Below are 228,394 nucleotides of genomic sequence, written 5' to 3' on the forward strand. Positions count from 1 at the left end.
GGCGACGCCATCCTGACCGGCGACGTGAACGGCGACGGCAAGGCCGATTTCGCCGTGCTGCTCGACGATGTCACCAGCCTCAGCAAAGGCTTCTTCATCCTGTAAGGCGGGCCCGATCACCAGACAGGCCGGGGTTCTGCAGCAGAGCCCCGGCCTGCGGCGTTTCGGGCGGGACGGGTGGCGAAGAAATCAATTGCGGCAACCCGGCGCAGGTCGACATTTCGTGCGCAGATGGGGCGCGCGGGTGCAACAAACCGTCGCACCGCCCGCCGGTGACCGACCCCGGGGGCTGTCTGCCCCCGGACCCCCGAGGATATTTGGGAACAGATGAAGACTGGGGGCGGGCGGATGGATCGGTCACATTCACCTATTCTCGAATATCCTCTGGCACCGGGGCAGAAGGAGGTCGCATATGCACCGATCATACGACAAACCGCCCCTGGCCCCGTGATGATTTGGGGTATTTTTATACCTATTTTGTAAATATTTGATTTTTAACATATAAATAGAACGAGTCATGCTTGACCCGCGCATCGCAATAAGAGAAAAGCCCCTATCCGAGATTCAGGGGCGTGCCTGCCCCTTCAACTCCATGGGTCTGACATGAAAACCTTTACCGCTACTCCGGCGGATATCGAGAAGAAGTGGATCCTGATCGACGCCGAGGGCGTCGTTCTGGGCCGCCTCGCCACGATCGTCGCCAATATCCTGCGCGGCAAGAACAAGCCGACCTTCACCCCCCATATGGATATGGGTGATAATGTCATCATCATCAACGCCGACAAGGTGCAGATGACCGGCAAGAAGCGCACCGACAAGGTCTATTACTGGCATACCGGCCACCCGGGCGGGATCAAACAGCGCACCGCGCGCCAGATCCTCGAGGGCAATCACCCCGAGCGCGTCGTGATCAAGGCCGTTGAGCGTATGATCACCCGCAACTCGCTGGGTGCCAAGCAGATGACCAATCTGCGCGTCTATGCCGGCACCGAGCATCCGCATGAAGCGCAGCAACCGACCGTCCTCGACGTGAAGGTGCTGAATCCCAAGAACACCCGGAGCGCCTGATCATGGCTGACATCAAATCCCTCGACGATCTGAAATCGGCCGTCTCGGGCGCGGCGTCCCCGGCTGCTGCCGAAGTGGCTGCTGCCCCGCGTGAGCCCAAGCGTGATGCGCTTGGCCGTTCCTATGCGACCGGCAAGCGTAAAGACGCCGTGGCCCGCGTCTGGGTCAAGCCCGGCTCGGGCAAGGTTGTGGTGAACGGCAAGGAAATGGCCGCTTACTTCGCCCGTCCGGTGCTGCAGATGATTCTGCGCCAGCCGTTCCAGATCGCCAATGTCGAAGGCCAGTTCGACGTTTACGCGACCGTGGCCGGTGGTGGTCTTTCGGGTCAGGCCGGTGCGGTCAAGCACGGCATCTCGAAGGCGCTGCAACTTTATGAACCGTCGCTGCGCGGCGCGCTGAAAGCCGCAGGCTTCCTGACCCGCGACAGCCGTGTTGTGGAACGTAAGAAATACGGTAAGGCCAAGGCCCGCCGCAGCTTCCAGTTCTCGAAGCGCTGATCTTCCTGGTTACATTCTTGGAAAAGGCCCGTGCTTTGCGCGGGCCTTTTTCTTTGGGCCTGGGGCGCTTGAACCTATGGTTGACGAAAGCGGCGGGTTGCTACGCAAGGCCTTGGCTCAAAACCAAAAAAGGCCGGGCAAAGCCCGGCCAAGTTCAGGGGTACGCCCATTTAATCCGCAGGGCAAGGAATGCGCAGAAGGCGTGGCTTATGCCTGCCAGAAGCGTTTTGCCGCTTCCTGATTGATCTCACGATGGGTCAGGCCGACATCGGCGATAAGATGTGCATCGAGACCCTTGAGTGCGCGACGACCCGCGGAACGTGTTCTCCAGATCTGCGCGGTCTGTGCAAAGCCGGTCAGGGCGCGCGACAGTTGCGGCAGAGAGAACGAGAACGTCGGGGCGGTCAGCTGCGACCGGGCCATGGCATCACCTTTTGTGTTGATACAAATCGCGTTATTGCGTATTTAATTGATACAAATACCCACCAGAGAGCGCCAGAGGAATATTGTGACTGATACAAGATGGCTGCCGGACTTGGCACAATTCCCCGGACCGAAATATCTGGCCCTCACGCGCGCCCTGCGCGACTCGATCCGTGCGGGAGAGCTGCCCCCTGGGTCGCAATTGCCAACTGTGCGTGATCTGGCCTGGGACCTGCATGTCACCCCGGGAACGGTAAGTCGGGCTTACCAATTGGCGACGCAAGAGGGGCTTCTGGCGGCCACTGTGGGGCGTGGCACCTTTGTTGCCGCACAATCCCCTCGACTCGGACCGACACAATCCATGTTTCAGGAACGCGATCTTGACAGCGAGCCTTGGCTTGTCGATCTGCGCTCACCACAATTGCCGGATGTCGAGCGCGGACCGATCTTTGCCCAGGCGATGACCCGGATTTCCGAAGATGTTGGCCATTCCTGGGATGACTATCCCACCCAGCGGGGCGAGGAGCCACTGCGCAAGGCGATCGTGAAATGGTTGGGTGACCGCGATCTGGGCCATTACGGTGCCGATGATATCGCGCTGACCCATGGCGGGCAGAACGGGCTTTTGCTGACCTTTCTGTGCTGCCTGCGCGGTGACCGTCCGGTGATCTTGACGGAAGATCTAGCCTATCCCGGCATTCGCCACGCCGCACGACTGGCCCGCGCCGAGGTGGTGGGGATCGAGCTGGACGGCGAAGGCATGGTGCCCGACGCGCTGGAGGCCGCCTGTCGCCGCCATGGCGCGCAGGTTCTGGTCGTGACGCCCGAGGCGCAGAACCCGACCGCTTGCCGCATGGGGGCCGAGCGCCGGGCGCAGATCGTGGAGATCGCGCGTCGCTATGACCTTCAGGTGGTGGAGGATGACTGCTATTCAGTGGGCGAGGCCGAGGCCTCGGCGCTGCCATCGATGCGGGCGCTTGCGCCCGAACGCAGCTGGTATATCGGATCGCTGTCAAAATCGGTTTCTGCGGCCTTGCGTTTTGGCTATGTCGTCTGCCCGGAAGGCATGGGCGAGGCGGGACGGCTGACCGCGCAGCACGGCTTCTTTGCGCTTTCGCGCCCGGTCTCGGATCTGTGTCTGGAACTGTTGCAAAGTGGGGCTGCCGAAGAGATCCGCCGCAAGGTGCAGACCGAGTTTTCGGCGCGGCTCGATCATATGGTGCGGGCGCTGCACCGCTTTGACGTGAACTGGCTGCCGGGGCTGCCGTTCATCTGGGTGCCGTTGCCGATGGGGTGGCGCGGATCGACATTCACCCGCGCGGCCGAGGGCGAGGGGGTGCTGTTGCGTCAGGCCGATGAATATGCGCTGATCCATGGTCGTGCGCCCCATGCGCTGCGCATCGCGGTGGCCGGTGCCATCCCGCGGCAGCGTTTTGACGGCGCGGTGGAGACCATCGCCCGCCTGCTGAACCGTCCACCCTCGGATATGATGGCGGTTTGACGCCGGTGCTCTTGCGGCTCACATCCTTGTGCAAGGCAGCCGCTTGACCGCAGATGCCCTGCGGATTCATAAGCGATGTCAGAGCAGTAACAATTAACGAGACCCGAAAATGGGACGTGCCCTTTCTTTCTCCGCCCCGCATGGGGGCGGCGATGTCTTGGCCTTGCGCCATGGCCCCTCTGGCAAGCCGCAGATCATTTATGACGATGGTGTTGGCCGCCGTATCGTCTGGCAGGTGCTGACCCCGGTTGCCGAAAGCCGCATCGTCGAGGCGTTGCGTATCGCGGCAACCCGCCTGAAGATCGTTCCTGCGCTGCTGGAGGAGCTGAAGAAACGCGCAATCCTGGTCGATCGCGCAGTCGCCTAAAAAATGATCAAATTTTTTTACGCGTAAATTCAGCCGGTTGTTACAACCCGTTCCCGTTTCGCCCCCGATCCATGCGGGGGCGTTTCATTTTGGCCCCTTTTCAGAATGGGCCTGCTGTGCCAAAAATTCTTGCAAAATGATCTGCTTCGCAAAGGGGCGGGGCAATGACAGGGGGCATGATGGAACCAGGGTCCACACCGGGCCGCTTCAGAAATTCTGAAGCCGCCAATGGATTGTTTATGGTCTCACCACCGGCGATTTACGCGGTGCTGCTTTTGGCAGCGCCGCTGATTGCCATGGTGCTTTATTCGTTGATGGTGGACAGCAAGGTGGGCCTCAGCTCCGGTCTGACCTTCGACAATTACCTCAAGGTCTGGACGGGTCGCATCGACCAGGCGCTGATGATCCGGTCGCTGACCGTCTCTGCCATGGTGACGCTGGTCACCGTGCTGCTGGCCTATCCCGTCGCCTATTTCGTGAGCTTCCATGTGAAGCCCGAGAAAAAGTCGATGTGGCTGTTCCTGATCACCATCCCGTTCTGGACCAGCTATCTGATCCGCGTCTTTCTGTGGAAAGTGATCCTTGGCTATAATGGGGTCATCAACTCCGGCTTGATGAGCATCGGCATCATCGACGAGCCGCTGACCATCATCAATTATTCGCTGGGGTCGATGATCATGACCTTGGCACATGCCTATGCGGCCTTTGCGATCCTGCCGATCTTTGTCAGCCTGGAAAAGATCGACCGTTCCTTCCTGGAAGCGGGGCAGGATCTGGGTGAATCGAAATTCCGCACCTTCATCCGCGTGACGCTGCCATTGTCGATGCCCGGCGTGATCGCGGCGGTGCTGATCGTCTTCATCCCGACCATTGGCGATTATGTCACCCCGGAACTGATCGGCGGCGGCAAACTCCCGATGATCGCGAACCGGATCGAGGCGATCATGCTGAAGCAGAATGACAAGGCGCTTGGCTCGGCCATCGCGATGACGGCCATGTTGATCGTGGCGCTGGTGTCGATTGTGTTCATCCTGCTGAACCGGCGCTTCCTGCGGGGGCAAAGCAAATGAGCAAGAACCCTTCGCTGAAGATCTATGCGATTGCCTATCTGATCTTCCTTTATGCCCCGATCGCGCTCTTGCCGGTCTTTGCCTTCAATGACAGCCGGGTGATTGCCTTTCCGCTGGCGGGCTTCACCACCAACTGGTTCGCCGAAATGTGGGCCGATAATCAGCTGTTCAAGGCTTTCCGCAATTCCTTGACCATCGCCACCACCTCGGCGGTGATTGCGACGGCGCTTGGCATCTTTGCCGCCCGCGCCTCGACCCGTTACAAGTTTCCGGGCAAGGGTGGGGTGCTTGGCCTGATCATGCTGCCGATGGTGCTGCCGGAGATGATCATCTCGATGTCGCTCTTGGTGGTGCTGATTGCGGTCGGTGTGCCGCTGTCGATCTTCACCATCATTCTGGGCCATGTGCTGATCTGCACGCCCTTTGCGGTGGCAATCCTGACCTCGGCCTTCCAATCGCTGGACCGCTCCTTGGAAGAGGCGGCCTATGATCTGGGCGAAAGCCCGGCCTCGACCTTCCGTCTGATCATCCTGCCGCTGGTGATGCCGGGGATCATTTCGTCGCTGCTGATCTGTTTCACCATCAGCCTTGATGAATTCATCATCGCCTATTTCCTTGGCGGCAACCAATCGGTGCTGTCGGTCTATATCTTCGGGCAGTTCCGCTTCCCGGCCAAGGTGCCCGCCGTCATGGCGCTCGGCTTCGTGCTGGTCTGTATCTCGGTCTGCCTGCTTACCATCGCTGAATATTTCCGCCGTCGCGGCATCGCGAAAACCGGCGGCAAAGATACCGGGGGCTTCCTGTGACCACTGAAAAATCCAATATGATCGAGTTCCGGGACGTCCATAAGTATTATGGCGATTACCATGCGCTGCGCGGCATCAACGCGACGATCCGGGCGGGTGAGTTCTTCTCGCTGCTCGGGCCGTCGGGCTGTGGCAAGACCACGCTCTTGCGCACCATTGCAGGCTTCGAGGATATCTCGTCCGGCGCGGTGATGATCGATGGCAAGAACATGGCCAATGTTCCGGCCAACGTGCGCCCCACAAATATGGTGTTCCAGAGCTACGCCATTTTCCCGCATCTGACGGTCGAGGAAAATGTGGGCTTCGGTCTGCGCCGCGATCCGCGCAGCAAGGAAGAAAAGGCCATGGCCGTGGCCGAGGCGTTGGAGATGGTCGGCCTGAAAGGCTATGGCAAGCGCGCGGCCCATGCCCTGTCGGGCGGGCAGCGGCAACGCGTCGCACTGGCGCGGGCGCTGATCCTCAAGCCCAAGGTGCTGCTGCTGGACGAGCCGCTTTCGGCGCTCGACAAGAAGATGCGCGAGCAGATGCAGGTCGAACTGATCAAGCTGCAGCGTCAGGTCGGCATCACCTTCATCCTGGTCACCCATGACCAGGAAGAGGCACTGGTCATGTCGGACCGCATCGCGGTGATGTTTGAAGGCCAGATTGCGCAACTGGCCGATCCGGAGACGCTTTATCGTCGTCCGGCCAGCCGCAAGGTCGCGGATTTCATTGGCACGATGAACTTCCTGCCGGCGCAGATCCTGTCCGACAGCGGTGCGACCGTCGAGGTCGAGGCTGCGGGCTTTGGCCGGATGAGCCTGTCGCCCGATCAGGTGATGGGCAGCCCCTCGGCCGAGGGCGCGACCATCGGCCTGCGGCCCGAGACGCTGACCATCCTGTTTGAAGGTCAGGCCGCCACCGACCGTGAAGTGCTCGGCACCGTCGAGGAAGTCGTCTATTATGGCGACATGACCTATTATGACGTGAAGCTGGACGGGGCCTCGTCGCCGATGCGCCTGTCGATGCGCAACGTGCCGGGCCGCCCGGTGCTGGATCGCGGTGCCAAGGCCCGTTTGGGTTGGAGCCCGGGTGCGGTCGTGCTGTTCCGCTGACAAGCGGCCAGGAAACCCAGGCCGCCGCAGGATCTGCGGCGGCTTTTTCATGACCTGCGATTGCATGTATCGAACATTTTATTCGATGTCGCTGTGGATAACTCACCATATGCCGGTGACAATCGAACATCTACTGATCGGGTGGCAGCAACCCCAGACCGCGTAGGTAAATCCCGATGCCGCTTTCCAGCAGATCTTCGGGCGGGAAGGGGCTCTGGACCCCGTTGCCGCGCATATACAGCTCCACCACGCCATGGCTCATCGCCCAGATATGCGACGACACCATGCTGCCCGGCGGGCGGCGGGTGGCGGGCAGATGTTGTGACAGCCCGTCGGCCGCGCGTTCCAGCACGGCGCGCGCCCGCGCCGCAACCGGCGCGAGGTCCGGCCAGCTTTGCGGGCTGAGACCGCTTTCAAACATCGCCATGTAATGGCCGGGATATTTGCGGGCAAAGGCCAGATAGGCGCGGCCAGTCGCCTCAAACGCGGCAAGCGCCGAGGGGCGGCCATTGTCAAAGGCGTAATCCATCAGCGAGGCAAAGATCTCATAGCCCTGCCGCGCCACCTCGGCCAGCAGATCATCGCGGCCCGCGAAATGGCGATAGACGGCGGCAGGTGTCACCTCTGCGGCCTTTGCCGCCTCCGACAGCGTAAAACCCTGCGGGCCCTTTTCCGCGATCAGGTCAAGCGCAGCCTCGACCAGCGCCTGCCGCAGATTGCCGTGATGATAGCCGCGTTTAGTCATTCTCGGCGTCGGACCACAATTCCGGCCCGCCGCAGATCGCAGGATCGGGCTTGCCGATGGATCTGGTATCCTTGCCCTTGAATTCCAGCGCGTGCAGGATGGTCTGGATCACCGCGATCCGTGCCCGCCGCTTGTCATCGGATCGCACCACCGTCCAGGGCGCATGACCGCTATGGCTGCGCTCCAGCGTTTCCGCGATGGCCTCGCAATAGGGTTCCCATTTGGTCAGCCCCTCGACATCGATGGGCGACAGCTTCCACTGTTTCAGCGGATCCTTCTCGCGCTCCAGCATCCGGCGCAGTTGCTCGGGGCGACTGACATCGAGCCAGAATTTCAGATAGGTGATGCCCTCTCGGGTGATCATTTCCTCGAATTCCGGCAATTGGCGGAAGAAGGCTTCTTTCTGGTTTTCGGTGCAGAAACCGAAGACGGGTTCGACGACACCCCGGTTATACCAGCTGCGGTCAAAGATCACCATTTCACCGGCTGCGGGGAACCAGTCGATATAACGCTGGAAATACCATTGCGTGGCTTCGCGGTCAGATGGCTTGGAAAGTGCCACAACCTGTGCGCCGCGCGGATTGAGGTTCTCGGTCAGGGCCTTGATCGTGCCACCCTTGCCGGCGGCGTCACGCCCCTCGAACACCACGATCACCCGCTTGCCGCTGGCCTTCACATCCGATTGCAGCCGCACGAGCTGTGCCTGAAGCGCCTCCATCTGCGCCTCGTAATCCTTCTTGCCCAGCATTTGCCGATAGGGCGAGCCACGCGACAGGATCTCGTCCTTGGCGGCGGATTCCACGGCCTTGCGCACCGCCTTGGGGGCCTCTTCCTTGAAGTAACGGCTGATTGCCCCATTGAATGGCAGGTCCATCGCACTCTCTCCTTGCGCAAGCACATCACGCTTCACATTAGGCTTAGCCCGGCGCGCCTCGCAAGGCACCGCAGCGGCGGAAAATGCCCGCGCGACAGATGGATTGCGGGAGAGCCTTTCCCCCGCAACCGGATCTATTTGCCGATATCTTCCAGCCGGAACGGTGTGGTCTGATAGACCTCGTTCACCCAGTTGCCATAAAGCAGATGGGCATGGCTGCGCCAGCGATTGCGCGGCGCAAGCGTGGGATCATTGCCGGGATAGTAATGCAAGGGCACATTGATCGGCGTGCCATTCGCAACATCGCGGTCATATTCCTGCTTCAGCGTGTCATTGTCATATTCAAAGTGGTTGAAGATATAGAGGGCGCGATGCCCCGGATCCTCGACCAGACAGGGGCCGGTTTCGGGGCTGTCGAGCAGCAGCTTCAAACCCGGCGCGGCCTTGATTTCATCCGCGCGTATCTCGGTCCAGCGCGACACCGGAATGAAGCAATCATCCGAGAAGCCACGCAGATAGGGCGAGGTCGGATCGACATTGTTCTGCAGGTAGCAGCCGAAGGCCTTGTGATCGAGAATATGCTTTTTCACGCCATGGAAATGGTTGATCATCGCCATGCCACCCCAGCAGACGCCGAAGGTCGAATGGACATGGGTCTGCGTCCAGGCAAAAACCCGGGTCAGTTCTTCCCAATAGGTCACCTCCTCAAAGGGCAGATGCTCGATCGGGGCGCCGGTGATGATCAACCCGTCAAACTTCTCGCCGCTCGCCTCGACCTCCTCAAAGGGGCGGTAGAAGGTTTCCATATGTTCGGCGGCGGTGTTCTTGGTCTGATGCTCGCTCATGCGGATCAGTTGCAGGTCGATCTGCAAGGGTGTCGCGCCGATCAGCCGGGCAAACTGGTTCTCGGTCTGGATCTTTTTCGGCATCAGGTTCAGCAGCGCAAAGCGCAGCGGGCGGATATCCTGACGCGCGGCGCGTTCGGGCGACATGACCATGACCCCTTCGCGTTGCAACACGTCGAAGGCGGGCAGGGTTTCGGGCAGGGTAATGGGCATTTCAGTCTCCGTTCGGCGGAGGATGTAAAATCACGCAAGGGGCCGTTCAAGACGCCGTCGGACCAAAGGACGGACCAAAGGTCAGGGGCGGCGCTCGATGGCTGTGGCAATCAGGTCATCGAAACCGGCGGCGTCGCGCACCTGCGCAACCTCTTCGGCGGTGACCGTCACACCCCATTCCGCCATGGCGGCATAGCGTGGCTGACGATGGGCAAGGGCCCGGGCATAGGTCCAGCGCACAAAGGCGTCGGGGTCCACGTCCTGGGGGGCGGTGCCCGTTTGCATTCGATATTCGCCCCACATTCGCTCAAGGAAATGCGGCTGGTAATACATCGGCTTCGGCGCGCGGTCGAAGCGGCGGATCAGTTCTTCGGTATGGGCGTCAGATCCCTTGATCCAGACCAGCAGCGAATGGCGCGACAGCTCGCGCATTACCGGGTCGGATTTGTTCCAAGGGTCGACGACCTCGCAGATCGAGCCGCCGCTGTCACAGAGAAAATGCGGATAGCCATAGATATCCTGCGCCCGGTCGATGAAGCGCGTCGTATCCAGCAGCGAGGCGATCTCGGCCTCGCGGTGTTGCGCCTGGCGGCGCATATATTCGTCAAACGGCACGCCACCCTTGGCCGGGTCACCGGGCTTGCCGAGATAGGTCGACAGCGGTGCCAGATTGTCAAAGGTGATGTTCGAGGTGATGAAGACGCTGTCAGTCAGCAGTAGTTCCCGTAGGAACGGAACTTTCATCGCCTCGCGCTTGAAATTGTCCGAGATGAACTCGCCCATATAGCGGGTGCCGATGCGGTAATCGACGGAATAGTGAAACCACCCGCCCGCAGCCCGCAGCGTCGAGGCCAGCCATGTCTTGCCAAGCCCGGACATGCCGAAGACCAGCACCCGCTTGTGCGATGCCGCCCGCCATTCCGTGGCCGAAGCATAGATCATTCTGGCTGCCCTCGAACTGTCCTGTGCCGTTCCTAACGCGCGGGTGCAGAAAAGCAAAGGCCCCGCACCTGATTGGCCGGGGCCTTTGTGTGGCATCCGGGAACTGGATCAGAAGGAGAAGCCCACCTTCACACCCACGGCCACGGCATGGTTGTCGGCCATCTCGGCCCGGGCGACGTCAGGTGTGCCGGTTTCGGGATTGGCGTTGCCCAGATCCAGATAGCGGGCGCCGAAAGTCACCTTCATATTGTCCTGGGTATAGACGGCGGCAAAGCCAATGCCGCGATAGCCATTGGTCGGCGCCAGCGGCGAGACCAGCTTGTCGCCGCCCGGCTCATAGGTCACGAAGACCGAGCCGGACCAGTTATCGGTGAACTTGCGGCCGACACCGAGCGTGTAGGTCGTGCTGTCCTCCAGTTCTGCCAGACTGCCAAGGCGCGGGCCGTAGAAGGTGCCCGGTGCCACCTCGAACTCGCTCCAGTCGACCCAGCGGATGGTGCCGAAGACCAGCGTATCCTTGGCGACGCCGGTCTGGAAATCGATGTTCACCGCCTGAGGCGTATCGGTTTCGGTGATGGCATTGACGGTGGCCACGCCTGCCACGGCCGCGGCACCGCCCGGCAGGGTCTCGACCGAGTCAAACTTGTGCGACACTTTCGAGAAATAGGTCAGCGCCACACGCAGCGCGATTTCTGGCTTTTCAAAGGCCGCACCGATCACATAGCCGGTGCCCCAGTCGGGGGCCAGATCCACCTGATAGCCATTGACCGATTGGTAGGTCGCGGGATCGGCGGGATCGAAGGCCGGACCATAGGCGCGGCCCTGCAATGCCACGCGCCCCGAGGCCTTGGAGGCGCGCAAGCCGCCATGGACCGAGAATTGTTCGGAGAACTTGTAGCGCAGCAGCGCGGTCAGGCCCTGACTGTTCACCTTCGCCTCGGTGCCGCCCAGCATGAACGAACTGCCAAGCCCGGTCGGATAGCTGATATCGGCCCCATAGGCCTGATCGTAGATCAGCGCACCCGAAAGTTTGTCGTTGAAGTCGTATTTCACGGCGAGGCTTGGCAGGTTGTGCTTGCCCGCCACGCTGCCTGTCGGGCTGCCACCATAGATCGCCAGATCATTGCCCGAGACGCTCGGGTTGATCTGGCCGAAGCTCAGCTCGACGTAATTGCCCTTTTCGAACAGGATGCCAATCGATTGCCCCGATCGGTCGATGCCGCCAGCGTTGGCAGAGCCCGCGACAAGGCCCGCCAGAACGCCGCACAATGCGGTGAACTGTTTCATGTCTCTCCCCTATCCGCCGGACGTATCCTCCTCCGCCGACTGAAAAAAGCATGTGCGGGGTCGGTCGAACGGTCAATCAATAACGCCACGTCACCGGATCGTGAGGTCACGTTGCGTCAAATTCAAGGCAGAGCGGATCAGCGGTTATGCCGGACGGGTCTGTGCGCGGATATTGATCCAGTTTGCGGCGAAAATGATCGCGCCGCCGATCAGCACCGCAAGGTCCAGCCGCTCACCATAAAGCGCCATTGCGACAAGCGCGATGATCGGCAGGCGGGCAAAATCGATCGGCACCACGACCGAGGCCGGCGCAAGGCTGAGCGCCATGGTCAGGCAAAGATGCGCAATGACACCGGCGGCACCGATCAGCACCAGCCAGGGCAGGGTGGCGGCAGTCGGCAGCGCAATCTGGCCGTCCCAGCCGCTGGCGATCAGGCCAAGCCCAGCCTGCATCAGCGTCAGCCAGAACAGGATCGACACCAGCGATTCTGCCCGCGTCAGGCGCTTGGTCATGATGATCGATCCGGCAAAGCAGATGGCCGAGGCGGCAGCAGCCAGAACACCCGGCTCCAGATGCTGCATATCGGGGCGGGCCACGATCATCGCCCCGGCAAAACCCATGGCAGCGGCCAACACCTTTACCCCGGTCAGACGTTCGCCCAGCAAGAGCGGCGACAGCAGGATCACCCAGATCGGCGAGGTGAATTCCAGCGCGAAGACCTGCGCCAAGGGGATGGCGGTCAGCGCCCAGAACCACAGGTTCTGGCCCGAGAAATGGATGATATTGCGCAGCAGGTGTTGGGGCAGGCGGGCGGTCTGCACCTGCCCCAGACGCCCCATGGCAGCCGCCACCACAACGACCAGCACAAATCCGGTGACAGAGCGCCAGAACATGATCTCGAATGTGTCATGGGTGCCCGCAACCGCGCGCCCGGCGACTGCCATGGCGGTGAAGGACAGGATCGAGCCGCTCATCCAGATGGCGGCCAGAAACGGGCGTTGTTCCTGCATCGCGTTCTCCCTTGCGGCGCGTATTGTGGCGACCCGCCGCGCGGCTGCCGCCGGTCAATACCCTGCGGTGACGCCGAAATCCATCATCACGGCAGCACCCGTCACCGTGGCGGCCGCAGGCGAAAGCAGGAAGGCCACCTGTTGGGCGACCTCCTCCACGGTGATGAAACGCGCAGCTTTGCCCTGCGGGTAATGCGCCAGAAGCCGTGCCAGGTAACCCTGTGGATCATCGCCACCAAAGCGCGCGGCCTGCCCATGCAGCATCGGCGACAGGATGTCGGAGGGGCAGAGCGCATTGACCCGCACGCCCCTGGGGGCCAGTTCCACGGCGAGCGCCTTGCTCATCGTGACCAGCCCGCCCTTGGAGGCGCAATAGATCGCGGCGCCCGCATTGCCAACTACACCGGCATCGGAGGCGATATTGACCACAGCGCCTTGCGTGACAGTCAGCGCCGGGATCGCGGCCGAGATCAGGAAGAACGGTGCCTTCAGATTGACATCAAGGCACAGATCCCAGTCGGGTTCGCGCGCATCGGAACTGTCGCCCTCGACCCAGACGCCGGCGCAATTCACCACCCCGTCCAGGCAGCCATAGGTGGCAAGGGTTTGTGCAATCAGCGCGCGGCAGGTCTCGACCTGGCGCAGATCACCGGGCAAGGGCAGCGCATCCAGCTCTTGTGCCACCCGGCCAAGGGCGGCTGCGTCCAGATCGCTGAGCGCAAGCCGGGCACCCAGTTGCGCCAGCAGCCGCGCCACCGCCGATCCGACGCCGCCGGATGCGCCGGTGACCAGAAACACCTTGCCGTCGAACAGGCCGGGGGCAAAGACGGTCAATCGCCAACCTCTTCAATGCGGAAATCGCGCAGGATGCCGCGCGTTGCCTGAAACCAGACCGAGTCGCGGGTGCGGGCCTGATGGGCATCAAAGGCCGCGCGGTCGCGAAATGCCTCCATCACCTCGAAGGCGAAGGCGTCTTCGGTTTCACTGATCTCAAAGGACAGGCAGCCGGGTTCCGCCCGGGTCAGGGCGATATGGTTCTGCATATGCGCAAGGACCGCCTGGCGGTCCTCGGCATTCATGCAGATCATCTGGCCGCGCAGGCGGATCATGGCCGTTCCTCGACAGGGCGGCGAATTTTCGACGAAAATTCGGGGTTGCGATTTTCCGTCGAAAAAGGGGTCATTCCAGTTCGATCGTGCCCGGCGGCTTCGAGGTCAGGTCGTAGAACACCCGGTTCACACCCTTCACCTCATTGATGATGCGGGTCATGGTCTCGCCCATGAATTCATGGCTGAACGGATAGACATCGGCGGTCATGCCATCCACGCTGGTGACAGCGCGCAGCGCCACCGCGTAATCATAGGTGCGCCCGTCGCCCATCACCCCCACCGTCTTCATCGGCAGGATGGCGGCGAAGGCCTGCCAGATCTCGTCATAAAGCCCGTGCTTGCGGATCTGGTCGATATAGACGGCATCGGCTTCCTGCAGGATCGCCAGCTTTTCGCGGGTGATCTCGCCGGGGCAGCGGATGGCAAGGCCGGGGCCGGGGAAGGGGTGACGCCCGATGAAACTTGCGGGCAGGCCAAGTTCGCGCCCCAAAGCGCGGACCTCGTCCTTGAACAGCTCGCGCAGCGGCTCCACCAGTTTCAGCCCCATCTTTTCCGGCAGACCGCCGACATTGTGGTGCGACTTGATGGTCACCGAAGGCCCGCCACTGAACGAGACGCTTTCGATCACATCCGGGTAAAGCGTGCCTTGGGCCAGGAATTCCGCGCCTTCGATCTCATTGGCGTATTTCTGGAACACATCGATGAACAGCCGCCCGATGGTCTTGCGCTTGATTTCGGGATCCGAGACCCCTTCCAGTGCGCCAAGGAACAGATCGCTTTCATTGGCATGGATCAGGTTCAGGTTGTAATTGTCGCGGAACATCGCGACGACCTGCTCGGCCTCGTTCTTGCGCAGCAGACCATGATCGACAAAGACGCAGGTCAGCTGCGGCCCGATCGCCTCATGGATCAGGATCGCGGTGACCGAGCTGTCAACGCCGCCCGACAGCGCACAGATGACCTGCTTGTCGCCGACCTGTTCGCGGATCGCGGCAATCGCCTGTTCGCGGTAGCCTGCCATGGTCCAGTCGCCGGTGAAGCCTGCAAGGCGCACGAAATTCTCGTAGAGCTTCGCGCCCTTGGGGGTGTGATGCACCTCCGGGTGGAACTGCACGGCAAAGAACCGGCGGGCTTGATCGGCGGTGATGGCGAAAGGCGCATTGGGCGAGGTGCCATAGACCTCAAAGCCCGCGGCCAGTTTCGACACATGGTCGCCATGGCTCATCCAGACCTGTTCATTGCCAGCCTGGAACCAACCCTCCAGCAGCGGCAGATCGCCACCTGCGGGGGTCACGAAGGCGCGGCCAAATTCGGCGGTGCCATGACCGCCCTCGACCTTGCCCCCCAGGCAATGCATCATCACCTGTTGGCCATAGCAGATGCCGAGGATCGGCACGCCAAGGTCAAAGACGCCTGCGGGCGGCATTGGCGCGCCTTCGGCATAGACGCTGGCGGGCCCGCCCGACAGGATCACCGCCTGCGGCGCGAATTCTGTCAGAAAGGCTTGATCCACGCGGTTGAACGGATGGATTTCGCAATAGACATTCAACTCGCGCAGGCGGCGCGCGATCAGCTGCGTGACCTGAGAGCCGAAGTCGATGATGAGCAGGCGTTGATGCGGATGTGTCATGGCTGCGCCATAGCTTTGGCGGGCCTGAATCGCAAGGCTGAATCGCAGGGTTGAATCGCATGGCGGCACAGCCAGAGGCGGGCGCGTGGCGCTGCCGCGCCAAGGCATTGGGCGACAGGGCGTGCAAAGGCACGCCCCGACAGATCAGACCCGGCTTTGCTGCGACGGATTGACCAGTGTCATTTCGGCAATCAAGGCGATCAGCACCTCGATATGCTGGCTCAGGGAATAGCGGGCGTCGCCGGCGCGGCGGGTCTGTTCCAGTTCTTCTTCGGTCGCGATCAGGCGGGGCAGGATCCTTTCGGGCCCGCCATTTGCGTCCTGGCGCAACAGGCGTTTCAGATCGCGGTCGCGCCGGTAATCGGCCAGGCCGAAACGCGCGGCGCGCAGCAAAAGCGCCGGGCGGCGCAGGGTGGCAAGCGAGGTGCGAAAATCGGTCATCGGTCTCTCTCCCCTTTTCGGTGGAAAGACCATGGCACGTCACAACCTGCCGTTGCATCTCGCCCGAAAATACCGCGCGCCCTCACAGTGATTGTTTAGCATTTGGAAACAATTATCGGATCTGCGCCGATGGGGACGCGATTTGTTAACCATCGGGTAACCAATAGCCTCCCACGGTTGGATTTGTCCAAGTCGGTCAGCCCGCATCGGACACTCTGCCATGGGGGTGCAGAAGGAAGGCGATGGAACCTGAACTCAGCGCGGATATCACCTTGCCCAACTGGCTACCGGATGCCGTGCGGCTGTATCTGGATCACACCGGAGAAGGGCTTTCCCTGCGGAAACTGGCACAACGCGAGGGGGTAGCCGCCTCGACCGTGATGCGGCAGGTGCGCCGCTACGAGGCGCGGCGGGATGATCCGCTGGTGGATGAGGCGCTGGCCGCGCTGACACGCCATGCCGAAAAAGGTCCCATCGCCGCTGTCACCGGCAAGGAGGCCCCCGACATGACCGCGCCGCTGCGCATCGATCCCGGACATCTGGATGAGGCGGGCATCGCCCGCGAGGGGCGGCGCGTGTTGCGCCGTCTCGCCGAACCCGGCGCGGTGCTGGCCGTCGCCCCGGAAATGGAGAAGGCAGCCGTTCTGCGGAAAACCACGGATGGACGGATGGTGCAGACCGCGGTCCTTGAGCGGGCGGTGGCGCAGGCTTTTGCGCTGAAGGAATGGATCACCATCCGTAAGCAGCAGGGACGGCTGAGCACCTATGAACTGTCCTCGGCCGGGCGGCAGGCGCTGCGTCGTCTGGTCGAGGCCGAGGACCGGCGCCGCCACGGCCATCACGGCGATATGGGTATGGCCGAGGCGCAGACGCGTTTTCAGCCGGCAGCAGAGACGGAGGCCGCGCTGTCCGAGGCCGATGAGCGGTTGCGCCGGGCGCGGGTGATGCTGGCGGAAAGCCCGGTCGCTGTTCTGGCCCGGCGGCGCGACAAGGAGGGGCGGGTTTTTCTGGACCATGCGCTGGTGCAGGCGGCAGAGCGGCTGCGCGAGGATTTCGAATTGTCGCAGCTCGCGCCCCGTCATGTCTGGGATTGGGATGCGGTGGTGCGCGAGGCGGAACGCGCCGGGCATTCCGTGGTCAATCTGCTGGGCAGTCCGGTGGCGGGGGATCTCGGCAAACCCGGTCTTGCACGCGAAAGGGTTATTGCGGCGCTGCGCGATCTGGGCCCGGATCTGGCCGATGTCGCGCTTCGGGTATGTTGCCAGCTTTCCGGCATCGAAGGGGCAGAGCGGCGCATGGGATGGGCGGCGCGCTCGGGCAAGATCGTGTTGCGCATCGCCCTGTTGCGGTTGCGGATGCATTACGATCAGACCTATGGCCGGTCCGGGCCGCTGATCGGCTGAAACCGGGGGCGAAGACACCGTGCCCCAAACAGCTTCCGGCCGGATCGGACGACGCCCTGCGCGATAAAGTTGCCCCGCCGGAGCGATCCGGCGGGGCATGTATTTGCATATCCAGTGGGCTTAGTTATCGGCGCGGGTGAAGCCCAGGCCATAGACCAGCCCGGCCAATGCCCCACCGGCCAGCGGGGCCAGGATGAAGACCCAGAGATCGGCCAGGGCCTTGCCACCGACAAACAGCGCCGGGCCGATGGAGCGCGCGGGGTTCACCGACACGCCGGTAACCTGAATGCCCAGCAGATGGATCGCGGCCAGCGTCAGACCGATGGCCAGGCCTGCAAAGCCCGCCGTGGCTCCGGGCCCGGTTGCGCCCAGGATCACGGTGACGAAAAGGAAGGTTGCCACGCATTCGAACACCAGCGCCGCGCCAAGGCTGTATTCGCCCAGATAGCCCGCACCAAAGCCGTTCTGGCCAAGGCCAGTGCCCGCCACCGTATAATCGGCCTTGCCGCTGGCGATCATCAGCAAAATCGCCGCGCCGATGATGGCACCGACGATCTGGGCTGCGGCATAATAGATGAACTCTCCAACCGTCATGCGGCCTGCGGTCACCATACCCAGCGACACCGCCGGATTGAGATGCGCCCCCGAAATCGCGCCGATCCCGTAGGCCGCGGCCACGATGGCCAGACCAAAGGCCAGCGCAATGCCGGTCTGGCCGATCATGCTGCCGGCCAAGACGGCGGCACCACAGCCGAAAAGCACGAGGATCGCGGTTCCAAGCGCCTCGGCAATAAGTTTCTTCGGCATGATTACTCCTGTTCTACCTTTAAAATCCCTGACCGGATCTGGCGGCCGGTTGTCGCTATGGTCGGGGCGCAACCGGAAATGGTTCAATTCTCAACCATTGCCCGGGCACCGTATTTGCCGCAGTTGCCAGACCCTTGCAAAAGGCCTATGTCATGGGACAGGCGTCCGTCAGGGGGAAATTCCTATGCGCGATCTCAAGCTTCCCGATCAGCGGCACCCGGAAAAGGCACATCGGCCCGATCAGGAGCAGCCGAAGAAGCCGTCCTGGATCCGTGTCAAGGCCCCGACCTCGCAGGGTTACAAGGATACCCGCGATCTGCTGAAAGAACACAAGTTGGTGACGGTCTGCGAAGAGGCAGGCTGCCCCAATGTCGGCGAATGCTGGAGCCAGGGCCACGCCACCATGATGATCATGGGCGAGATCTGCACCCGTGGCTGCACATTCTGCAATGTGGCGACCGGCAAGCCGTCGTCGCTGGATGCATTCGAGCCGGGCCGGGTGGCCCATGCGGTGCAGAAACTGGGTCTGAACCATGTGGTGATCACCTCCGTCGACCGAGATGATCTGGAAGATGGCGGGGCCGATCACTTTGCGCAGACCATCCGCGCCATCCGCCACCGCGCGCCCAATACCACGATCGAGATCCTGACGCCCGACTTCCTGAAATGCGACAATCGCGCGCTGGAGGTGGTGGTCGAGGCGCGGCCGGATGTGTTCAACCACAATCTGGAAACCGTGCCGGGCCTTTACCCGACGGTGCGCCCCGGTGCGCGCTATTTCCACAGCCTGCGCCTTTTGCAGCGCGTGAAGGAATTGGACCCGAGCATTTTCACCAAATCGGGAATCATGGTCGGGCTCGGCGAAGACGGGCAGGGCGTGCGGCAGGTGATGGATGACATGCGCGCCGCCGATATCGATTTCCTGACCATCGGCCAATATCTGCAACCGACCTCCAAGCATCACCGGGTTGATCGTTTTGTCACGCCCGAGGAATTTGCGGCCTATGAGAAAGCCGCCTGGGGCAAGGGCTTCCTGATGGTCTCGGCGACGCCGCTGACCCGGTCAAGCTATCACGCGGGCGAGGATTTCGCACGGCTGCGCGATGCGCGCCTGCAAAAGCTCGGCCACGCCTGAGACGATCTTCGGCAACAGGCAATGGGCGATCCTTCGACGAAGGATCGCTTTTTTGTTGGCCCCGCCTTGCTGCGGATTTTCGTCGAAAATCCGTGTCTCGCCCAAAGTTCAGAACAGCACCTGCACCGGCCCGTTATGGCAGACCACGATGAACTGCTTGCCGGTGCAGATCAGGTGATAGTTGCGCGCGCCCACCTCATGGATGAAGCGGGCGCGGCCGATCTCGCGATCCACCCAAGCGACCGCCCGGCGCACCACGCCGCCTTGCGCGGCCCTTGCGGAAAAGATCTGTGTCAGCCATCGCTCGGCTTGCTCAGGCAAGATCTGTGCCGGGGCCGCAAGGCTCGCCATGCGGTAGGATTGCTGCGAAAGTGTGGGGGCCTCTGTCATCATGGCCGCAAGCCTGCCCGACTCAGGTTAAGGCGCGGTTAATCAAGACCGAGACGGCCATTCCGACCCTTGCGCCAAAGCCCTCGCCAGCCCAGGCCTCCAAACAAGCCCGCCCCCAAGCACGCGCAGAGTCTCGGTTACTCCGCCGCGGGCACCTTTTTCAGATAGGCCGCGACCGCCTGCCGATCGATCTCGGGCAGGCGCGCCATGTTTTCCACCACATGGGCCATATGGCCACCCACGCTGTCAAACTCGGGCGTGAAGCCGGTGGTCAGATATTCCACGATTTCTCCCTCGCTCCATTCCAGTTTCGCGGGGGTGATGTTCGGGATCGTGCCCTGACCCGACGGATTGGGCGCGCCTGCCAGCCAGCGCGACACCTCCATCCCGCCAAGCGCATTGCGCGGCGTGTGGCATTCACCGCAATGCGCCAAAGCCTCGGCGATATAGCGCCCGCGTGCCTGCACATCAGTCAGCGGATCGGGGATCGCCCAGTCATCGGTGAAGAACAGGAGTTTCCAGCCGCCAAGGCTGCGCCGGATGTTGAAGGGGAAACCCACCTGATGCGGTTGGCTTGCGGCATCGCTTTGCGGCAATCCGTCCATGAAGGCCTTCAGATCGGCCAGATCCTGCAGATCCATCTTGGCATAGGCCGTATAGGGGAAGGCGGGATAGTAATGCTGCCCTTCGGGCGACACGCCGCGCATCACCGCATTGGCGAAATCTTCCAGCGACCAACCACCGATCCCGGCGCTGGAGGGCGAGATATTCGGTGCGATGAAGGTGCCGAAATCGGAGGGGAAGCTTTGTCCCCCGGCCAGAACCAGCTCCTCCGCGCCGCTGGCACCCGGGGCCATATGGCAAGAGGCACAGCCTGCAGCCCAGAAGACCTGTTCACCCGCTGTCGCATCGCCGGCCAAGCCGGCGGTGGCGGAGGCGGGCAGGCGGGTCGGGGCGGTCAGAAACCATGCGGCGGCCCCGCCGAGGGCGGCGAGGGCGACAAGGCTGGGGATCAAGCGCATCTGGGCACCTCCTGGCTGGTGCCTAGCCTAACCCGGAACCTGTGCCCGCGTCATCGCGATTGCGTGATCGGGGAGGATTAACCCTGCAGACTGGCAGCGAAATCCTGCCAGATGCTTGCGTCGAAACTGCCCCGCGCCGCGCCCGAGGGCGAGGGCAGCGCCCAAAGGTCGATCCCCGCCAGTCGGACGTCGGGAGGAAGCCGCCCTGCGCGCAGGTCGGGCTGGCCAAGCGCCAGCCGGGCTGCGGTCAGGCTGGTAAAGGCCAAGGCATCGGGTTTGGCCGCGTTGATCCGCGCCATCAACCCCGGCGCATCCCAGGCCGATTTCGGGATTTCAGAATCCTGGCCAAAGGCGGTCTTTGCCAGATCGGTCAGCCCGAACCCCATACCCGGCAGCAGGTGATCTTCCTCCGGACGCATCAGGCGTGGCGTCAACCCGCAGGCAGCCAGCATCGGCCAGAAACGGTTGCCCGGCCCGGCATAGTAATGGCCGCGCCGGGCCGAGGCCGTGCCCGCCGCCGTGCCGCAAAACACCGCACGCAGCTTCGCGTCCTTTAGGCCGGATGCCAGCAGATCGGGCAAGATCATGCCGCAAGCCTTCCGCGATCCGTCATGCCTGAAAGCATCCTTTTGAGGAAGCGCCGCTTGGGCACGCGCGTCACTCAGGGAAGCGCACCTTGCCGATGAAGGGCAGGTTGCGGTGGCGCTGCGCATAATCCAGCCCATAGCCCACCACGAACTCATCGGGGATGGTGAAGCCGGTCCAAGTTGCCTTCACCTCGATCTCGCGGCGTGACGGTTTGTCGAGCAGGGCGCAGACCTCAAGCCGCTTGGGGCTGCGGCTTTCCAGCAGACGCTTCACATGGGTCAGGGTGAAACCGCTATCCACGATATCCTCGACCACCAGCACATCGCGCCCGGCGATCTCGCCGCGCAGATCCTTCAGGATCCGCACCTCCTTGGAACTGTGCAGCGCATTACCATAGCTGGAGGCCTCCAGAAAATCGACCTCGACCGGCAGGTCGATCTCGCGCATCAGGTCTGCCACGAACATGAACGACCCGCGCAAAAGGCCGACCACGACCAGCCGGTCGCTGCCCTTGTAATGGGCGGTGATCTCGGCACCGAGCGCCTCGACCCGTGCGGCGATGGCTTTGGCCGAGATGAAAGTATCAATCACATAAGGTCTGTCGGTCATGGCGGCCCCTTGATTTCTGGCGCGGGTTTACACATTACCTGAGAGGAAGTCACCTTTGGAAGATCGATGCCCTCGCACCACGAGAAACGCGTCCTGCCTTACAGCGCGCAACAGATGTATGACCTTGTTGCCGATGTCGCCGCCTATCCGAAATTCCTGCCCTGGACAGCGGCCGCGCGCATCCGGTCGCGCAAGCCCGGCCCGGTGGAGGGCAGCGAGGTGATGGAGGCCGATCTGGTGATCAGCTTCAAGGTATTCCGCGAGCGTTTCGGCAGCCGGGTCACGCTGTTTCCGGCCGCACAGAAGATCGATACCGAATATCTGGACGGACCGTTCAAATACCTGAAAAGCACCTGGTCCTTTCGGGATCTGGAGCCGGGCGCGGGCTGCGAGGTGGAGTTCTTTGTGGATTTCGAGTTCCGCAATGCCATTCTGCAGGGCATTATCGGATTGGTATTCAACGAGGCCATGATGCGGATCGTGAAAGCGTTTGAAGCGCGCGCGGTCACGCTTTACGGGCCGGGCCACAGCGCCTGAACCGGGGTCTGAACAGGTGGGGTCGCCAGAGATGATGGGCCTGAAGATCATGGCTGAAAATCATGGATGAATCACCCCGAGGGGATGCCCCTGCCGTCATCACCGCCTTTGCAGCGGCGGGGCTGGTTGCGCTGACCGTTCTGGCACTGGTTCTGGCGCGCGACATCCTGATCCCGCTGGCCTTCGCGCTGATCGTGGCCTTCATTCTTTGGGCGCTGGTGGACTGGATGGGCCGGGTGCCGGTGCTGCGCCGCCTGCCGGCCCTGGCGCGCCATGTCGCGGTCCTCGCGGTCTTTGCGCTGGTGCTGGTGCTGGCGGTGACCACGCTGCGAAATACCGTGGAAAAGCTGCGCCACGACCTGCCGCAATACAGCGCCAATATCGACACGCTGGTCACGGGGCTGGATCAGCGTTTCGGGCTGGAGGCGCATCTGCCTGGCGGCCTGAAACGCGTGGTGACCACCGATATCGATCTGGAAGGGTTGGCGCGGCAAGCCTTGGCTGACGCAGGCAGCTTTGGCGGCTTGCTGGTGCTGACGGCCCTTTATACCACCTTTCTGCTGCTGGAATATGGTGGGCTGCAAAGGAAGCTGCAGCTGGCCTTCCCCGAGGGGGATCGCGCCAGCCGCCTGATGGCCCTTGGCACCGAGATCAACCGCCGCATCGGGGGATTTCTGGCGGTGCGGACCCTTATCAATCTGGCGCTCGGCGTGATGTCCTGGCTGGGCCTAAGATGGATGGGGGTGGAATTTGCCGGGTTCTGGGCGATCTTCATCGCGATCCTTGGCTATACACCCTATCTTGGCACCGTGCTTGGAGTGGGGGCCCCTTCGCTGATGGCATTGGTGCAGACCGGCGATCTGCGCCACGCCGTTCTGACCGGGGCCATGCTGGCGCTGATGCAGTTCATCCTTGGATCGCTGGTCGAGCCGCGCGTGATGGGGCGGCGGATCAATCTCAGCCCGTTGATGGTGCTGATCTCGCTTGCGGTCTGGTTCGCGCTCTGGGGCCTGCCCGGCGCAGTGCTGGCAGTGCCGATGACGGTCAGCATTCTGGCGGCGCTTGGTGCCTGGCCCGCCACGCGGCCGGTGGCGATCCTGTTGTCACATGATGGCAGGATCGGTGAGCGCGGTGAGAAGTAACCCCAGCGCGTGATCGCGGGTGGCCGCGCGCACGCCGGCCCGGCCCAGCGCGCCAAATTCCACCGTTTCAACCCGCGTGGGGTGGCCTGCGCGCGCAAGGCCGAAGCAGACGCGCCCCTCGGGCTTGTGCTCTGATCCGCCCGGGCCTGCGATGCCGGTGACCGAGACCGCAAGCGTTGCACCGGAATGCGCCAAGGCACCTTCGGCCATTTCGCGGGCAACCTGTTCCGACACCGCGCCAAATTCATCCAGTGTGGTTGCCTGCACGCCCAGCATCTCGCGCTTGGCGGCATTGGAATAGGTGATGAAGCCGCGATCCACCACCGCCGACGACCCGGCAATATCGGTCAGCGCCGCGACGATCATGCCGCCGGTGCAGCTTTCGGCGGTGGCGATCATGAGGCCGTGGGCGCGGGCTTTCTCAAGGATCTGTTCTGCAAGCATGGGCATCAGCCGATCATCGGTTTCAGCCAGATGTGATAGACGGCCGCCAGAATGACCGAGCCGATCCCGGCAAAAAGCCCCGCCCAAAGATCATCCAGCATGACCCCTGCCGCATCGCCGCGCCGATCCGCGCGGCCGATGATCCAGGGCTTCCAGATGTCGAACAGCCGGAACAGCAGGAAGGGCACGGCCCAGCCCGGCCAGGCACCGAAGGTCAGTGCCTCGACATTATGCGACCAGAGCGGAATGAAGGTGAAAGACAGCGCCAGCCACTGACCCGCCACCTCGTCAATCACCACCTCGGATGGATCGCTGCTGGTGCTGGTGGCCAGATAGCGCGGCACGGCCCAGAAGCCTGCGACTGTGGCCAGCACCGCCGCGACCGGAACCAGAAGGGCAAGCCCGGCCTCATAGGCGGCAACCGCCAGCACGACGGCGGCAACCGATCCCCAGGTGCCCGGCGCGGGACGCAGGTTTCCGATGCCGAAGAAAGTGGCGACAAGCGCGGTCATGGTCTGTCCTTATCGTTGCAACAACGTGGCGGTGGCGATGGCGGCAATACCTTCCTCGCGGCCGGTAAAGCCCAGGCGTTCGGATGTGGTGGCCTTGACCGAAACACGCGACGCCTCCACCCCCATGATGTCGGCAAGCCGCGCCTGCATCGCTGTGGCATATGGCCCCACCTTGGGCCGCTCGCAGATCAGCGTCACGTCACAATTTGTCAGCGCATAGCCCATCTCGGTAGCAAGGTTGATCGCGTGTTCCAGAAAGATATGGCTGGCAGCACCTTTCCATTGCGGATCGGAGGGCGGGAAATGCCGCCCGATATCGCCCATGGCCAGCGCGCCATAGATCGCATCGGTCAGCGCGTGCATCCCGACATCGGCATCGGAATGGCCGAGCAGCGCCTTGTCATGCGGCACCTTCACGCCGCAAAGCCAGACATGATCGCCTTCGGTGAAGGCGTGAACGTCAAAGCCATTGCCCAGCCGGATATCCATGCCGCGCCCTTTCAAGATGGCCTCCGCCCGGGCGAAATCCTCGGGGAAGGTAAGTTTCAGATTGCTTTCCTCACCCGCCACGATGGTGACGGGCAGACCTGCGGCGCGCGCCACTTCCACATCATCGGCGGCCCCGCCGGGATGGGCGCGATGCGCGGCCAGGATCGGATCATAGTGAAAGCCCTGCGGCGTCTGTGCGCGGAACAGGCCGTCCCGCGATTGGGTGCCGCTGACCGCGCCATTCTCTCCGCGCCACAGCGCATCCGTCACGGCAAGGGCGGGGGCCGCAGCAGGCCCCGCATCAAGCGCGGCCTGAATACGCGCGATCTGGAGGCCAGAGACCAGCGGGCGCGCACCATCATGGATCAACACGCGGGTCACAGCGCGCCCTTGCAGCGCCTCCAGCGCGTTGCGCACCGATTGCGCCCGGTCTGCGCCGCCATTCACGACAAGATCAGCGGGCAGGCCCTGCGCGCGGGCGCGATCATCTGGATGGATCACCAGCACACGGAAATAACCCTGAAATGCCCGCAATGTATGCCCCAGAACCGGCTGGCCGGCCAGCATCTGCCATTGCTTGGGGATTTCTCCGCCTGCGCGGGTGCCACGCCCTGCGGCAACGATGATGGCGGCTGTGGTCATGCGGCTCTCCTTCGCTCTTTCCTAGGCCATGGTGCAGCGCATGACAATGCGGCGGCAAATGCCTCGCATTGTGCTCAATATTTGTGCATATCCGGTATTGCGCCCAAATATGCGGCGCGATGTCCCTGTCTTGTCGTTGCCACAGGCAGAGGGCATGTCTAGCTGCTGAATTAACAGACAAGGAAGCCTGCGGTGTCGCTGCGTCTTGATCAGATCGAACTTGCCCCCCCGGTGCTGCTGGCACCGCTTGCCGGGATCACCGACCTGCCGTTCCGGCGGTTGGTGGCATCTTTCGGCGCGGGCCTTGTGGTCAGCGAGATGGTCGCCAGTCAGGAGGTCGTGCAGGCACGTCCGCTGGCGCGGGCGCGGGCCGAGCTTGGTTTTGAAGATGCGGCCACATCGGTGCAACTGGCGGGGCGCGAGCCTTATTGGATGGCCGAGGCCGCGAAATATGTCGAAGGGCAGGGGGCGCGGGTCATCGACATCAACATGGGCTGCCCCGCAAAGAAGGTGACCAATGGCTATTCCGGCTCGGCCTTGATGAAGGATCTCGACCACGCCTTGAAGCTGATCGAGGCGGTCGTGGGCGCGGTCAAGGTGCCCGTCACCTTGAAAACCCGGCTGGGCTGGGATGATGCGGTGCTGAACGCGCCGGAGCTGGCCCGCCGGGCCGAGGGGGCGGGCGTGCGCATGGTCACCATCCATGGCCGCACGCGCTGTCAGTTCTACAAGGGGCAGGCCGATTGGGCTGCAATCCGGGCGGTGAAGGACGCGGTCCGCGTGCCGCTGATTGCCAATGGCGATATCACCGGCCCCGGGGCGGCGGCCGAGGCGCTGCGCCTGTCGGGCGCCGATGGCGTGATGATCGGGCGCGGCGCGCAGGGCCGGCCCTGGCTGCTGGCGCAGGTGGCGGCGGCGCTATACGGGCGTCCTGCGCCGGTGGTGCCGCAGCGTGATGCGCTGGCTGACATGATCGTGGCACATTACGAGGCCATGCTTGATTTCTACGGGCCGGAACTCGGCATCAAGATCGCCCGCAAACATCTGGGCTGGTATCTGGAAATGGCCGGGCTGGAAGATGCCCGTGGCCCGGTCCTGACCAGCGACACGCCCGCCGAGGTGATCCGGCTGATCCGGGCGGCCTTTGCCCGACAGGAAAGGGAGGCCGCATGAAGGGCTATCGTCAACCCTATCCGGTGCCGGGGGTGATCTGGGCATCTTTACCGATCCCGGCGCTGCTGATCGACGAGGCAGACCGTATTCTTGAGACCAACCCGGCGGCGGAGCTGTTCCTGAACGCCTCTTCGCGCAGCCTGAAGGGCCAGCCGCTGTTCGACCGCATCCATATTGATGCCGAGATGGACGAGGCCTGCGCCCGCGCCCGCGCCAATCAATCCGCCCTGTTCATCAATGATGTCGATGTGACCAACGGGGAAAAGCCGCCCATGCAATGCACGGTGCAGGTGGCCCCGATGGCAGACAACCCCGACCTTCTGATGCTGCTGATTTCCCCGCGCGAGATTGCCGACCGGCTGGGCAGGGCGGGGGCTGCCAAGACGGCCGCAAAATCGGCGATCGGCATGGCCGAGATGCTGGCGCATGAGATCAAGAACCCTCTGGCCGGGATTTCGGGGGCGGCGCAGCTTTTGTCGATGAACCTGTCGCCTGAGGATCAGGAACTGACCGATCTGATCGTCGAGGAAACCCGCCGCATCGTGAAGCTGCTGGAACAGGTGGAGCAATTCGGCAATCTGCGTCCGCCAGAGCGCCGCGCGGTGAATATCCATGACGCGCTGGACCGTGCGCGCAAATCCGCGCTGGTGGGCTTTGCCGCGCAGATGCGCTTTGTCGAGGAATACGACCCCTCATTGCCGCCGACATTCGCCGATCCCGATCAACTGATGCAGGTCTTCCTGAACCTGATCAAGAACGCGGCCGAGGCATCGGGCGGCGCGGGCGGCACCATCACCTTGCGCACCCGGTTCGACCTGTCGCTGCGCCTGCGGCGCAAGGATGGCACCGGCAAGGCGCTGCCCCTGCAGATCGAGATCATCGATGATGGCCCGGGCCTGCCGCCGGGCATCGCCGACGAGATTTTCGAGCCCTTCGTTTCGGGCAAGGAAAACGGCACCGGCCTGGGCCTTGCGCTGGTGTCCAAGATCATCACCGAACATGACGGCTGGATCTCGGTCGACTCGGTGCCGGGGCGCACGGTGTTCCGCGTTTCGTTGCCCGTGTCGCCCAAGGAATTGCAGAAGAAGGAAGCTGAGTGATGGATGGCACGGTTCTGGTTGCCGATGACGACCGCACGATCCGCACGGTTCTGACCCAGGCGCTGACCCGGGCAGGGTGCAAGGTGCACGCCACCTCTTCGCTGGTGACGCTGATGCGTTGGGTGGAGGAAGGCAAGGGCGATCTGGTGATCTCGGATGTGATCATGCCCGATGGCAATGGGCTGGAGGCGCTGCCGCGCATCGGCAAGATGCGCCCCGGCCTGCCGGTGATCGTGATTTCGGCGCAGAACACGATCATGACCGCCATTCAGGCCGCCGAGGCCGAGGCGTTCGATTACCTGCCCAAGCCCTTTGACCTGCCCGATCTGATGAAACGGTCGGCGCGCGCGCTGGATGTGAAGCGCCGCAGCCCCAAGGCCGCCCCGGCCCCGCGTGACGGCGGTGATGATCTGCCGCTGGTCGGGCGCACGCCCGCAATGCAGGCGCTTTATCGGTTGGTCGCGCGGGTGATGAACACCGATCTGCCGGTGCTGATCACCGGCGAAAGTGGCACCGGAAAGTCGCTGATCGCGCGGGCGATCCATGATTTTTCCGACCGCCGCACCATGCCTTTCGTGGTGGCGCAGGCCGCCGATCTCGCCTCGATGGAGGGGCCGGCGCAACTTTTGTCGCGGGCGCGCGGCGGCAGTCTGGTCTTTGACGAAGTGTCGGATCTCGAGGACGAGGCGCAGGCGCGTATCGTGCGGATGCTGGACATGCTGGGCGACAATGCACCGCGCATCATGGCGACCAGCCAAAGCGATCTGGCCAACCGGATGGAGGCGGGCAAGTTCCGTCAGGATCTGTTCTACCGTCTGGGCGGGGTGACGCTGCATGTGCCGAGCTTGCGCGAACGCGTCGATGACATCCCGCTGCTGGCCGAGCATTTTCTGGCGCGCGGCGAGCGTGATTTCGGCACGATCCGCCGCCTGTCCAATGACGCGCGCGAACTGGTCCGCGCCTATAGCTGGCCCGGCAATGTGCGCCAGCTGGAAAACACCCTGAAACGGCTCATGGTGACCTCATCCGAGGCCGAGATTTCGCGAACCGAGGTCGAGGCCGCCCTTGGCAGCCAGCCCTTGCCAGAGCCGATGAAGGGCGTGGGCGAGGGCGACAAGCTGTCCGCATCTGTAGCGCGCCACCTGAAACGCTATTTCGATCTGCATGGCGGACAATTGCCGCCCGCCGGGGTTTACAACCGCATTTTGCGCGAAGTTGAGGCCCCGTTGATCGAGATCGCGCTGGATGCGACGGGCGGCAATCAGGCTAGATGTGCTGATCTTTTGGGGATCAATCGCAATACTTTGCGCAAGAAGATCACCGAGCTGGATATTCGCGTGACACGCCGTCGCAAGCTGATGTAAAACCGCAACATATCGCGTGACATTCCGGCCATGTGCCGAATCTCACGCAGGATATGGCAGCGGGGCCACAGGTGCCCTCAGGATTTCGGGGGCGGCGGGGCTTTTGCGGGCGGCATCGGCAAGCAATACATGGCTGACCAAGCTGTCGCGGCTGCGGCGGCAACGGCGGATGCAGACGCTGGGCACGCTGGGTCTGGTGCTGTTGGGGCCCGCCTTGGTGGTGGGCACACTTTTGGTGCTGGGGCCGTTGAACACCAGTACCGGCGGCGCGGGGCTGCGGCTGATCCTGCTGGTGGATTTCATCTATGTGCTGATCATCGCGGCGATGGTCTCGGCCCGGGTCATGCGCATGGTGGCCGACCGCCGCCGCAAATCTGCCGGATCGCGCTTGCACCTGCGGCTGACCGGCGTTTTTGCGCTGGTGGCGTTTCTGCCGACGGTTCTGGTTGCGGTCTTTGCCGTTCTGACGGTGAATGTGGGCCTTGAGGGCTGGTTCTCGGACCGCGTGCAGCGGGTGGTCGGTGCCTCGTTGGAGGCCGCCGAGGCCTATGAGCGCGAACAGCGCGGCGATCTGCTGGAAGATGCCGAGGCGCTGGCCGCCTATTTCAACGTGATGAAGCAATCGAGCTTCTTCATGGATGACGGGCGGCTGCGCGTCCTGTTGACCGAGGCACAAAAGAACGTGCAGCGCGGCTTGCGTGAGGCCTATCTGATCGATGGGATCGGCGATCTGAAATCGCGCGGCCAGAACTCCTACCTTTTCGATTTTGAACGCCCCTCGCCGGAACAGCTTGCCCGCGCCACCATGGGCGAGGTGGTGGTGATTCAGGATTGGGAGAACAACGAATTTCGCGCCCTGGTCCATCTGGATGCCTTTGCAGATCGGTTTCTCTATATCTCGCGTCAGGTCGATGGCGCGCTTTTGAGCCTGCTGGACGAGACCAAGGAACAGGTCCGACTTTACCAGCAGGTCGAGAAGGCGCGCGGCTCCATCCTGTTCGGGGTGGGCCTGCTTTATCTGGGCTTTGCGCTGATCCTGATTTTGGCGGCGGTCTGGCTGGGCCTGTGGTTCGCGGAACGCCTGTCGCTTCCTGTGGGGCGGCTGGCGGCGGCGGCCGAAAAGGTCGGCGAGGGCAATCTGGATATCCGCGTGATCGAGGAAGAGGGCGATGACGAGATCGCTATGCTGGGCCGCATCTTCAACCAGATGACCCTGCAATTGAAGGGCCAGCGCAATGCCTTGGTGGAAACCCATCGGCAAGAGGAAACCCGCAGGCGGCTGTTCGATTCCGTGCTGTCATCGGTCACCGCCGGGGTGATCGGGCTTGATGCCGATGGCGATGTGGATTTCGTCAACCGTGCGGCGCAGCGTCTGCTGGACTTTGCCGATGGTCAGACCGATGTGGCATTGCCGGTGGCTGTGCCGGAATTCGGTGCGTTGTTTGAACGTCTGCGCGAAGGAGGCGGTGCTACGGTGCAAGAGGAAATCCGCCTGTCCCGCAAGGGCCGGATGGAAATCCTGCTGGTGCGGATGGCCACGCGGCAAAGCACCTCGGGCGCGCTGGAAGGCTATGTCGTGACCTTTGACGATGTGACCGATCTGGTTTCGGCGCAGCGCATGGCGGCCTGGGGGGATGTGGCCCGCCGCATCGCGCATGAGATCAAGAATCCGCTCACGCCGATCCAGCTTTCGGCCGAACGCATCAAACGCAAGTTCCGCCGCGAGGTGGCCGAACCGGCTGAGCTGGAACAGCTTGCCGATGTGATCGTGCGTCAGACGAATGATCTGCGCCATATCGTCGACGAGTTCTCCAAATTTGCCCGGATGCCAGAGCCCGACCGGCGCGAGACCGATCTGGTGAAGATCCTGCGCGATGCGGTTACCTTGCAAGCCGCGGGCCAGCCGGGGGTAACGATCTCCGCCGATCTGCCGCAGGGGCCGCTGCTGATGGAACTGGATGCGACAATGATCGGGCAGGCATTGACCAATCTGATCAAGAATGCGGGCGAGGCCATCGAGGGGCAGATCGAGAAGGGCGCGCCCGAGGGCTATGCGCCCGAGATCCGCATTGCACTTGCGGTGGATGACGAGGCGGTCGTGCTGACCATCGTCGACAATGGCTGTGGCTTGCCGGTCGACCGCTCGCGCCTGTTTGAGCCCTATGTCACGACGCGCGAGAAGGGCACGGGGCTTGGCCTTGCCATCGTGAAGAAGATTATCGAGGAACATGGCGGCAGCTTGGCCCTGTCAGACGCGCCGCCCTTTGCAGCAAATGCCCATTCCGGGGCGCAGGCGGAAATCCGTCTGCCGCGCGAGATCGCGCGCACGGCCCGCAGGAACAGGCTGTCAGCCGTGGGAGGCCAGGGGGACGCATGAGTATTCTCATTGTCGATGACGAACGCGATATCCGGGAACTGATCGGGGATATCCTGAAGGATGAGGGGTTTACGGTCCGGCTGGCGGCCAATGCCGATGAATGCATGGCGGCGATCAATGCCGAGGCGCCCTCGCTGATGATCCTTGATATCTGGCTGAAGGACAGCCGGATGGACGGGATCGATATCCTGAAGACGGTGAAGCGCGACAACCCGGATGTGCCGGTGGTCATCATCTCGGGGCATGGCAATATCGAGATCGCGGTGGCGGCGATCAAGCAAGGCGCATATGACTTCATCGAAAAACCGTTCAATATCGACCAGTTGATGGTCGTGGTCAGCCGGGCGATGGAAACCTCGCGCCTGCGCCGCGAAAACAACGAATTGCGCCGCCGCGATGTGAACTCATCCGAGATGCTGGGCGGATCGGCGGCCTTCCGGATGCTGAAAAGCAATCTCGACAAGGTGACCAAATCCAATGGCCGGGTCATGCTGACCGGCCCTGCCGGATCGGGCAAGGAGATGGCCGCGCGCTATATCCATGCCCATTCCAACCGGGCGGGCGCGCCTTTCGTGACGGTGGGCTCCGCCGCGATCGAGCCCGACCGGATGGAAGAGGTGCTGTTCGGGCGCGAGACCCCGGAACGCGGGGTGGAGCCAGGGCTGCTGGAGCAGGCGCATGGCGGCATCGTCTATTTCGACGAGGTCGCCGATATGCCGCTTGGCACGCAATCCAAGATCCTGCGGGTGCTGGTGGAGCAGCAATTCACCCGCGCAGGCGGGCAGGACCGGGTGCGCGTCGATCTGCGGGTGATTTCCTCGACCACGCGCGACCTGCGCAGCGAGATCGCGGCGGGCCGTTTCCGGCAGGAGCTTTATGACCGCCTGAATGTGGTGCCGATTGCGGTGCCGGCACTGGAGGAGCGGCGCGAGGATATCCCGGAACTGACCCGGCATTTCATCGACCTGTTCCACCGCAGCCAGGGCCTGCCGCAGCGCGATCTGACGCAGGACGCCGAGGCGATGCTGCAAACCATGCGCTGGCCGGGCAATGTGCGCCAGCTCCGCAATGTGATCGAGCGGGTGCTGATCCTGGGCGAAGGGTCTGGCCCCATCGAGGCGCGCGAGCTGCCCGGGCAGGATTCGGGCAGCGGCGAGGATGGCAAGCTGATCATCGGCGGCGCGCTGGCAACCCTGCCGCTGCGCGAGGCGCGTGAACTGTTCGAGAAGGAATATCTGCTGACCCAGATCAACCGTTTCGGCGGCAATATCAGCCGCACCGCCGCCTTTGTCGGCATGGAGCGCAGCGCGCTGCACCGCAAGCTGAAATCGCTTGGCGTGGTGACCGGCGCCAAGGGCCGCGGTGCTGACGGCGATGATGAGGGCGAGGAATAGGGGCGGCTCTGGCCGCCGGGGTCACGATTTTTCGACGAAAAATCGGGCGCGGTTGACCGCGGCGCGCTGGTCATGCCATGGCTGAGGCACGCCGGATCGACCTGCGAGGAAAAGCTGTGAGCACGATATGAAAGTGATCATCTGTGGCGCGGGGCAGGTGGGTTGGCAGATTGCCCGCCACCTTTCGGGTGAGCGCAATGATGTGACGGTGGTCGATGTGAACCCCGATCTGGTGCGCCGCGCCACCGAAACCCTTGAGGTGCAGGGGGTGACGGGCTTTGCCTCCTATCCCGATGTGCTGGAAAAGGCAGGCGCCCGCGATGCCGACATGATCATCGCCGCCACGCATTCCGACGAGGTGAACATGGTCACCTGTCAGGTGGCCCATTCGGTCTTTGGCATCCCGCGCAAGATCGCGCGCCTGCGGGCGGGCAATTACCTGATGTCGAATTACGACGATCTCTACCGCCGAGACCATCTGCCGATTGACGTGGTCATCAGCCCCGAACGCGAAGTGGCCGAGGCGGCGATGCAGCGGCTGGCGGCACCTGCGACCTTTGACACCGAAAGTTTCATGGGCGGGCGGGCACAGCTTCTGGGCCTGGCACTGGATGAGGATTGCCCGGTCCTGCACACACCGCTTCGGCAATTGAGCGAGCTGTTTGCGACACTTTCGGCCATTGTGGTTGGGGTGCGCCGCAATGGGCGGCTCTTTGCCCCCGAACCTGCAGATCAGCTGTTTGCGGGCGACCAGATCTATGTCTTCGTGAAATCGTCGGATGTCAGCCGCACGCTTGAGGTATTCGGCAAATTCACCCACAAGCAGGAGCGCGTCGTCATCATCGGCGGCGGCAATGTCGGCCTTGCCGTCGCGCAGGCGCTGGAGGCCCGCACCGACCGCATCCGCGCCAAGATGATCGAGATGAGCCGCCCGCGCGCCGAATTTGCCGCCGACAATCTGACGCGGACCATCGTGCTGAACGGCGACGGCCTTGATATCGACCTGTTGATGGAGGCCAATGTCGACCGCGCCGATGCGGTGCTTGCCGTTACCGATGACGACAAGACCAATATGCTGGTGGCGGTGCGGGCGAAATCGGCGGGGGCGCGGCTGGCGATTGCGCTGGTCAATGATCCGACCATGGTGCCGCTGCTGGTGGAGCTGGACATCGACGCCTATATCAACCCGCGCGCCACCACCGTGTCCTCGATCCTGCGGCATGTGCGCCATGGCCGGGTGCGGGCGATCTATTCCATCGGTGATGCCGAGGCCGAACTGATCGAAGCGCAGGTCTTGGGCACCTCGCCGCTGGCCGGGCGGCTGGTGCGGGACATCGAATTTCCCGAAGGGGTGCTGGTGGGCGCGGTGATGAAGGGCGACCGGGTCTTGAAACCCACGGGCGATGTGCGCATCGATGATGGGGATGTGATCGCGATGTTCGCCATGGCCAAGGACGTGCCGGAGGTCGAGCGCCTGTTGCAAGTCTCGGTCGATTTCTTCTGATCATGCCGGGCTTGCGCGCCTTTCCATTGCTGGTGATCCTGATGGCGCTGACGGCGCTGGCCATGCTGATGCCGGCGGCGCACGCCTATGCCAGCGGCGATCCCGATAGCGGGCGGCCGTTCTTTTACGGTGCGATCATGATGGCGGTGCTGACCGCGATGATCGGTCTTGCCACCATGGGGCGCAGCCGGTCCGAGACACGGCACGCGCCGCTGCGCGCCATGGTCCTGGCCTATCTGGTGCTGCCACCGCTGATGGCCTTGCCCTTTCATCAGGCGCTTGGCGACACCAGTTTCGGCAATGCGTGGTTCGAGATGCTTTCATCCTTCACCACGACTGGCGCCACGGTCTATGACGTGCCGGGGCGGCTGAGTGACAGCCTGCATCTGTGGCGGGCCCTGATCGGCTGGCTGGGCGGGTTCTTCGTGCTGGTCATGGCGGTGGCCGTGCTGATGCCGCTGAACCTTGGCGGGATGGAGGTGCTGAGCGGCCGCACCGGGGCCGCCCGCGCGCGCCAGATCACCCATATCGCCGATATGCGCGAACGCATGGGTCGCTTTGCCCAATTGCTGTTGCCGCCGTATGCGGGCTTCACCCTGGTGTTGTGGCTGGCGTTGGTGATGGTGGGCGAGACCGGCTTTGATGCGCTGTGCCTTGCAATGGCGACCGTCTCCACCTCTGGCATCCTGCCGGATCCGGCCTTGGCGGGGCAGGTGGGGGCGGGGGCGGCGCAGGTGGGTCTGGCCTCCGGCATGGCGGGCGAGATGTTGATTGCGGTGCTGCTTTGCCTTGGTATCACCCGACGCGCCTATCCGGGCGCGCTGTTTGGCGATGCCGATCTGCCGCTGCGCCGCGACCCCGAGATCCATCTGGCTTTGGCCATCGTGCTGGGGGTGACACTGGTGCTGTTCCTGCGCCATTGGGTCGGTGCGATCGAGCAAAGCGAGGGGGGCGACTGGTCGGCCTTTATGGGCGTGCTATGGGCCAATGCCTTCACCACGCTGTCCTTTCTGACCACGACCGGCATCCCCTCGGGCGGCTGGTCGGGGGCGCAGGACTGGTCGGGGCTGGAGGCCCATGGCGTGATCCTGATGGGCCTTGCCATCATTGGCGGTGGCGTTGCCACCACGGCGGGCGGGGTAAAGCTCTTGCGGGTCTATGCGTTGTTCCGCCATGGCCAACGCGAGATGGAACGCCTGATCCACCCGCATTCTGTCAGTGGCGGAGGCCCGCTGGCGCGGCAATTGCGCGGTGAGGGGGCGCAGATGGCCTGGGTGTTCTTCATGATGTTCGCGCTATCGATTCTGGCCATCACCGGTGCCTTGACCCTGACGGGGCTGCATTTCGACCCGGCGCTGATCCTGAGTGTATCGGCGCTGACCACAACCGGGCCGCTGGCTGCCCTCGCCGGCGAGACTCCGGTGCGTTATGCCGAACTGGGTGGGGTCTCCCAGGCCATTCTGGGTGTCGCCATGGTGCTGGGCCGGGTAGAGGCTTTGGCCATTCTGGCCATGTTGGCCCCCGACACCTGGCGACGCTAGGGCAGCAAGAAGCGCATCGTGAGCGCCCGACTGTGGCGATCTTGCCATAACATACGGTTTTTGGGGCTGGAATCTCCGCCTGATGCCAGACATAGTGATTCTGCGGCCTACCGGACAGGGGTGCGCCGCGACCCAGACCCGCGCGACAAAAAAAGGCAAAAAAAATGGCTGCCGACAAACAGAATTTGCAGGACGCATTCCTCAATCATGTGCGCAAGGCCAAGATTCCGGTCACGATCTTTCTGATCAACGGGGTGAAGCTGCAGGGCGTCATCACCTGGTTTGACAATTTCTGCGTTCTGTTGCGCCGCGACGGCCAATCGCAGCTTGTCTACAAACACGCGATCTCGACCATTATGCCGGGCGCGCCGATCAACCTCTATGAAGGTGACGACTGATTTCCGGCATGTCCGAAGACGATGATCTCGACCCGCTATTCGTGGATGGCGGGATGGATGCCTATGAAACCGCGTCGGCCCCGACGCGGACATGGGTCTTGCACCCCGATATAAAATCCGACCGCGCGCGCCGTCTGCCCGAGCACGGGCTGGCCGAGGCGGTATCGCTGGCGGCCGCGCTGCCCGGAATGGACGTGCTGGGATCCGAGGTCGTGCGCCTGCCCAAACTTCATGCCGGCACGCTGTTCGGCTCTGGCAAGGTGGCGGAGCTGAAGGCGCGCTTCAAGGCCGAGGAGGTGGAGCTGGTGCTGATCGACGGCCCGGTCTCACCGATCCAGCAGCGCAATCTGGAAAAGGAATGGGGCGTCAAGCTGCTGGACCGCACCAGCCTGATCCTCGAGATCTTTGCCGACCGTGCCCGCACAAGGGAAGGCGTGCTGCAGGTGGAACTGGCGGCGCTGAGCTATCAGCGCACCCGCCTTGTGCGGGCCTGGACCCACCTTGAGCGCCAGCGCGGGGGCTTCGGCTTTGTCGGCGGCCCCGGCGAGACGCAGAAAGAGGCCGACCGCCGCGCCATTGACGATCAGGTGATCCGCATCCGGCGCCAACTGGAAAAGGTGGTGAAAACCCGCGAGCTGCACCGTTCGGCCCGGCGCAAGGTGCCGTTCCCGATCGTGGCGTTGGTGGGCTATACCAATGCGGGCAAATCCACGCTGTTCAACCGGGCGACCGGGGCCGATGTGCTGGCCAAAGACATGCTCTTTGCCACGCTGGACCCGACGATGCGTGGTGTCACCCTGCCATCGGGGCGCAAGGTGATCCTGTCGGATACGGTGGGCTTCATCTCCGATCTGCCGACGCAATTGGTCGCGGCCTTCCGCGCCACGCTGGAAGAGGTGCTGGAGGCCGATCTGGTGCTGCATGTGCGTGATATCGCGCATCCCGAGTCGGCGGAGCAGGCAGCGGATGTGAACGACATCCTGCAAAGCCTTGGTCTGAAATCCGAAACCCCGAAATTCGAGATCTGGAACAAGCTGGATCTGGTGGACGCGACCACGCATGAAGGTCTGATCGCACAAGCGCAGGCGCGCGAGAACGTCTTTGCAGTGTCGGCCTTGACCGGCGAGGGGCTGGACCGCTTGCTGGACGCGATTTCCGCCAGCTTTGACGAGGAAAAGACCGAGCGCCTGCTGTCGTTGTCTTTCGCGCAGGGCCGTCAACGCGCCTGGCTGCATGGCGAGGGCGTCGTGCTGAATGAGGTGCAGGACGAAGAAGGCTGGCAGGTCACGGTGTTGTGGACCGCAAGGCAGGAAAAGCGCTGGCGCGAGTTGTGAAAATTCAGGCGGGATTGGCGCGAATGCGCTGATCTCGCAAGCTTTTTGGCCTTGGTTATTTGCTTTGGCAGGAAGATTGGCTGGGGCGCTAGGATTCGAACCTAGGTATGGCGGTACCAAAAACCGCTGCCTTACCACTTGGCGACGCCCCAACCGTGCTGCGGGTTCTAGCCGAGGCACCAGGGCACCGCAAGAGCGATTTTTCGACGAAAAATCGTGGTCTCACCGGCTTTCCGCGTCGCGGTCACAAACGATGCTGGTTCCTTGCGACATGTCGGGTTAGGAGGGGCGATGAAGACAGATGTCGTGATCCTTGGTGCCGGTGCTGCCGGAATGATGGCCGCCATTGAGGCCGGGCGGCGCGGTCGGTCGGTGTTGCTGATCGACCACGCCAAAGCCGTGGGCGAGAAGATCCGCATCTCGGGTGGCGGGCGCTGCAACTTTACCAATCTTGATATTCGGCCTGAATGCTTCCTGTCGCAAAATCAACGCTTTGCACTGTCTGCCCTGAAGCGGTTCACCCAGTGGGATTTCATCGCGCGCGTCGATCAGGCCGGGATCCGCTGGCACGAGAAAACGCTAGGGCAATTGTTCTGTGACGGATCGGCACGCGAAATCATCGCGATGCTTCAGGCGCAGATGAAGGATGCAGGCGTAACGATCTGGCTGGAAACGGAAATCCATGATGTGGCGCAAGACGGGCTGTTCCGTATCGCCACCGGGCGCGGCGTGGTGGAGGCCGAGGCCGTGGTGGTGGCCACAGGCGGCAAGTCCATCCCCAAGATGGGGGCGACCGGGCTTGGCTATCGCATCGCCGAAAGCTTCGGACTGCCCGTGACCGAGACGCGGCCCGCGCTGGTGCCACTGACGCTGGCGGAACAGGTGCTGGAACCCTTGAAGCCGCTTGCCGGCACCGCGGTGCAGGGCCATGCGAGCCTTGGGTCGCAAGGCTTTGATGAAGCGATACTTTTCACGCATCGCGGCCTCTCGGGGCCTGCGATCCTTCAGATCAGTTCCTATTGGCGCGAGGGCGAGACGTTGCGCCTTGATCTGGCGCGCGGGCAGGATGCTGGGGCGCTGCTGCGCGATCTGCGCGGGCGCGAGGGGCGCATTGCCATGCGGACGGCCTTGGCGCGGATCGTGCCGGAAAAGCTGGCCCGGCACCTGGAGGAGATCAGCGGCCTGATCGGCAATCTGGCGGATCAGAACAATGCGCGCCTCGATCATCTGGCGGGGCTGGTGCATGACTATGCGATCACGCCGGTCGGCAGCGAGGGCTACCGCACCGCAGAGGTAACGCTGGGCGGTGTCAGCACCGATGCGCTGGATGCCCGACGGATGGAGGCGAAGGCAGTGCCGGGGCTGTTCTTCATCGGCGAGGTGGTCGATGTGACCGGCTGGCTTGGCGGCTATAACTTCCAGTGGGCCTGGTCGTCGGGCTGGGCGGCAGGTCAGGTGGTGTAATTCCCATAATCATTATTATGTAATTTATATCTCTCCAAATCTGGCCTTTTGCGGGCCTCTATCGGCCCATGGCTTGCCAATTCCGCGCCAATCGCCCAATTGGAAGGCGCAGGCTGGATGCGCAGCCTGGCCACCCGGATATGAGGCACAACATGACCTTTTCGCCTGCGATCAAGATCGCCCCGTCGATCCTTTCCGCCGACTTCGCCAATTTCGGAGCCGAATGCGAAGCTATCGAGGCACAAGGTGCGGATTGGGTGCATGTCGATGTGATGGATGGCCATTTCGTGCCGAACATCACCTTCGGACCTGCAACCTGTGCCGCGATCCGCAAGCACATCAAGGGCGTGATGGATGTGCATCTGATGATCGCGCCGGTCGATGCCTATATCGACGCTTTCGCGCGGGCCGGTGCCGATGTGCTGACCGCGCATGTCGAGGCCGGGCCGCATATCCACCGCACGCTGCAGGCGATCCGCGGCCATGGCATCAAGGCGGGTGTCGCGCTCAATCCGGGCACGCCGGTGGAAAGCCTCGATTACCTGCTGGATATGGTTGATCTGGTCTGCGTGATGACGGTGAATCCGGGCTTTGGTGGCCAGAGGTTCATCCATTCGCAGATCGACAAGGTGCGCGCCCTGCGGGCCCGGATCGGCGATCGTCCGATCCATATCGAGATCGATGGCGGCGTGACGCCGGAGACCGCGCCGCTGGTCGCGGCGGCAGGTGCCGATGTGCTGGTCGCGGGATCGGGTGTGTTCAAGGGCGGCTCGGTCAGCGATCCGGCACCTTATGGCGTGAACATCCGGGCGATCCGGGCGGCGGCCGAGGCTGCGCGCGCCTGATCGGGTGCCGGGCGGCCTTGAACCGTCGCCCGGCTCAAGTTAGCTCTGGTTTCCAGGTCAATCTCGGGGGCTGGATGCGCCGTTTTCTACCGATCCTGGACTGGGCACCGCAGTATACGCGGCAGGCCCTTGGCAATGACCTGCTGGCGGCGCTGATCGTCACCATCATGCTGATCCCGCAATCGCTGGCCTATGCGCTGCTGGCGGGATTGCCACCCGAGGTCGGGCTTTATGCCTCCATCGCGCCCTTGCTGCTTTACGCGGTCTTTGGCACCTCGCGCACATTGGCCGTGGGGCCGGTCGCGGTGATCAGCCTGATGACCGCCGCCGCCATTGCGCCGCTGGCGGCCGAAGGCACCGCGGAATATCTGGGTGCCGCCGTGGCGCTTGCGCTGCTATCGGGCTTGATGCTGACGGCCATGGGACTGTTCCGTCTTGGGGTTCTGGCGAATTTCATCAGCCATCCGGTGATTTCGGGTTTCATCACAGCATCTGGTGTCCTGATTGCTGCAGGGCAAGTGCCGCAGCTTCTCGGCCTGTCGGTGCGCGGCGAGACCCTGCCGCAGATCATCTCCGGCATCATCGCCCATTTGCCGCAGGCACAGCCACTGGTGCTGCTGATCGGTCTGCCGGTGCTGGCCTTCCTGTTCTGGACACGGCGCGGGCTGAAGCCGCTTCTGATGCGGCTGGGGCTTGGAGCCCAGGTTGCCGGGGCCTTGGCGCGCGCCGCGCCGGTTCTGGCGGTGGTGGCCAGCACGCTGGCGGCTTGGGGGCTTGCGCTCAATGTGCCGCAGGTCGGGGATATTCCGGCCAGCCTGCCCCTGCCCCGTTTGCCGCCGCTGGATCCGGATCTGTGGCGCGCCATCCTGGTGCCTGCGGCGCTTCTGTCTTTGGTCGGCTATGTCGAGACGATTTCGGTCGCGCAGACACTGGCCGCGAAACGCAGGCAACGCATCGATCCCGATCAGGAATTGCTGGCGCTTGGTGCGGCCAATATCGGCGCGGGGCTTTCGGGCGGGTTCCCGGTCACCGGCGGTTTCGCACGATCCGTGGTGAATTTCGATGCGGGGGCCGAAACCCCGGCGGCAGGTGCCTTTACCGCCATCGGGATGGCGCTGGCCGCGCTGCTGCTGACGCCGCTGCTTTTCCATCTGCCCAAGGCCACGCTGGCCGCCACCATCATCGTCGCGGTGCTGAGCCTTGTCGATCTGGGTGCGCTGCGGCGCACCTTTGCCTATAGCCGTCGGGATTTCGTGGCGCTGGTGGTCACCATCCTCATCACGCTTGGCTTCGGGGTCGAGGCGGGAATCAGTGCCGGCGTTCTGGTCTCGCTTGGGCTGCATCTATGGCGGTCGTCGCAGCCGCATATGGCGGTTCTGGGTCAGGTGCCGGGGACAGAGCATTTCCTGAACACCGCGCGCCACAATGTCGTGACGGTGCCCGAGGTGCTAGCGATCCGCATCGATGAAAGCCTGTGGTTTCCCAATGCACGTTTTCTGGAGGATCGGCTGCTGGCCGCGTTGGCCGATCAGCCGGGGCTGCGCCATGTGGTTCTGGATTGCAGCGCGGTGAACGGCATCGACAGCTCTGCCCTGGAGACATTGGAGGCGCTGAACCATCGGCTCTGTGATGGTGGTGTGGCGCTGCATCTGGCAAGTCTGCGTGGCCCGGTGATGGATCGGCTGGCGCGCTCGCATTTCCTGCAATCGCTGGGGGGCAAGGTGTTTCTGACCACCTATGACGCGATGCTGGGTCTGGCTCCCGATATCACCGCAGCAACACGCGCGGCATTGCGCTGCGAAACCGCGAAGGCCCATGCCGTCCCCCATGTGGCACCCCGTGCGGCCCGGTGATCCCGCTCCGCTGATGGCGCGCCGGTGATCCCGTCCCCCTGCCCCGCCCTGGCATGGATTGGGCGAAAGAATCGCGGAACCCGGATATCCGGGCCCGGATCGCGGCCGCGCTCTGCCAGCCAGAGCGGTGGTCGCAAGTTTGTCGGTAGATTAACCAAGCAATTTCAGGCATCTGGTCAATAATGGCAAAAAAACGACTTAATATCATGCCGGTTTTGTGCTTATTTGACCCGGTTCCGAGTGGTGGCTTCGGCTAAGGAACATGATGGCATTCCGCGCCTTATGCGGAGCGCCGAGTCCAGGTTGCGGGCTTCAACCTGCCGGCTTGGGCGCATATCGTTTCAGGGCAGTCCCCTGCCGTGATGCGATATGTTCCGATGGAGCGATCCGTCGCGGCGGCGGTGTCTGTGCAAACGGGCACCGCCGTTTCCATTTGCCCCCGCCGGTTCTGCCCAATTTCCCCAGGGCCCCGATCACCAAGAAGAAAGGCGGCCCCGCGTGGGACCGCCTTTCCGACTGTAAACCGGATGGGTGGCTCAGCCCTGCAGGGCTTTGGCCACTTCGGCGGCAAAGTCTTCTTCTTTCTTCTCGATGCCTTCGCCGACGGCGACGCGGGCATAGCCGGTGATTTCCACGCCTGCCTCTTTGGCCGCGGCTTCAACGGTCAGGTCCGGGTTGATGACGAAAGCCTGGCCGAGCAGCGTGTTTTCGGCGAGGAACTTCTTCATCCGGCCCGGGATGATGTTGTTGTGGATCACCTGTTCGGGCTTCGGCTTGGCCGACGAGGCGTTTTCTTCCAGCGCCTTGGCAGTCTGCACGGCCAGTTCGCGCTCGACGATGGTCGGGTCCAGCGTGGCTTCCGACAGCGACAGCGGATTGGTCGCTGCGATATGCATCGCGAATTGCTTGCCGATTTCCTGTGCCTTGGCGTCAGGGCCGTTCAGCGCGACCAGCACGCCGATCTTGCCCAGGCCTTCGGCGGCTGCGTTATGGACATAGGACACGACGGTCGTGCCTTCCAGAACGTGCAGGCGGCGGAAGGTCATGTTCTCGCCGATACGGGCGATGGCATTGGTGATGACGGTGTCGACGGTCTCGCCATTCAGGTCTGCGGCTTTCACCACCTCGACCGATTCGCCGGTTTGCAGGGCCACTTTGGCCACTTCGCGCACCAGAGACTGGAAATCGGCATTCTTCGCCACGAAATCGGTTTCGGAGTTGATCTCGACGGCAACGCCGCGTCCATTGCCCACGGCGACCCCGATCAGGCCCTCGGCGGCAACGCGATCAGCCTTCTTGGCGGCTTTGGCAAGGCCCTTGGTGCGCAGCCAGTCCACGGCGGCTTCCATGTCGCCATTGGTCTCGGTCAGCGCCTTCTTGGCATCCATCATGCCCGCGCCGGTCGACTCGCGGAGTTCCTTCACCATTGCTGCGGTGATCGTCATTTCTATTCTCCCAGAAACGAATGGACCCGGCGGATATAGTTCCGCCGGGTAACGCGATTGCGACGGGGCGCATCACATCAGGATGCGCCCCGGAATCAAACCCGGTCTCAGGCTTCGGCGGCTTCTTCCGCCGGGGCTTCTTCCAGCGCGCCAAGGTCAACGCCAGCGGCACCCAGCTGGGCCGACATGCCGTCAAGGGCTGCACGGGCCACCAGGTCGCAATAGAGGGCGATCGCACGGGCCGCGTCGTCATTGCCCGGGATCACATAGTCCACGCCCTTGGGCGAGCAGTTGGTGTCGACCACGGCCACAACCGGGATGCCCAGCTTCTTGGCTTCGAGCAGCGCAAGGTCTTCCTTGCCCACATCGATCACGAACAGCAGATCCGGCACGCCGCCCATTTCACGGATGCCGCCCAGCGAGGCCTGCAGTTTGGCCTGCTCGCGTTCCATGTTCAGACGCTCTTTCTTGGTCAGGCCGTCAGCGCCGGCTGCCATCAGCTCGTCGAATTGCTTCAGACGCTGGATCGACTGGGACACGGTTTTCCAGTTGGTCAGCGTGCCACCGAGCCAGCGGTGGTTCATGTAATATTGCGCGCATTTCTCGGCGGCTTCGGCGATCGGCTTCTGGGCCTGACGCTTGGTGCCGACGAACAGGATGCGGCCGCCCTTGGCAACGGTGTCGCGCACTACTTTCAGCGCCTGGTCCAGCATCGGAACCGTTTGCGTCAGGTCGAGAATATGGATGCCGTTGCGGTCGCCATAGATATACTCGCCCATGCGGGGATTCCAGCGAGCGGTCTGGTGACCATAGTGAACGCCAGCTTCAAGCAGCTGACGCATCGAGAATTCGGGGAGCGCCATGTCCAATTCCTTTTCCGGTTTGCGCCTCGGCGAAGCCTTGAGGGTTTGCACCCAACCGGCGGACCTTTGAGGATTTCTCCCTCATCAGCCCAAGCCTCGCCTGTGAAGTGTGTGCGCCTTTACAGGCCATCCCCGGGCAATGCAAGCCCTAGCCGGTGATTTCCCGGCTTCTGGCGGCAGGAAAGGGGGCTTTCCGCCCCCTCTTGGGCCTTTGGCCCAATTCACCCCCGAGGATATTTTTGAACAGATGAATGAAAGATGCGTGCCCTCCATTCATCTGTTCACAAATATCCTCGGGGGGAGGCCGAAGGCCGTGGGGGGCAGACAGCCCCCCTGCTCGGGTCAATCCTGCAGCGCCGCGATCCAGCGTTCCAGCCGTGCCAGATTGGCGCCGCCATCCCAATAGCCAAAGCGCGCGCGCGACCACATCTCCAGCCTTGTGCCTTCCGCCACGGATGTGGCCTCGGCGGTGATGAAATCGGGAATGCCCCAGAGGCGCGAGCGTTGCAGGAAGGTGATCCGCCCTTCGCTCGGGCTGCCCGCGACATGGCGCAGGCGCGGCTCGGCCAGCGCGATCTGTTCCAGCTTGGCCAGCACCACTTCAGGCGTGTCGCGCAGGATCGGGGCCGCGAGGTCGCCGCCCGTCGCATAGGCGCTGGCATCATTGGGCTTGATGCTGGCGGGATGGTCGGTCAGCGCCACATGCCAGCGGCCAGGATCCACCGGTGCCAGGCGCACAAAGCCGATGAAGACCAGTGCCGCCAGCAAAGGCAGGCCAAAGGTGACCAGCACGATCCACTTCATCCGCGTCTGGTCTTTGCCCAATGCAGCAGGCAGATGATCTCCTGCGCGACATGGGCCCCCGCGATCGCCGTGGCGCCGGTGGTATCATAGGGCGGCGAGACCTCGACCACATCGCCCCCCACGATGTTCACCCCCGCCAGATCGCGCAGGATGGCCGCCGCCTGCCAGCTGGCCAGCCCGCCCCAGACCGGCGTTCCGGTGCCGGGCGCAAAGGCCGGGTCGAGCGCGTCGATATCGAAGGTCAGATAGACCGGCTGATCGCCGACGATGGCCTTCACCTTCTCCACGATCTTTGCCACGCCGATCTCGTGGCATTCCCGCGCATCGATCACATTCATACCGAGGTAATCCTCGCAGAAGGTGCGGATGCCGATCTGGACCGAGCGTTTGGGGTCAACGAGGCCCGTTTTCACCGCCTTGTACATCATGGTGCCGTGATCGATCCGGCTCAGATCATCATCTTCCCAAAGGTCGGAATGGGCGTCGAAATGGATCACGCTCATCGGCCCGAACCGTTCTGCATAGGCCTTGAGGATGGGCAGGGTGATGTAGTGATCGCCGCCCAGCGTCACGCTGGCCGCGCCCGCCTGCAGGATGGTGCGGATATGGCCGGTCAGCCGATCGGGGAAATCCGCGACCTTGGCATAGTCAAAGGCCAGATCGCCGTAATCCACCACTGTCAGATCGACCAGCGGGTCGGTGCCCCAGCCATGCGGTGGATCATAGGGTTGCAGGGTGCTGGCCTCGCGGATCGCGCGCGGCCCGAAACGGGTGCCGGTGCGATGGGTCACCGCCTGGTCAAACGGCACGCCGGTTACCGCGACATCGACCCCGGTCAGGTCTTTCGTATAGGTCCGGCGCAGAAAGCTGGTGGCGCCGGCAAAGGCATTTTCAAAGGCATAGCCGCGCGAGGGGCCCTTGCGGGTGAAGGCCGCGTCGATCTCGTTCTTGGCATCTTCCAAGGCCATGGGAACGCTCCTGATGAAGAAAGCGGTCGTCATTTGGGCTTCGGAGACGCGCCGGATCCGGGTTCGGGCAGGATGCCCGCGGGGGCGGCGCTGTCAAGACGGTTTCGCGGGTGGCTGCGGCTTGCGGCCGGGGCGGTGGCTCAGGCAGGCCAGAACCAGGGGCAGCGACAGGGCCAGAAGAATGGCGGAGAGCGGCAGCGCAAACAGGAAGCCGAATTGCGCAAAGCCGAAGCCGCCCAGAATGCCGCCCGCGACAAAGGCACCGACCAGTTGCAACAGGATGCGCAGTTTGGCAAGGTCGGGGCGCAGGCCAAGATGTGGCAGCATCCAGCCGCTGACCATCCGCCCCGCCTCGATCCCGATATCGGTAATCATGCCGGTGGCATGGGTGGTGCGGATCCGCGCGCCCGAGATCTTGGTGATGGTTGCATTCTGCATCCCCATCATGAAACACAGACACCAAAGGGCGAACAGCCGCCCCGGCTCGGATGTCAGCAAACCGCCGGTCGCGAAACAGGCCATGAAGACACCCTGAATGGCCAGTGGCAGCGCGTATTGCACGCGCCGGTCAAGGGCGCGCGCGATATTGATGACAAGGGCACTGAAACCCGCACCACAGATGAAAGCCGCAACCGCCAGCCCGGCCACCCCGGTGATCCGCCAATCCAGCAGCACAAGATGATCGGCGAATTGCGAGAGATAGCCGGTCATATGCGAGGTATAGGCCCCGACCGCCAGAAAGCCCCCCGCATTGGCCGCCCCCGCCACCATGGCCAGCACGGTGGCCAGCGCCAGGTCGCGCGGGCCGGATCGGCCCATCGCAACCAGCGCGAAGGAGGCAATGCCCGGATGGGCCAGCTTGCGGCGCAGCGCGGGTTTCATTGCGGCCCGGCCTCCACGCCTTACAGCGGCAAGGCGCGTTCCACCAGGCGGGCGAAGAAGCTGGCCCCAAGGGGGGCCGCATCATCGTTGAAATCGAAGGCCGCGTGATGCAGCCCCGCCCCCGGCCCGGTGCCAAGGAACAGATAGGCCCCCGGACGCGCCTCCAGCATATAGGAGAAATCCTCGGATCCCATTTCCTTGGGCGAGTTGGCCTCGACCCGGCCGGTCACCTCATTGGCGATTTCCACCGCAAAGGCCGCCTGATCGGGATGGTTGATCGTCGCCGGATAGCCCCATTCGTAATCGATCCGCGCCTTGACGTTGAAGGCCATCGCATGGCCCTCGACGATCTCGTAGATGCGCTTTTTCAGCATGGCGCGCACATCGGGCTTGAAGCAGCGGATGGTGGCGCAGAACATTGCCTCTTCGGGGATGATGTTGCTGGCGGTGCCGGTATGGATCTGGGTGACGGAAATCACCGCCTCGTCCAGCGCATAGACATTGCGCGGGATGATGGTCTGAACCGCCTGCACCATGGCCACCACCGCGACCACCGGATCGATGCATTCATGCGGCGTGGCACCATGGCCGCCGCGCCCGGTCAGATAGACGAAGGCCGTATCGACCGAGGCCATCAGCGGGCCGGGATTGGTCTGCCACTGGCCGAAGGGCACGCCGGGCGCATTGTGGATGCCGTAGACTTCCTTAATGGCAAAGCGGTCCATCACGCCTTCCTGCACCATCACCTCGCCGCCGCCGCCATCTTCCTCGGCGGGCTGGAACAGCAGGGCCACCCGGCCCTTGAAACGCCGGGTCTCGACCAGATATTTCGCAGCCCCCAGCAGCATCGCCACATGGCCGTCATGGCCGCAGGCGTGCATCTTGCCCGGATGTCTGGAGGCATAGGCCGCCCCCGTCAGTTCGGTGATCGGCAGCGCATCCATATCGGCGCGCAGGCCGATGGTCGGGCCATCGCCATCTTGGCCGTTGATGATCGCGACGATTCCGGTCTTGGCGATGCCGGGGTGGATCTCATCCACGCCGATCTCTTTCAGCCGCTCCACGATGAAGGCCGCGGTCTGATGGCAATCAAAGGCCAGTTCGGGATATTGATGCAGGTGCTGTCTCCAGCCTTTCATCTCCTCGGCGAAATCGGCGATGCGGTTCAGGACAGGCATGATGGACTCCAAAGGCCTTTCAAAGCTAAGCCCGGAGGGAAGCCTAATTTCGGAGGAACCGCAATGCCCCAACAACGCCCCCTGCCCCGCGAAGCCAGTGACGCGCTGGTGCATGATGGTGCGGCGGGTATGGATCGCTTGCTGGAAATCATGGCGCGGCTGCGGGCGCCCGATGGCTGCCCCTGGGATATCGAGCAGGGCTTTGCCGAGATCGCGCCCTATACTCTGGAAGAGGCGCATGAGGTGGCGGATGCCATCGCACATGAGGATTGGCAGGGTTTGAAGGGCGAACTGGGCGATCTTCTGTTCCAGTCGGTCTTCCATGCCCGCATCGCCGAAGATCGCGGGTTGTTCGATTTCAACGATGTGGTTCAGGCGATCAGTGACAAGATGGTCGCGCGCCATCCGCATGTCTTCGGCCATGAGAGCCGCGACAAAAGCCCCGATCAACAAAGCGTGGATTGGGAGCGTATCAAGGCGGCAGAGCGCGGCAATGCCCGCACGCTGGACGGGGTGGCGCTGGCTTTACCCGCGCTGACCCGGTCGCTAAAGCTGCAAAAGCGCGCGGCGCGCGTGGGGTTTGACTGGCCCTCCACCTCGGATGTGATCGACAAGATTGCGGAAGAGGCGCGCGAACTGGTCGAGGCGCGCGACACCCTGACCCAAGCCGAGGTCGAAGAGGAATTTGGTGATCTTCTGTTCGTGATGGCCAATCTCGCGCGGCATCTTTCCGTCGATCCAGAGGCGGCTTTGCGCGCGGCGAATGCCAAGTTCACCCGCCGCTTCAATCGGATCGAGGATTGGCTGGCGGAAAGCGGGCGTCGCCCCGAAGACAGCGATCTGGCTGAGATGGATGCCTTGTGGAACCGCGCCAAAGCCGAGGAAAAGGCCCGCAAGAATGGGTGACTGGAACGGCCGGCATCTGGCTGCAATGTACAGACCTGCCATGGGCGCGCAGCGGGCGGTTGGGCCATCGGGGCGCATGTCGCTTTGGACGGCAACCGAACGGAACATCTATATGGGAAACCGATCTGCCATTTCCAGAGCAGAGAAAAATAAATCCTGACTGATAGCATCAGGCATTGACCGGCGCGCAAAAGATCGGCTTATGGCAGCTATTCCACGACGATAGAGGACTGTCATGAAAAAAGCCCTTCTCGCCGCCCTTCTCGCCAGTGCAGCGCTTCCTGCTGTCGCCGAAGAGGTGAACATCTATTCGCACCGCCAGCCGGAGCTGATCCAGCCCCTGCTGGATGCCTTCACCAAGGAAACCGGCATCATCACCAATATCGCCTTTGTCGACAAGGGCATGGCCGAGCGTCTGCAGGCCGAGGGCGACCGTTCGCCCGCCGATCTTGTGCTGACCGTCGATATCGCGCGCCTGAAGCAAGTCGTTGATGCCGGCGTCACGCAGCCCGTGCAATCGGAAGTTCTGGAAGCCAATATCCCGGCGGAATTCCGCGATGAGGCCGATCAGTGGTTCGGCCTGACCGCCCGCGCCCGCATCGTCTATGCCGCCAAGGATCGCGTGGCCGATGGTGCTGTGACCACCTACGAGGATCTGGCCGACCCGAAATGGAAGGGCAAGATCTGCATCCGCTCGGGCACCAATGATTACAATATCGCGCTGCTTTCGGCCTATATCGCCCATCATGGCGCTGACGCGGCCAAGACCTGGGCCGAAGGCGTGAAAGCCAACCTCGCCCGCAAACCCGATGGCGGCGACCGCGATCAGGTCAAGGCGATCTGGGCCGGCGAATGCGATATCAGCCTCGGCAACACCTATTACATGGGCCAGATGCTGAAAGACCCCGAGCAACAGCCCTGGGCCGAAAGCGTGCGCATCGTCTTCCCGAAATTCGACAATGGCGGCACCCATATGAACATCTCGGGCGTCGCGATGACGAAATCGGCCCCGAACAAGGAGGCCGCGCTGAAGCTGATGGAATGGCTGTCCTCGGATGAGGCGCAGCGCATCTATGCCGAGACCAACAATGAATTCCCGGTCAAGCCCGGCGTTCCGGCCTCGGAGCTGGTGCAGGGCTGGGGCAGCTTCACCCCTGACGCGATCGCGCTGACCGATGTCTCGGGTCACCGCGCCGAGGCGCTGAAGATCATGGAAGAGATCAACTTCGACGGCTGATCGCCTATGGATACGGATTGGAAAGGGGCCTTCGGGCCCCTTTCTGCATTCTGGCCGACCCGTGCAGGTCTGCCCCGTTCAGGGCTGCGCGAATCTGACCTTGCATTCCCCCGCGACAAAGCAGGGATTTTGATAGATAATCGTCACGAATTGCGGGTTAGAACGGCGCATGGGGTTCGGTGCGTTGCGTAATCCGACCGGGTGCAGGCCTAACCATCGGCTGAGCCTGCAACCCATCCGGCTTTCGCCCTGCGCGCGGATGCCACCGCCGACCCGAGCGGAACCGGCGGTGGCAGAGCGTCGGGCGGGGCATGATCCTTCGCGCTGAATGCGCGGTGTCACTTGGGTTCAGTTCTCATGCAGGTTATGTCGATTGCGACGCATCAATGTCGCCAAAACCGCTTCAAATGATCGTGTTAGCGGGCAAACTGTTGGTGCAATAACAAACTGGAATACTGAGGATACTGCCATGACCCGCCTGCCCCGCAAGATCATCATCGACACCGATCCGGGCCAGGATGATGCCGTGGCGATTCTTCTGGCGCTGGCCAGCCCGGAAGACATCGAGGTGCTGGGGCTGACCGCCGTTGCGGGCAATGTGCCGCTGGCGCTGACCGAGCGCAACACCCGCATCATCTGTGAACTGGCAGGCAAACCCGAGGCGCTGGTTTTCGCCGGATGCGACGCGCCCCTGAAGCGCCGCCTGGTCACCGCCGAACATGTCCATGGCCAGACCGGGCTGGACGGGCCGCAGCTTGCGGATCCGGTGATGCCGCTGCAGGCGCAGCACGGTGTCGATTTCATCATCGACACGCTGCGCCAGCAGCCGGAAAAGACCGTGACGCTCTGCCCGCTCGGGCCGCTGACCAATATCGCGGCGGCATTCCTCAAGGCCCCCGATATCGTGGATCGGGTGCAAGAGATCGTCCTGATGGGCGGCGCCTATTTCGAGGTCGGCAACATCACCCCGGCGGCGGAATTCAATATCTATGTCGACCCCGAGGCGGCCGAGATCGTCTTCCGCTCCGGCGTGCCGATCGTGGTCATGCCGCTGGATGTCACGCATAAGGCGCTGACCACCCGCCCCCGGATCGAGGCGTTTCGCGCCATGGGGACGGAACCCGGCCGGATGGTCGCGGAATGGACCGACTTTTTCGAACGGTTCGATATGCAGAAATACGGCTCCGAAGGGGCACCGCTGCATGACCCATGCGTCATCGCCTGGCTGATCCGGCCAGAGCTGTTCTCGGGCCGTCACATCAATGTCGAGATCGAGGTGCAGTCCGATCTGACGCGCGGCATGACGGTGGCCGATTGGTGGGGCGTTACCGACCGGCCCGCCAATGCGCTGTTCATCGGCGATCTGGATGCGGCGGGCTTTTTCGAGCTGCTGACCGAACGGATCGCCCGCCTCTGATCTGGGTCCGTGGCCATGATGGCCGCAGATGCGATCACTCCAGCGGCAGCAACACCGAAAAGCTGCTGCCCTTGCCCTTCTCGCTTTCGATCCTGAGCCGCCCGCGATGGCGGTTCAGGATGTGTTTCACGATGGCAAGGCCAAGCCCGGTGCCGCCCTTCTCGCGTGAGCGGTGCGAATCGACGCGGTAAAACCGTTCGGTCAGGCGCGGCAGGTGCTGCGGATCGATGCCGTCGCCCTGATCGATCACCGAGATTTCCACCGCCTGCCCGCGAATCCCCGCCGGGTCGCGCAGGCGGCGCACCCGAATGGAAACCTTGCCGCCGCTGCCACCATATTTCACCGCATTCTCGATCAGATTGTGAAACACCTGGGTCAGTTGGTCGCCGTCGCCGCGCACGCCCTCGGGCGCGTCCGATGCGTCCAGTTCCAGAACGACGCGGGCCTCCTGCGCCACCGGGCGCAAAGTGGCCACCACACCCGCCAGCAAGCCTTGCAGGTCGACGCGTGTCTCAGGGCGCTGACGCTCTTGCGATTCCACCCGGTTCAATGACAGCAGATCGCGCACCAGCCGCGCCATGCGCCCGGCCTCGCGCGCCATGATGCCAAGGAACCGCTCCCGCGCCGCAGCGTCGTCCCGCGCCGGGCCTTGCAGGGTTTCGATGAAGCCCAGAAGGGCGGTCAGCGGTGTGCGCAGCTCATGGCTGACATTGGCCACGAAATCGCGGCGGAACTGGGTGACCAGCTCTTGCTCGGTGGTATCCACGAAACTCGCCAGAACCCCGCCCCCCGGCAGCGGCGCCACCGTCACCTCAAAGCGGTTTTCCTGTTCGGCCTGGGTCAGCATGACGCGCAGCACCTGGCGCGGCGCGCCGCGTCCCACGGTCTCGATCGCATCAACCAGCGTGGGCTTGCGGATGGCAAGGCCGAAATGCCGCCCCAGGGCTGCGGCACCGAAGAGGGTCTTGGCCGGCGCGTTCAAGGCCGCGATACGCCAATCGCTGCCGACATGGATCATCGGCAGCGGCACCGCATCCAGCAGCGGTTGCAGATCGGTCTGGTCCATCTTTGCGCGCCCCTTTTGTGCTCGCCCCTGTTTGCCGGGGCGCAGCCGGGCTGGCAAGCCGGATCAGCCCTGCAGGTCGCGCTGATAGATCCAGTCGTGATCGGGATCATTCTCGAACCGCCAGGCCCGGCGCGGCCCGGCCATGACATTGAGATAATACATCTCATAGCCATAGGGCGCGCCGCAGGGGTGATGGCCCTTCGGCACCAGCACGACATCGTGGTTCTTCACCGCCATGGTCTCGTCCAGCGACCCATCCTCGGTATAGACCCGCTGCACCCCAAAGCCCTGGCCCGGATTCAGCCGGTGGTAATAGGTCTCTTCCAGATAGGTCATGCGGGGATAGTCATCCTCGTCATGGCGATGGCTTGGATAGGAGGACCAATTGCCGGCAGGCGTGAACACTTCGGTCACCAGCAGGCTGTCGGCCACGTCCAGCGCCTCCATCGCGATATTGTTCACATGGCGGGTATTGGCACCCTTGCCTCGCGCGGTCAGCACAATGCCTTCGGGGCCAAGGCGGCGGGCCTTGTAATTGCCCTTGCCGGGCGCGCTGCACACCGCCAGCGTGCAATGCGTGGTGGCTGCAGCCGACCAGTCGCTGCCATTGGGGATATATAGACAATGCGGCGGGGTCTTCTCGAAGACATCCATCCGCCCGCCCATCTCGCCGAAATCCTGCCCCCCGGCGGTCAGGCGCGCGCGCCCCTCGACCAGAACAAGGATCACCTCGCGATCCCCCGTCGCCTCCGACACCAGATCGCCCGGTTCCAGCCGATAGAGGCTGAAGCCCACATAGCCCCAATGGGCATTATCGGGGGTCACGTCATGCACCTTGCCATGGGTGCCCTGGGGCTTGCGCAGCAGCGAACTCATCACGCGATCCTCATTTTCTGTCTGAAAATATCCCACGGGGGTGCGGGGGTGTGAAACCCCCGCCACTGACATCCGTCACAGCAGACCGGCCTGACCGGCAAGCCGCTTCAGCGTCGCAAGCCCCAGCGTCTGATACAGCAGCGGGTTGCGCAGATTCGGATCCTGCTCCGCCTCGATCACGATCCAGCCCGCATAGCCTGCCTTGGCCAGCTGGTTCAGCAGCGGCGCGAAATCGATAGCGCCCTCCTGATCGCCCGGCACGGTGAAGGCCCCGGCCAGCACGCCTTGCAGGAAGCTCAGGCCCTCGGCCCGCACCCGCGCCACCACATCGGGACGGATGTTCTTGGCATGGAAATGCCGCACCCGACCGATATGGCGCGCCAGCACCGCTTCGGGGTTGCCACCGCCAAAGGCACAATGGCCCGCATCAAAAAGCAGATGCGTCGCGGGGCCGGTCGCCGCCATCAGCGCGTCGATCTCCTCAGGCGTCTCGACGATGGTGCCCATATGGTGGTGATAGATCAGCGTCACGCCCTCGCCCGCCAGATAGGCGGCAAAGGCCTCGAGTTTCGCGCCAAAATCCACCATTTCCGCTGCCGTCAGCACGGGGCGATCATTCACCGCGCGCCCCGCATCGCCGTGAATGGCGTTGGAGGTTTCACAGACGATCATCACCTTGCAGCCATTATGTTTCAGCTTGGCCAGATGGGCCTGGCAGGCGGCAATCTCATCCTCGACCGACCGGATCAGCAGTTCGGTCGAATACCAGCCGGAGATGAATTTCAGCCCGTATTCCGCCAGAAGCGCGCGCAGCGCCTCGGGGTCATCGGGCCAGCGATGGCCGTTCTCGATGCCGTCAAAGCCGATCTGCCGCCCGGCCTCGTCCAGAATGCGGCTGGTCGCGATACCCTCGCCAATGCTGCGATCATCGTCATTGGCCCAGGCGATGGGGTTGGTTCCGAAATAGATCATGATCCTGCTCTCAATTGCCCAGCCATTGGCGGGCGGTGTTCTGCTCGTAATCGGCGCGTTTGGCGCGAACCTCGGCGCGTTCCGACACCTCGGGCACCGCCACGTCCCACCAGGTGCCACCCGCCCCGGTGCCGGGGGCCGGATCGGTGTCGATCAGGATCACGGTCGGGATGGTGGCGGATTTCGCCTCCGCCATCGCGGCTTCCAGTTCCGCGACCGAGCCAACCTTCTTGGCAATCGCCCCCATGGATGCCGCATGGGCGACAAAGTCGATATGCAGCGCGTTCACCTGATAGCTGTCATCCAGCAGATTGTTGAAGGGCGCGCCGCCGCAGCCCTGTTGCAGCCGGTTGATGCAGCCATACCCACGATTGTCGGTCAGCACGATGGTGAAGGGCACGGCCATCATCACCGCCGTCGCCAGCTCGCTATTGGCCATCATATAGCTGCCATCGCCCACCATGCAGACCACATCGCGATCCGGCTGTGCCAGCTTGATGCCCATGGCTCCCGCAATCTCATAGCCCATGCAGCTGAAGCCATATTCCATGTGATAGCCGCCCGCCGCCGCGCGCCACAGCACATGCAGCGCGCCGGGCATGGTCCCTGCGGCCGACATGACAAGGCTTTGCTTGCCCGTCGCACGGGCGACCGCGCCGATCACCTGCGCGTCCGATGGCAGGCCATTGCCCTCGGGGGCTGCCAGCAGCGCGTCCGTTGTGGCAAACCACGCATCGCGCGCCGCGAAGTCCGGGTCGGCAAAGCGGGTGGTGCCAAGGCCTGCGCTGATCTTGGCCAGAGCGACCTTCGCGTCCGACACCAGGGGCTGTGCGCCGCGTTTTTCGGCGTCATAGCCGTGGATATTGATCGACAGGAGCTTGCGCCCCGGCGCGCTGAACACGGTCCAGGATCCGGTGGTGAAATCCTGGAACCTTGTGCCGACACCGATCACCAGATCGGCCTTGGCCGCCAAGGCATTGCCGCAGCCGGTGCCGGTCACGCCGGGCGATCCGAAATGCAGCGCCTCTTCCCAGTCAATCGCGCCCTTGCCCGCCTGGGTTTCGACAAAGGGGATATTGTGGCGCTTGGCAAAGGCCAGAAGATCGGCCTCGGCCTGGGCATAGATCACGCCGCCGCCGACAAGGATCAGCGGGTTCTTGGCCGCCTTGATCGCGGCCACCGCCGCCTCCAGCTCGCGCTGGTCGGGTTCGGGGCGGCGGATATACCAGACCTTGGGCTCAAAGAAGCTGGCCGGGTAATCATAGGCGGCCGCCTGTGTGTCCTGGCAGAAGGCCAGCGTGACAGGCCCGCAATTCGCCGGATCGGTCATCACCCGCATCGCGCGTGGCAGCGCCGTCAGCAGATGTTCGGGCCGCGAGATGCGGTCAAAATAGCGGCTGACCGGCTTGAAGCAATCATTGGCGCTGATCGTGCCATCGTCGAAATCCTCGATCTGCTGCAAGACCGGATCGGGCGCGCGGTTCGAAAACACATCGCCCGGGATGAACAGCACCGGCAGGCGGTTCACATGCGCTACCGCCGCCGCCGTCACCATATTGGTCGCCCCCGGCCCGATGGAGGATGTCACCGCCATCGCCCGCCTGCGCCCGCTGGCCTTGGCATAGGCGATGGCGGCATGGGCCATGGTCTGTTCGTTCTGGCCGCGCCAAGTCGGCAGCACATCCTGCGTATGATAGAGCGCCTCGCCGATGCCTGCGACATTGCCATGGCCAAAGATCGCCCAGACCCCTTCGATGAAGCGTTGGCCCTCTTCGGTCATCTGGACCGAGAGCCATTTCATCATGGCCTGCGCGGCGGTCAACCGGATCGTCGTCATGCCGCAATGTCCTTCCTGGCACGGGCCGCATCCCAGACGCGGCAAAGATGTTCATATTTCGCGGCCATATCGGCCACGGCCTCGGCATCGGTGATCTCGCCCTTCAACCAGGCGCGCGCGGCCTCGGCAAAGATGGTGCGGCCGACGGCAAAGCCCTTGACCAGATCATGGCGCGCAGCAAGCGCCAGGCTTTCCGCCAGCTGATCCGACGGCGCATCCAGCCCCAGCACCACGATGCCGCGCACATGCGGGTCATGTTCGGTGATGGCGGCGCAGGCCTTCGACCATGCCGCATCCGAAGTGAAGGGTTCCAGCTTCCACCAGTCGGGGTAAACCCCGATTTCGTAGAAACGGTGGATGATCCGGGCCGAGGTGTCGTCATTCACCGGCGCCACCTTGGACGGGATAATCTCCAGCAGCATTTCCAGACGGTTGCGGCGGCAGGCATGGAACAGCCGCGTCACAACGCCCTCTTGTTCTGCCCGCATCTCGGCCGTGTCATCGGGGTGGTAGAAGCACAAAACCTTCACCACATGCGCCAGAGGCCACTCCTGCAAGCCGCTGTAATCGGGGCCGATTTCAGGCTCCAGCGTCAGCGGGCGCGAGCCCGGCCACTCCACCGGCCGCCCGATCCAAAGCCCGCTGCCCGCGGCCTTGTAAAGCGCGTGCTGACCAAGGCGGCCGTCGCACAGGATGCCATAGCCGGGTTGCCCCCCCTGCACCTGTTTCGCCGCGGAAAGGCACAGCTCCTTGAAGGCCCCGATCCGGGCATTGGTCGCGCCTTCCATCTGTTCCAGTTGCATACGGTGGTCAAAGGCGAAGACCCGCATGGTCGACCAGTCCTCGTGCCGGTTGGTCGCCCAATGCATCTGTTCCAATGCGGCATCCTTGCGCAAGGCCGGGGTCACGACACCGCGTTCCAGGAAGAATTGCAGTTCTGCCCAGCTCGGGTAAGCCGGGGTGCAGCCATGGCGGCTGACCGCGAAGGCACCGCAGGCATTGGCGTATTTCAGCGCGACCGGCCAGCTTTCACCATCCAGCCAGCCCTTGATGAGCCCGGACATGAAGCCGTCGCCTGCGCCCAAGACGTTGAAGACCTCGATCGGGAAGCCCGGCCCGGTCTCGCCCGCATCCAGGGTTTCGGGGATCGCGCCGGTAAAGGCCACCGCGCCATCGGCACCGCGCTTGCAGACCAGCGTGGCCTTAGAAACCGCGCGCACCGCGCGCAAAGCCGCGATGGTATCGGTCGTGCCGCCCGCAATGTGGAACTCTTCTTCCGTGCCGACGATCAGGTCGAACAGGTGCAGCGTCGATTGCAGCTTGGCGGTGACGGCGGCGCTTTCGATAAAGCGGTTCTCGCCATCGCCATGGCCGGACAGGCCCCAGAGATTCGGACGGTAGTCAATATCGAGCGCGGTTTGCGCGCCGGTCTCCCGCGCCAGACGCAGGGCCTTCAGCACGGCAGCCTCGGTGCGCGGATGGCTCAGATGGGTGCCGGTTGCCACCACGGCGCGGGACTGCGCGATGAAGCCCGGATCAATATCGGCCTCGCTCAGCGCCATATCGGCGCAATTCTCGCGGTAGAAGATCAGCGGGAACTGGGCATCGTCGCGGATCCCCAGCAGCACAAGTGCTGTCAGCCGTTCCGGGTCGGTGATGACGCCGGTAGTGTCGACCCCCTCGCGCGCCAGTTCCTCGCGGATGAAGCGGCCCATATGCTCATCGCCGACCCGGGTGATCAGGGCCGATTTCAGCCCCAGCCGCGCCGTGCCCGCCGCCATGTTGCAGGGGCTGCCACCGATATATTTCTGGAAGGAACCCATATCCTCCAGTCGCCCGCCAATCTGTGCGCCATAAAGATCGACCGAGGCGCGGCCGATCGTGATCACATCGAGCCTTTTCATGGCCTGTTCTCCCTCCCCGTTACGCCCGGAGATTCGGGGCGCATCGCCTGTTTGGAATATTTATTCCATTTTTGCTCGGGAAGGAAGCGAGAATTTAGGGCCCGATCTCCTATGGGCGCTTTCAGCCGCCGTCGCGGGCGGTGCCCACGGCCACGGCAAGGGCCAGGGCGAGGGCGATGGTGGCTGATAGGGAGCGGAAGGCACCAAAGTCCACCTCGGGCACCGTGACCACTGCGGCGGCATGGCGGGCAAGCGGGCTGGTCAGGTTGTCGGTCAGCGCCACCACCGGCAGGCCGCGCGCCTGTGCATCGGCAGCCATTGTCAATGTTTCTTCGGAATAGGGCGTGAAGGTGATGGCCACCAGCGCATCCCCCTGTCGCAGCGCATGGCGGTGATCCAGCTTGCCGACACCATCATGCAGCATCGACGGGACCGACATCTTGTCAAAGACATAGCTCAGGTAAGATGCCACCGGAAAGGCACGGCGGAACCCCGCGACATGCACGGTCTCCGCCCGCGACAACAGCGCCACAGCCTGTTCCAGCGCCGCCTCATCCGCCGATTTCGCCAGCATTTCAAGGCTGGCACGTCCGGCCTCGACAAATTCGGCCAACAGCGCCGCCGGGCTGCCATTGGCACCACCGCGCAGGTTTTGCAGCCGCGTGGCATAGTCGGGAAAGCCCGGACTATAGGCATCCCGGAACATCTTCTGCATTTCCGAAAAGCCGGAAAAGCCCATGATCTGGCAAAACCGCATCAGGGCCGAGGGCGGAACGTCAGCCCCCGCCGCCAGTTCGGCCACTGTCGATACCGCGATCCGGTCGATATTGGCCGCGATGTGATCGGCGCATTGGCGCAGGCGTTTCGGCAGCGTATCGGCAAGCTCTGCCAGACGCTGACGAAACTCATCAACCGTCGCGGGTGCGGTTTTCATCTCCATGACGGCCCTCTCCACTTCCCCTCTTGCGTCAGGCTAACATGCGTGGAACAAATATTCCAACACGAATGCGCGCCGGTCATCGGCAGGAGGAGCAAACCATGTCCCTGAGGGTTGGGGTAATCGGCACGGGCTTCATGGGCAAGACCCATGCCTTGGCCTGGCAGGCGGTGACGGCGGTGATGGGCGGTGTGATGGGGGATGTGGCACGGCCCGAGCTGCGGCTTTTATGCGAGACGCCCGCTGCCAAGGCCGCACAGATGGCCGCGCAATTCGGCTTTGCGGGCCATACCGATGACTGGCGCGCGCTGGTCAATGATCCTGCCATCGATGTGGTCTCGATCACCACGCCGAACGGGCTGCATCACGCCATGGCGCTGGAAGCGATCAAGGCCGGCAAGCATGTCTGGTGCGAGAAGCCGATGGCCCTGACGCTGGCCGAGGCCGAGGAAATGGCCGCGGCCGCCCGGGCCAGGGGCGTGGTCACGCTGGTGGGCTATAATTACCTGCGCAACCCCGCTTTCAGCCATGCGCAGCGCCTGATCGCGCAGGGCGCGATTGGCCGTGTCGTTCAGTTCCGCGGCTGGGTGGATGAGGATTATCAGGCCGATCCGGATCTGGCCTGGAGCTGGCGCGCGAAACTGGCCGATGCGGGTCTTGGTGCGCTGGGCGATATCGGCACGCATCTGGTGTCGCTGGCGACCGGGCTGATGGGCCCGATTGCCTCGCTGGTGGCCGATATGCAGACCATCCACGAGACCCGGCCTCTGGCCGACGGATCGGGGCGCGGCGTGGTGGAGAATGAGGATGCGGCCTCAGTCCTTCTGCGCTTTGCCTCCGGCGCGCAGGGCTCCATGGTGATCTCACGCTCGGCCTGGGGCCGCAAATCGCGCCTCGGCTTCGAGGTGCATGGCACGCAAGGCATGATCGTCTTCGATCAGGAGCGCATGAACGAGCTGCAGATCTATCAGAATATCGGCCCGAAATCCGAACAGGGGTTCAAGACCATCCTGACCGGCCCGGCACACGCGCCTTATGGCGAGTTCTGTCCGGCACCGGGGCATCAGTTAGGCTTTAATGATCTGAAGGTCATCGAATGCGCGGCGCTGTTGCGCGGCATTGCCGGGCTGGAACATGCCAGCCCCGATTTCGACGAGGCGCTGCTGATCGAGCGGGTCATTCACGGCATCGCAGATTCCGCACGCCAGGGCGGCAGCCGGATCGCATTCTGATCGGGCGTTCCGGGGGCCAGCCCCCGGACCCCCGGGATATTTGAGAACAGATGAATGAAGACAGCATCCGCGCAGAACGCTTGATGCCCATCGCATCCGACAGGGCGGCGGCGGATCTGCTTCTTGGCTTCTCAAACATCCCGGGGGAAGTGCCGTGGGGGCGAAGGGGGCACCGCCCCCTTCTGTCATTCCCCCCAGGTCCGGCGCAGCGCGCCGACCCAATTGCTCCAGGCCAGTTTCGCGACCAGATCCTTGCCGAAACCATGGGCCTCAAGGGCGGCAATCAGATTGGGCAGGCCCGCGACATCGGTAATGCCCTCCGGGATCTCGGCCCCGTCGAAATCCGAGCCAAAGCCCACATGATCCTCGCCCAGATGGGTGATCAGGTGATCGAAATGGCGCAGCACCGGATCCCAGCCCATCTTGGCCGAGCGTTTGCCATCTTCACGCAGGAAGACGGTCGCGAAATTCACCCCCACCATCCCGCGCGACTCGCGGATCATCGCCAATTGGCGATCCGTCAGATTGCGGGTTGAGGGCGTGACGGCATGGGCATTGGAATGGGTGGCGATCAGGGGCGCGTCGCTGATGGCGGCGATATCGTTGAAGCCTGCTTCGTTCATATGGCTCAGATCGACCATGATCTTCAGCGCATTGCATTCGCGGATCAGGCGTTTGCCTGCATCGGTCAGGCCGGGGCCGGTATCGGGCGTGCCGGGAAAGCGGAAGGGCACGCCATGGCCAAAGGCGGTCGGGCGCGACCAGACCGGCCCAAGCGAGCGCAGCCCCATGGCGTGGAAGCTGTGCAACGCGTCGAGGCCGGGATCGATCGCCTCGGCACCCTCCATATGCATGATGCCGGCAATCGCCCCCGCCGCGCGCGCGGCCTCGATCTCGGCCACCGAACGGCAGATGCGGAAGTCACCGTTGGAGGCGCGTTCCATCCAGTGCAGATGCCCGGCCATCGACAGGGCGACCGGCTGTGCCACCTCCAGCGGGATCATCGCGGGCAGTTCCACCTCATAGGGTGGGTTGTCCATGAGCGCGTCGTAATCGGGCGCGCCCGGCGCGGGGGGCGAGGGGATATAGATCGCAAACATCCCCGCCGCAAAGCCGCCCGCCTTCATGCGCGGCAGGTCCAGATGGCCGCGCCCCTCGCCGGTCAGCCAGATCTCCGCGCGTCGTTTCGGTGCCAGCTGCAACCGCAGCAGGATGTCGTTATGTCCGTCAAAGACCGGTTGCATGGTCCCCTTCCCCGTCTTTCTTGTTTGCGCCGACCCTGCCATGCGCAACGGGGGAAGACCAGAGGTCAGGCGCAGCAGCTGTCCGAGAGGCCGGTGAGGATCGGGCAATCGGGGCGGCCATCGCCTGCACAGGCCGCAACAAGCCCCGAAAGCGTGCGCTTCATCGCCTGCAATTCCTGCAATTTCGCCTCGATCCGGGTCAGATGCGCCTCGGCCAGTGCCTTGACATCGGCGCTGGCACGGGCCTGATCTTCATAGAGGGCAAGCAGCGCCCGGCAATCCTCGATGGTGAAGCCAAGCCCGCGCGCGCGGCCGATGAAGGCCAGCTTGTGCAGATCGGTCTCGCGAAAGGCGCGATAGCCGTTCTCGGCGCGGGCGGGACGGATCAGCCCGATCTCCTCATAATAGCGGATGGTCTTGGCAGGCAGGCCCGCGCGGTCGGCGACTTCCTTGATGTTCATCCCAGATCCCCCACGGGTTTCAGCCGGCGCAGCCGCAGCGCATTGGCCAGCACAAAGACCGATGACAGCGCCATGGCCGCGGCCCCCAGCATGGGCGACAGTTGCGGCCCGCCAAAGGGCACCAGCACCCCTGCCGCTACCGGAATCAGCGCGACGTTATAGCCAAAGGCCCAGACCAGATTCTCGCGGATATTGCGCATCACGGAGCGGCTGACCTTGATCGCGGTCGCAGCCGCCCGCGGATCGCCCGAGACCAGCACGACCTCTGCCGCCTCGATGGCGATATCGGTGCCATGGCCGATGGCGATGCCGACATCGGCGGCAGCAAGGGCGGGCGCGTCATTGATGCCATCGCCGACAAAGGCCACGCCGGGTTTCATGGCCTCTACCGCCGCGACCTTGCCACCGGGCAACATGCCGGCTTGCACGTCAGACAGCCGCAGCTCGGACGCGATCGCCTGCGCCACGCGCGGTGCGTCGCCGGTCAGCATGGCGGAGGCCACGCCAAGATCCTTGAGCGCAGAAATGGCGGCCGCCGCCCCCGGCTTCACCTTGTCGGCCACCGCCAGCACGCCCATCACCTTGCCATCCACCGCCAGATAGATCGGGGTCTTGCCCTGCACGGCGAAGCCTTCGCCCTCGATCTGCCAGGGGCCAAGGCCCTGCGGGAACATGCGTGCCGCGCCAAGGGCCACATGCTGACCCTCCACCATGGCTTCGGCACCGTGGCCGATGGTGGCGCGGAACTGGCTCACGGTCGGAATTTGCAGGTCCTGCGCCTGTGCCGCCTGCAAGACCGCCTGCGCCAGCGGGTGTTCCGACTGTGCCTCCACCGCGGCGGCCAGCCGCAGCAGATGCTGCGACAGCGGTTTCATATCGGTCAGCACCGGCTTGCCTTCGGTCAGGGTGCCGGTCTTGTCGAAAGCCACGCGCCGCACCTGTGCCAGCGTCTGCAACGCCTCACCGCGCCGGAACAGCACACCCAATTCTGCCGCACGGCCGGTTCCGACCATGATCGAGACCGGCGTCGCCAGCCCCATCGCGCAGGGGCAGGCAATGATCAGGACGGATACGCCCGCCACCAGTGCCTCGGCCAGCCCCGGACCTAAGATCAGCCATGTGGCAACGGTCAGGGCGGCTAGCACCATCACCACCGGCACGAACCACAGCGTAATGCGGTCGACCAGCGCCTGCACCGGCAGTTTCGCCGATTGCGCCTCCTCGACCATGGCGATGATACGCGACAGCACGGTGTCGCGCCCCACCTCGGTCACCCGCATCACCAGGCTGCCGGTACCGTTCATCGTGCCGCCCGTCACCCGGTCACCAGGGGATTTGGTGACGGGCAATGCCTCGCCGGTCAGCATGGCCTCATCCACCGCCGATTGGCCCTCTTCCACCACGCCATCCAGCGGCACCCTTGCGCCGGGCCGCACCAGCAGCCGCGCGCCGGGCTGGATGGATGACAGTGCCACCTCACGCCACCCTTCCGGGCTTTCCAGCATTGCATTGGCTGGGCGCAGCTCGATCAGGCCCGAGATTGCGGCACCCGCCCGTCCGCGCGCCTGCGCCTCCATCAGCCGCCCCGCCAGGATCAGCACGATGATGACCATAGCGGCCTCAAAATAGACCGTCTGGGCATGGGCGGGCAGCAGATCCGGCAGGAAGGTAGCGACCGAGGAATAGATCCAGGCCGCCAGGGTGCCAAGCGCGACAAGGCTGTTCATATCCGGTGCCCCGCGCATCAGCGCAGGCAGGCCTTTGGTCAGGAAACGCCGCCCCGGAATGGCCAGAACGGCAGTTGCTAGCAGGAATTGCATCCCCCACAGCCCCTGTTGCGGCACAGTGTGCAGCAGCCAGTGGTGGAAGGAGGGCATAAGATGCCCGCCCATCTCGGTCACAAAGACCGGCAGGGTCAGCAGGCCGGCAAGCCACAGGTCACGCTTCAATCCCGCCATCTCATGGCTGCGGGCATCGGGGTCGGCGCTTTCCATCGGCATCGAGGCAAAGCCTGCCCGGCTGACCGCGCTTGCCAGATCGACCGGATCGGCGCTGCCGGACCAGATGGTGACGCTGGCGCGCCGCGCGGCCAGATTGGCTTGCGCCGCGATCACGCCGGGCTGGGCGGCCAGCACCCGCTCCACCCGTCCGGTGCAGGAGGCGCAAGTCATCCCTTCGACCGAAAGCTGCACGACCTCTTGCCGCACAGGATACCCCGCCCGGGCCAAGGCCTCGGCTATGCTTTCCGGGGTGCCTGGTGCGTCAAACTCCGCTTCGGCGCTTTCATCGGCCAGATTGACCCGTGCTTTGGTCACGCCGGGCTGCGCGGTCAGCACCCGCTCGGCCCGTGCCACGCAAGAGGCGCAGCTCATGCCATCCAGCTTGAAACGGATGGTCCCGCTCATGCCATTCTCCTTGATCCAAGGCCCTGTCAGGGCGTCTTGGTCCTGCATCTAGGGGTTCCAGTCATGGGAAGGTCAAGTCCCTGCCGTCAGAAATTGCGATCACGCAAACGCGATGCAATCGCCCCCTTGACCTTCCGGTCACTGGAAACCCCAGATGGGTCGGACAGGGGCCCTCGCACCCTGCCCGATCCCCGCGCCACAGGAGGCACGCATGACCCGACTTTCCATCCCCGACATGACCTGCGGCCATTGCCGCGCCTCAATCGAGGCCGCCCTTTCGCCGCTGCCGGGGGTCGAGGCGATCCGGTTTGACGCGGCCAACCGCAGCGCCGAGGTGGACGGCAGCGCTGATGCCGATCTGTTGATCCGCACGCTGGCCGGGATCGGCTTTCCGGCAATCCGCAAGGACTGATCCGCGCGGGGGCGGCAGTTATTACAAAACTGCCACAATTTTTTGCGATCTGCGGGTTGTTTGCGACAAATTTACTTGCTGTGCGAAGTCGTGCGACATAATTGGCGGCGAAAGCGTCACAGGGACGTCATGTCTTGGCCCGATTGCCCCTTCAGGCTGTTGGGATCAGGGCGGGCGAACCTGCCACGCAGAGCATGTTTTGAACAAGTATCACGCCAGAACACCGGAGCACCGAAATGGCACAGTCGCAACAGCCGCAACAGCAACAAGGCGGCCAGAACAGCCCGAGCCAGCAACAGCAGCAGGGATCGCAGCCGATCATCAAGGATTGGGCCTCGATCTGATCCTGACGCTGTGGCGCTGACCGGCAGTTGCGGGTCAGCCATCAGAGTTGAGGCATATTGCCTTTTCAGGGCCAGCCGGTCAGGCTGGCCTTTGTCATTTCGTGGGCCGGTGGCCCGGCAGGCAGGTGCGCGCAGCATGAGCGATCCGACAGCAAACGATCCGGCGGCGCATGAACGAGCCCCGAACAGCCCATCCGGGCGCGCTCCGGCGGCGGATCCGATTTCCTCGATTCCCAATCTCGGCCCTGCCTCCGAGGCGGGTTTTGCCCGGGCGGGCATCCATACGGCAACCGAGCTGCGGGCGCTGGGCGCCGACGCAGCCTATCTTGCATTGCTGCGGCACGGCACCACGCCGCATTTCATCGGCTATTATGTGCTGGTGATGGGGCTGCAGGGACGGCCCTGGAATGACTGCAAGGGCGACGAGAAAAAGGCGCTGCGCATCCGCTTCGATGCGCTGAAAGCCGAGGCCTTGGCGCAGGCTGCGCCGTCAGGCCTGCCCCGCGATCTGGAGGCGGCGCTGAACGCGCTGGGTGTGCGGGCCGGTTGACGCGACAGTGTCGAATGAAAAGGCCGCCCCGAAGGGCGGCCTGATCCGTTCAAGGGCAGTGATCCGATCAGCCGACCAGTTCGAGACCCGAGAAGAAGAAGGCGATCTCGCGGGCAGCCGAGGCTTCGCTGTCGGAGCCATGGACCGAGTTCTCGCCTTTCGACAGGGCAAATTCCTTGCGGATGGTGCCCGCGTCAGCGGCGGCCGGGTCGGTCGCGCCCATGACTTCGCGGTTCTTCGCAATGGCGCCTTCGCCTTCCAGAACCTGCACCACGACCGGCTCGGATGCCATGAAGCTCACCAACTCACCATAGAAGGGGCGCTCGGCGTGCTCGGCATAGAAGGCACCGGCTTGGGCGGTCGACAGGTGAATGCGCTTGGAGGCGACGACGCGCAGGCCGGCTTCCTCGAATTTGGCAACGATCTTGCCGGTCAGATTGCGTTTGGTGGCATCCGGCTTGATGATCGACAGGGTGCGTTCGATGGCCATGTCAGGCTCTCCGTGAATAAGGCGCAAGGGGCATCCCGCGCGCGATTTGTGGCCGCCCTCTATCATGCAGCGTCGAAGTTGGAAAGAGCGTGACCATGCCCGGCCCTGCGGTGAAGTCAGGATCGGGGCGCGGACCCCGGCACCCGCACGGCACCGCCCCCACGATATTTGAAACCAAGCCGATCCGCCATTGCCCTTGCGGATGCCATGAACATCGCAAGCAGCACGCGGCCTCTGTCTCCATTCATCTGTTCTCAAATATCCCGGGGGTCCGGGGGCTGGCCCCCGGGCGCATGTCGCATCGCGCAGGCGTTGCAGGCAAAAGCACCCCAAAAAGCACCTCCCAAAGCGTCCGGGCCCGGTTGACGCCCCGCGCAAAGGCGGGCAAGGCAGACGCATCATGTTGCGCATCAATGACCTCACCTATTCGATCGAAGGCCGCCCTCTGTTCGAGGGGGCCTCTGCCACCATCCCCACCGGCCACAAGGTCGGTCTTGTCGGACGCAATGGCGCGGGCAAGACCACGCTGTTCCGGCTGATCCGGGGCGAGCTTGCGCTGGAAGGCGGCGAGATCTCGATTCCGGCCCGCGCCCGCATCGGCGGCGTGGCACAGGAGGTGCCGTCCTCGGCCACCTCGCTGATTGACACGGTGCTGGCTGCCGATACCGAACGCGCAAGCCTGCTGGCGGAATCCGAGACCGCGACCGATCCGCATCGCATTGCCGAGATCCAGACCCGTCTGGCCGATATCGACGCCTGGTCGGCCGAGGGGCGCGCGAGTGCCATCCTGCGCGGCCTTGGCTTTGACGCCGAGGCACAGCTGCGCCCCTGCTCGGATTTCTCGGGCGGCTGGCGGATGCGGGTGGCGCTGGCGGGCGTGCTGTTTGCGCAGCCCGATTATCTGCTGCTGGACGAGCCGACGAACTATCTTGATCTGGAAGGCGCGCTCTGGCTTGAAAGCTATCTGCAGAAATACCCGCATACCGTGCTGATCATCAGTCACGACCGGGGTCTGCTGAACCGCGCGGTGCAGGGCATCCTGCATCTTGATAACCGCAAGCTGACCTATTGGCAGGGCGGTTACGACCAGTTCGCCCGCCAGATGGCGGAACGCCGCGCGGTTCAGGCCGCCGAGGCCAAGAAGGTCGAGGCGCGGCGCGCCCATCTGCAAAGTTTCGTGGATCGCTTCAAGGCCAAGGCATCGAAAGCCGTGCAGGCGCAAAGCCGCGTGAAGATGCTGGAAAAGCTGACCCCGATCACCGCGCCGGAAGAGGCGCGCAAGATGGTCTTCACCTTCCCCGCGCCCGAGGCGCTGTCGCCCCCCATCATCAATATGGAGGGCGCGAGCACCGGCTATGGCAAGACCACGATCCTGCGCAACCTGTCGCTGCGCATCGATCAGGATGACCGCATCGCGCTTCTGGGTCGCAATGGCGAGGGCAAGTCGACTTTGTCGAAGCTGCTTGCGGGCAAGCTGGATCTGATGGGCGGCAGTCTGCACCGCCATTCCAAGCTGCGCATCGGCTTCTTCGCCCAGCATCAGGTCGAGGAACTCTATATCGACGAGACGCCCTTGCAGCATGTGCAGCGGCTGCGCCCGACCGAGGGGCAGCCGCGCCTGCGCGCGCGTCTTGCGGGCTTTGGCCTGATGGCCGAACAGGCGGAAACCGTGGTGGGCCGCTTGTCGGGTGGCCAGAAGGCGCGGCTGTCGCTGCTCTTGGCCACCATCGATGCGCCGCATCTTCTGATCCTCGACGAGCCGACCAACCACCTGGATATCGAAAGCCGCGAGGCGCTGGTGGAGGCGCTGACCGAATATTCCGGCGCAGTGATCCTGGTCAGCCACGACATGCACCTGTTGGGGCTGGTGGCCGATCGCCTCTGGCTGGTGAAGGGGGGCGCAGTCCAGCCCTATGAAAAGGATCTGGAGACCTACCGGGCCGAGCTTCTGGCGGGGGACGAGCCCGCCAAAGAGGTGGTAAAGCCAGTCGAGAAACCCAAGAAAGCCAGCCGGGACGAGATCCTTGCCCTGCGCGCCGAGGTGCGCAAATGCGAGGAGCGCCTGGCCAAGCTGAATGACATGCGCGACAAGCTGGCCAGCAAACTCGCCGACCCGGAGCTTTATGAAGACAGCCGCAAGGGCGACCTCGCGGTCTGGAACAAGAAGTATGCCGAGGTGATGGACGGGCTTGACCGGGCCGAGGCCATGTGGTTGTCGGCGCAGGAAAAACTGGAAGGGGCGGAGGCGCGATAAGCGCCTCCCAAATCGGCTCTCCACCCGACGATGCGTCCCCGCATCGCGAATTTTTATCTGCATGGGTGAACCGTAAACCTGCGCAGATGCACAGCTTTCCGGGATTGAAGGTTTTTGCGCGCAGTCGCATTTTCTGCCCTGTATCCGAGCTGAAGGGCCACCTCTCATGTCGAACCCGACCATTGCCACCCTGAAAAAACGCCGCACCCAATACGCCTTGGGTCGCAACGTCAAACAATCCCCGGCCGAGCTTGAAGCGCTGATCAAGGAGGCGATCCGCCTCTCGCCCTCGTCGTTCAACTCGCAATCCTCGCGCGCCGTCATCCTGTTCGGCGCGGAATCGGAAAAGTTCTGGCAACTGACCGAAGACGCGCTGCGCGCCGTCGTGCCCGCCGATGCCTTTGCCCCGACCGAAGCCAAGATGAAATCCTTTGCCGCCGGTGTCGGCACGGTGCTGTTCTATGAAGATCAGGATACCGTGAAGGGCCTGCAAGAGAACTTCCCGCTTTACGCCGATGCCTTCCCGACCTTCTCGGAGCATTCGGCGGGTATGGCGCAAATCTCGGTCTGGAACGCGCTGGCCGATGCCGGCCTTGGCGCATCGTTGCAGCATTACAGCCCGATCGCCGATGCCCCGGCGGCCGAGGCCTTCAATGTCCCGGCAAGCTGGAAGCTGCGCGCACAGATGCCCTTCGGCTCGCATGAGGCGGGCTTCGACGACAAGGGCTTCATCGAGGATGAGGGCCGCTTCATCACCCTCGGTCTGGCCGTCGCCGCCGAATAATTCCCGCTTTGCGTGACTGATGAGGGCACCCGCTTGGGTGCCCTTTTTCGTATTGCGGTCCTTGCCTTGCCATTCGGTTCCGCGCAAACTTGACCGCAAGCAACAACAGGACGGGGCCAAAAGGACGGGGCATGATCGAGACCGCTTTCCTCATCACCGCCTATGCCACGCTGTTCGTGGTGATCGACCCGCCCGGGCTGGTGCCGCTGTTCATCGCCCTGACCCGCGGCATGAGCGTGGAACGCCGCCGGGCGCTGGCGATCCGGGCCTGCATCATTGCCTTTGCCATCCTTGCGGCCTTTGCCATCGCGGGTGAGGCGCTGTTGGGTTTTATCGGCATCACCATGCCTGCCTTCCGCATTGCGGGCGGGATCCTGCTGTTCCTGACCGCGCTCGACATGCTGTTTGAACGCCGCACCCAGCGGCGCGAGGGGCAGCAGGCCGAGCCGGATCATGACCCGTCGGTCTTTCCGCTGGCGACGCCGCTGATTGCCGGATCGGGGGCGATTGCCACCATGATCCTGCTGGTCGGTCAGGCGGGTGGCGGGCTTGCGGCCATCAGCGCCGCGATCGGGGTGATGCTGGCGGTGATGCTGACCACCTTTGCCTTCCTGCTGGCCGCCCCCCCGCTGGAACGGATGCTGGGCCGCACCGGCACCATCGTGATCACTCGGCTTCTGGGCATGTTGTTGGCCGCCCTTGCGGTGCAATTCGTCATTGATGGCGTGCGTGGCACGGGACTGATCGGCTGATGGAGACCGATATCCTGATGCGGGCGCTGTATCTGGGGCTGCTGATTGCGGTGCTTGGCGGCTGGGTTCTGGCCGAATATCGCGGCCGCACCGGCTTTGCGCTGCGCTCTGCCATGGCTTGGGTTCTGATTATCCTGGGCGGGCTTGCGGCCTATGGGCTTTGGAACGACATCCGGCCCAACCTGCTGCCGCGTCAGGAAGCGACCGGGGGCCGTGTGCAGACTGACCGCGCCCGGGATGGGCATTTCTACCTGACGCTGGAGGTGAACGGCACCCAGATCAATTTCATGGTCGATACCGGCGCCTCGGGCGTGGTGCTGGGCCGCGATGATGTGGCGCGGCTGGATATCAAGACCGAAGGCCTAGCCTATCTGGGGCAGGCGCAGACCGCCAATGGCACGGTGCGCACGGCGCGGATCTGGCTCAAGGATGTGCGTCTGTCGGATTGGGAAGATACCGACCTGCCCGCCTATGTGACTGAGGGCGAAATGGAGGGATCGCTGCTGGGGATGGATTATCTGAACCGCTACCGGCTGGAGATTGACGGCGATACCATGGTGCTGACCCGGCGGTGATTGCGCATCAGGTGCCGGATTCCGCCTTTTTCTCCCAGCGGCCAGCCTCTTCGGACCAGTATTGCGCCGGCGTGCCTGCGGCGGTGATCGCTTTCCACAAGCCCCGCGCGCGGTTGACCGCGCCGCCATCATGGCCGTCGAACAGCACCCAGACCCGTTCCATCGCCTCGGCCTCGCCGGGCAGCGGCTCGGCCCCGTCGATCAGCAGCACCGCCTTGGTGCCGGGCATCGCCGCTCCCTGCCCCAGTAGGATCGGCTGATCGCCGTCTCGCGGCCCGCCCGCCAAGCCATGCGGCAGGAACCCGTCATCGGGGTTGAGCCAAAGCCAGTCATCCAGGTGTTGCAGCCGCGCGGGATCGCTCCCGCGCAGCATCACCCGCCAGCCTGCGCCAAGCGCCCGCTCCATCAGGGTGCGGGCGGTGTCTTCCACGCTGGAGCGGGTGATATGGTAGAACAGAACCGGCATGAGGCGCGCGCGATCAGCCTTCGTACTGGTCGCGGATCAGGCGGTTCAGCGCCATGACGCCCCAGCCGGTCGCCCCTTTGGGGGCCAGCGTGCTGTCACCCTTCAGCAGCGCGGTGCCCGCGATATCCAGATGGATCCACGGGGTTTCCGGCTTCACGAAGCGTTGCAGGAACTGCGCCGCGGTGATTGCGCCGCCATCGCGCCCGCCGACATTCATCATATCCGCGATCCGCGATTTCAGTTTCGCATCATAGGCCGCGCCCATCGGCAGGCGCCATGCGCCTTCGCCCTCGGAACGGGCCGCGCGCAGGAACTGGTCGCAGAAGGCATCGTTGTTGGAAAAGACGCCGGTATGTTCATGGCCAAGCGCCACGATGATCGCGCCGGTCAGGGTGGCCAGGTCGATCATGCCGACCGGCTTGAACCGTTCCTGCGCATACCACATCACATCGGCCAGCACCAAACGCCCCTCGGCATCGGTGTTGATCACCTCGATCGTGTCCCCCTTCATGGAGCGGACCACATCGCCCGGGCGCTGTGCGCGGCCATCGGGCATGTTCTCGACCAGAGCGACGATGCCCACGACATTGGCGCGCGCCTTGCGCAGCGCCAGCGTGCGCATCACGCCCGCAACGACCCCGGCACCGCCCATATCCATGGTCATCTCTTCCATGCCGCCCGCAGGCTTGATCGAGATGCCGCCGGTGTCGAACACCACACCCTTGCCGATCAGCGCCAGCGGCGCGTCACCTGCCTTGCCGCCGTTCCATTGCATCACCACAACCTTGGAGGGGGCCTCGGACCCCTGCCCCACGCCAAGCAGCGCGCCCATGCCAAGCTTGGCCAGATCGGCTTCCTCCAGGATCTCGACCTCCAGCCCCAGTTCCTGCATGGCGGCAAGGCGGGCCGCAAAATCATCGGTGGTCAGGATATTGGCGGGCTCGTTCACCAGGTCACGGGTGAAGAACACGCCTTCGGCCAGGGCGGCCATCGGCGCGGCGTCCGACGCCACCTTTTCCGGTTCTGCCACCATCAGGGTGACCGGGCCGGGCACGGTCTGTTCGCCGGTCTTGTGCGCGGTAAAGCCATAGGCCCGCAGCGCAAGCCCGAAAGAGATATCGGCGGCGGCCTTGGTGTTTTCCGCCAGCACCAGTGTCGCGGTCTTTGACAAGGCCTTGCCGATGGCGGCCCCCGCCTTGCGGGCGGTCTCTGTATCGGGTTTGCGGTCCAGCTTCACCACCTGCACCGCATCGGCCTTGATCCCCGCCGGATAGGCCAGATCGGCGCTGTCGCCCGATTTCAGCGCCCCGAAAGACTCTGACCCCAGAAACCGCGCCAAGGCCCCGCGCATCAGCTTGTCCAGCTTGCGCCCCGCCGGTCCCAGCTTGCCCGCCTCATCGACGATCAGCGCGATACGACCGGCCGCATCGGCCAGGGCTGCGGCATCGACGGGCTGAAACTGGATCGGAACGGGATGCGACATGGGATACTCCGCTAATGCGCCACTGGCTGCGTGTTTGCTGGGTGCGCGATTGCCGGGATGGGTTATGCCGGTCGCGTCTTTTCGGCGCCACGCTACCGCCCCGGCGCGGGCTTGACCAGCCCCCCGGACGGGTCACCCGGATCGCGTTGCACGGGCCTCGGCAGGGCTTTGCCATGCAGGTGGATGCCTTGACCGGGCAGGGTTTTCCCGGCAGGTGAATTCGGATAGCGTCCGCCTAGATAAAAGGAGAAGCCCCCGTGTCGAGATTCGACAGATACTTGCTGTCGCAATTGCTGATGCTCTTCGGCTTCTTCTCCTTGGTGCTGGTCGCGATCTATTGGGTCAACCGGGCGGTCGGCCTGTTTGACGAACTGATCGGCGATGGCCAAAGCGCCCTGGTGTTTCTGGAATTTTCGCTGCTGACGCTGCCGAATGTGATCCGGCTGGTGCTGCCGATCTCGGCCTTTGCGGCAACTGTCTATGCGGTGAACCGCCTCATGGGTGACAGTGAGCTGGTGGTGATGCAGGCGACCGGCTTTTCCAGCTTTCGCCTGGCGCGGCCCGTGCTTTATTTTGGCCTTTGTGCGGCGCTGATGATGGCGATCCTGATGCATGTGCTGGTGCCCGCAAGTCGGGCTGCGCTGACCGCGCGATCTGCCGAAATCGCCGAGAACGTGACCTCGCGCTATCTGTCGGACGGCGAGTTCATCCATCCGACCGAGGGGATCACCCTTTACATCAGCAATGTCACCGACCGGGGCGAGTTGCAGGACGTCTTTCTGGCCGATGACCGCAAGCCGGAGGCCCGGCGCACCTATACCGCCAGCCGTGCCCTGCTGGTGCGGGGCGAAACCGGACCGAAACTCATCATGTTCGATGGCATGGTGCAGGATATGTCGGCCGAGAGCCGCCTGTCGGTCACGCGCTTTGCCGATTTCACCTATGATCTGGCGGCGCTGATCGATCAGGGCAAATTGCCGGGCCGCACAATCGACGAATTGTCGACGCTGCAGCTGTTGCAGGCCAGCCCGGACCTGCAGGCGGAAACCGGCAAAAGCCGCGCGGCCTTTCTGTCCGAGGCGCATTTGCGCTTTGCCATGCCCTTCCTGGCCACCGCCGCCGCGCTGATCGGGTTTTCGGCGCTGCTGCTGGGGGGCTTTTCGCGCTTTGGCCTGTGGCGGCAGATCGCGTTCTCGGTGCTGTTGCTGATCCTGTTGCAGCTGATCCATACTTGGGCTTCGGGGACGGCGCTGCGCGATGACCGCGCCTGGCCGCTGGTCTATCTGTCGCCGTTCACCGGGATTGCCATATCTTGCGGCCTGTTGTGGTGGTCGCAGCGCCCGCGCCGGGTGCGGCGCGTGAGCGCGGAGGCCGCAGCATGACCCTCAGCCTTTATATCGCGCGCCGGTTCTTCTGGATGTTCATCCGGGTCCTGGGGGTGTTCTTCGGCATCCTGATGCTGATCGACATGCTCGATCAGTTGCGCCGCCTGTCCGGCAAGGGGGTCGGTCTTGTGCAGGCGATGGAGCTGTCGGCGCTGAATGTCCCCGAAAGCCTTTACAACATCCTGCCGCTGATCATGATCCTGGCGGCGATCGCGATGTTTCTGGGCTTTGCACGTTCGTCCGAGTTGGTGGTGGTGCGCGCGGCCGGGCGGTCGGGCCTGCGCTTCCTGCTTGCGCCCATCGTGGTTTCGCTGATGATCGGCATTGTGGCGGTTGCGGTGTTGAACCCGCTGGTCGCCGCCACGTCCAAGGCCTATGAGGCGCGCTATGCCGGATATGCGCGCGGGGCAGAGCGGGTGTTGTCAGTGTCGGAAGATGGTCTTTGGTTGCGGCAGGGGGGCGATGGATCGCAAACGGTGATCCATGCCAGCCGCGCCAATGCCGATGGCACCCAGCTTTATGGCGTGACCTTCCTGTCCTTTGACGAAGAAGGCCTGCCGCGCGAGCGGGTCGAGGCCGAATCCGCCCGGCTGCAACCCGGCGCATGGGCGGTGGAAAAGGTGCGCCGCTGGCGGCTGGATGCGCTGAACCCGCAGCAAGGTATCGAGGTGCTGGACACCGCCACCCTGCCTTCGGATCTGACGGCAGATGCCATCCGCGACAGCTTCGGCAGCCCCGCCGCGATCCCGGTCTGGGAATTGCCGGCCTTCATCCGGGGGCTGGAGCGCGCGGGTTTTTCGGCGCGCAACCATCAGGTCTGGTTGCAGATGCAGCTGGCCCTGCCCCTGCTGATGAGCGCGATGGTCCTGATCGCTGCCGGTTTCACCATGCGCCATGCCCGTTTCGGCGGCACCGGCCTTCTGGTGCTGTTTTCGTTGCTGGGCGGGTTCGCAATGTTCTTTCTGCGCAATTTCGCGCAAGTGCTGGGCCAGAACGGGCAGGTGCCCGTCATGGTCGCAGCCTGGGCCCCGCCGCTTGCGGCGGCGCTGTTCGCGCTTGGATTGCTGCTGCATCTGGAGGATGGCTGATGCGGCTGCGTCATTTCGTTTCTACACTTTTGCTGACGGTGGCGCTGCCGCTGGCGGCCCCCTTGCAGGCGCAGGATCTGGCATCCTTGCAAGCCGATCAGGTGGCGATCACCGGCGATCAGGTGCTGAACGCGACCGGCGCGGTCGAGGTGCGCTATCGTGGCCAGATCCTGCGCGCGCAGGGTGTGCGCTATGACAAGGGCACCGACCGGCTGTCGATCACCGGGCCAATCACCGTCACCGATGGGTCAGGCAACCTGATCACCGCCGATGCCGCAGAGCTGTCTGCCGATCTCTCTGAGGGTCTGCTGACCTCGGCCCGCTTCGTGCTGGCGCGGCAGATGCAGATCGCGGCGCGGCAGATGTTCCGCACGCAGGGGCGCTACACCCAGCTGACTGACAGCGTGGCCTCCTCTTGCGAGGTTTGCACCGTCGCGCCGACGCCGCTTTGGGAAATCCGCGCCGCGCGGGTGATCCATGACGAACAGGAACGCCAGTTGTGGTTTGACAAGGCCACGCTGCGCTTTGGCGGTGTGCCGGTGGCCTATATCCCGCGCCTGCGGATGCCGGATCCGACGCTGGACCGCGCGACCGGCTTCCTTTCTCCGCGCCTGCGCACCACCTCCGATCTTGGGGCGGGGATCAAGCTGCCCTATTTCATCGCGCTTGGCCCCAGCCGCGACCTGACGGTGACGCCCTATGTCAGCGCGCAATCGGGCCGCTCGGTGGAACTGCGCTACAGGCAGGCTTTCCGCACCGGCACCATCGAGGCCACGGGCGCTTTGTCGCGTGACCGCATTCTGCGCGGCGAGGATCGCGGCTATGTCGCGTTGAAGGGCGATTTCGGTCTTCCGGACGGCTTCCGCCTGACATTCTCGGGGCTGGCGGTCAGCGATCCGGGCTATCTGGTCGATTACGACATTTCCGACATGGACCGGATCGACAGCCGGATCGAGGCCAGTCGCACCCGGCGCAACGAATATGTCTCGGGGCGCTTCGTGAATTTCCGCTCGATCCGCGATATTGGCGGACAGCTGGAAAGCAATGCCACCCTGCCGACGCTGGTTGCCGATTTCACCTGGCATCGGCGCTTTTCGGGCGGGCCGCTGGGGGGCGAGGCTGGCTTGCGCTTCCAGACCCATAGCCATTACCGCAGTTCCGACAGCTGGACCGACAGCGATATCGATGCCGATGACATCGCCGACGGGCGCGATCTGTCGCGGGTCTCGCTGCGGCTCGATTGGCGGCGCAGCTGGGTCTTCGGCCCCGGGTTGGTCGGCACCATGATGGGCGAAGGCAATGCCGATATCTATTCGATCCGGCAGGACGCGCTTTATGAGGGCACCATTCCGCGCCTGCATGGCACGGTGGGGGCCGAGCTGCGCTGGCCCTGGGTCGCGACATCCGACTCTGGCGCAAGCCATGTGATCGAGCCGGTTTTGCAACTGGTCGCGGCCAGTTCCGACACGGCAGATGTGCCCAATGAAGACAGCACCCTGGTCGAGTTCGACGAGGGAAATCTGTATTCGATGGGCCGCTTTTCCGGGTCTGATGCGCGCGAGGCCGGCACCTGGCTGAATGCCGGTGTCAGCTGGACGCGGTTCGATCCGGCGGGCTGGAGCAGCGCCCTGACCCTTGGCCGTGTGTTGCGCACGACGGATGAAGGACAGTTCAGCGAGGTTTCGGGCCTTGCGGGCAGCAGTTCCGATTGGCTTGCCGCAGGGCGGATCACCTTTCCCGCAGGCTTCAGCGCCACGGGGCGGGTGATTCTGGATGACGGTCTGGATCTGACCAAGGGCGAGATGCTGGTGGATATCAATCGCGAACGGTATGGCCTCTCGGCCTCATATGTCTGGATGCAGGCCGATGCCGCCGAAAGCCGCACCGTCAACACCAATGAGCTGCATCTGGATGGCAGGCACAGCCTTGGCCAAAGCTGGACGGGCCGGGTCTCGGGGCGCTATGACCTTGAGGCGGATCGCCTGAACCGGGCCAATATGGGGCTGGAGTTCCGCAACGAATGCCTGCGCGTGGATCTTTCCCTCTCGCGCCGGTTCACGACCTCGACTAGTGTGAAGCCGACCACGAATATCGGGCTTTCGGTCGATCTTCTGGGCTTTGGCGGCGCGGCGAAGGCCGGACCTGCCGGGGCCTGCCGAGGTTGACCCTGTGATGAGAACCGCCCGTTCTGCCGTGACCTGCAATGAAAGACGTCTGACGATGACCCGCTTCCTGCCGCTGCTGACCGCCAGCCTGATCGCCCTGACCGCGCCGATGGCTTTGCCGCAGGCCGCAATCGCCCGGGGCAACCCTTTCGCGGCACGCATCATCATCAATGATTATGCGGTGACGGAATGGGAGTTCCAGCAGCGTTTGCTGTTCATGCAATTGCTGCGCGCGCCGGGCGATCTGGAAAAGGCGGCGCTGGATGCGCTGGTCGATGACCGCCTGCGCATGATGGAGGCCAAGCGCTACAAGGTTACCGTCAAGCCCGACCAGTTGCGCAAGGGCATGGAAGAATTTGCGGCCCGCGCCAATCTGAGCGCGGATCAATTGCTGGAAGAACTGGCCAAGGCCGGGGTCGAGGCTGAAACCTTCCGCGACTTCGTCATGGCGGGTCTGGTCTGGCGCGAGATCATGCAAGGCAAGTTCGCCAGTTCCGCCAAGGTGACCGAGAATGACATCGATCGCGCGATCGAGGGCGAAACCCGCAAGATGGCGCTGACGGTCTCGGTGGCCGAGCTGATCATCCCCGCCCCGCCGGGGGAAGAGGAACAGGCTCTGGCGCTGGCGCGCCGCATCTCGCGCGAGGTGAAGACCGAAGGCGGCTTTGCTTCTGCGGTTGCGAATTATTCGGCCGCCGCCTCGCGCGATCGCGGTGGGCGGTTGGATCCGATGCCGCTGGCCAATCTGCCGGCGCAAATCTCCTCGGTGATCCTACCGCTGGCCCCGGGTCAGGTTTCGGCCCCGGTGCAGATCCCGGGCGGTGTGGCGCTGTTTCAGTTGCGCGCCATCAGCGAAGGCCGTCCCGACAGCGGCAAACCCGTCGAGGTGGAATATGCCCGCCTGACCTTGCCCGCCGGCGATCCGCTGATGGCACGGATCATGACGCAGGCGCAGACCTGCAAGGATATCTATGGTATGGCCCCGGGCCTGCCCGCCGATCAGTTCCAGATCCAGACCCAGACCATGGCGGCGGTGCCACAGGATACCGGCCTGGCGCTGGCCCGGATGGATCAGGGCGAGATGGTGCTGCGCGACCGCGGCACCGCCCAGGAGATGCTGATGCTCTGCGCCCGGCGTCCGGCATCGGAGGAGCCGATCGACCGCGATGCGGTGCGCAACCGTCTGGTCAATGCCAAGGTCGACCGGATGGCGACCCAGTATCTGGCGCGTCTCAAGGCCGATGCCATCATTCGGACACCCTGAGCCATGAGCGCCACGATCGCGCCGATTGCGCTGACCTGTGGCGAGCCTGCGGGGATCGGCCCCGAGATCGCCATGAAGGCCCGGGCCGAACTGGGCAATAGCCTGCCCTTTTTCTGGATGGGCGATCCGCGCCATCTGCCTCCGGGCGCGGCGTTCCGGGTGATCAACACCCCGGCCGAGGCGCTGACGGTTCCGGGCACGGAACTGCCGGTATTGCCGCACCCCTTTGCAGCCCCGGCCACGCCCGGCAAGATCACCTATGCCAATGCGCGCGGCGTGATCGAGGTGATCGCCCGGGCGGTCTCGCTGGTGACAAAGGGCGAGGCTTCGGCGATCTGCACCGCGCCCTTGCACAAGAAGGCGCTGAAGGATGGCGCGGGCTTCGTGCATCCCGGCCATACCGAGTTTCTGGCCTATCTTGCCCGGGTCGAGACTGTGGTGATGATGCTGGCCTGCCCCGAGCTGCGGGTGGTGCCCGCGACGATCCATATCCCGATTTCCGAAGTGCCGCGCCAATTGACCGAAGGCGGGCTGGAACAGGTGATCCGCATCACCGAGGCCGGGTTGCGGCGTGATTTCGGTATCGCGCATCCGCGCATCGCGGTCTCGGGTCTCAATCCCCATGCGGGCGAAGGGGGGGCGATGGGACGCGAGGATGGCGCGCTGATCGCGCCGGTGGTGGCGCGTCTGGCGGCCGAGGGCATGGCGATCCGGGGGCCGTTGCCAGCCGATACCATGTTCCATCCGCGCGCGCGCGCGGGCTATGATGTGGCGATCTGCATGTATCACGATCAGGCGCTGATCCCGATCAAGACCATCGATTTCGATGGCGGGGTGAATGTGACACTGGGCCTGCCCTTCGTGCGCACCTCGCCCGACCATGGCACGGCGCTGGATATTGCGGGCAAGGGTGTGGCCCATCCCGGCTCATTGATCGCGGCACTGCGCATGGCGCAGCAGATGGCATTGGCGCGCGGGCGATAAGCCTGCGGAGGCCTGTGCCGCAGTATGGTATTGAGATGACATCAGGAGAGCCAAAGGCCCATGGCGACGATTGACGGCCTGCCACCGCTGCGTGAGGTGATCCGCAGCCATGATCTGGTGGCGAAAAAGCAGCTGGGGCAGAATTTTCTGCTGGATCTGAACCTGACCGCCAAGATCGCGCGCCAGGCGGGGGATCTGTCCGGCTGCGATGTGCTGGAGGTCGGGCCCGGCCCCGGCGGGTTGACGCGCGGCCTGTTGGCCGAGGGCGCGCGCCGTGTGCTGGCGGTAGAAAAGGATCCGCGCTGCCTGCCCGCCCTGGCCGAGGTGCAGGCGGCCTATCCCGGCAAGCTGGACGTCATCAACGGCGACGCGCTGGAAGTAGATGTGCTATCGCATCTGACCCCGCCGATCCGGGTGGTGGCCAACCTGCCCTATAATGTCGGGACCGAACTGCTGGTGCGCTGGCTGACACCAGAGAACTGGCCGCCATTCTGGGACAGTCTGACGCTGATGTTCCAGAAAGAGGTCGCCGAACGGATCGTGGCGAAACCGCGCGGCGATCACTACGGGCGGCTGGCGCTTCTGGCGCAATGGCGCTGCGAGGCGCGGATCGTCATGCATCTGCCGCCCGAGGCCTTTACGCCTGCCCCCAAGGTGCATTCGGCGGTCGTCCATCTGATCCGCCTGCCCGGCCCCCGCTTCCCGGCCGACGGCAAGGTTCTGGGCCGGATCACCGCCATGGCCTTCAACCAGCGCCGCAAGATGCTGCGATCTTCGTTGAAGGGCCTTGGCCCGGATATCGAGGAAAGGTTGGCGGCGGCTGGTCTGGCACCCACCGCGCGCGCCGAGGAGATTTCGCTGGAAGGCTTTTGCGCCCTTGCGCGCGAAATCGCGGCGCGGGATGGCAAGGCGGGGTGATCGACCCTGGATCGCAGGTCTGTGATGGCTGGCCCCCGCCTATCTGTCGAGAGCGGTTCTCGCACCGCCCTGACACTGATGAGGCAGGACAGCCGTTGCGGCCGCCCGCTTGCCATAGTTTGAGACAGTGGATGTAGGGCGCGGGGGATGTAGGGCGCGGGGCAAAGGCCGGGTGAATTGGCGGTGATCCGTTTGCAGCGACTGCGCCACGCGATATCACCACAGCCAGCAAAAAGGCCCGGGGGTGTTCCCCGGGCCTTTTGTCATTCTGCGGCTTCCGGCTTTTCCGTGGCCTCGGCCTTCGGCTTTTCAACCTTCGGCTTGCGTGGGGCTGCAGGTTTCTTCGGCTTCGGCGCGGGCGCTTCGGCAGCGGGTGCTTCGGCCTGCGCTGCCGGTTCCGCAACCGGCTGTGCGGCGGGTTGCGGTGCCTCCGGCGCGGTCACGGGCACCATAACCGGGGGCTCCATCGGGGTTGGGGCCTGAACGTCAACCGGCGCTGCAACAGCGGGTTCAGCCGGGGCGGCTGCCTGCAGCTCGACCGGGGTGGCTACAGGCGCTTCGCGCTCGGGACGCGGGGCGCGCGGCTCACGGCGCTCACGATTGCTCTCGCGGTTGCCGTCACGGTTCTGGCCCTGATTGCGACCGCGATTGTCGCGGCCACCCTCATTACGCCCGCCCTCGTTCCGGCCACCTTCGTTGCGGCTGCCGTCATTCCGGCCTTCATTATTGCGGCCCTCGTTGCGCCCGCCATCATTGCTGCGCCCGTCATTGCTGCGGGTGTCGCGGCGCTGCTGCGGTTCGCGTGGGCGCGATTCCGGGGTCTCGACCAGAGCGGGCTCGTCATCCTGCAAGCCAAAGCCCAAGGGTTCCGACAGGTCGGGTTGATCCCCCGCACCCGGATCGCGCGACAGATCGCGGCCATTGTCACGGTCATCACCGCGATCATCGGAACGGCCATTGTCCTGCCGATCACGATAGCCATTGCCACCCTGGTTGCCATTTTGCTGGTATTGCTGCTGGCGCGCCTCTTGCTCGGCAGCAAGCTCACGTTGCGCCTCGCCCAGAAGCCGGGTGTAATGCTCGGCATGTTGCAGGAAGTTCTCGGCCGCCACGCGGTCATTCGACAGCTGCGCATCGCGGGCGAGGATCAGGTATTTCTCGATGATCTGTTGCGGCGTGCCGCGCACCTTGCCTTCTGGGCCGGAGCTGTCGAAGACGCGGTTCACAATATTGCCCATCGAGCGCGGGCGGTTCGACTTCGAACGCGAGCGGGACTTGGAGGATCTCATCTTGTCCTTTGATCCGGGTATCTGGCCGGCGTGACCGTCGGTCGGGAAGCCCGATCTGACATGTCATCCTGTTGCGGCTGAACTGCAGGGGCAGGTCTAAAATTGCCCGGCTGCTTTGGCCGAGTAATCATGTGAAAGGCCCTGTGACAAGCGGATTCTGCGAAAAATCCAGTCCTGTCATGCGATTTCTGTGGATTGTGGCCCCTATCGGCCAGGTTCCGCCGCCGCATGGGCGGCAACCACGCGGTCCCTGCCATCCATATCGGGAAGAACCTGCACCGCTTCAAGCCCGGCTGCGACAAAAAGCGCCTGCACGGCAGGCCCTTGGGTCGGGCCGATTTCGACCATCAGCCGCCCCCCCGGGGCCAGATGCGCGTCCGCGCCTGCAGCAATGGCGCGGTAAGGGTCCAGCCCGTCGCCGCCCGGGGTCAGCGCCAGATGCGGCTCCCATTGCAACACATCCGGCGACAGATCCGCCATTTCATCGGCGGCGATATAGGGCGGGTTTGACACGATCAGGTCGAACTGGCCGGTGACGGGGGCAAACCAGCTGCCAAGGGCAAAGGCGGTGCGCGCGCGCAGCTCCAGTTTATCGGCATTGTCTTGCGCCACCGCCAATGCGGCGGGGCTGAGATCAGTGGCAAGTCCGGTGGCCTGCGGGCGCTCCGCCAGCAGCGTCAGCAAGATCGCGCCACTGCCGGTTCCCAGATCCAGCACACGGGAAAACGGCGCCGACAGGGCGGCGGCAATCAGGCTTTCGGTCTCGGGCCGCGGGTCCAGCACGTCACACGTCACCCGGAAGCTGCGACCCCAGAACAGGCGCTGCCCGGTGATCTGGCTGACCGGCTGGCGCGCAGCACGGGCCGCAAGCAAGGGGGCAAGCCGCGCCAAGGCATCCTTCGGCATCGTATCCTGCATCATCATCGGCAGCCGGTCGGGTGCCACCTCCAGCGCATATGCGATCAGAAGTCGCGCATCGCGCCCGGGATCGGGCACCCCTGCCCCGGTCAACTGCGCCACCGCCGCGCGCCATGCGGCCTGGATGCTCATGCCTCCATCTCCGCCAGCTTTGCGGCCTGATCATGGGCCACCAGCGCGTCGATCACCTCGGCCAGATCGCCCGCCATGATCTGCGGCAGCGCATAGAGCGTCAGGTTGATGCGGTGGTCGGTCATCCGGCCTTGCGGGAAATTATAGGTGCGGATGCGCTCGCTCCGGTCACCCGACCCCACCTGTGCCTTGCGATCGGCGGCGCGGGCGCTGTCCACGCGTTCACGTTCCAGCTCATAAAGCCGGGCCCGCAGCACCTGCATGGCGATCTCGCGGTTGCGGTGCTGGCTTTTCTCGGAACTGGTCACGATGATCCCGGTCGGCAAATGGGTGATCCGCACCGCAGAATCCGTGGTATTCACATGCTGCCCCCCGGCACCAGAGGCCCGCATCGTATCAATGCGGATATCGCTGGCTGGGATGTCGAGATCGACCTCCTCGGCCTCGGGCAGCACGGCGACCGTTGCCGCCGAGGTATGGATGCGCCCGCCCGCTTCGGTTTCGGGCACGCGCTGCACCCGGTGGACGCCGGATTCGTATTTCAGCCTGGCAAAGACGCCTTCGCCCTGCACATGGGCGGTGAATTCCTTGATGCCGCCCAGATCCGACAGCTGCTGTTCCAAGATCTCGAAGCGCCAGCCCATGCTTTCGGCATGGCGCTGATACATCCGCGCCAGATCCCCCGCGAACAGGCTGGCTTCCTCGCCCCCCGTTCCGGGACGGATTTCCAGAATGGCGGGGCGCGCATCTGCGGCATCTTTCGGCAAAAGCGCCAGACGCAGGCCCTGTTCCATTTCAGGGATGCGGGCCTTGAGGCGCGGCAGCTCTTCCTCGGCCAGCGCCTTCATCTCCGGGTCGAGCAGCATCGCCTCGGCTTCGGCCAGATCATCAAGGGCTTGACGATAGGCGGCGATTTCGGCCGCGACGGGCTTCAGATCGGAATATTCGCGCGACAGTGCGGCGATTTCGGCGGGCGCGGCGCCTGCCGAAAGCCTTGCTTCCAGATATTCGAAGCGGCGGGTGATCTGATCGAGTTTGTCGAAGGGAACCATGGCCCGGATGTGGCGCGCTTCCCCGCGGCGGTCAAGGGGGATGGGCGCGGCAAGGGTTGCGGGCGTGGCGGCGCGGCATCTCGCCGCTTGCTTGCGCGCGCAATCCTGCTGATCGGGCTGCCTTGAGAGGGGGGCACCCCGGAAAAGCCATCCCTCGAAACATCGGCCCCAGAATGCGCTGCCCCGGGAGGCGCTGCCTTGGGCAAACGCATCGGCCTTGGGGATTGCGTCGCGCGCCGGAACCGGCGAGAAGCAGGCTATGATGACAGCGGATATCCTTTGTATCGGTTCGGTCCTTTGGGACATTATCGGGCGCTCGCCCGCCGCGATGCGCCTTGGCTCGGATGTGCCGGGGCGGATCACGCGCCTGCCCGGCGGCGTCGCGATGAATATCGCAATGACGCTGCGCCGCTTTGGTCTGACGCCGGGCCTGTTGACCGCCATTGGCCGCGATGCCGAAGGCGATGAACTGGTCGCCGCCTGTGCCCGGATGGGGATGGTCACCGACCATATCTATCGCAGCGAGGACCTGCCGACCGACCGCTATATGGCGGTCGAGGGCGCGAATGGCCTGATTGCGGCGATCGCCGATGCCCATTCTCTGGAGGCGGCCGGCGACAAGATCCTGCGCCCTCTGGCCGATGGCCGCCTTGGTCGCGCCGATGCGCCCTGGGCCGGGCCGGTGGCCCTTGATGGCAATCTGACCGAGGCCCTGCTGGCGCAGATCGCAGCCTCGGCCCTGTTTGCCCGCGCCGATCTGCGCATCGCGCCTGCAAGCCCGGGCAAGGCCGAACGGCTGCTGCCGCTGCTGTCGCATCCCGGTGCCACGCTGTATGTGAACCTTGAGGAAGCCAGCCTGATCTGTGCCGCCGAGTTCACCTCTGCACCTCAGGCGGCCGAGGGGATGCTGGCGCGCGGCGCGCATCGGGTGCTGGTCACCGATGGCGGCCGCACCTGCGCCGAGGGCACCCAAGGCGCCGGCGTCATCACAGGAACCCCTCCCGAAGTCTTGGTGACGCGGATCACCGGCGCGGGCGATACTTTCATGGCGGCCCATATCGTCGCCGAAGGCCGGGGCGCGCCCCGCGAGGCGGCGTTGACAGCCGCGCTGCGCGCCGCCGCCACCTATGTTTCAGGAGAAATCGGATCATGACCCTGCCCCTTTCCTTCACGTCAGAAGTGCGCGCAGCCCTTGATGCCGGCCAGCCGGTCGTGGCGCTGGAATCCACCATCATCACCCATGGGATGCCCTTCCCGCAGAATGTGGAGGCCGCGCGCGCCGTCGAGGCGTTGATCCGTGCCGGTGGCGCGGTGCCCGCGACCATCGCGGTGATGGGCGGGCGCATCCATATCGGCCTGTCCGACGCCGATCTGGATCAGCTGGGCCAGACCCCGCACGCGATGAAACTGAGCCGGGCCGATCTGCCCGCCTGCGTGGCCATGGGTCAAGTGGGGGCCACGACGGTGGCCGCCACGATGATCTGTGCCGCCATGGCCGGGATCTCGGTCTTTGCGACCGGCGGCATTGGCGGCGTCCATCGCGGGGCGGAAACCAGTTTCGATATTTCCGCCGATCTGGTGGAACTTGGCATCTCGCCGGTCACCGTGGTGGCCGCCGGTGCCAAGGCGATCCTTGATCTGCCGAAAACCCTTGAGGTGCTGGAAACCCAAGGGGTTCCGGTCATTGCCTATGGGCAGGATGATTTCCCCGCCTTCTGGTCGCGCTCATCCGGGATGAAGGCGCCCTTGCGAATGGATGATCCGGCCCAGATCGCCGCCGCCCATCTGATGCGCCAGACACTTGGCCTGAAAGGCGGGCAGCTGGTCGCCAACCCGATCCCGGTCGAGGCCGAGATCGCGCGCGAGGAAATCATGCCGGTGGTCGAACAGGCCTTGGCCGAGGCCGAGGCGCAGGGCATTGCTGCAAAGCAGGTGACGCCCTTCCTGCTTGACCGGATCTTCGCCATGACTGAAGGCCGCTCGCTTGCCTCCAATATCGAGCTGGTGCTGAACAATGCCCGCCTGGCCGCGGCCATTGCCAAAGAGATCGCCCGCCAAAAGGCCTGACGCATTGGCCGAATGCCGATTTTTCGACGAAAAATCGTCTTCCGCCCCTGAAATGTCCCCTGAAATGTGATGAATTTCAGGGGCGGCGGTTGCGGTGGGTCATGGCGCAGCCCTAGATAGGGGAAAACAGGGAAAATCCATGACCGAACCAAGCCACAAACGCCCCGGCCTGCTGGCGGGACTGCGCGCCAGCCTTTTGACCGGGCTTGTCGTGGTCTTGCCCATCGGGCTGACAATCTATCTGATCTATACCGTTGTCGGCTGGATCGACAGCTGGATCCTGCCGGTCATTCCCTTCGGCTGGCGCCCTGATCAGCTGGTCGCCTATTACATCGGGCCCGATGCCAATTTCCCGACGCGCGGCCTTGGCGTCATCGTCTTCCTGATCTTCACCGTCATTGTGGGCTGGATCGCCAAGGGATTTCTTGGCCGCACCATCATCGGTCAGGGCGAGCGTCTGGTGGACAGGATGCCGGTGGTGCGCTCGGTGTATGGTGGGTTCAAGCAGATCACCGAGACCTTCTTCGCCAAATCCGAGAAGAGCTTTGACAAGACCTGTCTGGTCGAATTTCCGCGCCCCGGCTGTTGGGCGGTGGGCTTTGTCGCCACCACCGCCAAGGGCGAGATCGCGCAGAAACTGCCAACCGATCGCCCGATGATCGCGGTCTTTGTGGCGCTGACGCCGCTGACGTCGGGCATCCTGATGTTCGTGCCGGAAGAAGACGTGATCCTGCTCGACATGAAGGCCGATGAGGTGGTGAAGCTGATCGTCTCGGCCGGTCTGGTCGCCCCGACCGCCAAAGAGGTGCAGGCGCTGATCGAGGATGCGAAGGTCTGACAGGGGGCACCTCGCCTGCGCCAACCTTCCTGACCAATTGGTGACGCAGCCCGGGCAATGATCTGCCCGGGCAAATCGCTTCTAATCGAAGATCCCGCGCAGATCGGCGCTGCTTTCCTTGCCGATATGGCCGCGATGGCGATGCAGGAAATGCGTCGCTGCGGCCCGCCCCGCCGTCTTCAGCCGGGTCAGAAGCTCCTCCGTCGGGCTTAGCTTACTGCCCGCGCCCAGCTGGTTCATCAACCCGTCATCGGCGATCAGATGGACATTCAGATCCTTCATCGCCCCCGCAGGCATCCGCCCCTCGGCGATCAGCCGCTTCACAAATGCGATAGAGCGCAATTCGCCCAGAAGCGCCGCGTTGAAGCTGATCTCGTTCACCCGGTCCTGAATCTCCACCGGGGATTGCGGGATTGCCGCACGGTAAAGCGGATTGATCGAAATGATCAGGATGTCATCGGGGAGATGCGGTTGATAAAGCGGGAACAGCGCCGGATTGCCGGTGAAACCGCCATCCCAGAATACCTCGTCATGCCCCGTGGCAGGGTCGCGCAACTCGACCGCCTGAAACACCGTGGGCAGGCAGGCCGAGGCCAGCAAGACCGCGGGCGTGATCTCGGCCCCGGCAAAGACCCGGATCTTGCCGCTGCGCACATTGGTGGCAGAGACAAACAGATCCGGCCCCTCATCGGCGCAGATGCGCGAGAAATCGAAATGCGACACCACCTCATGCAGCGGGTTCTGCCAGAACGGCCCCCAAGCATAGGGAGAATAAAGCTGTGCCGCGATTCCGGCGGGCGAGATCGGCAGATTGGCGGTGGCGAAATCGCCCATGGCGGCGGCCATCGGGAACACCGTGCGGAACCATTGCGCGACGCGCAGATCGCCCACCGCACCGACCTGCGCCCAAAGCCGGTCAAGATTTTCGCGTGCGGCCTCCCGTCCGTTCTTTGGCCCGCCCGCGATCAGCCCGGCCTTCAGCGCGGCCGCATTCAGCGCCCCGGCAGAGGTGCCGGTAATCCCGGCAATCTCCAGATCCGGGTCTTCCAGCAGGCGGTCCAGCACGCCCCAGGTGAAGGCACCATGCGCGCCCCCACCCTGAAGCGCAACATTGATACGCTGCTTCATGCCGCGCTCACATCGCGGTCCAGCCGCCATCGACGCTGATCGTCGTGCCGGTGATCTGCGCCGCCGCGTCCGAGCACAGGAAGACCGTGGTCCCGCCCAGTTCCTCGACCGTCACGAACTGTTTGGAGGGCTGACGATCCAGCAGCACCTGACGGATCACGGTTTCGCGGTCCATGTTATACTGCTTCATCGTGTCGGGGATCTGGTTCTCGACCAGCGGCGTCAGCACATAGCCCGGGCAGATCGCATTGCAGGTGATGCCCTTGCCCGCCTCTTCCAGCGCGATGGTCTTGGTCAGGCCGACCACACCATGCTTGGCCGAGACATAGGCCGATTTGAACGGCGAGGCGGTCAGGCCATGGGCCGAGGCGATATTGACGATGCGGCCCCAGCCTTTGGCCTTCATGCCCGGCAGCGCGGCAGCCGAGGTGTGGAAGGCAGAGCTGAGGTTGATCGCGATGATCGCGTTCCATTTCTCGACCGGGAAATCCTCGACCGGGGCGACATGCTGGATACCTGCATTGTTCACCAAGATGTCGCAGCCCCCGGCCTTTTCGATCAGGGCGCGGCAATCCTCGCCCTTCGACATGTCGGCGGCGATATAGCGCACGGTCGCGCCGGTTTCGGCGGACATCTGCGCCGCCATCGCGTGATCTTCGTCGCGATCGGTAAAGCTGTTGATGATGACCTCGGCCCCGGCCTTGGCCAGTTCTAGGGCGATGCCATGGCCGATCCCGGAATTGGAGCCGGTCACGACGGCGCGTTTGCCTTTGAGCATCTCAGTCCTCCTGCGGATGTTGCGTTGCAGCATATCGCAGTTAGGGCACGGGACCAGAGGTTTCGAGCGGCCTCATATGGCTGTGATCTGCGGGTATCAGGGCGCGATCTGCCGCAGGTTGCGGGCGGGGGCACCGGATGCGCGGATTGCCGCTCTGGCCTCGGATCGGCCATGGTCTTCGCCCGGGACTGGCCCTAAGAAATCGGCGCGGCGCATAAAAAAAACGCCGGCACAAGGCCGGCGCTAAGTCTTTGAGGCAGGTTTCATACAGGCAAGAAACCTATCGAGCAGTAAGGTCCTTATACTCCGCCATGGCGGACGATCCAAGTTAAAAGTTTGAAAAGTCTCGGCCTGCCGCCTAATGTCCGGCCCAAGAAATGCAGGGCGTCGAAGGATTGTTGCCGGAATGGGATCACATATTTTCGCGAGATTGCGCGGTTTCGGGCTGGCAATCCTGCTGGGGGCCACGGCTTTTCCCGCATGGGGCGACTCACCCTCGCCCGCAATCGCTATGTATGGCGCACCGGCCCTTCCACCTGATTTTGTGGCCCTGCCCTATGCCAATGCGGAAGCCCCCAAGGGTGGACGTATCATATTGGGAGAGCGGGCAAGTTTCGACAGTCTGAACCCGTTCATCGTGAAGGGCATCGCGCCTTCGCAGGTCTCCACCTTCACGGTCGAGACCCTGATGGGCCGGTCGCTGGATGAACCCTTCACGCTTTACGGTCTGCTGGCCGAATCGATCACCACCGACGAATCGCGCAACTATGCCGAATTCACCCTGCGGCCCGAGGCGCGGTTCTCGGATGGCAGCCCGGTCACTCCCGAAGATGTGATCTGGTCCTTCGAGGTTTTGGGCACGGAAGGCCAGCCGCGCTATGCCACCGCCTGGTCCAAGATCGCCAAGGCCGAGGTGACGGGGCCGCGTTCGGTGCGCTTCACCTTCAATACGATGGACCGCGAATTGCCACTGGTCCTTGCCCTGCGCCCGATCCTGAAGAAAGCCCAGTGGGAGGGGCGCGAATTCGCCGAGGCCTCGCTGGAGATCCCGGTGGGCTCCGGCCCCTATGTGATCGATCGTTTCGAGGCCGGGCGCTATATTTCCTTCAGGCGCAACCCGGACTGGTGGGGGAAGGATCTGCCCTTCAACAAGGGCCTGCACAATCTGGATGAGATCAGGATCGAATATTTCGGCGTCGATACCGCGCTGTTCGAGGCTTTCAAGGGCGGTGCCATCTCGGCCTTTCGCGAATTGAACCCGGCGAAATGGGCCAGCAATTTCGATTTCCCTGCGGTGAAATCCGGCGATGTGCTGAAGGCCGAGATCCCGCATCAGCGCCCCTCGGGGATCGAAGGCTTCGCCTTCAACACCCGCAAACCGCAATTCGCCGATTGGCGGGTGCGCGAGGCGCTGATCCTTGCCTTCAATTTCGAACTGGTGAACCAGACGCTGAACGGCGGTGCGCAGCCGCGCATCACCTCGTATTTCGGCAATTCCGTTCTGGGAATGCAGCCCGGTGCCCCGGCCAGCGCAAAGGCCCGGGCGCTGCTGGAACCCTTTGCTGCAAGCCTGCTGCCCGGCGCGCTGGACGGCTATGCCCTGCCGGTGGCCGAAGGCGAGGCCAACCGGCGCAACCTGCGGCAAGCCAACCGCCTGCTGGAAGAGGCGGGCTGGCAGATCACGGACGGCAAGCTGGTCGATGCATCGGGCCACCCTTTCCGCTTCGAGATCCTGCTGACGCAAGGCCAGGATGAGATGATCGGCGCGGCGACGATCTATATCGAGGCGCTGAAGCGGCTTGGCATCGAGGCCTGGATCACCACAGTCGACAATGCGCAATACAAGGAGCGGGTGAACGAATACCGCTTTGACATGACGCATTATATCCGTTCGCTTTCGCTTTCACCCGGCAATGAACAGACGCTCTATTGGGGGGCCAAGGGCGTGACCGAGCCCGGCACCCGCAACTGGCCCGGCATCGACAGCCCGGCGGCGGATGCGATGATCGAGGCGATGCTGTCGGCGCGCAGCCCCGAAGATTTCGACGCGGCGGTCGAGGCGCTTGACCGCGTGTTGACAAGCGGACGCTATGTGATCCCGCTCTGGTTCAACAAAGTGTCCCGCATCGCTTGGCGCAAAGGGTTGCATTACCCCGAACGTCTGCCGATCTATGGCGACTGGCCGGGTTGGCAACCCGAGGTCTGGTGGGCAGAATAGACCGCGACAGATGCCCGGGCGGAACGGCGCCCGGGTTCCCGACCCAGAAACGAAACAGACGACGAGGCCGAGACATGACCAGACCGCTGATCCTTGCCGCCGCCCTGCTGGCGCTGCTGGCTGGCTGCAACACCGTCGATGGCGTCGGGCGCGATATCTCCGGTGGCGCGAACCGCGTCGCGGGCTGGATCGGCTGAGGCCTGTTCAGCCGGGCATGGGGGCTGGGCTGCTGCGCCTGCGGATCACCGTGACCGAGCAATGCGCCTCGGCCACCACCTGCGCCGAGACCGATCCCAGATAGCGCCGCGTGGTCGAATGGCCGCGTGCCCCCATCAGGATATGATCGACATTGTTGTGACGGGCATAATCGATGATGGCGGCGGCCGGATCGGTGTTTTCCAGCACCGAGAAGGTCAGACGCTCATCGCCAAGCGCGATCCCGTCCGACCAGTGGCGCAGACCGACAAGGCGCGCGACATGCAGATGCTGCCCCGCCTCGTCCAGACCGGAATCGATGGTGATGCGGCTGGTCTTGATGACATTAACGCAAGCCACCCTGATATCGGGCTCGGTCACCAACATGCGCTGAACATTGTCGCGCAAGAGATCGGCCAGCGCCTCCATCTCTGGCGACAGATCCACCGCCACCAGCAGGATGGGGGCCTTGGCGATCTGCGATTGCACGCTGGCGGGGGCGGCAAAGCGTTTGATCCCGCGCATCTGCCGCCAGCGGTGCCAGACCACGCGCCAATTGTCCTGCACCAGTTTCAGCCCGCGCGCTGTGACCTTCACCTGCGCCGGGTGCATCAGGTCGAACGCGATCTGCCCGGCGGTCTGGTAACGCCTGGTCGGATCGACCTCCAGCGCGCGCAGGATGATTTCTTGCAGCCATTCCGGGATCGCCGGATTCAGCGCACGCGGCGGCACCGGGTCTTTCCACAGGCGCGGGCGCACCCGGCGCAGGGTTTCGGGCTTGCCGAAGGGCAGCTTGCCGGTTGCCGCCTGATAGATCATCGCGCCCAGTGCGAAGATGTCCGATCGCGGATCGTTGCGTGCGCCCAGATATTGCTCCGGCGCGATATAGGGGAATGTCCCCATCGGAATGGTGAATTCTTCCGCCAGCAGATCCGGCAGCCGGTCATTGCGCGACAGGCCATAATCGATCAGAACCATCTCGCCATCGGGGCGCTGGAGCACATTCTCGGGCTTCAGATCAAGATGGATCACCTGCTGGCTGTGCAGATCATGCAGCGCATCGGCCATGCGGGCCGCAAGTTCGATCAGATCCGATATCGCAAAGGGGGCCTGCCGGAACCGCAACAGAAGGGAATCGCCCGGGATGCGTTCAGTCACCACATAGGGCATCACCGCGAAATCGCCGATGCCGTAGACGCGCGGCACATGCACCCCTTCCAGGCGCGGCAGGATCATCTGCTCCACCTCGAAGCCCACGATGGTCGGGCCATCATCGCCATCCAGGATCTTCGGCACCTTCATCACCATGGGCGTGGCATGGTCGGGATGCGTCACCTCCCAGATGGTGGCAAAGCCGCCCTCATGCAGCTTGTCGCCAAGGGTGAAGCCATCAATCTGCAAACCGCTCTGGGGGCGTGTCTTCATCGGTTTACGCCCCCGCATGAAGGCGCATGGCCAGGCTTTCGGGCAGGCCTGCTGCGCGCAGTTTCGCCACCGTGGCGGCGGTGTCATAGGGCACGCGGCAATAGGTCAGCTCGTTCAGCACGCTGTCATACAGCGCCCATCCCGCCAGCGGCCGCCCGTCGCGGGGCTGGCCGACCGAGCCCACCACCGCAAGCCAGCGGCGCGACCGGATCAGCGGAAAGCCCGCCCCCGCAATCACCCGCTGCTCGCGCACCCGGCCAGACATGTCATGGCTGTAAAGCTGCGGCACATGGACATGGCCGCAAAAGATCACCCGCGCATCCGAGACCCGGAAGGACGGCATCGCCCGCGCGGCTGAGGTCACATAGATCCAGTCTGCGCTGTCATGCGCGCTGGCATGGACGAACAGCAGGTCGTCCTCACGCAGCTTCAGCGGCTGGCGGGTCAGAAACTCGGTCTGGGCTGCATCAAGGCGCGGGCGGGTCCAGTTGATGGCGCGCCGCGCGGTGATGTTCAGATCCGCCGCCGGATCGGTCAGCGCCGCATCATGATTGCCAAGCACCAGCCTGGCCCCCGCCTCGACCAAGGCGCGCACCTTGTCTGTGCACCATTCCGGGTCGGGGCCGTAACCCACCACATCCCCAAGGATGACGATCCGTTCTGCCCGGCGCTGCGCCACATCGTTCAGCACAGCGGTCAGCGCCTCACGATTGGCGTGAATATCGGTCAGAATTGCAAATCGTGTCACGCAGATCCCCCACGCAGATCCCCCGAGGGGGCCGACGCCCTTTCGGCCAGATCAGCCGATTTTTGGCCAAACTAACCGCCTGCCGGGCCTGCGACAATCGCACGCATCTGCGGCGCATCGCCACTGGCCCCAGACAGCGGGCGAAGACGGGTGCGTGGAGGGGTGGAGGGGCCTGCCGGCCTTGCTTGCGTCAACCGGCTTCGGAGCATAGGGTCCGCCCCATGCTGTCGATCACAGAACCTGATTTCGCCCTGCCGGTCCTTCCGGCCTCATTCAATCTTGCCGAGCATGTGCTGGCAAAGGGCATGGATGCGCCGGACCGGATCGCGATGCAGATCCTGAAACTGTCGGGGGCCGAACGCTGGAGCTATGCGCGCCTGATCGCTGCCCTGCGCGGTGTGGCGGGGCTGTTGCAGGCGCAGGGCTTGCAGCCGGGTGAGCGGGTGCTGCTGCGCCTTGGCAATCAGCCGGAATTTCCGCTGGCCTTTCTGGGGGCGATTGCCGCCGGTCTGGTGCCGGTGCCGACATCGGCACAGCTGACCGCGCCGGAGATCACCGCGATGGCCGCCCCGCTTGAACCCGCGCTCGTGATTGCGGCAGAGGGGATTGCCCTGCCCGATCACCCCGCCCCGGTGCTGGCGGCCCGCGACCTGCGCCAGGCCGAGACCCTGCCACCGGGCGACTGGCATCGCGGCGATGCCGAACGTCCGGCCTATATCGTCTTTACCTCTGGCACCTCCGGGCAGCCGCAGGCGGTGGTCCATGCCCATCGGGCAATCCTTGGTCGCGCGCCGATGCATCACGGCTGGGAGGGGCTGGTGCCAGAGGATCGCCTGCTTCATGCCGGGGCCTTCAACTGGACCTATACGCTCGGCACCGGGTTGCTGGACCCCTGGACGGTGGGCGCGACCGCGCTGATCCCCGGGCCGGGGATCACGCCCGCGCAATTGCCGCTGCTGCTGAAACGCTTTGATGCGACCATATTGGCGGCAGCCCCCGGTGTGATCCGCCAGATGCTGCGCGCGCCCCTGCCCGCCTTGCCCAAATTGCGGCACGGGCTGGTCGCGGGGGAAAGTCTGGTGCCTGACCTGCGTGCCCGGTGGCAGGCGATGACCGGCACTGATCTGCATGAGGCGCTCGGCATGTCGGAATGTTCCACCTTCATCTCGGGTAGCCCGGCCCGCCCCGCGCCGGATGGTCATATCGGCTATGCCCAGCCGGGGCGCTACATCGCGGTGCTGGATGCGGTCGGCGATCCGGTGCCGCGCGGCACGGTCGGGGAACTTGCCGTTTCAGTCACCGATCCCGGTCTGATGCTGGGCTATCTTGAGGCGCCAGAGGCGACAGAGGCACGGCAGAAAAACGGCTGGTTCCTGACCGGCGATCTGGTGGCGATGCGCGCGGATGGCGCGCTAAGCTATCAGGGCCGCGCCGATGACCAGATGAATCCGGGCGGCTTTCGCGTATCCCCACAAGAGGTGGAGGCGGTGCTGGCCGGCCTGCCCGATCTGGCCGAATGCGCGGTGGCCGAGGTCGAGGTGCAACCGGGTGTCAGGGTCATTGCCTGTTTCTTTACCGCACAGACCACCGATACCCCTGTGCAGATCGAGAGACTTTCGGCCTTTGCGGCGGATCGGCTCGCCCGCTACAAGCAACCCCGTATCTGGCAAGAGGTCGCAGCCCTTCCGCGCAATGCCAATGGCAAGCTGAACCGCCGCGCCCTGCCCATGCTCTGGACCCCGACATGATCCGTCTCGACATCTTTTCCGATCCCGTTTGCCCGTGGTGCTATCTGGGCAAGACCAATCTTGACCGCGCGCTGGAGCGCCACCCCGAACACCCCTTTGCCATTGAATGGCATCCGTTCCAACTGGCACCCAATATGCCGAGGCAAGGCGTCGACCGGGGCCAATACCTGCTGTCGATCTTTGGCACCCAGCAACGCACGGTCGAGGCGCATCTGCGTCTGGCCGAGCTGGGGCGCGCCGCTGGCCTTGAGTTCAACTTCGAAGCCATCAAGACCGCGCCCAATACCTTTGACGCACATCGCCTGATCTATTGGGCCGGGCTTGAGGGGCGGCAGACCGCCATGGTCTCCACCCTGTTCCGCGCCTATTGGCGCGAGGGGCGCGATATTGGCGATCCGGAGACGCTGTGCGATCTGGCGGCGGGTGTCGGGCTGGACCGCGCGATGATCTCGCGCCTGATCTACAGCGATGCCGATACCGAGGCGCTGCGCGCCCGCGAGGCTCATGCCCGCGAACGCGGCATCGGTGCCGTGCCCACCTTTATCGTGGCCGATACCCATGCGCTTTCGGGCGCGCAACCGCCCGAACTTTGGGATCAGGTGATCGAGGAACTGACGGCGCAAAGCCGCGCCACGGACCGCACCTCGGAAGGACAAGACGAATGACGACGCAATCCCGGGTCTCGATGACCGAGTTCATCGCGATGATCGCGATGCTCTTCGCGGTCGTCGCCTTTTGCATTGATGCCATGTTGCCCGCCCTGCCGCAGATCGCACAGGAATTGACGCCAGATGCGCCAAACCGCGCGCAGTTGATGGTGACCAGCTTTGTGCTGGGCATGGGGGTCGGCACGCTGTTTGCCGGACCCTTGTCGGACAGTCTGGGCCGCAAGCCGGTCATCCTTGGCGGGGCCGCAATCTCCATTCTGGCCGCCTATGCCGCAACGCTGGGGCAAAGCCTTGAGGCCGTGCTGGCGGCCCGTGTGGTGCAGGGCCTGGGCGTGGCCGGACCGCGCGTGGTGTCAATCGCACTGGTGCGGGATCTGTATAAAGGCCGCGAGATGGCCCGCGTGGTCAGCTTTGCCATGATGATCTTCACGCTGGTGCCCGCCGTGGCACCGCTTGCGGGCAGCATCATCATCGCCGATTTCGGTTGGCGCGGCATCTTCATCGCCTGCATCCTGTTCGTGGTTGTGGCGCTGACCTGGCTGACGATCCGCCAGCCCGAGACCCTGCCACGCGCGGCGCGCCGCCCGTTGCAGGCGGCAGCCCTGATGTCAGCCCTGCGCGAAGTGATGACCACCAAGGTCGTGGTCATCTCCATCGCGGTGCAGACGCTGTGCTTCGGCGTGTTGTTTGGCACGCTGTCCAGCACCCAGCAGGTGTTCGACGAATCCTTTGGGCGCGGTGACAGCTTCCCGTTCTGGTTCGCATTGATTGCCGTGATGTCGGCCAGTGCCAGCATGATCAACGCAGCCCTCGTGGTGCGGCTGGGGATGCGGCGGCTGGTGCAGGCCACCCTGCGCGTTCAGGTCGTCCTGTCACTGGGATTTGGCCTGCTCTGGCTCGGCGATGTGCTGCCGCCCGCCATGATGTTCCCGGTCTATATCGGCTGGACCACCACGGTCTTCATGATGGCGGGCTTGACGCTTGGCAATCTGAATGCGCTGGCGCTGGAGCCTTTGGGCCATATTGCCGGGATGGCGGCCTCTGTCAGTGGGGCGCTGGCCACGGTGCTGGCGGTGGCGATCGCGGCCCCGCTGGGGCTGGCCTTTGACGGGACGCCGGTGCCGCTGGCCTTTGGCGTCTTCGGTCTGACCTTGCTTGGATCGATTCTGATGCTGGCGCTGCCCAAACGCTGATCGGGATCCAATTCATGGAAATCATCGGGGACGGGTTCAGGCGAATCCGTCCCCGATTGATTCTCGCGCAAGATGAACTGGGCAGGAATTGCGGCAGTTTCGCAGCCTTTGCCTTAATTGACCCGGCATACGCTGGGTAAAACAAGGGCCCTGCCGCTATGCAGCACAGAAATTCCGATCTTCACGCGGGATTTCCAGGCAGAAATCACAACTTTGGGCTGCTTTTTTCATTTTCGCGCAAAGGCAGGCATCGCGCCGAATTGTCCCGTGAATTCCGCGGCTTTGTCCGTCTCACGTCGGTTTTATGCCACAAATGAACGGTTAATCCTGATCCCAGAAAACGCGAAACCTTCACGACTTTGCACAAAAAGGGACAGACCATGACAACGCATACCTTGACCGGCATTCAGGTTACCTTCTCTGGTGCCACCGCCACCGCGACTGCCCTGCAGACCCTCAAGCTGGTGACGACCGAGAAATTCTCGTTCAGCTATCGCCTGACCGCCCCTTCCGAGACCGCGCTGTCGGCGGCCACGATCAAGGCGACCTACGGCACCGCGATGCATTCGGTCACGCTGGGATCCACCCGCATCACGCTGGATGGCAATACCAAGGTCGGCCAATACACCTGGGGTGAAGGCAAGTCCGCGCTGATCATGGAAGTCACCACCAGCGCCACGTCCAAATCCTATTTCGTGCTGGATGGAACTGCGCTGCCGAGCTTTGCAACCATCTCGGCATATAACGCATTCATGGCCGCCCTGACCGGCACCACCTCGGTTTCGCGCAAGTTCGACGTCCGTGGCCCGAACCTGCCGATCGATCCGAAAAAAGTGCCGAGCTTCACCGCCTCGACCGAAGATGACGTGATCACCGGCAACACCGCCTTTGGCGACAACTTCACCAAGACCATCTTTACCGGCACGGGCAATGACAACGTCACCGGCCTTGCGACCAATGACAAGATCGATGCCGGTGCGGGCAATGACACCGTGAACGGCCTGGCGGGCAATGACTCCATCGATGGCAAGGCCGGCAATGACTCGCTGCTGGGCGGCGATGGCGATGACACCGTGCTTGGCAATGTCGGCGATGACACCATCTTCGGTGGCAATGGCAATGACAGCATCAAGGGCGGCACCGGCAACGACAATCTCTCGGGCGATGCCGGCAATGATAAGATCCTTGGCGAAGCCGGCAATGACAACATCAATGGCGGCGCTGGCAGCGACCATCTGGTCGGCGGTGGCGGCAATGACACCCTGGTGGGTGGCGCGGACAATGATTCGATCTTCGGCGGCAATGACAATGACTCGATCACCGGCGACGCGGGCGACGATCTGCTGCGCGGCGAGCGTGGTGCCGATACCATCGACGGCGGCACGGGCGAAGACAAGATCGACGGCGGCTATGGCGATGACGTGCTGCGCGGCGGTGCCGACAATGACACGATCAATGGCAATATCGGCAATGACCTGATCAACGGCGACGGCGGCAACGACTCGATCCTCGGCGGCGACGGCAAGGACACCATCACCGGCGGCGCGGGCAACGACACGATCAAGGGTGGCTCGGGCGCGGATGTCTTCGTCTTTGCCGATGGTCATGGCGCTGACCGCATCCTGGACTTCAAGGACAATGTCGACACGCTGCAATTCACCGCAGGCCTGGCTGGCAATAGCGTGGCAGCAGCCCTGAACAATGCCGAGCAAGCTGGCCGCAACGTGGTGTTCGATTTCGGCGATGGCGACACGCTGGTCATCATGAACATCACCAAGGCCAAGCTGCTGAACGACATCGACATCATCTGATCCACCGGATCAGGCGACAAGACAAAGGCCCGGATTGCTCCGGGCCTTTGCTCATTTCGGTTTCACCACCTTTCCGGCCAGATCGCGGGCGACGCCAAAGGCCCCCTTGATCCGGTCGGATTCATTGGGCCAGTCCACCGCCAGCACGATCTTGTTGCCCTGCACCTTGGCCGCGCCCTTTAGCGCCTGAAGATATTCGACCAGCCCCGCCGGATTGGCGAATTTGTCATTGTGGAATTGCAAGGTCACGCCGCGCGGCCCGGCATCAAGGCGCGAAATCCCGGCCCGTTTGCACATGGCCTTGATCCGCACCACCAGAAGCAGGGTGTTCACCTCTTTTGGCAGCGCCCCGAAACGGTCGATCAGCTCGGCGGCGAAGCCTTCCAGTTCCACCTTGGTGGTCAGATGTGACAGCCGCCGGTAAAGCCCGAGGCGGATATCGAGATCGGGCACGAAATCTTCGGGGATCAGCACCGGCACGCCCAGATTGATCTGTGGTGCCCAGGCGTCATCGACCGGGGCCAGCCCGTTGATCTCGCCGGATTTGATCTTGGCAATCGTCTCTTCCAGCATCTGCTGATACAGCTCGTAGCCGACTTCCTTGATATGGCCCGACTGTTCCTCGCCCAGAAGATTGCCCGCACCGCGCAGGTCAAGGTCATGGCTTGCCAGATTGAAGCCCGCACCGAGGCTGTCGAGGCTGGCCAGCAGCTTCAACCGCTTTTGCGCCTGGGGCGTCAGCGGACTGCGCGGCTTGGTGGTCAGATAGCAATAGGCGCGGGTTTTTGAACGGCCCACCCGCCCCCGGATTTGATAAAGCTGGCTCAGGCCGAACATGTCGGCGCGATGCACGACCATCGTGTTCGCGGTCGGGATATCCAGCCCGCTTTCCACGATGGTCGTGGCCAGCAACACGTCATATTTGCCGTCATAGAACTCGTTCATCCGCTCATCAAGGTCACCGGCGGCCAATTGGCCATGGGCCACGACATAGCTGACCTCCGGCACCTGGCTACGCAGAAACTCCTCGATCTCGGGCAGATCGGCCACGCGCGGCACCACGAAGAAACTTTGCCCGCCGCGATAGCGTTCGCGCAGCAGCGCCTCGCGGATGGTCACCGTGTCGAACTCGCTCACATAGGTGCGGATCGCCAGGCGGTCGACCGGCGGAGTTGCAATGATCGACAGATCGCGCACGCCGGTCAGCGACAGCTGCAAGGTGCGCGGGATCGGTGTCGCCGTCAGGGTCAGCACATGGACCTCGGCGCGCATCTCTTTCAGCCGTTCCTTGTGCGACACACCGAAATGCTGCTCCTCGTCGATGATCAGGAGCCCAAGGTTCTGGAACTTGACCGCCTTGGCCAGCAGCGCGTGGGTGCCGATACAGATATCGACGCGGCCCTCCTCCAGCCCCTTGCGGGTTGCCGCCGCATCCTTGGCGGTGACAAAGCGCGACAGCGGCCGCACCTCCATCGGGAAGCCGCGGAAGCGTTCGGCAAAGCTGCGGTAATGCTGACGCGCCAGCAGCGTGGTCGGGCAGATCACCGCGACCTGCATCCCAGCCATGGCGGCGACAAAGGCCGCGCGCATCGCCACCTCGGTCTTGCCAAAGCCCACATCGCCGACGACAAGGCGGTCCATCGGGCGGCCCGCCTCCAGATCGCTGATGACATCGGATATTGCGTTCAGCTGATCGTCGGTTTCCTGATAGGGGAACCGCGCGGCAAAGGCCTCCCAAGCCGAATGGGGCGTCTCAAGGATCGGGGCGTGGCGCAGATGCCGTTCGGCCGCGATCCGCATCAGGCGGTCGGCAATCTCGCGGATGCGTTCCTTCAGCTTGGCCTTCTTGGCCTGCCATGCCCCGCCGCCCAGCCGGTCCAGCAAGCCTTCGTCATGGCCATAGCGGCTGAGCAGTTCGATATTCTCCACCGGCAGATAGAGCTTCGCATCCTCGGCATAGACCAGATGCACATATTCATGCGGCGGGCCCGGGCGGTTGCGGGGCGGTTCGGGCACGCGGATGGTTTCCAGCCCGATGAAGCGGCCGACACCATGTTCGACATGCACCACCAGATCGCCGGGCGTCAGCGTGCCGAGATCTTGCAGGAAATTCGCGGCCTTCTTCTTGCGCCGCGCCTTGCCAAGCATCCGCTCGCCAAGCACATCCTGTTCGGAAATCACCGCAAGGCCGGGGGCGGTAAAGCCCTCTTCCAACGCCCAGACGGTCAGAAACAACTGGCCCTTTCCCTCGGGGATGTCGCGGCTGTCCTGCGCCAGATGGGCCGCACTGAGCCCCTGATCCTCCAGCAGTCCCTTCAGGCGCTCGCGCGCGCCTTCGGACCATGAGGCAATCACCACCTGACGATCTGCGCGCAGCTGTTTCACATGCTCTGACAGCGCGGCGAACAGGCTGACATTTTCCTGCTGGCGTTCGGGGGCAAAGCTGCGCCCCACGCGACCCTGCGCATCCAGAATGCCGGGCCCCGGCGATTGTGGCAGCGGCGACAGCTGGATCACCCGCAAGGGCGCAATCGCGGTCTCGAAGGCATTGTCATCGAGATAAAGCGCATCCGGCGGACAGGGCTTGTAAACCGTGTCCATGCGGCCCTTGACCTGCATCTGTTCGCGCCGCGCCTCGAACTGGTCGGCAATGCCTTCCCAGCGTGACAGCCGGGCGGGCGTCACCTGATCGTCCAACATCACCGAGGCGTCCGGCAGGTAATCGAACAGCGTCTCGATCCGGTCATGGAACCAGGGCAGCCAATGTTCCATCCCCTGATGCTTGCGCCCGGCACTGACCGCCTCATACAAGGGGTCATCATTGGTTGCGCCGAACTCGATCCGGTAGGTCTGGCGGAAGCGGGTGATCGCCGCCTCGTCCATGATGATCTCGGACATCGGCGCAAGATCGATCACCTGCAGCTTCTCGGTCGTGCGCTGCGTCTCGGCGTCAAAGCGGCGCAAGCCATCCAGCGTATCGCCGAACAGATCAAGGCGCACCGGCCCGGTTTCGCCCGGCGGCCAGATATCGACAATGCCGCCGCGCACCGCGAAATCGCCGGGATCGGTCACCGTCGCGGATTGGCTGAAGCCCATGCGGACCAGAAAGGTCTTCAGTGCAAATTCATCGATCCGTTCGCCCACGCGGGCGCTGAAAGACGCGCCCCGCACCACTTCGCGCGCAGGCAGGCGCTGCGTCACCGCATTCAGCGTGGTCAGCAGGATGAATGGCCCCGGCATGTCATGGGCAAGGGCTGCAAGCGTCGCCATCCGCCGGGCCGAGATCGCCGGATTGGGCGAGACGCGATCATAGGGCAGACAGTCCCATGCCGGGAAATCCATCACCAGCGCGGACGGGGCGAAGAAGGCCAGCGCCGCCCGCATCGCCTCCATCCGCTTGTCGTCGCGGGCAACATGGATGACCGGCTTGCCGCGCGCCAGTTCCTTTGCCAGCAGCTTGGCATCAAAACCCTCGGGCGCGCCGCCCAGCACGATGCGTTTCAATTCGCTCATGTTCGGCCCCTCAATGCAGGACGCTGACCGACATGTTCTGATACATGCCCCAGAACGCGGTCAGCAGGATGGTCACCATGCCCGAAGCCTGAACGCCAAGGCGCAGCTTGATCAGCCGCGCCTGCAACGCCTCGCCGCTATGATCGCCATCGGCGATGCGATGCGCGGTGCGCACCGACAGGAACGACCAGAAGGTCAGCGGCAGCACAAGGCAGAACACGGCTTGCGCAAATTCCGCGCCATACCAGAAACCACTGACGGCCAATGCGGTCAGGATGAAGGCGGTGATGCCGGTGATCCACATGCCCGAGACATGCATGATGTAAAGCAGCCGGTTCACATGGATGCGCGCCAGTTCCTCCAGCACGGTCTGGGCGGCACCGCCCTGTCGGCGTGCGCGCAGGATCATGTCGAAGGGCACGCCCATGATGCGATGGCTGGCCATCCACCATTGCACGCCCAGCATGATCCAGAACCACAGATTGGAGAAGGACCGCATGTCGATCAATTCGACGATCAGGTCAAAGACATTCACGCGCGTGCTCCGGCAACTGCCCCCCGCACGGGGCCGACCGCGACATTCCTAACCTTGCGATGCGCGTTTATCCATGGCAGGCAGGCAGAAATTTCCGCCCGGCGCGCAGAAGACCGCGCAGCCGTGGCGGCGCAGCCAGATTTCGCCCAGTCCCGCCCTGTTATTGCCGTCGCCCGCCACCACCCGCCTGCCCGAGCCAGATCCCGAGGTCCCGATGCGCCCGATCCAAGCCGCCTATCCCACCACTCGCTTCCGCCGCACCCGCGCCAGCGACAGCCTGCGCCGGTTGACACAGGAAAACGTGCTGACGGTGCATGACCTGATCTGGCCGATCTTCATCCGTGACGGCGCGCATATCCGTGAGCCGATCCATTCGATGCCCGGCGTCAGCCGGTTGTCGATCGATCTGGCGGTGAAGGCGGCAGAAGAGGCTGCATCGCTTGGCATCCCGGCGATCTGCCTCTTTCCCTATACCGATCCTTCGGTGAAGACGGTTGGCTGCGAAGAGGCCTGGAATCCCGACAATCTGACCAATCGCTGCATTCGCGCCATCAAGGCGGCGGTGCCCGAGATGGCGATCATGACCGATATCGCCCTCGACCCCTATAACGCCAACGGCCATGACGGCTTGGTGCGGGACGGCATCATCCTGAATGACGAGACGGTCGAGGCGCTGGTGCGCATGGCGCTGGCACAGGCGGAAAGTGGCGCCGATATCCTCGGGCCCTCCGACATGATGGATGGCCGGGTGGGCGCAATCCGCGACGCGATGGAGGCGGCTGGCCACAAGGACATCGCGATCCTCAGCTATTCGGCCAAATATGCCAGTGCCTTTTATGGGCCGTTCCGCGATGCGGTCGGCGCATCCGGGGCACTGAAGGGCGACAAGAAGACCTATCAGATGAACCCCGGCAACAGCGATGAGGCCTTGCGCCTGATCGAGCGCGATCTGCGCGAGGGGGCTGATATGGTCATGGTGAAACCGGGGATGCCCTATCTCGATATCTGCCGTCGGGCCAAAGACACCTTTGGCGTGCCGACCTATGCCTACCAGGTCTCGGGCGAATACGCGATGATCCAGGGCGCGGCCGAGCGCGGCTGGATCAAGGGCGAAGAAGCGATGCTGGAAAGCCTGCTTGCGTTCAAGCGTGCGGGCTGTGACGGGATCCTGACCTATTTCGCCCCCACGGTTGCCCGATTGCTGCGCGGCTGATCGCCGAGGAACGGGCCGGGATTGGTGACAGATGCGCGAAACTTCGCTATAGCTGGTGGAAAGGGGGCAAAAGACCCCGAAACCAGAAAAATCGAGGCGTGCAGATGATTTCCAGACGAACCCTGATCGGCAGCGCGGGCGCTGCGGTGACGCTTGCGGCCTGTGGCAATGGCGTGGGCGGCAATGGCGCGGCGATGATCGATGCCCGCGTCGACGAGACCCGGAACCTTTTGTTCAATGCTTATCCCGGCACCCGGGATCTGGCGGGCAAGGCGCTTGGCGTCCTGTATATGCCGCTGGTCACCGAGGCCGGTTTCGGCATTGGCGGGGCCTTCGGGCGCGGCGCATTGCGCATCAAGGATGTGACGGTGGATTACTATTCCGCCGCCAAGGCCTCTGTCGGTTTGCAGATCGGTGCGCAGCAATATGCCCATGCGCTGTTCTTCATGACCGATGCGGCACTTGGCGATTTCCGCCGCTCGCAAGGCTGGGCTGCGGGGGCCGATCTGAAATATGCGACCCCCGAACAGGGGGCCAGCATCGGCAAGGACACGACCGAGATCGATCCGGTGATCGCGCTGGTTTTCGGTCAGGCCGGCCTGATTGCCGGGGCAACATTGTCGGGTACCAAATACACCCGCATCATCCCTTGATGATCTGATCCAGCTGCACCGGGGGGCTGGGCGGACAGCCCGCCTCCGGGCAGCGCCAGCTTTCCAGCAGATCCAGCCAACGTCGCGCCTCAGTCGCGGGGTCTGCGGTTTCCGATGCCGGGAAATGCAGCGACAGATCCCCCAGCCGCAGCCCGTGTTCCACCGATTCCGTGCCGTCGGTCAGCCGCGTATAGGCGATGACCTGCCCGGCGGGATCAAGCTGCAGATAAAGCTCGCGCATCTGTCCGCCAATCGTGCCGCTGCAGGCATAGCGCAATGCCTGCGGTCCGACCGATTGGGCGCTTGCCCCTGGCGCAAGCAGCCGCCCGCCCTGATACTGCCCACCGGACGCACGCACACAATCAATGAGCGCGGGATCATCCAGGATCGGCAGACGATTGAAACGCATTTCGGCAAAGGCATCGCAGGATTGCGCGGCATATTCCGGCTCCAACGTGCGGGCGCAAAGCCCGAGGATCAGGCCGCGCTCGGGATAGGCAATCGGGTGATAGACGCGCGGGATCTGATAGATCTTGCCGTCAAAAGCCAGATCCAGATCCTGTGGCTGCGGATGCATCCGATCCCAACCCCAGATCGCGCCCGCGCCAAGGCACAGCACCGCCATCACCTCAAAGGCGTTGCGCAGATGGCGCCTGCGCCGCGCCGGGCGGCCATGCCAGACCACCAGCAGGCCAAGGATCACGCTGACCGCCGCCAGAACCAGCACCGCAGGCAGCACCAGATGCACCCCGGGTGCCTCTGGATGCAGGGCCACCACGGCCAGTTTCACCAGAACAACGCCAAGCCCCGCCAAGGCCAGTGCCAGCCCCAACAGGCTGAACCAGATGCCACGCCAAGCAGTCAAACCGACTTCCTCCAAACGCCGTTTCGGCGTGCAAATACGCACAAGGAGCACACCGCACCCCACCAACATGCGCTGAAGCGCCGGATAGGTAAAGCCGAATTTCCCAAGCTATACCGACGGTTTAGGCCCGCGGCTTACAGCAGCCGGCGGATCAGGCTGGAGGTGTCGTTACGCCCGCCATCCATTTTCTGGACATCCTTGTAGAACTGATCGACCAGCGCGGTGACCGGCAGGCTGGCACCGATCTTGTCGGCGGCCTCAAGGCAGATCTTCAGATCCTTGCGCATCCAGTCCACCGCAAAGCCAAAGTCGAACTCACCCGCCAGCATGGTCTTGTGGCGATTGGCCATCTGCCAGCTGCCAGCCGCACCCTGGCTGATCACCTCGACCACCGCCGCGCCGTCCAGGCCCGCCTTCTGGCCAAAAGCCAGGGCTTCCGACAGGCCTTGCACCAAACTTGCGATGCAGATCTGGTTCATCATCTTGGCGATCTGGCCCGCGCCGCTATCGCCCATGCGGCGGCAGATCCGGGCATAGGCGGCAATCACCGGCTCTGCCCGGTCATATTCGGATTGCACGCCGCCGCACATCACCGACAGCACGCCATTCTGGGCGCCCGCCTGCCCGCCCGAGACCGGCGCATCGACAAAGCCCTTGCCCTCGGCCGCGGCAATCGCCGACAGCTCGCGCGTGACAGATTCCGACACGGTCGTGTGATCGACAAAGACCACGCCGGGTGCCATGCCCGCAAAGGCCCCGTCAGGCCCAAGGCAGATGCTGCGCAGATCATCGTCATTGCCGACGCAGGCCATCACAAATTCGGCACCTTCCGCCGCTTCGCGCGGGGTGGCAGCGGCACGGCCACCATGTTCGGCAACCCAGGCATTCGCCTTTGCGCCATTGCGGTTATAGACCGTGACCTCATGCCCTTTGGCCTTCAGATGACCCGCCATGGGGTAGCCCATGACGCCCAGGCCCAGAAATGCTACTCTTGCCATCGGTGCCGCTCCTGCGATTGCCCTGCCTTGCGGTTTCGACTAGGAACGCAACTCGCATCCAAGGTCAAGGACGCCTCTTGTGCTGACGCTTTTCCGCTGGCTTACCCGTATCGTCACCGGCCTGATCCTGCTGTCGCTGGCTGCGACGGCGATCATCTACTGGTTCCTGTCGCGATCGCTGCCCGATTATGACGAGGATTTTACGGTGGCGGGGATCTCTGCCCCGGTCGATATCGTGCGCAACAATGACAATGTGCCGCATATCTTTGGTGCCACCGATGCGGATGTCTATTACGCGCTTGGCTTTGCCCATGCGCAGGACCGGCTGTGGCAGATGACCATGCTGCGCCGCACCGCCCAGGGACGCCTGTCGGAACTGTTCGGCCAGCGCACCGTGAAGATCGACGAGCTGATGCGGCGCTATGACCTTGAAGGTCTGGCCCGCGCCTCGCTTGCGGCGCAGGATCCGCAGACCCGCGACGCGTTGGAGGCCTATGCCCGTGGCGTGAACAGCTGGATCGAGCAGGTCAATCTGGGCGCGCGCGGCCGTGGCGCGCCGGAGTTCTTCTTTTTCTCCAATGAAATCGCTGCATGGCAGCCCGCCGACAGCCTTGCCATCCTCAAGCTGATGGCGTTGCAACTCAGCAGCCAGATGTCGCAAGAGGTGCTGCGGGCCCGCATGTCGATGCTGCTGCCCGGCAATCGGCTGCGCGATATCCTGCCCGATGTGCCGGGCGCGGGTGTGGCGGCCCTGCCCGATTATGCCAGCCTGATGCCCGGCGTCGTGCCGTCGCAGACCGCGATGACGCTGGACCGTGACCCGCTGTCGCCCATTGCCCCGCGTGAACTGGCCGGGGCCTCCAACGCCTGGGCGGCAGCATCGTCGCGGGCCGCAGCGGGTGGCGCGCTTCTGGCCAATGATCCGCATCTGGGCTTCACCGCGCCGACCATCTGGTATCTGGCCCGGCTGGAGCTGCAAAGCGGCGGCGTGATCGGCGCCACCATTCCGGGCGTACCCGCCGTGCTGATCGGCCGGAAAGAGGCGCTTGGCTGGGGGCTGACCACGGCTTATGTCGATGATCAGGATGTGTTCATCGAAGAGGTGAACCCGGAAAACCCCGAAGAATATCGCACCCCCGAGGGTTGGAAGCGGTTTCAGACCCGCCGCACCATCTTGCAGGTAAAGGATGGCGATCCGATCACCCTGACGCTGCGCTGGACCGAGAATGGCCCGGTCCTGCCCGGCAGCCATTATGATCTGGCCTCGATCACGCCGGGCGGCCATGTCGCATCCGTCGGGTGGACGGCGCTGTCCGACAAGGACACCTCGATGAGTGCCGCGATTGCGCTGATGCAGGCCAGCAACCGCGCGGCGGCGCTGGAGGCGGGGCGTCTGGTGGTTGCGCCGGCGCAAAACCTGATGCTGGCCGACCGCGACGGGATCGCCATGCAGGTGGTGGGTGCCGTGCCCGCCCGCGATCCGCGCCACGAGACGCAAGGCCGGATGCCTGCCCCCGGCTGGAAGCCCGAGAACCGCTGGCAGGGGATCGAACCCTATGACACCAACCCGCGTTTCGTCGATCCGGTTTCGGGCATTTTGGGCAATACCAACAACAAGACCATCGACCGCCCCTTCCCGCAGCATCTGAGCTTCAATTGGGGGGACACACAACGCATTCAGCGCTGGCTGGCCCTGATGAAGACCCGCGAAGTTCATACCCGCGAAAGTTTCATCGAGGCGCAGCTGGATACCGTCAGCCCTGCCGCGCGCAGCCTGTTGCCGCTGATCGGGGCCGAGCTGTGGTTCACCGGCGAGGCGGCACCCGAGGGCACGCCCGAACGAATGCGCCAGAAGGCGCTGGATCTGATGGCGAAATGGAACGGCGAGATGAACGAACATCTGCCAGAACCGCTGATCTATCAGGCCTGGATGCGCCGTTTGCAGGACCGGCTGATCCGCGACGATATCGGCCCGATGGCCGATGAATTTGCCCATTTCGACCCGGTCTTCCTGGAACGCGTTTTCCGCAATGTCGATGGCGCCTCGGAATGGTGTGACGTCGTGCAATCGGCTGTTGTCGAGACCTGCGCCGATCTGGCCCGCATCGCGCTGGACGAGGCGCTGTTGTCGCTGTCGGAACGCTATGGCCGCAATGTCGAAAGCTGGCGTTGGGGCGACGTGCATCAGGCGGTGCAGGATCACCCCGTCCTCGGCAATGTCGCGCTGCTTCGGTATTTCGTGAATATCCGCCAAAGCACCAGCGGCGATGACCACACGCTGATGCGGGGCCGCACGCGTGGCACCGGGCCGGACCCGTTCCAGAATGTGCATGGCGCGGGCTATCGCGGGGTCTATGATTTTGGCGATCCCGACAGTTCGGTCTTCATCACCTCAACGGGGCAATCGGGCCATCCGCTGAGCCGCCATTACGACAATCTGGGCGAACGCTGGCGGCGCGGCGAATATATTCCGATGAGTCTTGATCCCGAACTGGCCCGGGCAGCGGCGGCGGGGGAAACCATCCTGACCCCGCTTGCACCAGAGCAGTAATCAGATGACCGGGCACCCTGCCCGGTTTTTTGGCAGCTGACGGATCACAATGCGCGCGCAAGTGGCGCGGCGCAGCACCGTGACAGAGAATTCACATATCTGGCATGGTGCTTTTCCGCGGCAGATGTTACCGCAAACGCGCCGCGCTTTCTCAGCCCGGACACCCCCTTTCGCTTCCTCCTCCTGCGCTGCGGTTCCGGCTGCGGTGCCGATCCGGGTCCATTCGATGTCGCATACGCCAAACCTGAAACTCACCATCCTTGCCCTGGCGCTTGGATCCTTTGCCATCGGCACTTCCGAATTTGCGGCCATGGGGCTTTTGCCTTGGTATGCCGCCGATCTTGGCGTGACCGAGCCGATGGCAGGCCATGTGGTCAGCGCCTATGCGCTTGGCGTCGTGGTCGGCGCGCCGATCACCTCGATCCTTGGTGCAAAACTGCCGCGTCGGCGCTATCTGGCGGCGCTGATTGCGATTTATGGCGTGATGAACCTGATCGCCGCGGTCTTGCCCGGCTATGCCACGCTGGTTGGCGCGCGTTTTCTGGCCGGTCTGCCGCATGGCGGATTTCTGGGCGTGGCCATGCTGTTTGCGGCCGATGCCCTGCCGAAAGAGCAACGCGCGCGTGGCGTGACCCATGTCCTGCTGGGCCTCACCATCGCCAATATCATCGGTGTGCCCTTCGCCAATCTGCTGGGGCAAGGCTTTGGCTGGCGATGGGGCTTTGGCCTACCCGGCCTGCTGGCGCTGGTGGCCGCGATCCTGATCCTGCGACTGGCGCCGCGCGTCGGCGCCGTGCCGGGTGCCAATCCGCTGGCAGAGCTGCGGGCCCTGATCAACCCATCGGTCCTGATGATCCTGCTGGTCGGGGCCATCGGCTTTGGCGGGCTGTTTGCGGTCTATTCCTATCTCTCGGCAGCCATGCTGGCCACGACACAGCCGCCCGCATGGGCGGTGCCCGCAGCCTTGTCGGCCTTTGGCATCGGCGGCACGCTTGGCAGTATCGGCGCGGCCCGTATGACGATCTGGCTGAAACCCTTTGGCGCGGCGCTGGCACTGATCCTGTTTTCGCTGTTCACCCAAGGCTTTGCGTCTTTCGCCGTAGGCAATTGGCCGTTGATGGTGGCCTCGGCGCTTCTGCTCGGCCTTGGTTCTGGCATGGTAGTGCCGCTACAGACCCATCTGATGGATGTGGCCGGGAATGCGCAATCCATGGCCGCCGCGATGAACCACGCGGCCTTCAACGCGGCCAATGCGCTTGGTCCCTGGCTTGCCGGTCTGGCGCTGGCGGCAGGTTGGGGTTGGCAGTCATCGGGCTATGTCGGGATCGGGCTGTCCCTGGCGGGGCTGGTCGCCCTGGTGCTGGCCTGGGGCGTCGAACGCCGCAAGACCGCCTGACATCACGCATATGAAAAGGGCGGGGATGATCCCGCCCTTTTGCTTTCTGGCGTCAGCCCCGTTGGCGCAGCGCGTCCCGCAACAGCGTCAGCACCGTATCGCCCGGCACATCCGCCGCGACAAAGGCCTGACCGATGCCGCGCGCCAGAATGAAGCGCAACTGGCCGTCAACCACCTTCTTGTCCTGTCCCATCAGAGCCAACAGGGTTTCGGCATCCGGCAGATCGCCCGGGATATCGGCCAGATCGACCTTCATCCCCATCGCCCGCAGATGCGCCCTGACCCGGCTTGGCGCCTCTTGCGCGCAAAGGCCAAGGCGTTGGCTCAATTCAAACGCCAGCGCACAGCCGATCGCCACGCCCTCGCCATGCAGCAGCCGATCAGAATAGCCGGTGGCCTTTTCCAGCGCGTGACAGAAGGTATGACCCAGATTGAGCAGGGCACGGTCGCCCTCCTCCGTTTCGTCGCGCGCGACGATCTCGGCCTTCATCTGCACCGAGCGGCGCACCGCATATTGCCGCTTTGCCGGATCTCGGGCGAGGTCGGGGGCGTTCCCTTCCAGCCAGTCGAAGAAATCGGCGTCACCCAGCAGACCGTATTTCACCACCTCGCCGTAGCCGGCCAGAAAATCGCGCGGGGCAAGGCTGTCCAGCACATCGATATCGGCCAGAACGAGGCTGGGCTGATGGAAGGCACCGACAAGGTTCTTGCCCTGCGGCGTGTTGATGCCGGTCTTGCCGCCGACCGAGCTGTCGACCTGCGCCAGAAGCGTGGTCGGAATCTGCACGAAGCGCACGCCGCGCCGCAGGACGGATGCTGCAAAGCCCACCAGATCGCCGATGACGCCACCGCCAAAGGCCACCACGACATCGCGGCGTTCCACCTTCTGTTCCAGCAGCCATTCCACGCTGCGGGCGAATTGCGGCCAGCCTTTGGTGCCTTCGCCCGGCGGCAGCGCGAGGCTTTCCGAGGCGATGCCTGCGGCTGCCAGCGCATCCTGCAATGCGGCCAGATGCTGGGCCGCCACCGTTTCATCGGTGATGATCGCCACGCGCTTGCGGCGCAGCAGCGGCGCGATCTCGGCGCCCGCCCGCCCGATCAGCCCCTGACCGATGCGCACCTCATAGCTGCGCGCGCCAAGCGCCACCGGGACCATATCCATGGTCGCCACGTCCAAGCCTGCCATCTCATACCCTTTCCAGAACGTCGGCGCGCCCACGCAGCGCCTCGATCACGCGCAGCGCCATGCCGTCGATCGCCAGGTCCTGGGCCGCATCCACCGCCAGATCCGCCATGCCATAATAGGGCACCCGCGCCTCATAGAGATTGCGCAGCGTCTCGCGTGGGTTGGCGGTGCGCAAAAGCGGTCGGGTGGTCTTGTGCCGCACCCTTTGCCATAGCAAATCCAGATCGGCGCGCAGCCAGACCGATACGCCCGCCTGCTTGATGATGGCGCGGTTGCGGTCCGACAGGAAGGCCCCGCCCCCGGTCGACAGCACGCAAGGCGGCCCGCCGACCAGGCGGGCGATCACCTCGGATTCGCGGGCGCGGAAGAACGGTTCGCCGTCGCGTTCGAAAATCTCGGCGATGGAGCGTTGCGCAGCCTCGACAATCGCCTCGTCGGAATCGCGGAACGGCACGGCCAGCATTCGCGACAGCGCGGTTCCCACCGCCGTCTTGCCCGCCCCCATCATGCCCACCAGCACCACGGTTTTCAGCAGCCGTTCCTTCACCAACCCCTCCAATCGCGTGACAATCGACCCGCAAAGCCGGGCGATCTGCCCGGTTGCCTGGCCGGTCGGGCGAAAATCCGCGCCCTCACGACGTTTTTCCCTGAATGGCGTGAAGTCGCGGCAATTGCCATATATAATCGCCATATAAAACCGAACGAAACGCCTGCGGCCCCTTGGCTTCCGTCATCGGGAAAGCCATTTAAGGGGCAGCAATTCGAGGAAGGACAGGGGCAGCCATGGGACGGATCATCAAACTGGTGCTGGTGCTCGTGGTGCTCGGTTTTATCGGGCTGACCGGCTATGCCTATCTGGGCGATCTGCAGCCGCCACAAGCCCAGGTCACCAAGCCGGTGGCGGTGGATGGCAACTGATCGGCATCTGGCCAGGCTGCTGGCGCTTGGCCTTGTCGCAGCCGTGGTCGCGTCCGGGGGCGCGACGGGGCCTGCGGCAGCCGAAGGGCCGCTTTCCGCAATCGACTGGCTGTCGAAATCGGTGACCAGTCCGCGTGGCGCGGCGGTGCCCGCGCCCAAAGCTGCGGCCCAGCCCAAGCGCCGGGCCAAGCCCGAGGGCACTCGGCCGCAATCGGGCCGCGCGCAAGAAAGCCGATCCCAGGAAAGCCGGCCTCTGGCCGGAAAGCCCGCCAATCCCGACAGTCTGGTGCCCAAACCCGGATCGCAACTGCCGCGCGGCACGGCCTTGCCGGCCTCGGTCCCTCTGCCGCAGCACCTGCCGGATGAGCCCGCGATCACCAAGGATGCAACGCCGGGCACGATCTCTGCCATGGTGCTTGGCAAGCCCACGCCCGATGGTGTCGGCCTGCTGACCGCCGCGCAGACCGGCTTGCCGCATCGCCTTTGGGGGCTGGCGCGCAGCGAGGATATCGCGCGCATGATCACGGCCGAACGATCAGAGACATTGCCCGCGCTGCAAGGGCTGCTGATGACCCTCTTGCTGGCCGAGGCCGAGCCGCCGGTGGACAGTGGCGGGCGCGGCATCTTCCTGCTGGCGCGCATCGACAAGCTGTTGTCGATGGGGGCGCTGGAACAGGCCATGGTGCTGAGCGATATGGCGGGCACCCCCTCGCCTGATCTGTTCCGCCGCCGTTTCGACATCGCCCTGCTGACCGGCACCGAAGATGCCGCCTGCGAGGAAATGCAATCGGCCCCGCATCTGGCGCCGACCCTGCCTGCCCGGATCTTCTGCCTTGCCCGCGCAGGCGACTGGCAGGCGGCGGCGCTGACCCTTGGCACCGCGCAGGCGCTTGGCCAGGTCGACCCCGCCGATGAAGATCTGTTGCTGCGTTTCCTTGATCCGGCCGAGGCGGACGGGGCCGAGCCGCTGCCGCCGCCCGGCCATCCGACGCCGCTGGTCTGGCGCATGTATGAGGCGATCGGCGAGCCGCTTCCGACGCTTGGCCTGCCGGTGGCCTTCAGCCATGCCGAACTGCGCCCGCAATCGGGCTGGAAAGCCCGGGTCGAGGCGGCGGAACGGCTGGCGCGGCTGGGGGCCATTCCGCCGAACCAGCTGCTTGGGCTTTACACGGAACGTCGCCCGGCGGCCTCTGGCGGGGTCTGGGACCGGATCGCCGCCTTCCAGCGCTTTGATCGCGCCATGTCGCTTGGCGCGCCGGAAGGCATTGCCGCAGCCCTGCCCGCCGCGTGGGACGCCATGACTTCGGTCGATCTGGAGGCCCCCTTTGCCCAGCTTTACGGCGCGCGCCTTGCGCAGCTGCCGCTGACCGGGGATGCCGCGGCCCTGGCCCTGCGGGTGGGCCTGTTGTCACCCGCCTATCAGGCGGTGGCCAAAGCCCGCTCCGAGGAAATGCCCGCCCCCGATCTGCAGGAACGCTTTCTGATCGGTATCGCGCTTGGCGATCTGCAGGGCGTGACCCCGCCCGACAGCATGTCGCGTGCCATTGCGCCGGCCTTTCTGGCCCCGAGCTTGACCGAGGATGCGCAACGCCTGCTGGATGAACGCCGGGTGGGCGAGGCCTTGCTCCTGGCGCTGGATATGGTCGGGCGCGGGGTCTATGGCGATCCGCGCGGTGTGGCCGACGGGCTTTCGGTGCTGCGCAAGCTGGGGCTGGAAGACACCGCGCGCCGCACCGCGCTGGAACTGTTGTTGCTGGAACGGCGCGGCTGATGACGCAGGATATGCAGCGCTGGATCTCGACATTTCTCGATGCGCAGGCCGCCGAGCGCGACGCCGCGCGCAACACCCGGCTGGCCTATGGCCGTGACCTGCTGGATTTCGCGGGCTGGCTTGGCCATCGGAAGCTGGATTTTCAGCAGGCCAGCCGCGAGACGGTGGAAGATTACCTGATCTCCTGCGAGGCCGATGGCCTGTCGAAATCCACCCGCGCGCGCAGGCTTTCCGCGATCCGCCAGCTTTATCGGTTCGCGCATGAGGAAGGCTGGCGCGCCGACAATCCGGCGCTGCGCCTGAAAGGGCCCGGGCAGGACCAGCGTCTGCCCAAGATCCTGACCCATGACGAGGTGGACCGGCTGCTGGAAGCCGCGCGCGACAAGGGCCGCTCGCTGGATGATCAGATCCGCAATCGCGCGCTGTTGGAACTGCTGTATGCCACCGGGATGCGGGTCAGCGAACTGGTTGAATTGCCGGTTGCCGCGGTGCGCGGCGATCCGCGAATGATTTTGGTGCGTGGCAAGGGCGGCAAGGAACGTATGGTGCCGCTGTCGCAGCCTGCGCGCGAGGCAGTGGCGGAATGGCTGATCCGTCGTGACCGCAATGAGGAGCTGGAACGCAAGCAGGGCCGGCCACCGTCGAAGTTTCTGTTCGCGAGCCGGGGCGTCGAAGGCCACCTGACGCGCAACCATTTCTATGTGCTGATCAAGCAGATCGCGGTTCTGGCTGGCGTCAGCCCGGAAAAGGTAACGCCGCACACCCTGCGCCACGCCTTCGCCACCCATCTTCTGGCGGGGGGGGCCGATCTGCGGGTGATCCAGACCCTGCTGGGGCACGCCGATGTCGCAACGACCGAGATCTATACCCATGTGCTGGATGACCACCTCAAGGCGCTGGTGCTGGAGCACCACCCCCTCGCCCAGAAATCGGATCGCGAATGACCCCTGAGACCCTGGCCACCGCCGCCGATCCGCAAATCTGGCACCCGCAAGTCTGGCCCGTCCTCCTGTTTGGCCTGGTGCTTGGCTTCGCCGCGACACTGATCGTGCAGCATCTGCAACGCCTGCGCCAGCAGCGCCAGCCACATGACGCGCGCGAGGATCTGGCCGAGGCGATCGCCCAAAGCCTGTCCGAAGGCACGGTGGAACAGGCCGATCGTGACCGCCTGCTTGGCGCGCTGAATCTTGGGGCCCGCACGGTTGAAGAGGTGATGAAACACCGCCGTAATATCGAGATGATCGATGCGGGTCTTGCCCCTGAAACCGTGCTGAGCCAGGTGCTGGCCTCGCCCCATACCCGCCTGCCGCTATTTCGCGATGATCCGGAAAACATCGTGGGCGTCATTCATGCCAAGGACCTGTTGCGCGAGGTGGAACGGCTGGTGCGGATTGGCCCCGATCTGGGCCCCGGCCCGGGTGACGCGCCCGAAGGGCTGGCGGGGCTTGATCTGATGAAGGTGGCGAAGAAGCCCTATTTCGTGCCAGAGACCACGCCGCTGGATGAACAGATGCGCGAGTTTCTGAAGCGGCGCACGCATTTCGCGCTGGCCGTCGATGAGTATGGCGCGCTGCAGGGGTTGATCACGCTGGAGGATATCATCGAGGAGATCGTGGGCGATATCCGCGACGAGTTCGATCCGGTCCAGAAGGAACCCGCGCTGAAATCCGATGCGCAGGGTGATTACAGCATTGATGGCGCGTTGCCGATCCGGGAGTTGAATCGGCTGATGGATTGGGCGCTGCCCGATAACGAGGCCAACACGATCGCGGGTCTGGTGATTCACGAGGCACAGATGATCCCCAATGAGGGGCAGGCCTTCCACTTCCACGGCTTCCGCTTCGAGGTGGTGACGCGGCGCGAGAACCGCCTGACCCGGCTGAAGATCCGCAAGTTGTGAAAATAACCGCCCCCTGCGGGGCGGTTATTTGAACTTAGGGCTGCGCCAGGTTCACTTTGGGGCCAGACCTGATCGGGGTCAGGCGAAGTTGGCCGATCAGATTACGTCGATGAAATCGGCCAGACCGCGCGTGGTTTTCACCCCGCTCAGCAGCAGCGTATCGCCACCGCCGAAATCGAACAGAACGCCCGCCTTGGTCACATCGGCGAATTTGCTGATGATCTGCGCATCCGTCATCTTGCGCGAGCCCGACCACAGCGCGTCATCAAGCACCAGACGATCCGCGCCGGTGCCGAAATCGGTGATCGTGTCCTTGCCATACCCTTTGGAAAAGACGAAGCGATCGGCCCCGCTGTCGCCGGTCAGGCGATCGGCACCCTTGCCGCCATCCAGCGTGTCATTGCCCGCGCCGCCGCGCAGCGTGTCGTCACCCGCAAGGCCCATCAGCTTGTTATTGCCGCGATTGCCGGTGAGGCCGTTTTTCCCCGCGCTGCCGGTCAGATCGATATCGCCGATGCCGAGGGCTTCCATATGGCGGATTGGCCCGGAGATCAGCTTGGCATCGCCCGAAACCTTCAGCAGCGTGCCGCCGACGACATCAAGTTTCACATTGCCATCATTCAGCGAGATCTCGACCTTGGTCTGGGTCTTGCTGGGGCCGATATTCACCACGACCTCATCGCCGGGCTTGGCCTTCAGGCTATAGCCGCCTGCGGTCATGGTCTTGGTCGCAGCCCCGCCCGCAAGGGACATGGCCAGATTGGCCGTGCCTTCGCCGATGGAATAGAAGCCGTCCTTGTTCTTGTCGGTATAGGCCACGCCGGTCACATAGGCGCGGGCGTTGGAATAAGAGAAGACCTCAACCCCGACCTCGCCATAGGAATAGCCGCCGACCCTCAGGTCACCCTTCACATGCGCGTAGCCAATCTCGCGCTGATCTGAGTCGAGCATCCCCTTGCGGTGCGCCGGGCTGAGCATCCAGCCCTTGTGAAATTCATCGATCAGCACCTTGTCGCTGCGGCCGGAATTGGTCAGGGCACCGATATTCTCGCTCCAGCCCCAGCCGGCCTTGTCGGTCTTGAAGCCCAGATTCAGCAAACGGTCACCCGCGCTGTCATTCTTGCCGCCCTGACGGTGGTCGAACTTGTCGACCTTGATCATCCAGTTGGCATGGGCAACCGATGCCTTCTCCGCCACGGCATCAGGTGCCACGACCTGCATGGGCTTGGAAGAGATCGTGCCGCGTGACAGGCCGTCATTCAGGCCCACGCCATAGCGCTTGGCCTCGCCCGCCGGATCCAGCCGGGCGCGGTTGATCAGCTCGATGGCATATTGTTCGGCGGCAGTCAGGTTCATGTCGCGTCGTCCTTTTGGGCGCGCCGGGGCAGGTTCAGACCGTCAGACCTTTCGCCGGTCGCATCCACCTGTCCAGGAAAGCGCAAAAATCTTGCCAGAGCATGAATCATGAACCGGCGTATTATTTCTATAACCACAAAAATGTGGCGAGGCTCGATCACAAATGCTGCAAAAATGAGCCGAACTCATCTTTTTCCGAATATCGTTCCCAAGACGCCACGCACCACGGCCTGTCCGGTGCGGCTGCCAAGCTGGCGGGCAAAGCTCTTGGCAAAGGCCTCGGTCACGCTGTCGGACCGGCTGGAGCTGCTGCGCGGCCTGGGTTTTGGGGCCTCGGCCATGCGCCCGCCATCATAACGGCGCCCCTTGTTGAATTCGCGCAATTCGCCCGGATCGATGCGCAGATCGCTGCCCGCCTGCGATGCGGTCTCCTGCGCCTCGGCGGTTTTGGCCGCGGCCTCTGCCCGCGCGCGCAGCAGCTCATAGGCGGATTCGCGGTCGATCAGCGCATCATATTTGCCCTTCACCGGCGAGGCCGCCATGATCTGCGCCCGCATGGCCGCATCAATCGGCCCGACCTGCGAGGATGGCGGGCGGATCAAGGTGCGCTGCACGATGCCCGGCACGCCCTTGGCCTCCAGGAACGAGGTCACCGCCTCGCCGGTGCCAACCTCGCGGATCGCGTCCTCGGTCTTGAAGTCGGGATTGTCGCGATAGGTCTGGGCCGCCATGCGCAGATCCTTCTGATCCTTGGCGGTAAAGGCGCGCAGCGCGTGCTGGACGCGGTTGCCCAGCTGGCCAAGGATCGCCTCGGGCACATCGGCCGGGTTCTGGGTGATGAAATAGACCCCCACCCCCTTGGACCGGATCAGCCGCGCGACCTGTTCCACCTTCTGCACCAGTGCCTTGGGCGCATCATTGAACAGAAGATGCGCCTCATCGAAGAAGAAGACGAGCTTCGGCTTATCGGGGTCGCCCACCTCGGGCAGTTCCTCGAACAGTTCCGACAACAGCCAAAGCAGGAATGTCGCGTAAAGCCGCGGGCTGTTCATCAGCTTGTCAGAGGCCAGGATATTGACCCGGCCCTTGCCCGAGGGATCGACCAGCATCAGGTCCGACAGTTGCAAGGCGGGCTCGCCGAACAGCTTGGCGCCGCCCTCATTCTCCAGCACCAGCAGGCGACGCTGGATCGCCCCGATCGAGGCGGGTGCCACCAGGCCATAGCGGGTGGAGATCGTATCGGCATTCTCGCCGATAAAGACCAGCATCGCTTGCAGATCCTTCAGATCCAGCAGCGCCAGCCCTTCCTCATCGGCCAGACGGAAGGCCACGTTCAAGACGCCCTCCTGCGCCTCGGTCAGCTCGAGCAACCGCGACAGCAAGAGCGGCCCCATTTCCGAGATGGTCGCCCGGATCGGATGGCCCTGTTCGCCGAACAGATCCCAGAAGGTCACCGGGCAGGCATCGTAACGCAGAGCCAGCCCGATGGTCGCCGCGCGCTTGGTAAAGGCATCATGCAGCTTGCCCGCCTCGGACCCGGCGCAGGCCAGACCCGACAGGTCGCCCTTGATGTCGGACAGAAAGACCGGAACCCCTGCCGCCGAGAACCCTTCGGCCAGAACCTGAAGGGTCACCGTCTTGCCGGTGCCGGTCGCCCCCGCAATCAGGCCGTGACGATTGCCGTATTTGAGCAGAAGGTTCTGCGGCAAGGCGTATTGCGCACCGCCACCGCCCACGAAGATTTCTGCCGGATCGCCGCTCATGTTCTGTTCCCACCCAAACGCAGTTTCGTTGAAAATACAGCGAAATCCCGATCCCGCCAGCCCCGAGATCACCGCCCGGCGGAAAAGCCGCCACGCGCCGCCAGGGGGAACACATGTTCATTTCATGACAGCCCCTGCTGCGGCAGGAAAATTCTGTTGACCTGTGCCGGAACAGACACTAGCGTCATCTTCAATGAAGTCGGCCAGTCCGACAGGGAGCAAAATGAAGGTTGGTATCGGTCAACGATACCAACCTTTTTCTTTGTCCAATCCCTTTTTCTATCCAAGCAAAGATGGCTGCCGGATTCTGATCGCTTCCAGAGTCTTCCGGGCATCCGGTCCGTCGCACAGCCTTCGGGATGACTCCTGCGCGATGCGGCCCGGGTGATTTTGCGGCCAGATCCTTGCGATGCTGCGGTGGCGGAAACCGGCTTTCACGGCTTTTTGCAACTGACTCGTGCCGCAGGTCGTGTTACATGCGCCCCATCATCATTTGAGGACCATTCACGATGTCGATGATTGACACGACCAAGGCTATCGCCCTCGCCCTGTCGCTGGGGATGACGGCGGGTGCCGCCGTCGCGCAGGACAGCACGACCCCGGCCGCACCTGCCGCCGAGGCCCCCGCAGCCGAGGCCCCTGCCGTTGATGCGACCACGCCCGCAGCCCCCGGAAGCGAAGCCCCTGCGGCCCCCGCTCCGGCAGCCGAGGCCCCGGCCGGGGCCGCAGCGCCCGCCGCCGATGGTCTGGGCTCGGTCTACCTGAAAGGCACCGAGGGCGATTGGCAGATGCGCTGCATCCGCGTCGAGGCCGACCAGATCGAACCCTGCCAGATGTATCAGTTGCTGAAGGACAAGGATGGCAATTCGGTCGCCGAAGTGTCGCTGTTCCCGCTGCCCGCGGGCCAGCAAGCGGTGACGGGCGCGACCATCTCGGTGCCGCTGGAAACCCTGTTGACCGCGAACCTGACGCTGCAGATCGACCAGAGCAAGCCGCGCGTCTATCCCTTCACCTGGTGCGACCGTGAAAGCTGCATCGCGCGTGTGGGCTTCACCAAGGAAGACCTCGCCGCGCTGAAAGCTGGCAACAAGGGCACGCTGACCATAGTTCCGGTGATTGCGCCGGATCAACAGGTCAATCTGAGCCTGTCGCTCAAGGGCTTCACCAAATCCTATGACTCCATGCCGGTGCCGCCGCTGCCGCAGCAGTAAGCGCGCCGCGCAGAAAAGAAGGCCGCGCCCGTCAACGGGCGCGGCCTTTTCATATCCGGCAGATGCCTCGGCTTATGGCGCGGATTTCAGCGCCAGCACCGCGTTCAGCCCGCCAAAGGCGAAGGCATTGCTCAGCACCGCCTTGACGCGGGCCTGACGGGCCACATTCGGCACGACATCCAGCGCGCATTCGGGATCGGGCTCCTCATGGTTGATCGTGGGGGCGATCACCCCGTCACGCAGCGCCATGATACAGGCCAGCAGCTCCACCGCGCCGGTGCCACCGATCAGATGGCCATGCATGGATTTGGTCGATGAGATCATCACCCGATCCGCCTGCGCCCCGAAAACCTCGGCCACCGCCGCACATTCGGTGCGGTCATTGGCTGCCGTGCCGGTGCCATGGGCATTGATGTAGCCCACATCCTCGGGCGTCAGGCTCGCATCGCGCAGGGCCCCCGACATGGCCCGCGCCGCGCCATGTTGCGACGGCATCACGATATCGCCTGCATCCGAGGTCATGGCAAAGCCTGCCACCTCGGCCAGAATATCCGCGCCGCGCCTGGCCGCATGTTCGTAATCCTCGAACACGAAGACGGCCGCCCCTTCGCCCTGCACCATGCCGTCGCGGTTCAGCGAGAATGGCCGGCATGCGCTGCGTGACATGACCCGCAGCCCTTCCCAGGCCTTGATGCCACCAAAACACAGCATCGATTCCGCACCGCCCGTCAGCACCGCCTTGCACTGGCCCTGACGCACCATCCCGAACGCCTGCCCCATCGCGTGATTGCTGGAGGCACAGGCGGTCGACACGGTAAAGACCGGGCCACGCAGGTTGAACTCCATCGACAGATGGCTGGCCGCGGCGTTGTTCATCAGCTTGGGCACGACGAAGGGATGAACGCGGTTCTTGCCCTCTTCATAGACCGTGCGGTAATTCTCGTCCCAGGTGTTCACGCCGCCAGCGGCGGTGCCCAGGACCACGCCGGACTCATAGCCCAGATGGCCGTCGAAGTTCAGCCCCGCCTGCGCCACGGCCTCGCGCGCGGCCAAAAGGGTGAACTGGGTGAATTTGTCATAGAAGACAATCTGCTGGCGGTTGAAGTGCAGATCCGGGTTCCAGTCACGCACCTGCCCGCCGATCTGGATCGACAGCCGCTCCACATCGCGCACATCCAGCGCGCCGATGCCGCAACGCGCCTCGCGCAGCGCCTCCAGCGTGCCCTTCACATCGCGGGCCAGCGCATTGACCGTGCCCGCGCCCGTGATCACCACGCGCCGCAGCCCGTTCGGTGTCGTAGCCGTCATGCCGGGTGTCATGCTGCCTTGGCCTGCGCAACCAGCCCTTCAACGGCGGCAATGATCGCCGCCACCGAGGAAATATCGAAATCAGAGGCATCCGGGGCATTGGCGTTGAACGGCACGGCAATGTCGAAGGCTTCCTCGATGGCGAAAATGCTTTCGACCAGCCCCAGACTGTCCAGCCCGAGATCCTCCAGCGTATCTTCCTGACGGATATCACCCACATCCATCACCGCCTGTTCAGCCAGAATGGCGATCACGCGCTCTTTCACGGTCTGTGTCATCTGCACCTCCTGATCCCCGGTCTTGGGGAAGATATGGGCGTGATCTCACAGTTTTGAAACAAGTTTCTGAAGCTCCGCCACGGTGGCGGCCAGACGCGGCAAACGCCGGATCGCCTTGTTGATCTCCAGCTGGGTTTCCATCTTCACCGCCGGATTGCCAAGGACGACCCGCCCCGCCGGCACATTGGTAAATACATTAGCCCCCCCGGCGGCGATCACATCATCACCAACAAAGATATTGTCATTGATGCCGACCTTGCCCGACAGCACCACACGATTGCCCACCCGGCTGGAGCCCGCAACGCCCGCCTGACCGCAGATCATGCAATCCTCGCCGATAATGGCATTGTGTCCGATCTGGACCAGATTGTCGATCTTGGTGCCGCGTCCGATAAAGGTGTCGCGGATTGTGCCCCGGTCGATCGTGGAATTGGCCCCCAGTTCCACATCATCGCCCAAGGTGACCGAGCCAAGGCTGTGGATGCGGGTCCAGCTCTGCGGGCGGATTTCGGCGCGTTGCGAAAGGGTTGAGCGGATTTCTTCGACGCCGCTTTTCTCCGGGGTCACGAAGGAAAACCCGTCGCCACCCACGACGCAGCCCAGATTGCCGATGAAGCGGTCACCAATTGTCACATGGCCGCCGATCTTCACACCCGCCATCAGCAACACATCGGAACCGATTGTAACGCCATCAGAAATCGCCACATGGCTGGCAATGCGCGCGCGCGGGCCGATCTTCACGCCTGCGCCGATCACCACAAAGGGGCCAATCGCGGCCTCCGCGCCGATCTGCGCGGTCGGGTCGATCACCGCAGACGGATGGATGCCCGGCGCTATCCCCGGGCCGGAATCCAGCATCCGGCTGAGGCCGGCCATGGCAAGGCGCGAACGCGGCACGAAGATCGCGGCCTGAAGCCCCAGCCCAGCCCAATCGGCCCCCGGCCAGAGCAGCGCAGCCTTGGCCGTGCCCTTGGCCAGACCTTCGGCATATTTCGGGTCCATCGCCATGGCCAGATCTTCCGGCCCGGCCGATTGCGGCTCGGCCGCGCGGGCAATCGTCAGATCAAGATTGCCCTCGGCCTGCGCCCCCAAAGCGGTTGCGATTTCGCGGATCGTAAAGGCCATGGCACCCCCCTTATCGGGGCCACCATGCCCCATATTCCTGATCTAGCCTTCCTGTGCGGCGGTTTCCACCCCGGCGGCGTGCAGCGCGTCATAGATCAGCGCATCGCGGCCATAGACATCGCGGCGATAGTTCATCTGGCCGCGCCCGTCCGGGAAGGCGGTGAAATAGACCAGATGCACCGGCAGATGGGTGTCCAGCTTCAGCGCCTGTTCGCGCCCGCTGTCCAACGCGCGCTGGAAGGTGCCCTGTGGGTCATCGGTCTGCGCGGCCAGCAGTTCATAGGCAAATTCAAAAGGGCGCGCGAGGCGGATGCAGCCATGGCTGAAGGCGCGGGTCTCGCGGTCGAACAGCGATTTTGACGGCGTATCATGCAAATAGATGTTCCACTGATTGGGGAACATGAACTTTACCAGCCCAAGCGCATTGCCGTCAGAGGGCGGCTGGCGCATCGAGAACGGGAAATTCGCCGCCGTGTATTTGGCGAAATTCACCGCGCCCCGGTTCACCACCCGGCCATTGCGATCCACGATCTGCAAATGACCCGCCGCATTCGGGTTGCGCTTCATCAGCGGCAGATATTCCTTGGTGGCGATGGAGCGCGGCACGGACCAGCTCGGATTTACCACCATATATTCGATCTCGTCCGAAAACTCCGGCGTGCGCTGGTCCTTCACCTCTTTGCCGATCACGGCACGGGTGCTGAAGGTCTCCTTGCCGTCTTCCAGGATCTTGGCGGTGTAATCGGTCAGGTTCACCCAGACATAGCGGCGGCCCAGATCGATATTGATCCAGCGTTCGCGCTCCAGCGCGACCAGCACGGATTTCAACCGCTCGGACGGGGCGATGTTCAGCTCGGCCAGCGTCAGTTCATCGACGATCCCGTCCGGCTCCAGACCATGGGCGATCTGAAAACGTTGCACCGCCTTTTGCAGGGTGTCATCGAAATCGCGCGTGGCCGACCGGCTCAGGAACCCCATCGCCGCCAGCCGGTCGCGCAAGGCCACCACCGCATCGCCGCTGGCACCCGGGCGCAGCACCTGCGCAGGCAGCGTGGCCCCCCAGCCGCCCGCCGCGATCTGGCTTTCCAGCCGCAGCTTGGCCTTCAGCAACTGGGCATAGGCCGGCGAGGTCGGCGCGAGGCTGTCGAGATAATCCGCAAGATAGGGCGAGGTCAGCGCCGCCAGCGCGACGGCTGGATCGATGCGCGGCAGGTCCCGCACGATGGTGCTGTCGATCTTCTTGGGGTCAAGAACGCCGGAATGCAGGTCATGCACATAATCCAAATAGGCGCGGGTCATCCGCAGCTCCAGCCGGCCGCGATCGCCTTCGGTCTGGGCCGACCGGAAGGCATCGGCCAGCGCGCCCGCGCTGTAATGCTGCACCGGAAGCCCGTGATCGCCGGCCCTCGACAGTGCGGCCAGCAGCGTCGTGCGCCGCTCCGCATCTTCCGGCCCGGTCCAGAGCGGGGCGTAATTGCGCGCGGCATAGAATGCCGCCAGATCCTTGTCTTCGGATGCCGCAACCGCCAGCGACTGGGTGAAGGGGCTGATCTGCGCCAACGTCTGCGCCTGGGCCGCGTCGATCAACCCGGCCATGGCACCGCCCCAGACGGTCAGGGCAAGGGCTGCGGAAAGGAGCGGGCGACGAAATACGGGCGCAAGTTCAAGCATAAGGACCTCTGAAACACGGGTTGCGCAAATCTCGGGGATTTATGCGGGTGAGTCCATTCACAACGCCTCCAGCACTGTGACGAAAACCCCTCCGCAAGCGGCAAGAATGTCACATTTTCGCCACGCGGCCAAAAATTGCCATAGGTCGCACAAAAATCGGCGCTGTTCAGCAAATCTTTGCCGATCTGGCTTCTCTTGGGAACCGTGCGCCAAAACTGCACTTCTGTTGCGATTCGACTTGTGCCATAAGATTGGAGCACTTGGGGAAAGTGGCAGGAACCGCAGGCACATGCGGTAATCGAAAGACCAAGGGACAGGCACCAATGACCAAACTTGCGCAATCCGGTTTTTCGCGGCGTGGCCTTCTGGGGGCATTCGCGGCGGCAACGGTTGTGGCAGCGCCCACCTATTCCAACGCGTTCGGCCTGTTGCGGGGCGCAGGCGATATCCGTCGCATTCGGATGTATTCCGGCCGCACCGGCGAAAGCATCGATACGATCTACTGGATCGAAGGCAAATACATCAAAGAAGTGTTGAAGGAAATCAATCACTTCATGCGCGACTGGCGCACCGATGATGCCATGGGCATGGATGCCCGCACCGTCGATATCATGGCGGCCTCGCATCGTCTGATGGATGTGTCGGAACCCTATATGCTGCTGTCGGGCTATCGCAGCCCGCGCACCAATGCGATGCTGCGGTCGAAATCCGGCGGCGTTGCGAAAAATTCGCTGCATATGAAGGGCCAGGCGGCAGATCTGCGGCTGAAGTCGCGCTCGGTCGGCCAGATGGCCCGCGCGGCAGAGGCCTGCGCATCGGGCGGCGTCGGCCGGTATTCCGGTTCCAACTTCGTGCATATGGATTGCGGCCCGGTGCGGCATTGGGGCGGCTGAGGCCCCGCTATACGAGCCGGACGGAATGAAAAAGGGCACCATCGCGGTGCCCTTTTCATATCCTGCGGCAGCAAGCCTGGCCGGGCCTCATTCCTCGGCGTCATCATCCTGTGCCGGCGCGTCACCACGGCCCCGGAACCCCATGGCGACCACAAATTTCTCCGAACTGTCAGAGCGGCTGGCCGGCGGCTTCACATTGGCGACCTTCTTGAAGTTGCGCTTCAGGATGGTCTGCATCTCGTTTTCGGCACCCCCTGCCAGAACCTTGGCGACAAAGGTGCCGCCATCTTCCAGAACGTCAAAGGCAAAGGCCAAGGCCGCCTCGATCAATGCGATGATGCGCAGGTGATCGGTGCCCTTATGCCCCGAGGCAGCGGCAGCCATATCCGACATCACCACATCGGCGCGCCCACCGAGCCAGCCTTTCACCAACTCATCCGCCTCGTCCGTGAGGAAATCGAGCTGGTGCAACTCCACCCCGGCGATCGGCTCCACCTCTTGCAAATCGATGCCGATGATGCGGCCTTGCGGCTTCTTCGCATTCTCACCAAGCGCATTGACGCGCGGCACCGCGACCTGGCACCACCCGCCCGGCGCGCAACCCAGATCGACGACACGGGCCCCCGGTTTCAGGAAGCCGTAACGGTCGTCCAGTTCCATGATCTTGAAGGCCGCGCGACCGCGATAGCCCTCGCGCTTGGCGCGTTGGACATAGGGGTCGTTCAATTGCCGTTCCAGCCAGAGCGTGGACGAGAGCTTGCGCCCCTTGGCGGTCTTCACCTTCACCCGCAGGTCGCGCTGGCCGCGCCCTGACGTGTTCTTGCCATCACCGGGTTTCGAGGGTGTCTTCATCTGTAGGGTCCATCTCCGAGCACGCCATCCGCGCTCATCTGGGCATAAAGCAGGCCTTCACGCAGGCCACGGTCGGCCACCGACAAGCGGTCGGTCGGCCAGATTCGCATCAGCGCCTGCAGGATCGCGGCGCCCGACATGATCAGCGAATGGCGGTCGCGCCCGATGCGCGGATCGGTGCGCCGCCCCTCGGGGCCAAGTGACAGGTATTCGCGGATCACGCTGTCAATCTGGTCGGAGCTCATCGACAACCCATCCACCTTGGTGCGGTCATAGCGGCGCAGCCCCAGAAACGAGGCCGCAACCGTGGTCACCGTGCCGGAAGTGCCGATGATCTGAAAGCCCTTGCGCGGATTTTCTGCATTATAGGGCGTGAAACTCGCCAGATTTTCTTCAAAGAACCAGCTCATCAGGGCGAAGCGCGCGGCGTCATCCTCCACATCGATGAACTGGTCTTTCAGCGTGGCCACCCCAAGCGGCACCGAAATCCAGTCGACAACGCGGGCTGCCGGATGGTTGCCCTTGGGCGCAAAGCCCGAATGCAGCCGCATGATCGCGCGGGACCGCTCATTCTTTGGCACGTCGGACAGGTCGATCCAGACCAGTTCGGTCGAGCCACCGCCAATGTCAAGCACCAGCAATTGTTCGGTGCGTGGCGAGACCAGCGGCGCGCAGGAGATGACAGCAAGCCGCGCCTCCTCCTCTGGGGTGATGATCTCCATCGCAAGGCCGGTTTCGCGGCGGATCTGACGCATGAAATCGCGCGAATTGCGCGCGCGCCTGCAGGCCTCGGTCGCAACCAGCCGCATTCGTGTCACGCCATGCTTTTCGATCTTCTTCTGGCAGATGCGCAGCGCCTGTATCGTCCGCGACATGGATGAGCGCGACAGGCGGCCCGAAGCTTCAAGCCCGGTGCCCAATTGGACAGATTTCGAAAAACTGTCCACGACCGTAAACTGGCTGCCCTTGGGTTGGGCAATCAGCATCCGGCAACTGTTTGTGCCCAGATCGAGCGCCGCATAGAGCTGCGGCCCCGGCTGGGCGGGACGAGGGGTCGACGGTTCGACCGCAGCCGCCGGGGCCGGATTGGCTGAGCGGGCGGCTTTCTGCGGGATCGCGTCCTCCCCTCGGGGACGCTCGGGCGTCATATCCGCCCTCCATATGTGGTTGGAACCAAGGTAATCGCGGAACCCGGTTCACGCAAGCATCCATCCGAGCGTCTGCCGTGCAAAAAGAGACAATGCCGCCATATCTTTGTGCGCAGGCGCAGGGCAGCGCCCGGTATCGCTGTCGCCTTGGCGGCGGCGCATGTCGATTATGCACCCGCAGACCGATGCGCGTCATGCGAAACAGGCCCCGCATCTGCCGGAGGTTTAGGGCATGTCACTGTTCGGTCTAACGCGCAAACTGACCCGACCCACGGATGAAATGGTGACCGCCGGTCACGCGGATTTCCTGCGCGGCTATTCGATTGAGGTCATGCCGCGCACCGCCGCAAGCGTGCCCGATTTCCGCGCCGCGCTGCCCGCTGGCACGCGCGTTTACATCGCCCATATCCAGGGCACGCCGATTGCCGATATGGTGGCAACCGCAAGGCGGCTGGCGCGCGACGGCTTTGCCGTAATGCCGCATTTCCCCGCCCGCATCATCCCCGATCGCGCGACATTGGCCGATTGGATCGCACAATATCGCGGCGAGGCGGGGGTGGATCAGGCGCTGCTGCTTGGTGGCGGTGTCACCTCGCCCGCCGGTGACTTCGACAGTTCCATGCAGATGATCGAGACTGGGCTGTTCGACGGTTTCACCCGCCTGCATGTCGCGGGCCATCCTGAGGGCAATCGCGATATCGATGGCACCGCCCGGCCCGACGATCCAGAGGCGCAGACGATGAAGGCGCTGAGATGGAAGCAGGATTATGCCAATCGGTCGGATGCGACGCTGGCGATCACCACCCAATTCTGTTTCGAGGCGCAGCCGGTGATTGACTGGGTGAACCGGATCAATGCGGCAGGCGTCGCCCTGCCCGTCCATATCGGCCTGGCCGGACCAGCGAAGTTGCAGACCATGCTGAAATTTGCCCTGGCTTGCGGCGTCGGACCCAGCCTGCGGGTGTTGCAGCGGCGCGCGCTTGATCTGGGCAAGCTGCTGCTGCCCTATGAACCGACCGAAGTGATCGCGGATCTTGCCGCCCACAAGGCGCAGGTGCCGGACTTTGCCATTGAACAGGCGCATCTCTTTCCCTTTGGCGGCATTGCGGCCACGGCGGCTTGGGCCGCGCGCGGCTGATCGCCTGAAGCCATATACTATTTGAACACAGGCCTGTTGCCGCAAATCCGCCGTGAAATCCGCGGCGGCGTTTCCGGTTTGTCAACGGATCTTCCCCAAACTGAGCAACAAGGGCGCATTTCTGCCACCTTCCCAACGCATTGCGGCCCCTCGGCTCCGCAAGATCGGAAGGGTTGGGTGAACCGTGGCATGTTGCTGCGCCCGGAAGGTCAAGCAAAGCAGGTCTGATGAGCAATCTGGGCGATATCAACGCGATCCATATCCTGTTTCTGGCAGAGGATGTCGCGGCCAGGGATCGTCTCGATGGCACATATGACGCCAATCTTGCCGCCGATCCGCGCCATTACATGTGGCAGGGCCAGCAGCGTCTGCTGCCGCTTGGCATGGATGGCAATCCCGAAGGCTTCGCGGCTGGCCTGCGCGCCGCCCTGCCCGGCGTCAACACGCTGCGCCTGACTTTCAACGATTACGCCTTTGACGATTCCGGCACCCTGCATCCGCAATACGCGCGCTTCCTCGCCGCCGCCGCCGCGCAAGGGTTCAAGCTGCTGTTCACCCATTTCGATGGGGCGCAGCAGCAACTTGGCGCAGATGGCAGTCTTGATGCGGCAACGCTGACGGCCCTGTTGAACGAAGAGGTGCAGCCGCGCGCGGTGGCGGCCTTTGAAAAATTGCTGAACTGGCTGGATGCCCATCCCGATGTGAAGGACAGGGTCTGGGGCTATGAACTGGCCAATGAACCCGCCGCCTATGAGCGTGCGGTGACGCTGGCGGTGCGCGGCACCAAACTGGCCGTGCAATCCGAGGTGGTCGGGCTTTACACCAAACATATGGTGGAACTGGGCCAGATGGTGGCCGAACGCGACGCGGATGCCCGGATCCTTGTCGGCGGATGGGGCTATTCGGGGCGTTTCACCGAACTTGCGACCGTGCAGGTCGATGGCGTTTCGGCGCTGGATCATCTGCGCGCGGCCTTCGGCCCGGCCCTTGCCTGGGCAGCCCATCTTTACCCCGGCTGGCACGCCGATGCGACGGTCACCGATGCTGACAGCTATGCGGCGGCGCTGGACCGGGCCTATGCGGCGCTTGGGACAGATGATCTGATGATCACCGAGACCAGCCTTGCCGGTCATGCGATCAACGATTTCAGCCTTGGCCAGACCAGCACCGCCTGGCTGTCGCGGATGCAGGAATGGTTCAGCGACCGTGGCATCGGCATCGGCTGGTTTGCCGGGGCCGAGGCGGGCAGTTCCAGCCTCGTCTCTGTCGATGGCAGCGGCGCGCTGCGCTATCTGCACCAGCATAGCCTTGCCTTCGCGCTGAACCTGATGTCGCTGGCCGAAGACCCGGAGGCGCATCGCGCGGGGCAACTTGTCCATGCCGAAACCCGCACAGCGCGCTTGCGCAATGAAAGCTATGAGGGTGGTGCCGCGATTGACGTGGTAAAGCAGGCGGGCTTTGCCTTTGGCCATGGCGGCAATGACACGCTTCTCGGGGCGGCTGCGGCCAACAACTTTCTCTATGGCGGTCTGGGGGACGATAGCCTGACCGGGGCCGAGGCCGAGGATTTCCTGTTCGGACAGGATGGTGCCGACACGCTGCATGGCGGTGCCGGGGCCGATCTGCTGTTTGGCGGGCGCGGCAATGATTCCCTGACGGGTGGCACCGGCAATGACACGCTGGAAGGCGGGCGCGGTGCCGACCGGTTCGACGCCCGCCATGGCAGCGATGTCATCAGCGATTTCAGCGTGGCCGAGGGGGACCGCCTGGTTCTCGGCCATGGCTATGCCAGCTTTGCCGAACTGCGGACGCGGATGCATTGGGTGGCGCATGATGGTGGCAAGGCCGATGATCTGGCGATCCGTCATGCCGATGGAAGTGTGACGCTTTTGCTGGATCTCAGCCAGAGCCTGACCGCCGCTGTGCTTGAGCTGCCCGAGGTTGCGCCGCCTGCGCCGGTGCCCCCAAAGCCGCCTGCCGTCCCGACCCCGGTCGTGGTCAAACCCGGGGGCGTGGCCCCCACCCCGCCCATCGTGACGCCCGGCCCGACACAGGAACATCCGAAGGACCCATCCGCTTCGCTGAACCTGCACGGCAGCGCCGCCGCTGAAACGCTGACAGGCGGTGTCGCGGCGGATCGGATCTTGGGCGGCGGCGGCAATGATCTTTTGCTGGGCCATGGCGGGCGCGATCGCCTTTTTGGCGAGGCCGGTCACGACACGCTGCGCGGCGGCGGCGACAATGATCTGGCCTATGGGGGTGTAGGGCGGGACCGACTGCTGGGCGAGAGCGGCAATGACACGCTGCGCGGTGGCGACGATGCCGATACGATCTTCGGTGGGACAGGTCAGGACCGATTGTTCGGGGGCCGCGGCAGCGATCTTCTGCAAGGGGATGCCGGGCGCGATCACCTGCGGGGTGAGGCTGGCAATGACCGCCTGCTGGGCGGGGCCGATGCCGATACCCTGCTGGGCGGCGCCGGGCGCGATATCCTGTTCGGCGGCCATGGCGCGGATCACCTGCGTGGTAGCGCGGCGAATGACAGCCTGCATGGCGGCGCGGGCAATGACCGGATTTACGGCGATGCGGGCGATGACCAATTGCGCGGCGATGAGGGGCAAGACCGTTTGTATGGCGGCAGCGGCAATGACCAGATCTTCAGTGGCACCGGACGCAGCCATCTGTTCGGCGGCAGCGGCAATGACCTGATGGTGGCGCAGATCAAATCCAGCGGCCATGTGTTGACGGGGGGCGCGGGCCGCGACAGCTTTGTCTTTCACGGGGCCGATGCACGCGGCAGCCACCAATCGGTGATTACCGATTTCACCCGCGGTCAGGATCGTATCGTCTTCGGCACCAGATCCCTGTCTTTGCAAGACCTGCCCGACACCATGGACCTGCGGGAGGTGGCCACCGGCACCATGCTGACCCTGTCACCCGGCAATTCGGTGCTGCTGCTGGATGTTTTTCTTTAGACGCGGGATGCGATCGCCCGGCCGGTCCGTATAAACAGCAGGCCCCCGCAAGGGAAAAGCCACCACGCGCGGCCGGGCGCAGATTTGCCCCCACGGTGCGCCCGGTCGAAGGCCCTGCTTGCCAAATGGCAGGCAGGGCCTTTAGCATTCGGTCAACGAATTTTGGCCGGAGATTTCAGATGCTGTTTCGCTCGCTGACCCTTTGCCTTCTTGCCTCGACGGGCAGCCTTGCCCTGTCAACCGCCGCACAGGCCGAGGGGCGCTCGATCATCGTGCTGGATGGCTCCGGCTCGATGTGGGGCCAGATCGATGGTCGCCCCAAGCTGGAGATCGCACGCGAGGCGCTTGGGCAGGTCCTGTCCTCGATCCCGCCAGAGACCGAGCTGGGCCTGATGGCCTATGGCCACCGCTCCAAGGGCGATTGCGGTAATATCGAGCTGGTGGTGCCACCCGCCGCCGGCAGCGCCGGGGCGATCTCTGCGGCGGCCAACAGCATGAAGTTCCTTGGCAAGACCCCGCTTTCCGATGCGGTGCGGCGGGCGGCGGCCGAGCTGCGCTCGACCGAGGCCAAAGCGACCGTGATCCTGATCACCGATGGGATCGAGACCTGCGAGGCTGACCCTTGCGCCGTCGCCACCGAATTGGAGCAGCAGGGCATCGACTTCACCGCCCATGTCGTGGGCTTTGGCCTGACCGCCGAGGAGGGGCAGCAAGTCGCCTGCCTCGCGCAGAATACGGGGGGCCAATATATCGAGGCCAAGGATGCCGGATCGCTGGTCGAGGCGCTGAAAACCACCGTTGTGCAAGCCGAGCCCGAGCCAGCCCCCGCCCCGGTGCCGGAACCCGCCCCGGCCCCGGCAGTGCTGGAACAGAATGTCGATCCGCAGATCTATCTGGCCCAAGGCGGGCCGGAACTGACCGATGGCCTGCTGGCTGACGCGGTGTTCGAATTCCGGCCGGTACTCGCCGATGGCAGCACCTCCTCCGACTGGACAACGATCTATGGTGCCATGACGGGGGCCCTGCCACCCGGCAAGTATATGATGACCGCCCGCATTCACAGCGCGCATCAGACGGTCCCGGTCGAGATCGGCCCGCAGACCGAACTGTCGAAACCGGCAGCCACGCTGGATGCGGGCATCCTGAACCTGACCCTGCGCGCCAGCCCGGGGGCCGAACCTGACAAGGACGCGTTCTGGGAGATGTTCGGCCCGGATGATGTGCGCGAAAGCGGCTATACCAAGGCGCTGCGCATGTTCCCTGCGGGCGAATATTCGATGAATGTGAAACTCGGCGCGGGCGAAACCTCGCGGACCGTCGTCATCGAAGCGGGCAAGACCACCGATCTGGATGTGGTTCTGGGCGTTGGCCATGCGGTGATCGACGCCTTCTATACCGAGGGCCTGAAATCCGAGGCCGACCAGTTCGTCGAGATCTTGTCGGCCGCGCAGGATATCGAGGGCAATCGCAAGCAATTCGGCTATGCCTATGGCCCCAATGCCGGGTTTGACCTTCCACCGGGCGATTACATTGCCCGCGTCACCCTGGGCGGCACCATCGCCGAGGCCCCGCTGGTGGTGAAAAGCGGCGAGCGCACCGCGCTTGCCGTAGCACTGAATGCGGGCGTCGCTGCCTTCACCAGCCCCGGTGACCAGCATATCGAGGTGCTCTCCGCCACCAAGGACATCACGGGCCAACGCAAATCGCTGGCCTATGGTTATGGCCCCAACTGGCAGACCACGCTGCCTGCGGGCGATTATGTGGTGAAGATGGAGGGCGGCGGCGTCCTGAGCGAGACACCGATGACGGTGAAGGCCGGCGAACGGATCGAGCTGACGCTGGCCCCCTGATTTGCGGCGGCGGCGGGGCAGCCCGCCGCACGCCTTGCTCCTGGAACGGCCCGCAGGCATCATCGCGAGGAAGCCTCATATCCGTCCATCTCGCTGGATTGCCACAGGGTGACGGCCATGCGCCCGCCCTCGCCGCGTCCGGTGCAGGCCGCCCTGCGGCGCGCTGGCAGATCTGATGCGCCATTATGCCGCCGCCCAGCGGGCCGCGTCAGGCCATTTTCACGCCCGCCGGGCCTCCGGCGGATGGTGCAAGATCTGCCCCGCCGGGCCCGCCCAGGCCCCCGCGCCTGCCGATGCCAGTTCGCGCCATAAGTTCCCTGAATGTTCTTGATTGGCGTGGCGTTTTGCGCGACCATGCAGCCGCACCATGCGTTAGCCTTGGACAAGCACCACGGGCCTGAGGTAGTCAAAAGGGAGCGAAGGAGAGCCCATGCCGCACATCTATTATGATTTCTTTGCTGGCGGCGGCATGGCTGGATTTGGTCTTGGCTCGGGCTGGCAATGTCTCTTTGCGAACGATATCGACGCGAAAAAGGCGGCGAGTTACCGCGCCAATCACGATGGCGGCAAGGAATTGCTGCTCAAGGACGTCGCGAAGGTGACCCCGGACGAGATTCCGGGCATGGCAGATCTGGTTTGGGCATCCTTTCCCTGCCAGGATCTTTCCCTCGCCGGCAAGGGGGCTGGCCTCGCGGGCAAACGCTCGGGCATGTTCAAGCCATTCTGGCAATTGGTGCGCGATCTTCACGCCGCCGGACGCGGCCCCAGGATGATTGCCGTCGAAAACGTCTATGGTGCCATCACCAGCAATGGCGGGCGCGATTTTGCCACCCTGGCTGCGGCCTTTTCGGGGCTTGGCTATCGTTTTGGCGCTGTTGTGGTCGATGCGGTGCATTTCCTGCCCCAATCCCGGCCGCGGTTTTTCATTATCGGCATCCGGGGCGATCTTGCCATTCCTGACCTCTGCATCCAGGAAACACCGTCATCCGTGTGGCATCCGCCCGCACTGATCGAGGGGCAAAATCTGCTTTCCGCCGCCGCAAAATCGCGTTGGGTCTGGTGGAAACTGCCGGTTCCCGCCTGCCGGAATGTGGCATTGGCCGATCTGATCGAAGAAAACCCAAAGGGGGTGACTTGGCACAGCGCGGCAGAGACGCAATACCTGCTCGACATGATGACGGATCTCAATCGCAAGAAGGTTGAGGCTGCGATGCAGTTGGGCACCCGCAAGGTTGGCACGATTTACCGCCGCACCCGGCTGGATGAAGCAGGTCACAAGCGGCAGCGCGCCGAGGTCCGGTTTGACGATGTGGCGGGCTGCTTGCGCACCCCTTCGGGCGGCTCCAGCCGGCAAACGATCATGGTCGTTGAGGGCGAGACGGTCCGGTCGCGGCTGTTATCGCCGCGCGAGGCGGTATCGCTGATGGGCCTGCCGGAAACCTTCATCCTGCCAGAGCGTTACAATGACGCCTATAAACTTGCCGGGGATGGTGTGGCGGTGCCTGTTGTCCGGCATCTGGCCGAGGCGATCTTTGAGCCGGTGCTGAAGCGCAATCGTCTGGCCCTGGTTGCATGATAGTTGTTATTGCTCGGTCATGATGGACCGAAACCCGGATGACACCAATTTTCCGCCCTTCGAGACCGAAGACCTGCGGACCAATCTGGCGGCCTTCCTTTCTGCCCCATTTGACGACGCGCTGCGCGGCCGCCCACGGCCGGTGGGGTCGTTCACCTGGGGCGTCTATGCCTTTTTCGATTACGATGGGGAGCCGATCTATGTCGGCCAAACCAAAGAGAAGATCAGCACCCGCATCCGCCGCCATCTGACCAATCAGCGCACGGATGCGGTTGCCATGTCGGTTCTCGACCCTTTCGAGGTCTTTGAAATCGAGGTCTGGCCGCTGCCGCAATTCGAGCGGACCCCCAAAGGGGATCTGGCGGCAAAGGCCCATCTCGATGCGCTGGAACACTTGATCTACCAGAAAGCCATCGCCGACAGCCGGTTCAAGGCCGTGCTGAACGAAAAGGACCCGCCGACACCAATGGTTGCGGTGACGGCACCGCCGTCATTGCGCGATCGGATCGTGTCCGAGCCGGTCTACAGGATCAGGTCGCACCCGGATTTCCGCATCGCACGGCGCGCCCTGATTATCTCGCGGCTTGGGCAGGTGATCGCAGAACGGAAGGTTCAGGGCGGCCTGCGCCGCGTGCTGCTGACCCAGGCAAAGCGGCTGCAATGGCTGGCCGACCGCCGTTATAGCGCCCTTGGTGGCGCGGCCTCGGTCGAAACGGGCGCTGGTGAAGACGACTGAACCGGATGCCCATCGGCTGGCGGCCCTGCGGGTCTGGATGCAGGTGGGGAGGCGCGTCGCCCCGGGCTGGGCCAGATTTCGTCTGCCTTTAGAAAAATCTCTGCCACGGTTGGGTGTGCGATGATGCGCAGGAGTGCAATTCTGTGCGCGGCACCGATGCCCAGCCTGCCGGCCCACGCGCTGCAGCGCCTATATCCACCGGGAATTTCCCCGCAGACCCGCGCGCGACGTCTTGCGCTTTCAGATCGCTGCGGCTAGTAAGACTGCCATTGCGGGTGTAGCTCAATGGTAGAGCCGCAGCTTCCCAAGCTGATGACGAGGGTTCGATTCCCTTCACCCGCTCCAATCATCCAGCTAAGTAATTGAATTTGCTCGGTAATTATCCGGAATGCGATCCACGCTATCCCATTGGCTAGCCAATGGGATGGTTCCGAATTGAAACGGGGTTTAATCGCGTTTAGCAGTGTATTCGGCACCTGCCTATCGGTATTCCTGAGCCGCCCGAACCACTTTTGGGAACCGCGACAAGCCCTCTGGCCGTGTCGTTTTACACTGTTGCCCATGCCGTGCTCACGTCGGTATCTTGCCAGCATCGTGCTATCAGGGAGGCGGCCATGTGCGGGCGCTTTGTTGATCCGAACCTGCGCAGCGAGGGGCTAGATACCTCTTGGCTAAAGATCACTCCCTTCCCCCGGCGCTTCAATGTGAAGCCGACGCAGGATGTACTGATCCTCGCAAAGCCCACGCTGGAGCCGCTGGTCGCCCGCTGGTGGCTTGTGCCCTCATGGTTCAAAGGCGAGGAGGCGAAGGGCTGGAAGGCTGCGACCTTCAACGCCCGGATCGAGGAGGCGAAGGAGAAACCGGCCTTTCGCGCCGTGTGGCGCTTTGGCCGATGCCTGATCCCGGCGGCAGGCTATTGCGAGTAGACGGGCGACAGAGGGGCCAAGCAACCGCATTTCATCTATCCGGCGGGCAACGACGAAACCTTGTTCTTTGCCGGGCTAGCCTCCCGCTGGCACGACATGCTGACCTGCACCGTCCTGACCCGAGCCGCCAATGACACCACCGCCGACCTACATCCCCGAATGCAGGTTATCCTGAACACCGAGGAGCGGGATGCATGGCTGGGCGGGGCGGATGATCTGGACCTCGGCGCCGGAGCGTAGATTCGCCACTATAGGGTCCGGCCTGCTTCCGGCAGAGTGGCCGCAGTACAGTTGCGAGAAGAGCTGATCAGAGATAGTTGATCTCGCTACAGCGATGAATTGCACTTCGCAGGTGCAGCGCAAGTCGCGGCCCTCAGCAGTCATGCGCCAAGTGCAAATGCTGCGCGGCGGCATTCCCCGAAGCCGCGCCTCGAGAAGCGACGTAGCAGAACGCGCGAGCAACAAGCTTGGCTTTCCAGAACGCTTCCCGCGAAGGATATCCCTCGGGGACATGTCCGAGGACGCGACTCTAGGATCGTCACGGCATATATTCACTGCATCCAGTGCTAGGAAAAGAGGTCATATGCAGCGGAAACCCATGCTTTTATTATGTCAATTCAATCAGATAAGCTGCCACAGTGTGGGCGCTGTGGATTGCCAGACGCGCATGTCTTGGTTTGATCACGTAGATTTTGGCCTGGCCGGACGATCTGCCATGCGCCGCGCTCTTCCGGTTCCGAATATACATGATGCCGGTGACGATATTGTTGAGGCCAGAGCCGATGAGCTTGAGGTCTTTATCGTCCCAATCCTCAGAGTTCAGCCCCATTGCATCCGAGGCCAATTTCCAAAGAGGTGATAGCGTGTCCTTGTCGGTGAAGAGGATGTTCTTGTGGTCAAGATAGACCTTGATAGCTGCCTCAAGAACGTTGCCCGCATAGTGTGCCGCCGCGTGTGGATCTTCTTCGATCTGAGCCAAAGCACGGGTGATTTCTATCTCAACGGTAGAGAGGCCATGCTTCTTGACGTTCTCGAAGAGTGACAGCGTGGAGCTGGTGCCTGCTTTGACTATTGCCCCACCTTTGACGTAGGAGAACCCCTCTCGCCCAAGGGTCTCACGGATGTCCGCCTTACATTTCTCTAGCGCTATCTCTTGTTCAGAGGGGGTCGTTTGGCCCCAAGACCGCGTATCCTTGGCGTCCTTCTCCATGAAGTCGTCAAGGATCACGCCCAGCACATTTATCGGGAAAGAACTGTGGGTGTTTGTCGCTCGCAGGCAGGCCACTACCGCCTTGGCTTTGCTCAACTCGGGGTCGCTAGCCGGTGTTCCGGCATAGAGAAATAGCGCGTCTTGACTGGCGCGCGTATAGTATTCAGGAATAATCCTTGAGAGCAGCCCAATCAGGCTAGTCGGAATTTTATCTTCATCTGCCACGCTAGGACTCCTAAACCATCTGCCTGTTCTAAGGTGACTACTGAAGAGGATCGTCCTAGCCGTCTTTTCCAAGCATGATCTGGAGATTGGAGCGCCCCAACCTCACACTTTCGATTGCATCCTGAAGCTGGGTGATGTCCCGAGCAATTTCTGCCTCTTCATCCGTTTCCAGCTTCGGCGGAGCGATCATGTCGATTTCTCCGCCTTTTTCCGTGAAGGCAAAGTATTTCTCGACTGACTTTTGAAGCTGGCCCTCAACTTCTTTGTTGATAGCTTTTCCAATCTGATTTTTCACATCGTTAACAGCTTCTGCGACACCGGATGCCCTGATCGCTTCGGCTTGTTCCTTCATGGCATCTTCGATGGTTTTGTTAAGAACCTTCTTATGTCGAAGATCTTCGATGCCGTTGAGCACATCTAGTACACTCTTAGCGATGGTGTTCACTCGCAATGCCAGGACGGCTAGCGTTGAGGCGATGGCAACCGTAGTTGCCAAAACGAGGATGAGAGAGCCTGTACCTGCGCCGATGATTCGAACATCCTCGGGCTTTTCTCCAACGGCTGCCGAAAGTCCGCGCGCAATTTCATACCACTCAGCCGACCACTTCTTGAGCTCAGCAACGTCACCAATGTTCGCTTTATCCTTGAAGTGAAGGCGAGTGACGATACCCTCATCAATGACGAATGGCCGTTGGACGGGTACGTTAGCGGCCTCCAAGGCTCTCTTCATACTATCCAGTTTGCTGACGGTCTCGCTGACCACTGTGTACGCGGCGCGAGCTTCTTCCCATGCCGTCACAGGATCAAAAGTATTGCTGCGCACTATCCTCTTAAAGCGGCTTAAGCCCTCCTTACCGAGGTAGGAAAGAGCGCCATTTGCCTTGAGCAGCTCAATCTGCTCTGAAGAGAGCTGTTCCATCGGCATCGCGGCGAGCATATTCTCAAGATCCTGCAGAGGCTCAGCGACAGCAGACTTCTGAGCGGCTCGGGCATTGTGCTCCAAGACGGATGCGAGATTGTCGTAGAGGCCCAAATTGGGAGCGACCTCTCGGTTCAGCCACACCGCAAGCCCGTACAGCTCATCAACGATCATTTATGCCCCCTCGCCGGATCTTAGCAGACCTCATCACAGCCGATGAAGCGGCGCAAGGCTGCGGCCTGTATGAACGCCTGCTTTCCCGGTGTGGCTGCAGCTGCGGTGCCGCAGTGTCAACGGGCAGCTTTCCGCCCAGCAGGACAATCATGCCGCCATTCTGGTTAGTTTCGTGCTGCAGTTGCGAACTGCAGCTTCGCCTAGCGTAGCAGTCCTTAAGCAGCCTTCAGAAATCAATCCGGCAGGACACCGTGTCGCGGGGGCCATGGTGCCCTCCCATATCCCTGCCCGCGTAGAAGGATGGGCAAAACGTTCGACAAAGCCCCGAGATGCTCACAGGCCTGAACGTCTGTATCGCTGGGAGAGCTTGGCGAGATTGATCGGGCCGAGCTTATGGCACTGTGGGTGGAGATCGCGGCGATGTGGCCGGTGCATAACGTGGTGGCGTCCGTTGCGCCACCTTCTGGCGGCAGGCAGCCGAAGGACAAGGACATCTACAGGCCGCCCGCGACCTTGGCGTCACCCGGGATTATGTTGCCTACGCCATCGAGATCGCGTCCCTCTCCCCGAAGCGAAGGTCGCATGGCGTGCAGCCCCGCAAGCCACGCCGCTCGCTGCGGCCAAGGAGTGATAATCGGCGGCGCATGTGGCGACAAAGAGGCGCACATGAGCAAGGGCAGACATGCATCTTTCAAAAAACGCCGAGAGCATTTCCACATGTTGTGGCGTGGTCGTTTGACATCAGTACAACCCAATAAGCTGTTGCGCTGCCTCCATCACTATTTCCACCTTCGCCACAAGCTCGACCTCTTATGTTGCACTTTGACCTTACAAAAAATATCTCTGAGTTTAGGCACTAATCTTATTCCCCCTCGCATTGCGGGAACTGAAAATCTGAATCAGGCCGGATCAACACCTGATAGGATGGAGTGGGCAGCCAGTTAAAAAGATTGACCGTGGTAAGGATTGCAGTTTCATCACTACCCCGCCTTACTAGCTTCTGGTGAGATACCCAGTGCATGTCGTCTGTGATCTTATGCCTAGGACTGGCGCCGATAAATTCAGATGTGTCGGATTTACCCTCAAGAATATAATTCGAAATCTTGGAATCTCTTATGCTAACATCAACAGATCGGATAGCTTCACATAAAGCAATCTTTGCTATGCATCTCTCTATGTCTTCCGAGTTAAATGTCACCCAGTTATCCTCCAGGTGCGCGGGAATGACCGAAGCCGGGGAATTTATAGCAACGAAGGAAACTGATCGCGTTTTGTGTCGATCATCCAAATCCTCTACGGACAAAGCTCGTGGAGGATAATCTGGATACACCAACAACAGACCAACCACCCCCTCCTCGATAGGGAGGTAAACTTTCTCGCCCGTAAGTGAATTAATTAATGTCCGCTTACCTGACCAAGACCCATTCTTTCGCGCTTTCCGGCTTGGAAACTGGAGATATTCCCGTGTCAACTTGAAAGTATCTCGAAGGAGGCGCTGCTCAAATTGTTGAGTTTTCACTGCACAGGCTCTGCATGAGGCTTTCTTTAGCAATGCCACACCAAAAATGGCATACGGAATAGTGTGCTCATCCGTAAGATCGCGCGAACTGCCGCAGTATACACACTCATTAACAGTAGGACTTCTCGGGTTATCCGGCAAATATATCGTACCATCTCCTGGAATATTCCTACCTAGGCGGCCGGATATCTTAATTGGACCTTTGACGCTCATGTCACACGCCTTCCATCGCCATTTACGAAATTTAGACCCAAAGCAAACAATTCTCTGTTTTATTTTACAGACAGACCGACAGCCACATTGCAGATTCATTACGTCTAATTTGACGCAGGAACCGCAACCGCCCCCGCCGTGTAACAGAAGTGTTAACAAAACTATCTAGCTTCGAGAGAGATCAATTCGGACGCTACCTCCAATCGCGGTCAAGCCCCACGCTGATGATCGAAAGCCCGCGATCCCGCATCCGATAGGCTGTGGCGCGGGCAATGGTGCCCCTGCGCTTCACCGCCGCATCGAACGACACCCGGCGGGCCTTGCAACGCGCCCAGAGGCAGAGCATCCGCGCGCTGCCCTCATAGGCCGGATACAGGTAGACGGCGGGCCAGATCAGGGCGGCCTCATAAGCCGTGACCTGCGCCGCCGTGGCCTGCACCACCAGCCGCTTGCCGTCTCCCGGCTCGCCGTCTCCGGCCACCTCCGGCAGGCCCCAGCCCTCGTCTAGGTGGTCGTCCATCGTCGGGTTATAAGCGGGCATTGATCCCCGGATGCCCGCCGGGCCGACCGCGCCGCCGGAATAGGTGGCCCATCGCAGGGCCGCGACGAACCGCTCGCCCACCAGCTTTGGGGTCCAAGTATCAACGACTGGCGTAGGGATTTGCAGGATCGCCTGACGCCCCCGCAGGCGCTCGGCCCCACGGGCGACTGGCCCCGCCCGCTGGGCGTCCTCAGCGCGCATCTGGTCAAGGATCGACGCCGCCGCCCGGATCATGGCCTGCGGTCCGCCTGTCATCGCGTTCATGGGTGTCCCACCTGCAATATGGATACCGACAGGATAGCGATACCGGGCAGCGAAAACAAATATGCCTGCGGCGTTGGCGGTCATCCGCTGCATATGGGCCTTGTCAGCCTTCCTAATGCACGAGGGGCGGTGCCCTACCGGCGCTCCCTCTCGTGCTTGCCGATTACCGGCCCGTTCCCAGCATCCCCGCCCCATTGCTGCGCCATCTCGGCGGCAATACCGGGGCTGATCAGCAGGAGCGATTGAGCCGGGTGTGATAACCCCGGTTCAGCGCCTTACGCCCCTAGCCATCAGCCCTCACGCGCGGTCAGCTCGGCCATTTCAGCCCGGATCACGGATTGCAGGTGAACGACGGCAGCCTTAGCAGCAATGGACTTGCGAGCTTTCCACACATTTATGTGCGTAACCGAGAAGCGCGCGGCCTGCGCGGCTTTCGCCCTTGGCTCCCAATAAGCGGCGGCGGCCCGAAAGGCGGCGCCAAAGGTCAGGCGGGGGTCTCTGCGACCGTCTGGCAAAGCATGTGCGAGAAAGACGCCATAAGGGGTGCCGGGAAACAGGCGCTTGGCAGTGGGCAGGTCGATCAGGACGGCAAGGGCAGTGTGGCGTTCAGGCATCCCGCATAATCCCATCGGCTTCGGCACGGGCAGCCCTGATCCGGGCCTGCGCCGCGCGGATCGCGGCGCGCCGGGCAGGATCAGCACGGCGCGCCATGCGGTCAAGGCGGAGAAGTGCGCGATCTTCCATGTCGAGGAGCTTCCGGCGCGTTCTGTCGTCAGCGCGGTTCGCGGTCGTGCTGGCGGTGGTGGAAGGCAGGTTGCGGGCATCGTTGCGCAGTGCAGCGACATACGCGACAACACAGGAAATCAGGCCAATCCGGCCCCTAACCTGCTGCTCAATGTATTTGCCCCGGATCAGGGCGTGGAGGCGGTGCAGGGGAAGTCCAAGGAGGCGCGCGGCGTCTGCGGTTTTAACTTCATCGGGCGCGCGGGTGGTCATCAGGCCGTCCTCCCCTTCGTCGTCGGCGTGGACTTGGCAGGCTCGCTGGGCAGGACAGGCTCTGCTGTCGCGATGGCGTCTGCCAGTGCTGTCTGCGCATTGTGAAGGAGGTTCTCAATTGCCCGACGTTCACGCACGTCGCGGGTGGCGATTGCGGGCAAGGAGGCAAACTCGTGCAGGATAGTTCCGGCGATGGAGGTAGTCGCCTCATCGCCGGCGGCATCGGGAACGAGCTTTCCGGTCTCGATGTCGAGGGCAAGTTCGGAGGCTTCGGCTCGCGCCGCCCGCGCCTCGGTCTGTGCGGCGGTCAAGCGGGCATTCCGGGTGGTCGCCCGGATGCGGTCAAGGAAGGCGCGGACGCCTGAAACCAACGGCACCTGTCCGTCCCGCAGCACAATCTGGCGCGCCCGGATCAAGCCCTCAACCTCACCCGGCGATGCGCCGCAGATCGACCGGAAGGCATCAACCGTCACCAGCATTTCCGGGGGGCGTTCAGCCATTGCCGCGCCCTCCCCGGAGGCCGTCCACAATCCGGGTTGCCTCAGTCTCGATCCGTGCAGCCGCGTTCCGAGCCGCAACGGCCAGCGCCTGAGCCGTGGCAGGGGAAACGTGCCCAGCAGCGTCGAGGCCCCGCAGGCAGGACGTAGCCGCCTCAGCGACCGTACGCACGATCAGTTCAGCCTCGGCGGCCTCGATCAGACCAGCCCGGCGCCGGGCAGTCGTGGCGCGGATGACCGATGCCCGCGCGATATGTTGCCGTGACTGGTCCGCATGCGCATCAGCGCGGGCGGTATCCTGTTTTAGAAAACGAGCGTAGCCGCTCACCGCAGAGGTTGCGGTGGTGAAGCCGCGCCGATGGACTGTGATGTGCCCGGCCCGAGCGACCTTCCTGAACATTTCGTCCGACACGCCAATCAAGCGCGCAGCTGTGGAAGTCGAAATTTCGTCGTGAAGGTCACGCACTGGGACTGGCCTGCGATACGGCATCAGCGCCCGCTGCCTGATTGACGCCAGCGACAGCCCTTTTCCACATCGCCGCCGACCGTTCGGTCTTGCTCATATGCCCGCCGCCCGAAAGATCGGCACCAAAATCGCCCGCGTCTAGGCTGCGCTGCTCAAGCGATTGCCAGATTTTGGACTGTTCAACGGGCATGGAAGCGAGAAGCGGCGCGATCTGCGCAGCGGTCAGGCCCTCGCCATCATCCTCAAGGATGAGGGCTGCTGTGGCTTTCGTCCGCCCGTGCGCTTCGGACGAGGCAAACGCCCGTCTGATCCTTTCGCGTTCGGCCTGCGCAGCGGCACCGCCAAAGCTCGCGGCGCCGGGCATGGCCGTTGCGGCGACATCGGCTACCCGGTCGGTCGGTAGGCAGGCCAGCGCCTGAGAAATGGCAGCGGCAGAGAGCGGCGCCGACAACGCAAAGCGGAGTGCCTGCAACGGCCTGCCGCAATCGACCCCGGCCCGGTATGCGGATCGAATACGCGCACGTTCTTGCATGGCTTCAGCATGAGAGGCGGCAGCCTCCGCTTCGCGGAGTTCATCGGCTTCGATCTGAGCCTCGATGCGGCGACGCTCAGCGGCACGGGCGGAACCGGTCAGCGCGCAAGAAGCGAGGGCTGCGTCCACAGCGGCAGCCCGTCGCCGACATGCCTCATTGCTCAAGTCCAGTGCGGATTTTGTCACTTTGTTTCCTCGGTTTGGGGGGCAGCCGGGGCGGATGCGGCGGCTCGAAATTGTTCGGCGGCGCGACGCAGGAGTGCGACGGCAGCGGGTCGGTCGGACAGATCGGGGGGCGAGGTTCTGGTGGTCATGGAGGCCTCGGGACTGGGGGTTGAAGGTTGGGCTGGCGCGCAACCCAACTCGAATTTTCGCAAGCACAGAAAGGCTGAAGGCCGGGGCCAATGCCTTGCCGCCTCGGAGGGGGCCTGCCCTAAGGTCCCTTAAAGGCGTGGCATGCCCGCAGGACTCGCGAGACGACCGTTGCAGGGGCCTTGGGCCTTTCCGGGCGGGTCAAGGGCGGGAATGCGCGCGCCCCTGTAGCGCCCCAGCACCGCGCCTGTGGCGGTGCCGGGGGCTGGTCGGCCCGCCCGCAGGGACGAGGGGCCGGAGTGCGGGCGGACATCGCGGCGAGCGCCGGGGGCGCCGTGGTGCCACGATTACGGCGACGAAAGGGACGCCTGCCCGCCCGCGCATGGATCAGACCTGCGGCAAGGCGACGGCGGCAGCCAACAACGCATAGGCCGGTGCATCGCGGCGGCGGATGACCGCAAGGCCACTCCCTTCCATTTCCCGAACAAGGCGCTCCTCAGCGAGGCAGAGGCTGTGCAGTTCGGCCTCGGCCAGCGCGATCTGGGCGGCGCGCTGGTCCGGTGTCAGCCCCTGACGCCCGCCGAGCAGGTCGTCAATTTGGTCCGAAACGATTTCGCGAAGCCGGTCGCGGCAGCCGAGGAAAATCAGGCCGGTCAGCATTTCGAGAGCCGGTTGGTGGATGGGCTGCGCCCCGGCCATGACGGTATCGATATGCAGACCCCGCGCGGATGCCTGAGCCTCAAGAAGGCGCCCGATGGGCAGTCGGTCCACAGCCTTGGTCGCGGCTTGATCCGCCCACGCATCGAAGGCGGTCAGTGCCGCCTCGCGGGTCTGCGGCGCCATGCGAATAGTTTCGATTTCGCGGGCCTTTTTGGCGATCTCGATACGGACAGCCTCAAGGGCGTCGTGGGTGGATGCGGCGGCGGCGCGCTGCCGTCCAAAGGATTTCAGAAGATCACCGAGCACGGCGGGCATCCTCCATGTCAATGCCGACCGGGATCGGGAGGTTCTCGGCTTCCGCAAGTTCGAGGGCGCTGCGGAGGTTGATCCGTGCCGATGCGGCGGCATCGGCGGATGCCTCGACCTCGGCCTCGGCTTCGGAGATTTGGGCAGCCAGCCCGGCAGCCTCGGTGCGAAGTTCCGCTATCTGCGGCGCAGCGTAGATGTGAGGATCGCTGACGGTTCGGCCTTCGAGATGCGCGAGCCGAGCCAGCGTGTCGTTGCTTTTGTCGCGTAGACCATGCAGCCGGTCGTTCAAACCTGTGGTCGTAGCGCGGTGCTGGCGAGCGATGCGGTCGAGGACGGCGAGGCGGGCCGGGTCTAGTTGCATATCTGGGATGGGCGGCATGAGACGGCTCCTTTCGTTGGAGCCAAAATCGGCGGCGCGGATCGGAAATCGCTGCGCCGCCAAATTCCGATGCCAATCAGCCCTTGAGAATGTGCACGAGGGTCTTTGTGTCGGTCGGGAATGCGCCGCCCGGCGCGGCTTCCAGCTTGCTAAGCCGAAAGAATGACGCACGGGGTTGGTCAGCAGGGGCGCGGCCTTCGCGCCCGGCTTCGCTGCGGGCACAATCATGAGCGAAGCCCGTCGCGCAATACTTGGAAAACCCCTCCAACAACAATCGCGCTGCGGTATATGGCCGCGCGTCTCGCCACTCGGGAACGGAGGCCCGAGCGGTTCGGATCAGAGCATCTCGGCGCCGCTTTGCAATCGCCGGGGCGGCAGTCGTTCCGCTTGCAGGTTGAAGGCCCATCAGGCGTCCCAGCGGGATCACCCGACCGTCAAGGTCCGTGTCGCCCCGCAGGATCGCCTCGCCCGCCTCAATGCCCCGTGCAGCTAGCGCCCTTACCGCCGGGTCAATGGACATCTGTGACCATTCCATCATGGCGAACCAATCATCGAGCAGATGGGCGGCACCCTTCCCGCGCAGCACCTCTGGCCCGTCCGGCGCATAGAGGCCGCCAGTTCGGTATGCGTCGAGATATCTGCCCGTCTTGCGCCACGCCCGATCAGGATCGCCTGCAAGCGTGGTTGTGCCGGGCGGATCGACTGGAGGCGGGCCGGGCGGCAAAGGCGGCACAGCGGTCGAAGCCTGTTCGACCAGATCGCTCAGGGCGGCATCTGACATGACCGCCCGTCGTTGCCGGACAGAAGGTGCCTTGACGGGCGTGGCGTCCAGCGCAGCCGCAATTTGCGCTGGATCGAAATCCAGCGCGAATAGGATGCCGTCGATGAGGGCTGTCCGATCTTCCGCTCTGCGGCCCGCAAGGGTCGCGCGCAGAGCGGTTTGCAACTGACTGGTTGCGGTTGGCGTCATAGCGTGCGCCCTTTTGCGGAGAAGACGATGACCTGTGCAACCGGGCGAGGTGGTTGTTTTGACCGCTCCTCCGCGATCAACCGGCGCGTTTCGGAGGTGAGGCGGGCGATCACGGCGGCAGTCACTGCGGTGTCATGAACGCCGCGTTCATTGAGTGCGGCGCGGGCGCCGAAAATATGCGCAGCCCATAGCTGTTTTGCGGTTCCCGTGTCGCCCTTGGCGAGCAGACGCACGAGGCGAGACGAGATGGACTGCGGTCGATGGCGTGGGAGAAGCGCTTCCATCGTGGCAGCGGTGACCGCGATTTTTTCAGAACCGTACGACATTCACGACCTCCAAGATTTCAGGGGTTGCAAGGCCGCCCTTTGTTTCTTCCGCCGCTTCGGGTGCATACTCCGGGAATGCTCCGATAAAGGCCGACACGGCAGTCTTCGGATCAATCGCGCCGGGTGCGGCCCGATGCGCCTTCTGGGCAATCGCGCGCAGGCAGTCAGCCAGCTCTTGCAGGTGCTCTCTGGGCGTTATGCGGTCTTCGTCAAGGAGCGCGGCCAGCGGGGCCAGAGCCGAAGCTACACCATCAACTACAAACCGGCGCTGCTTTCCATCGCGGCGCATGAAACCTGAAACATAGGCGACCGCCAAATCGTGGGCAGTCATCCTGTGTTGCGCACCTTCGGCAGTAGCGAAGGCCATCGCACAGGAAAGTCGTTCAATATCGTCCACCGCAAGACCGAGTTCTGCGAGACCAGTCTTCCGACGAGCCGTATGACCGGGCGCGGAACGCGCGCCCGGATCAGCCCCAATCGTGTGGTCAGCCGCACGACCAAGTTTCCCGGAGAAAGCTCGCTGAGTGCTGCCAGTCGCGAAGTCAGGATCGGAACGCCACGCGTCGGGATCAGCGGGATCGACGGAAGCGGCAAGAGGCTCCTCAAGAGCCTCGCTGCCGTTTTCTGCTGCCGCGTCGGTTTCCAAATGGCGATCTTCACTCTCGATAATTACGGAATAAACATCTTTTATAGAATTGGCGGGCGCGCCCTTAGGCGCGCGCCCGCCTTCCAAAGATTTCTTTCTAGTAATGGTCCCCGATTTTTCGGGGGAAACCTTCCCCGATTTTTCGGGGGAAACCTCCTTGAGAGGCTTAGTGGTATTACCCGATTTTCCGGGTGAAACCCTAAGGCAAGTTTTCACCGATTTTTCGGGGGAAACTGCATCGGGGATCGACATCACATAAGTGTTGGCGAGCCGCCCACCGTTCTCTCCGCTGGTGGCCTTCGGTGTCTCGGCAATGAGCAGATACTCCCGCGCCCGGAAGCGGCCAAGCGACGCCTCAGCGGTGCTTTCTTCGCACCGCATCAAGTCTGCGAGGCGTCGCGCGGACATAAAGAACCGAAAGTCGTCACCAACAATTTCGATAAAGAAAAGCGCGGCGAATGCGTCCCGCGGCTTCATCTCGGGATCGCGTTTGAGGGCATCGAGGAAGGTAAATATGAACGTGGCCTTTTGCGACTTAGGGTTGCTACCATTCATTCCCGGCCCTCCCGCGAGGGCGGGTCTTGCCGCCAGACCAAGGCCGTGGCATCATGTTCCCGATCCATCCTGATCTGGAATTCTGCCCCGTTCGCCGTTTCCCCGGCGGCGGGGCTTTCCAATTCTAGCCGCACGTCTGTGCCTCCTGCTTGCCGCCCGTGGGCGGCGTGTTTCCATCCGGCTCTCCAATCAGAAAAGTTTGCCTCGCACCGAATGCGGGCAGGCCTTGACAGATTGATGTGATGTCCTGCTGTTGTCCACCCGGAGAGCCTACGCGGGGCCACCAGCGGCCCCGTAGCCGCGATCAGGCGCAGATGCGTGCGGCCTCCCAAGCCTCAAGATCTTCGAGGCGAAACCGGACACAGCCGGGGGAGAGTTGGACGGGCTTGGGAAAAGATGGATCGACCTTGCGCCAGCGCCAAACGGTCGTTCTGGTCACGTTGTAGCGTTCGCCAACTGTTTATCGGTGAGAAACATTTTGCACCCATTTCGTTGCGGATGCCCACCAACTTGAACATATTAAAAGCTATGGCAAAACCTTTCGGTAACTCCACGGGAACGCAGGGTAGTTATGAAAAACTCAGAGCTTTCGCAGATCGGCCAGAAGCCCCGCCATACCGGGGACCGGCGCTCCGGTGACATGCTCAGCAACGATGGCAATGAAGGCCGCGAAGCCTTTGTCGCCGCTAGAGTTTCCACCAAGCGGGATACCAGCCGCGCGGAAGATCGGGACAATTGCCTCGCCAAACACTTCGACAGGCTTCTTTCTCAGGTTCGCTGTATAACTACCGCGTCCACCGGCCTTTTCTGGCATGCCCTCAATTTCATCTAGTACCTCGTCTACTGCTGAAAGGACCTCGCTATGAAGCAAATCGAAGAGCGAGCCTACGAATGTTGCAGTGAGTTGATCCAAATCTCCCCCCTCCGCGACCAGCTGAAGCCCGCGTGTATCATTGATTAGGCCGACGACCTCGCCACGGATGCGCCGGGCCCGTTCAATAAGGGCCTCCACTTCTGGGCGCGACCATTCCCGGGGTATTCCCACGGTCGCAATTTCCCCCCGCCACACCCCGACTCGAGCCTCGATCTCAGCCCTCCAGTCGTCATTGTCGCACAATCTGGCGAGCCGCCCGTCAGATGCGATAACGCGCTCCCACAATGGACGCAGAGCTTCATCCTTTGCCGCCTTGGCACGCTCACCGGCAAGGACAAGAGCGGCGACCAGCCGCGTTCCGTCCTCAGGATTGAGGTCTGTCATGCTCGCACCGCCGGAAAGGCGACCACAGTGCTCGTGTCCCCCCCCTCGATGAAGTCGGCCCATGCCTGCATCATCGCCCGGCGCCGCTCCACCATGTCGGTTCGACGATAGGCTCGCTCAACTGCGCTTCCAACCTGATGCGCGAGCGCGATCTCAGCCATTTCCCGGTCATATCCGCTCTCGGCGGCCCAATCACGAAACACGCTGCGTAGACCATGCGGCACTGCCGCCCTACCGCTGCGGGGATCGCGCCACCCGGCTTTATCCGGATCGTTACCCGCTTCTTTAGCGGCGGCTTCCGCTTCCTCTTGCATCCGACGCATGACAGCGGACACGCTCATATCAGACAGCATTTTGCCGGTGACACTTGGAAAGACAAAAGGAACGTCTAACATCTTCGGAAGCGTCTCAAGCAGGGCAATTGCCGAAGGCGAAAGAGGAACGCGGTGCTCACGGTCCATTTTCATCCTCTCCTTCGGAATCACCCACATCCGAGCTATCAGGTCGATTTCATCCCACCTCGCACCCCGAACCTCGCCTGAGCGGCTGGCGCAAAGGGCCGCGAACCTCAAGGCGAGCGCGCCCTGCCCGTCGCGCAGGCAAAGCTCGGCCCACCATGCTGGAACGTCCGTGAGTGCCAACGCGGGAAAGTTGCCAACCTTTCCCTTCTCGACCACGCTCGGAGCAGGCAGCAATTCCTTAAGATTGCCGCCCCATCTGGCCGGGTTGTCACCTGCCCTGTGCCCCGCGACCGTCGCCCACGACAAAATCCCTTCAAGGTAGCTGCGGAGCTTTTGGCCCGTGTCGGGCTTGCCGCTCCATACGCCACCCAAGGCTCGCACGATGTCCTGCACGGTGATTTCCTGCACAGACAGCGCTCCGATCTCCGGTAACGCATATCGGGTGATCGTGGACCGGATCGCTTTCTGTGATTTTTCCGGTCGGTGGGTCATCTTCGCGGCAACCCATTTCTCCATCGCATCGGAAAATAGAAGGGTCCGAGCCGATGCCGCCGCCAGCGCAGCGCGGACGGCCTTGCGCTCTTCGATAGGATCAACGCCAGCTTCGATCTTCGCCTTGGCCTCTCGCGCCTTATCGCGCGCGGCGGCAAGACCGATTTCGGGATATGGGCCAAGACCGATGGCTCGGCGCGTGGTGCCAACCGTTGTCCGCAAGAGCCAGCTTTTCGTCTGGCCGGGTGTGATCTGCAGAAGCAGGCCAGCCACGCCACCAACCGCGAACCATTCGTTGCGATCTTTCGTCCCACTGTGAACCGCCCGCTTCACATCAAGCGCGCCCCATTCCTTCGCCCGCTTCGGCATATGTCTCCTCCTCCATCATCCAAGGGGAGACCGGGTTATATTCCCAATTCTGGAATAGAACTGACCCAAAGCGCGCTAGCCGCCCCGCTAGCCAAAAACTTTGCGACAAAATGCAATTTCACGCAATAGGATGTGGCCGAAAATATCCATAACCACTTGATTTATTGAAACAATGCAACGGATCGCAACGGAGTAAAAATGGCTCTTGGCGCCCTTCACCCGCTCCAAGCTCCCATCAAGTCTTCCGATCGATCTGTGACGTCAGGTCACGCGATGCAACCATATGGGGTGTTGCGCGTTGATATCGCATGGAATGGAAGAAGATGGAGAGTGCCATGACACGCATCCCCTATGGTATCCGCGTGAATGAGGCGGGCTTTCGTGAAGCAGGCTTTCGCCCGGTTCATGTGCAGCCCGGACCGCCGCAGCCCCTGCCCTTTTTCGCGCTTGGCGCGGCCATCGGGCTGGTCAGCGCCATGATGGCGCTGCTGTAAAGCATTTCAGTTTATCCGTGTCGTTGAGAGGTTATTGGGGGCGTTGCGACGTTTGTGGGTCGGCATTGACTAGCTGTTTTGCCAACCGAGTGTGAGCGCCAGCACTTGAAGATGCCACGAATTGAAAGATGTGTGCTCGCAAGGCGTGATGCGTTTCACATCATCTTGGCAAGATGCAAGCAAGGCGTATCCCTGCGCGATGTAAGGTCAGCTTCGGCTCGTCATCGATGGCATCTTGGGTTCTGCCCGCCCCTCTCCACGCAAGCAAACGGGCGCGCTTTCCACGCGCCTTTGCACTCTGCGCGTATGCTTTCGGCACGGGCGGCAGGGGTTCAATCAGCGCAGCTATCTTGATGGTCTATACGAGGGGCGACGCACAGCCGGGCACGCAAGCCTGAACAAGCTAGAAAGCGCCGCCGGTCGTGATGGCACAGGTCAATTTGACCGTTCAGACTGGGATCACTTCAGACGCTGTTCAGTTGTAGATGAAGCCAAAGATCGGATTCACACGGCCCATGCTGCCATCGGCATTCACCACACGCACCTCAGACCAGTCATTGGCGGCGGAAACGTCGATCACCAGCTGATCCTTGGTGATACGGTTGCGCACCCAATTGGCATGGTCGATCTGGATCCGGCGGGAATCGATGATGTTCGACACCACCGCGACATGGCCCATCGGCATCTTCTTGGTGCCACGGAAGTTCATCACCGCACCGATCTTGGGATCCGAGCCGCGCTCGTAACGCGCTGCGGCCTGTTTCCACCAGGTGACGGCATTGCCCTTGATCTCGACCCCGGTGACCGCACGGGCGAACGGCACGCACCAGATGCGGCCCTTGCTCGGCTTGGTATTGGCCTCGGCCACGGCAACGGCCTGCTTCAGTTCGGCCCGGGCCAGTTCCAGTTCGGCCGCCGCCTTGCGCAGCGCGCGCTTCTGCCCCGGCTTCATCGCCTGTTCCGTGGCACCGGTATGACCCTGATTGGCAAGCGCGCCCTGGGCGGGCAGGATCAGGGCAAGGGCGACAAGGGCGGCGTTGAGCGGGCGAAGAAGCATCTTATGTCCGGGTGTTGTGACAGCCCGGCAGGTTTGGCATGGCCGGGTTCAATTCTGCAACGCAGCAGAATCTTGCCGGGCAGAATCCCGCCATCTGTCAAAACCTGCCCGGCGGGATTTCGCTGGTGCAGTATGATCACGGTCTGTAACCGGATATTTCACAGTTGACCGATCCGTGATTTGCCGTGATTCGGGCGTGTCTTGGCAGTTCGGACCCTCATCCACCGTCAATGGCTTCCCTTTCTGCCCCCAAGCCGCTAGCACTTCTGCAACCAATCAGGAGGTTCGCATGAACGGCGATATCAAGCGCTTCGGCACAGGCCCCCGCATGAGCGAGGGCGTGAGCTATAACGGCATCATCTGGCTGGCAGGCCAGGTCGGCAATCCCGGCGATAGTGTCGCGGATCAAACCCGCACCTGCCTGGCAGAAGTTGACCGCATTCTGGCCGAGGCCGGCACCGACAAGACCCGGATCCTGTCGACCCAGATCTGGCTGGCCGATATGGCCGATTTCGCCGAGATGAATGCGGTCTGGGATGCCTGGGTGCCGCAGGGGCATACGCCCGCACGCGCCACCGGCGAGGCCAAGCTGGCGACGCCTGCCTATCTGGTCGAGGTCATCGTGACCGCCGCGCTGAAGTAAGCGCGAATTTTCGACGAAAATTCGTGGGCCTGCAGACGGCCTCAGATAGAAAAGGCCCCGGTGCGCAGCTCTTCGCGCCGGGGCCTTTTTCGTTCAAGGTGCTCAGCCGCGCAGATAATCGACCAATTGCCGCGTCGAGCCATCCTTGCTCGCGGCATCCGCCTTGCCCTCAAGGATCGGCTGCAGCGCCAGTGCCAGTTCCTTGCCCAGCTCCACCCCCCATTGGTCATAGGAGTTGATGCCAAGGATCACGCCTTCGACAAACACCCGATGCTCATAAAGCGCAATGATCTGACCCAGAGTGAAGGGCGTCAGCTGCGGAATGGCCAGCGTGGTCGAGGGGCGATTGCCCGGAAAGACGCGGTGGCGCGCCTGACGGTCAAGCTCGGCCCCGGTCAGGCCCTTCTTCGCCATGATGGCGCGGGCATCATCCAGGCTGCGACCGCGCATCAGCGCCTCGGATTGCGCAAGGCAATTGGCCACCAGCAAAAGATGCTGATGCGCCAGATCCGGTTCATGGCCCTGCCGCGCCACGATGAATTCGCAAGGGATCACCCGGCTGCCCTGATGGATCAGCTGGTAGAAGGCGTGTTGGCCATTGGTGCCGGGCTCGCCCCAGACCACCGGGCCGGAATCATACTCCAGATCGCTGCCATCCATCGCGACGCGCTTGCCGTTGCTTTCCATCTCCAGCTGCTGAAGATAGGCGGGCAGCCGCGACAGCCGCTGGTCATAGGGCAGCACGGCGCGGGTAGCATAACCGCAGATCTGGTTGTGCCAGACGCCGACCAGCGCCAGCAGAACCGGCAGGTTTTCCGCGAATGGGGCCGCGCGGAAATGCGCATCCATATCGGCACCGCCCTTGAGAAAGTCGTCAAACGCCTCCGGGCCGATCGCGATGGTCAGCGCAAGGCCGATCGGCCCCCACATGGAATAGCGCCCGCCAACCCAATCCTCAAAGCCGAAGACCCGTTCGGGATCAATCCCATAGGCAGCGGTCTTGTCGGCCGCGGTGGACACGGCCGCAAATTGTGCCGCCGGGTTCTTGACCTTTTCCGCCATCCACCGCTTGGCGGTATCGGCATTGGTCATGGTCTCGATGGTGGTGAAGGTCTTGGAGGCCACAATGACCAGCGTGGTCTCGGGGTTCAGGCCCTTCAGCGTGTCGGCGATATGCGCGCCATCGACATTGGAAACGAAATGACAGCGCGGCCCGTCAGCAAAGGGCGCCAGCGCCAGATAGGCCATGGCGGGGCCAAGATCCGATCCGCCAATGCCGATATTCACCACATCGGTGATGCGTCCGCCCTGACCCTGGATGCGGCCCTCGCGCAGATCGCGGGCAAAAGCCGCGACCCGGGCATGGGTCGCGCGCAGCTCGGGCATGACATCCTGGCCATCGACGATCACCGATGCGTCCAGATTGCGCAGCGCGGTATGCAGCACGGCGCGGCCCTCGGTCTCGTTGATCTTGGCCCCTGCGAACATCGCGTCGCGTTTGGTCGCAACCCCTGCCCCATCGGCCAGTTTCACCAGAAGATCAAAGGCTTCGGCGTCGATGTTTGTTTTGGAAAAGTCGAACAGCATCCCGGCATGGCGGGCAGAAAAGGCCGCCGCCCGACCGGGATCGGCAAAACGCGCCGCAATGGCGGTGCCGGAATTTGCGGCCCAATGCTGGCGCAGCGCGTCGAAACGGGTGGTCATCCGGGATCTCCGTGATCGGTCTATGGGCAGAAATATTGGCGTCAGAATATGTGCGTCAGGGCCAGTGCGCGCGTGTCAGCTCATTCGGCCCAATGGACCGTGGCGTTCTTCAACACTGCCGCAATCGGCGCTTCAAGGGGGGACAGATGCGCTGCGCGTTCCAGCGCCGCGCGTTTTTCGGTCCCGGTGATCAGCACATGAATGTTCATCGCCCCGGCCAGATGCGGCGCGGTCAGGGTGATGCGCGGCTCACCTGCGGCCTCGGCCCGCATCGGCAGCAGGATCGGCGCATCAGGGCTCAGCCCCTCTGCCAGACGGTCCGCGCCGGGAAAGAGGCTTGCGGTATGCATATCCGCCCCCATGCCCAGCAACAGGACCGAGATCGGCAGATGCGGGCGCAGGCCCTCGGCCAGTTGATCCAGCACCTGCTCGGGCTGGTCGGCCGGCGCATAAAGCGGCACAAGATCGGCGTTCAAGGCCTTGCCACGCAACAGTCTTTCGCGCAGCAGCCTTGTGTTGGAGCGCGGACTGTCCTCAGGCACCCAGCGTTCATCGTTCAGGAAAACACTGACATTTTCCCAATCCAGATCGACGCCGGACAGCGTGTCGAAGATCGGCCCGGGCGTGGTGCCGCCGGGCACGCAAAACGATGCGCGCCCCTCGCGGCGCAGGAAATCGGCCAATTCACCGGCGATGCGGTCGGCCAGCGACAGCATCAGCAATTCGCGGTCCGGATAGGTTTCGAAATTCATTCCCGCACCTCGCGCCAGCGACGCCCGTCGCGATGCATCAGCATCAGCGCATCCTCGGGCCCGGAAGACCCGGCATCATAGCCCTTGGGCCGGTCCCCGCGTGCCTCCCATCCCTCGATGATCGGGTCGGTCCAGGCCCAGGCGGCCTCCAGCTCGTCGCCGCGCATGAACAGCGTCTGGTTGCCGCGGATCACATCCATAATCAGTCGCTCATAAGCATCGGGAATATCGGCCCCCTCTTCGCCAAGCGCCTCGGCAAAGCTCATGTCGAGAGGCACCTGCACCAAACGCATCCCGCCCGGCCCCGGTTCCTTGATCATGACCTTCAGGTTCATGCCCTCATTCGGTTGCAGCCGGATCACCAGGACATTCTCGCGCCAGCCTGCGGCATCATCGAAAATCGAATGTGGCGGTTCCTTGAAGGTGATGGCGATCTCGCTGGCACGGGCACGCAACTTCTTGCCGGTGCGCAGATAGAAGGGCGTGCCCTTCCAGCGCCAATTGGCGACATGGACCTTCAGCGCAATATAGCTTTCGGTCCGGCTTTCAGGGTTCTCGGCATCTTCCAGATAGCCCGGCGCGGTTTTGCTGGCCAGATACTGGCCGCGCACGATGTCTTCGGGTGGCACCGGCTGCAAGGCACGGATCACTTTAAGTTTTTCGTCGCGCACCGCATTCGGGTCAAAGTGATAGGGCGGCTCCATCGCGATCAGGCACAGAAGCTGCATCATATGGTTCTGCACCATGTCACGCATGGCACCCGATTTGTCATAGTAGCTGCCGCGCCCCTCGACCCCCACGGTTTCCGACACGGTGATCTGCACATGGTCGATATATTGGGTGTTCCACAGCGGCTCGAACAGGATATTGGCGAAACGTACCGCCATCAGGTTCTGCACCGTCTCCTTGCCCAGATAATGGTCGATCCGGTAGATCTGATTTTCAGAGAAATGGCTGGCCAGCGTGGCATTCAGCGCCTTTGCCGTTGCCAGATCGCGGCCAAAGGGCTTTTCCACCACGATGCGCGAATGGGCATTGGCGATGCCATGCGAATGCAGTTTTTCGGCCAGTTCCCCAAACAGCGCAGGCGCCACCGAGAAATAGAAGGCCCGCACCACACCCTTGCGCATCAGGCCTTTCAACGTGGTCCAGCCCGCCTCGCCGCGTGCGGCATCGATCGAGACATAATCGAGCCTTTGCAGGAAATCCGCGATCACCTTGGGGTCGCGCCGGTCTGCCGGCACAAATTCATCGATGGCCGCAGTCACCAGCGCGCGAAAGCCGTCGGCATCCAGATCGGTGCGGGCGGCACCGATGATGCGGCATTCTGCCGGCACCTGGCCGGCGAGATAGCGGCGATACAGGCCGGGAAGGATCTTGCGGCGGGCGAGATCGCCCGTGGCACCGAAGATGACAAGGTCGAAGACCTCAACAGGAATGACACGCGAAACCATGGCTCTCCTCGCAGGATGGCGCCGGGTCGCCTGACGCCACCGCCGTTAGCGCTAACGTGACAGGTTCTAGCCCCGGACGCGCAGAAAGTCTAGCATCGGTTTCAGGCGGGCGGAACTGTCGGGATCAGGCCTCGTCCAGCCCATGCCAGCGCACGGATTTCAAGCCCGGTTCTGCGGCAAGCCGGGTCATGATCTGCTCCAGATCGTGCTCGGTCTTGCCCGGCGCGCTGACATTGGCGGTCAGTGCGACCGACTCACCCCCGTCCAGCGCCTTCATCGTCAATTCGCTGACCTGCCACCCCGCCACCCCCAGCGTGCGCAGCATCAGCGCGCGAGTGTCGCCTTCGCGCGCGGGCAGACAGATCACGGTCACATCGTAATGCCGGATCAGCCCGGTATCTGTGCCGGTCTTGCGCTTCATCCATTGCACCAGCGGCCGCAGCCCGAGATTGACAAAAACCACAAGGCCGGTGGTGACCAGAGCATGGGCCCAATAGCCGCCGCCCGCCAGCACGCCCACAGCCGCCGCGCACCACATGGTCGCCGCTGTGGTCAGGCCATGCACATTCAGCCCGTCGCGAAAGATGATCCCCGCGCCAAGAAAGCCGATGCCCGAGACCACCTGCGCAGCGATCCGGGTCGGGCTGGTATCCTGCTCATGCGTCATCGAGAACACGACAAAGGCCGCAGCGCCTAGCGCCACCAGCGCATTTGTGCGCAGACCCGCCTTGCGCTGCCGCATCTGGCGCTCCACCCCGATCAGGGCACCGCATCCCAATGCAACCGACATGTTGAACGCCGCCGCCGCAAGACTCACCAGCATTTCCGACGACTCCCTGTCAGGTCAAAACGCCAGCCTAGCCGAAAGCGGCACGAGATCGGCATGTTTTGCGACAGATTTATGACAATCCCGTCAGGCTTCCAGCTCGGCATCCCAGTAGAGGAAATCCAGCCAGCTGTCATGCAGGTGGTTGGGCGGGAAACGGCGGCCATGGGCGTGCATTTCCTCGGGGCTTGGCTGCACCGGCTGGCGTTTCAGATGCATTCCGACCTGTCGCAGCGTCTTGTTCGCCTTGCGCAAGTTACAGGGGCTGCAGGCCGCCACGACATTCTGCCACGAGGTCACCCCCCCCTTGGAGCGCGGCACGACATGGTCAAAGGTCAGATCGCCGCGCCCGCCGCAATACTGGCAACAGAATTCGTCCCGCAGAAAAAGATTGAAGCGCGTGAAGGCCACGCGCTTCTGGGGTTTGACAAAATCTTTCAGCACCACGACCGAGGGTATGCGGAACTCTGCCCTCTGACTGCGCACGGTCGTATCATATTCGGCGAGGATCTGCACCCGTTCCAGACAGACCGCCTTGATCGCCTCCTGCCAGGGCCAGAGGCTGAGCGGATAATAGGAAAGCGGCCGGTAATCGGCATTAAGCACAAGTGCCGGATAATGCTTCAGTGCCGCAGGTTCGCGCACGAAACTCGTCCTGAAATCGCCGTCCATCGTCAATCCGCCTCCGTCCCGTAGACCATCCGGCCGACCGGGGCGAGGAACCCGCCCCGACAGCCAAACTATATATCGCGTCCTGAGGCTGGCAAGCCCCATGCTGTCGCATAGAAGGCTCGCAATCTTTGGTAAAAGTCTGATGAAACCTGCGGCGCTCCGTTGCGGTCAGCGCGTCTCTTTCGGGCGCATTGCGAACCAGATCAGCGCGGCCCCGGCCAGGATCAGGAAAGGCAGCATCGCCATGTTCACCGCAGACCACCCGGCCTGCACAGTGCCGCCCGAACAATTCATCAGCCCGCCCGATGCAAAAGAGGCGATCGAGACCCCGCCAAAGACGATGGCATCGTTGAGCCCCTGCATCGTGCCGCGCTCCTCGGGGCGGTTGTTCGCGGCAATCATCGTGGTGGCACCGATGAAGCCGAAGTTCCACCCGACGCCGAGCAGGATCAGCGCGGCATAGAAATTCTCCAGCGCCACCCCGCTCATCGCGACGGCCCCGGCAGCGGCAAGGATCACAAGGCCAAGCGCAATCACCCGCTCCACCCCGAAGCGGGCGATGACATGGCCGGTAAAGAACGAGGGCGCATACATCGCCAGAACATGGGCCGAGACGATGCTGGCCGCATCCGATGTCTCGAAGCCGCAACCCACCACCGCCAGCGGCGAGGAGGTCATCACAAGGTTCATCAAAGCATAGGACACCGTGCCGCAGATCACAGCGACGGCAATCGCGGGGGTGCGCAGCAGCTCCATCCGGCTGCGCCCGCGCGGGGCCTCTGCCGTGCGGACCACCGGGCGCGGCGCGTGCAGGGCGGCAAACAGGAACGGCCCGATCAGGTTCAGCCCGATCACCGCCAGATAGCTGCCAAGGAAGGGCACGACCATCGCATCCGCCGTCACCTTCACCAGTTGCGGCCCGAAGATCGCCGAAGCAAGGCCCCCAGCCATCACGCCGGAAATCACCTTGGGGCGGATCGCATCTGAGGCCAGATCGGCGGCAGCAAAGCGGAAGAATCCTTGCGCCGACATATAGCCGCCCGAGATCAGGCTGGCCGATGCAAAGAGCCAAAATGATCCGATGAACAGCGCATAGGCCGCGATGGCGGCACCAACCGCCCCCGCCAGCGTGCCGATGGTGAAGCCTGCCTTGCGGCCAAAGCGCTGCATGATCGCGCTCAGCGGTTGCGCCCATAGCATTGAGCCGATCACCATTGCCGTGATCGGCAGCGTCGCCCAACAGGGATTGCTGGCAAGCGAACTGCCCGCAAGGCCCGCGACTGTAAAGATCAGCGGCATCTGGGCCCCGATCACCGCCTGCGCGACGATCAGCACCCACATATTGTGACGGGCAAGGCGGTCATTCTGGTCCATGACCGGCGACTATCCCTGCGGCACTGCCTTGTGCAAGGGCCTTCTGTCCGGCTAGCCTGCGGCAAAACGGAGGGACCGCATGGTCGGACGCATCATCGAGGGGCCTGACGATATTGCCGAAGGGGTGGATTGGCTCTCACGCCATGACAAGCGTTTCGCACAAGCCTATGAAATGACAGGTGAATTGCCACTTCGCCGCAACCCGGAGGGGTTTGCGCAACTGTTGGGTGCCATTGTCAGCCAGCAGGTCTCGGTGGCCTCGGCCCGCGCGATCTGGGGCCGGGTTCAGGCGGCAGGGCTGCACAGCCCCGAGGCCGTGCGCGGCGCGACGGATGAGGATCTGCGCGCCTGTGGCCTGTCGCGCCCCAAGCTGCGCTATGCCCGTGCCTTGGCCGAGGCCGATCTGGATTTCACCGCGTTGCGCCTGATGTCCGATGATCAGATCATCACGCAACTCATTGAACTGCCTGGGATCGGCCGCTGGACGGCCGAGATCTACGCGATGTTCAGTCTGGGCCGCGCCGATGTCTTTGCCCATAATGATCTGGCCTTGCAGGAATCCTGGCGGCTGCTGTTTGAGCAGGAAAATCGCCCCAATGAGCGCGAGATGCGCGCCATTGCGGCAGCATGGAGCCCGTGGCGCGCGGTTGCGGCGCGGCTGCTCTGGGCCTACTACCATGTGGCCAAAGGTCGGGAAGGGATCAGATGACGCTGGAATCAAAACGTCGCGCACCGCAATCGGGCACTGCCCGCTCCATGGTGATTTTTGTCCATGGCTATGGTGCCGATGGCGCGGACCTGCTGGGTCTTGCCGATCCACTGGCACCACATCTGCCCGATACGGTGTTTTACAGTCCGAACGCGCCGGAAAAATGCACCAACAACCCGTTCGGCTATCAGTGGTTTCCGATCCCCTGGCTGGACGGGTCCAGCGAACAGGCGGCGAAAACCTCGATGGCGGCCTCGGTCGATCTGCTGAACGCCTTCATTGATGAGAAGCTTGCCGAGAACAACCTCACCGCGGAAGCCCTTGCTCTGGTTGGGTTTTCGCAAGGCACGATGATGAGCCTGCATATCGCGCCGCGCCGTGACACGGCGATTGCCGGGGTGGTCGGCTTTTCGGGCCGCCTGCTGGAACCCGAACGCCTGCATCCGGAAACCCGGGTCAAGCCGCCGATCCTGCTGGTTCATGGCGATGCCGATGAAATGGTCCCGTTCGAGGATATGGGCCGCGCCGGAAACGCATTGGTCGAAGAGGGGTTCGAGGTCTATGCCCATGTGATGAAGGGCACCGGCCACGGCATCGCGCCCGACGGGCTGCAAGTGGCGCTGTCTTTCCTCAGCGACAAGCTGCCCGCCTGAACCCGCCTTGCGGCCCGCGCAACTTTGCGGCGTAACCTTGCTTCCCTGCTCAGGCTTGCTTTGCGGCCTGCAATTGCTTTGCTGATTGCCCAAATACTCCCGCCGGAGGCATCCGCCGGCGGAGCAAGAGTAAACGCATCACATTAATAATGTCCGGTAAGCGATTGCCATAACAAGCGTTTTCGCCGGGTGAACTCGGTCGGAACCAGCTTGCCCTCCGCCACCAATGCCGGGTCCCGCACCGCCATTTCCAGCACAGGCCGTGTCAGATAGGCGGCAAGCGCCGCGCCGCGCGGCAAGGGTTGCCGTGCCTCGGCCAGCCGCAGCAGACCGGCGCGGGCCAGTGCCGCAACCCCGGCGCGGGTGCCATCCAGCAGGGGCACCCGCCCCAATTCCTCCAGCTTTGGCACCGCCCGCAGATAATTCGCCAGGGCCTGCCCGGTGCCAAGCGCAAGGGCCGAAGGGCCGCTGCTGGCGGCCGCGCCAAGCGCCAGGGCAGAGACCTGCATCAACGCGCCCCCCGTCGCCTCCAGATAGGCCCAAAGTCCTGCCTCATCGGCATGGGGGTCGCGATAGATATCCCATTGCCGGGCCGCCGCCATCCCGTCCAGAAGATCCAGCGGCAAGGCCTTGGTGCGGATCAGTTTTCCCAACGGGGACGCCACCTCATGCGGCTGCGCCGGCCCCTGCGCCTCGGCCTCGATCACATCGCGCCACCATTGCAGGCGCATCTCGGCGATCATCGGCTCCTTGCTGGCCCAGGGCGCGCGCGCCAGTTCGGCATTGAAGGCGTAAAGGACCGCGAGGGTCGCGCGGTCGCCCACGGGGGCCGCCATCAGTGCCGCAAACCGCTCCGGGTCGCTGCGTTGGACGATCTCGGCGCAGGCCTCGATACTCATGCAGAAAGGCTCATCTTGCCGGCACCACTTCATCGCGGATCAGTTTCCACCGCACCGCATCGAGCAGCGCCTCGAAACTGGCGTCAACAATATTGGGCGAAACGCCGACGGTCGACCAGCGTTGCCCACGCCCGTCCTCGCTGTCGATGATGACGCGGGTCACCGCCTCGGTGCCGCCTTGCGTGATGCGCACCTTGAAATCCACCAGCTTCATGTCGTCGATACAGGCCTGATACGGCCCCAGATCCTTTGCCAAGGCCTTGGACAGCGCATTGACCGGCCCGCGGTCGCTGCCCGTCGCATCGCGGCTTTCCGAGACCGACAGCATCTGCTGGCCCGCGACGGTGACCACAACCACCGCTTCCGACAGGCTGATGCGGCGACCATCGGGTTCATTGCGGCGCTCCACCGTCACGCGGTAGCGCTCCACATCGAAGAAATGCGGCGCAAGGCCCAATGCGCTGCGCGCCAGCATCTCGAAGGAGGCCAGCGCCCCGTCATAGGCGTAACCCTCATCCTCGCGCTGCTTCACCACATCCAGGATATGGCCAAGGCGCGGATCGTCCGATGCCACCTCGATCCCCGCCGCCTTCAACCGCGCGCGCAGATTGGACTGTCCCGCCTGATTGCTCATCGGAATCAGACGGGTATTGCCGATCACCGCCGGATCGACATGTTCATAGGTCGAGGGGTCTTTCAGGATGGCCGAGGCATGTAGCCCGGCCTTGTGCGCAAAGGCCGATGCGCCGACATAGGGCGCGGAGCGCAGCGGCACCCGGTTCAGGATATCATCCAGCATCCGCGAGGTTTTCACCAGATCCGCCAGCGCCGCCGCGCTGATGCCGGTCTCCAATGTGCTGCAGAATGGCTCCTTCAGCGCCAGCGTCGGAATCAGCGTGACAAGATTGGCATTGCCGCAACGCTCGCCCAACCCGTTCAACGTGCCCTGGATCTGTCGCGCCCCGGCCCGCACCGCCGCAAGGCTGTTGGCCACCGCATTGCCGGTGTCGTCATGGCAATGGATGCCCAAATTCGCGCCCGGAATGCCCGAGGCGATCACCGCGCGGGTGATCGCGCCGACCTCTTCGGGCAGCGTGCCGCCATTGGTATCGCATAGCACGATCCAGCGCGCCCCGGCCGCAAACCCGGCATGAAGGCAGGCCAGCGCATAATCCGGGTTGGCCTTGTAGCCATCAAAGAAATGCTCGGCATCCAGCATGGCCTCGCGGCCCCTTGCCACGACATGGGCGATGGAGGCGCGGATATTCTCGACATTCTCTTCCAGCGTGATGCCAAGCGCGGTGGTCACATGGAAGTCATGGCTTTTGCCGACCAGACAGACGGCGGGGGTCGCGGCGTCCAGCACGGCTGCCAGAACATCGTCATTCTCGGCCGAACGCCCGGCGCGCTTGGTCATGCCAAAGGCGGTAAAGCGCGCCCGGGTTTCCGGGCGGGCGCGAAAGAAATCGCTGTCGGTCGGATTGGCCCCCGGCCATCCGCCTTCGATGTAATCCACCCCAAGCGCATCAAGGGCCGCGGTGATATGCAGCTTTTCTGCCAGCGAGAACTGCACCCCTTGGGTCTGCTGCCCGTCACGCAGGGTTGTGTCGAAAAGGTAAAGACGCTCGCGCATGTGGCTGGCTTTCGGCAAGGATCAGGCTTGTGCGGCCGCACAGGCTTCGGGGCTGGGGCGATCGGTCCGGGTCGGTTGAACCGGGGCAAGCAGCCTGGTTCAATCTTCGTCAACGACGCGGAACAGCGCGGGCACAGCCGGGCAAGGCCGCATTTCGTTGCGGATCACATCGGACAGACGGGTCTGGTGCAAAAAGACATAGACATGGGCCGAAAGGCCTTCCCAAAGCCGGTTGGTCAGCGATTGCGCGCGCGACCCCGATACCCCGCCCGAGGCACCTGCCCCGGTATGCAGCGCGTTCACCGTCTCCTCGACGGCCTCCATCACCTCGGAGACCCGGATGTCGGACGGGCTGCGCGACAGGCGATAGCCACCGCCCGGGCCGCGCACGGCCTCGACCAGCCCCGACCGGCGCAGCTTCACGAACAGCTGTTCCAGATAGGGCAGCGAAATATCCTGCCGTTTCGAGATTTCGGCCAGCGAAACCAGATCCTCAGGCTTGGCCAAGGCCAGATCGGCCAAAGCGACCATGGCATAGCGGCCTTTCGTCGAGAGTTTCATCTGCAGCCCTCCCCAAATCCATTGACGCCACCGACCGGGGCGCTTAACTCAACCCCATGCCTGCGGCATCGCCGCTTGGGATTAGAACAACCGCCCGGATTGCGCAATCTTCAAGGAAGGTTCTATCGCGGGCGTTGACAAGGACAAAGGCGACGAAATGCCCGAAGTGATCTTTGCCGGCCCCGAGGGCCGTCTGGAAGGCCGTTATCACCCGCAAAAGGACCGTGACGCGCCGATTGCCATCGTGCTGCATCCGCATCCGCAATTCGGCGGCACGATGAACCAGAAGGTCGTCTATAACCTGCATTACACCTTCTACAATCTGGGTTTCACCGTTCTGCGCTTCAATTTCCGTGGTGTCGGGCGCAGTCAGGGCGAATATGATCAGGGCATTGGCGAGCTGTCCGATGCAGCCTCGGCGCTGGATTACCTGCAAGCGATGAACCCCAATTCCAAGCATTGCTGGGTTGCGGGCTTCAGCTTCGGGGCCTGGATCGGGATGCAGCTTCTGATGCGCCGCCCCGAGATCACCGGCTTCATCTCGGTGTCGCCCGATGCGTCGCGCTATGATTTCAGCTTCCTCGCGCCCTGCCCGGCCTCCGGCCTGATCATCAACGGCACCGCCGACCGGATCGCGCCGCCGAAGGAAACGCTGACCCTGGTGAACAAGCTGCATGAGCAAAAGGGCATCACCATCACCCACGATCAGGTGGACGGTGCCGACCACTTCTTCACCAATGAAGAACAGCATATGAAACCGATGCTGGACACGGTTTCGGGCTATGTGAAACGTCGTCTGGGCGAAGGCACGCGCTGATGGGCGTCACCGAAGACCTGGCCGATGCCCTGGCCCGCGACGTGCTGGCCGCGATGGACGAGATGGGCGACGAGCGTTACTTCATGGAGATCGGCAAGATGCTGGCCTCGCTCTCGCCCTCGATGGAAGACGGGTTCATGACGGCCATGCGGGTGCGGCTGGCCGAACGGCGGGCGCGCGATATGCTGGCGCGTCGGCTGGCCAGCTTCCGCAAGGAAAAGGCGGGTGAATAGCACGCGGCAGCCGGGCGCGGGAAATCCGTTGCGGCTGATTGCATTCATGGCGCTTGGTATGGGCGGCTTTCTGGGCCTGCCTTTGGCGATCCGGGGGCAATCCTGCACGGCCCCCGCCGCGCCTCTGTCCGACCTGCTGGTGCAGCCTGTCGCGCTGCTCTCCATTCTGGCCCCCATCGTCGCGGGCTATTTCATCCTTTTCGCTGCCCCGCCGGGTCGTCGGATCTCGCCGATCCTGCGCCTCTCCGCGATCCTGCTTGCGGTCATCCTGCCGATCACCGCGCTGACCCTGATGATGTCAGGCTTTTGTAATAGCGGCCTCAGCGCCGTCGAATTTGCCCTGCGCATCGGTGTCGGGCTTGCCGCAGCAGCCCTTGCGCTGCGCCTGATCTCGGTGCCCCAACGATGAGCGACCGCCTGCAACTCCAGTTCGATTTCCTGAATGCGGCCGACCGGCTGAAATCGGTGGATCGCGCCAATGTGCTGATGGATATCAGCCGCCCAGAAAATGTCGCCGAACATAGCTGGCATCTGGCGCTTTGGGCGCTGATCATGGGCGCGCCAGATGGGGTCGATCTGGACCGGGTCATTGCGATGCTCTTGCTGCATGACCTCCCCGAGATTGACTGCGGCGATCACCCGATCCATCTGCAGCATGATCTGGCCGCGGTGGCGGCCGCCGAGCTTGCGGCGGCGCAGCATCTGTTCAGCCTGTTGCCCACCGATCTCCATGCCCGCTTCCTTGCCTTGTGGCAGGAGTTTGAGGCGGCCGAGACGCCCGAGGCCCGGCTGGCCAAACGCTATGACCATGCGCAGCCGATCTTTCAGGTGCTGATGGCGCAAGACCCGCTTGAGGATCATCTGGCAGTCGTGCGCGACAATCTGTCTACCGGGCGCGCCGCGCGGTTTCGCGGCGAATGGCCCGCGATCCATATCCATGCCTCCGATCTGCTGAACGGTGGCCCCGGCACCGCTGACACCGACCTGCGCGCATGTCTGGCCTTTCTGGCCGAAGCCGACCGGCTGAAATCGGTTTACCGCGCCACCACGCTTGTCGATGCCTCGCGCCCCGAAAATTCCGGTGAGCACAGCTGGCATCTGGCGCTTTACGCCTTGACCCTTGCCGATCAGGCCGCAGAGGGCGTCGATATCACTCGCGTCATCCGCATGTTGTTGCTGCATGATCTTGTAGAGATCGATGTGGGCGATGTGCCGATCCATTCCGCCAATGGCACGGCGCATGGCAGCACCGCCACGCAGGATGCCGAGGCCCGCGCCGCCGACCGTATTTTCGGCCTGCTGCCCGCCGCACAAGGCGCGGAAATGCGCGCGCTTTGGGATGAGTTCGAGGCGGCGGAAAGTCCTGACGCCGTTTTCGCCAAGAGCCTGGACCGGGTGCAACCGGTCATGGCCAATCTGATGTCAGGCGGCGGCACATGGATCAGCTATCAGGTGACAGCCGAGCAGCTGGAGACCCGCGTCGGCGTCAAGATCGCCCGCGGTGCGCCGCAGCTCTGGCCCTGGGTCCGCGCCCAGACCGCGCGCTATTTCGGCTGACCGCCGGCAAGCGCGCCCGGCGACTGGCCGAATGCGCCTGGCGCAATGCAGAGGACCCCGGCGATAAAATGTTCATATCGCCTGGCCCAAACCATTATTTCGATTGAGAAAACCTCTTCACGATATCGCTTCACGGCAAATGTCGCCCCGCCCGGAGCATGGGCACGATTCCCTTCAGCTTGCGTCCCTCGGCCAGCCAATCGCGCACCGCGCAGGCCGAGCGGGTATAGACCGGCAGGGCCCGCTTGGCATCGGGGGCCAAGCGATTGAATTCCAGCGCATTGCGCGGCAGCGCGCCCTTTTGTGGCTTGGTGCAGGCGGATTTCTGGGCTGCTTCGGGTGGCTGCTGCGACAGGATCACCGCCACCCCCTCATCAAACCAGAGCGGCAGCGCCTTGCTGAACAGCCCGCCCATCGGCAGCGCGCCATGCAGCGTCGCATGGGTCAGTTCATGCACATAGACGCCACCATCCCTTGAGGCATTGGCATCCAGCGTGATCAGGCTCGCGCCATAGGTCATGCCACGCGCCTTCATGCCATTGGCGCGATTGCATTCCGGGCTGGCACAGATCCACCACTCCACCGCCTGCACATCCCCCATATATTTCAGCACCTTGGCACTGGCTTTGTTGATGCGTTCGCGGATCGCCGCGACCTCTTCGGGCGTGGCATTGCTGTCGATCCACAGACCCGGCACGATCTGTGACATGCCCTTGCGCGAAGGCAGCCCCTGCGCCGCTGCGGCCCCGGCCCCGGCCCCGATCCCCGCGATCCCCATCACCACCACCAGGGCAAGGCCAATGATCCGCATCGATTTTCCTTCCGTTTCGTCTTGTCTTCAACATCGGCGGAATTTGGTATGCAATTGCATACCGGGCTTTCCATCTTCCGCCTTTTCCGTTATGCAAACCCCATCCGAATCCTCAACCTGAAAAGGCCAGGCGTATGAGCAAGATCAAGGTAGCAAACCCCATCGTCGAGATGGATGGCGACGAGATGACCCGGATCATCTGGGACTTCATCAAGAAGAAACTGATCCTGCCCTATCTGGATGTCGATCTGCTCTATTACGATCTGGGCATCGAGGAGCGTGACCGCACCAATGACCAGATCACCATCGATTCGGCACTGAAGACCAAAGAGGTCGGCGTTGCGGTGAAATGCGCAACCATCACCCCCGACGAACAGCGCGTCGAGGAATTTGGCCTGAAACAGATGTGGAAATCGCCCAACGGCACCATCCGCAACATTCTGGGCGGCGTGATCTTCCGCGAGCCGATCATCTGCAAGAACGTGCCGCGTCTGGTGCCGGGCTGGACCCAGCCGATCGTCGTGGGCCGCCATGCCTTTGGTGACCAGTATCGCGCGACCGACTTCCTGTTCCCCGGCAAGGGCAAGCTGACGATGAAATTCGTCGGCGAAGACGGCACCGTGATCGAGCGTGACGTGTTCGACGCCCCCGCTGCAGGTGTGGCCATGGGCATGTATAACCTGGACCAGTCGATCATCGACTTCGCCCGGTCGTCGATGAACTATGGCTTGCTGAAGGGCTGGCCGGTCTATCTCTCGACCAAGAACACCATCCTCAAGGCCTATGATGGCCGCTTCAAGGATCTGTTCCAGAAGGTCTATGAGGAAGAATTTGCCGACAAGTTCAAGGCCGCGGGCATCCATTACGAACACCGCCTGATCGACGATATGGTGGCATCTGCCCTGAAATGGTCGGGCGGCTATGTCTGGGCCTGCAAGAACTACGATGGCGACGTGCAGTCGGACACCGTGGCGCAGGGCTTCGGCAGCCTTGGTCTGATGACTTCGGTGCTGATGACGCCCGATGGGCAGGTGGTGGAGGCCGAAGCGGCGCACGGCACCGTGACCCGTCACTACCGCCAGCACCAGGCGGGCAAGGAAACCTCGACCAACTCCATCGCGTCGATCTTTGCCTGGACCGGCGGCCTCAAGCACCGCGCCAAGCTGGATGGCAACGAGGCGCTGGCGAAATTCGCTGCGACCTTGGAGAAGGTTTGCGTGCAGACCGTCGAAGATGGCTGGATGACCAAGGATCTGGCGCTGCTGGTCGGCCCGGATCAGAAATGGCTCACCACCATGGGCTATCTGGAAAAGGTCGACGAATATCTGAACAAGGCGCTTGCCGCCTGATCGGGATCCCGATTTTTCGTCGAAAAATCGTGCAGGAAAAATCATATGGGGCGGCCTTCGGGTCGCCCCTTTGCAATCACAGCGGGTCTTGCACGGCGTGCGGCCGCATGGAACAAGGCACCATGACCGAGATCATCGCTGAAAACCCCGCAAGACATGGCCTGCTGGATGACGCGCAGGGCCTGGCCTATGGCGCGACCATGGCGGCCTTCGGCATCGTGATGCTGACCCATCTGGGGCTTGTCACCGGGCAGACCGCAGGGCTTGCCGTGCTGATCTCCTATGCGACAGGCTGGGGCTTCGGGCCGGTCTTCTTCGTGCTGAACCTGCCCTTCTACTGGCTTGGCTATCGCCGCTTCGGCACGGCCTTCGTGGTCAAGACCTTCATCGCGGTGGCGGCGCTTTCGGTGCTGAGCCAAGTGCTGCCACATTACATCCGCTTCGATCTGCTGAACCCCGGCATCGGCGCGGTGCTGATCGGCTTCATCTCCGGCTCCGCACTGCTGGCCCTGTTCCGCCATGGCGCAAGCCTTGGCGGCGTCGGTATTGTGGCGCTGTGGTTGCAGGACCGGACCGGCTTCAAGGCGGGCTGGACGCAGCTCTCGTTCGATCTGGTCGTCTTTGCCCTGGCGCTGACGCTGCGCGATGTGCAAACCGTGGCCTGGTCCTTTCTGGGGGCGGTCGTCCTCAATCTGGTCATCACCTTCAACCATCGGCGCGACCGCTATATCGCCTGAAGGGTCGCGGCCGGAACTGAGCCAGAGCATGACGCGACCTGGACCAGATCCAGCCATTCGATACGCGCAGACCTGACATGCGCAATCGGCATGAGGATTCAGCGCTGCAATGCGGCAAAATAAGGTCATGAGCACTGACCTTTCAATCCCCCGCTATTCCTGGATCGAAGACCTGCAAGGCCTTCTGGTCGCCACGACCGAGGCCGCCCTCGGGATGCATCTGCTGCGCGCGGCGGGCTTGATTACAGGTGGCACCGCAGGGCTTGCGCTGCTGATCTCCTATGCATCGGGCTGGGGATTCGGCCTCGTGTTCTTTCTGGTCAACCTGCCCTTCTACGCCTTTGCCTGGATGCGCAAGGGCCGTGGTTTTGCCGTGAAAAGCCTCGTCTCGGTCACCGCGGTATCGCTGTTGGCCGAGGCCATGGCCCCCTTCGTGCCGGTGGACGGCATCCACCCCGCCGCCGCCGCCACCCTGTTCGGCGTGGTCTGCGGCGTGGGGCTGCTGGGGCTGTTCCGCCATGACAGCAGCCTGGGCGGCGTCTCCATCGTGGCGCTGATCCTGCAAGACCGCCTTGGCATCCGTGCGGGCTGGATCCAACTTGGCTATGACCTGAGCCTGTTCGCCGTGGCGCTTGCCGTGCTGCCCGCCGACCGGGTGCTGTGGTCGGCGCTTGGCGCGTTGATCCTGAATGCGATCATTGCCATGAATCACCGGCGCGACTGGTATGTCGTGACCTGAATCCCGTTTCCGCTGGCATTTCCGCCCTGCCTCCTGTAAGGCGCGCCCGATACCAGATAGAAAGAGACACTCCCGATGGAGCTTCGCAATATCGCGATCATCGCACACGTTGACCATGGCAAGACGACGCTGGTGGACGAGCTGCTGAAACAATCCGGCACCTTCCGCGAAAACCAGGCGACCACCGAACGCGCCATGGACAGCAATGACATCGAACGCGAGCGCGGGATCACCATCCTTGCGAAAGCGACCTCGGTGGAGTGGGAAGGCACCCGCATCAACATCGTCGACACCCCCGGCCACGCCGATTTCGGCGGCGAGGTGGAGCGCATCCTGAACATGGTGGATGGTGTGGTGCTGCTGGTGGACGCGGCCGAAGGCCCGATGCCGCAAACCAAATTCGTGACCTCCAAGGCGCTTGCCCTTGGTCTGCGCCCCATCGTGGTGCTGAACAAGGTCGACAAGCCCGATGCCGAGCCGGACCGGGCGCTGAACGAGGTGTTCGACCTCTTCGCCAATCTGGGCGCGGATGACGATCAGCTTGATTTCCCGGTGCTTTATGCCTCGGGCCGCTCCGGCTGGGCTGATGCGGATCTCGATGGCCCGCGCAAGGACCTGAACGCGCTGTTCGAACTTGTCGTGCGCCATGTGCCCGCACCCAAGCAGCTGGCCCGCGCCGAAGAGCCCTTCCAGATGCTGGCGACCACACTGTCGGCCGACCCGTTCATCGGGCGCATCCTGACCGGCCGTGTCGAGGCAGGCACCCTGAAAGTGGGCGCGACGTTGAAGGCGCTGACCCGTACCGGCGAGCGTATCGAGCAATTCCGCGTCACCAAGATCCTCGCCTTCCGCGGCCTGTCGCAACAGCCGATCGAAGAGGCGGTGGCCGGTGACATCGTGACCATCGCCGGCATGACCAAGGCCACCGTGGCCGATACGCTTTGCGATCTGTCGATCGAAACTGCCCTGCCCGCCCAACCCATTGATCCGCCGACCATCTCGGTCACTTTCGGCATCAATGACAGCCCACTGGCCGGCAAGGATGGCAACAAGGTGCAAAGCCGCGTGATCCGCGAGCGCCTGCTGCGCGAATCCGAGGTGAATGTTGCGATCAAGGTTGAAGACACCCCCGGTGGCGAGGCCTTCGTTGTGTCTGGCCGCGGCGAGCTTCAGATGGGTGTGTTGATCGAGAACATGCGCCGCGAAGGGTTCGAGCTGTCGATCTCGCGCCCGCGTGTGATCTTTGCCGAAGAGAACGGCGTGCGGATGGAGCCGGTGGAAGAGGTCATCGTCGATGTCGATGACGAATATTCCGGCGCGGTCATCGAAAAGCTGACCGGCGAACGCAAGGGCGATCTGGTCGAGATGAAACCGGCAGGCGTCGGCAAGACCCGCATTGTGGCCCATGTGCCCTCGCGCGGACTGATCGGCTATCACGGCCAGTTCATGACTGATACCCGTGGCTCGGGCGTGCTGAACCGGATCTTCCATGGTTGGGTGCCGCATAAGGGCCCGATCCAGGGCCGTCGCCAAGGCGTCATGATCTCGATGGAGAATGGCGTTTCGGTGTCTTACGCGCTGTGGAAGCTGGAAGATCGCGGGCGTTTCTTCATCGGTGCGCAGGAAGCCGTCTATCAGGGCATGATCCTGGGCGAGCACAACCGCGACAACGATCTGGAAATCAACCCGATCAAGGGCAAGCAGCTGACCAACGTCCGCGCCTCTGGCACGGATGAGGCAGTGCGCCTGACCACGCCAGTGCGGATGAGCCTTGAGGAATCCATCGCCTATATCGAGGATGATGAGCTGGTCGAAGTGACGCCGAAATCCATCCGGATGCGCAAGCGCCACCTTGACCCGCATGAGCGCAAGCGCGCCAGCCGTCTGGAGTGATGCAGCGGGCGTTGAGCCCTGCATTTGAAGCGGTAACGGGGGGCCAGCCCCCCGCACCCCCTTGGATATTTTCAGACAGAAAATAGAGAAGACCTAATACAAAAGGCGGAAGGGTTACCCCTTCCACCTTTTGTATTAGCGAGATCAGGTCAGGCAGCAGCGGCCAGACGGCAGGGCAGGAAAGGTTCCACCGTAACGCGCTCGCCCTCAAAGGTGCAAAAACTGGCGGCCGGGATTTCAAGCCAGTCATCCTCGCCGGTCTCCAGCGGCTCTGATACCACTGCACGGCCCTGACGGGTGGCGGACCAGCGATGATAAAGGCTTGGAGCGAGGTTGTCGGTGGCATAGCGCATGGCATAAAGCCGCGTGCCATCGGACATTGCCACCGTCAGCCGCAGATGCGGGGCCTCCCCCTTGTCGCGCGCCAGCCGGATGAAACTTGCCGCCGCGCGCTCCATCGCGCCGCGCGGATCGTGATCCAGCCCTTCGGCAACGGCGGCCAGAAACAGCGCCTCACTGTCGGTAGCCCCTTTGCGATACGGATAAAGCGCATCGGGGATCAGCATATCGGCATAGCGGCGGAAGCTGTCATAGCCGCCGACCTGCCCGTTATGCATGAAGCTCCAGCGGCCCCAGGTGAAGGGGTGACAATTGTTGCGGCTGGTGGCAGTTCCGGTGGACGCCCGCACATGCGCCAGAAACAGGCCGGATTTCACCGTTGCCACCAGACTGCGCAAATTCGGATCGCTCCAGGCCGGCATGACATCACGATAGAGACCAGGTTCCGGCCGGTCGCCATACCAGCAGATACCGAACCCGTCGGCATTGATCGCCGTGCGGCATTCGGTGGCACCATGGCTTTGATGGATCAGCGAATGCTTCGGCAGGCTGACGATATCTTCCAGATAGATTGGTGCGCCGATATAGGCGGCCCAACGGCACATCAGCGCCCCCTTGCGGCCAAAGCCGCCCCGTTTGCTGCCCGCTTGCCCACCATGCCTCACCTGCAATCGTTTCGTGTTGATTGCCATCCATTCTACAGGATGTCGCATGGAAATGAATACGGAATGAATGGGCGGGGTCGCTTGCCAGCGGGACGATTTCCCTTGATACTGTGAAACATGGAGAAACTTGACCATCTTGATCGCCGCATCCTGACCATCCTGCAGACTGATGCCGCGCTGTCGCTGGAGGAGCTTGGCGACCGTATCGGCCTGTCCCGCAACGCAGTCTGGCGGCGCGTCAAGGCATTGGAGGAGATCGGGATCATCCGCGCCCGCGTGGCGCTGCTGGATGCAGAAAGGCTGGATCTTGGCCTGACCGTGTTCATGATGATCAAGGCCGAACGCCACACCCCGGACTGGCTGGATCGCTTTACCCGCGCCACGCGCGACATGCCGCAGATCCTGGGGGCCTACCGCATGACGGGGGAACTCGATTACCTGATCCGCGCCCGCGTCGCCGATGTGAAGGCTTATGACCGGCTTTACAAGGATCTGATCGCGCGGGTCGAACTGCATGATGTCTCCGCCAGTTTCGTGATGGAAGAGATCAAGGAGACGACCGCGCTGCCGGTTTGACGCTGCGGCGACCTGAGGCGCGGCAGATTTGAGGCGCGGTCGGTCCTGGGGGATGCCAGGCTAATGCACCGGCGACCTGAGGCAAAGTTGGTTGACGCCTGAAATGACAAACGGGGCCGCCCTGAGGACGGCCCCGTTTTGTCATGAGGAAAGCCTCAGGCGCTTTCTTCGACCACGACCAGATCGCGCACGCTGGCCCCTTTGGCATGGGCCAGCGCCGCCTGGTATTCTGCGCTGTGATAGCAGTCCACCGCTGCCTCCAGCGAGGGGAAGCGCGCCACCACATTGCGGGCGCGGTCATTGCCCTCCAACTGGACATAGCGTGTGGCGCGGGCGAGGAAGACCCCGCCATGCGCGGCAATCGCGGGCCCGGCACCAGCAGCATATTTGCCATATGCCTCGGGGTCGGTCACTTCGACATGGGCAATCCAAAGGGCGGTCGGCATGGTTCAAGCTCCCATTGCGGCTTCGGCGGCGGCGATCGCCTGATCCGCCAGTGAAATATCTGCGCCCCCGGCCTGTGCCATATCGGGGCGGCCGCCGCCGCCCTTGCCGCCAAGCGCCTCGGCCGCAGCCTTGACCAGCGTCACTGCCGACAGACGGTCGGTCAGGTCGGCTGTCACGCCCGCAGCAACGGCGGGTTTGGCACCAGTATCGGCAATCAGCAGCACCGCGCCCGAGCCTAGCCGCGCCTTCATCTCGTCGATCAGGCCGGGCAGATCCTTGCCGGACACCCCGTTCAACACCTGGGCGATGAACTTGATGCCGTTGATTTCCTTGGCTTCCGGCCCACCGGATTTGCCCCCCATCGCCAGTTCGCGGCGCAACTGCGCCACTTCGTTTTCCAGCTTCTTGCGCTCATCCAGCAGGGATTTCGCGCGATCCGCCAGATCCGGTGCGGGCACTTTCAGCACGGCTGCAACATCGGCCAGAAGCCGCGCCTGCTGCGCCATATGCGCCATGGCGGCAGCCCCGGTCAGCGCCTCGATCCGGCGCACGCCGGACGATGACGCGCTGTCCGACAGCAGCACGAAAGCCCCGACTTCGCCCAGATTGCGGACATGGGTGCCGCCGCACAGCTCGATCGAATAGGTATTGCCGTCATTGCCCTTGCCGGACCCGCTTTGGCGCCCCATCGACACCACGCGGACCTCTTCGCCATATTTCTCGCCAAACAGCGCCTGCGCGCCAAGCGCGCGGGCATCATTGGGCGACATCAGCCGGGTTTCCACCGCGCCATTCTGGCGGATATAGCCGTTCACCTCGGCCTCGACCGCCGCAAGTTCCTCGGGCGACAATGCCTTGGAATGGGCGAAGTCAAAGCGCAGACGGTCGGCCGCATTCAGCGAACCGCGCTGTGCGACGTGATCACCCAGATGCGCCCGCAGCGCCTCATTAAGCAGGTGTGTGGCGGAGTGGTTGGCACGGATCGCCTGACGGCGGGTGTGATCCAGTTCCAGCTTGGCGGGCTGGCCCTTGGCCACCGCCCCCTCAACGATTTCAGCGACATGCAGGACGATGCCGGCAATCTTGCGCGTATCGATCACCTTCGCCAGACCGGTATCGGTGCGGATCCAGCCCTGATCGCCGACCTGACCGCCGCTTTCGGCATAGAACGGGGTCTGGTTGACCACGATGTTCAGCGTGGCCCCCTTGACCTCATCGCTGGAACCGATGGCCGCGCCATCCTTCACAATCGCCAGGATCTGGCCTTCGGCCACCTCGCCATCATAGCCAAGGAATTCGGTCGCGCCGTGCTGTTCGGCCAGTTCGAACCAGATCTTGGCGTCTGCCGCCTCGCCCGACCCGGCCCAATGGGCACGGGCCTTGGCGCGCTGCTCTTCCATCGCATCGTCAAAGCCCGCGACATCAACCGCAAGGCCCTTTTCGCGCAGCGCATCCTGCGTCAGATCAAGCGGGAAACCATAGGTGTCATACAGTTTGAAGGCCACAGGGCCGGGCAGATCGGCACCCTCGGGCAGTTCCGACAATTCCTCATCTAGAAGCTTCAGCCCGCGCTCCAGCGTGGTGCGGAACTTGGTTTCCTCAAGGCGCAGGGTCTCTTCGATCAGGTTCTGCGCGCGTGTCAGTTCGGGATAGGCATTGCCCATCTGCCGCACCAGCGCCGGGACAAGCTTATACATGCTCACATCGCGGGTGCCGAGCATGTTGAGGTGGCGCATCGCGCGGCGCATGATCCGGCGCAGCACATAGCCGCGCCCCTCATTCGAGGGCATGACGCCATCGGCAATCAGGAACGAGGTCGAGCGCAGGTGATCGGCCACCACGCGATGATGCACCTTGCCGGGGCCGTCCGGGTCGTTCGATGTCAGATGCGCCGAGGCCTCGATCAGACTGCGCATCAGATCGGTATCGTAATTGTCATGCTTGCCCTGCAGCAGCGCGCCGATCCGCTCCAGCCCCATGCCGGTATCGATCGACTGCATCTCCAGCTCGATCATGGAGCCGTCTTCGAACTGCTCGTTCTGCATGAAGACGTTGTTCCAGATCTCGATGAAGCGGTCGCCATCTTCATCAGCAGATCCGGGCGGGCCGCCCCAGATATGCTCGCCGTGATCGTAGAAGATCTCGGTGCAGGGGCCGCAGGGGCCGGTCGGCCCCATCTGCCAGAAATTGTCCTTGGTCGCGATGCGGATGATCTTGTGATCGGCAAAGCCGGTCACCTTCTTCCAGATCTCGGCCGCCTCGTCATCTGTATGGTAAACCGTGACCAGCAGCTTGTCTTTCGGCAGACCGAAATCCTTGGTCAGCAATTCCCAGGCAAAGTTGATCGCGCCTTCCTTGAAGTAATCGCCAAAGCTGAAATTGCCCAGCATTTCAAAGAAGGTATGGTGGCGCGCAGTATAGCCCACATTGTCGAGGTCATTGTGCTTGCCGCCCGCGCGCACGCATTTCTGCGCGGTGGTGGCACGGACATAGTCGCGCTTTTCCACCCCGGTGAAGCAGTTCTTGAACTGCACCATGCCGGAATTGGTGAACATCAGCGTCGGATCGTTGCGTGGCACCAGCGGGCTGGAGTCGACGACCGTGTGACCGTTGCGGTTGAAGTAGTCGAGGAAGGTCGACCGGATGTCGTTCAGCGACGGCATGGCGAAAAGGCTCCGCTTCTGTGCCCGGGGGCGGAAAATCTGCCGTTTCGTTTAGCCTTGGCCGCGGGCCATGTCCACCATTGCAAGCCGGCACAGCCATGAAAAAGGGTGCCCCGGAAGAGCACCCTGATTCAGATCGCTTCGATCAGAATGTGATCAAACGTCGACCACGTCTTCTTCCTGGCCCCCTTCGGCCATATGGAAGTCCAGCCCATTGGCAGCGCGGATCTTGTCCTCGATCTCCAGCGCGACCGAAGGGTTGGCCTTCAGGAAGGATTTCGCATTCTCGCGGCCCTGCCCGATCCGCTCATCGCCGTAGGAATACCAGGAGCCGGATTTCTCCACCACACCGGCCTTCACACCGATATCGATCAACTCCCCGGTTTTGGAGATGCCCTCGCCATACATGATGTCGAACTCGACCTGTTTGAAGGGCGGCGCGACCTTGTTCTTCACCACTTTCACACGGGTGGAATTGCCGACAACCTCATCCTTTTCCTTGATCGCACCGATGCGGCGGATATCGAGGCGGACCGAGGCGTAGAATTTCAGCGCATGACCGCCGGTCGTGGTCTCCGGATTGCCGAACATCACGCCGATCTTCATGCGGATCTGGTTGATGAAGATCACCATGCAGTTGGATCGCCCGATAGAGGCGGTCAGCTTGCGCATCGCCTGGCTCATCAAGCGGGCCTGGGCACCGACGGTCGCGTCGCCCATATCGCCCTCGATCTCAGCCTTGGGGGTCAGTGCCGCAACCGAGTCGACCACGACAAGGCTGACCGCGCCGGAGCGCACCAGCGTATCGACAATTTCCAACGCCTGTTCGCCGGTATCGGGCTGGCTGATCAGCAATTCATCAAGATTGACGCCCAGTTTCTTGGCATAGGCCGGGTCCAGCGCGTGTTCGGCATCGACAAAAGCGCAGACCCCGCCCTTCTTCTGTTCTTCGGCCACGACATGCAGCGTCAACGTCGTCTTGCCGGAACTTTCCGGGCCGTAAATTTCAATAATCCGCCCCTTTGGCAGACCACCGATGCCAAGCGCGATGTCAAGCCCCAGCGACCCGGTCGAGGTTGCCTCGATCTCCATCGCGGGGTTGTCGGCACCGAGTTTCATGATTGAACCCTTGCCGAACTGCCGTTCGATTTGTGCCAGCGCGCTTTCCAGCGCCTTTTGCTTGTCCATGTCGCGCTTTCCGTTCAGATCGAAGAGGGTTGCCGTCGCCATTATTCGCGGTCCTTATCCCATAGCCGCCCCGGTGCCGCAATGCCACCCCGGCCTGTCCACGCCAGATGTTCCCATCTTGTTCACTTTATATGCGATCAAAACAAGAACATTCAATCCTTTTCTGCATGAGTCCAGCTTTCGGGCAATGAGGTTAAGATTTCGTTCACGACAATCGGCTTTCGTGTCGAAGTCGCCTGCCATCACCGACGAAAATGACTTGAGTTCGCCCTCGCCCGGGTGTCATTGGAGATCAGGCAGCAAGAGGCGATCATGCTTGTATTTTGGCATCAGCATTTGACGATGCTGGCGACCCCGAAGACCGGAACCACGGCGATCGAGGCGGCACTGGAGTCGATGGCGCATATGGCGATCCAGCGGCCGCCGCAGCTGAAGCATACATCGGTGCGCAAATACCATCGCTTTATCGGGCCCTGGTTGGAGAGTGTTGCCGGCCGCCCTTTCACTGTGATTGCCACCATGCGTGAGCCGCTGGATTGGCTTGGCAGTTGGTATCGATACCGCCAACGCGAAGATATGGGGGATGCACGCAAGAGCACGGTTGGCATGAGCTTTGACGAATTTGTCCGGCTTTATTGCTCTGACAGCCCTCCGCCCGCGGTCGCCGTCGGGTCTCAGGCCCAGTTCCTGCGCGCCAAGCCTGACAAGTCGGGCGACAAGGGATTGGACCACCTGTTCCGATACGAGGACATACAGGCGCTGATCAACTTTCTGGAGAACCGGCTGGATTGCGAAATCCTTTTGCCCCGCCTTAATGTCTCGCCCAGCCTGCCCATGGATCTGGAACCCGCGACCGAACGCCTGTTGCGCCGCACTGCCTCGGACGATTTCGAGCTTTATGACCGGCTGTGCCAGCGGGCCTAGTGAAGCTGGTCCTGAACGGCATCGGTCAACGCCGAAAGCGAGAATGGCTTGGGCAGGAAGATCGAGTTCGGAATTCGGGCCTGGTGTTCCGCCAGACAATCCTCTGCATAGCCAGAGACGAAGATCGTTCGCACATTCGGGCGCGTTTCCAGGGCCTTGCGCACCCAGCCCGGACCATCCAGCCCCGGCATCACGACATCCGTCACAAAGATATCGATGTCGAGCCTTGGATCCTCCAGGGTCTCCAGCGCGGCCTCGGCGCAATCGGCCTCCAGCACGGTGAAGCCCCGCAGCCGCAAGGCGCGCGAGGCGAAGGCGCGCACCGGGGCCTCATCCTCCACCAGGAGAACGACGCCACCCTCAGTGCGGCGACGGTTGCGGCGCGGCGCGGGGGTGGCTTGTGGCTGAACCTCGTCAGAATTGGTATTGATCGGAAAATAGAGGTGGAAGGTCGTGCCTTTCTCCGCCTCGCTGTCAATGAAGATGAAGCCGCCGGATTGCTTCACGATGCCATAGGCCGTGGAAAGTCCCAGCCCGGTCCCCTCGCCGACGCGTTTGGTGGTGAAGAATGGCTCGAACACCTTGTGTAGCTGATCCGGCGGGATCCCGCAGCCGGTATCGCTGACCCGGATCACCGCATAGGCCCCAGGCGGCACCACGGCCTTGTCGCGCCGATACTCATCGCTCAGGGCAAGCGCCTCGGTCTCCACCCGGATCGTGCCGCCCTCTGGCATCGCATCGCGGGCGTTCACCACCAGATTCATGATGACCTGTTCCAGTTGCCTTTTATCGACCCGGATCGGCCCAAGATCGGGTGCATGAGACAGGCGCAGGCTGACCTTCTCGCCGATCAGCCGGTTCAAAAGATCTGTCAGATCCGACAGTACCTCTTGCAAATCGAGCCGTTCGGGCTTGAGCGTCTGCTTGCGCGAGAAGGCCAGCAATTGCCCAACCAGACCCGCCGCACGATTGGCATTCTGGCGGATCTGTTCAAGATCGGCATATTCTGGATCCACCGTGTCATGGCGCAACAACAAGAGGTCGCAATGGCCGGAAATTGCGGTCAGCAGATTGTTGAAGTCATGGGAAATGCCGCCTGCAAGCTGCCCGATGGCCTGCATCTTCTGGCTTTGGGTGAACTGCGCCTCAAGCGTTTTCAGCGCGGTTGCATCGTTCAACACCGCCAATACCACCGTGCGCCCCTGCTCGACGATCCGGCGCAGCGAGACCTGAAAGAACAGATCAGCCTCGCGGTTGCGCAGACGCAGCACTTCCGCCCCGGGCGGAATGCGGGCGGCGGCGATATCGGCCAGCCAATCAGCCACGGGGCGCCCGAGCCCTTCAAAGACCTCGTGGAACGCGGGGGCCTCCTGCGTGCCAATCTCCAGCACCTCGCGGGCCGCACGATTGGCCACGCGCATCATGCCATCGGGTGCGAACTTGATCAGGGCGACCGGAACATGTTCAAAATCTGCCGAAGCATGATCGTCAAGATTGGCCTGCGGCACTGGCAACAAATAGATCTCGCGCCGCTCGCCGGGGCCTTCCACCTCTGCAAGCATCGCGCGGACACGGCCATTGGCGGTGCCAACCTCCACTTCCTCCCCCGAACGCAGGGTGGATGTTGCAAAAATCCGGTCAAGATGGCGCGGCCGCAAACCGACCAGCCGCCGCATCGCCTCATTGCTGAACAGGATGACACCGGATTTGTTGGCAACCAGCATCGGCAGGCTGAGCGCCTCTGCCCCCCGGCCAGAGCCACGATCCTGAAACTCCTCCAACCGCCAGAGGAAATGCGCGCCGCCGATCCGATGCACCGCGAGCCGCACCTGCCCGCTGCGTGTCACCAGATCCTCACGCGCGAAGCCCTGCACCATGGCGCGGCTTTGCAGGCGATACAGCACAGAGGCCGGGCTGGTGAAATGGTCCTGCAGCGCGCCGATCAGCGTCATGCCATCCTGATGGCCAAACCGATGCCGCGCGGCGGCATTCTGAAAACCAATTCGGCCCGATGCATCCGTCGAAAAGCACGCGGCGCTGTCATGCCCGGTCAGCGCCAGCAGATTATGTTCCAGCCGTCGATGTCGGGCACGGTCAAACCAGACCAGCCCCCGCACCACCAAGACCAACATGCAGAGCGTGATCCCGATCGCCCCTGCGGTGTCGCGCATCGCCCGATCCGGTGCGAGCATAACCGCCACAGCGGCGCAGATCGCCGCCACCAACACCAGCCAGACATGGTCGCTGATCCCACGCGCGGTGGCGAAAACTGCCTGTTCCAACCCTGTGCTGCGCCATTTCTTCGGCCCAGCCACCGTCTTGCCCGCCATTCACGCCTCCGGGAATCACCCAAGACCATTCGGCACGGAAAAGGTTAATCAGCCTTTAATCGCAGAATGGCCGGGAAAGGCGAGAAATTTCAATCTTTAGTTGATCTCCGCAGAACCGCGACAAAGAAGCCATCGCCCCCATCCAGCGGGGTCAAGCGGCGTTGCTGCACCAGATCCCAACCGCCTTGACGCGCCTGAAACGCGGTGATCTGCGCGCCGTTTTCGGCCGCAAGCAGCGAACAGGTCGCATAGGCCAGCACGCCTCCCGGCGCGACCAGACGCGCCGCATGGTCAAGGATCTCGGCCTGAACCTGCAACAGCGCGGCAAGCCTTGCCTCGGTCAGCAGCCATTTGCCCTCGGGTGCGCGGCGCCAACTGCCAGATCCCGAACAGGGCACATCGGTCAGCACCAGATCATACGGCCCCTTCGGCGCGTCGATCAGCGTGACCTTCGCCCCGGCGCGGCGCGCCCGCGCGGGCAGATCGCGCATCCGGCGCGAATCCGCATCATGCGCGAACAGCTTGAGCCGCGCGCGCGCTGCCATCGCCAGCGTCTTGCCGCCGCCGCCCGCACAGTAATCCAGCACGCGGATCCCGTCGCGCAGCGGCAGCGCGTCGATGACGGCCTGCGAGGCGGCATCCTGCAGTTCCACGACCCCGTCGGCAAAGGCGGTGCTGGCGGCAATCTTGCGCGCCCCCTCCACCACTTGCAGCGCGGTCGGCGACAACGGATGCGGCTCTGTGTCGATCCCCTCATCAGCGAGCATCGCCATGGCTGAGTCAGGCGTGGCACGCGCGATGTTCACCCGCAGGAAGACCGGCGCACGGTGGCGCATCGCCTCGGCAATGGCTGCAAAATCCGCCCCCAGATCGGTCCGCAACTGTGACACCAGCCAATCCGGCAGATCCGTCGCCGCGGCGGCATCTGGCGAATGGCCTGTATCGGTGTCGCGAAGCGGCGCCGGGGCGTGGCCCTCACCTGTAAACAGGGGGACCGGGTCCTGCCCGGTGGCACGCAAGCCGCCAAGGATCAGCCCGCGCCCGGTTTCCCCACCGCCAAGCGCCGCATAGCTGCGGCGGCAGCGCAGCGCGTCAAACACCAGATCGCGGATCGCGTTGCGATCCCCCGAGCCAGCAAAGCGCGAGGCGCGCGCCCAATTGATCAGTGCCTGTTCGGCGGGGCTGCCGGCCAGGATGCGGTCAAGGATCTGCATCGCGGCAGAAAGGCGCGCGGCCGGGGTCATGGCATCACCCCTTCTTTTCCTGCAACAGATTGCCGCCATCGACGACCAGCGTGACCCCGTTCACATAGGATGCCCCCCTGGATGCCAGAAAGGACACGCAGGCCGCCACTTCTTCCGGTGTGCCGGCCCGGCCCATCGGCGATTTGCGGGCCGCCGCAAATTCGCCGCGCTGCGTGGCCTCGGTCGCGATCCAACCCGGAGCCACCGCATTCACCGTCACCCCGTCCTTCGCAACCTCCAGCGCCAGCGTATGGGTCAGGCCGACCATCGCGGCCTTGGCCGCCGAATAGGCCGAACTGCCAGTGACCGAAACCAGCGGCCCGGTAACCGAGGCCATCATCACCACCCGACCAAAGCCGCGCGCGATCATGCCCGGCAGGAAGGCGCGGGTCACCAGAACGGCGGTGGTCAGCGACAGGTCGAACTCGCGCCGCCATGTCTCGGGGTCAGAAACTGCAAAGGCACGGATCTTCTGTGGCGCGCCCTGCATCCCCATGCCGGCATTATTGACCAGAATATCGACCGGCCCCAGATCAGCCAGCCGATCCACCACCGCCGGATCGGTCAGATCGCCCTGAAAGGCTGTGACAACAATGCCTTCGGCCTGCAGCTCTGCTGCGCGGGCATGGATGCGCCCCGAGGCTCCGGCAATGAGGATTTCATGCCCCGCCGCCGCAAGGGCACGGGCGCAGGCGAGGCCAATCCCGCCTGCCGCCCCGGCTCCGGTGACCAGCGCACGCATCAGCCGATCCGATAGTTCGGGCTTTCGCGGGTGATCTGCACGTCATGGACATGCGATTCCTTCAAGCCAGCCCCGGTGATGCGCACGAAATTGCAATTGGCGCGCATCTCGGCCACGGTGCGGTTGCCGGTATAGCCCATGGCCGCGCGCAGACCGCCGACCATCTGGTGGATGACGGTCGCGACAGAGCCCTTATAGGGCACCTGCCCCTCGATCCCTTCCGGCACCAGCTTGTCGGAGGCCGCATCCTTCTGGAAGTAACGGTCGGCCGAGCCGCGCGCCATGGCGCCAAGACTGCCCATGCCGCGATAGGATTTATACGAACGCCCGTTCCACAGGATCACCTCGCCGGGGCTTTCATCCGTGCCGGCAATGGCCGATCCGACCATGGCGCAAGAGGCACCGCCCGCAATCGCCTTGGCAAAATCGCCCGAGAACTTGATGCCGCCATCGGCGATCACCGGAATGTCGCCCGCGGCGGTCGAGGCATCCATGATTGCGGTCAGCTGCGGCACGCCCACGCCGGCCACGATCCGCGTGGTGCAGATCGAGCCCGGGCCGATCCCCACCTTCACTGCGTCCGCCCCGGCACCGATCAGCGCACGGGTGGCCTCGGCGGTGGCCACATTGCCCGCAATCACCTGAACCTTATTCGACAGCTTCTTGATGCGCTCCACCGCGATGGCCACGCCCTCGCTATGGCCATGGGCGGTGTCGATCACCACCAGATCCACGCCCGCCTCAATCAGCGCCTGACTGCGCTCAAAGCCCGCATCCCCCACGGTCGAGGCCGCAGCTACCCGCAGGCGGCCCATCTCATCCTTGCAGGCATGGGGGTTCAGCACCGATTTCTCGGTATCCTTCAGGGTCAGCAGCCCGGTCAGCTTGCCACCGGCATCGGTGACCAGCAATTTCTCGATCCGGCGCGCTTTCATCAGGCTGATCGCCTGGTCACGGTCGACCGGCTCGCGCAGCACTGCCAGATTGTCGGCGCTCATCATCACCGAAACCGGGGTCTTGTCATCGGATGCAAAGCGCATATCGCGGTTGGTCACGATCCCCACGACGCGCCCCTCGGCGTCCACCACCGGGAAGCCGGTGATATTGTAGCGTTCCATCAAGACCTTGGCATCCGCCAGCGTCTGTTCGGCGCGCAGCGTGATCGGGGCATAGACCACGCCGGATTCGAACCGCTTCACCCGGCGCACTTCGCGGGCCTGCGCCTCGATATCCAGATTGCGGTGAATCACCCCGATCCCGCCCGATTGCGCCATGGCAATCGCCATGCGGCCTTCCGTCACCGTATCCATCGCGCTGGACAGCAGCGGGATGTTCATACGGATCGCCTTCGTCACGAAGGTCGAGGTATCGGCATCGGAGGGCAGCACATTACTCGCCGCCGGAACCAGAAGCACATCGTCAAAGGTGAGGGCCTCGCGAATCTCCATGGGAGCCTCCTGAACGGGTCAATGGATGGGATCGTTTGGCGCTTCCCCTTTTCACGGGGCGCGCGTCAGTGCAAGCGGAATCGCCTGCGGCGGGCGCTGACGGGGGGCTGTCTGCCCCCCACGGAGCCTGCGGCTCCTCCCCCCGAGGATATTTGCGAACAGATGAATGGGGAGAGGGTGTCCCTTGTGCTTTCCTTGTGGGTGCCGTGAAGGCGGCGGCCGAGAGCCCCATGCTGCGCATGTCTCCGGCGATGTCGCGGACAGGCAAGCGTTGCGCGCCGCGCCATGCTGGATGGTCTTGTCAGTCAGGAGCCAGCCCATGCGCGTCGCCATCGTCGAGAACACCGCGATCACCCATCACGGGCAGGTGGGTGTCGCCTTGCATGAGGCGGGGGCGCGGATCCGACAGTTCCGCCCCTTTGCGGATGGTGCCTTGCCCGATGCGGCGGATTTCGACGCGCTTGTGGTATTTGGCGGCGAACAGAATGCCTGTGCCGATGCCCAATTCCCCTATCTGCCCGAACTGGCACGGCGGATGCGCGCCTTTTCCGAGGCGGATCGGGCCGTTCTGGGGATCTGCCTTGGGGCCCAGATCCTGGCGCGCGGCTTTGGCTCACAAAACCTGATCGGCGGATATGCCGAATTTGGGTGGTGCGGGATCGAGGCGCTGCCCCTTGCGGCAGCAGATCCGGTCTTTTCCGCCCTGCCCGCGCAATTCCCGCTGTTTCAGTGGCATTCGGACAGCTTCACCCTGCCCGCCGGCGCAATCCATCTGGCCCGATCCGGCGCCGCTTTGCATCAGGCCTTCCGCATGGGACGCGCAACCTATGGCACGCAATTCCATTTCGAGGCCAATCGCCGCGTCGTTGCCGACTGGAGCCGCAGCTTCCCGGTGCAGATGCAGGCCATGCGGTCGGGCTGGGACCGCGATCATGCCGCAGAGGCCGCAAGCCTGGGCATCGAAGCCGATCGCGTCGGGCTGGACATCGCGCGCGGCTTTGTGGCGTTGATTGGTGCCTGACCCTTTCATCGCCCCTTTCAAGGGGCGATCCCACCGCACGCATGTCGCATCCAGACCGGACAGGCCCACGCCCCCGGCGCAATCTGGCACAAAACCGCAAGGTGAAAAACCACAGGGAGATCCCGGATGACCACCAGCACGCCCCGCCTGAACCTGCCCTTTGTCGGCATCTCCACCTTCGGCAAACGCCCCTATCAGCCGGATTGGGAGGCGATTGCCGCCGATGTGGCCGTGCTTGGTGCGCCTTTCGACTTTGGCACCCAGTTCCGCGCCGGTGCGCGTTTCGGGCCGCGCGCGGTGCGCGAGGCCTCGACCCTGTTCAGCTTTGGCCTTGGCGGTGCCTATGACCATGAGGATGACTGCACCTATCTGGCTGAAGACGTGCGCATCGTCGACATTGGCGATGCCGATATCGTTCATACCGATACCGAAACCAGCCATGCCAATATCGAGGCGGGCGTGCGCGCCATCCTGAAGGCGGGCGCGCTGCCGGTGGTGATCGGCGGCGATCATTCGGTGAACATCCCCTGCATCCGCGCCTTTGACGATCAGGGCCCGATCCATATCGTGCAGATCGACGCGCATCTCGATTTCGTCGATGTGCGGCACGGGGTGCGGCATGGCCATGGCAACCCGATGCGGCGCGCGGCGGAAAAGGACTATGTGAGCGGCATCACGGCCCTTGGCATCCGCAATGTCAGCTCCACCGCCAAGGATGGCTATGACGCCGCGCGGGTGATGGGCGATGACATCCTGTCGGTGCGGCAGGTCCGCAAGCTGGGCACTGAAGGGGTGCTGGCCCGCATCCCCAAGGGCGCGCGGATCTATGTCACCATCGACATTGACGGCTTCTGCCCCTCCATCGCGCCGGGCACCGGCACGCCCTCGCATGGCGGGTTCCTTTACTATGAGGTGCTGGAGATCCTGCAAGGCATCGCCCGCGATCACGAGGTGGTCGGCATCGATCTGGTGGAGGTCGCGCCCGATTACGACCCGACCCAATCCACCGCGATCCTTGCAGCCCAGGTGCTGCTGAACTTCCTCGGCTTCATCTTCCACGCACGCGGGCAGCGGTGATGCACACTGCCCCCCGGTTTTCGGGAGCAGCCCCTGATAACCGTCACGGGATCGGGTGACCACAGGTTTCAGGCGGATCAACAAGGCCCAAGGGCATCTGCATGGCCGCCTGCACCTCTGCCCCCGGCTCCAGCCCTGTTTCGGACAGTGCTTTCAGGGCGACGTTGCGCCGCCCAAGCGCCTGATCCAGCGCATGGGGCAATCTGGCGGGGGCATGGATGATTGCCGCAAGATAAGCGGTCTCGTGCAGGGAAAGCCCGGAAACCGGCTTGCCAAATTAGGCAGCCGCCGCCGCATCAACGCCATGGCACCCCCGTCCGAAGTCGACACTGTGCAGATACCAGTCCAGAAATTCGTCATGGGTCAGGGCCATCGAGATTGCACCGGCAATGGCGATCCCGCGCATATGACCGGAAAGCCCCTTTTCCTGCTGATAGTGCCGACGGGAGAAATGGCTGACCATGGTAGAGCGGAACAGGGGCCGGGTCCTGAACGGCCTGTCATGGGCGACAATGACCAGATCGCCCATGATATCAGGTGATTTTCCCCAACGGGTTCGCGCCGCCTCATAATCGGCGCGAACCTCTGCCGGTGTCGGCATAGCTGAGGGCGTGTCGGCCGCGACCGGGGTTGCGCAGATCAGGGCCAAAGAAACAGCCACAAGCACCCCCGGGCGCGACATACCCCGCCGCCACATGTCAGCCATCACGATAGAGCAGCGAGCGGCCGTTGCTGAACAGGTGGATCTTGGCCGGATCGGCGGTCAGGGTCACGCTGGCATGGCGCAGCTCGCGGTGGATGCCCGGCAGTTTTGCCACAACCTGACGGTCACCGTCTTTCTTGAAATACAGCAGCGTCACCTCACCAAGCGCCTCGGTGATCTCGACCTCGCCAGTATAAAGGCCGGTGCCCTCGGATGCGGGCACCAGATCCTCGGGGCGAACGCCCAGATTGACCTTCAGCCCCTTGTCGCGGGCCTCGGTGGCAATGGTCGACCAGGCCTCGCCGCCGCCTTCCAGACGGATGCGGGTGCGGGCGCCGGTTTCCACGATCTCGCCTGATAGCAGGTTCATCGAGGGCGAGCCGATGAATTGCGCGACAAATTCGTTCTCGGGCCGCTCATACAGCTCCAGAGGCGTGCCGACCTGCGCGATACCGCCGCCTGCCAGCACCACGATGCGGCTGGCCAGCGTCATCGCCTCGACCTGATCATGGGTCACATAGATCATGGTCGAATCCGGCATCGCTTCTTTCAGCTGGGCGATCTCGATCCGGGTTGCCACCCGCAGCGCGGCATCCAGATTGGAAAGCGGCTCATCGAACAGATAGACCTTGGGGTTGCGCACGATGGCGCGGCCGATGGCGACGCGCTGGCGTTGCCCGCCCGACAGCGCCTTGGGCAGACGGTCCAGATAAGGCGTCAACTGGAGGACCCGCGCCGCCTTGTCGATGGCCGCATCGATCTCGGATTGCGGGGTCTTGGCCAGTTTCAGCGCGAAGGCCATGTTGTCGCGCACAGTCATATGCGGGTAAAGCGCATAGGACTGGAACACCATGGCGATACCACGCTCGGACGGCGGCACTTCGTTCATGCGCACATCATCAATGGTGAAATCGCCGCCGGTGATCCGTTCCAGCCCTGCGATCATCCTGAGCAGCGTGGATTTACCGCAGCCCGAGGGCCCGACAAAAACGATCAGCTCGCCCGATTTGATATCGAGATCGATATCCTTCAGCACCTTCACTTCGCCATACGCCTTTTCGACGCCGACAAGCTTCAGATTGGCCATATGTCGTCCCCCCGTTCAAACCCGCCGGGCGAGGCAGAACTGCCACGGCCCCAGCGTTACACTGTGTTGTGTGACCTGCTGGCCGCCCAGCCCGGTCCCGATCGCCTGCCAGCTCCCCTCCGGCAGCGATATTGCGTGATCTTCATCGCCAAGGTTGAAGGCGCAGAACAGCCCCTCATCGCCTTCACGCAGGAATTGCAGCGCGGAGCCACTGGTCCGCAGATCGCGCTGTGTGCCGGTGGCCAGCACCGGATGCGCCCGCCGGAACGCCAGCACGGCGCGGTAATGTTCCAGCATCGAGGCCGGATCGCCCGCCTGCGCCCGGACAGATCGCGCCAGATGCGGCGCGGTCACCGGCAGCCAGCTTTTGGTTCCGGAGGTAAAGCCGCCCAGCCCATTGCCGCCTTCCCAGATCATCGGGGTGCGGGCGCCGTCACGGCCCTTGAATTCGGGCCAGAACTCGATTCCATAGGGGTCTTGCAGATCCTCGAATGCCACCTCGGCCTCGGGCAGACCCAGCTCTTCGCCTTGATAGAGACAGATCGAGCCGCGCAGACAGGCCAGCAGCACCGTATAGGTCTTTGCCGCTGCATCGCTCAGGTTCCAGCGGGTGATATGGCGCACGGTATCATGGTTGGAATAGGACCAGCAGGGCCAGGCGTCCGGGGCCTCGGCGGCCAACTGTGCGAAAGTCGCCTCGATATCCTGCGCGGTGACGCGGGCGGGTTGCAGCAGTTCGAACGGGTAGCACATCTGCACCTTGTCGCCGCCCGAAGTATATTGCGCCATGATCTGCAAGCCGCGCTCGCTATCGCCGACCTCACCGACGGCGGCAGCCCCGTAAGGCACCAGAACCGCGCGGAACTTCTTCAGAAATTCAAGGTTCTCGGGGCGGCTTTTGTCAAACAGATGCATCTGGTGATTATAGGGGTTCACCTTGGGCGCGGTGCGGTCATTGCGTTCCGCCGCAGGCAGGGGCGGATTGTCGCGCAGATGCTGGTCGTGGAAATAGAAGTTGATCGTATCCAGGCGGAAGCCATCCACCCCACGTTCCAGCCAGAACCGCGCCGCATCCAGCAGCGCCACCTGCACATCCGGGTTGTGGAAGTTCAGATCGGGCTGCGAGGTCAGGAAGTTGTGCAGATAATACTGCTCGCGCCGGGCATCCCATTGCCAGGCAGAGCCGCCAAAGATCGACAGCCAGTTGGTCGGTGCCGTGCCATCGGGCTTGGGGTCTGCCCAGACATACCAGTCGGATTTCGGATTGGTCCGGCTGGCCCGGCTTTCGCCGAACCAGGGATGCTGATCCGATGTATGCGACAGCACCAGATCGATCATCACCCGGATCTTCAGATCATGCGCCCGCGACACCAGCGCATCGAAATCGGCCAGCGTGCCGAACATCGGATCGACGTCGCAGTAATCGCTGACATCATAGCCGAAATCCTTCATCGGCGATGTGAAGAACGGGCTGATCCAGATCGCATCCGCCCCAAGCGCCGCGATATGATCCAGCCGTTCGGTGATGCCGGCCAGATCGCCGATGCCGTCGCCATTGCTGTCCTGAAAGCTGCGCGGATAGATCTGATAGATCACCGCACCACGCCACCAATCCGGGTTCTTTTCGAGGGTCATTCCATCTCTCACTTGACCGAGCCGGCCAGCAGGCCGCGCACGAGGTATTTCTGCATTGCGAAGAACACCGCCAGCGGCACCGCGATCGAGATGAAGGCCGAGGCCGACAGAATTTCCCAATCGCCACCGCGCGAGCCCATCAGGTTCAACAGCGTCCCCGTCAGCACCATTTCATTGTCGGTGGTGCCCAGGAACACCATGGCGACCAGCAGGTCGTTCCATGTCCAGAGGAATTGGAAGATCGCGAAGGAGGCGAGCGCCGGAAAGGACAGCGGCAGGATGATCTTGGTGAAGATCTGGAAATCCGTCGCGCCATCGACCTTGGCATTCTCGATGATGTCGCGCGGCAGCCCCGCCATGTAGTTGCGCAACAGGTAAATCGCCAGCGGCAGGCCAAAGCCGGTATGGGCCAGCCAGACACCCAGATATCCCTTGCCGATGCCGATGGCGTTGTGGAACTGCAACAGCGGGATCAGCGCCAGTTGCAGCGGCACGACCAACAGGCCCACGACGGCGGCGACCAGCAGCGCCCGTCCCGGAAACTCCATCCAGGCCAGCGCATAGGCCGCAAAGGCCGCGATCAGGATCGGGATGATGGTGGCCGGGATCGAGACGGTCAGGGTGTTCAGAAACGCCTTGCCCACGCTTTGGCCCGGTGCCGGCTTGAACAGCACGGTATCATAATTATCCAGGGTGAATTGCGGCGGGGTTTCGGCGGTGACAAAGACCCGCGGCATCCGCAGATCGGCCATGCTTTGCGTCGATGACAGCCGGTAGGTGCCATCCGCCTCCACCGTCAGCGCCTCACCCGAGGGCAGCGCAGTGGTTTCACCCGCCTCAAAGGCCTCAACATCCTTGGAATTGATGCCCCAGCGGCTGATCTCGGCCCCGCTGGCGTCAAACAGATTGCCCTCGATCATGAAGACGCCGTCCTTTAGCGCCTCCTCGCCCTTCAGGCGGATGGCGGGCATCCGTGCCTCTTGCGTTGACAATGCCTGCCACCAGCCCGAACCCGCGATCTGGTCGCTGGTGCGGAAGGACGAGACCAGAAGGCCAAGCGTCGGAAACACCCAAAGTGCCACCAGCAGCACGGCCGAGATATGGACCGCCCATGTCAGCGCGGGTTTCGATCCTGCGATATTATCCATGGTGGGACCCCCCTTTTGCAAACCGGACCATCTCAGCGCATCTCCTTGCGGGCGCTGTAGACGTTCCAGACGAGGATTGGCGTCACCAGCAGCATGATGACCATGGCGGCGGCAGAGCCCACGCCCCAGTCCTGCGCGGTAAACAGCTTGTCATACATGTAATTGGCCAGAACCTGCGATCCCCATTGGCCATTGGTCATCGCGCGCACGATGTCGAAGACCTTCAGGACGACGATGGTGATGGTGGTCCAGACCACGACAATGGTGCCCATGATCTGTGGCACCTTGATCTTGAAGAAGATCTGAAAGGCATTGGCACCGTCCAGAATGGCGGCCTCGATGGTGTCTTCGGGCACGCCGCGCAGCGCCGCCGACAGGATCACCATGGCAAAGCCGGTCTGGATCCAGATCAGCACCGCCATCAGGAAGAAGTTGTTCCAGAACGGAATGGTCAGCCAGGTTTGCGGCGTGCCATAAGGCAGATCGGCGGTCATCGCGCCAATGGCCCACCCCGCCGTCACCAGCGCCAGACCCAATGTGATCGCGGCCCCGAGGATGCGCCCCAGCCGGGTCCAGATGCCCTCCCGCATCCCCCGAGCCATGGGCGCGATCAGCGACCAAAGCAGCCAGACCATCAGCGCCGCAAAGACACCCAGCATGATGGCAGGCAGGATCTGCAGGATCAATACCGAGCCAATGCCCCCCTCGAACTTCATCCAGATCGTATTCAGGAGACCGATCTGCGCCTGATCGGCGGCGCGGGCATCATAGATCAGTTTCCAGATCACCGAGGCCCCGACAAAGGAAATTGCCATCGGCATGAAGATCAGGGATTTGGCGATATTGCCCCACCAGATGCGGTCAGTCAGTTGGGCTGCCAACAGGCCGAACGCGGTGGCGGCGGCAGGCACCACGACCAGCCACAGCGCGTTGGAGCGCATGGATTCCCAGAACTTCGCCTCGCCCATCATGGCGGCATAATTGCCAAAGCCCACGAATGTGTCGCCGCCCTTGCTGAACAGCGACAGTTTCAGCGTCGCAAAGACCGGATAGGCCAGATAGAGGCCAAGCGCGATCATCGCGGGCGCAAGGAACAGCCAAGGGCGGATCATATTGGCCCGGCCGATATTGCGCCCGGCCTCTGGCCCGCGCGCCGGGAACAGCACCTTGTCCAGAAACAGGTTGGACGCCCAGAAGTAACCGATACAGCCACCGACCCCGATCACGATGGTCAGGATGGCCTGAATTGCGGGATGCATCTTCGCCCCCTCCTCCGATGGAACACGCGCAGGAAAGCCCTGCCTTGGCCAAAGCTGGCAGGCCCGGACGTGTCGGGCCTGCCGGTTACGCCGTCACTTCGGCCAGGCCGCGTCGATCTGCGCCGCCGCATCCTCGGCGGATTTGCCGCCGACGAAATCGACCATGCCGGTCCAGAAGCTGCCCGCGCCCACGGCGCCCGGCATCAGGTCCGATCCGTCAAAGCGGAAGGTCGTCGCATCCAGCAGCATCTCGCCCTGTTTCTTCAGTGCGGGCGTGCCGTAAAGTTCGGTTTTGGCCCCCTTGAAGGGGGTGACAAACCCGTTCTGCGCCATCCAGATCTCATGCGCGATCGGCGTCTTCAGGAACTCGATGAAGGCGCGCGCGGCATCGCCGTCCTTGGTGATGAAGGCCAGCGTTCCAGCCCCCAGCACCGGCTTGCCCAGATCCTTGCCCGCATAGGCTGGGAAATAGAAGAAATCAGCATCTTCCCCCACCACGGTACCTTCCGGGAAGAAGGACGGGATGAACGAGGCCTGATGGTGCATGTAGCATTGCGGCGGCGACGAGAAGAGGCCCTTGGGGCTGTCGCGGAAATCGGTAGAGGCCACCGCCGCCGTGCCGCCCGCGACAAAGGCATTGTTCTTGGCGAACCAGCCGAAGTCGTTGATCGCCTCGATCACCGCCGGATCGGTGAAGGGGATCTCGTGGCTGACCCATTTGTCATAGGTCTCTGGGCTTTGCGTGCGCAGCATCAGGTCCTCGACCCAATCGGTCGCAGGCCAGCCGGTCGCACCGCCCGATCCCAGTCCGATGCACCAGGGCGTGCCGCCATCGGCCACGATCTGTTCGGTCAGCGCCTTCAGATCTTCCATGGTTTCGGGGACGTCATAGCCCGCATCGGCGAAATTGTCGGGCGAATACCAGACCAGCGATTTCACATCGGCCTTGTAGGGAAAGGCATAAAGCGCCTCGGTTCCGTCCTTGCCCTTATAGGTGCCAAGTTTCGCCCAGTCGGCCCCTGCGGCATAATTCTCTTCGAGCCATGCCTTGGTCTCATCCCCGAGCGGCGCGACATAACCCTTGGCGACCAGTTCTGAAATCAGACCGGGCTGCGGCAGAATGGCGATATCGGGCGGGCTGCCCGCCTGGGTATCAACCATGATCTGCTGTTCATAACCCTCGGAGGAGGAATAGTTCACCTTCACGCCAGACGCTGCCGTGAAATAGGCCAGCACCGAATCCACCAGCGCCTGATCCTCACCGCGCCAGGGGCCGAAAATTGTCAGGCTCTGGCCATCCAGATTGGTTGCCTCATCAAAGGCCTTGTAGCTATCCCAGTTGAAATTGCCCTCGCCCACCGGAAATTTCAGATCTTGCGCGAAGGCACCGCCTGCTGCCAGCGCGACCACAGCAGCCCCCGCGAAAATTGCACGAGTCATCTCATCCTCCCGTATCTCTCCCCGGCCAGTTATCTCTGGCCTCCCCCAAAGCAGGAATCGCATTCAAACCGCTTTGAACGCCTCACCTAAGCGCGCGGATGCCGCCAAGTCAACGATCTTGTCGGCTGCCACGTCAATGAAAATTTGCAAATCCTTGTTTTGCAAGCGCAGAAACCGCTAAAAACCGTTCTGCTCAGGCGCATTCCGCTTTGACGTCAAGGCAGGTCGCGGCTAGTCTGCACCCCGACCTCGAAACGCTTTGAAAACCCGGACCCGATGAACCTGAAGGAGCTTGCCCGCAAACTCGACCTTTCGCCGACCACGGTCAGCCGGGCTTTGAACGGCTACCCGGAGGTGAACGAGGCCACGCGGGAACGGGTGGCGGCGGCGGCGCGGCGCTACAATTACAAGCCCAATACCCGCGCGATCCGGCTGGCCACGGGCCGGGCGCTGGCGGTGGGCCATGTGATCCCGGTCGCGACCCAGCACGAGATCGTCAACCCGATCTTTGCCGACTTCATCGCGGGTGCCGGCGAGATCTATTCGCGCAACGGCTATGACATGCTGCTGTCGGTGGTCGCCGATGATGGCGAGGAACGCGCCTATCGCGAGCTGAAATCGCGCGGCACGGTCGATGGCGTCATTCTCCATGGCCCGCGCCTCGATGATCCGCGCATTCCGTTGCTGGACGAGCTGGGCATCCCCTTCGTGGTGCATGGCCGATCCACCGGCGCGGTGCAGCACTATTCCTGGGTCGATGTGAACAACCGCCGCGCCTTCCAGCGCGCGACCGAATTTCTGCTGGATCTTGGCCATCGCCGCATCGCGCTGCTGAACGGGCTGGAATTCATGGATTTCGCGATCCGGCGCAGGCGCGGCTATGAAGATGCACTGACCGCGCGCGGCATCGCGCTTGATCCTGCGCTGATGCATAGCGAGGAAATGACTGAAACCGCAGGCCACCGCCTGGGCCAAAGCCTGCTTGCCCTGCCGGAACCTCCGACGGCGGTTCTGGCCTCGTCCATGATCATGGGGATGGGATTGCGGCGCGCCATCGAGGGGGCCGGGCTGCGCATGGGGCGCGATATCTCGGTCATCATCCATGACGACGAACTCAGTTATCTTCGCAATGGCGACGAGGTGCCGATCTTCACCGCCACGAGGTCTTCGGTGCGCGAGGCCGGGCGCCGCGCCGCCGATATGCTGTTGGCAATGATCACCGGCAAGGCCATCGGCCCCTGCGAATTGCTGCTGGAGGCCGAGCTGATCATCGGCCAGTCCACCGGCCCGCGCCCCTGATGTCCCCCCTTCGACCCAAGGATTGCCCATGATCCCGCATCGTGCCTCATTTCCCGAAGGCTTCGTTTTCGGGGCCGCGACCGCCGCCTATCAGATCGAAGGATCCAGCTTTGGTGGCGCGGGACCGTCGCATTGGGATACATTCGCGGCCACACCCGGCAATGTGAAACACGCCGATAGCGGTGCAATCGCCTGCGATCATTATCATCGCTGGGCCGAGGATCTGGATCTGGTCAAGGCCGCAGGCTTTGACGCCTATCGCTTCTCGACCTCCTGGTCGCGGGTGATGCCCGATGGGGTCACGATCAATCCCGAAGGTCTGGATTTCTACGACCGGCTGGTCGATGGCATGGCCGCGCGCGGCTTGCGGCCGTTTCTCACGCTTTATCACTGGGATCTGCCCGCGGCGCTGTCTGACAAGGGGGGCTGGCGGAACCGGGAAACCTGTCACCGCTTTGGCGACTTCACCGAAGAGGTGATACGCCGCATCGGTGACCGGGTGGAGACGGTCGCCACCATCAATGAGCCCTGGTGCGTGGCCTGGCTGTCGCATTTTCTGGGGGCCCATGCGCCGGGTCTGCGCGACATCCGCGCCGCAGCCCGCGCCATGCATCACATTCTGCTGGCGCATGGTGTGGCCATCGAACGTTTGCGTGCGCTTGGCCAGAAGAACCTTGGCATCGTGCTGAATTTCGACCATGCCAGCCCGGCCTCTGACCGTGCCGAAGATCTGCGCGCCGCCGCGGTGCAGGATGCGATCTTCAACCGCTGGTTTGCGCAGGCGATCTTTCAGGGCAGCTATCCTGACCTTGCACTGGAGGGGCTGGCACCGCATCTGCCGCCGCGCTGGCAATCCGATCTGCCGCTGATCGGGCAAAAGCTCGACTGGCTTGGCGTCAATTACTATACCCGCCATATCCATGCCGCAGCCCCCGACACAGCCTGGCCCGCCACGCGTGAGGTGCCGGGGCCGCTGCCGAAAACCCAGATGGGATGGGAGATCTATCCCGAAGGCCTGCAAGGCTTCCTGACCCGGCTGGAGCGCGACTATACCAAAGGCCTGCCGCTTTATGTGACCGAAAATGGCATGGCCAATGATGACCATGCCGATATCCCCGATACGGTGCGCGAAAGTTTCATCGCCGGACATTTTCAGGCGGCGCAGAATGCCATAGCCGCAGGGGTCAATCTGCGCGGCTTCTTCTACTGGTCGCTGCTCGACAACTATGAATGGGCCGAGGGCTATGAAAAGCGTTTCGGTCTGGTCCATGTCGACTATAACACGCAAGTCAGGACGCCCAAGGCCTCCTGGCACGCGCTGCAACGCGCCTTGGCGCGCAATTGAAGGAACCGGGGCACTTGATGTCTGACCTCCCCTCGCTCGTGGCCGATATCGGCGGCACCAATACCCGTGTGGCGCTGGCCGATGGCAAGACCATCCGGCCCGACAGCATCCGCCGGTTCCGCAATGCAGACCATCCGGGGCTGGAGACGATCCTGCGGCTGTATCTTGATGAAGCAGGCGTTCAGGATTGTGCGGGCACCTGTGTGGCCATTGCGGGCCCGGTGCGCGACGGCGTCGCCACCATGACCAATCTGGACTGGACGATTGATTGCCCCAGCCTGTCGCGCGCCACCGGGGCAGAGGTCGTGGCGATCCTGAATGACCTCCAGGCGCAGGGCCACGCCCTTGGCCATATCGCCGCCGACAAGCTGGATTGCGTGATCGAAGGCCCGATGCCGGATCATGCCGCCAAGCTGGTGGTCGGTGCGGGCACCGGCTTCAACGCGGCGCCAGTGCACGAAACCCCATGGGGCCGCATCGTCGCGGCCTCCGAATGCGGCCATATCAACATGCCGATCCGCACCGATGCCGATCTGCGGCTGGCGCGCTTTGTCGAGACGGCGCATGGCTTCCCCGGTGTGGAAGATGTGCTGGCCGGACGCGGGCTGGAGCGGCTTTATGCCTTTATCCGCAGCGAGCACGGGAATCCGGGCGAAAAATCCGCCTCCGACATCATGGCCGATCTGGCCGCAGGCGATGCACTGGCCGAGGAAACAGGGCGGCTTTACGTCCGCCTGATGGGGTCCGAGATCGGCAATCTGGCGCTGATCCACCTGCCCTTTGGCGGCATCTACCTGATCGGCGGCGTGGCGCGCGCCTTCCAGCCCTATCTGAAACGCTTCGATTTCGCGGGTGCCTTCCGCGACAAGGGCCGCTTTGCCGGCTTCATGGCCAATTTCTCGGTTCAGGTGATCGAAGATGATTACGCCGCCCTTACCGGCTGCGCGGTTTATCTTCAGCAGGGCGGGAAGGGCTGAGGCGCGCCGCACCGCGCGCCCCTGCCCCTGCCTCCGGGCGCTTCACCGTCACCGCAAAGCAGGATCCCTGCCCCGGCACGGATTGCAGGGTCAGGCCATGGCCAAGCGCCGCACAGGCGCGCTCCACAATGGCAAGACCAAGCCCCATCCCCTCGGCCGCTGAGGCCGGGGCGTCCAGCCGGTGAAATTCCCGAAAGATCATGGCGCGGTCAGCCTCGGCAATGCCGGGGCCGGTGTCATGCACCTCGATCCGCAGGGCATGGGGCAGATGGCGCACACCGACCAGCACGCGCCCCCGCCGCGTATAGCGCAGCGCATTGCCGATCAGGTTTTGCAGGATGCGCCGCAGCCATGAGGCATCGCTGACCGCCAGAGCATGGCTGGGCACCAGCGTGAAGCCAAGGCCGCGATCGGCGGCGATCACCGCAAATTCCTCGGCCAGCGGTGCCAGCACCCGCTGCAGCGGCACAAGGCCTGCCTGCACCGCAAAGCGCCCGGTTTCCAGCCGCGAGATATCCAGCAACTGCGCCAGGATGCCTTCAACCTGACCAAGCGCATTTTGCGCCTTCAGCAGCACCGGCCCCGTTTCAGCGGCGGGCGCGCCGCCCTCGGCCAGCCCGATGAACAGCTTGGCGGCGGCAAGCGGTTGCAACAGGTCATGCGAGGCGGCGGCGACAAAGCGCGCGCGGGCGGCATGGATGCGCCGCGCCTCCTCCATCGCGGCGTCGCGGGCCGCGCGGCGTTCGCGGTGCAGCGTGTCGCTGACATCGGTTTGCAGGATTACCGTGCCGCCATTTTCCATCCGCCGCTCGGACACCTGCAACCAGCGATCACGGACGATGCCCACGTTGAACACCGCCTGCAAATCGCCATGGCGGGCACAGCGCCGCGCGGCCCAGACCTCGGGCGGCTCGCCTTCCGGCAATGCCAGATGGCGCGACAGGCTGACCAGATCGATATAATCCCAGAAGCTGAGGCCAGGCTTCAGATGCGGCTGCACATCGGGAAAAAAGGCGCAAAACTGCGCATTGCACATGACCAGCCTGTCATCGGGGCCGAACAGCGCAAAGCCCTCATCAACGGCACCGATGGCATCGGCCAGATTGCGCCGCGCGGCTTCGGCTGCCGCGGTCGCCTCGGCCAATTGGCTGTTGGATCGGTTCAGCGCATCCAGCGTGCGGTCCAGCTCGCGCGTGCGGGCGCGGACCTGATCCTCCAGCAATGCGGCGCGCTGGAACTGCGCATAGGCCGCGCCGCCATCATCGGTTGCCGCCTCCACCCGCCGCATCAGTGCATCGGTGATGATCAGCAGCTTGTCGCGCTGCCGTTCCAGCGCGTCGCGTGGATCCAGCAAGTCGGCTGCCCCAAAGGGAGGTGGCATGGTCATGCGCCCTCCTCCGGCGGATAGAAGGCGACGCCGGTCATGGTATGGTTCACATGCAGCGCATTCATCTGCTCGCCATAGGTCGAAAAGCCAAGCACGCCATGGCGGCGCAGCAGGCCCGAGACCGCCGGGGTCAGTTGTTTCTCCTGCGCCTCCATCCGCCGCAGGATGCAGTCACAGGCGAGGATCGCGGCCGGGCCATCCAGCGCCGCAAGCTCGGCCTCCAGATGGGCCGCCATATCCTGCGGCTCGGCCAAGGTCAGGACCAGCCCCTCGTCTATGGCGGAATAGAAGATCAGATCGCCATTGGGCGCGACCTGCCGGATCGCCCGCACATGATGGCGCCCGCCCAACCGCACCGCGACCGGATGGGCCGCAAATGTGAACGTATCCAATTGCGCAGGATCCTTGCCCAGCAGGCGGGCATATTCGGGGGCGGCGGGTTCGGCATTGATGCGCCGCACAATGCGCTGTGCCGGATCGGCCTCGGTCACCACCATGCGCCGCCCAGTGGGGCGCAGGTGATCCAGATTGAACACCCGCACAGGCCCGCGGGCCCGCACCAGGGCCAAGACGGCGGCATCGCGCAAGGCGCGTCCCTCATGCAGCACGAAAGCCTGCTGGAACCGCGTGCCATCTGCCGCCGATCCGCCACAAAGCGGCACGGGACCAAGTGCCGCCGCAAGGGCCGAGGTCAGCTCATCCTCGCGGATCGACAGCCCGTCCACCATCAGAAAGGCAAATTCCGAAGGCCAGTCAGGCCGACGCTCTGCCAAAGTCGCGCGCGCGCCCATCACGTCACGAATCAGCGCCGCGCGGTCCAGCTCCCGCAGATGCTGGATACACAGGATCTCGACCTCAAACAGATCGGATGGCAGGCCGATGGCAAGGATGCCGCCTTCGGAATAGCCCTGCGGCGACAACTCGCCCGCCGTCGTGCAGCCGATCACCGGCGCGGCAAAGGCGTTCTCGGCCAGCAGCGCCGCCAGATCGGCATCTGAGGCAGCAAAGATCAGCACCACCGCGAACGGCCCCTGCCCGAGGCCTGCGGCCAGCGCCGCGCCGGGGGCCGCAAGATCCGCCGCGACATAGGCGCGCGCGATCATGGGCCTGCTTCCCCGGCGGTGTCGGGCATCAGCGTGCTGAACCGCGCGGCATTGGCCATCAGCACCGCCTGCGTGCGGCTATGGACGCCCAGCTTACGCATGATTGCGGTGACATGGGCCTTCACCGTGGCCTCGGTGATCGCCAGATCATGGGCGATCTGCTTGTTCAGCGCGCCCTCGCACAGATGCTGCAGGATGCGCGCCTGCTGCCGGGTCAGGCCGGACAGGCGCTGCAAGGCATCATCCTGCGGCGTCTCGTCGGGGACGACAAAACCTTCGGGCAGATATTGCCGCCCTTCGGCCAGGGCGGTCAATGCGGCAACCAGCACCTCGCGCCGGGCGTGTTTGGGCATGAAGCCCTGCGCCCCTGCCCGTAGCGCCGCCGCCATCACCCGTTCATCCGTGACCGAGGATATGACCAGAACCGGCACCTCGGGTGCCTGCGCCCGCAGCCGCAGCAACCCGTCAATGCCGGTCACATCCGGCAGATGCAGGTCAAACAGGATGACATCGGGCAAGGGCCCCTTTTCCAGCCGGGTCAGCGCCGCATCCAGCCGATCGGCGGTATCGACCTGCGCAATCCCCAGCAAAACGCGGAGCGTCAGGCTCAGCGCATCGCAGAACATCGGGTGATCGTCCACGATCAGGGCGCGGGTGAATCGGGTAGGCAAGCGGACCTCCGCATCGATGCGGCCAGTCTAACGCAAGGCGGTTGCCCGGCAATACACTATCCCCCAGCCATTGCGCCCTGCAGGAAGCCATATGCCGGCCCTACCCCCCGCCCGGGGCGGCCCGATCCCGGCGCAAATCTGGCCGGGATCGGGTTCGATCTGCCCTCAGGTGATGACGTTCGGCTCGGTCCGGCCGGTATGTTCCATGATCTTTGCAAGGGAATGGGCCGCACGGATCACCGGCGCCAGCGCCTCTTGCGGATCGTGGTCAAGACCGTCTGGGCCCGGTGTATAGCGTTCCAGGTAAACGCGCAGCGTTGCCCCTTCGGTGCCGGTGCCGGAAAGCCGCAGCACAATGCGCGATCCATCGATGAACAGGATCCTGACACCTTGTTTCAGGCTGACCGAACCATCGATGGGGTCGGTATAGGCGAAATCGTCGGCGCCCGCGATCTCCATCCCCTCGATCTTCTGGCCTTTCAGCCCGGCAAGACGCCCCCGCAGCTCAGCCATCATCGCATCAGCGCGGTCGGTCTCGATCGCCTCGAAATCGTGGCGGCTATAATAGTTGCGACCGAATTTGGCGAAGTGCTCGGCCATGATCTCGGCCACCGATTGCTGTCGCACGGCCAAAATGTTCAGCCACAGCAGCACCGCCCATAGCCCGTCCTTCTCGCGCACATGGTCAGATCCGGTGCCAAAGCTCTCCTCGCCGCAGAGCGTGGCCTTGCCCGCATCCAGCAGATTGCCGAAGAACTTCCAGCCCGTGGGGGTCTCGAATTTGTCGATGCCCAGTGCATCGGCCACGCGATCCGCCGCAGCCGAGGTCGGCATGGAGCGCGCGACGCCAGCGAGGCCCCGCGCATAGCCCGGCGCCAGATGGGCATTGGCCGCCAGCACCGCAAGGCTGTCAGAGGGCGAGACATAGGTGTTGCGCCCGACAACCATATTGCGGTCGCCATCACCATCGGAGGCCGCGCCGAAATCTGGGGCGTTGGCCCCGAACATCTCGTCCATCAGCTCATGCGCCCAGGTCGGGTTCGGATCCGGGTGCATTCCGCCGAAATCCGGCAAGGGCGTGCCATGGGTCACCGTGCCCTTAGCGGCACCCAGACGGTTTTCCAGAATTTCCGTCGCATAGGGGCCAGTTACCGCGCACATTGCATCAAAGCGCATGGTGAAGCCGCTGGCAAACATCGCCCGGATCGCGTTGAAATCGAACAGGGTTTCCATCAACGCGGCGTAATCGGTCACGCTGTCGACCACGCTGACCGCCATGCCATCCAGCATCGTGTCGCCAATCGCGCCCAGATCGATGTCCGCCGCATCCGAGATGCGGTATTCGGTCAGTTCGGTCGTGCGTTGATACATCGCCTCGGTCACCGCCTCGGGGGCCGGGCCGCCATTGGGCATGTTGAACTTGACGCCGAAATCCTCTTCCGGGCCGCCCGGATTGTGGCTCGCCGACATGATGATGCCGCCATCGGTTTTATTCAGCCTTATCAAGTGGCTGGCAGCCGGTGTTGACAGAACCGCATTCTGCCCGATGATCACCCGCGCCGCGCCATTGGCGGCGGCCATTTTCAGGATGGTCTGCGCCGCGCGATCATTGAAATAGCGCCCGTCGCCGCCCAGAACAAAGGTCTTGCCCGCCGCGCCGCCAATGGCATCGAAGATCGATTGCACAAAGTTTTCAAGGTAATGCGCGCCCATGAAGACCGGGGTCTTCTTGCGCAGACCAGAGGTTCCGGGCTTTTGTCCGGCAATCGGGGCGGTGGTGATGGTCAGGGCGGTCATAATATCCCTCAGGAATGGATTGGGGCGAAGACAAGCACGGAATGGGCCGGGGCCTCAAGCTCTGTTGTGGCAGCCATCGGCGGCGCGTCAGGGCGGGTGGTGTCCAGCACCAGCCGCCAATGCGGCGCGGTGTGGGGCAGTTTCAGCGCAACTGGCCCGCCGGTATTGAAGACGGCAAAGATCGCCTCCCGATCATCCAGATCGCCCTCGGCGGCGCGACGCAGTTCCACACAGAGGCAGCGGAATCCCGGATCATGCCAATCCTCGGGGCGCGGCACCTCACCATCGGGGCGACGCCAGATCACGTCGGGCAGGCCATCCACACCGCGCGGCAGCCCGTGCAGGAAACGGCGCTGCCGCAGCACACGGTTGTCGCGCCGTAGCGCAATTAGCCGCGCCACAAAAGCCGCCTGCGCCGGATCGGCGCGGGCCCAATCGATCCAGCCAATCGGATTGTCCTGCGCATAGGCGTTGTTGTTGCCGGCTTGGCTATTGCCGATCTCGTCGCCCGCAAGCAGCATCGGCACGCCCTGCGCCAGAAACAGCGTGGCCAGCAGGTTGCGCTTGCGAAGCGCGCGCGCGGCCAGCACGGCGGGGTCAGAGGTCTCACCCTCCACCCCCATATTGTCGGAATGGTTGTCGCCATGCCCGTCGCGATTGTCCTCGCCATTTGCCCAGTTGCGCTTGACGGTGAAGGCAACCAGATCCTCCAGCGTGAAGCCGTCATGCGCGGTGATGAAGTTCACGGTAGAACAGGCTGTGCGTCCGGCACGGTCAAAGAATTCGGCGCTACCCAAAAGCCGCTTGGCCAGATCGGGCACCATGCCATTGTCACCGCGCCAGAAGCGCCGGATGCCATCGCGGAACTTGTCGTTCCATTCCGAGAACGGATGCGGGTAATTGCCCAGCTGATAGCCGCCGGGTCCGATATCCCAGGGCTCTGCGATCAGCTTGACCTTGGTCAGCACCGGGTCTTGCCGGATCGCATCGAAAAAGCCCGATTGCGGGTCAAAGCCATGCGCCTCACGGCCCAGGACGCTGGCCAGATCAAAGCGGAAGCCATCGACATGCATGACCTCCACCCAATAGCGCAGGCTGTCCATCACCATGCGCAGCACCATCGGATGCGTCAGGTTCAGCGTATTGCCGGTGCCGGTATCGTTAACATAATAGCGCCCGCCATCGCGCAGACGGTAATAGCTGCGATTGTCGATGCCACGGAATGACAGCGTGGGGCCAAGCTCGTCCCCCTCGCCGGAATGGTTATAGACCACATCAAGGATTACCTCGATCCCTGCCGCATGGAAGCGGCGGACCATGGTCTGAAACTCCCAGATCTCGCCCTTGGACATATAGCGCGGCTCGGGTGCGAAGAAGCCAAGGGTTTGATAGCCCCAGTAATTGCGCAAGCCCTTGGCCACCAGAAAGCGGTCATCCAGAAAGGCATGGGCGGGCAACAATTCGATTGCGGTAATGCCCAGTTTCACCAGATGGTCCAGCACCGCATCCGAGGCAAGGCCAAGGAAACTGCCGCGCAGCGCCTTTTCCACGCCCTGATGCAGCGCGGTCATGCCCTTCACATGGGCCTCGTAGATCACCGTTTCATGCAGGGGTCGGCGCGGCGCGCGGTCCTGCCCCCAATTGAAGCTCGGGTCCACCACCACCGATTTCGGCACCGCAAAGGCGCTGTCGCGGGTGTCAAAGGACAGATCGGCACGGGGGCTTCCGACCTTGTAGCCCATCATCGCATCCGACCATTTCAACCGCCCCGACAATTGCCGCGCGTAAGGGTCGAGCAGCAGCTTGTTGGGGTTGAAACGGTGCCCGCCTTCGGGCGCATAGGGCCCATAGACGCGATAGCCATAAAGCGATCCGGGCGTCAGCCCGCCCACATGGACATGCCAGATATCGCCATCACGTTCGCGCAGCGGGATACGGGCCATTTCCTTGCGGCCATCATGGGTGAAAAGGCACAGCTCCACCCGCTCCGCATGGGCGGAGAACAGAGCGAAATTCACCCCCTCGCCATCAAAGGTGGCCCCCATCGGCCAGGGCCTGCCATCGCTGATCGCATGGCCCGACAAGCGGTCGGGATAGGCCTGAGCCATATTCGGATTGGGCGCGATCATGGGCGCAGGATGCTGTCATAAAGCGCGGCATAGCGGGCGGCCGAGGCCTCCCACCCCACCGGCTGGGCCATGCCGCGCTTGACGATCTGCGCCCATGTCTTGCTGTCACTGTGCAGGCTGACCAGCCGCCGCAAGGCATCGGCAAAGGCCGGGGCATCGGTCGGGTGGAAGGAGATGCCGGTTGCCACGCCTTGCGCCAAAGCCGCCGGATTGGCATGGATCACCGTATCGGCAAGGCCCCCCACGGCGGCCACCACCGGCACCGTGCCATAGCGCAGCCCATACATCTGGGTAAGACCGCAGGGCTCAAATCGCGACGGCACCAAGACCGCATCGGCGCCCGCGAACATCCGGTGACTGAGGGCCTCGTCATAGCCGATCTTCACCGAGACCCGGCCCGGATAGCGCGCGGCCAGATCCAGCAGCGCGCCTTCCAGCGCCGTGTCACCCGATCCAAGCAGGGCAAGCCCGCCGCCCGCCGCGATGAAATCCGGCAGGACCTGCGGCAGCAGATCCATACCCTTCTGATCGGTCAACCGGCTGACCACGATGGCAAGCGGCCCCGGCACATCGAGTTCAAATTCTTCGCAAAGTGCAGCGCGCGCCTGCGCCTTGCCCTTGGGCTTCTTGGCGGAATAGGGCATGTCTTCGCCCTCTGGATCCCAGACATCGACATCCACGCCATTCAGGATGCCCACGACATCCGCCGCCCGCGCCTCGATCAAGCCTTGCAGGCCAAGGCCAAATTCCGGGCGCATCAATTCAGCCGCGTAAGACGGCGAGACAGTGGTGATCTTGTCCGACAGCGCCATCGCGGCCTTCAGGCTCGACAATCCGCCGTAATATTCCAGCGATCCGGGATGAAATTCGTGACGTGGCAGGCGCAATCCCTCCAGCATCGACGGATCGGCCCAGCCCTGAAACGCGATATTGTGGATGGTGATGACGGTGCCCACATCGCGCGGGCCACCAAAGGCCAGATAGGCCGGGGCAAAGCCCGCTTGCCAGTCATGCGCGTGCAGGACCTGCGGCCGCCAGCCATCGCCCAGACCAAAGCGCGCGATCTTGGCCGCAACCCAGGACAGGGCGGCAAACCGCTGCGCATTGTCGGGCCAGTCGGTGCCGTTACTGCTATAGGGCCCGCCCTCGCGGTCATAAAGATGTGGCGCATCCAGTAGCAGAAGGTCCACCCCCTCGACCCTGCCCGCCTTCACCACGCCGCGCCCGCCGAACAGGTCTTCCTCGACAAAGACCTCGTGCCAGTCACGGATCGGCCCGCGCAGGCTGCGATAGGCGGGCAAAAGCACCCGCATCTCCCAGCCCTGTGCTGCCATCGCGGCAGGCAGCGCGCCGACCACATCGGCAAGGCCGCCGGTCTTGACCAGCGGCACGCATTCAGAGGCGACCGACAGAACCCGCTTCATGACCTTGCCCTTCTTCTTTTCACACAGATCCCGGGGGCTGCCCCCCGGTTCTGCGCATGTCACAGCATCATGGCGTCAGAATGACAACCACCTAACGACTGTCCCTCATGACTTCGCATGAGACCAGCGGTCGATCATATCCTGCGTAATCAGCACGATCCCGCTTTCGGTGCGGCGGAACCATTTGGCATCCAGATCCGGATCCTCGCCCACCACCAGACCTTCGGGGATGATGACGCCGCGATCGATCACACAATTCTTCAGCTCCGCCTTGCGGTTCACGATCACCTGCGGCAGAGCCACTACATATTCAAGGCTGGAGAAGCTGTGGGTGCGGCAGCCGGTGAACAGCAGCGAATTGCGCACCTCTGACCCCGACACGATACAATCGCCCGCCACCAGCGACGAGATCGCCGAGCCGCGCCGCCCATCCTCATCGTGGATGAATTTGGCCGGCGGCACCAGTTCGGCATAGGTCCAGATCGGCCAGCTATTGTCATAGATATCAAGCTTTGGCACGAAATCCGTCAGATCGATATTGGCCTGCCAGAAGGCATCAATGGTGCCAACATCGCGCCAATAGGGTTCATCCTCCAAGCCGGCGGTGACACAGCTTTCGGCAAAGCGATGCGCCATTGCCTTGCCGTGTTTCACGATTTGCGGGATGATGTCATTGCCGAAATCATGGCTGGAATTCGGGTCTTCGGCATCCTTCACCAGCAATTCGCGCAGGAAGGCCCAGTCAAAGACATAGATCCCCATCGAGGCGAGGCTGTTCTTGGGATCGCCTGGAATGGTCGGCGGATCAGCAGGTTTTTCCAGAAAATCGGTGATGCGGCCGGTGGCATCCACGCCCATCACGCCAAAGGCCGTGGCCTCGGCTTTCGGCACTGTCAGACAGCCGATGGTCACATCCGCCCCGGTCTCGACATGCTGTTGCAGCATGACCTCGTAATCCATCTTGTAGATATGATCACCGGCCAAGATGATGACGTATTTCACGCCGTAATCATCAACGATATCAATGTTCTGCGTCACCGCATCGGCAGTGCCGAGATACCATTTGCTTTCATCGACCCGCTGGCTGGCGGGCAGGATGTCGAGATATTCGTTGCGCTCGGCGCGGAAGAAGCTCCAGCCGCGCTGCATGTGGCGGATCAGGCTATGGGCCTTGTATTGCGTGGCAATCGCCATCTTGCGAATGCCGGAATTCAGCGCATTCGACAGGGCGAAGTCGATGATCCGTGTCTTGCCGCCGAAATAGACGGCCGGTTTCGCGCGGCGGTCGGTCAGTTCTTTCAGGCGGCTGCCTCTTCCGCCCGCCAAGACAAATGCCATCGCTTGCGACGAAAGCCTCTGATTGGGTCTTGCCTTCATCCGTTCCTCCCTTCCGGGTTCACCCCGGGACCATTATCACATCAAACCTTTTCGTATTTCAGGAACACCGCCGAAAGCGGTGGCAGGGTCAATTGCGCGCTGCAAGGCTGGCCATGCCAGGCCCCTTCCTCAGCGGCCACCCCGCCAAGATTGCCACGATTACCCCCACCATAGAGCGCGGCATCGGTGTTCAGGACCTCGCTCCACCTCCCCGCCAGCGGCAAGCCAAGGGTCATGCGCCGCTCCACCGGCGTCATGTTCACCACGACCGCCACCGGCGCATCCTCGGGGCCGCCCTTGCGCAGCCAGGCGTAGCTTGAGCCCTCGGCGTCATTGGCCTCCAGCCAGGCGAAACCTTCCGGGCGGGTGTCATTCACATGCAGCGCGGGTTCGGCGCGATAGAGCGTGTTCAGATCGCGGACAAGGCGCTGCATCCCGGCATGTTGAGGATCATCCAGCAGATGCCAGTCAAGGCTTTGCCGATAGGCCCATTCGCGTGCCTGCGCAAATTCGCAGCCCATGAACAGCAGCTTCTTGCCCGGATGCCCCCACATGAAACCGTAATAGGCGCGCAGATTTGCAAACTTCTGGTCATGATCGCCTGGCATCTTGGCCAGCATCGATCCCTTGCCATGCACCACCTCGTCATGGCTGATCGGCAGGATGTAGTTTTCGGACCAGGCATAGTGCAGGCCGAAGGTCATCTGGTGATGGTGGAATTTGCGGTAGACCGGATCGCGCGCCATATAGGACAGCGTGTCGTTCATCCAGCCCATATTCCACTTGAAGCCGAAACCCAGGCCGCCCCAGTCGACCGGGCGCGACACGCCGGGAAAGGCCGTGCTTTCCTCGGCAATGGTCAGAACACCCGGCACCTCGCCGTAAGCCGCGATGTTCATGCGGCGCAGCACCTCGATCGCCTCGTAATTCTCGCGCCCACCATCCTTGTTGGGCACCCATTCGCCCTCCTTGCGGGAATAGTCACGATACAGCATGGAGGCCACCGCATCGACGCGCAGGCCATCGACATGAAATTCCTCTAGCCAATACAGCGCGTTGGAGGTCAGAAAATTCTGCACCTCCAGCCTTCCGTAATTGTAGATCAGGGTGTTCCAGTCCTGATGGAACCCCTCTTTCGGATCGGCATGTTCATATAGTGCCGTGCCATCAAAGCGGCCAAGCCCATGCGGATCGGATGGGAAATGCCCCGGCACCCAATCCAGAATGACCCCCAGCCCCTTGCGATGCGCGGCATCGATCAGGGCGCGAAACTCGGCCGGTGTGCCATGGCGAATGGTCGGCGCGAACAGCCCGACCGGCTGATAGCCCCAACTGCCATCGAACGGGTATTCCGAGACCGGCAGCAGTTCCAGATGGGTGAAGCCCATATCGGCGGCGTAATCGACCAGTTGTTCGGAAAGCTCCAGATAGGACAGCATCCGGTCGCCTGGCGCGCGCTTCCACGAGCCCAGATGCACTTCATAGACCGAGATCGGCGCATCGATGCCATGCCGCCCGGCGCGGGTCTCCATCCAGTCGCCATCCGTCCAGGGCGCGCCGTCGATCCGACGCACGACCGAGGCGTTTTTCGGCGCATGTTCGCTGCCAAATCCCACCGGATCGGCCTTCAGCGGCAGGATCTGGCCGCCCATGCCGCGGATTTCGTATTTATAGGTGGTGCCCTCGGTCAGACCGGGGATGAAAATCTCCCAGACGCCGGTCGCGCCGCGTTTGCGCATCGGGTGGCGGCGCCCATCCCAGATATTGAAGTCGCCGACGACCGAGACCCGCTCAGCATTCGGGGCCCAGACGGCGAAATGCACGCCCTCCGCGCCCTCATGCGACATCAGATGCGCGCCAAGCACCTGCCAAAGCCGCATGTGCGTGCCCTCGCCCAGCAGATATTCGTCCATCTCGCCCAGAACCGGGCCAAAGCGATAGGGATCCTCCCATTCCCAGGCGTGACCCTGCCCCTCCGCCCGCAGACGGTAGGCGGCGCCCATCGGCACCGGCCCGGCAAACAGACCATCGCCAAGCGCGGACAGTTCCAGCAGAACCGGGTCCATCGGTTCCGGGGCCGCCGGATCGGAGATCAGGGCCCAGACCTTTTCCGCCCCCGGCTGCATGACACGCAAGATGCCGGGTGCGTGCAGGCCAAGCACCGCAAAAGGATCACCATGGCGTCCTTGGCGCAAGGCCTCGGCCGCGCCGGGATCGATCAGCGGCGCATCTGTGGGTGCCGCTTTCGCAGCCACGCCCTTGCCCGCCCTGCCTGTCGCCTTAGCCATCGCGCTCCCCCCGGTCAGCGAAGTGGTGGCAGGGGCAACCCCCTGCCCTCGGATCTTACAGCGCTGATGTCACATCCCAGATATCCGCCATATAGCTGCGGATCGTGCGGTCAGACGAGAAGAAGCCAGACCGCGCGGTGTTCAGCGCCGCCATCTTCAGCCAGCCTGCCCTGTCAGCATAGGCCTTGTCCACCTGCGCCTGCGCCGCGCGATAGGCATCGAAATCGGCGGCAACCAGGAAATAGTCGTGATGCCAGACGCGATGCACCAGCTGGTGATAGCGCCCCGGCTCATCCGGGCTGAAGCGACCTTCGGCGATCATCTGCAGCACGTCCTGCAGGGACTGGCTGGCGGCAATGGCATCGCGGGCATGATCGGGGTTGCGGCGTCGTTCGATCACCTCTTCGGCGGTCAGGCCGAACAGGAAGAAGTTGTCGGCCCCCACTTCTTGCAGGATCTCGACATTGGCACCGTCCAGCGTGCCGATGGTCGGCGCACCATTCATCATGAACTTCATGTTGCCGGTGCCCGACGCCTCTTTGCCCGCCGTGCTGATCTGTTCCGACAGATCGGCGGCCGGGATCAGCCGTTCGGCCAAGCTGACATTGTAATTGGCCGGATAGACGATCTTCAGCTTGTCGCCGATCTCGGGATCGTTGTTCACGACCGCGGCCACATCATTGATCAGATGGATGATCTCCTTGGCCACGACATAGCCGGGGGCGGCCTTGCCCCCAAAGATCTTCACGCGCGGCACCCAATCGGCCTGCGGATTGGCCTTGATGTCGTGATACCGCGCGATCGTTTCCAGAATGTTCAGAAGCTGACGCTTGTATTCATGGATGCGCTTCACCTGCACATCGAACAGCGCATCCGGCGAGACGGTCACGCCGCAATGTTCCGCGATCCAATCCGCCAGTGCCACCTTGTTGGCGCGCTTGGCCGCATCGAAATCCTTCAGGAAGGATTTCTTCTTCACATGCGGTTCCAGCTCTTTCAGCCGGTCAAGATCGGCCTCCCAGCCGTCACCGATGGTCTTGGTGATCAGATCGGCCAGCGGCCGGTTGCACATCTTCAGCCAGCGGCGCGGCGTCACGCCATTGGTTTCGTTGATGATGCGGGGATGCAGGCTTTCCAGTTCCGGAAAGAGGTTCTGCTTCACCAGATCGGAATGCAGCGCCGAAACCCCGTTCACCTTATGCGACATGATGAAGGCCAGCTCACCCATGCGCACCTCGTGATGCTTCACGATGCCCACCCAATGCGGCGGATGATAGGTGTCACGGTGCCATGCGTCGATACGCTCGACGATCTGCATATGGCGCGGCAGGACCGAACCGAAGGTAAAGGTCGCCCACCGTTCCAGTGCCTCGGGCAGCAGCGTATGGTTGGTATAGCCAAGGCAGGCGCGGGCGATCTCCATCGCCTCCATGAACTCCATACCGTTTTCATCGACCAGCAGGCGGATCAGCTCCGGCCCGGCGATGGCGGGATGGGTGTCATTCATCTGGATCGCGACATGCTTGGGCAGATCGCGCAGGGAATGCCCGCCCGCCTTGAAGCGGCGCAGAATGTCCTGCAACGCGGCAGAGGTCAGGAAGAATTCCTGCTTCAGACGCAATTCCTTGCCCTGATAGGTCGTGTCATCGGGATAGAGCACGCGCGACAGCGTGCGGGCCAGCGCCTCCGGCTCGGCGGCGGCGGTGTAATCGCCGCGGTTGAACCGTTCCAGATCAAACATGGTGGTGGGTTTTGCCGACCACAGGCGCAGCGTATTGGCCCATTTGCCCTGCCAGCCGATCACCGGCGTATCATAGGCCTCGGCCTGCACGGTTTCGCCCGGAAGCCAGACCTCGCGGCCATCGCGGGTCACGACCTCGCCCTTGAAGGGAATGGTATAGGCGGCCTCGGGGCGCTCGAACTCCCAGGGGTGGCGGCTCATCAGCCAGTCTTCGGGAGATTCCACCTGCCGCCCGCTTTCAAACCGCTGGCGGAACAGCCCGTGCTCATAGCGGATGCCATAGCCATAGGCCGGGCATCCCAGCGTCGCCATGCTTTCCATGAAACAGGCGGCCAGACGGCCAAGCCCGCCATTGCCAAGGGCGGCATCGGGCTCGTCCTCGACGATGGCGCGGAAATCCTGTCCCAGTTCCGACATGACCTGATCGGCCATATCGCGCAGGCCCAGATTGATCGTGGCATCTTCCAGCAGACGCCCGATCAGAAATTCCATCGACAGGTAATAGACCCGCTTATGGCCGGTCTCCCATGTCTTGCGGGTCGAGGCGAACCACGGCTCCACGATCCGGTCGCGGATCGCGAAGCTCAGCGCCATGCGCCAGTCATAGAGACTGGCATTGGGCACGTCCTTGCCAAGGGTGAAGGTCAGATGGCGCAGGATATCCGCCTTGAGCAGCGGTGCGGTTACTTCGGTCACGTCTCGATCCAATCGTTGTTGCCCCCGGACAAAGTAAAGGCCCGCGCCTCCGCCTGCGCAAGCCATGACATCCTCTGACCGCGCCCCCTGCCGTGAAAGCTGGCAAAAGACGGCACCAGTGCCAAATACTTCATCATTACAGGCACAGTGTTAGCGCAAACTTATGCGGCACGCACCAGAAATAAATCATTATACGTCAAATGCTTATAGCCTCAAAGCGGTTTGGCCACCCCGACACCGATTCGTCCCACCCGCCAGGGACCTCGTCTGTAGCGCGAACAGCATCGCGAAAACCTGACTTCCAGAAACATGATCTATGTCATGGCAAGGGCGGCTCCCGCGATTCTATGCAGATCCAGCAATCAGCCGGAGAAGCCCATGCGTCTGACCACCCGCACCAATCTTGCGATGCGCACGCTGATGTTCTGCGCGATCAATCCCGACAGGATCGTCCGCAAGTCCGAGGTGGCAAGCGCCTGTAACGCATCGGAAAACCATCTGGCGCAGGTGATCCACATGCTGGCGCAAAAGGGCTTTCTGCGCACCCTGCGCGGGCGGGCAGGCGGCTTGATGCTGGGGCGCGCGGCGGAGGCGATTTCCGTCGGCGAGGTGTTTCGCGTCTTTGAAGGCGGGCTGCCCTTCACTGAATGCTTCAGTGAAAGCGAGAATGCCTGCCCGCTGAGCGGGTGCTGTCGGTTGAAATGCGCCCTCGCCGAAGCACTTGAGGCGTTCTATATCCGGCTGGACCGGGTGACAGTAGCAGAGCTGGTCCGTGACAATTCCGGGCTTGAGGGGCTGCTGAAGGTCGCCTGACCTGCCGGAATCAGACCATCTGACGGGCCTGCGGCAAAGGCCCTCTGCCCCGCCCGCATCAGCCCCCCGGCAATCGACTTCTGGGGCCGCAATAGTTCCGATCTGCCCCGCCCGCATCAGACACCGCTTGACAGCCCCACTGAAGGGATTGTCTGCGCGGCAAAGGAAAAGGGCGCAAGGTTCCCCCCGCGCCCCGTTTTCAATAGCTGTTCTGCCCCGCTCACATCGCGATGCGGCGTTGCCCTTCGCGGCGCGCGGTCAACTCTTCCGACACAAGGAAAGCCAGTTCCAGCGATTGCGAGGCGTTCAGGCGCGGATCGCAAGCGGTGTGATAGCGATCCGACAGATCCTCATCCGTCACGGCGCGCAAGCCCCCGGTGCATTCGGTCACGTCCTTGCCGGTCATCTCGAAATGCACGCCGCCCGGAACCGTGCCCTCGGCCTTGTGGATGGCGAAGAACTCGCGCACCTCACGCAGAACACTGTCGAACGGCCGGGTCTTGTAGCCGGTCGAGGATTTGATCGTGTTGCCATGCATCGGATCGCAGGACCAGACGACATTGGCACCCTCTTCCTGCACCGCCTTGATGAGACGCGGCAGGTTCTCGCCCACCTTGCCCGCGCCAAAGCGCGCGATCAGGGTCAGGCGGCCCGCCTCGTTTTGCGGGTTCAGCTTGGCCATCAGCACCTTGAGATCGTCGGCGGTGGTCGACGGCCCGCATTTCAGGCCGATCGGGTTCAGCACGCCCCGGCAGAATTCGACATGCGCGCCGTCGGGCTGACGGGTGCGGTCGCCGATCCAGATCATGTGACCCGACCCCGCCACGTTCTGGCCGGTGATGCTGTCAACGCGGCACAGGGCCTCTTCATATTCCAGCAGCAGCGCCTCATGGCTGGTGTAGAAATCGACGCGCGACAGCTCATGCGCGGTTTCCGAATTCACCCCGGCCGCATTCATGAAGTCCAGCGCATCAGAGATGCGGTTGGACAGTTCACGATAACGTTCCGCCTTGTCATGCTCGGCAAAGCCAAGGGTCCAGCTATGGACGCGGTGGATATCGGCAAAACCGCCGGTCGAAAAGGCGCGCAGCAGGTTGAGGCTGGCCGCCGCCTGCGTATAGGCCTGCAGCATCCGCGACGGATCGGGCAGACGCGCCTCTGGCGTGGCGTCAAAGCCATTGATGATATCGCCGCGATAGGACGGGTATTCGACGCCGCCGATCACCTCGGTCGGGGCCGAACGGGGTTTGGCAAATTGCCCGGCCATGCGGCCGACCTTGATGACCGGCACCTTGGCACCATAGGTCAGCACCACCGCCATTTGCAGCATGACGCGGAAGGTATCGCGGATATTGTCGGCGCTGAATTCGGCAAAACTTTCGGCACAGTCGCCGCCTTGCAACAGGAAGGCATTGCCCTCCGCCGCGGCCGCCAGTTGCTTGCGCAGGCGTCGCGCCTCGCCGGCGAAGACCAGCGGGGGATATTTCGCCAATTGGGCCTCGACACCGTTCAGCGCGGCCTGATCCGGATAATCCGGCATCTGCACGCGCGGCTTGGTGCGCCAATCCGATTTCGACCAGGGCTTGGTCATGGCTCTCCCCCTTCGTCTGTTAGCGGTAGCGCAAGCCCTATAGTGAAACCGGCGGGAAAGGCAATGGGGCAAGGGCCGGAGCAAGGGATATCCCTGCCCCATTTGCCGCCCCCTGGCGGGTTTGCGGCACGGGGCGCCGTGGCGCAGCCCCACCCCCCGGTCGGGGCTGCGGATGCCCCCTTGAACCCCCGGTCAAATCCTGAATAGATGCGACGAAACCGACGCAAACAGGTCGCACATGACACCCCTTCCGCGCAAAGCCACCGCCATGGCGAAGGAGACCGGACCCCGGCGCTTCATCTTCCTGCTGCTGGACCGCTTCACGATGATCTCTTTCGCAGGCGCGATCGAGCCGCTGCGCATCGCCAATCGCGTCGCCGGTCGCGAAATCTATGCCTGGCGTCTTGCCGGTGAAGGCGGCGGCGCTGCGATCTGCTCCAACGGGGCTTCGTTCCGGCTGGATATGGGGCTGGAAGAGGTCGATCGCGAGGATACGGTTCTGGTCTGCGGCGGCATCGATGTGGCGCGCGCCACCACCCGCGCCGTTACCGGCTGGCTGCGGCGCGAGGCGCGGCGCGGGGTTGCGATGGGGGGCATCTGCACCGGGTCCTATGCGCTGGCGCGCGCCGGATTGCTGGACGGCAAGAAGGCGACCATCCATTGGGAAAACCAGGACGGCTTTCTTGAGGAGTTTGAAGAGGTCAAGCTGACGAAATCGGTCTTCGTGATCGATGGCAACCGTATGTCGACGGCGGGCGGCACCGCCTCGCTGGATCTGATGCTGAAGATCATCGCTGCCGACCATGGCGAGGATATCGCCAATACCGTGGCCGACCAGTTGATCTATAACGCGATCCGCACCGATCAGGACACACAGCGCCTGTCGATCCCGACGCGGATCGGAGTGCGCCACCCCAAGCTGAGCCAGGTCATCCAGATGATGGAACGCAATATCGAGGATCCGATCTCGCCCGCCGATCTGGCCGAGGATGTCGGCATGTCGACACGCCAGCTGGAACGGCTGTTCCGGCGCTATCTGAACCGCAGCCCCAAACGCTATTATATGGAGCTGCGGCTGTCCAAGGCACGCAACCTGTTGATGCAGACGGATATGAGCGTGATCAATGTGGCACTGGCCTGCGGCTTTGCCTCGCCGTCGCATTTCTCGAAATGCTATCGCAGCCATTACAACACCACGCCCTACCGCGAGCGCGGCACCCAAAGTGCGGTGCCGGGTCTTGGCGCAAGGCTGGCGGTCTGAGTCCGGCTTTCACGATTTTTCGCCGAAAAATCGGGGCGCTGCGGGACATGCTCAGGCAAAAATATCGGCTTGGCTCGGCGGGGCCAGCGGATCGGGGCCATAGCGGTTCGGGCCTTCGCTGCCACGCCCGATCAGATAGATCAGCAGGATCAGGTTCAGAGCCATAGCCGCGATGCCGATGAAGCCAAGGCTTTGCGCGGTGGTGACATCCGACATCGGCAGATATTGCAACAGCAGGATGATGGCGACCCAGCCGGTGACATTGCGGTCATGCAAGCGCCGCACCGTCACGGTGATCGAAGGGATCAGCAGCGCCAGCACGCAAATCAGCGTCAGCGGCCCGGTCGCGATATAGGACAGCGGATGGCTGCCCATCTCGATCCACCAATCCAGCCCGATGCCATATTCGACCAGCCCGGCAAGGATCGCGGCAAGGATCGAGAACAGCGTGAACCACCAGAATTCGGAGCGCGATGCCCGCCCGCTCAGCTGAAGACTGCGGGCGAAGACGGTTCTGACGGATTCGACCATGTTCATCTGCGCATCCTTCCTTTGCTTGCGCCATCACCTGCAAGGCGTCCCGGCCAGTGACGCAGGCCATTGCTGAGATGCCCACAGCGATAGACCACGGACAGGGCCAAAGTCAGGGGCCAAAGTCAGGGGCCAAAGACACGGGCCTTTGGAACATTCGTGAACCGGCCCGCTTCCAGATGGGTGACACAGCCCATCGGCAATGACAACCGCAGGCAGGGTTTGCGTGATCAGCATATTGATCGCCGCCCCCGTGCAGTCGTTTCGCCCTGCCCATCCCCATCCGATCCGTTCGACCCGCGGTTTGGCCCTGCGGCCAGGAGGGCGGCCGCGCGCCCGATCGTCACCGCATCGACGGGAAAGGTCGAGCCAGCCGCCCGGCCCCCGATCTCGCAACCGGGGGCCACGCCCCAAGGGCCGCCATCATCGCGAAACGGGCCGCGTTGTTGCGTTGGGGCGAATGCGGGATGCGCCCGAAATCGCGTGACGCGACTGCGCCAAAGTATGGGCCAAAGGGGCGGAACGAGGCCGGGTCAAATATAATGCCAGCCCGAGCGCAGCGCCGCCCCAAGCGCGGGACGACCATGACGTGACACATGCCCCACCACAGCAGCTTGCCTTGACTTCGCCTTGCTGACTGCCCACCTCTCAAGACAAGGCCTTGTTCATGTTGGGGTGGAGGGTTTCATGCCGTTTGATATCAACGGGCGGGTCACCGTCAACATCCAGAATGGCTACGCGACGGTGACCATCGACCGCGTGGATTATGACAGCAATGTCTATGATCGTTCCGGCTCGGTCCAGTTTACGCTTTGGGCCACGACTGCGCCCTATCATGGCGGCACGATCCATGGCTATCGCCTGTTGGATTACCGGCCCAGCAACGACACGCTGCGCGATGGCGGATATTACTATGATGTGCGATTTGGCGATCAGGTCAGCGCGCCACGCGGCAATTACTATCTGACGGTGACGGTGCAGGAATATAGCAATGGGCGCTACCTGATCAACGATTACACCACCTTCACCAATCACTTCGCCATTGGTGGCGGCAGCACTGGCGGGGGTGGCGAGATCATCCGCGGCGACGATTACGCCAATGATCTGGATGGCACCGATGCCAGCGAGCGGATCTATGGCTATGGCGGCAACGACTTTGTGCTGGCCTATGCCGGCAATGACACCGTCTATGGCGGCCGCGGCAATGACAGTGTCTCGGGTGGCTATGGCAATGATGTACTGGATGGCGGCAATGGCCGTGACCTTCTGTCAGGCCAGAATGGCAATGACACGCTGTTTGGCCGCAATGGCGACGACAATCTGGGCGGCAATAGCGGCCATGACCGGCTGTTTGGCGGTGCGGGCAATGATTATCTTTATGGCGATCTTGGCGGTTCGGGCCGGGGCCGCGACACGCTGGTGGGCGGCAGCGGTGCCGATGTGATGGCGGGCGGCGCGGGGGCTGACCGCTTCGTCTTCCAATCCCGTTCCGAAATCGCCTCGGGCAGCGCCGGGCGCGACCGGATCACGGATTTCTCACGCAGCGAGGGCGACCGGATCGATCTGTCCAAGGTCGATGCCAATGAGAACCGGGGCGGCAACCAGGACTTTACCTTTATCGGGACGAAGACGTTCAGTGGCCGCGCGGGCGAGCTGCGCTTCGCGAAGGAGATGTTGCGCGGCGATACCGATGGCGACGGCCAGGCCGATTTCATCATCATGGTGGAAGACGTGCGCAGCCTGCAACGCGGCGATCTGATCCTGTAACGCCGCGCGCCTGCAATTCCCTTCCTTGCCCCCAATGGCGGACAAACATCCCCCGGCGCAGCATCTCAGCACCGGGGGCGTTTGCTCAAGCGTTCGGGGCCAAGTGTTTGGCTCACGGGGCCATGCGGTAGACCGCACCATCATGCACCGACAGGAACCAGATCGCGCCATCCGGGGCCTCGGCCACATCGCGCACACGGCCTGTCTCATCCGCCTCGATCCGCTCCTCGGCAAATCCGGTCTCGGCGGGTTGATCTGGTGACAATCGGCTGAGAAAGCCGCCGTTCAGGCTGCCGGTGAACAGATCGCCCTTCCAGTCTGGCACCAGCGCCCCGGAATAGACCATGAGCCCCGAAGGCGCGATGGAAGGGTCCCAGTAATGCAGGGGCTGTTCCATCCCCGGTTTTGCCTGCCCCTCGCCAATCGGCAGAAAGGTGTAGTCGCGTCCATAGGTGATGACCGGCCAGCCATAGTTCCGCCCGGCCTCGGCCCGGTTCACCTCATCGCCGCCGCGCGCGCCGTGTTCGACCGTCAGCAGGCTGCCATCGGAGGCAAGCGCGGCCCCCTGGATATTGCGATGGCCGATGGAATGGATGCCCGCAGCCCAGCCCGCGCGCAGGGGCGCAAGCGGCGCACCGCTGCGCGCCAGCCGGATCACCTTGCCCGCTGCCAGCATCGGGTCCTGCGCCGCCATCCCTTGCGGCCCGGTGCCCCGATCGCCGGTGGTGACAAAGATCGTGCCATCCGCCGCCTCGACCAGACGCGACCCGAAATGCCGCCCGCCGGGATAGCCCTCGCCGGTGAAAACGGTCTCGAAACCCTCCAGCCGCCCGGCTTCGGTCAGACGCGCGCGACCGACAGCAGTAGCCGCGCCACCAGCCGCACGGGTCGCAAAGCTGAACCAGACCTCGCGGCTGGTGATGAAATCGCGCGGCACCATGACGTCCAGCAAACCGCCCTGCCCCTCCATATGGAACGCAGGCAGCCCCTTGACCTCGACCTTCTTGCCGTTGGCCAGGTGCCATAGATGCCCCGCTCGTTCGGTGACCAGTGCCGATCCGTCCGGCAGAAAGGCCAGGCCCCATGGCTCGTCAAAGCCGATGGCGACCGGGGCGATCTGCATCACCCCGGCCGAGGTTTCGACCTGCCCCTGTGCCATGGCAGCGGGACTAAGCGCAAAGAGAGAAGCGACAAGGATAATGGGCGCGACGCCCACGGCGCGGCTGCGCGGCTGTGGTGGCATGGGATCTCCGGTGGCAGGCGGGATGGTGACAGTGAGGAGGACCGCGTTTGGGCTTTGGCGCGACGCGACGACTGCGGCATGATCCGCAGGATGGATCGATGCGGGCCGGACGCCTCCCAGGATCGTTTGCGCCGAGCGATCGCCTGCGCGCCGGCCCCCTTTTGCGCAATCCGCGCAAAGCCAGCGATCCGACGCGCGGCTAGCAACTGTGGCACGCAGCCTTGACCCTGCCAATTGCGGGCCGACCTCTTGAGACAATTCCTGCATCTTGGCGGATCATGACACAGGCCCTTGCGCAACCGGATTCAACCTTTCGTGGGCGGCGCATTTTGCCGCCAATGAACCACGTTTCGCAGGAAGACCCATTGGAAGCTGCGCGATGCGCACATTGTTTCCGTTTCGAAAACAGATGCCGCCCAATCGGCGCGGCGCCCCTGCAATGAACCGCGCCAAGCCTGCCCTTCCGCCCTAAAAATCGCCCTTCCGATTGCCCTGAACATCGCCTCTGCCGAACATTGGACCAGCCGATCAAAACCGGCAAAACGGCGCTTTTCTTTTGATCACATGCGGTCTAGCCTGCGGTCAGGATACGATCCGACATGGGAGATCAAAAATGAAAAAACTGCTGCTCGCCACCGCGGCGACTGCCCTGATGGCTGGCGCGGCCAGCGCCGAAGATGTGAAGATCGGCGTTCTGCTTGGCTTCACCGGCCCGCTGGAAACCACCGTTCCCGGTATGGCTGCCGGTGCCGAACTCGCGATCAAGGAAGTGTCGGATTCCGGCAAATTCATGGGTGGCTCCACCGTGACCGCCGTGCGCGGCGACACCACCTGTGTGGACGCTGCCGCCGCCCAATCGGCGGGTGAGCGTCTCGTCACCTCCGAGAAGGTTGCAGGCATCATCGGCGGCGACTGCTCTGGTGTGACCGGAGCCGTTCTGCAAAACGTCGCACGCCCGAATGGCGTCGGCATGATCTCGCCCTCGGCGACCTCGCCCGCGCTGTCCTCGGCCGAAGATGACGGCCTGTTCTTCCGCACCGCCCCGTCCGATGCCCGTCAGGGCGAGATCATGGCCGATATCCTGTCGGATCGCGGCGTGAAATCGGTGGCGGTCACCTATACCAACAACGACTACGGCAAGGGCATGGCGGACGCTTTCGCTGCGGCCTTCGCAGCCAAGGGCGGCGCGGTGACCCTTTCGGCCCCGCATGAAGACGGCAAGGCCGACTATTCCGCCGAAGTCGCGGCGCTGGCCTCGGCCGGTGGTGATGTGCTGGTGGTTGCCGGTTATGTCGATCAGGGCGGCAAGGGCATGATCCAGGCCTCGGTCGACTCGGGCGCCTTCTCGACCTTCTACCTGCCCGACGGCATGTATGGTGAAAGCCTGATCCAAGCCATCGGCGCCCCGCTGAACGGCTCTTACGGCTCTGTCCCGGGCACCGACAGCCCCGGCGCGGCGAAATACCTCGAAGTGGCCAAGGCTGGCGGCTTTGACGGATCCACCGCCTATTCGGGTGAAAGCTATGACGCGGCAGCCCTGATGCTGCTGTCGATGGAAGCCGCGAAGTCGACCGCTGGCAAGGACTGGACTGCCAAGGTCATGGACGTGGCCAACGCCCCGGGCGAGAAGATCTATCCCGGCGAGCTGGGCAAGGCGCTGGAGCTGATCGCGGCGGGCACCGATATCGACTATGTCGGCGCGACCTCGGTCGAGATGGTGGGTGCAGGCGAAAGCGCCGGCAACTTCCGCGAATACGAAATCAAGGACGGCAAGTTCGAAACGGCGAAATTCCGTTGATCCGCCCGTCCAGCCGTTTGACCGCAAAACCCCCGCAAGGCGGGTGGGCAAAAGGCTGATTGCGTCATGACATCGGCCCGGGATATAGGCCCGGGCCGATGCTTTATATCAAGAATCAGTGCCGCCTTTCCGGCGACCGGGGCAAACCCCGGCCCAAGCGGCGGCTCGTCCAGGGGACATGGAATGATCCGTGTAGACAACCTGCATCGCCATTTCGGCGGCTTTCGGGCCGTTGACGGGGCGACGCTCGAAATTGCCAAAGGCTCGATCACTGGTTTGATCGGCCCCAATGGTGCCGGTAAATCGACGCTGTTCAATGTGATCGCCGGACGCCTGCCGCCGACCTCGGGGCAGGTGTTCATGGATGGCGAGGATGTGACGGGGCTTCCCCCGCATGAGCTGTTCGGCAAGGGGCTGCTGCGCACCTTCCAGATCGCGCATGAATTCGGCTCCATGACGGTGCGCGAGAACCTGATGATGGTGCCCGCCCTGCAAGCGGGCGAGACGCTGTGGAACGCCTGGTTCAGCCGTGGTGCCGTGGCCCGCGAAGAAGCCCGCATCCGCGACAAGGCCGATGAGGTGCTGGAATTTCTGACCATCAGCCACATCGCCGATCTGAAGGCGGGCCAGATCTCGGGCGGGCAGAAAAAACTGGTCGAACTGGGCCGGACGATGATGGTCGATGCCAAGATTGTCTTTCTGGACGAGGTCGGCGCCGGGGTGAACCGCACGCTGCTTTACACCATCGGCGACGCCATCCTGCGGCTGAACCGCGAGCGCGGCTATACCTTCTGCGTGATCGAGCATGACATGGAGTTCATCGGCCGCATCTGCGACCCGGTGATCTGCATGGCCGAAGGCAAGGTTCTGGCGCAAGGCACTCTGGAAGAGATCAAGAACGACGAACGCGTGATCGAGGCCTATCTGGGCACCGGCCTGAAGAACAAGGTGAAAGAGGAGGCCACCCATGGCTGACCCCCGCCGAGGTGCCGGATTTTCGTCGAAAATCCGTGTCCCGAGTTTTCGTCGAAAACTCGGATCCCCGTCTTGCCGCATGACGGAGGTCTGCCATGGCTGACCCCTTCCTGATCGGTGACGCCATGACCGGCGGCTATGGTGCCGCCGATATCCTGCACAGCTGCACGATTGCCGTCGAAAAGGGCGAGATCGCCGTGATTGTCGGCCCCAATGGCGCGGGCAAATCCACCGCGATGAAGGCGGTGTTCGGGATGCTGAAGCTGCGCGAAGGCCGGGTCATGCTGGATGGTGAGGATATCACCAAACTGACCCCGCAGGCGCGTGTGGCCAAAGGCATGGGCTTCGTGCCGCAGACCCACAACATCTTTCCGTCGATGACGGTCGAGGAAAATCTGGAAATGGGTGCCTTCATCCGGCGCGATGATTTCCAGGACACCATGACGCAGATCTATGACCTGTTCCCGATCCTGAAGGACAAGCGCAATCAGGCGGCGGGCGAATTGTCGGGGGGCCAACGCCAGCAGGTCGCGGTTGGTCGCGCGCTGATGACACGGCCCAAGGTCCTGATGCTGGATGAACCCACCGCAGGTGTGTCGCCCATCGTGATGGACGAGTTGTTCGACCGCATCATCGAGATCGCCCGCACCGGCATTTCCATCCTCATGGTGGAACAGAATGCCCGGCAGGCGCTGGAGATCGCCGACAAGGGCTATGTCCTTGTGCAAGGGGCCAACCGCTTCACCGATACCGGCAAGGCCCTGATGGCCGACCCGGAGGTGCGCCGCTCGTTCCTGGGGGGCTGAGCCATGGTTTGCATCGCAATCACCTGCACATATCGAACAATTCGCGACAAGCGCCTGGGGATAAGCCCGGCATCACCCCGCGAAAACAGAACATTCCGGGCAAAACCCGGTCAGGCGGAGGCCCGCTGAATGGATTTCCTGAACGCCCTTGTGGCCTTCCTCAATTTCGTTTTCGTGCCGGGTCTGGCATATGGTGCCCAGCTTGCGCTTGGCGCGCTTGGCGTCACGCTGATCTATGGCATCCTGCGGTTCTCGAACTTCGCCCATGGCGATACGATGGCCTTTGGCACCATGGTCACGATCTTCGTGACCTGGTTCTTCCAGTCGATCGGGCTGACCGCGGGCTTCCTGCCGACCGCCCTGCTCGCCCTGCCCTTCGGCATCCTTGCCACCGCAGTCATGGTGCTGGCGACCGACAAGGTGATCTATCAGTTCTATCGCCGCCAGAAGGCCACACCGACCATTCTGGTCATCGTCTCGATGGGGGTGATGTTCGTGATGAACGGGCTTGTGCGTCTGTTCATCGGCGTCGATGATCAGAACTTTGCCGATGGCGGCCGTTTCCTCATCTCGGCGGGTGAGTTCAAGGCCGCGACGGGCCTTGCCGAAGGCCTGTCGATCAAGGGCAGCCAGGCGGTGACGGTCGCCACCGCCGCACTTACCGTGGCGCTGCTGTTCTGGTTCCTGCAAAAGACCCGCACCGGCAAATCGATGCGCGCCTTTGCCGATAACGAGGATCTGGCGCTGCTGTCGGGCATCAACCCCGACCGTGTGGTGCAGGTGACATGGATCATCGCGGCGACACTGGCGACCATCGCCGGCGTGCTTTACGGCCTCGACAAGAGCTTCCGCCCCTTCACCTATTTCCAGCTGCTGCTGCCGATCTTTGCAGCCGCCATCGTGGGGGGCCTTGGCAGCCCGCTTGGTGCCATTGCCGGCGGCTTCATCATCGCCTTTTCCGAGGTGATGCTGACCTATGCCTGGAAAAAGGTCGCAACCTATGTCCTGCCTGACAGCATGGCGCCTGACAGCCTGCTGCAACTGATGGGCACGGATTACAAATTCGCCGTCAGCTTCGCGATCCTGATCCTTGTGCTGCTGTTCCTGCCGACCGGCCTCTTCAAAGGGAAATCCTACTGATGTCGAAGAATCTCAAACTCTTCCTCGGCGTCGCGCTGCTGTTCGTGGCAACGGGGTTCCTGATGTCGTGGAACCAGGCGCTGTTCGTGCTGAACTTCGCCATGGTCTCGGCGATCATGGCGCTTGGGGTGAATATCCAATGGGGCTATGCGGGCCTGTTCAATACCGGCGTCATGGGCTTTGCGGCCCTTGGCGGCTTGTCGGTGGCGCTGGTCGCCACGCCCCCGGTGCGCGAGGCATGGTCAGTGGGCGGCGGCGGCATCCTTGGCGGGTTGCTGATCGGCCTTGCCACCATCGCACTGGCCGTCACCCTGTGGAAGCGCATGGCCAAGGGGCGCAAGCGCAGCCTGACCATGCTGGTCGTGCTGGTGGGCGGCTTCATCCTGTTCCGCTGGGTGTTTGACCCGGCTGTGACAGCGGTGGAGGCGATCAACCCCTCGATCACCGGCAACCTTGGCGGCTTTGGCCTGCCGGTGCTGCTGGCCTGGCCGCTGGGGGGCCTGTTGGCCGCCGGTGCCGCATGGGCCATCGGCAAGACCGCGCTTGGCCTGCGCTCCGATTATCTCGCCATCGCGACCCTTGGCATTGCCGAGATCATCATCGCGGTGATGAAGAACGAGGATTGGCTGGCGCGCGGCGTGAAGATGATGAATATGGCGCAGCGCCCCTGGCCCGTGCCCTATGAGGTGAACCTGCAACGGAACGAAACCTTCCTGTCGCTGGCCAATTCCATGGGCTTCGATCCGGTCACGGGTTCCTCGATCTTCGTCAAACTGGTCTATCTGGTGATGATCCTGATCGTGCTGGCGCTGGTGATCTGGCTGTCGGAACGCGCGCTGAACAGCCCCTGGGGCCGGATGATGCGCGCCATTCGCGACAATGAGGATGCCGCCCGCGCCATGGGCAAGGACGTGACCCGACGCCATTTGCAGGTCTTCATCCTTGGTTCTGCTGTGATCGGCATTGCGGGTGCGATCCTGACTTCGATGGACGGGATCCTGAACCCGGGCACCTATCAGCCGCTGCGCTTCACCTTCCTGATCTGGGTCATGGTCATCGTGGGCGGATCGGGCAACAACTGGGGGGCCGTCCTGGGTGCCATGCTGATCGGCTGGCTTTGGCTGATGGTCGAGGCGCTCGGGCCGCAGGTCATGAGCCTGGTCACCGCCGGTCTGTCCGAAGGCCCGCTGAAGGCGCATCTGGTCGACAGCGCGCAGCATATGCGCCTGCTGACGCTGGGGGTGATCCTGCTTCTGGTGCTGCGCTTCAGCCCGAAGGGGCTTTTGCCCGAAAAGTGATCTGGTGCAGCGTTTTACGCTGGCCGAACCCGATAACAAAAGGGGCGCTGTCAGCGCCCCTTTTTCATTGCCCATTGTTCAGGAAATCGCCTCTGGCGCGGGGGAAACCTCTGGCGCGGTCGGGCCTCTGGCATGAGGCAGGCCGCAGGCATCTGGCAACCCCTTTCGCTCGATCACAGTTTTTCGCTCGATCTCTGCCTTTCGATCGATCACGCCCCCTGAAGCGGATCAGCGCCTTGCCACCGATCAGGCGGCCAGCAGCACCCGCGCCTCAAAGGCCTTGAGGCTGCGCCGCGCTGCCTGCATCCGCGTCGAAGGCCCAGCCAGATCCGGGAACAGCCCCAGAATTTCATCGCGCTGCGCGTCCTCCATCCCGTCCAATGTCGCCATGGCGGGTTGGAAACTTTCGGTCAGGCAGCCCTCGGCGCAGATGATCTGATGTTCCTCGAACAGCAGATGCAGATAGGTGATCCCGGTCTGGGGCAGCTCGCGGGTGATCCCCGGCAGACCGACCAAATGGGTCGCGGCCACCAGAACCTCGGCCTCACCGAAGACCAGTTCGGCGCGCGGGCCGCTGATCAACATCCGGTGCTGCGGGCTGACCAGAAGGTCGCGCTCCGGCAGGTTCAGGCCAAGTGCGCCTGCTGCGATGCGGATCGGCCAAAGCGGCGGTGCCGCCAGCAGTTCGGCATGGGTCAGGCTGCGGCTGCCGCACCACAGCAGCGGCTGCGCGCCCGCGTCCTCTGTCATCACCAGATCGCCCGGGCGCAGATCCTCGACCAGACGCATCCCCTCGGGCGTGGCAATCCGCGCGCCGGGGGTGAAGCAGGGAATGACCTTTTCGATATTGGAAAAGGTCAGCGAGCCGATGACGTTTCCATTATCGTCCAGAAACTCAACCACACCATTTTCGCGATTGGTGGAACTGTAGATGACATTGGTCAGCGCCTTGCCGATATTGCGCAGATCCAGCGTGTCATAATCGTCGCCGCCCTCGCCGCCATCGATCGTATCGCCGATCCCATCGATGCCGATGACAAAAGTATCACGGCCATCGCCGCCAAACATCAGATCTGCGCCGGCACCGCCCTGGATCCAGTCATTGCCCGCGCCGCCATAGAGCACGTCATCGCCGTCATCGCCCAGCAGATAGTCATCGCCATCGCCGCCATATACCGTGTCATTGCCATGGCCGCCGAACATGACATCGTCACCAGCGCCGCCAGTGAGCTGATCATTGCCGGTGCCGCCCAACAATGTGTCCTGGCCCTCGCCGCCGAACAGCGCATCATTGTCGGCGCCGCCGTCCAACGAGTCATCACCATCGCCGCCGACAAGCGTGTCATCGCCCGCATCGCCGAACAACTGATCGTTTTCGGTGCCGCCATCCAGCGAGTCGCGCCCTTCGCCGCCGAAAAGCTGGTCGCTGCCGGACCCGCCTTCCAGCGTGTCATTGCCGTCCTCGCCATAGAGGATGTCATTGCCGGCATCCCCGTGCAGAAGATCGTCGCCCGTGCCGCCTAGCAGGCTATCTGCGCCGTCGCCCCCTTCCAGCGTGTCATTGCCGGTGCCCCCCAGAAGGGTGTCATTGCCGAGACCGCCATAAAGCTGGTCATTATCGGCCCCGCCATCCAGCCGGTCATTGCCATCGCCGCCAAACAGCTGGTCATTGCCCGCATCGCCGTAAAGCTGATCGTTGCCCAGACCGCCATCCAGCGTGTCCGCCCCGTCACCGCCATAGGCGGTATCATCGCCTTCGCCGCCCGACAGGCTGTCGGTGCCGATGCCTCCATCCAGGTAATCATTGCCGGTGCCGCCAAACAGCTGATCATTGCCCGCGCCGCCGAACAGGCGGTCGTCATTGGCTCCACCATCCAGCACGTCATTGCCAAGACCGCCGATCAGGCTGTCATTGCCATCGCCACCGAACAGCCGGTCATCATCCGCGCCGCCATCCAGCGTATCGTTACCCAAACCGCCGACCAGGCTGTCATTGCCCTCATCGCCAGAAAGCGCATCATCGCCAATGCCACCATCCAGCGTGTCATTGCCGGTGCCGCCAAACAGCTGATCATTTCCGCCATCGCCGA

Annotated in this window: 201 protein-coding genes, 2 tRNA genes and 3 pseudogenes (1 of these 206 cut by a window edge); 93 read left to right on the top strand and 113 right to left on the bottom strand. The window is 63.3% G+C overall.

Going from position 1 to position 228,394, the window contains the following annotated elements:
- The 3 genes from GBJ34_RS21170 to rpsI form a co-directional block, all read left to right on the top strand.
- A partial coding sequence (locus GBJ34_RS21170) for a hypothetical protein (RefSeq protein ID WP_404811388.1) occupies positions 1-105 on the top strand: 105 nt, incomplete at its 5' end.
- A gap of 498 nt (positions 106-603) precedes the next feature.
- Positions 604-1,068: a 50S ribosomal protein L13 gene (rplM, locus tag GBJ34_RS01220; RefSeq protein ID WP_151717435.1), complete on the top strand. Its 465-nt coding sequence runs from the start codon at positions 604-606 to the stop codon at positions 1,066-1,068.
- 2 nt (positions 1,069-1,070) lie between these two features.
- Positions 1,071-1,565, top strand: coding sequence for a 30S ribosomal protein S9 (rpsI, locus tag GBJ34_RS01225; protein WP_151717436.1), 495 nt, complete (start codon positions 1,071-1,073; stop codon positions 1,563-1,565).
- Positions 1,566-1,772: 207 nt separating this feature from the next.
- Here the strand turns inward: rpsI and GBJ34_RS01230 are convergent, their stop codons facing one another.
- Complete coding sequence (locus GBJ34_RS01230; protein WP_151717437.1) at positions 1,773-1,988, bottom strand: DUF1127 domain-containing protein; 216 nt, start codon at positions 1,986-1,988, stop codon at positions 1,773-1,775.
- A gap of 85 nt (positions 1,989-2,073) precedes the next feature.
- Here GBJ34_RS01230 and GBJ34_RS01235 point away from each other — a divergent pair, with 85 nt between their 5' ends.
- From GBJ34_RS01235 to GBJ34_RS01255, 5 genes are all read left to right on the top strand, one after another.
- Positions 2,074-3,489, top strand: coding sequence for an aminotransferase-like domain-containing protein (locus GBJ34_RS01235; protein WP_151717438.1), 1,416 nt, complete (start codon positions 2,074-2,076; stop codon positions 3,487-3,489).
- Positions 3,490-3,598: 109 nt separating this feature from the next.
- The gene (locus GBJ34_RS01240; protein ID WP_151717439.1) at positions 3,599-3,856 is read left to right on the top strand and encodes a hypothetical protein; all 258 of its coding nucleotides are present in this window, start codon (positions 3,599-3,601) and stop codon (positions 3,854-3,856) included.
- Positions 3,857-4,035: 179 nt separating this feature from the next.
- Positions 4,036-4,926: an ABC transporter permease gene (locus tag GBJ34_RS01245; protein ID WP_151717637.1), complete on the top strand. Its 891-nt coding sequence runs from the start codon at positions 4,036-4,038 to the stop codon at positions 4,924-4,926.
- Positions 4,923-5,732 (top strand): ABC transporter permease, encoded by an 810-nt coding sequence (locus tag GBJ34_RS01250; protein ID WP_151717440.1) that lies wholly within the window; start codon positions 4,923-4,925, stop codon positions 5,730-5,732. Before GBJ34_RS01245 ends, GBJ34_RS01250 begins: the two co-directional genes overlap by 4 nt.
- A 17-nt stretch (positions 5,733-5,749) precedes the next feature.
- On the top strand, positions 5,750-6,826 hold the full coding sequence (locus GBJ34_RS01255; RefSeq protein WP_151717638.1) for an ABC transporter ATP-binding protein: 1,077 nt from the start codon (positions 5,750-5,752) through the stop codon (positions 6,824-6,826).
- A 130-nt stretch (positions 6,827-6,956) separates the two neighbouring features.
- On the opposite strand, the gene GBJ34_RS01260 is transcribed toward GBJ34_RS01255, so the two are convergent.
- From GBJ34_RS01260 to GBJ34_RS01305, 10 genes are all read right to left on the bottom strand, one after another.
- Positions 6,957-7,571 carry a TetR/AcrR family transcriptional regulator gene (locus GBJ34_RS01260; RefSeq protein ID WP_151717441.1) on the bottom strand — a complete coding sequence of 205 codons (615 nt, stop codon included), beginning with the start codon at positions 7,569-7,571 and terminating at the stop codon, positions 6,957-6,959.
- On the bottom strand, positions 7,564-8,445 hold the full coding sequence (gene ppk2, locus GBJ34_RS01265) for a polyphosphate kinase 2 (protein WP_151717442.1): 882 nt from the start codon (positions 8,443-8,445) through the stop codon (positions 7,564-7,566). Before ppk2 ends, GBJ34_RS01260 begins: the two co-directional genes overlap by 8 nt.
- A gap of 134 nt (positions 8,446-8,579) precedes the next feature.
- On the bottom strand, positions 8,580-9,503 hold the full coding sequence (locus GBJ34_RS01270) for a homoserine O-succinyltransferase (RefSeq protein WP_151717443.1): 924 nt from the start codon (positions 9,501-9,503) through the stop codon (positions 8,580-8,582).
- Between the two features lie 81 nt (positions 9,504-9,584).
- On the bottom strand, positions 9,585-10,445 hold the full coding sequence (locus tag GBJ34_RS01275; protein ID WP_151717444.1) for an ATPase: 861 nt from the start codon (positions 10,443-10,445) through the stop codon (positions 9,585-9,587).
- A 108-nt stretch (positions 10,446-10,553) separates the two neighbouring features.
- Positions 10,554-11,732 carry an OmpP1/FadL family transporter gene (locus tag GBJ34_RS01280; RefSeq protein ID WP_151717445.1) on the bottom strand — a complete coding sequence of 393 codons (1,179 nt, stop codon included), beginning with the start codon at positions 11,730-11,732 and terminating at the stop codon, positions 10,554-10,556.
- A 144-nt stretch (positions 11,733-11,876) separates the two neighbouring features.
- On the bottom strand, positions 11,877-12,743 hold the full coding sequence (locus GBJ34_RS01285) for a DMT family transporter (RefSeq protein ID WP_151717446.1): 867 nt from the start codon (positions 12,741-12,743) through the stop codon (positions 11,877-11,879).
- Positions 12,744-12,797: 54 nt separating this feature from the next.
- Positions 12,798-13,577: an SDR family NAD(P)-dependent oxidoreductase gene (locus tag GBJ34_RS01290; protein ID WP_151717447.1), complete on the bottom strand. Its 780-nt coding sequence runs from the start codon at positions 13,575-13,577 to the stop codon at positions 12,798-12,800.
- Positions 13,574-13,852, bottom strand: coding sequence for a putative quinol monooxygenase (locus GBJ34_RS01295; RefSeq protein WP_151717448.1), 279 nt, complete (start codon positions 13,850-13,852; stop codon positions 13,574-13,576). The genes GBJ34_RS01290 and GBJ34_RS01295 overlap by 4 nt, the downstream gene beginning before the upstream one ends.
- 70 nt (positions 13,853-13,922) lie before the next feature.
- Positions 13,923-15,482: a glutamine-hydrolyzing GMP synthase gene (gene guaA / locus GBJ34_RS01300; protein WP_151717449.1), complete on the bottom strand. Its 1,560-nt coding sequence runs from the start codon at positions 15,480-15,482 to the stop codon at positions 13,923-13,925.
- Between the two features lie 144 nt (positions 15,483-15,626).
- Positions 15,627-15,923 (bottom strand): DUF6477 family protein, encoded by a 297-nt coding sequence (locus tag GBJ34_RS01305; RefSeq protein WP_151717450.1) that lies wholly within the window; start codon positions 15,921-15,923, stop codon positions 15,627-15,629.
- A 242-nt stretch (positions 15,924-16,165) separates the two neighbouring features.
- On the opposite strand from GBJ34_RS01305, the gene GBJ34_RS01310 reads away from it, so the two are divergent.
- Positions 16,166-17,326 (top strand): DUF6456 domain-containing protein, encoded by a 1,161-nt coding sequence (locus tag GBJ34_RS01310; protein ID WP_151717451.1) that lies wholly within the window; start codon positions 16,166-16,168, stop codon positions 17,324-17,326.
- Between the two features lie 120 nt (positions 17,327-17,446).
- Here GBJ34_RS01310 and GBJ34_RS01315 read toward each other — a convergent pair whose 3' ends face one another.
- The gene (locus GBJ34_RS01315; RefSeq protein ID WP_151717452.1) at positions 17,447-18,133 is read right to left on the bottom strand and encodes an aquaporin; all 687 of its coding nucleotides are present in this window, start codon (positions 18,131-18,133) and stop codon (positions 17,447-17,449) included.
- Between the two features lie 184 nt (positions 18,134-18,317).
- Between GBJ34_RS01315 and lipA the strand changes: the two genes are divergently transcribed.
- The gene (lipA, locus tag GBJ34_RS01320; RefSeq protein WP_151717453.1) at positions 18,318-19,268 is read left to right on the top strand and encodes a lipoyl synthase; all 951 of its coding nucleotides are present in this window, start codon (positions 18,318-18,320) and stop codon (positions 19,266-19,268) included.
- 108 nt (positions 19,269-19,376) lie between these two features.
- Here the strand turns inward: lipA and GBJ34_RS01325 are convergent, their stop codons facing one another.
- From GBJ34_RS01325 to hpt, 4 genes are all read right to left on the bottom strand, one after another.
- On the bottom strand, positions 19,377-19,661 hold the full coding sequence (locus tag GBJ34_RS01325; protein ID WP_226341005.1) for an N-(5'-phosphoribosyl)anthranilate isomerase: 285 nt from the start codon (positions 19,659-19,661) through the stop codon (positions 19,377-19,379).
- Positions 19,662-19,795: 134 nt separating this feature from the next.
- Positions 19,796-20,680 carry a cytochrome c gene (locus tag GBJ34_RS01330; protein WP_151717454.1) on the bottom strand — a complete coding sequence of 295 codons (885 nt, stop codon included), beginning with the start codon at positions 20,678-20,680 and terminating at the stop codon, positions 19,796-19,798.
- Between the two features lie 77 nt (positions 20,681-20,757).
- The gene (locus tag GBJ34_RS01335) at positions 20,758-21,267 is read right to left on the bottom strand and encodes a mismatch-specific DNA-glycosylase (RefSeq protein WP_151717455.1); all 510 of its coding nucleotides are present in this window, start codon (positions 21,265-21,267) and stop codon (positions 20,758-20,760) included.
- A 70-nt stretch (positions 21,268-21,337) separates the two neighbouring features.
- Entirely contained in the window at positions 21,338-21,877 is a 540-nt protein-coding gene (hpt, locus tag GBJ34_RS01340; RefSeq protein WP_151717456.1) for a hypoxanthine phosphoribosyltransferase, read from the bottom strand.
- A 66-nt stretch (positions 21,878-21,943) separates the two neighbouring features.
- On the opposite strand from hpt, the gene GBJ34_RS01345 reads away from it, so the two are divergent.
- Positions 21,944-22,414 (top strand): type II toxin-antitoxin system RatA family toxin, encoded by a 471-nt coding sequence (locus GBJ34_RS01345; RefSeq protein ID WP_151717457.1) that lies wholly within the window; start codon positions 21,944-21,946, stop codon positions 22,412-22,414.
- A gap of 62 nt (positions 22,415-22,476) precedes the next feature.
- A complete protein-coding gene (locus GBJ34_RS01350) occupies positions 22,477-23,556 on the top strand; it encodes an AI-2E family transporter (protein WP_151717458.1) in 1,080 nt (359 codons plus the stop codon).
- On the opposite strand, the gene GBJ34_RS01355 is transcribed toward GBJ34_RS01350, so the two are convergent.
- From GBJ34_RS01355 to GBJ34_RS01365, 3 genes are read right to left on the bottom strand one after another with little or no spacing between them, the layout of a single operon-like run.
- On the bottom strand, positions 23,518-24,000 hold the full coding sequence (locus GBJ34_RS01355) for a CinA family protein (RefSeq protein WP_151717640.1): 483 nt from the start codon (positions 23,998-24,000) through the stop codon (positions 23,518-23,520). The two genes, GBJ34_RS01350 and GBJ34_RS01355, sit on opposite strands and share 39 nt — an antisense overlap.
- A gap of 5 nt (positions 24,001-24,005) precedes the next feature.
- Positions 24,006-24,512 (bottom strand): phosphatidylglycerophosphatase A family protein, encoded by a 507-nt coding sequence (locus GBJ34_RS01360; protein WP_151717459.1) that lies wholly within the window; start codon positions 24,510-24,512, stop codon positions 24,006-24,008.
- Between the two features lie 9 nt (positions 24,513-24,521).
- Positions 24,522-25,643 (bottom strand): bifunctional 2-C-methyl-D-erythritol 4-phosphate cytidylyltransferase/2-C-methyl-D-erythritol 2,4-cyclodiphosphate synthase, encoded by a 1,122-nt coding sequence (locus tag GBJ34_RS01365; RefSeq protein ID WP_151717460.1) that lies wholly within the window; start codon positions 25,641-25,643, stop codon positions 24,522-24,524.
- 192 nt (positions 25,644-25,835) lie between these two features.
- Between GBJ34_RS01365 and dusB the strand changes: the two genes are divergently transcribed.
- The 9 genes from dusB to hflX all read left to right on the top strand — a co-directional run bounded on the left by dusB (position 25,836) and on the right by hflX (position 37,828).
- The gene (gene dusB, locus GBJ34_RS01370) at positions 25,836-26,816 is read left to right on the top strand and encodes a tRNA dihydrouridine synthase DusB (RefSeq protein ID WP_151717461.1); all 981 of its coding nucleotides are present in this window, start codon (positions 25,836-25,838) and stop codon (positions 26,814-26,816) included.
- Positions 26,813-27,916, top strand: a complete 1,104-nt coding sequence (locus GBJ34_RS01375; RefSeq protein WP_151717462.1) for a two-component system sensor histidine kinase NtrB — start codon at positions 26,813-26,815, stop codon at positions 27,914-27,916. Before dusB ends, GBJ34_RS01375 begins: the two co-directional genes overlap by 4 nt.
- Complete coding sequence (locus GBJ34_RS01380) at positions 27,916-29,280, top strand: response regulator (RefSeq protein WP_151717463.1); 1,365 nt, start codon at positions 27,916-27,918, stop codon at positions 29,278-29,280. The genes GBJ34_RS01375 and GBJ34_RS01380 overlap by 1 nt, the downstream gene beginning before the upstream one ends.
- Positions 29,281-29,449: 169 nt before the next feature.
- The gene (locus GBJ34_RS01385; protein ID WP_151717464.1) at positions 29,450-31,657 is read left to right on the top strand and encodes a sensor histidine kinase NtrY-like; all 2,208 of its coding nucleotides are present in this window, start codon (positions 29,450-29,452) and stop codon (positions 31,655-31,657) included.
- Positions 31,654-33,051: a nitrogen assimilation response regulator NtrX gene (gene ntrX / locus GBJ34_RS01390; protein ID WP_151717465.1), complete on the top strand. Its 1,398-nt coding sequence runs from the start codon at positions 31,654-31,656 to the stop codon at positions 33,049-33,051. Before GBJ34_RS01385 ends, ntrX begins: the two co-directional genes overlap by 4 nt.
- Positions 33,052-33,178: 127 nt before the next feature.
- Positions 33,179-34,555: a Trk system potassium transporter TrkA gene (gene trkA / locus GBJ34_RS01395; protein WP_151717466.1), complete on the top strand. Its 1,377-nt coding sequence runs from the start codon at positions 33,179-33,181 to the stop codon at positions 34,553-34,555.
- Positions 34,556-34,557: 2 nt separating this feature from the next.
- Positions 34,558-36,096: a TrkH family potassium uptake protein gene (locus GBJ34_RS01400; RefSeq protein WP_151717467.1), complete on the top strand. Its 1,539-nt coding sequence runs from the start codon at positions 34,558-34,560 to the stop codon at positions 36,094-36,096.
- Between the two features lie 164 nt (positions 36,097-36,260).
- Entirely contained in the window at positions 36,261-36,494 is a 234-nt protein-coding gene (hfq, locus tag GBJ34_RS01405; RefSeq protein WP_151717468.1) for an RNA chaperone Hfq, read from the top strand.
- 53 nt (positions 36,495-36,547) lie between these two features.
- Positions 36,548-37,828, top strand: coding sequence for a GTPase HflX (hflX, locus tag GBJ34_RS01410; RefSeq protein WP_226341013.1), 1,281 nt, complete (start codon positions 36,548-36,550; stop codon positions 37,826-37,828).
- A 77-nt stretch (positions 37,829-37,905) separates the two neighbouring features.
- Here hflX and GBJ34_RS01415 read toward each other — a convergent pair.
- Positions 37,906-37,980: transfer RNA gene (locus GBJ34_RS01415), tRNA-Gln, on the bottom strand.
- Between the two features lie 139 nt (positions 37,981-38,119).
- Between GBJ34_RS01415 and GBJ34_RS01420 the strand changes: the two genes are divergently transcribed.
- The 3 genes from GBJ34_RS01420 (at position 38,120) to GBJ34_RS01430 (ending at position 41,990) form a co-directional block, all read left to right on the top strand.
- Complete coding sequence (locus GBJ34_RS01420; protein WP_151717470.1) at positions 38,120-39,292, top strand: BaiN/RdsA family NAD(P)/FAD-dependent oxidoreductase; 1,173 nt, start codon at positions 38,120-38,122, stop codon at positions 39,290-39,292.
- A 152-nt stretch (positions 39,293-39,444) separates the two neighbouring features.
- Positions 39,445-40,137, top strand: coding sequence for a ribulose-phosphate 3-epimerase (gene rpe, locus GBJ34_RS01425; protein ID WP_151717471.1), 693 nt, complete (start codon positions 39,445-39,447; stop codon positions 40,135-40,137).
- Between the two features lie 74 nt (positions 40,138-40,211).
- Positions 40,212-41,990 carry a SulP family inorganic anion transporter gene (locus GBJ34_RS01430; protein WP_151717472.1) on the top strand — a complete coding sequence of 593 codons (1,779 nt, stop codon included), beginning with the start codon at positions 40,212-40,214 and terminating at the stop codon, positions 41,988-41,990.
- Positions 41,991-42,526: 536 nt separating this feature from the next.
- Here the strand turns inward: GBJ34_RS01430 and tsf are convergent.
- The 6 genes from tsf to GBJ34_RS01460 form a co-directional block, all read right to left on the bottom strand.
- Positions 42,527-43,435, bottom strand: coding sequence for a translation elongation factor Ts (gene tsf / locus GBJ34_RS01435; RefSeq protein WP_151717473.1), 909 nt, complete (start codon positions 43,433-43,435; stop codon positions 42,527-42,529).
- Positions 43,436-43,542: 107 nt separating this feature from the next.
- Positions 43,543-44,298, bottom strand: coding sequence for a 30S ribosomal protein S2 (rpsB, locus tag GBJ34_RS01440; protein WP_192931072.1), 756 nt, complete (start codon positions 44,296-44,298; stop codon positions 43,543-43,545).
- Positions 44,299-44,640: 342 nt separating this feature from the next.
- Positions 44,641-45,102 carry a DUF1499 domain-containing protein gene (locus GBJ34_RS01445; RefSeq protein WP_151717475.1) on the bottom strand — a complete coding sequence of 154 codons (462 nt, stop codon included), beginning with the start codon at positions 45,100-45,102 and terminating at the stop codon, positions 44,641-44,643.
- On the bottom strand, positions 45,099-46,070 hold the full coding sequence (gene speB / locus GBJ34_RS01450; protein WP_151717476.1) for an agmatinase: 972 nt from the start codon (positions 46,068-46,070) through the stop codon (positions 45,099-45,101). Before speB (GBJ34_RS01450) ends, GBJ34_RS01445 begins: the two co-directional genes overlap by 4 nt.
- A 93-nt stretch (positions 46,071-46,163) precedes the next feature.
- Complete coding sequence (locus GBJ34_RS01455) at positions 46,164-46,952, bottom strand: YoaK family protein (RefSeq protein WP_151717477.1); 789 nt, start codon at positions 46,950-46,952, stop codon at positions 46,164-46,166.
- A 20-nt stretch (positions 46,953-46,972) separates the two neighbouring features.
- On the bottom strand, positions 46,973-48,130 hold the full coding sequence (locus GBJ34_RS01460; protein ID WP_151717478.1) for a M20 aminoacylase family protein: 1,158 nt from the start codon (positions 48,128-48,130) through the stop codon (positions 46,973-46,975).
- Positions 48,131-48,259: 129 nt separating this feature from the next.
- Here GBJ34_RS01460 and mazG point away from each other — a divergent pair, with 129 nt between their 5' ends.
- The 3 genes from mazG (at position 48,260) to GBJ34_RS01475 (ending at position 51,690) form a co-directional block, all read left to right on the top strand.
- Positions 48,260-49,036 (top strand): nucleoside triphosphate pyrophosphohydrolase, encoded by a 777-nt coding sequence (gene mazG, locus GBJ34_RS01465; protein ID WP_226341014.1) that lies wholly within the window; start codon positions 48,260-48,262, stop codon positions 49,034-49,036.
- A gap of 235 nt (positions 49,037-49,271) precedes the next feature.
- Positions 49,272-50,273, top strand: coding sequence for a Fe(3+) ABC transporter substrate-binding protein (locus tag GBJ34_RS01470; protein WP_151717480.1), 1,002 nt, complete (start codon positions 49,272-49,274; stop codon positions 50,271-50,273).
- Between the two features lie 469 nt (positions 50,274-50,742).
- Complete coding sequence (locus GBJ34_RS01475) at positions 50,743-51,690, top strand: nucleoside hydrolase (RefSeq protein ID WP_151717481.1); 948 nt, start codon at positions 50,743-50,745, stop codon at positions 51,688-51,690.
- 34 nt (positions 51,691-51,724) lie between these two features.
- Here the strand turns inward: GBJ34_RS01475 and GBJ34_RS01480 are convergent, their stop codons facing one another.
- From GBJ34_RS01480 to GBJ34_RS01505, 6 genes are all read right to left on the bottom strand, one after another.
- The gene (locus tag GBJ34_RS01480) at positions 51,725-52,756 is read right to left on the bottom strand and encodes an ATP-binding protein (RefSeq protein WP_151717482.1); all 1,032 of its coding nucleotides are present in this window, start codon (positions 52,754-52,756) and stop codon (positions 51,725-51,727) included.
- Positions 52,757-52,819: 63 nt separating this feature from the next.
- Entirely contained in the window at positions 52,820-53,632 is an 813-nt protein-coding gene (gene iolB, locus GBJ34_RS01485) for a 5-deoxy-glucuronate isomerase (RefSeq protein ID WP_151717483.1), read from the bottom strand.
- 75 nt (positions 53,633-53,707) lie between these two features.
- Entirely contained in the window at positions 53,708-54,604 is an 897-nt protein-coding gene (iolE, locus tag GBJ34_RS01490) for a myo-inosose-2 dehydratase (protein ID WP_151717484.1), read from the bottom strand.
- Positions 54,605-54,614: 10 nt separating this feature from the next.
- Positions 54,615-56,441, bottom strand: coding sequence for a 3D-(3,5/4)-trihydroxycyclohexane-1,2-dione acylhydrolase (decyclizing) (iolD, locus tag GBJ34_RS01495; protein WP_151717485.1), 1,827 nt, complete (start codon positions 56,439-56,441; stop codon positions 54,615-54,617).
- Positions 56,438-58,345, bottom strand: a complete 1,908-nt coding sequence (locus GBJ34_RS01500) for a bifunctional 5-dehydro-2-deoxygluconokinase/5-dehydro-2-deoxyphosphogluconate aldolase (protein ID WP_151717486.1) — start codon at positions 58,343-58,345, stop codon at positions 56,438-56,440. Before GBJ34_RS01500 ends, iolD begins: the two co-directional genes overlap by 4 nt.
- Positions 58,346-58,466: 121 nt before the next feature.
- On the bottom strand, positions 58,467-59,285 hold the full coding sequence (locus tag GBJ34_RS01505) for a MurR/RpiR family transcriptional regulator (protein ID WP_151717487.1): 819 nt from the start codon (positions 59,283-59,285) through the stop codon (positions 58,467-58,469).
- Positions 59,286-59,383: 98 nt separating this feature from the next.
- Between GBJ34_RS01505 and GBJ34_RS01510 the strand changes: the two genes are divergently transcribed.
- On the top strand, positions 59,384-60,514 hold the full coding sequence (locus GBJ34_RS01510; protein ID WP_151717488.1) for a Gfo/Idh/MocA family protein: 1,131 nt from the start codon (positions 59,384-59,386) through the stop codon (positions 60,512-60,514).
- A 185-nt stretch (positions 60,515-60,699) separates the two neighbouring features.
- Here the strand turns inward: GBJ34_RS01510 and GBJ34_RS01515 are convergent, their stop codons facing one another.
- The 3 genes from GBJ34_RS01515 to GBJ34_RS01525 all read right to left on the bottom strand — a co-directional run bounded on the left by GBJ34_RS01515 (position 60,700) and on the right by GBJ34_RS01525 (position 64,624).
- Positions 60,700-61,758: a dipeptidase gene (locus GBJ34_RS01515; RefSeq protein WP_151717489.1), complete on the bottom strand. Its 1,059-nt coding sequence runs from the start codon at positions 61,756-61,758 to the stop codon at positions 60,700-60,702.
- Between the two features lie 65 nt (positions 61,759-61,823).
- Positions 61,824-62,219 carry a Cu(I)-responsive transcriptional regulator gene (gene cueR, locus GBJ34_RS01520; protein WP_151717490.1) on the bottom strand — a complete coding sequence of 132 codons (396 nt, stop codon included), beginning with the start codon at positions 62,217-62,219 and terminating at the stop codon, positions 61,824-61,826.
- Positions 62,216-64,624: a heavy metal translocating P-type ATPase gene (locus GBJ34_RS01525; RefSeq protein WP_151717491.1), complete on the bottom strand. Its 2,409-nt coding sequence runs from the start codon at positions 64,622-64,624 to the stop codon at positions 62,216-62,218. Before GBJ34_RS01525 ends, cueR begins: the two co-directional genes overlap by 4 nt.
- A gap of 211 nt (positions 64,625-64,835) precedes the next feature.
- On the opposite strand from GBJ34_RS01525, the gene GBJ34_RS01530 reads away from it, so the two are divergent.
- Positions 64,836-65,036, top strand: coding sequence for a heavy-metal-associated domain-containing protein (locus tag GBJ34_RS01530; RefSeq protein ID WP_151717492.1), 201 nt, complete (start codon positions 64,836-64,838; stop codon positions 65,034-65,036).
- A gap of 480 nt (positions 65,037-65,516) precedes the next feature.
- Positions 65,517-65,930, top strand: a complete 414-nt coding sequence (locus tag GBJ34_RS01535; RefSeq protein WP_151717493.1) for a TfoX/Sxy family protein — start codon at positions 65,517-65,519, stop codon at positions 65,928-65,930.
- Positions 65,931-65,997: 67 nt separating this feature from the next.
- Here GBJ34_RS01535 and ndk read toward each other — a convergent pair whose 3' ends face one another.
- On the bottom strand, positions 65,998-66,420 hold the full coding sequence (ndk, locus tag GBJ34_RS01540; protein WP_151717494.1) for a nucleoside-diphosphate kinase: 423 nt from the start codon (positions 66,418-66,420) through the stop codon (positions 65,998-66,000).
- A gap of 400 nt (positions 66,421-66,820) precedes the next feature.
- Between ndk and GBJ34_RS01545 the strand changes: the two genes are divergently transcribed.
- The 4 genes from GBJ34_RS01545 to GBJ34_RS01560 all read left to right on the top strand — a co-directional run bounded on the left by GBJ34_RS01545 (position 66,821) and on the right by GBJ34_RS01560 (position 70,785).
- The gene (locus tag GBJ34_RS01545) at positions 66,821-68,674 is read left to right on the top strand and encodes an ABC-F family ATP-binding cassette domain-containing protein (protein ID WP_151717495.1); all 1,854 of its coding nucleotides are present in this window, start codon (positions 66,821-66,823) and stop codon (positions 68,672-68,674) included.
- Between the two features lie 166 nt (positions 68,675-68,840).
- Positions 68,841-69,458, top strand: coding sequence for a nitroreductase family protein (locus GBJ34_RS01550; protein ID WP_151717496.1), 618 nt, complete (start codon positions 68,841-68,843; stop codon positions 69,456-69,458).
- A 131-nt stretch (positions 69,459-69,589) separates the two neighbouring features.
- Positions 69,590-70,210: a MarC family protein gene (locus tag GBJ34_RS01555; RefSeq protein WP_151717497.1), complete on the top strand. Its 621-nt coding sequence runs from the start codon at positions 69,590-69,592 to the stop codon at positions 70,208-70,210.
- Positions 70,210-70,785 carry a retropepsin-like aspartic protease family protein gene (locus GBJ34_RS01560; protein ID WP_151717498.1) on the top strand — a complete coding sequence of 192 codons (576 nt, stop codon included), beginning with the start codon at positions 70,210-70,212 and terminating at the stop codon, positions 70,783-70,785. Before GBJ34_RS01555 ends, GBJ34_RS01560 begins: the two co-directional genes overlap by 1 nt.
- 7 nt (positions 70,786-70,792) lie before the next feature.
- On the opposite strand, the gene GBJ34_RS01565 is transcribed toward GBJ34_RS01560, so the two are convergent.
- Complete coding sequence (locus GBJ34_RS01565) at positions 70,793-71,251, bottom strand: DNA polymerase III subunit chi (protein WP_151717499.1); 459 nt, start codon at positions 71,249-71,251, stop codon at positions 70,793-70,795.
- Between the two features lie 13 nt (positions 71,252-71,264).
- The gene (locus GBJ34_RS01570) at positions 71,265-72,734 is read right to left on the bottom strand and encodes a leucyl aminopeptidase (protein ID WP_151717500.1); all 1,470 of its coding nucleotides are present in this window, start codon (positions 72,732-72,734) and stop codon (positions 71,265-71,267) included.
- Between the two features lie 257 nt (positions 72,735-72,991).
- Between GBJ34_RS01570 and lptF the strand changes: the two genes are divergently transcribed.
- The 6 genes from lptF to rsmA are packed head-to-tail and all read left to right on the top strand — an operon-like array spanning position 72,992 to position 80,538.
- Positions 72,992-74,116: an LPS export ABC transporter permease LptF gene (lptF, locus tag GBJ34_RS01575; protein WP_151717501.1), complete on the top strand. Its 1,125-nt coding sequence runs from the start codon at positions 72,992-72,994 to the stop codon at positions 74,114-74,116.
- Complete coding sequence (gene lptG / locus GBJ34_RS01580) at positions 74,113-75,207, top strand: LPS export ABC transporter permease LptG (RefSeq protein ID WP_151717502.1); 1,095 nt, start codon at positions 74,113-74,115, stop codon at positions 75,205-75,207. Before lptF ends, lptG begins: the two co-directional genes overlap by 4 nt.
- Positions 75,207-77,372: an LPS-assembly protein LptD gene (locus GBJ34_RS01585; RefSeq protein WP_151717503.1), complete on the top strand. Its 2,166-nt coding sequence runs from the start codon at positions 75,207-75,209 to the stop codon at positions 77,370-77,372. Before lptG ends, GBJ34_RS01585 begins: the two co-directional genes overlap by 1 nt.
- A 55-nt stretch (positions 77,373-77,427) precedes the next feature.
- The gene (locus GBJ34_RS01590) at positions 77,428-78,636 is read left to right on the top strand and encodes a peptidylprolyl isomerase (RefSeq protein ID WP_192931073.1); all 1,209 of its coding nucleotides are present in this window, start codon (positions 77,428-77,430) and stop codon (positions 78,634-78,636) included.
- Positions 78,637-78,639: 3 nt separating this feature from the next.
- Complete coding sequence (gene pdxA, locus GBJ34_RS01595) at positions 78,640-79,620, top strand: 4-hydroxythreonine-4-phosphate dehydrogenase PdxA (RefSeq protein WP_151717505.1); 981 nt, start codon at positions 78,640-78,642, stop codon at positions 79,618-79,620.
- Between the two features lie 60 nt (positions 79,621-79,680).
- Positions 79,681-80,538, top strand: a complete 858-nt coding sequence (gene rsmA / locus GBJ34_RS01600; RefSeq protein ID WP_151717506.1) for a 16S rRNA (adenine(1518)-N(6)/adenine(1519)-N(6))-dimethyltransferase RsmA — start codon at positions 79,681-79,683, stop codon at positions 80,536-80,538.
- Positions 80,539-81,326: 788 nt separating this feature from the next.
- Here the strand turns inward: rsmA and GBJ34_RS21305 are convergent.
- The 3 genes and pseudogenes from GBJ34_RS21305 to prfA all read right to left on the bottom strand — a co-directional run.
- A pseudogene (locus GBJ34_RS21305) lies at positions 81,327-81,827 on the bottom strand (DUF4167 domain-containing protein); the annotation flags it as partial.
- 204 nt (positions 81,828-82,031) lie between these two features.
- Positions 82,032-82,877, bottom strand: coding sequence for a peptide chain release factor N(5)-glutamine methyltransferase (gene prmC / locus GBJ34_RS01610; protein WP_151717508.1), 846 nt, complete (start codon positions 82,875-82,877; stop codon positions 82,032-82,034).
- The gene (gene prfA / locus GBJ34_RS01615; protein ID WP_151717509.1) at positions 82,874-83,929 is read right to left on the bottom strand and encodes a peptide chain release factor 1; all 1,056 of its coding nucleotides are present in this window, start codon (positions 83,927-83,929) and stop codon (positions 82,874-82,876) included. Before prfA ends, prmC begins: the two co-directional genes overlap by 4 nt.
- 259 nt (positions 83,930-84,188) lie before the next feature.
- On the opposite strand from prfA, the gene GBJ34_RS01620 reads away from it, so the two are divergent.
- From GBJ34_RS01620 to GBJ34_RS01630, 3 genes are all read left to right on the top strand, one after another.
- Positions 84,189-85,082, top strand: a complete 894-nt coding sequence (locus GBJ34_RS01620; protein ID WP_151717510.1) for a PfkB family carbohydrate kinase — start codon at positions 84,189-84,191, stop codon at positions 85,080-85,082.
- Positions 85,079-85,996: a pseudouridine-5'-phosphate glycosidase gene (locus tag GBJ34_RS01625; protein WP_151717511.1), complete on the top strand. Its 918-nt coding sequence runs from the start codon at positions 85,079-85,081 to the stop codon at positions 85,994-85,996. Before GBJ34_RS01620 ends, GBJ34_RS01625 begins: the two co-directional genes overlap by 4 nt.
- Positions 85,997-86,135: 139 nt before the next feature.
- Complete coding sequence (locus GBJ34_RS01630) at positions 86,136-86,834, top strand: DUF502 domain-containing protein (RefSeq protein WP_151717512.1); 699 nt, start codon at positions 86,136-86,138, stop codon at positions 86,832-86,834.
- Positions 86,835-86,915: 81 nt separating this feature from the next.
- Here GBJ34_RS01630 and GBJ34_RS01635 read toward each other — a convergent pair whose 3' ends face one another.
- Complete coding sequence (locus GBJ34_RS01635; protein ID WP_151717513.1) at positions 86,916-87,962, bottom strand: patatin-like phospholipase family protein; 1,047 nt, start codon at positions 87,960-87,962, stop codon at positions 86,916-86,918.
- A gap of 7 nt (positions 87,963-87,969) precedes the next feature.
- The gene (locus GBJ34_RS01640; protein ID WP_151717514.1) at positions 87,970-88,740 is read right to left on the bottom strand and encodes a 3-hydroxybutyrate dehydrogenase; all 771 of its coding nucleotides are present in this window, start codon (positions 88,738-88,740) and stop codon (positions 87,970-87,972) included.
- Positions 88,741-89,146: 406 nt separating this feature from the next.
- On the opposite strand from GBJ34_RS01640, the gene GBJ34_RS01645 reads away from it, so the two are divergent.
- Entirely contained in the window at positions 89,147-90,958 is a 1,812-nt protein-coding gene (locus tag GBJ34_RS01645; protein WP_151717515.1) for an extracellular solute-binding protein, read from the top strand.
- Positions 90,959-91,032: 74 nt separating this feature from the next.
- Complete coding sequence (locus GBJ34_RS01650) at positions 91,033-91,155, top strand: entericidin (protein ID WP_151717516.1); 123 nt, start codon at positions 91,033-91,035, stop codon at positions 91,153-91,155.
- Positions 91,156-91,162: 7 nt separating this feature from the next.
- On the opposite strand, the gene GBJ34_RS01655 is transcribed toward GBJ34_RS01650, so the two are convergent.
- Both GBJ34_RS01655 and GBJ34_RS01660 read right to left on the bottom strand, forming a co-directional pair.
- On the bottom strand, positions 91,163-92,578 hold the full coding sequence (locus tag GBJ34_RS01655) for a bifunctional serine/threonine-protein kinase/universal stress protein (RefSeq protein WP_151717517.1): 1,416 nt from the start codon (positions 92,576-92,578) through the stop codon (positions 91,163-91,165).
- Positions 92,579-92,582: 4 nt separating this feature from the next.
- Positions 92,583-93,326 carry a metallophosphoesterase family protein gene (locus GBJ34_RS01660; protein WP_192931074.1) on the bottom strand — a complete coding sequence of 248 codons (744 nt, stop codon included), beginning with the start codon at positions 93,324-93,326 and terminating at the stop codon, positions 92,583-92,585.
- 221 nt (positions 93,327-93,547) lie between these two features.
- Between GBJ34_RS01660 and GBJ34_RS01665 the strand changes: the two genes are divergently transcribed.
- The 4 genes from GBJ34_RS01665 to GBJ34_RS01680 all read left to right on the top strand — a co-directional run bounded on the left by GBJ34_RS01665 (position 93,548) and on the right by GBJ34_RS01680 (position 98,746).
- Complete coding sequence (locus GBJ34_RS01665; protein WP_151717518.1) at positions 93,548-95,074, top strand: class I adenylate-forming enzyme family protein; 1,527 nt, start codon at positions 93,548-93,550, stop codon at positions 95,072-95,074.
- Complete coding sequence (locus tag GBJ34_RS01670) at positions 95,071-95,739, top strand: DsbA family oxidoreductase (RefSeq protein WP_151717519.1); 669 nt, start codon at positions 95,071-95,073, stop codon at positions 95,737-95,739. Before GBJ34_RS01665 ends, GBJ34_RS01670 begins: the two co-directional genes overlap by 4 nt.
- Positions 95,736-96,935, top strand: a complete 1,200-nt coding sequence (locus tag GBJ34_RS01675; RefSeq protein WP_151717520.1) for a multidrug effflux MFS transporter — start codon at positions 95,736-95,738, stop codon at positions 96,933-96,935. The genes GBJ34_RS01670 and GBJ34_RS01675 overlap by 4 nt, the downstream gene beginning before the upstream one ends.
- 380 nt (positions 96,936-97,315) lie before the next feature.
- Positions 97,316-98,746, top strand: a complete 1,431-nt coding sequence (locus GBJ34_RS01680) for a calcium-binding protein (protein ID WP_151717521.1) — start codon at positions 97,316-97,318, stop codon at positions 98,744-98,746.
- 51 nt (positions 98,747-98,797) lie between these two features.
- On the opposite strand, the gene mfd is transcribed toward GBJ34_RS01680, so the two are convergent.
- Together mfd and GBJ34_RS01690 are read right to left on the bottom strand one after the other, a co-directional pair.
- Positions 98,798-102,259 (bottom strand): transcription-repair coupling factor, encoded by a 3,462-nt coding sequence (gene mfd, locus GBJ34_RS01685; protein WP_151717522.1) that lies wholly within the window; start codon positions 102,257-102,259, stop codon positions 98,798-98,800.
- Between the two features lie 10 nt (positions 102,260-102,269).
- Positions 102,270-102,794: a component of SufBCD complex gene (locus GBJ34_RS01690; protein ID WP_151717523.1), complete on the bottom strand. Its 525-nt coding sequence runs from the start codon at positions 102,792-102,794 to the stop codon at positions 102,270-102,272.
- A 214-nt stretch (positions 102,795-103,008) separates the two neighbouring features.
- On the opposite strand from GBJ34_RS01690, the gene hemB reads away from it, so the two are divergent.
- On the top strand, positions 103,009-104,007 hold the full coding sequence (hemB, locus tag GBJ34_RS01695) for a porphobilinogen synthase (protein WP_151717524.1): 999 nt from the start codon (positions 103,009-103,011) through the stop codon (positions 104,005-104,007).
- Positions 104,008-104,111: 104 nt separating this feature from the next.
- Positions 104,112-104,660, top strand: coding sequence for a lipid-binding SYLF domain-containing protein (locus GBJ34_RS01700; protein WP_404811386.1), 549 nt, complete (start codon positions 104,112-104,114; stop codon positions 104,658-104,660).
- Here the strand turns inward: GBJ34_RS01700 and GBJ34_RS01705 are convergent.
- Together GBJ34_RS01705 and GBJ34_RS01710 are read right to left on the bottom strand one after the other, a co-directional pair.
- The gene (locus tag GBJ34_RS01705) at positions 104,650-105,525 is read right to left on the bottom strand and encodes a hypothetical protein (protein ID WP_151717526.1); all 876 of its coding nucleotides are present in this window, start codon (positions 105,523-105,525) and stop codon (positions 104,650-104,652) included. The two genes, GBJ34_RS01700 and GBJ34_RS01705, sit on opposite strands and share 11 nt — an antisense overlap.
- 134 nt (positions 105,526-105,659) lie before the next feature.
- Positions 105,660-106,523 carry an NAD(P)-dependent oxidoreductase gene (locus GBJ34_RS01710; RefSeq protein WP_151717527.1) on the bottom strand — a complete coding sequence of 288 codons (864 nt, stop codon included), beginning with the start codon at positions 106,521-106,523 and terminating at the stop codon, positions 105,660-105,662.
- Between the two features lie 79 nt (positions 106,524-106,602).
- Between GBJ34_RS01710 and GBJ34_RS01715 the strand changes: the two genes are divergently transcribed.
- Entirely contained in the window at positions 106,603-109,074 is a 2,472-nt protein-coding gene (locus GBJ34_RS01715) for a penicillin acylase family protein (protein ID WP_151717528.1), read from the top strand.
- Between the two features lie 226 nt (positions 109,075-109,300).
- Positions 109,301-110,470, top strand: coding sequence for an MFS transporter (locus GBJ34_RS01720; protein ID WP_151717529.1), 1,170 nt, complete (start codon positions 109,301-109,303; stop codon positions 110,468-110,470).
- 52 nt (positions 110,471-110,522) lie between these two features.
- Here GBJ34_RS01720 and aroB read toward each other — a convergent pair whose 3' ends face one another.
- Positions 110,523-111,656, bottom strand: coding sequence for a 3-dehydroquinate synthase (aroB, locus tag GBJ34_RS01725; protein ID WP_151717530.1), 1,134 nt, complete (start codon positions 111,654-111,656; stop codon positions 110,523-110,525).
- Between the two features lies 1 nt (position 111,657).
- On the bottom strand, positions 111,658-112,203 hold the full coding sequence (locus GBJ34_RS01730; RefSeq protein ID WP_192931082.1) for a shikimate kinase: 546 nt from the start codon (positions 112,201-112,203) through the stop codon (positions 111,658-111,660).
- 236 nt (positions 112,204-112,439) lie between these two features.
- On the opposite strand from GBJ34_RS01730, the gene GBJ34_RS21020 reads away from it, so the two are divergent.
- The 4 genes and pseudogenes from GBJ34_RS21020 to GBJ34_RS01745 form a co-directional block, all read left to right on the top strand.
- Positions 112,440-112,574, top strand: coding sequence for a hypothetical protein (locus GBJ34_RS21020; protein ID WP_264177056.1), 135 nt, complete (start codon positions 112,440-112,442; stop codon positions 112,572-112,574).
- Positions 112,564-114,345, top strand: a complete 1,782-nt coding sequence (locus GBJ34_RS01735) for a hypothetical protein (protein ID WP_151717532.1) — start codon at positions 112,564-112,566, stop codon at positions 114,343-114,345. Before GBJ34_RS21020 ends, GBJ34_RS01735 begins: the two co-directional genes overlap by 11 nt.
- Positions 114,345-115,289: a site-specific tyrosine recombinase XerD gene (locus GBJ34_RS01740; protein WP_192931075.1), complete on the top strand. Its 945-nt coding sequence runs from the start codon at positions 114,345-114,347 to the stop codon at positions 115,287-115,289. The genes GBJ34_RS01735 and GBJ34_RS01740 overlap by 1 nt, the downstream gene beginning before the upstream one ends.
- Positions 115,274-116,245: pseudogene (locus GBJ34_RS01745) on the top strand (transporter associated domain-containing protein); the annotation flags it as partial. The gene GBJ34_RS01740 and the pseudogene GBJ34_RS01745, both read left to right, overlap by 16 nt.
- 96 nt (positions 116,246-116,341) lie before the next feature.
- Here the strand turns inward: GBJ34_RS01745 and GBJ34_RS01750 are convergent.
- Both GBJ34_RS01750 and GBJ34_RS01755 read right to left on the bottom strand, forming a co-directional pair.
- The gene (locus GBJ34_RS01750; protein ID WP_151717534.1) at positions 116,342-117,601 is read right to left on the bottom strand and encodes a CAP domain-containing protein; all 1,260 of its coding nucleotides are present in this window, start codon (positions 117,599-117,601) and stop codon (positions 116,342-116,344) included.
- A gap of 185 nt (positions 117,602-117,786) precedes the next feature.
- Entirely contained in the window at positions 117,787-119,364 is a 1,578-nt protein-coding gene (locus GBJ34_RS01755; protein WP_151717535.1) for a helicase HerA-like domain-containing protein, read from the bottom strand.
- A 509-nt stretch (positions 119,365-119,873) separates the two neighbouring features.
- On the opposite strand from GBJ34_RS01755, the gene GBJ34_RS01760 reads away from it, so the two are divergent.
- Positions 119,874-120,575 carry an invasion associated locus B family protein gene (locus GBJ34_RS01760; RefSeq protein WP_151717536.1) on the top strand — a complete coding sequence of 234 codons (702 nt, stop codon included), beginning with the start codon at positions 119,874-119,876 and terminating at the stop codon, positions 120,573-120,575.
- A gap of 72 nt (positions 120,576-120,647) precedes the next feature.
- Here the strand turns inward: GBJ34_RS01760 and GBJ34_RS01765 are convergent, their stop codons facing one another.
- Genes GBJ34_RS01765 through GBJ34_RS01780 form a run of 4 tightly spaced genes read right to left on the bottom strand, consistent with a single transcriptional unit; the run spans position 120,648 to position 124,957 of the window.
- On the bottom strand, positions 120,648-121,859 hold the full coding sequence (locus tag GBJ34_RS01765; RefSeq protein WP_151717643.1) for a beta-ketoacyl-[acyl-carrier-protein] synthase family protein: 1,212 nt from the start codon (positions 121,857-121,859) through the stop codon (positions 120,648-120,650).
- Between the two features lie 32 nt (positions 121,860-121,891).
- The gene (locus GBJ34_RS01770; RefSeq protein ID WP_151717537.1) at positions 121,892-122,161 is read right to left on the bottom strand and encodes an acyl carrier protein; all 270 of its coding nucleotides are present in this window, start codon (positions 122,159-122,161) and stop codon (positions 121,892-121,894) included.
- A gap of 45 nt (positions 122,162-122,206) precedes the next feature.
- Positions 122,207-123,286: a UDP-3-O-(3-hydroxymyristoyl)glucosamine N-acyltransferase gene (locus tag GBJ34_RS01775; RefSeq protein ID WP_151717538.1), complete on the bottom strand. Its 1,080-nt coding sequence runs from the start codon at positions 123,284-123,286 to the stop codon at positions 122,207-122,209.
- Positions 123,287-123,328: 42 nt separating this feature from the next.
- A complete protein-coding gene (locus tag GBJ34_RS01780) occupies positions 123,329-124,957 on the bottom strand; it encodes a L,D-transpeptidase family protein (protein ID WP_151717539.1) in 1,629 nt (542 codons plus the stop codon).
- Positions 124,958-125,280: 323 nt separating this feature from the next.
- Here GBJ34_RS01780 and GBJ34_RS01785 point away from each other — a divergent pair, with 323 nt between their 5' ends.
- A complete protein-coding gene (locus tag GBJ34_RS01785) occupies positions 125,281-125,850 on the top strand; it encodes a YcbK family protein (RefSeq protein ID WP_151717540.1) in 570 nt (189 codons plus the stop codon).
- 87 nt (positions 125,851-125,937) lie between these two features.
- On the opposite strand, the gene GBJ34_RS01790 is transcribed toward GBJ34_RS01785, so the two are convergent.
- The gene (locus GBJ34_RS01790) at positions 125,938-126,702 is read right to left on the bottom strand and encodes an RlmE family RNA methyltransferase (RefSeq protein WP_151717541.1); all 765 of its coding nucleotides are present in this window, start codon (positions 126,700-126,702) and stop codon (positions 125,938-125,940) included.
- Entirely contained in the window at positions 126,699-127,850 is a 1,152-nt protein-coding gene (locus GBJ34_RS01795) for a Ppx/GppA phosphatase family protein (protein WP_151717542.1), read from the bottom strand. Before GBJ34_RS01795 ends, GBJ34_RS01790 begins: the two co-directional genes overlap by 4 nt.
- A gap of 280 nt (positions 127,851-128,130) precedes the next feature.
- Between GBJ34_RS01795 and GBJ34_RS01800 the strand changes: the two genes are divergently transcribed.
- The 7 genes and pseudogenes from GBJ34_RS01800 (at position 128,131) to GBJ34_RS01830 (ending at position 137,291) form a co-directional block, all read left to right on the top strand.
- Positions 128,131-128,988, top strand: coding sequence for a methylenetetrahydrofolate reductase (locus GBJ34_RS01800; protein WP_151717644.1), 858 nt, complete (start codon positions 128,131-128,133; stop codon positions 128,986-128,988).
- A 227-nt stretch (positions 128,989-129,215) separates the two neighbouring features.
- Positions 129,216-131,963: a calcium-binding protein gene (locus GBJ34_RS01805; protein WP_151717543.1), complete on the top strand. Its 2,748-nt coding sequence runs from the start codon at positions 129,216-129,218 to the stop codon at positions 131,961-131,963.
- A 179-nt stretch (positions 131,964-132,142) separates the two neighbouring features.
- Positions 132,143-133,813: a vWA domain-containing protein gene (locus tag GBJ34_RS01810; RefSeq protein WP_192931076.1), complete on the top strand. Its 1,671-nt coding sequence runs from the start codon at positions 132,143-132,145 to the stop codon at positions 133,811-133,813.
- A 430-nt stretch (positions 133,814-134,243) separates the two neighbouring features.
- The gene (locus GBJ34_RS01815) at positions 134,244-135,389 is read left to right on the top strand and encodes a DNA cytosine methyltransferase (protein ID WP_151717545.1); all 1,146 of its coding nucleotides are present in this window, start codon (positions 134,244-134,246) and stop codon (positions 135,387-135,389) included.
- A 19-nt stretch (positions 135,390-135,408) separates the two neighbouring features.
- Positions 135,409-136,125: a GIY-YIG nuclease family protein gene (locus GBJ34_RS01820; protein ID WP_151717546.1), complete on the top strand. Its 717-nt coding sequence runs from the start codon at positions 135,409-135,411 to the stop codon at positions 136,123-136,125.
- A 271-nt stretch (positions 136,126-136,396) separates the two neighbouring features.
- Positions 136,397-136,470 (top strand) — tRNA-Gly (locus tag GBJ34_RS01825).
- 269 nt (positions 136,471-136,739) lie between these two features.
- Positions 136,740-137,291 (top strand): annotated as a pseudogene (locus tag GBJ34_RS01830) (SOS response-associated peptidase).
- A 367-nt stretch (positions 137,292-137,658) separates the two neighbouring features.
- On the opposite strand, the gene GBJ34_RS01835 reads toward GBJ34_RS01830, so the two are convergent.
- The 15 genes from GBJ34_RS01835 to GBJ34_RS01910 form a co-directional block, all read right to left on the bottom strand.
- Positions 137,659-138,486, bottom strand: a complete 828-nt coding sequence (locus tag GBJ34_RS01835; RefSeq protein WP_151717547.1) for an abortive infection family protein — start codon at positions 138,484-138,486, stop codon at positions 137,659-137,661.
- Between the two features lie 55 nt (positions 138,487-138,541).
- Positions 138,542-139,579 (bottom strand): hypothetical protein, encoded by a 1,038-nt coding sequence (locus GBJ34_RS01840; protein WP_151717548.1) that lies wholly within the window; start codon positions 139,577-139,579, stop codon positions 138,542-138,544.
- A 1,925-nt stretch (positions 139,580-141,504) separates the two neighbouring features.
- Entirely contained in the window at positions 141,505-142,116 is a 612-nt protein-coding gene (locus GBJ34_RS20680; protein ID WP_226341007.1) for a hypothetical protein, read from the bottom strand.
- Between the two features lie 290 nt (positions 142,117-142,406).
- Positions 142,407-142,730 carry a hypothetical protein gene (locus tag GBJ34_RS01850; protein ID WP_151717549.1) on the bottom strand — a complete coding sequence of 108 codons (324 nt, stop codon included), beginning with the start codon at positions 142,728-142,730 and terminating at the stop codon, positions 142,407-142,409.
- Complete coding sequence (locus GBJ34_RS01855) at positions 142,723-143,112, bottom strand: hypothetical protein (protein WP_151717550.1); 390 nt, start codon at positions 143,110-143,112, stop codon at positions 142,723-142,725. Before GBJ34_RS01855 ends, GBJ34_RS01850 begins: the two co-directional genes overlap by 8 nt.
- Positions 143,112-143,612, bottom strand: a complete 501-nt coding sequence (locus GBJ34_RS01860) for a hypothetical protein (protein WP_151717551.1) — start codon at positions 143,610-143,612, stop codon at positions 143,112-143,114. Before GBJ34_RS01860 ends, GBJ34_RS01855 begins: the two co-directional genes overlap by 1 nt.
- Complete coding sequence (locus GBJ34_RS01865; RefSeq protein WP_151717552.1) at positions 143,605-144,075, bottom strand: hypothetical protein; 471 nt, start codon at positions 144,073-144,075, stop codon at positions 143,605-143,607. Before GBJ34_RS01865 ends, GBJ34_RS01860 begins: the two co-directional genes overlap by 8 nt.
- On the bottom strand, positions 144,068-144,736 hold the full coding sequence (locus GBJ34_RS01870) for a hypothetical protein (RefSeq protein ID WP_151717553.1): 669 nt from the start codon (positions 144,734-144,736) through the stop codon (positions 144,068-144,070). The genes GBJ34_RS01865 and GBJ34_RS01870 overlap by 8 nt, the downstream gene beginning before the upstream one ends.
- 570 nt (positions 144,737-145,306) lie before the next feature.
- Complete coding sequence (locus GBJ34_RS01875; protein ID WP_151717554.1) at positions 145,307-145,894, bottom strand: hypothetical protein; 588 nt, start codon at positions 145,892-145,894, stop codon at positions 145,307-145,309.
- Positions 145,875-146,267 carry a hypothetical protein gene (locus tag GBJ34_RS01880; protein WP_151717555.1) on the bottom strand — a complete coding sequence of 131 codons (393 nt, stop codon included), beginning with the start codon at positions 146,265-146,267 and terminating at the stop codon, positions 145,875-145,877. The genes GBJ34_RS01875 and GBJ34_RS01880 overlap by 20 nt, the downstream gene beginning before the upstream one ends.
- Before the next feature lie 76 nt (positions 146,268-146,343).
- Positions 146,344-147,237, bottom strand: a complete 894-nt coding sequence (locus tag GBJ34_RS01885) for a hypothetical protein (RefSeq protein WP_151717556.1) — start codon at positions 147,235-147,237, stop codon at positions 146,344-146,346.
- Entirely contained in the window at positions 147,234-147,563 is a 330-nt protein-coding gene (locus tag GBJ34_RS01890; RefSeq protein WP_151717557.1) for a hypothetical protein, read from the bottom strand. Before GBJ34_RS01890 ends, GBJ34_RS01885 begins: the two co-directional genes overlap by 4 nt.
- Positions 147,547-148,764: a hypothetical protein gene (locus GBJ34_RS01895; RefSeq protein WP_151717558.1), complete on the bottom strand. Its 1,218-nt coding sequence runs from the start codon at positions 148,762-148,764 to the stop codon at positions 147,547-147,549. Before GBJ34_RS01895 ends, GBJ34_RS01890 begins: the two co-directional genes overlap by 17 nt.
- 580 nt (positions 148,765-149,344) lie before the next feature.
- Entirely contained in the window at positions 149,345-150,022 is a 678-nt protein-coding gene (locus tag GBJ34_RS01905; protein WP_151717560.1) for a hypothetical protein, read from the bottom strand.
- Positions 150,019-151,344 carry a tyrosine-type recombinase/integrase gene (locus tag GBJ34_RS01910; protein ID WP_151717561.1) on the bottom strand — a complete coding sequence of 442 codons (1,326 nt, stop codon included), beginning with the start codon at positions 151,342-151,344 and terminating at the stop codon, positions 150,019-150,021. Before GBJ34_RS01910 ends, GBJ34_RS01905 begins: the two co-directional genes overlap by 4 nt.
- 335 nt (positions 151,345-151,679) lie before the next feature.
- On the opposite strand from GBJ34_RS01910, the gene GBJ34_RS20420 reads away from it, so the two are divergent.
- Complete coding sequence (locus GBJ34_RS20420; protein ID WP_192931077.1) at positions 151,680-151,838, top strand: hypothetical protein; 159 nt, start codon at positions 151,680-151,682, stop codon at positions 151,836-151,838.
- A 475-nt stretch (positions 151,839-152,313) separates the two neighbouring features.
- Here GBJ34_RS20420 and GBJ34_RS01915 read toward each other — a convergent pair whose 3' ends face one another.
- A complete protein-coding gene (locus tag GBJ34_RS01915; RefSeq protein ID WP_226341008.1) occupies positions 152,314-152,895 on the bottom strand; it encodes a CHAP domain-containing protein in 582 nt (193 codons plus the stop codon).
- A 289-nt stretch (positions 152,896-153,184) separates the two neighbouring features.
- Between GBJ34_RS01915 and GBJ34_RS01920 the strand changes: the two genes are divergently transcribed.
- Positions 153,185-153,538 carry a RidA family protein gene (locus GBJ34_RS01920; protein ID WP_151717562.1) on the top strand — a complete coding sequence of 118 codons (354 nt, stop codon included), beginning with the start codon at positions 153,185-153,187 and terminating at the stop codon, positions 153,536-153,538.
- A gap of 102 nt (positions 153,539-153,640) precedes the next feature.
- Here GBJ34_RS01920 and pgi read toward each other — a convergent pair whose 3' ends face one another.
- The 6 genes from pgi to GBJ34_RS01950 all read right to left on the bottom strand — a co-directional run bounded on the left by pgi (position 153,641) and on the right by GBJ34_RS01950 (position 160,320).
- Positions 153,641-155,242: a glucose-6-phosphate isomerase gene (pgi, locus tag GBJ34_RS01925; protein ID WP_151717563.1), complete on the bottom strand. Its 1,602-nt coding sequence runs from the start codon at positions 155,240-155,242 to the stop codon at positions 153,641-153,643.
- Between the two features lie 80 nt (positions 155,243-155,322).
- The gene (pgl, locus tag GBJ34_RS01930; RefSeq protein ID WP_151717564.1) at positions 155,323-155,994 is read right to left on the bottom strand and encodes a 6-phosphogluconolactonase; all 672 of its coding nucleotides are present in this window, start codon (positions 155,992-155,994) and stop codon (positions 155,323-155,325) included.
- Positions 155,991-157,448 (bottom strand): glucose-6-phosphate dehydrogenase, encoded by a 1,458-nt coding sequence (zwf, locus tag GBJ34_RS01935; protein ID WP_151717565.1) that lies wholly within the window; start codon positions 157,446-157,448, stop codon positions 155,991-155,993. Before zwf ends, pgl begins: the two co-directional genes overlap by 4 nt.
- 124 nt (positions 157,449-157,572) lie before the next feature.
- Positions 157,573-158,271: an MgtC/SapB family protein gene (locus GBJ34_RS01940; protein WP_151717566.1), complete on the bottom strand. Its 699-nt coding sequence runs from the start codon at positions 158,269-158,271 to the stop codon at positions 157,573-157,575.
- Between the two features lie 90 nt (positions 158,272-158,361).
- On the bottom strand, positions 158,362-158,946 hold the full coding sequence (locus tag GBJ34_RS01945) for an HNH endonuclease (protein WP_151717567.1): 585 nt from the start codon (positions 158,944-158,946) through the stop codon (positions 158,362-158,364).
- Positions 158,947-159,114: 168 nt separating this feature from the next.
- Complete coding sequence (locus GBJ34_RS01950) at positions 159,115-160,320, bottom strand: MFS transporter (protein WP_151717568.1); 1,206 nt, start codon at positions 160,318-160,320, stop codon at positions 159,115-159,117.
- 79 nt (positions 160,321-160,399) lie between these two features.
- On the opposite strand from GBJ34_RS01950, the gene GBJ34_RS01955 reads away from it, so the two are divergent.
- Both GBJ34_RS01955 and GBJ34_RS01960 read left to right on the top strand, forming a co-directional pair.
- On the top strand, positions 160,400-161,029 hold the full coding sequence (locus GBJ34_RS01955) for a DNA-3-methyladenine glycosylase family protein (RefSeq protein ID WP_151717569.1): 630 nt from the start codon (positions 160,400-160,402) through the stop codon (positions 161,027-161,029).
- The gene (locus GBJ34_RS01960) at positions 161,026-161,682 is read left to right on the top strand and encodes an alpha/beta hydrolase (protein WP_151717570.1); all 657 of its coding nucleotides are present in this window, start codon (positions 161,026-161,028) and stop codon (positions 161,680-161,682) included. The genes GBJ34_RS01955 and GBJ34_RS01960 overlap by 4 nt, the downstream gene beginning before the upstream one ends.
- Positions 161,683-161,825: 143 nt before the next feature.
- Here GBJ34_RS01960 and GBJ34_RS01965 read toward each other — a convergent pair whose 3' ends face one another.
- The 3 genes from GBJ34_RS01965 to GBJ34_RS01975 all read right to left on the bottom strand — a co-directional run bounded on the left by GBJ34_RS01965 (position 161,826) and on the right by GBJ34_RS01975 (position 164,775).
- Positions 161,826-162,581, bottom strand: coding sequence for a phytoene/squalene synthase family protein (locus GBJ34_RS01965; RefSeq protein ID WP_151717571.1), 756 nt, complete (start codon positions 162,579-162,581; stop codon positions 161,826-161,828).
- 10 nt (positions 162,582-162,591) lie between these two features.
- The gene (cimA, locus tag GBJ34_RS01970; protein WP_151717572.1) at positions 162,592-164,214 is read right to left on the bottom strand and encodes a citramalate synthase; all 1,623 of its coding nucleotides are present in this window, start codon (positions 164,212-164,214) and stop codon (positions 162,592-162,594) included.
- A gap of 99 nt (positions 164,215-164,313) precedes the next feature.
- Complete coding sequence (locus GBJ34_RS01975) at positions 164,314-164,775, bottom strand: Fe-S cluster assembly transcriptional regulator IscR (protein WP_151717573.1); 462 nt, start codon at positions 164,773-164,775, stop codon at positions 164,314-164,316.
- A gap of 157 nt (positions 164,776-164,932) precedes the next feature.
- Between GBJ34_RS01975 and GBJ34_RS01980 the strand changes: the two genes are divergently transcribed.
- Genes GBJ34_RS01980 through GBJ34_RS01995 form a run of 4 tightly spaced genes read left to right on the top strand, consistent with a single transcriptional unit; the run spans position 164,933 to position 167,382 of the window.
- A complete protein-coding gene (locus GBJ34_RS01980) occupies positions 164,933-165,592 on the top strand; it encodes an alpha/beta hydrolase (RefSeq protein WP_151717574.1) in 660 nt (219 codons plus the stop codon).
- Positions 165,592-165,825, top strand: a complete 234-nt coding sequence (locus tag GBJ34_RS01985) for a hypothetical protein (RefSeq protein ID WP_151717575.1) — start codon at positions 165,592-165,594, stop codon at positions 165,823-165,825. The genes GBJ34_RS01980 and GBJ34_RS01985 overlap by 1 nt, the downstream gene beginning before the upstream one ends.
- Positions 165,818-166,234: a hypothetical protein gene (locus GBJ34_RS01990; RefSeq protein ID WP_151717576.1), complete on the top strand. Its 417-nt coding sequence runs from the start codon at positions 165,818-165,820 to the stop codon at positions 166,232-166,234. The genes GBJ34_RS01985 and GBJ34_RS01990 overlap by 8 nt, the downstream gene beginning before the upstream one ends.
- Positions 166,231-167,382, top strand: coding sequence for an HD domain-containing protein (locus GBJ34_RS01995; protein WP_151717577.1), 1,152 nt, complete (start codon positions 166,231-166,233; stop codon positions 167,380-167,382). The genes GBJ34_RS01990 and GBJ34_RS01995 overlap by 4 nt, the downstream gene beginning before the upstream one ends.
- Positions 167,383-167,512: 130 nt before the next feature.
- On the opposite strand, the gene GBJ34_RS02000 is transcribed toward GBJ34_RS01995, so the two are convergent.
- The gene (locus GBJ34_RS02000) at positions 167,513-168,193 is read right to left on the bottom strand and encodes a hypothetical protein (protein ID WP_151717578.1); all 681 of its coding nucleotides are present in this window, start codon (positions 168,191-168,193) and stop codon (positions 167,513-167,515) included.
- Between the two features lie 134 nt (positions 168,194-168,327).
- Between GBJ34_RS02000 and GBJ34_RS02005 the strand changes: the two genes are divergently transcribed.
- The 4 genes from GBJ34_RS02005 to typA all read left to right on the top strand — a co-directional run bounded on the left by GBJ34_RS02005 (position 168,328) and on the right by typA (position 172,911).
- A complete protein-coding gene (locus tag GBJ34_RS02005) occupies positions 168,328-169,542 on the top strand; it encodes an NADP-dependent isocitrate dehydrogenase (protein WP_151717579.1) in 1,215 nt (404 codons plus the stop codon).
- A 122-nt stretch (positions 169,543-169,664) separates the two neighbouring features.
- Positions 169,665-170,279 (top strand): YitT family protein, encoded by a 615-nt coding sequence (locus GBJ34_RS02010; RefSeq protein WP_151717580.1) that lies wholly within the window; start codon positions 169,665-169,667, stop codon positions 170,277-170,279.
- A 127-nt stretch (positions 170,280-170,406) separates the two neighbouring features.
- The gene (locus GBJ34_RS02015; protein WP_151717581.1) at positions 170,407-171,018 is read left to right on the top strand and encodes a YitT family protein; all 612 of its coding nucleotides are present in this window, start codon (positions 170,407-170,409) and stop codon (positions 171,016-171,018) included.
- A 75-nt stretch (positions 171,019-171,093) separates the two neighbouring features.
- Positions 171,094-172,911, top strand: coding sequence for a translational GTPase TypA (gene typA / locus GBJ34_RS02020; protein ID WP_151717582.1), 1,818 nt, complete (start codon positions 171,094-171,096; stop codon positions 172,909-172,911).
- A 149-nt stretch (positions 172,912-173,060) separates the two neighbouring features.
- Here typA and GBJ34_RS02025 read toward each other — a convergent pair whose 3' ends face one another.
- Positions 173,061-173,855 carry a class II glutamine amidotransferase gene (locus tag GBJ34_RS02025; RefSeq protein ID WP_151717583.1) on the bottom strand — a complete coding sequence of 265 codons (795 nt, stop codon included), beginning with the start codon at positions 173,853-173,855 and terminating at the stop codon, positions 173,061-173,063.
- Between the two features lie 177 nt (positions 173,856-174,032).
- Between GBJ34_RS02025 and GBJ34_RS02030 the strand changes: the two genes are divergently transcribed.
- A complete protein-coding gene (locus GBJ34_RS02030; protein WP_151717584.1) occupies positions 174,033-174,491 on the top strand; it encodes an Lrp/AsnC family transcriptional regulator in 459 nt (152 codons plus the stop codon).
- Positions 174,492-174,646: 155 nt separating this feature from the next.
- On the opposite strand, the gene GBJ34_RS02035 is transcribed toward GBJ34_RS02030, so the two are convergent.
- From GBJ34_RS02035 to recA, 3 genes are all read right to left on the bottom strand, one after another.
- Entirely contained in the window at positions 174,647-174,937 is a 291-nt protein-coding gene (locus GBJ34_RS02035; RefSeq protein ID WP_151717585.1) for a DUF1330 domain-containing protein, read from the bottom strand.
- Positions 174,938-174,940: 3 nt separating this feature from the next.
- On the bottom strand, positions 174,941-177,601 hold the full coding sequence (alaS, locus tag GBJ34_RS02040; RefSeq protein WP_151717586.1) for an alanine--tRNA ligase: 2,661 nt from the start codon (positions 177,599-177,601) through the stop codon (positions 174,941-174,943).
- 156 nt (positions 177,602-177,757) lie between these two features.
- On the bottom strand, positions 177,758-178,831 hold the full coding sequence (gene recA / locus GBJ34_RS02045; RefSeq protein ID WP_151717587.1) for a recombinase RecA: 1,074 nt from the start codon (positions 178,829-178,831) through the stop codon (positions 177,758-177,760).
- A gap of 270 nt (positions 178,832-179,101) precedes the next feature.
- Here recA and GBJ34_RS02050 point away from each other — a divergent pair, with 270 nt between their 5' ends.
- Positions 179,102-179,713, top strand: a complete 612-nt coding sequence (locus GBJ34_RS02050) for a hypothetical protein (protein WP_151717588.1) — start codon at positions 179,102-179,104, stop codon at positions 179,711-179,713.
- Here GBJ34_RS02050 and GBJ34_RS02055 read toward each other — a convergent pair.
- The 4 genes from GBJ34_RS02055 to guaB form a co-directional block, all read right to left on the bottom strand.
- Entirely contained in the window at positions 179,710-182,043 is a 2,334-nt protein-coding gene (locus GBJ34_RS02055) for a hybrid sensor histidine kinase/response regulator (protein WP_151717589.1), read from the bottom strand. The two genes, GBJ34_RS02050 and GBJ34_RS02055, sit on opposite strands and share 4 nt — an antisense overlap.
- An 89-nt stretch (positions 182,044-182,132) precedes the next feature.
- A complete protein-coding gene (locus tag GBJ34_RS02060; protein WP_151717590.1) occupies positions 182,133-183,287 on the bottom strand; it encodes an RsmB/NOP family class I SAM-dependent RNA methyltransferase in 1,155 nt (384 codons plus the stop codon).
- 4 nt (positions 183,288-183,291) lie between these two features.
- A complete protein-coding gene (locus tag GBJ34_RS02065; RefSeq protein WP_151717591.1) occupies positions 183,292-184,029 on the bottom strand; it encodes an SDR family NAD(P)-dependent oxidoreductase in 738 nt (245 codons plus the stop codon).
- A complete protein-coding gene (gene guaB / locus GBJ34_RS02070) occupies positions 184,029-185,477 on the bottom strand; it encodes an IMP dehydrogenase (RefSeq protein WP_151717592.1) in 1,449 nt (482 codons plus the stop codon). Before guaB ends, GBJ34_RS02065 begins: the two co-directional genes overlap by 1 nt.
- Positions 185,478-185,796: 319 nt before the next feature.
- Between guaB and GBJ34_RS02075 the strand changes: the two genes are divergently transcribed.
- Together GBJ34_RS02075 and speB (GBJ34_RS02080) are read left to right on the top strand one after the other, a co-directional pair.
- Positions 185,797-186,498 (top strand): type 1 glutamine amidotransferase, encoded by a 702-nt coding sequence (locus GBJ34_RS02075; protein ID WP_151717593.1) that lies wholly within the window; start codon positions 185,797-185,799, stop codon positions 186,496-186,498.
- Between the two features lie 126 nt (positions 186,499-186,624).
- On the top strand, positions 186,625-187,575 hold the full coding sequence (gene speB, locus GBJ34_RS02080) for an agmatinase (RefSeq protein WP_151717594.1): 951 nt from the start codon (positions 186,625-186,627) through the stop codon (positions 187,573-187,575).
- Between the two features lie 43 nt (positions 187,576-187,618).
- Here the strand turns inward: speB (GBJ34_RS02080) and GBJ34_RS20425 are convergent, their stop codons facing one another.
- The 7 genes from GBJ34_RS20425 to GBJ34_RS02110 all read right to left on the bottom strand — a co-directional run bounded on the left by GBJ34_RS20425 (position 187,619) and on the right by GBJ34_RS02110 (position 194,847).
- Positions 187,619-187,777, bottom strand: coding sequence for a hypothetical protein (locus GBJ34_RS20425; protein ID WP_192931078.1), 159 nt, complete (start codon positions 187,775-187,777; stop codon positions 187,619-187,621).
- 75 nt (positions 187,778-187,852) lie between these two features.
- Entirely contained in the window at positions 187,853-188,236 is a 384-nt protein-coding gene (locus GBJ34_RS02085) for a biosynthetic peptidoglycan transglycosylase (protein ID WP_192931079.1), read from the bottom strand.
- A gap of 37 nt (positions 188,237-188,273) precedes the next feature.
- On the bottom strand, positions 188,274-189,365 hold the full coding sequence (locus tag GBJ34_RS02090; protein ID WP_151717596.1) for an ABC transporter ATP-binding protein: 1,092 nt from the start codon (positions 189,363-189,365) through the stop codon (positions 188,274-188,276).
- Positions 189,366-189,380: 15 nt separating this feature from the next.
- A complete protein-coding gene (locus tag GBJ34_RS02095) occupies positions 189,381-191,000 on the bottom strand; it encodes an alpha-amylase family glycosyl hydrolase (protein WP_151717597.1) in 1,620 nt (539 codons plus the stop codon).
- Between the two features lie 8 nt (positions 191,001-191,008).
- Positions 191,009-192,148 carry a carbohydrate ABC transporter permease gene (locus GBJ34_RS02100; protein WP_151717598.1) on the bottom strand — a complete coding sequence of 380 codons (1,140 nt, stop codon included), beginning with the start codon at positions 192,146-192,148 and terminating at the stop codon, positions 191,009-191,011.
- A gap of 32 nt (positions 192,149-192,180) precedes the next feature.
- On the bottom strand, positions 192,181-193,407 hold the full coding sequence (locus GBJ34_RS02105; protein WP_151717599.1) for a carbohydrate ABC transporter permease: 1,227 nt from the start codon (positions 193,405-193,407) through the stop codon (positions 192,181-192,183).
- Between the two features lie 93 nt (positions 193,408-193,500).
- On the bottom strand, positions 193,501-194,847 hold the full coding sequence (locus GBJ34_RS02110) for an ABC transporter substrate-binding protein (RefSeq protein ID WP_151717600.1): 1,347 nt from the start codon (positions 194,845-194,847) through the stop codon (positions 193,501-193,503).
- Between the two features lie 276 nt (positions 194,848-195,123).
- On the opposite strand from GBJ34_RS02110, the gene GBJ34_RS02115 reads away from it, so the two are divergent.
- The 3 genes from GBJ34_RS02115 to GBJ34_RS02125 are packed head-to-tail and all read left to right on the top strand — an operon-like array spanning position 195,124 to position 198,468.
- Positions 195,124-196,146 carry a substrate-binding domain-containing protein gene (locus GBJ34_RS02115; protein ID WP_151717601.1) on the top strand — a complete coding sequence of 341 codons (1,023 nt, stop codon included), beginning with the start codon at positions 195,124-195,126 and terminating at the stop codon, positions 196,144-196,146.
- A gap of 28 nt (positions 196,147-196,174) precedes the next feature.
- Positions 196,175-197,491, top strand: coding sequence for a GH1 family beta-glucosidase (locus GBJ34_RS02120; protein ID WP_151717602.1), 1,317 nt, complete (start codon positions 196,175-196,177; stop codon positions 197,489-197,491).
- 17 nt (positions 197,492-197,508) lie between these two features.
- On the top strand, positions 197,509-198,468 hold the full coding sequence (locus GBJ34_RS02125) for a glucokinase (protein ID WP_151717603.1): 960 nt from the start codon (positions 197,509-197,511) through the stop codon (positions 198,466-198,468).
- Here GBJ34_RS02125 and GBJ34_RS02130 read toward each other — a convergent pair.
- From GBJ34_RS02130 to GBJ34_RS02170, 9 genes are all read right to left on the bottom strand, one after another.
- Positions 198,425-199,855: a sensor histidine kinase gene (locus GBJ34_RS02130; RefSeq protein ID WP_226341009.1), complete on the bottom strand. Its 1,431-nt coding sequence runs from the start codon at positions 199,853-199,855 to the stop codon at positions 198,425-198,427. The genes GBJ34_RS02125 and GBJ34_RS02130 overlap by 44 nt on opposite strands.
- Positions 199,852-200,958, bottom strand: a complete 1,107-nt coding sequence (locus GBJ34_RS02135; protein ID WP_151717604.1) for an FIST N-terminal domain-containing protein — start codon at positions 200,956-200,958, stop codon at positions 199,852-199,854. The genes GBJ34_RS02130 and GBJ34_RS02135 overlap by 4 nt, the downstream gene beginning before the upstream one ends.
- Positions 200,955-201,629 (bottom strand): response regulator transcription factor, encoded by a 675-nt coding sequence (locus GBJ34_RS02140; protein WP_226341010.1) that lies wholly within the window; start codon positions 201,627-201,629, stop codon positions 200,955-200,957. The genes GBJ34_RS02135 and GBJ34_RS02140 overlap by 4 nt, the downstream gene beginning before the upstream one ends.
- Before the next feature lie 165 nt (positions 201,630-201,794).
- The gene (locus GBJ34_RS02145) at positions 201,795-203,426 is read right to left on the bottom strand and encodes an alpha-D-glucose phosphate-specific phosphoglucomutase (protein ID WP_151717605.1); all 1,632 of its coding nucleotides are present in this window, start codon (positions 203,424-203,426) and stop codon (positions 201,795-201,797) included.
- 8 nt (positions 203,427-203,434) lie between these two features.
- Entirely contained in the window at positions 203,435-205,555 is a 2,121-nt protein-coding gene (glgX, locus tag GBJ34_RS02150) for a glycogen debranching protein GlgX (RefSeq protein WP_404811387.1), read from the bottom strand.
- Positions 205,552-206,979: a glycogen synthase GlgA gene (gene glgA / locus GBJ34_RS02155; protein ID WP_151717606.1), complete on the bottom strand. Its 1,428-nt coding sequence runs from the start codon at positions 206,977-206,979 to the stop codon at positions 205,552-205,554. Before glgA ends, glgX begins: the two co-directional genes overlap by 4 nt.
- A gap of 105 nt (positions 206,980-207,084) precedes the next feature.
- The gene (glgC, locus tag GBJ34_RS02160; protein WP_151717607.1) at positions 207,085-208,356 is read right to left on the bottom strand and encodes a glucose-1-phosphate adenylyltransferase; all 1,272 of its coding nucleotides are present in this window, start codon (positions 208,354-208,356) and stop codon (positions 207,085-207,087) included.
- A 41-nt stretch (positions 208,357-208,397) separates the two neighbouring features.
- Positions 208,398-210,644 (bottom strand): 1,4-alpha-glucan branching protein GlgB, encoded by a 2,247-nt coding sequence (gene glgB, locus GBJ34_RS02165; protein ID WP_151717608.1) that lies wholly within the window; start codon positions 210,642-210,644, stop codon positions 208,398-208,400.
- Between the two features lie 55 nt (positions 210,645-210,699).
- Positions 210,700-213,081, bottom strand: coding sequence for a glycogen/starch/alpha-glucan phosphorylase (locus GBJ34_RS02170; protein WP_226341011.1), 2,382 nt, complete (start codon positions 213,079-213,081; stop codon positions 210,700-210,702).
- A 378-nt stretch (positions 213,082-213,459) separates the two neighbouring features.
- Here GBJ34_RS02170 and GBJ34_RS02175 point away from each other — a divergent pair, with 378 nt between their 5' ends.
- Complete coding sequence (locus tag GBJ34_RS02175) at positions 213,460-213,894, top strand: RrF2 family transcriptional regulator (protein ID WP_151717610.1); 435 nt, start codon at positions 213,460-213,462, stop codon at positions 213,892-213,894.
- 220 nt (positions 213,895-214,114) lie between these two features.
- Here GBJ34_RS02175 and GBJ34_RS02180 read toward each other — a convergent pair whose 3' ends face one another.
- Positions 214,115-215,485: a class II 3-deoxy-7-phosphoheptulonate synthase gene (locus GBJ34_RS02180; protein ID WP_151717611.1), complete on the bottom strand. Its 1,371-nt coding sequence runs from the start codon at positions 215,483-215,485 to the stop codon at positions 214,115-214,117.
- A gap of 238 nt (positions 215,486-215,723) precedes the next feature.
- On the opposite strand from GBJ34_RS02180, the gene GBJ34_RS02185 reads away from it, so the two are divergent.
- Positions 215,724-216,746 (top strand): GlxA family transcriptional regulator, encoded by a 1,023-nt coding sequence (locus GBJ34_RS02185; protein ID WP_151717612.1) that lies wholly within the window; start codon positions 215,724-215,726, stop codon positions 216,744-216,746.
- Positions 216,747-216,797: 51 nt separating this feature from the next.
- Here GBJ34_RS02185 and GBJ34_RS02190 read toward each other — a convergent pair whose 3' ends face one another.
- On the bottom strand, positions 216,798-217,283 hold the full coding sequence (locus GBJ34_RS02190; protein ID WP_151717613.1) for a DUF805 domain-containing protein: 486 nt from the start codon (positions 217,281-217,283) through the stop codon (positions 216,798-216,800).
- 681 nt (positions 217,284-217,964) lie between these two features.
- Between GBJ34_RS02190 and GBJ34_RS02195 the strand changes: the two genes are divergently transcribed.
- Positions 217,965-219,044: a calcium-binding protein gene (locus tag GBJ34_RS02195; RefSeq protein WP_151717614.1), complete on the top strand. Its 1,080-nt coding sequence runs from the start codon at positions 217,965-217,967 to the stop codon at positions 219,042-219,044.
- Positions 219,045-219,156: 112 nt separating this feature from the next.
- On the opposite strand, the gene GBJ34_RS02200 is transcribed toward GBJ34_RS02195, so the two are convergent.
- Positions 219,157-220,287: a PQQ-dependent sugar dehydrogenase gene (locus GBJ34_RS02200; RefSeq protein WP_151717615.1), complete on the bottom strand. Its 1,131-nt coding sequence runs from the start codon at positions 220,285-220,287 to the stop codon at positions 219,157-219,159.
- Positions 220,288-220,900: 613 nt separating this feature from the next.
- Between GBJ34_RS02200 and GBJ34_RS02205 the strand changes: the two genes are divergently transcribed.
- The 5 genes from GBJ34_RS02205 to GBJ34_RS02225 all read left to right on the top strand — a co-directional run bounded on the left by GBJ34_RS02205 (position 220,901) and on the right by GBJ34_RS02225 (position 226,304).
- The gene (locus GBJ34_RS02205) at positions 220,901-222,085 is read left to right on the top strand and encodes an ABC transporter substrate-binding protein (protein ID WP_151717616.1); all 1,185 of its coding nucleotides are present in this window, start codon (positions 220,901-220,903) and stop codon (positions 222,083-222,085) included.
- Between the two features lie 183 nt (positions 222,086-222,268).
- Positions 222,269-223,060 carry an ABC transporter ATP-binding protein gene (locus GBJ34_RS02210; protein ID WP_151717617.1) on the top strand — a complete coding sequence of 264 codons (792 nt, stop codon included), beginning with the start codon at positions 222,269-222,271 and terminating at the stop codon, positions 223,058-223,060.
- A 95-nt stretch (positions 223,061-223,155) separates the two neighbouring features.
- A complete protein-coding gene (locus GBJ34_RS02215) occupies positions 223,156-223,866 on the top strand; it encodes an ABC transporter ATP-binding protein (RefSeq protein WP_151717618.1) in 711 nt (236 codons plus the stop codon).
- A 129-nt stretch (positions 223,867-223,995) separates the two neighbouring features.
- Positions 223,996-225,006 carry a branched-chain amino acid ABC transporter permease gene (locus tag GBJ34_RS02220; protein ID WP_151717619.1) on the top strand — a complete coding sequence of 337 codons (1,011 nt, stop codon included), beginning with the start codon at positions 223,996-223,998 and terminating at the stop codon, positions 225,004-225,006.
- Positions 225,006-226,304 carry a branched-chain amino acid ABC transporter permease gene (locus GBJ34_RS02225; protein WP_151717620.1) on the top strand — a complete coding sequence of 433 codons (1,299 nt, stop codon included), beginning with the start codon at positions 225,006-225,008 and terminating at the stop codon, positions 226,302-226,304. The genes GBJ34_RS02220 and GBJ34_RS02225 overlap by 1 nt, the downstream gene beginning before the upstream one ends.
- Before the next feature lie 246 nt (positions 226,305-226,550).
- Here GBJ34_RS02225 and GBJ34_RS02230 read toward each other — a convergent pair whose 3' ends face one another.
- Positions 226,551-228,394, bottom strand: the 3' portion of a protein-coding gene (locus GBJ34_RS02230) for a Hint domain-containing protein (protein WP_151717621.1). The gene runs 1,150 nt beyond the window's last position; only the last 1,844 of its 2,994 coding nucleotides appear in the window; its start codon lies beyond the right edge, outside the window; its stop codon occupies positions 226,551-226,553.

The organism is Gemmobacter serpentinus (assembly GCF_008973825.1).
GTDB lineage: Bacteria > Pseudomonadota > Alphaproteobacteria > Rhodobacterales > Rhodobacteraceae > Gemmobacter > Gemmobacter serpentinus.

Bases quoted from the DNA above. Each gene is read 5' to 3' on its own strand.
- GBJ34_RS02050 (WP_151717588.1), top strand. From the start codon at position 179,102: ATGCTTGTATTTTGGCATCAGCATTTGACGATGCTGGCGACCCCGAAG.
- GBJ34_RS01625 (WP_151717511.1), top strand. From the start codon at position 85,079: ATGACCCTGCCCCTTTCCTTCACGTCAGAAGTGCGCGCAGCCCTTGAT.
- iolD (WP_151717485.1), bottom strand. From the start codon at position 56,441: ATGACGACGATCCGGTTGACCGCCGCGCAGGCCATGATGAAATGGCTC.
- GBJ34_RS02205 (WP_151717616.1), top strand. From the start codon at position 220,901: ATGAAAAAACTGCTGCTCGCCACCGCGGCGACTGCCCTGATGGCTGGC.
- ndk (WP_151717494.1), bottom strand. From the start codon at position 66,420: ATGGCCATCGAACGCACCCTGTCGATCATCAAGCCGGATGCCACCAAA.
- GBJ34_RS01550 (WP_151717496.1), top strand. From the start codon at position 68,841: ATGTCGAACCCGACCATTGCCACCCTGAAAAAACGCCGCACCCAATAC.
- pgi (WP_151717563.1), bottom strand. From the start codon at position 155,242: ATGACCACCCGTTTCGACGCGCTGCGCCAGCATTGGGCCGCAAATTCC.
- GBJ34_RS01630 (WP_151717512.1), top strand. From the start codon at position 86,136: ATGACCGAACCAAGCCACAAACGCCCCGGCCTGCTGGCGGGACTGCGC.
- GBJ34_RS01950 (WP_151717568.1), bottom strand. From the start codon at position 160,320: ATGGACCAGAATGACCGCCTTGCCCGTCACAATATGTGGGTGCTGATC.
- GBJ34_RS01305 (WP_151717450.1), bottom strand. From the start codon at position 15,923: ATGACCGATTTTCGCACCTCGCTTGCCACCCTGCGCCGCCCGGCGCTT.
- GBJ34_RS02005 (WP_151717579.1), top strand. From the start codon at position 168,328: ATGAGCAAGATCAAGGTAGCAAACCCCATCGTCGAGATGGATGGCGAC.
- GBJ34_RS01500 (WP_151717486.1), bottom strand. From the start codon at position 58,345: ATGAAAAGGCTCGATGTGATCACGATCGGCCGCGCCTCGGTCGATCTT.
- aroB (WP_151717530.1), bottom strand. From the start codon at position 111,656: ATGGCAGGCTTGGACGTGGCGACCATGGATATGGTCCCGGTGGCGCTT.
- GBJ34_RS01565 (WP_151717499.1), bottom strand. From the start codon at position 71,251: ATGCCGGTTCTGTTCTACCATATCACCCGCTCCAGCGTGGAAGACACC.
- prfA (WP_151717509.1), bottom strand. From the start codon at position 83,929: ATGGTTCCCTTCGACAAACTCGATCAGATCACCCGCCGCTTCGAATAT.
- GBJ34_RS01720 (WP_151717529.1), top strand. From the start codon at position 109,301: ATGTCGCATACGCCAAACCTGAAACTCACCATCCTTGCCCTGGCGCTT.
- GBJ34_RS01445 (WP_151717475.1), bottom strand. From the start codon at position 45,102: ATGAAGTGGATCGTGCTGGTCACCTTTGGCCTGCCTTTGCTGGCGGCA.
- lptG (WP_151717502.1), top strand. From the start codon at position 74,113: ATGACCCTCAGCCTTTATATCGCGCGCCGGTTCTTCTGGATGTTCATC.
- iolB (WP_151717483.1), bottom strand. From the start codon at position 53,632: ATGAGTTCGCTGCTGCGCAAGCCCCAGGGCACCCATGGCAAGGTGCAT.
- GBJ34_RS01920 (WP_151717562.1), top strand. From the start codon at position 153,185: ATGAACGGCGATATCAAGCGCTTCGGCACAGGCCCCCGCATGAGCGAG.
- mfd (WP_151717522.1), bottom strand. From the start codon at position 102,259: ATGAGCGAATTGAAACGCATCGTGCTGGGCGGCGCGCCCGAGGGTTTT.
- GBJ34_RS02100 (WP_151717598.1), bottom strand. From the start codon at position 192,148: ATGGATAATATCGCAGGATCGAAACCCGCGCTGACATGGGCGGTCCAT.
- GBJ34_RS01470 (WP_151717480.1), top strand. From the start codon at position 49,272: ATGAAAAAAGCCCTTCTCGCCGCCCTTCTCGCCAGTGCAGCGCTTCCT.
- glgB (WP_151717608.1), bottom strand. From the start codon at position 210,644: ATGGCTAAGGCGACAGGCAGGGCGGGCAAGGGCGTGGCTGCGAAAGCG.
- GBJ34_RS02220 (WP_151717619.1), top strand. From the start codon at position 223,996: ATGGATTTCCTGAACGCCCTTGTGGCCTTCCTCAATTTCGTTTTCGTG.
- GBJ34_RS01895 (WP_151717558.1), bottom strand. From the start codon at position 148,764: ATGAATGGTAGCAACCCTAAGTCGCAAAAGGCCACGTTCATATTTACC.
- GBJ34_RS01815 (WP_151717545.1), top strand. From the start codon at position 134,244: ATGCCGCACATCTATTATGATTTCTTTGCTGGCGGCGGCATGGCTGGA.
- GBJ34_RS01545 (WP_151717495.1), top strand. From the start codon at position 66,821: ATGTTGCGCATCAATGACCTCACCTATTCGATCGAAGGCCGCCCTCTG.
- cimA (WP_151717572.1), bottom strand. From the start codon at position 164,214: ATGCGCGAGCGTCTTTACCTTTTCGACACAACCCTGCGTGACGGGCAG.
- GBJ34_RS01760 (WP_151717536.1), top strand. From the start codon at position 119,874: ATGTCGATGATTGACACGACCAAGGCTATCGCCCTCGCCCTGTCGCTG.
- GBJ34_RS02200 (WP_151717615.1), bottom strand. From the start codon at position 220,287: ATGCCACCACAGCCGCGCAGCCGCGCCGTGGGCGTCGCGCCCATTATC.
- zwf (WP_151717565.1), bottom strand. From the start codon at position 157,448: ATGGTTTCGCGTGTCATTCCTGTTGAGGTCTTCGACCTTGTCATCTTC.
- GBJ34_RS01790 (WP_151717541.1), bottom strand. From the start codon at position 126,702: ATGAAGACACCCTCGAAACCCGGTGATGGCAAGAACACGTCAGGGCGC.
- GBJ34_RS01350 (WP_151717458.1), top strand. From the start codon at position 22,477: ATGGATGAATCACCCCGAGGGGATGCCCCTGCCGTCATCACCGCCTTT.
- GBJ34_RS01665 (WP_151717518.1), top strand. From the start codon at position 93,548: ATGCTGTCGATCACAGAACCTGATTTCGCCCTGCCGGTCCTTCCGGCC.
- ppk2 (WP_151717442.1), bottom strand. From the start codon at position 8,445: ATGGACCTGCCATTCAATGGGGCAATCAGCCGTTACTTCAAGGAAGAG.
- GBJ34_RS01955 (WP_151717569.1), top strand. From the start codon at position 160,400: ATGGTCGGACGCATCATCGAGGGGCCTGACGATATTGCCGAAGGGGTG.
- GBJ34_RS01860 (WP_151717551.1), bottom strand. From the start codon at position 143,612: ATGGCTGAACGCCCCCCGGAAATGCTGGTGACGGTTGATGCCTTCCGG.
- GBJ34_RS01635 (WP_151717513.1), bottom strand. From the start codon at position 87,962: ATGAAGCAGCGTATCAATGTTGCGCTTCAGGGTGGGGGCGCGCATGGT.
- GBJ34_RS01810 (WP_192931076.1), top strand. From the start codon at position 132,143: ATGCTGTTTCGCTCGCTGACCCTTTGCCTTCTTGCCTCGACGGGCAGC.
- GBJ34_RS01905 (WP_151717560.1), bottom strand. From the start codon at position 150,022: ATGACAGACCTCAATCCTGAGGACGGAACGCGGCTGGTCGCCGCTCTT.
- GBJ34_RS01840 (WP_151717548.1), bottom strand. From the start codon at position 139,579: ATGATCGTTGATGAGCTGTACGGGCTTGCGGTGTGGCTGAACCGAGAG.
- GBJ34_RS01460 (WP_151717478.1), bottom strand. From the start codon at position 48,130: ATGCCTGTCCTGAACCGCATCGCCGATTTCGCCGAGGAGATGAAAGGC.
- GBJ34_RS01420 (WP_151717470.1), top strand. From the start codon at position 38,120: ATGAAGACAGATGTCGTGATCCTTGGTGCCGGTGCTGCCGGAATGATG.
- GBJ34_RS01805 (WP_151717543.1), top strand. From the start codon at position 129,216: ATGAGCAATCTGGGCGATATCAACGCGATCCATATCCTGTTTCTGGCA.
- hfq (WP_151717468.1), top strand. From the start codon at position 36,261: ATGGCTGCCGACAAACAGAATTTGCAGGACGCATTCCTCAATCATGTG.
- GBJ34_RS01645 (WP_151717515.1), top strand. From the start codon at position 89,147: ATGGGATCACATATTTTCGCGAGATTGCGCGGTTTCGGGCTGGCAATC.
- GBJ34_RS02225 (WP_151717620.1), top strand. From the start codon at position 225,006: ATGTCGAAGAATCTCAAACTCTTCCTCGGCGTCGCGCTGCTGTTCGTG.
- glgX (WP_404811387.1), bottom strand. From the start codon at position 205,555: ATGATCGCGCCCAATCCGAATATGGCTCAGGCCTATCCCGACCGCTTG.
- GBJ34_RS20680 (WP_226341007.1), bottom strand. From the start codon at position 142,116: ATGAACGCGATGACAGGCGGACCGCAGGCCATGATCCGGGCGGCGGCG.
- GBJ34_RS02055 (WP_151717589.1), bottom strand. From the start codon at position 182,043: ATGGCGGGCAAGACGGTGGCTGGGCCGAAGAAATGGCGCAGCACAGGG.
- GBJ34_RS01475 (WP_151717481.1), top strand. From the start codon at position 50,743: ATGACCCGCCTGCCCCGCAAGATCATCATCGACACCGATCCGGGCCAG.
- prmC (WP_151717508.1), bottom strand. From the start codon at position 82,877: ATGAGCATCCAGGCCGCATGGCGCGCGGCGGTGGCGCAGTTGACCGGG.
- ntrX (WP_151717465.1), top strand. From the start codon at position 31,654: ATGAGTATTCTCATTGTCGATGACGAACGCGATATCCGGGAACTGATC.
- GBJ34_RS01590 (WP_192931073.1), top strand. From the start codon at position 77,428: ATGACCCGCTTCCTGCCGCTGCTGACCGCCAGCCTGATCGCCCTGACC.
- GBJ34_RS01775 (WP_151717538.1), bottom strand. From the start codon at position 123,286: ATGGCCTTTACGATCCGCGAAATCGCAACCGCTTTGGGGGCGCAGGCC.
- GBJ34_RS01670 (WP_151717519.1), top strand. From the start codon at position 95,071: ATGATCCGTCTCGACATCTTTTCCGATCCCGTTTGCCCGTGGTGCTAT.
- GBJ34_RS02210 (WP_151717617.1), top strand. From the start codon at position 222,269: ATGATCCGTGTAGACAACCTGCATCGCCATTTCGGCGGCTTTCGGGCC.
- GBJ34_RS01270 (WP_151717443.1), bottom strand. From the start codon at position 9,503: ATGCCCATTACCCTGCCCGAAACCCTGCCCGCCTTCGACGTGTTGCAA.
- glgA (WP_151717606.1), bottom strand. From the start codon at position 206,979: ATGAAGCGGGTTCTGTCGGTCGCCTCTGAATGCGTGCCGCTGGTCAAG.
- GBJ34_RS02015 (WP_151717581.1), top strand. From the start codon at position 170,407: ATGAGCACTGACCTTTCAATCCCCCGCTATTCCTGGATCGAAGACCTG.
- speB (WP_151717594.1), top strand. From the start codon at position 186,625: ATGACCACCAGCACGCCCCGCCTGAACCTGCCCTTTGTCGGCATCTCC.
- GBJ34_RS01985 (WP_151717575.1), top strand. From the start codon at position 165,592: ATGGGCGTCACCGAAGACCTGGCCGATGCCCTGGCCCGCGACGTGCTG.
- alaS (WP_151717586.1), bottom strand. From the start codon at position 177,601: ATGCCGTCGCTGAACGACATCCGGTCGACCTTCCTCGACTACTTCAAC.
- GBJ34_RS02185 (WP_151717612.1), top strand. From the start codon at position 215,724: ATGACACCCCTTCCGCGCAAAGCCACCGCCATGGCGAAGGAGACCGGA.
- GBJ34_RS01525 (WP_151717491.1), bottom strand. From the start codon at position 64,624: ATGAGCGGGACCATCCGTTTCAAGCTGGATGGCATGAGCTGCGCCTCT.
- GBJ34_RS01430 (WP_151717472.1), top strand. From the start codon at position 40,212: ATGCGCCGTTTTCTACCGATCCTGGACTGGGCACCGCAGTATACGCGG.
- GBJ34_RS02010 (WP_151717580.1), top strand. From the start codon at position 169,665: ATGACCGAGATCATCGCTGAAAACCCCGCAAGACATGGCCTGCTGGAT.
- GBJ34_RS01330 (WP_151717454.1), bottom strand. From the start codon at position 20,680: ATGCGCTTGATCCCCAGCCTTGTCGCCCTCGCCGCCCTCGGCGGGGCC.
- pdxA (WP_151717505.1), top strand. From the start codon at position 78,640: ATGAGCGCCACGATCGCGCCGATTGCGCTGACCTGTGGCGAGCCTGCG.
- guaB (WP_151717592.1), bottom strand. From the start codon at position 185,477: ATGGAGATTCGCGAGGCCCTCACCTTTGACGATGTGCTTCTGGTTCCG.
- GBJ34_RS02135 (WP_151717604.1), bottom strand. From the start codon at position 200,958: ATGATCGCGCGCGCCTATGTCGCGGCGGATCTTGCGGCCCCCGGCGCG.
- GBJ34_RS01855 (WP_151717550.1), bottom strand. From the start codon at position 143,112: ATGACCACCCGCGCGCCCGATGAAGTTAAAACCGCAGACGCCGCGCGC.
- GBJ34_RS01620 (WP_151717510.1), top strand. From the start codon at position 84,189: ATGATGACAGCGGATATCCTTTGTATCGGTTCGGTCCTTTGGGACATT.
- hflX (WP_226341013.1), top strand. From the start codon at position 36,548: ATGGATGCCTATGAAACCGCGTCGGCCCCGACGCGGACATGGGTCTTG.
- GBJ34_RS02090 (WP_151717596.1), bottom strand. From the start codon at position 189,365: ATGGCCAATCTGAAGCTTGTCGGCGTCGAAAAGGCGTATGGCGAAGTG.
- speB (WP_151717476.1), bottom strand. From the start codon at position 46,070: ATGGCCTTGGAAGATGCCAAGAACGAGATCGACGCGGCCTTCACCCGC.
- GBJ34_RS01655 (WP_151717517.1), bottom strand. From the start codon at position 92,578: ATGAAGACACGCCCCCAGAGCGGTTTGCAGATTGATGGCTTCACCCTT.
- GBJ34_RS01530 (WP_151717492.1), top strand. From the start codon at position 64,836: ATGACCCGACTTTCCATCCCCGACATGACCTGCGGCCATTGCCGCGCC.
- GBJ34_RS01355 (WP_151717640.1), bottom strand. From the start codon at position 24,000: ATGCTTGCAGAACAGATCCTTGAGAAAGCCCGCGCCCACGGCCTCATG.
- trkA (WP_151717466.1), top strand. From the start codon at position 33,179: ATGAAAGTGATCATCTGTGGCGCGGGGCAGGTGGGTTGGCAGATTGCC.
- GBJ34_RS01400 (WP_151717467.1), top strand. From the start codon at position 34,558: ATGCCGGGCTTGCGCGCCTTTCCATTGCTGGTGATCCTGATGGCGCTG.
- GBJ34_RS01240 (WP_151717439.1), top strand. From the start codon at position 3,599: ATGGGACGTGCCCTTTCTTTCTCCGCCCCGCATGGGGGCGGCGATGTC.
- GBJ34_RS01850 (WP_151717549.1), bottom strand. From the start codon at position 142,730: ATGCCTGAACGCCACACTGCCCTTGCCGTCCTGATCGACCTGCCCACT.
- GBJ34_RS01975 (WP_151717573.1), bottom strand. From the start codon at position 164,775: ATGAAACTCTCGACGAAAGGCCGCTATGCCATGGTCGCTTTGGCCGAT.
- GBJ34_RS01535 (WP_151717493.1), top strand. From the start codon at position 65,517: ATGAGCGATCCGACAGCAAACGATCCGGCGGCGCATGAACGAGCCCCG.
- GBJ34_RS21020 (WP_264177056.1), top strand. From the start codon at position 112,440: ATGGGACGGATCATCAAACTGGTGCTGGTGCTCGTGGTGCTCGGTTTT.
- GBJ34_RS01285 (WP_151717446.1), bottom strand. From the start codon at position 12,743: ATGCAGGAACAACGCCCGTTTCTGGCCGCCATCTGGATGAGCGGCTCG.
- GBJ34_RS01245 (WP_151717637.1), top strand. From the start codon at position 4,036: ATGGAACCAGGGTCCACACCGGGCCGCTTCAGAAATTCTGAAGCCGCC.
- rpe (WP_151717471.1), top strand. From the start codon at position 39,445: ATGACCTTTTCGCCTGCGATCAAGATCGCCCCGTCGATCCTTTCCGCC.
- GBJ34_RS01915 (WP_226341008.1), bottom strand. From the start codon at position 152,895: ATGCTTCTTCGCCCGCTCAACGCCGCCCTTGTCGCCCTTGCCCTGATC.
- rpsB (WP_192931072.1), bottom strand. From the start codon at position 44,298: ATGGCGCTCCCCGAATTCTCGATGCGTCAGCTGCTTGAAGCTGGCGTT.
- lipA (WP_151717453.1), top strand. From the start codon at position 18,318: ATGCGCGATCTCAAGCTTCCCGATCAGCGGCACCCGGAAAAGGCACAT.
- GBJ34_RS01740 (WP_192931075.1), top strand. From the start codon at position 114,345: ATGACGCAGGATATGCAGCGCTGGATCTCGACATTTCTCGATGCGCAG.
- GBJ34_RS01880 (WP_151717555.1), bottom strand. From the start codon at position 146,267: ATGCCGCCCATCCCAGATATGCAACTAGACCCGGCCCGCCTCGCCGTC.
- GBJ34_RS01800 (WP_151717644.1), top strand. From the start codon at position 128,131: ATGGTGACCGCCGGTCACGCGGATTTCCTGCGCGGCTATTCGATTGAG.
- GBJ34_RS01750 (WP_151717534.1), bottom strand. From the start codon at position 117,601: ATGAACCTGACTGCCGCCGAACAATATGCCATCGAGCTGATCAACCGC.
- GBJ34_RS01785 (WP_151717540.1), top strand. From the start codon at position 125,281: ATGACCAAACTTGCGCAATCCGGTTTTTCGCGGCGTGGCCTTCTGGGG.
- GBJ34_RS01710 (WP_151717527.1), bottom strand. From the start codon at position 106,523: ATGGCAAGAGTAGCATTTCTGGGCCTGGGCGTCATGGGCTACCCCATG.
- rsmA (WP_151717506.1), top strand. From the start codon at position 79,681: ATGGCGACGATTGACGGCCTGCCACCGCTGCGTGAGGTGATCCGCAGC.
- GBJ34_RS01345 (WP_151717457.1), top strand. From the start codon at position 21,944: ATGCCCTCGCACCACGAGAAACGCGTCCTGCCTTACAGCGCGCAACAG.
- hemB (WP_151717524.1), top strand. From the start codon at position 103,009: ATGCGCCCGATCCAAGCCGCCTATCCCACCACTCGCTTCCGCCGCACC.
- iolE (WP_151717484.1), bottom strand. From the start codon at position 54,604: ATGATCTATTTCGGAACCAACCCCATCGCCTGGGCCAATGACGATGAT.
- GBJ34_RS01260 (WP_151717441.1), bottom strand. From the start codon at position 7,571: ATGACTAAACGCGGCTATCATCACGGCAATCTGCGGCAGGCGCTGGTC.
- GBJ34_RS01230 (WP_151717437.1), bottom strand. From the start codon at position 1,988: ATGGCCCGGTCGCAGCTGACCGCCCCGACGTTCTCGTTCTCTCTGCCG.
- GBJ34_RS01995 (WP_151717577.1), top strand. From the start codon at position 166,231: ATGAGCGACCGCCTGCAACTCCAGTTCGATTTCCTGAATGCGGCCGAC.
- GBJ34_RS01820 (WP_151717546.1), top strand. From the start codon at position 135,409: ATGATGGACCGAAACCCGGATGACACCAATTTTCCGCCCTTCGAGACC.
- GBJ34_RS01555 (WP_151717497.1), top strand. From the start codon at position 69,590: ATGATCGAGACCGCTTTCCTCATCACCGCCTATGCCACGCTGTTCGTG.
- GBJ34_RS01960 (WP_151717570.1), top strand. From the start codon at position 161,026: ATGACGCTGGAATCAAAACGTCGCGCACCGCAATCGGGCACTGCCCGC.
- GBJ34_RS01255 (WP_151717638.1), top strand. From the start codon at position 5,750: ATGATCGAGTTCCGGGACGTCCATAAGTATTATGGCGATTACCATGCG.
- GBJ34_RS01890 (WP_151717557.1), bottom strand. From the start codon at position 147,563: ATGTCGTACGGTTCTGAAAAAATCGCGGTCACCGCTGCCACGATGGAA.
- GBJ34_RS01795 (WP_151717542.1), bottom strand. From the start codon at position 127,850: ATGACGCCCGAGCGTCCCCGAGGGGAGGACGCGATCCCGCAGAAAGCC.
- GBJ34_RS01365 (WP_151717460.1), bottom strand. From the start codon at position 25,643: ATGACCACAGCCGCCATCATCGTTGCCGCAGGGCGTGGCACCCGCGCA.
- GBJ34_RS01910 (WP_151717561.1), bottom strand. From the start codon at position 151,344: ATGCCGAAGCGGGCGAAGGAATGGGGCGCGCTTGATGTGAAGCGGGCG.
- GBJ34_RS01755 (WP_151717535.1), bottom strand. From the start codon at position 119,364: ATGAGCGGCGATCCGGCAGAAATCTTCGTGGGCGGTGGCGGTGCGCAA.
- GBJ34_RS01675 (WP_151717520.1), top strand. From the start codon at position 95,736: ATGACGACGCAATCCCGGGTCTCGATGACCGAGTTCATCGCGATGATC.
- GBJ34_RS02215 (WP_151717618.1), top strand. From the start codon at position 223,156: ATGGCTGACCCCTTCCTGATCGGTGACGCCATGACCGGCGGCTATGGT.
- rpsI (WP_151717436.1), top strand. From the start codon at position 1,071: ATGGCTGACATCAAATCCCTCGACGATCTGAAATCGGCCGTCTCGGGC.
- GBJ34_RS02000 (WP_151717578.1), bottom strand. From the start codon at position 168,193: ATGCGGATCATTGGCCTTGCCCTGGTGGTGGTGATGGGGATCGCGGGG.
- GBJ34_RS01515 (WP_151717489.1), bottom strand. From the start codon at position 61,758: ATGCAACCGGTCTTTGACGGACATAACGACATCCTGCTGCGGTTGCAG.
- GBJ34_RS01780 (WP_151717539.1), bottom strand. From the start codon at position 124,957: ATGCTTGAACTTGCGCCCGTATTTCGTCGCCCGCTCCTTTCCGCAGCC.
- GBJ34_RS20420 (WP_192931077.1), top strand. From the start codon at position 151,680: ATGACACGCATCCCCTATGGTATCCGCGTGAATGAGGCGGGCTTTCGT.
- GBJ34_RS02130 (WP_226341009.1), bottom strand. From the start codon at position 199,855: ATGACCATGCCACCTCCCTTTGGGGCAGCCGACTTGCTGGATCCACGC.
- GBJ34_RS02075 (WP_151717593.1), top strand. From the start codon at position 185,797: ATGCGCGTCGCCATCGTCGAGAACACCGCGATCACCCATCACGGGCAG.
- GBJ34_RS02120 (WP_151717602.1), top strand. From the start codon at position 196,175: ATGATCCCGCATCGTGCCTCATTTCCCGAAGGCTTCGTTTTCGGGGCC.
- GBJ34_RS01570 (WP_151717500.1), bottom strand. From the start codon at position 72,734: ATGTCGCATCCCGTTCCGATCCAGTTTCAGCCCGTCGATGCCGCAGCC.
- GBJ34_RS01480 (WP_151717482.1), bottom strand. From the start codon at position 52,756: ATGGACCAGACCGATCTGCAACCGCTGCTGGATGCGGTGCCGCTGCCG.
- GBJ34_RS02035 (WP_151717585.1), bottom strand. From the start codon at position 174,937: ATGCCGACCGCCCTTTGGATTGCCCATGTCGAAGTGACCGACCCCGAG.
- GBJ34_RS01945 (WP_151717567.1), bottom strand. From the start codon at position 158,946: ATGGACGGCGATTTCAGGACGAGTTTCGTGCGCGAACCTGCGGCACTG.
- GBJ34_RS02095 (WP_151717597.1), bottom strand. From the start codon at position 191,000: ATGACCCTCGAAAAGAACCCGGATTGGTGGCGTGGTGCGGTGATCTAT.
- cueR (WP_151717490.1), bottom strand. From the start codon at position 62,219: ATGAACATCAAGGAAGTCGCCGACCGCGCGGGCCTGCCTGCCAAGACC.
- GBJ34_RS02195 (WP_151717614.1), top strand. From the start codon at position 217,965: ATGCCGTTTGATATCAACGGGCGGGTCACCGTCAACATCCAGAATGGC.
- tsf (WP_151717473.1), bottom strand. From the start codon at position 43,435: ATGACGATCACCGCAGCAATGGTGAAGGAACTCCGCGAGTCGACCGGC.
- pgl (WP_151717564.1), bottom strand. From the start codon at position 155,994: ATGAATTTCGAAACCTATCCGGACCGCGAATTGCTGATGCTGTCGCTG.
- GBJ34_RS01335 (WP_151717455.1), bottom strand. From the start codon at position 21,267: ATGATCTTGCCCGATCTGCTGGCATCCGGCCTAAAGGACGCGAAGCTG.
- GBJ34_RS01250 (WP_151717440.1), top strand. From the start codon at position 4,923: ATGAGCAAGAACCCTTCGCTGAAGATCTATGCGATTGCCTATCTGATC.
- GBJ34_RS01455 (WP_151717477.1), bottom strand. From the start codon at position 46,952: ATGAAACCCGCGCTGCGCCGCAAGCTGGCCCATCCGGGCATTGCCTCC.
- typA (WP_151717582.1), top strand. From the start codon at position 171,094: ATGGAGCTTCGCAATATCGCGATCATCGCACACGTTGACCATGGCAAG.
- GBJ34_RS01560 (WP_151717498.1), top strand. From the start codon at position 70,210: ATGGAGACCGATATCCTGATGCGGGCGCTGTATCTGGGGCTGCTGATT.
- GBJ34_RS01735 (WP_151717532.1), top strand. From the start codon at position 112,564: ATGGCAACTGATCGGCATCTGGCCAGGCTGCTGGCGCTTGGCCTTGTC.
- GBJ34_RS01875 (WP_151717554.1), bottom strand. From the start codon at position 145,894: ATGCCCGCCGTGCTCGGTGATCTTCTGAAATCCTTTGGACGGCAGCGC.
- GBJ34_RS01940 (WP_151717566.1), bottom strand. From the start codon at position 158,271: ATGCTGGTGAGTCTTGCGGCGGCGGCGTTCAACATGTCGGTTGCATTG.
- GBJ34_RS02180 (WP_151717611.1), bottom strand. From the start codon at position 215,485: ATGACCAAGCCCTGGTCGAAATCGGATTGGCGCACCAAGCCGCGCGTG.
- GBJ34_RS01325 (WP_226341005.1), bottom strand. From the start codon at position 19,661: ATGATGACAGAGGCCCCCACACTTTCGCAGCAATCCTACCGCATGGCG.
- GBJ34_RS01585 (WP_151717503.1), top strand. From the start codon at position 75,207: ATGCGGCTGCGTCATTTCGTTTCTACACTTTTGCTGACGGTGGCGCTG.
- GBJ34_RS01310 (WP_151717451.1), top strand. From the start codon at position 16,166: ATGGAACCTGAACTCAGCGCGGATATCACCTTGCCCAACTGGCTACCG.
- guaA (WP_151717449.1), bottom strand. From the start codon at position 15,482: ATGACACATCCGCATCAACGCCTGCTCATCATCGACTTCGGCTCTCAG.
- GBJ34_RS01680 (WP_151717521.1), top strand. From the start codon at position 97,316: ATGACAACGCATACCTTGACCGGCATTCAGGTTACCTTCTCTGGTGCC.
- rplM (WP_151717435.1), top strand. From the start codon at position 604: ATGAAAACCTTTACCGCTACTCCGGCGGATATCGAGAAGAAGTGGATC.
- GBJ34_RS02190 (WP_151717613.1), bottom strand. From the start codon at position 217,283: ATGAACATGGTCGAATCCGTCAGAACCGTCTTCGCCCGCAGTCTTCAG.
- hpt (WP_151717456.1), bottom strand. From the start codon at position 21,877: ATGACCGACAGACCTTATGTGATTGATACTTTCATCTCGGCCAAAGCC.
- GBJ34_RS02065 (WP_151717591.1), bottom strand. From the start codon at position 184,029: ATGCGTGCGCTGGTCACCGGAGCCGGGGCGGCAGGCGGGATTGGCCTC.
- GBJ34_RS02060 (WP_151717590.1), bottom strand. From the start codon at position 183,287: ATGACCCCGGCCGCGCGCCTTTCTGCCGCGATGCAGATCCTTGACCGC.
- GBJ34_RS01700 (WP_404811386.1), top strand. From the start codon at position 104,112: ATGATTTCCAGACGAACCCTGATCGGCAGCGCGGGCGCTGCGGTGACG.
- GBJ34_RS01280 (WP_151717445.1), bottom strand. From the start codon at position 11,732: ATGAAACAGTTCACCGCATTGTGCGGCGTTCTGGCGGGCCTTGTCGCG.
- GBJ34_RS02175 (WP_151717610.1), top strand. From the start codon at position 213,460: ATGCGTCTGACCACCCGCACCAATCTTGCGATGCGCACGCTGATGTTC.
- GBJ34_RS01965 (WP_151717571.1), bottom strand. From the start codon at position 162,581: ATGAGTATCGAGGCCTGCGCCGAGATCGTCCAACGCAGCGACCCGGAG.
- GBJ34_RS01375 (WP_151717462.1), top strand. From the start codon at position 26,813: ATGAAGGGCTATCGTCAACCCTATCCGGTGCCGGGGGTGATCTGGGCA.
- mazG (WP_226341014.1), top strand. From the start codon at position 48,260: ATGGATCGCTTGCTGGAAATCATGGCGCGGCTGCGGGCGCCCGATGGC.
- glgC (WP_151717607.1), bottom strand. From the start codon at position 208,356: ATGAAGGCAAGACCCAATCAGAGGCTTTCGTCGCAAGCGATGGCATTT.
- GBJ34_RS01360 (WP_151717459.1), bottom strand. From the start codon at position 24,512: ATGACCGCGCTTGTCGCCACTTTCTTCGGCATCGGAAACCTGCGTCCC.
- GBJ34_RS02115 (WP_151717601.1), top strand. From the start codon at position 195,124: ATGAACCTGAAGGAGCTTGCCCGCAAACTCGACCTTTCGCCGACCACG.
- GBJ34_RS02110 (WP_151717600.1), bottom strand. From the start codon at position 194,847: ATGACTCGTGCAATTTTCGCGGGGGCTGCTGTGGTCGCGCTGGCAGCA.
- GBJ34_RS01650 (WP_151717516.1), top strand. From the start codon at position 91,033: ATGACCAGACCGCTGATCCTTGCCGCCGCCCTGCTGGCGCTGCTGGCT.
- GBJ34_RS01770 (WP_151717537.1), bottom strand. From the start codon at position 122,161: ATGACACAGACCGTGAAAGAGCGCGTGATCGCCATTCTGGCTGAACAG.
- GBJ34_RS02025 (WP_151717583.1), bottom strand. From the start codon at position 173,855: ATGTGCCGTTGGGCCGCCTATATCGGCGCACCAATCTATCTGGAAGAT.
- GBJ34_RS02125 (WP_151717603.1), top strand. From the start codon at position 197,509: ATGTCTGACCTCCCCTCGCTCGTGGCCGATATCGGCGGCACCAATACC.
- GBJ34_RS02145 (WP_151717605.1), bottom strand. From the start codon at position 203,426: ATGACCGCCCTGACCATCACCACCGCCCCGATTGCCGGACAAAAGCCC.
- GBJ34_RS01385 (WP_151717464.1), top strand. From the start codon at position 29,450: ATGCAGACGCTGGGCACGCTGGGTCTGGTGCTGTTGGGGCCCGCCTTG.
- GBJ34_RS01505 (WP_151717487.1), bottom strand. From the start codon at position 59,285: ATGGAGATGAAAACCGCACCCGCGACGGTTGATGAGTTTCGTCAGCGT.
- GBJ34_RS01980 (WP_151717574.1), top strand. From the start codon at position 164,933: ATGCCCGAAGTGATCTTTGCCGGCCCCGAGGGCCGTCTGGAAGGCCGT.
- GBJ34_RS01885 (WP_151717556.1), bottom strand. From the start codon at position 147,237: ATGACGCCAACCGCAACCAGTCAGTTGCAAACCGCTCTGCGCGCGACC.
- GBJ34_RS01275 (WP_151717444.1), bottom strand. From the start codon at position 10,445: ATGATCTATGCTTCGGCCACGGAATGGCGGGCGGCATCGCACAAGCGG.
- recA (WP_151717587.1), bottom strand. From the start codon at position 178,831: ATGGCGACGGCAACCCTCTTCGATCTGAACGGAAAGCGCGACATGGAC.
- GBJ34_RS01295 (WP_151717448.1), bottom strand. From the start codon at position 13,852: ATGATCCGCCTGCGCGGCCAGATGATCTGCATGAATGCCGAGGACCGC.
- GBJ34_RS01315 (WP_151717452.1), bottom strand. From the start codon at position 18,133: ATGCCGAAGAAACTTATTGCCGAGGCGCTTGGAACCGCGATCCTCGTG.
- GBJ34_RS02105 (WP_151717599.1), bottom strand. From the start codon at position 193,407: ATGCATCCCGCAATTCAGGCCATCCTGACCATCGTGATCGGGGTCGGT.
- GBJ34_RS01640 (WP_151717514.1), bottom strand. From the start codon at position 88,740: ATGCTCAAAGGCAAACGCGCCGTCGTGACCGGCTCCAATTCCGGGATC.
- GBJ34_RS01380 (WP_151717463.1), top strand. From the start codon at position 27,916: ATGGATGGCACGGTTCTGGTTGCCGATGACGACCGCACGATCCGCACG.
- GBJ34_RS02030 (WP_151717584.1), top strand. From the start codon at position 174,033: ATGGAGAAACTTGACCATCTTGATCGCCGCATCCTGACCATCCTGCAG.
- GBJ34_RS01510 (WP_151717488.1), top strand. From the start codon at position 59,384: ATGTCCCTGAGGGTTGGGGTAATCGGCACGGGCTTCATGGGCAAGACC.